This window comes from Nonomuraea sp. B208 (assembly GCF_057536035.1).
Window position 1 is genome coordinate 1 of record NZ_BAAJOU010000021.1, and the last position, 218,855, is coordinate 218,855.

Consider the following 218,855-nt stretch of genomic DNA (forward strand, 5'->3'; position numbering starts at 1 on the left):
AGACCGGGAGCGGTGGGCTTGGCGACCGGACGCTCCCGTGTCGGCCCCTTCGCCGCCTTGGCGCTCCCCATGGAGACGATCTCCTCCACCGCCCGCACCGACAGGAGCTCCGCGACGATCCGCTTAGCCAGCTTGATCTGCTCCTCGGCCGAGCTGAGCCCCGAGCAGCGCGCGCGCATGCGAGCCGCTGATGAGACCAGCGGCGACCTTGGGCTGGACTTCCGGCGGCAGGTTCAGGAGTCGAAGGGTGTTGGTGATGTGCGAGCGCGAACGACCCACCTTCGCGGCCAGCTGCTCGTGCGTCGCCTGGAAGTCGTCAAGCAGTTGCTGGTACGCCGCCGCCTCTTCGAGCGCGTTCAGCTGCTCCCGTTGCAGGTTCTCGATGAGGGCGTCACGGAGAAGGTCGGTGTCCTGGGTGTTTCGGACGATCGCGGGCACCGGATCAAGCCCCACCTTCTGACACGCCCGCCAGCGCCGCTCCCCCATGATGAGCTCGTACTGACCGCCACCGACCGGCCGGACCACGATCGGCTGCAGCAACCCCACTTCACGGATGGACGCGGCAAGGTCATCCAGCTTCTCCGGGTCGAAGATGTCACGTGGCTGACGCGGGTTGGGGACGATCGCCTCGAGCGCGACCTCCTTGAAGTACGCTCCAGCGATCGGCTTCGGGCCGGCCTGCCCTGCCGTGGGCGTGCCGTTGCCGTTGGCCGGGGCGGTCGCCGTCGCCATCCCGGGGCCGTCAACAATGGGACCGGTCGGGATGAGCGCCCCGAGCCCCTTGCCCAATCCCCGCCGCTGCTGACTCACTGCGTCTCCTCATCCACCCAACCGATTCCGGTCACCTCAGGAGAGGTTACCGTTGCGAGCGTCGCCGAGTGCCTCCTCGCCACACACCGTCCGGCGGATTTGCCCCAACACACCCACAAACTCGCCTAACCCTGCCCGCCCTCGCGCCACTCCCCCACCACCCGCCTATGGGGAAGGAACGGGGAAGACTGATCGGCGCGAAGTCGGTCGCTCAGGTGGGCGAATCCTCTTGATATCAAGCCCTCAGATCGAAGGTCGCCCGCTCAGGAGAACGTCTGCGGGCCCCCAGCCATCAGAATCACACAGGGTGGGTGGTGCCCGGCGCCCTGCGGCTGGGTGCGGTCGATGGTAGGCGGTGGGGCGGCGCCGGCGGCTGAGCTGGACGCCACCTGGCTCGATACGGCTGGGCTCGGTTCAGCTTCGCTGCTTTGGAGTCCTCTGCTCGACGGGAGCTGTAGCTCGGTCAGCGATTGAGGCCGGTTAAGCGGGCGGCGTGCGGTTGCAGGAGTCAGCGTCGCGCAGGTGCCGGTCTCAGGTCGCTGACCTGATCGGGTATGTCGAGGGACGCACCTGAGGTTGTGAGGGGGCACGTCGCGGAAGGGTGAATGCGCTCCGGAACGGCAGCGGTGACGGGGAAGCTGACGCGGTGGTCACCTTCGACACTGCCTGCGGTGGCTGCCGGCGGAACCGGGCGCGGTGCTTCATCGGTGGGTGCGGGGTCGCGATGCCCAGCCTCACCGCGAAACGCCTCGCCGTCCGTCGTATACGAGTTCTGCCTTCTGTTGGGACGGCAACAGAGGCGAAGTGGATCCGCCCACCGACCGAGTGGCGTGGGCTGTGATGGTCGCGACGGGAGCGAGCACAGCAAGGGCTACTGACGGGATGGCACGGCACGCGACTGCGATGCCGGCTGTGAGCCTCAGAGTCGATGAGTGCGCCGACTCAGAGAATCACAGCCGACCCAACGTCACCACCCCGAACCGGCTCAGACGGCAGGGCAGGGCACTCAGGCGACCGTAGCGCGGTAGGCGATCTCCCGAGCCGCATCCATGTAAGCCATCGCCCCACTGGACCCCGGATCGTACGTCATCACCGACTGCCCATAGCTGGGCGCCTCCGACAGCCGTACGCTCCGCGGGATCACCGTGTTCAGCACCGTCTCCCCGAAGTGGGACCGCACCTCCTCCGCCACCTGCGACGCGAGGCGGGTCCGCCCGTCGTACATCGTCAGGACGATCGTGGACAGTCGCAGCGTCGGGTTCAGGTGGACCTTGATGAGGTCGACGTTCCGGAGGAGCTGGCCGAGCCCTTCCAGCGCGTAGTACTCGCACTGGATGGGGATCATGACCTCGTCCGCGGCCACCAGCGCGTTGACGGTGAGCAGGCCGAGCGACGGCGGGCAGTCGATGATGATGTAGTCCAGCTCGATCGCGTCGTACGCCGTCAGCGCCCGCCGCAGCCGTGCCTCCCGCGCGACCAGCGACACCAGCTCGATCTCGGCCCCGGCGAGGTCGATGGTGGCGGGCGCGCAGTAGAGGTTGGGCATCTCGGGCACCTGCTTGACGATGTCCGCCATGGGCAGGTCGTCCACCAGCACCTGGTAAACGTCCGGCACGTCACCACGGTGCTCGGTGGCAAGGGCGGTGGAGGCGTTGCCCTGCGGGTCCAGGTCCACCACGAGCACCCGCTGGCCGTGCATCGAGAGCGCGGCCGCGATGTTCACCGACGTGGTGGTCTTGCCGACCCCACCCTTCTGGTTGGCCACCGCGATCACCCGTGTCTTCGCCGGGCGGGGCCAGCCGGCGTCGCCCGTGCCGGGCCCGTCTCCAGCCTGAGCAGCCGTCGGGGTTGCGGATGTTTCACGTGAAACCACTGAGCTGAGCGCCTCTCGTACCAACGGCGAATCACCGGGGTTCAGGGGGGTCTGGGTCACGATGGCCATCCTTTCAACCGATGGTGTGCCGGTGCCGGGAATTTGCTGTCGCGACACGCCCATTTCGGGCCAGCCAACCCCGGTGGGACTCGAAGGCTGACGACGGTCCGGCCATCCGAGACCGCTTGACGCGACTGGCACAACCGTCACCTCCTCCGTCGCCGCCCGGCTCGCTCCGGCGCGCGACCCGCTACCACCCGAACCAGTGTTGCAGGCGGCTCGACCTTACCGCGCCCGACGGTCACAAGCTCGGCCGTTCGGGCTCCGCTGGCGCGCAATTGGGCTTCGGCCTCGGCCAGTTCACCGGCCGCCCGCTCCCCCTTCATGGCGATGAGCTCGCCGCCCTCGCGCAGCAGCGGCATCGCCCACGTCAGCAGCCGGTCGAGCGGCGCGACCGCACGGGCGCTGGCGACGTCGAAGACGCGCTTGCCGGCCAGCTCCTCCGCCCGGCCGCGCAGCACCTCGACGTTGCCGAGCTTGAGCGTCGCGACGCTCTCCTCCAGGAACACGGTACGGCGCAGCAGCGGCTCCAGCAGCGTGACCCGGATGTCCGGCCGGACGATCGCCAGCACGAGCCCCGGCAGCCCGGCGCCGGAGCCGATGTCGACCAGCTCGACGTCGGCGGGTACGGCCTCGGCGACGACCGCGCAGTTGAGCAGATGGCGGTCCCAGATCCGCGGCACCTCCCGCGGCCCCAGCAGCCCGCGGACCACGCCGGGCCCCGCCAGCAGCTCGGCGAACGCGTTGGCGCGATCCCAAGCCTCCCCGGCGAAGACTTCCCGCGCTATGTCCGGCGGCGCCGGCAGCTCATCGCTCACTGGTTGGAGGCCCTTTCTCGGGTGCTGGTGTCGTGGCCGGGCGTGACCGTCCCCGCGGGGAGCTTCCACGTCCCCAGGCTAATCGGGCGATCACAAAGGAAGACTAGCGGGCCGCTCTCAGGGTGACCTTCGAGCACGCCGCCGGCTGCGGCGGACGGACCGGCAGCATGGGGACGTACGTGCTGACATCACCGCAATGAGGCTGACGGAGGTACATACCAGGATAAAAGAGAACGGCCGCCTGCCGCTCGCCAGGGGGCGGGGCAGACGGCCGCGACGAAGCGGAGGATCAGGCGGGCAGGACCACCACGTAGCGGTTGGGCTCCTCGCCCTCGGACTCGCTGCTGAGCCCGGCGGCGGCCACCGCGTCGTGGACGATCTTGCGCTCGAACGGGGTCATCGGCTGCAGCGACTTGGGCTCGCCGCGCTCCTTGACCTGGTTGGCGATCTCGGTGCCGAGCTTGGTCAGCTCGGCGCGCCGGCGCTCCCGGTAGCCGCCGACGTCGAGCATCAGCCGCGAGCGCTCGCCGGTCTGGCGGTGCACGGCCAGGCGGGTCAGCTCCTGCAGCGCCTCCAGGACCTCTCCCCCGGGGCCCACCAGCTCGTTGCCCTTGAGCCCGACGACGGAGACGAGCGCGCGGTCGCCCTCGACGTCCATGTCGATGTCGCCGTCGATGTCGGCGATGTCGAGAAGCCCCTCGACGTAGTCGGCAGCGATCTCGCCCTCCTGCTCCAGGGCGGCGAGATCAGGAGCATTCTTCTGCTCGGCCTCGGTCATGGCCGGCCTCTCCTTCGTGGTCACGACTTCTTGCTGCCGGTGCGCTTGCTGCGAGGCTGGCGGCTCGGCTGCTGCCTGATGATCTTAGGCTCCGGCGGGGCCGGAGGGGCCTGCTCCTCCGGAGGCGTCTTGCGGATCTTGGCGATCAGGCCCTGCTTCGGCTCCACGGGGATCGCGTTGCCCTTGGCGTCGAACTGCGGCATCGGGTGCCGGCTGTAGAACCAGTGCTGCTGGCCGAGCGTCCACAGGTTGGTGGTGACCCAGTAGAGGATCAGGCCGAGGGGGAAGTTCAGGCTGAAGAAGGCGAACAGCGGCGAGATGTACATCAGAATCTTCTGCTGCTGCGCCATGGGGTTGTCCGGCATCTGGGCCATGGAGCGGGTCACGCTCTGCCGGACGGTGAGGAACGTGGTCAGCGAGCTGATCGCGACGAAGAAGCCGATGACGACCTTCTGCATCGCCGTGGGCGCCTCGAAGAACGTCGCGGGCAGCGGGGCGCCCAGGATGAGCGCGTGCTTGGCGCTGTCGACCAGCTCCTGCGTCATGCCGAACTTCGCCTCGTCCGCCGCGATCGCCCGGAGGACGGTGAACATCGAGATGAAGATCGGGAACTGGGCGACGACGGGGAGGCAGCCGCCGAGCGGGTTGGCCCCGGCCCCCTGGTACAGCGCCATGACCTCCTGGTTCATGCGCTGCTTGTCGTTCTTGTAACGCTTGCGGAGCTCCTGGACCTTCGGCGCCAGCTCCTGCATCTTCCGCGACGACCGCATCTGCTTGAGGAACAGCGGGAAGATCAGGATCCTCATGAAGATCGTCAGCGTGATGATGGTGAGCGCCCACGTCAAGCCGCTGTTCGGATCGAGGAACGTGCTGTACGCACTGTGAATCCAGGTGATGACTTGGGCGACGGCTGTGTACAGCCAATTGAGCCAGGACAGCTCCACCGAGCTATCTCCCTTGCGTTTCGTGAGACCGGACCGGGCGTGGGGGCACCGGGTCTATACCTCCGGGATGGAATGGGTGGCACCGCCCGATGCGCCGGACAGTCAGCCAGATGCCACGCAACGCACCATGCGTGGCGATCGCCTCGAGGCCGTACGCACTGCACGACGGATAGAAACGGCAGCGCGGGCCGAGCAGCGGGCTGATGAACGCCCGATAGAACCGGATCGGGACGATCAGCACCCGAGCCGCGACGCTCGGCACCTCGTGCACCTGCTCCGTCATCTCTGTCCACCCGTCGAGGCATCGCGCCGCCTGAGCAAACGATCCAACGCGGCGTCGAGCTCGGCGGCCAGGTGCTCGAATCGCGCGGACGCGGCCGGTGGATTGGCGCGTACCACAAGCAGGCTACCTCCCGGCAGCCGGTCAAGACGCTCCCGCATGAGGTGTCGGAGCCGTCGTTTGACCTTGTTCCGGGTGACAGCGCCGCCCACGGCCTTGCTCACCACGAAACCCACCAGGGGTGGCTCTTCCCCGGAAACGCGAAAATGCACCACCAAAGTGGGGCGACCCGCGCGCTTGCCGCGCCGCACGGCCGCCTCGAAATCCTCCCCGCGCCGCATGCGGGATTGCCTGGACAGCACCGTATATGCCTATCGCCCGCCGGCGAGATTCACCGGCGGGCCGACTATCAGGCGCGGGACGGTCAGGCCGACAGCTTCTCGCGGCCCTTGCGGCGGCGGGAGGCCAGGATGGCGCGGCCGGCCCGGGTGCGCATCCGCAGCCGGAAGCCGTGGGTCTTCGCGCGGCGACGGTTGTTCGGCTGGAAAGTACGCTTGCTCACGGGTGGGCTCCAGGTCATTGGTGCGCCCGGCGGGCGCGGTACACACACAAGGATGGCCTGCCAGGAAAGCGAGGGCACGCGAAATAGCCGTCGCGTGACAAGCCGACCGTCGTACGTTACGGGCCAAGGCCCTCCCAGGTCAAACCGGGCGGGTTGTCCACCAATCCACAGGCGAGTTTTCCCCAGGCCGCACACGTCCACAGTATGTGCACTCAGGTGCCACTAGGCTGTGGACAACGCCTTGAACACAGCTGTGCACAGAGTTACTGTCGGCCCTCCTGGAGCGGCGGTAACACGTCAGCGCCACTGTGCACAACATGTGGAGATCCTGTGGAGGAACCGAGCGTGACGCTCGCCTCCCCTGCTGTGGACAAAGGCGTCCGAAGATCGTCAGCGACCGCCGGCATGTGGATGAACGACCGCGGAGGCCGCGAGAGGGAGGAGGGGGAACCGCACTGTGAGCAGTGTCGACCTCGGCACGGTATGGGCGAGGGCCCTGGGTAACTTCCTCAACGAGAACGTGCCGATCCAGCAGCGTACGTGGCTGTCGATGGTGCGCCCGATCGCCCTGGCCAACGACACGATCGTGCTCGGCGTCCCCAACGACTTCCTCAAGGACCTCATCGAGGGCAAGCTGCGCCCGCTCGTCGCGCACGCGCTGTCCCAGGAGCTCGGCCGGACGATGCGGCTGGCGGTGATGATCGACACGACGGCCCCCGAGCAGCCCGTCGTGGACGTTCATCAACAGCCTGTGGCTTCAAGTTATCCCCAAGGTGTGGAGAACCAGCCGCGTTTCACACAGCACCTTCAACCGCAGGCCCAGCAGGCTTCTGAGCCTCCGCAGTTCTATTCTCCACAGCCGGAGCCGGAGCGTTCGTCCACCGAATATCCACAGCAGGGCTTCGCTTTTGAACAGGCGCAGCCGTACGCGCCGGCCGGCACACCGCCTGTGGAGAAAACGCCGGAGCCGGCGCCGAATCGGTGGGAAGCAAAGAGCAGCAAACCCAGCGAACCCGCCCGGCTCAACCAGAAGTACACATTCGAGACTTTCGTCATCGGCGCCAGCAACCGGTTCGCGCACGCGGCCGCGGTGGCCGTCGCGGAATCGCCGGCGAAGGCGTACAACCCGCTGTTCATCTACGGCGACTCGGGGCTGGGGAAGACCCACCTGCTGCACGCGATCGGGCATTACGCGCAGAGCCTCTACGACGGCGCCCGGGTGCGCTACGTGAGCTCCGAGGAGTTCACCAACGACTTCATCAACAGCATCCGCGACCACAAGGCCGACGGCTTCCGCGGCCGCTACCGGGCGATCGACATCCTGCTCGTCGACGACATCCAGTTCCTGGAGGGCAAGGAGCAGACGCAGGAGGAGTTCTTCCACACCTTCAACACCCTCCACAACGCCAACAAGCAGATCGTCATCTCCAGCGACCGCGCGCCGAAGCAGCTGATCACGCTGGAGGACCGGCTGCGCAACCGCTTCGAGTGGGGCCTGATCACCGACGTCCAGCCGCCCGAGCTGGAGACGCGCATCGCCATCCTCAGGAAGAAGGCCATCCAGGAGGGCCTGGCCGCGCCGCCCGAGGTGCTGGAGTACATCGCCAGCCGCATCTCCACCAACATCCGGGAGCTGGAGGGCGCGCTGATCAGGGTCACCGCGTTCGCCAGCCTCAACAGGCAGGGCGTCGACCTGCAGCTCGCCGAGGTGGTGCTGAAGGACCTCATCACCTCGGAGTCCGACACCGAGATCACCATCGCGGCGATCATGAGCGAGACCGCCAACTACTTCGGCATCAGCATCGACGACCTGTGCGGCACCTCGCGCAGCCGGGCGCTCGTCAACGCCCGGCAGATCGCCATGTATCTCGCGCGGGAGCTGACGGAGCTGTCGCTGCCGAAGATCGGCCAGCAGTTCGGCGGTCGTGACCACACGACGGTGATGCACGCCGAGCGGAAGATCCGGTCGCTGATCGCGGAGCGCAAGTCGATGTACAACCAGGTCAACGAGCTGACAATACGCATCAAGCAGACACAGCGCGGGTCCTGAACGTTATGCACAGCCTGTGGAAAACACTGTGGAGCAGCGGAAACGTCGATTCGAGGCCCCTCGGTGCCCGGCAATGCCGCGAAAAATCCGCCCACAAGGGCTGGGGACAAACCTGGGGACATCTGGGGGAAACCTGGGGACGGTCCGTGGATAACGTGTGGACAGCGTGTGCACAACCGATCTGGGGCCCCAGAAGGGCCTCTTCTACCCCGTGGATAACCTGTGGAAACATCGTGGATAACCCCGGGTTTCCCGTGGATGAAGCGACCATGATCTGGGGACAGCCTGTGGGCGAAGTTTCGCCGTCCCCAGGCGCCCCCAGTTACCCCCAGGCTTCACACACAGCCTCGGTGGATGAATTCAGGGCCACTGACCAGGGCGAAGGCTGGTTGTCCACAGTTTCCACAGCCCCTAGTGTGATGACCTCTTCTATCTCTTACTAAGAAACTCAAAGACCCATAGTTGGGCTTCTCCCGGAGCGCGAGTGCGGGAGAGTGGATCCTCGAATCAACGACAGACCCAGGAGGCCGATCACCGTGATGTTCCGGATCGAGCGAGACGTACTCGCCGAGGCGGTGGCCTGGACGGCACGCAGCCTCCCGGCGCGCCCGTCGGTGCCCGTCCTCGCGGGCATGCGCCTGGAGGTCACCGACGACCAGCAGCTGAAGCTCTCCGGCTTCGACTACGAGGTCTCCGCCCAGGTGACGCTGGAGCTGCAGACCGGGGAGGCCGGTGTCGTCCTGGTCTCGGGCAAGCTGCTCGCCGAGATCACCCGCGCCCTTCCCGCACAGCCTGTGGACTTCGTGGTCGACGGCGCCAAGGCGGTCGTCACCTGTGGCAGCGCGCGGTTCACCCTCCTCACCATGCCTGTGGAGGACTACCCGTCCCTGCCGGCCATGCCGCCGGCCGCGGGCCGGGTCGGCAGCGACGTGTTCGCCTCGGCCGTGTCCCAGGTGGCCGTCGCCGCCGGGCGTGACGACACCCTGCCGATGCTCACCGGCGTCCGCATGGAGATCGACGGCGACACGGTGACCCTCGCGGCCACCGACCGCTACCGGCTCGCCGTACGCGAGCTGAAGTGGCAGCCGGGCCAGCCCGACTTCTCGGCCGTCGCGATGATCCCCGGCAAGACGCTCGCCGACACCGCGAAGGCGCTCGGCAGCACCGGCGCCGAGGTCGAGATCGCGCTCAGCTCCGCCGGCGGCACCGGCGAGGGCATGATCGGCTTCTCCAGCGCCGGCCGCCGCACCACCACGCGCCTGCTCGACCCCGAGTTCCCGAAGTACCGCTCGCTGCTCCCCACCGAGTTCTCCGCGCGCGCCGACCTGTCCACAGGCCCGTTCGTCGAGGCGGTCAAGCGCGTGGCGCTCGTCGCCGAGCGCAACACCCCGGTACGGCTGGCGTTCCGCAGCGGCGAGGTCGTGCTGGAGGCCGGCAGCGGCGACGAGGCCCAGGCCGTCGAGGCCCTGCCCGTGGACTACGAGGGCGACGAGATGAACATCGCCTTCAACCACCAGTTCCTGCTGGAGGGTCTCGGCGCGATCGACTCCGACATCGCCAGGCTCCAGATGACCACGTCCACGAAGCCCGCTATCCTCACCGGTGGCAAACCTGTGGAGGACGGCGTCACCACGGACTACCGATACCTGATCATGCCCATCCGCCTGTCAGGCTGATCCTGCCATCGGGGATGATGAAAGCCTGACGAGGGGGTAGGGAAAAAGTCATGCAGATCGGCATGGTGGGACTGGGCAAGATGGGCGGCAACATGGCCGAGCGCCTGCGCCGCGGGGGTCACGACGTCGTCGGTTACGACCGCGATCCCTCGATCAGCGACGTCGAGAGCCTGAAGGGCCTCGTGGAGCGCCTGGAGGCGCCACGCGTCGTCTGGGTCATGGTGCCGGCGGGCAAGCCCACACAGTCCACCGTGGACGATCTGGGCGAGCTCCTCGACGAGGGCGACATCGTCGTCGACGGCGGCAACTCCCACTATGTGGACGACCAGAAGCACGCCGCCGAGCTGGCCAAGAAGGGCATCGGCTTCGTCGACTGCGGCGTGAGCGGCGGCGTGTGGGGCCTCGAGAACGGCTACGCGCTCATGTGCGGCGGCGACAAGGAGCACGTCGACCGGCTGATGCCGATCTTCGAGACGCTCAAGCCCGAGGGCGAGGACGGCTTCGTCCACGCGGGCGACGTCGGAGCCGGCCACTTCGCGAAGATGGTCCACAACGGCATCGAATACGGCATGATGCAGGCCTTCGCCGAGGGCTGGGAGCTGCTGGAGGCCTCCGACGTCGTCAAGGACGTGCGCGGCTCCTTCTCGAGCTGGCGCACCGGCACCGTCATCCGCTCCTGGCTGCTCGACCTGCTGGTCCGGGCCCTCGACGACGACGAGCGCCTCGACCAGCTCCGCGGCTACGCCCAGGACTCCGGCGAGGGCCGCTGGACCGTCCAGGCCGCCGTCGACCACGCGGTGCCGCTGCCGGTCATCACCGCCGCCCTCTACGCCAGGTTCGCCTCGCGCCAGGACGACTCCCCCGCGATGAAGGTCGTGGCCGCGCTGCGCAACCAGTTCGGCGGCCACGCGATCACCGCGACCGAGGGCAGCACCGCCAAGGGCGCCGACGCGCCGGGCGCGGACGTCAACCCGCCCAAGGAGACCGACCGCTGAAGGCGCGCGCCTCCACGGGCCGCGCCTCCACAGGCTGTGCACAGACCTGCGTACAGGTCGGCGCACGGTCGCGCCTCCACGGGTGACCGCCCGGCGGCGGGAGGTTTTCCACAGACCGCACGCCGGTGAACCCAGCGGCGCGCGAGGCCGACTAACCTCTTTGAGGTGCACGTCGCCCACCTCTCGCTGACCGACTTCCGGTCCTACGCCTCCGTGGAGCTCGGCCTGGAGCCGGGCGTCACGGCGTTCGTGGGGCCCAACGGCCAGGGCAAGACCAACCTGGTCGAGGCCCTCGGCTACGTCGCGACGCACTCCAGCCACCGGGTGGCGACCGACGCGCCCCTCGTCCGCCAGGGGGCCGCCAGGGCGATCGTGCGCTGCGCCGTCCAGAGGGACGACCGGCGGGCGCTGATCGAGCTGGAGATCAACCCGGGCCGGGCCAACCGCGCGCGGCTCAACCGCTCGCCCGTCTCCCGGGCCCGCGACGTCGTGGGGCTGCTGCGCACGGTGCTGTTCGCCCCCGAGGATCTCGCGCTGTCCAAGGGCGACCCGTCCGAGCGCCGCCGCTTCCTCGACGACCTGCTGGTGGCCAGGGCGCCCAGGTTCGCCGGCGTGCGCGCCGACTACGACCGGGTGCTGAAGCAGCGCGGCGCCCTGCTGCGCACGGCCGCACAGGCCCGCAGGGGCAGCCGTGGCGCCCGCAGGCAGGAGAGCGACACCGCGTTCGCCGCCGCGGGCGCGGGCGACGTCCTGAGCACGCTGGAGGTGTGGGACGCCCACCTCGCCAGGCACGGGGCCGAGCTGCTGAAGGCGCGCCTGGAGCTGATCGAGGCGCTGCGTCCCCTGGTCGCCGGCTCCTATGCGGCGCTGGCCCCGTCCAGCGCCCCCGCGACGCTGGCCTATCGCAGCACGTTGTCCACAGGTGGGGACGACGACGAGGGGGGTCAGGGGGGCGAATTCCCCGGTGAGCGGGGATCTTTCGATACACAGACGTTATCCACAGACTTGGGGAAAACCCTTGAAGAGCGTCTGCGGGAGCGGCTATTGGAGGTCCGCCAGTCGGAGCTGGAGCGGGGCGTCACGCTCGTCGGCCCCCACCGTGACGACCTGGTCCTCGGCCTGGGCGAGTTGCCCGCCCGCGGCTACGCCAGCCACGGGGAGTCGTGGTCGTTCGCGCTGGCGCTGCGGCTGGCCGCCTACGACCTGCTGCGGGCCGACGGCGGCGATCCCGTGCTGATCCTCGACGACGTCTTCGCCGAGCTGGACAGCCAGCGGCGGCGCCGGCTGGCCGAGATGGTGGCGCCCGCCGAGCAGGTGCTGATCACCGCAGCCGTGCCCGACGACGTGCCCAAGGAGCTCTCGGGCGCCAGGTTCGACGTGCTGGAGGGGAGCGTGACCCGTGTCAGATGAGGACAACCCGACCGCCCGTACGGCCAGAGGGGTGGCCATGGCCAGGGAGAAGCTCGCCCAGGCCAAGGCCGACGCAGCCAAGCGCGGCCAGCTCCCCCGCCGCGAGCCCCGGCGGCGCGGGGGCGGCCCGCGCAGGGAGGCCGGCGACCCCCAGCTTTTCGGACGGGCGATAGCCGACCTGCTGGCCGACCGCGGCTGGGAGCGTTCGGCGGCCGTCGGCGGCGTGTTCGGGCGCTGGCCCGAGATCGTGGGTCCCGACCTCGCCGCCCACACCAAGCCCGACTCGTTCGAGGACGGCGAGGTGCTGATCCTGGCCGACTCGACGGCCTGGGCGACGCAGGTCCGGCTGCTCGCGCGCACCCTCGTACGCAGGCTCAACGAGGAGCTCGGCGAGGGCACGGTCACGAAGGTCAAGGTCAGGGGGCCGCAGAACGCACCGCGTCCATCAGGGGGTTTGCGGGTGACCGGAAGCCGAGGTCCGGGGGACACCTACGGTTAGGCGCCGGGGCGATCAGAAGGCCCCCAGACGCGATAAGCCCCCTTTCCGGAGGGGGGATGCTGGCCTGGGGGGCAAAACGAGCTAGAGGCGACCACAGGCGCGTTCATTGCCACCACGGGGCTCCGGAAGCGGTAGAATGAAAAAGGATTCCGGACACGTCCGCTTGCGTGTCACCCCGGCAGCAAGCCGACTCCCCTGGGTGACCGCGCATCGGGGCACTCACGACGGTGACGGGCACGGCAGGGGCAGCTTCGCAACACGATCGCCTCCCCCGCCGCGTGTCCGCGGCAGGAGGATTTCGCAGTTGTCCTACGACGCTAGCTCAATCACCGTACTCGAAGGGCTTGAGGCGGTTCGCAAGCGCCCGGGTATGTATATCGGCTCGACCGGCGAGCGCGGCCTGCACCACCTTGTCTACGAGATCGTGGACAACGCGGTGGACGAGGCCCTGGCCGGCTACGCCAACCGCATCGAGATCACGCTGCTCGCCGACAACGGCGTCCGGGTGGTCGACGACGGCCGCGGCATCCCCACGGGCATCCACCCTGTGGAGAAGCGCTCCGCGGTCGAGGTCGTGCTGACCACGCTGCACGCCGGCGGCAAGTTCGACAGCCAGGCCTACGCCGTCTCCGGCGGCCTGCACGGCGTCGGCTCGGCCGTCGTCAACGCGCTGTCGACCGCCATGGACGTCGAGATCAAGCAGAACGGCCACTACTGGCGCCAGCGTTTCGAGCACTCCAAGCCCGTCGCGCCGCTCGCCAAGGGCGAGGGCACCGACGAGACCGGCACCACGATCACGTTCTGGCCCGACCCCGACGTCTTCGAGACCACCACCTGGAACTACGAGACGCTCTCGCGGCGCTTCCAGGAGACGGCGTTCCTCAACAAGGGCCTCGTCATCACGTTCACGGACGAGCGGCCCGACCACGTCAACGGCGACGGGCCGCACACCGTCACCTACCACTACGAGGGCGGCCTGTCCGACTTCGTCAAGCACCTCAACGCCAAGAAGGAGCCGGCGCACGCGTCGATCATCGCCTTCGAGGAGGAGGGCGACGGCATCGCGGTCGAGATCGCGATGCAGTGGAACAACTCCTACTCGGAGTCGGTCTACACGTTCGCCAACATGATCAACACGGCTGAGGGCGGCACCCACGAGGAGGGCTTCCGCGCGGCGCTGACGTCCATCGTCAACCGCTACGCGCGCGAGCAGAAGTTCCTCAAGGAGGGCAAGGACGACAACCTCTCCGGCGAGGACGTCCGCGAGGGCCTGACCGCGATCATCTCGGTCAAGCTGTCCGACCCGCAGTTCGAGGGCCAGACCAAGACCAAGCTGGGCAACACCGAGGCGAAGTCGTTCGTCCAGAAGGCGTGCAACGACCACCTGCGCGACTGGCTGGAGCGCAACCCCGGCGAGGCCAAGGACATCATCAGCAAGTCGCTGCAGGCCTCGCGCGCGCGCATCGCCGCCCGCCAGGCCCGCGACCTCACCCGGCGCAAGTCGCTCCTGGAGTCCGGCAGCGGCCTGCCGGGCAAGCTGGCCGACTGCCAGTGGAACGACCCGGAGAAGTGCGAGCTGTTCATCGTCGAGGGCGACTCGGCCGGCGGCTCGGCCAAGGGCGGCCGCGACTCGCGCTTCCAGGCGATCCTGCCCATCCGCGGCAAGATCCTCAACGTCGAGAAGGCGCGGATCGACAAGGTCCTGAAGAACAACGAGGTGCAGGCGCTCATCACGGCGCTCGGCACCGGCGTGCACGACGAGTTCGACATTGGCAAGCTGCGCTACCACAAGGTCATCCTGATGGCCGACGCCGACGTCGACGGCCAGCACATCAACACGCTGCTGCTGACGCTGCTGTTCCGGTTCATGCGGCCGCTGATCGAGGCCGGGCACGTCTACCTGTCCTGCCCGCCGCTGTACAAGATCAAGTGGGACCGGAAGGGCGAGGACGCCTCCTACGCCTACTCCGACCCCGAGCGGGACGCGGTCATCGCCGAGGGCATCGCCAACGGCAAGCCCGACCCCCGGCCCCGCGACAACGTGCAGCGCTTCAAGGGCCTCGGCGAGATGAACGCCGGCCAGCTCTGGGAGACCACGATGAACCCGGCGACCCGGTTGCTGCGGCTGGTCACGCTCGACGACGCGGCGCAGGCCGACGACCTGTTCAGCGTGCTCATGGGCGAGGACGTGGAGGCGCGGCGCGACTTCATCATCCGAAACGCCCGTGACGTGCGCTTCCTCGACGTTTAAGGAATTTCACCTGTGACGGACGTGAACACCACTCCCCCGGCTGACCGCATCGAACCGGTGGACATCCAGTCCGAGATGCAGCGCAGCTACATGGACTACGCGATGTCGGTCATCGTGTCCAGAGCGCTGCCGGACGTGCGCGACGGCCTCAAGCCCGTTCACCGGCGGGTGCTGTACGCGATGTACGACGGGGGCTACCGCCCCGACCGCGGCTACTTCAAGTGCGCCCGCGTCGTCGGTGACGTGATGGGCACCTACCACCCCCACGGCGACACCTCCATCTACGACGCGCTGGTCCGCCTCGCCCAATCGTGGTCGCTGCGCTACCCGCTGGTCGACGGCCAGGGCAACTTCGGCTCGCCGGGCAACGACCCCGCGGCGGCGATGCGCTACACCGAGTGCAAGCTCGCGCCCATCGCCATGGAGATGCTGCGCGACATCGACAAGGACACCGTCGACTTCCGTCCCAACTACGACGGCAAGTCGCAGGAGCCCGACGTCCTCCCGGCGCGCTTCCCGCAGCTCCTCGTCAACGGCTCGGGCGGCATCGCGGTCGGCATGGCCACCAACATTCCGCCGCACAACCTGCGCGAGGTCGCCGCGGCGGTCAAGTGGGCGCTGGAGAACCCCGAGGCCACCGACGACGACCTGCTCGAAGCGTCGATCAGGCTGGTCAAGGGCCCCGACTTCCCCACCAAGGCGCTCATCGTGGGCCGGCGCGGCATCGAGGACGCCTACCGCACCGGCCGCGGCTCGATCACCATGCGGGCCGTGGTCGAGGTCGAGGAGGAGAAGGGCCGGCAGGCGCTGGTCGTCACCGAGCTGCCCTACCAGGTCAACCCCGACAACCTCGCGCTGAAGATCGCCGAGCTGGTCCGCGAGGGCAAGCTCACCGGCATCGCCGATGTACGCGACGAGAGCTCCTCCCGGGTCGGCCAGCGCCTGGTGATCGTCCTCAAGCGGGACGCCGTCGCCAAGGTCGTGCTCAACAACCTCTACAAGCACACCCAGCTCCAGGACACCTTCGGCGCCAACATGCTGGCCCTGGTCGACGGCGTGCCGCGCACGCTGCGCCTCGACCAGTTCATCCGGCACTACGTGGCCCACCAGATCGAGGTCATCGTCCGGCGCACCCGCTACCTCCTGCGCAAGGCCGAGGAGCGCGCCCACATCCTGCGCGGCCTGCTGAGGGCCCTGGAGCGGCTCGACGACGTCATCGCCCTCATCCGGGCCTCGGACTCCGCCGCGCACGCCCAGCAGGGCCTCATGTCGCTGCTGGAGATCGACGAGGTCCAGGCGCAGGCCATCCTCGACATGCAGCTGCGCAAGCTCGCCGCCCTGGAGCGCCAGGCGATCCAGGACGAGTACGACTCCCTCATGACGCAGATCGCCGAGTACAACGCGATCCTCGCCAGCGAGGCCCGCCAGCGGGAGATCATCAACGAGGAGCTCGCCGAGGTCGTCGGCCGCTACGGCGACGAGCGGAAGACCGAGATCATCGCCTACGACGGCGACATGTCGATCGAGGACCTCATCGCCGAGGACGAGATCGTCGTCACCATCACCCGCGGCGGCTACGCCAAGCGCACCAAGACCGACTCCTACCGCGCCCAGAAGCGGGGCGGCAAGGGCGTTCGCGGCGCTCAGCTGCGCCAGGACGACATCGTCGACCACTTCTTCGTCACGACCACGCACCACTGGCTGCTGTTCTTCACGAACAAGGGCCGGGTCTACCGGGTCAAGGCGTACGAGCTGCCCGAGGGCGCCCGTGACGCCCGGGGCATGCATCTGGCGAACCTTTTGGCCATGCAGCCCGACGAAACAGTCATGGAGGTTCTCGACCTGCGCGACTACGACGTCGCGCCCTACCTCGTCCTGGCCACCCGCAGCGGCCTGGTCAAGAAGACCCGCCTGTCGGAGTACGACTCCCCCAGGTCCGGCGGTCTGATCGCGATCAACCTGCGGGAGGACGACGAGGTCATCGGAGCCCGTCTGGTCTCCGAGACCGATGACCTGCTGCTGGTGTCCAAGGGGGCGCAGGCCATCAGGTTCACGGCCTCCGACGAGGCGCTCCGGCCCATGGGCCGGGCCACCAGCGGCGTGATCGGCATGAGGTTCCTCGAAGGCGACGAACTTCTCGCCATGAATCGCATGGCCGACGGTCAAGACGTGCTTATCGCCACGAAGGCGGGGTACGCAAAACGGACGCCAGTGGAGCAGTATCCGGTTCAAGGCCGTGGCGGTAGAGGGGTGCTGACGGCGAAGATCGTGAGTTCCCGTGGCAAGCTGGTTGGAGCCGTCATGGTCAACCCTGAGGACGAGGTCTTCGCGATCACGTCCGCCGGCGGTGTGATCCGGACGAGTGCCGGCGAGATCAAGCAGTCCGGCCGTCAGACCATGGGAGTTCGATTGATGAATCTCGCTGAAGGCGACAGCGTGGTTGCCCTCGCCCGGAACGCGGAGTCCATGGAGACTTCGGTGGACAGTGATGAAGACGGGGGAGGAGAGTAGTCCATGAGCGCCCAGGGTGGCCCCGCCAGGACCCAGGCGGCTTCGGGTAACGGACAGCAGCCGAAAAAGCCCGGAGAAACCGAGATTTTCAACCCGGTCGACGACGGTCAGGACACCACCTCGCCCGCGCAGGGCAAGGCCGTCCCGACCAAGGACGAACCACAGCAGCGCTCCCAGGCGCCCGGCGCGCCGGTCGACGGCAGCCGCAACGACGGCATGCGCGCCCGCCCGTCGCTGGCCACCGAGGCTCCGCCGCAGGTGGAGCTGACAAGTGGCAAGAACAAGAAGAACTCCTCCAACTCCGGCGGCAACCGGCTGCCCCGCAAGGCCCACCTGGTCCTGCGGCGCATCGAGCCGTGGTCGGCCATGAAGTTCAGCTTCGTGGTGTCGCTGGTGTGCTTCGTGGTGCTGTTCGTGGCCGTGGCCGTGCTCTACGGCGTGCTGCAGGCCCTCGGAGTGTTCGACAGCATCGTGGACCTGGTCAACCAGCTCGGCCAGGGTGAGCAGGGCCAGAGCTCGATCCCGATCGACATCGCCTCGTGGTTCGAGCCGGTGCGCATCCTCGGCTACACGGCCCTGATCGGCGCGGTCAACGTCGTGCTGATCACCGCGCTCTCCACGCTGGGGGCGGTCATCTACAACATCTCCTCCGACCTCGTCGGGGGCGTCGAGGTGACCTTCAGCGAGGCCGAATAGCGCGTACGTGGAAGGCCGCTCGCGCCGTCCCTTCCGGGCCCGCCGGGGCCGGGACGGCGCGAGCAGCTCCCCGGACACGGTAAGCTTTTCCTCGTCCGCGCAACCGGTTCGCCTCCACACCATGGATGCGATACGGTTCGGTGTGCAGCGGGGCTATAGCTCAGTCGGTTAGAGCGCTTCCCTGATAAGGAAGAGGTCCCAGGTTCAAGTCCTGGTAGCCCCACCCAGTTGGTAAAGGCCGCTGTCCGATCTTCGGAGGCGGCCTTTTGCGTTGTCCGGATGTGCCGCTAGGGTTTCGGGAATCGAAGATCACAGCTTCCTGGTGATGGAGCGGACATGGGCGGCCGGACGGTGCCGGTGAAGGTGAAGGCGCTGGCCGTCGCAGCGGGAGCGTTGCTGATCATCGGGCCGCTGGGTCCGCCGGCAGGACGGGCGACCGCCGATGTCCGCCGCGCCTCCGCGCCGGCTGCACCCCTCGGCAAACCGCTGAAAGGTCACACAGGCGCGGTCGAGACGGTGGCCGTGGGCAGGCGCAGCGACGGCACCCCGGTCATCGTCTCCGCCGGGGACGACAGGACCGTGCGGATCTGGAGCCTGGACACCGGCAAGGCTCTCGGGAAGCCCCTCAGGGGGCACAAGGGCGAGATCTACGATGTCGCCGTCGGCAGGCGCAGCGACGGGACTCCGGTCATCGTCTCCGGCGCCGCCGACGACATCCGGATCTGGAACCTCGACACGGGAAAGCCGCTCGGCAAGCCGCTCAAATCGAGCCTGGTCTATGCGGTGACGACCGGGAAGCGCACTGACGGCACCCCGGTCATCGTCTCCAGTGGCGACGCTTTGACCCGGGATGTCGAGATCTGGAACCTGGACACGGGGAAGCTCATCGGCAAACCGGCCGTGAGTCCCATCGCCCTCACGGTCACCCAGTTGGTCACCGGCAAGCGCAGCGACGGCACCCCGGTTTTCGTCACGGGCGCGACCAACGGCAGGGCACGCATCTGGAACATGAACACCGGCAAGCCCCTCAGCAAATCTCTCAGCCGCTGTGGCATCTGCCTGGTGGAAGGGCTTGCCCTGGGTAAACGCAGCGACGGCATCCCGGTGGCCGTCTCCGGCGACATCCCGTCCGGTCCCGACGAGGACGGCGGCACGCCGCCGAGCTGGATCCGGATCTGGAACCTGGACACCGGCAAACCGATCGGCAAGTCCATCGAAACCCCGAGCCGTGGCGACGTCGAGGTGGCGGTCGGGCGGCGGGGTGACGGCTCCCCCGTCATCGTCTCCGGCGATGACGCCGGCCACCTGCTGATGTGGGACCTGGACACCGGGGAGCGCCTCGGCGAACCCGTCGCCGGGCACACCCTTCCGATCTCCGCCCTGGCGACCGGGCGGCGCAGCGACGGAACCCCGGTCGTCATCTCCAGCGGCGGGGACGGGACCCTCCGGATCTGGAGCCTGGGCGCTCGAAGCTCCACCGGCTGAGCGACGCACTGCCTGAGCGGACGCTCGATCGGCGGTGTGACGCAACCCCCCAGGGGACTTGTGCATGTAGATGGCATGAGATCCGAGACAGTCCATCCGCCACCCGGCGCGGCCGACACGGCCGTGACGGAGTTGTTCCTCGCTCACCGCCTCGCGCTGGTGCGCCTGGCGTTCCTGCTGGTCGGCGACCAGGAGACCGCCGAGGACGTGGCCCAGGACGCGTTCGCCGAGGTGTATCGCAGGTGGAGCCGGTTGGCTGACCGGGGGCAGTTGCTGCCGTACCTGCGTACGGCCGTGGTCAACGGGTGCCGGATGGTGCTGCGGCGCAGGGCGGTCGTCGGGCGGTTCCGCGGTCACCGTGAGGTTCCCTTCTGGTCGGCGGAGGCGGCGGCGCTGCTCGGGGAGACCCGGCGAGAGGTGTTCCTGGCCGTGCGGGCTCTGCCGCGACGCCAGCGCGAGGTGCTGGTGCTGCGGTTCTACCTCGACCTGTCGGAGGCGGAGATCGCCCAGGTGATGGGGGTCAGCCGCGGAACGGTCAAATCGACGGCATCCCGGGCGCTGAAGGTGCTCGCGGGGAAACTGCAGGAGGAGCGATGACCCGGAACGTCGAGGACCGGCTCCGCGACGCTTTCACCGCCGGCGCGGAACTGGTGTCCCCGGAGAGCCTGAAGGGTGTCGCGGCTCCTGCCGTGGCCCGGCCGCGCAGGAGTTTCCTGGTGCTGCCGATGCTGGCGGCCGCCTCCGTCGCGGTGGTGCTCGGCGCGGTCGCGATCTTTCCCTCCTGGTCGCGGCAGCCCGCGGCTCCTGGAGGGTTCACCGCTGTGGTGGACGCGCTGGCGAGGCGGGTCGAGCAGCCGCGTGAATACTGGCGCAGCGAGGTGGAGACCCTGACGAGGGGGCGGCCGTCCAAGCAGACGTACAACATCGAGGAGCGTACCCGCAGGGTCCACTGGGCGACTCCCCGCGGCGCCGCCGTGGCGACCACGCCGCTCCAGACCCGGCCCGTGACGACCGCCGATGAACGGAAGTGGCGTACGGCGGGTGCGCCCGCCCTGTGCGGTTTCACGGTGGGTTGCAAGGGCGTGCAGGACCGGCGTGGCAGGACGGACTACTGGTTCCCGGAGGGCTTCGAGCTCGGCTCGGCGTCGTTGACCCGTCCTCAGCTCCTCGCACTACCTGAGGATCCGCAGCGGCTGAGAGCGGAGTTGTTGCGGCTGTGGGGCGGCGAGCGCCAGGAAGCTGCCGGTCCCGGCAGTCCCTCGGTCACGCGATACTCGGAGCAGGACAAGCTGTGGGTGATGGGCGAGCAATTGCTCACGCGGATGCCTACCCCGCCCGCCGTGCGGGCGGCCGTCCTGCGCATGATGGCCGCGCTGCCCGGCGCACGGATCGTGGACGAGGCCAAGGACGCCGAAGGGCGAAGCGGCCTGGCCATCGTCCGCAGAGTCGACCGCGATCCGCTGGAGCGGCGACTGGTGTTCGATCGCTCCAGCGGCGACGTCCTCGGGATGACGTCCCTGGTGACCGAGCCACTGCCCGCACGCCTCGGCCTGAAGGTCGGCGACCTGGCCTCCGCGGACGTGGTCAGGAAGCACGGCTGGACCGGTGAGGGCCCACGGCTGCCCGAAGGGTGTGTCCAGCAGGCCGGGAAGTCCTGCCTCGGCCCCTGAGCGGGTCGTTCAGACGCCGCTGCCGGCGACCGCCGCGAGGATCAGGTCGCGTACGGGACGGGGCTCGGCGGGCAGGAGGGCGGGCAGGTCGCTCCCCCGGGCCTGGAGGTTGCCGGCGATGACGTTGGAGAAGGTCGAGAGCGTGTGCGTGACCTGGTAGGGCTCCAGTCCGAGGCCGGTCAGCGCCTCGCGGGCGGCGGACAGCGGGATCGGCCGGTAGCTGACCGGCCGGCCCAGCACGCCGGCCAGCGCCTCGGCGAGGTCGTCGCCGCAGACCGCCTCGACGCCCTCCAGCTCGTACGTCCGGCCCGCGTGCCGGCTGCGGCGGCCCGCCGCGAGGTCGCCCTGGATCTCCGCCGCCACCCGGACGGCGACGTCGGCCAGGTCCTCCCGCGCCACCGCCGACATCCGTCCGGCGCCGAGCGCGGCCGCGAACACGCCCGTCTCGGCGGCCGTCGCGGCGCCCAGGGCGGCGAGCCCGGCCGGGATCTCGGCGTAGAGGCCGTTGCGCAGGATCGTCACCTCGAACGAGGCCGCGGCGAGACGCGCCTCGGTCCAGCGGTGCGGCAGCGCGAGGGTCAGCAGCTCGCCCGACCCCGCGAGGCTGGTGTAGACGACGTGCCGGACGCCCGCGGCCTCGGCCGCGTCCACCACGGCGCCGTGGCGGGCGAGCACCACGTCGTCCTCGGCGTACCCGGCCGAGACGAACACGAGGACGTCCACGCCGTGGAAGCCGGCGGCGAGCGAGGCCGGGTCGTCGAAGTCGAGCCGGCGGGCGGTCACGCCGTCGCCCGAGCGGGTGCCGCCCGCCACCTCAAGGCCGTCCAGGGCCGACAGGCCGCGGTGGATCAGGCCGCCGAGCCCGCCGGAGACGCCGGTCACGAGAATCATTCGGTGCTCCCCGATGTTGATCTGGATCAGAACGTGACCGATCATCCGCGCCTGGCCGCGGCACCGTAAGGAGGCACTTTCGTGTCAGTGACGAACACGGCGGTAATCCCGCAGGTCAACGGCTCAGCCCCCACCGGGCCGTGTGGTGATGACGACTGCGGGATCCGCGACGTGCTCGACCGCCTCGGCGATCGGTGGACCGTGCTGGTGCTGGTCGAGCTGGCCAAGGGAACGCGCCGCTTCCGTGAGCTGGAACGCGCGATCCCCGGCATCTCGCAGCGGATGCTCACACTGACCACGAAACGGCTGTGCCGCGACGGGCTGGTCGTACGCACGCTCTATCCGACCGTCCCGCCGCAGACCGACTACCGGCTCACCGACATGGGGAGAAGCCTGGCGGGCATGGTGTCCGCGCTCGCCGACTGGTCCCGCGAGCACAAGGACGCCGTCGCCGCCGCCCGTACCCGCTGGGACCAGCAGCACCCGTAACGCGGCTCAGACCTCCTCCACGCTGCTCGGCTCGCGCCGGGACAGGTCGATGCCGAGCTCCTCGGCGGCGCGGAAGACGTCCTCGTCGGTGTCGCGCATCTCGATGGACCTGCCGTCGCTGGAGAGCACCTCGACGTTGAGGCACAGCGACTGCATCTCCTTGATGAGGACCTTGAAGGACTCGGGGATGCCGGGCTCGGGGACGTTCTCGCCCTTGACGATGGCCTCGTAGACCTTCACCCGGCCGACCACGTCGTCGGACTTGATCGTGAGCTGCTCCTGGAGCGCGTGGGCGGCGCCGTACGCCTCCAGCGCCCACACCTCCATCTCGCCGAAGCGCTGGCCGCCGAACTGGGCCTTACCGCCGAGCGGCTGCTGGGTGATCATGGAGTACGGGCCGGTCGAGCGGGCGTGGATCTTGTCGTCGACCAGGTGGTTCAGCTTGAGGATGTACATGTAGCCGACGGCGATGGGGTAGGGGAACGGCTCGCCGCTGCGGCCGTCGAAGAGCATGGCCTTGCCGCTCCGTCCCACGAGGCGTTCGCCGTCGCGGTTGGGCACGGTGTTGCCGAGGAGGCCGATGATCTGCTCCTCGTGCGCGCCGTCGAAGACCGGGGTGGCGACGTTGGTGCGCGGCTCGACCTGGCCGAAGCCCTTGTCGCGCAGGTGCTCGGCCCACGCCTCCTCGACACCGGAGAGGTCCCACCCCTGGGCGGCGATCCAGCCCAGATGCGTCTCCAGCACCTGCCCGACGTTCATCCGGCCGGGGACGGCCAGCGGGTTGAGGATGATGTCGACCGGGGTGCCGTCCTCCAGGAACGGCATGTCCTCGACCGGCAGGATCTTGGAGATGACGCCCTTGTTGCCGTGCCGGCCGGCCAGCTTGTCGCCGTCGGTGATCTTGCGCTTCTGCGCGACGTAGACGCGGACCAGCTCGTTGACGCCCGGCGGAAGCTCGTCGCCCTCGTCGCGGGAGAACACCCGGACGCCGATGACCTTCCCGGCCTTGCCGTGCGGCACCTTCAGCGAGGTGTCGCGCACCTCGCGGGCCTTCTCGCCGAAGATGGCGCGCAGCAGCCGCTCCTCCGGGGTCAGCTCGGTCTCGCCCTTCGGGGTGACCTTGCCGACCAGGATGTCGCCGGTCACCACGTCGGCGCCGATGCGGATGATGCCGCGCTCGTCGAGGTCGGCCAGCACCTCCTCCGAGACGTTGGGGATGTCGCGGGAGATCTCCTCGGGGCCCAGCTTGGTGTCGCGGGCGTCGACCTCGTGCTCCTCGATGTGGATCGACGACAGCACGTCGTCCTGCACCAGCCGCTGGGACAGCACGATGGCGTCCTCGTAGTTGTAGCCCTCCCACGGCATGAACGCCACCAGCAGGTTCTTGCCCAGCGCCAGCTCACCGCCCTCGGTGGAGGGACCGTCCGCGATGACCTGGCGGGCCTCCACCCGCTCGCCCTCGTCCACGATCGGCTTCTGGTTGAAGCTCGTGCCCTGGTTCGAGTGCCTGAACGTCGCCAGCCGGTACGTCGTGCCGGTGCCGTCGTCGTTCCTGACCGTGACGTAGTCGGCGCAGACCTCCTCGACCACCCCGGCCTTGGCGGCCAGCACCAGGTCACCCGTGTCCGTGGCGGCGCGGTACTCCATGCCGGTGCCGACGAACGGCGCCTCGCTGCGCAACAGCGGGACGGACTGGCGCATCATGTTCGCGCCCATGAGCGCGCGGTTGGCGTCGTCGTGCTCCAGGAACGGGATCATCGCCGTCGCGACCGACACCATCTGGCGTGGCGAGACGTCCATGTAGTGCACGTCGTGGCCGCGGACGTACTCGGCCTCGCCGCCCTTCGTGCGGACCATCACCCGCGGCTCGGCGAAGCCGCCGTCCGCCGAGAGAGGGGAGTTCGCCTGGGCGATGACGTACCTGTCCTCCTCGTCGGCGGTCAGGTAGTCGATCTGCTCGGTGACCCGGCCGTCGACGACCTTGCGGTAGGGCGTCTCGATGAAGCCGAACGCGTTGAGCCGGGCGAAACAGGCGAGGTAGCCGATGAGGCCGATGCTCGGGCCCTCGGGGGTCTCGATCGGGCACATCCGGCCGTAGTGGGACGGATGGACGTCACGCATCTCCACGCCCGCCCGTTCCTTGGACAGGCCGCCCGGTCCGATGGCGGACAGGCGCCGGCGATGCGTCAGCCCGGTCAGGGGATTGGTCTGGTCCATGAACTGCGACAGCTGCGAGGTGCCGAAGAACTCCTTCATCGACGCCACGACCGGCCGGATGTTGATCAGGGTCTGCGGCGTGATCGCCTCGACGTCCTGCGTCGTCATCCGCTCCCGGACCACCCGCTCCATGCGGGCCAGACCCAGGCGCACCTGGTTCTGGATCAGCTCCCCCACGTTCCTGACCCGCCGGTTGCCGAGGTGGTCGATGTCGTCGATCTCGACGATCACCTCACCGCCCGCGCCCGGCATCGACTCCTCGCCGGCGTGCAGCCGGACGATGTACTCGATCGTGGCGACGATGTCCTCTTCGGTCAGGGTGCCCTGCGTGATCTCCGCGTCGACCCCGAGCTTCTTGTTGATCTTGTAGCGGCCCACCTTCGCCAGGTCGTACCGCTTGGCGTTGAAGTACAGATTCTCCAGCAGCGTCTGCGCCGACTCCTTGGTCGGCGGCTCACCCGGCCGCAGCTTGCGGTAGATGTCCAGCAGCGCGTCGTCCTGACCCGCCGTGTGATCCTTCTCCAGCGTCGCCCGCATCGACTCGTACTGGCCGAACCGCTCCAGAATCTGGTCGTTCGTCCAGCCCAGCGCCTTCAGCAGCACCGTCACGGCCTGCTTGCGCTTGCGGTCGATACGCACACCGACGCTGTCACGCTTGTCGATCTCGAACTCCAGCCAGGCACCCCGCGACGGGATCACCTTGCACCCGTACAGGTCCTTGTCGGAGGTCTTGTCCACAGTGCGCTCGAAATACACACCGGGCGAGCGGACCAGCTGCGAGACCACGACACGCTCGGTGCCGTTGATGATGAACGTGCCCTTCGGCGTCATGAGCGGGAAATCACCCATGAACACCGTCTGGCTCTTGATCTCACCAGTGGTGTTATTGATGAACTCCGCCGTGACGAACATCGGGGCGGAGTAGGTCATGTCCTTGTCTTTGCACTCGTCTACGGAGTACTTGGGCGGCTCGAACCGGTGATCCCGGAACGACAAGGACATGGTCCCCGAGAAGTCCTCGATCGGACTGATCTCTTCGAAGATCTCTTCGAGGCCCGACTGGGTCGGGACGTCCCTGCGCCCGGCCTGACGAGCCGCCTCTACCCGGGCCTTCCACTTGTCGTTGCCGAGCAGCCAGTCGAAAGACTCGGTCTGCAGGGCCAGAAGGTCAGGAACTTCGAGCGGCTCGTGAATGCGGGCGAAAGACACGCGACGGGGACCAGTGAGTGCGGCGGAGGCGTTGCGCGAGGCTGCCAACAGATGTCCTTCCGAGGGCTCGCGGCGGACTGACTACACGCACGCCAGACGACCTCGGGATGCGAGCGGGCAGCACGAGGCGTCACAAGGGGAGCGTGGAAGCATGAGCGTACTCGCTCTGCCTAATTTTGTCCACGCTGACGCAGACCCATCTATCCGGTCGCATCTTCAGGATGACGGATGAGGGGTTGCTTGTCAACCTCCAATTCGAGAATTCAGATGTGCGGGTTCTGTGCGAAGGCGGTGAAAGTCCTGATCAGGCGACAGGGAGGCTGGGACGATCCGGTTTGTGCGGATGTCTGTTCTCATGGCCGTGCTGGGGTGGATGTTCCTGGTCGCGGCGAGCTGGCTGCAGATCCCCCTCCACCGGGAGATGGGGTGGTTCGGGGCGCTGCTCGTCGTGGGGTTCGGCTGGCTGTGGAGCGGCTTGTGGACCTTCGTCGCGGTCCTCCTGCGCCTGTCCGTACGGGCGTACGCGCGGGCGGCGGCGGTGCTGGTCGCCGCGAGCGTGGCGGGTGCCGGGATGTGGGCGGTGGACTGGCGGACCGCGTTCGTCGACGGCGTCGTGTGGGCGCAGCGGGACGCGTTCGCCGAACTGGCCGCCGACTACCGGGAGGGCCGGCCGGTCGAGCCGCCCGGGTGGATGGCGTACGTGTCGGTCGGCGGGGAGGTCCGGGTGCTGGATGGCGGGCTTTATCTGCCGGTTCTGGTGGACGAGTGGCGGGGGGAGAGCGGGGCGGGGATCGCGTACCTCGGGCCGTCGCCGGGCGCCGACCGGCTCGTGCCGACGGCGGAGGGAGGGATGGGGCGGCCGGTCCGGGAGCTGGGTGACGGATGGTGGTGGGTGGAGTAGGCAAGTCCCCCGTCGTCCACAGGCTGTGCACGGACGAGGTCGCCCGCAAAGGGCGGCGGGGAAAGGGGTTCGGCGCGGCCGGCCGATCATCCTGTGGATATCTGCGCGTCCGGTCTGTACTGGGAGGACGTGCGTGCTGAGCCGGTTTTGGGCGCGGTGGGCCGGGGTGAGGGGTTGGCTGGGGATGCGGCATTACGGGGAGTGGTTATCCACAGGAAGGGTGAGTTATCCACAGTGTGTGGGAAAGCTCGCCCTACTGCGTGCCCATCCTCCTGAGCTGGTGCGCCCGCGCGCCCGCGTCGCCCGGCAGGTCGCGCTCGGCCAGCGCGGCGGCGACGCGCTCGCGGAGCTCGACCGGCTTGTGGCTGTCGTACTTGAACTTGGCCCGGACGCCCATCACCTCAAGCCGCAGCCCACGGATGGCGGACAACATCTTGCGGTACGGTCCTTCGTCGGCGGCGACCACGCCGTACCCGCCGTCCGGCTCGTGGTGGGCGAGCTGGCGGCGCAGGATGTCGGCCTTGCCCTCCTTGTCGTCCACGATCCGGGCCGTGCAGGTGAGCTGCACCGAGGCGTAGTAGCTGGTCGGCACGCCGGTGCCGGGGGAGTCGGCGCGCCAGGTGGACGGGATGAAGGCGTAGTCGTCGTGCACGCTCATCACGACGGTCGGGTTGGCCTCCAGCGCCGCCCAGATCGGGTTGGGCCGGGCCAGATGCAGCACGATCTCCTCGCCGCTGCCCGCGTCCAGCAGGAAGTGGGTCGGCACCACCACGGGCGGGCCGCCCTGCGCGCCGTTCGCGGCCAGCAGGCCGAAGTCACGCGTACGCAGCCAGGACCGCCACTCGTCCGCGTCGACAGCCGCGTCCCAAGGATGAATAAGCACCCGAACTCCTTTGTATTAGTACATAATGTCTTTTGTGCTAGAAAAATATCGGATTGCCGGCGAGACAGCCAGCGAGTTGGCCGCCGGGATCGAGACGGCCGTCTCCGAGGGACGGCTGCCGCCGGGCTCGCCGCTCCCCCCGATCCGCGAGCTGGCGCAGCAGGCCGGGGTCAGCCCCAGCACGGCGGCGGCCGCCTACCGGCTGCTGCGCGAGCGCGGCGTGGTCGAGACCGCCGGGCGGCGCGGCACGCGCGTCCGGCCGCGTCCGGCCAGCACCACCCGGGAGGACATCCGCATCGAGGTGCCGCCGGGCGTGCGCGACCTGTCGAAGGGCAATCCCGACGCGGCCCTGCTGCCGCCCCTGCACGACGCGCTCGCCGCCGCCGCCCGAGCCCATGAGGAGCGGCCCGCGATGTACGGCACCCACGACGACGCGGACCTGCTCGCCCTGGCCGCCGCCCGCCTGAGCCGCGACGGCGTGCCGCCCGGCGACCTGGCGATCACCTCGGGCACCCTCGACGCCGTCGAACGCGTCCTCGCCACCGCCCTGCGCCCCGGCGACCCGGTCGCCGTCGAGGACCCGGGCTGGTCGTCCCTGCTCGACCTGGTCGCGGTGCTGGGCCTGCGGCCGGTGCCGGTGCGTGTGGACGACGAAGGGCCGCTTCCCGACGATCTCGACCGGGCGTTGCGGGCCGGCGTACGGGCCGTCGTGGTCACCGCCCGCGCCCAGAACCCGACGGGCGCCGCCGTCACCGCCGCCCGCGCCGCCGCGCTGCGCGAGCTGCTGGCCGCGCACCCCGACGTGCTGCTCGTCGAGGACGACCACGGGGACGGCTTCGTGGACGTGCCCCTGCACCCGCTGGCTGGGGTCACGTCCCGGTGGGTGCTGGTGCGTTCGACGGCCAAGGCGTTCGGCCCTGACCTGCGGCTGGCTCCGGTCACCGGCGACCGGGCCACGCTGGACCGGCTGCGCGGGCGGCAGCGGCTGGCCGTCGGCTGGGTGAGCCACCTGTTGCAGCGGGCGGTCGCGCACCTCTGGCGTACGGGGGCGGTGGACACGGTGGCCGTGGCGGCGTCGTACCGGGAGCGGCGGGACGGCCTGGTGGCGGCGCTGGCCGGGCGGGGCGTGCGGGCGCACGGCCGGACCGGGCTCAACGTGTGGGTGCCCGTCGCCGACGAGTCCGCCGCGATCACCCGCCTGCTGGCCCGGGGCTGGGCCGCCGCGCCGGGGGCGCGCAACCGGGTCCGTACGCCGCCCGCGATCCGCGTCACCGTCTCCACGCTGAGCCCGGCCGACCTCGAGCCGCTCGCCGCCGACCTCGCCGCCGCCGTCGAGGCCCCGTCACGCGGCCGGTACGCCTAGCTGGTACGGCTAGGCGCCCGGCGTCGCCGGCCGCGAATGCGCCGCCATCAGGTGGTCCACGAGCGCGAGCAGCACGTCCCGGCTCGCCCGGCGGTCACGGGCGTCGCACAGCACGAGCGGCACCTGCGGGTCGAGGTCGAGCGCCTTGCGGATCTCCTCCGGCGCGCGGTCCCTGACGCCGTGGAAGCAGTTGACGCCCACGACGAACGGGATGCCGCGGCTCTCGAAGAAGTCGATCGAGGCGAAGCTGACGTCCAGCCGCCGGGTGTCCACCAGGACGACCGCGCCCATCGCGCCGTTGACGAGGTCGTTCCACATGAACCAGAACCGCTCCTGGCCGGGCGTGCCGAACAGGTAGAGGACCAGCTCGCGGTTGATCGTGATGCGGCCGAAGTCCAGCGCGACGGTGGTGCTCGTCTTGCCGTTGAGTCCTTCCAGGTCGTCGACGCCGACGCTGGCGTGGGTCAGGTACTCCTCCGTACGCAGGGGCTCGACCTCGCTCACCGCGCCGACCATGGTCGTCTTGCCGACCCCGAAACCACCGGCGACGAGGATCTTCACCGCCAGGGGAGCGGTGTCCCCGTGGTCAGAGTTCGCGTAACCCATCCCTCACCGCCTTGAGGATTTCCATGTCGGGAAGGCCGTTCGCGTGCGCGAAGGCCATCGGAGGCCGGGCGCGCAGTTGCCCGGTCTCGATCAGGTCGCCAATGAGGATCTTGGTGACGGACACCGGCAGGTCGAGCGCGGCGGCCACCTCGGCCACCGCCATCGGCCGGTGGCACAGGACGGCGATCCGGCGGTGCTCCGGCTGGAGCCGGCGCGGGCCGCGGCCGGGCTCGGGGAAGGTGTCGGACACCGTCGTCACGAGGGTGATCAGCGCGAGGTCGTCCCGCTCGGGAGTGGTGCGCCCGCCGGTGATCGTGTAGGGGCGGACGAGGGTCTCGTCGGCGTCGTCGTCGTCGAAACCCTCAGTCCAGTGTTTCATCCGTGTCCCCCGATGTCGCGGGCCTCCGGGGCGCGGGCGTCGGTGCCGAGCTTCTGGCCGACCTGCTGGATCAGGGTGTGCATGGCGACGCTCATCAGCTCGGCGTCGACCTCCTGGGAGGCGACCACGGCGAGGTGCGTGCCGCGTCCCGCCGCCGTGATGAACAGCCACACCTCGGCCATCTCGATGATGACCTGGTGCACCGGGCCGCCGCTGAAGAGCTGCCCGACGCCGCGGGCGAGGCTCTGCTGGCCGGTGGCGATGGCGGCGAGGCGCTCGGCGTCCGCCCGCTGGATGGACCGGGAGCGGCTGATCACCAGGCCGTCGTCGGACAGCACGATGGCGTGCCGGGTGCCCGCGACTCGATCGACCAGGCCGTCCAGCAGCCAGTCCAGGTCGGCGTTGGTGGCGGTGGTTCGCTGCGTCATCATCGATCTTCCGTCGTAGGGGAGCCGGGCTCGGGGGACCCGTTCGGCCGGTGCGGTGAGGTGTCGTCGTCGCCGCGGCGCAGGCGGGACTGCCTCTGGAAGGCGCCGATCGCGGCGCCGGAGCGGCTGGGCCGGTCGCCCCGGGCCCAAAGCCGCTGTTCGTCTGTCTCGTCCGGATCCGGGGTGGCCGGGGTCCTGAGCTCTTCGGCCAGATTGGCCTGGCGTACGCGCTGCGGCAGCGGACGACGGCCGGAATCCGGGTCGGGCGGCGGGGGAACGGGCGAGGCCGCCACGTTCGCCAGCGCGCGGCCCCTGGTACGGGTCGGCAGGCCGTTGCCGGCGGCCGCGTTCTCCCGCGCGGCCTCGTCCTGGGGACGGGGCCGGGGACCGGTCGCCGCCGGGCGGGGCTCCTCGGCGGGCGGCGCGGCGCTCTCCTGGGGACGCTCCACCACCAGCGTCTCCGGCACCAGCACGATGACCCGGGCGCCGCCGAACGCCGACGGCCGCAGCTCCACCTGCAGGCCGAGGCCCGCCGAGAGCCGGGCGACGACGTACAGGCCGAGGCGTACGTCGTCGGCGTGCGTCATCACGTCGAGCTGCGGCGGCGACTTCATCAGGGCGTTGGCGGCCGCGTACTGCTCGGGCTCCATGCCGAGGCCGCGGTCCTCGATCTCGACCGCGACGCCGCGGCTGACCGGCGAGGCCCGCACCTCGACGGGCGTCAGCGGCTTGGAGAAGGCGGTGGCGTTCTCCATCAGCTCCGCGAGGACGTGGACCAGCGGCCCGACCGCGCGCTCGGCCACCCAGGGCTCGCCCTCGACGTCGATCGTGATCCGCCGGTAGTCCTGCACCTCGCCCTGCGCGGCCCGCAGCACGTCGAGCAACTGCACCGGCCGCCGCCAGCGGCGCTGCGGCTGCCCGCCGCCGAGGATCACCAGGTTCTCCTCGTAGCGGCGCAGCCGGGCGGTGAGGTGGTCCAGGTCGAACAGGCCCTCCAGCACCTCCGGGTCCTCGTGCCTGCGCTCCAGCTCGTCGAGCTTCTTGAGCTGGAGGCCGATGAGGATCTGCGTACGCCGGGCGATCCGCTGCAGCATCCGCTGGAAACCGCGGTGCTGCTCGGCCTGCCGGACGGCGGTCAGGACCGCGCTGCGGCTGGCCTGGTTGAGCGCCTCCCCCAGCTCGCCGAGCTCGTCGGGGGTGGGCTCGACCAGGTGGACCTCGGCGTCCACGTCGACGTCCTCGCCGCGCTCAAGCCGGGCGACCACCTCGGGCAGGCGCTCCTGGAGCTCCTGGGCCTCCTCGCGCAGGCGGAGGATGCGCCGCCGGAGGACGGAGGTGAGCCGCCAGCTCGTGAAGATGACCAGGCCGAGCGCGAGCAGGCCGACGCTGCTGATGCTGACGAAGACGACGAACAGCATGCGGGCGTGGCCGTAGCCGAGCTCGCGTACGGTCTCCAGCCGGAGGTTGAGGAGGTCCAGCACCTGGGCGGTGACCGCGTCGGCCGACGTGCGCCAGGCGGCCGCGTCGCCGCGCACCGCCACCTGGCCGCTCGCGTCGTCGCCGCCGGTGGCCAGGCGCGCTTCCTGGGCGACCAGGGCGTTCCACGCCTGGCTCGTCATCAGCGAGCGGTGCCGCAGCTCGTCGCCGGTGAGCGCGGGCATGATCCTGGACTCCAGGAGATGCGTACGGGTGCCGATGGCATCGGTGACGACGGTGTAGTCGTCCCTGGTCAGCCGGCCCGTCTTCCAGGCGCGGGCCAGCACGGCGTCCTCGCGGCCGATCGTGTCCACGACCCAGAACAGGTCGATCATGATCTGCGCGCGGCTGTTCACCTGGCCCTCGTCGGTGTGGCTGAGCGCGGTGAGCACGCCGAGGTCCGCCACCAGGAGGCGGCTGTAGTAGTCGAACGCCTTCCTCGCCGTGGACGTGCCGGTGTCCACCGCCCGCCGCTCCGCGCCGAGGGAGGCGAGCACGCGGTCGGCTGCGGCGACGGCCTCGGGCAGCCCCTCCTGCCCGTTGGCGAAGTCCTGGCCGACGAGTGAGCGGAAGGCGCGTACGGACTCGTCGGTCGCCGCCCGCTGCTTGACGAGCTGGTCGCGGATGCCCGGCTCGGCGGCGGCCTGCACCTCGGCCGTGAGCCTGCGCTCCTTCTGCAGGTCGAGGAAGAGCGCCGCCGCGGGTCTGCCGGCGGTCTCGGTCGCGAGGTCGAGCTGGGCCCGTTCCGCCCGCCACTGGGACGAGAGCTGGTACATGCCCGAGGCCAGCAGCGGAGTGAAGGTCAGACTCGGCACGAACACGATGATGAGCAGCACTGTACGCAGAGGGAGCCGGCGTGCGCCGGCCAGCCGCCGCGGACGAGCGCCGTCCGAGCTGTTGTCGTCGCCTGCGGTCTCGGCCGCGTCTCGCCCGCCCCTGCCTGATTCAGCCACGTGCGGACTCTCCTCACTTCGGATTGGTGCTCGATCGTAGCTATGTGACAGGTGTGACGAAAAGTCCCGCCGTTCAGGGCTTGGCGGCCTGCGTGTAAGTCAGGCGACGCCTGCCCGTGAGCGCTAGGATCGCGGCGTTCCGCAGGTGCTCGGAGCTCCCCAGGGAAAGGGCGGGCGTGAGTTCGCAGTCCGAAGAGGCGCGGCCGGAATGGCCCTCGGGGCTGGACATCGGCGCTCTGCTGGAGAGCGGCTGGCGCCCGACGCCCTTCCAGCAGTTCGTACTCAAGATCCACAGTAGGTGCAACCTCGCCTGCACCTACTGCTACATGTACGAGATGGCCGACCAGGGCTGGCGCCGCCAGCCCCGGCGCATGTCGCAGGCCACGATCGACGCGGCCGCGGCCCGCATCGCCGAGCACGCCAGGATGAACCGCCTGTCCCAGGTCGAGGTGATCCTGCACGGCGGCGAACCCCTGCTCGCCGGCGTCGACCACCTCCGCTACGCGGTCAGCGCCGTCCGCGCCGCGGTCGATCCCGGCGTGACGGTGAACGTCCAGGTGCAGACCAACGGCGTGCTGCTCGACGCCGCCTTCCTGGAGCTGTTCGACGAGCTCGGCGTGCTCGTCGCGGTCAGCCTCGACGGCGACCGCGAGGCCAACGACCGCCACCGCCGCGGACCGGCCGGCCAGGGCAGCTTCGACCGGGTGGACGCCGGGCTGACCAGGCTCGTCTCCCCCGCCTACCGTCACCTGTTCAGCGGGCTGCTGTGCACCGTGGACCTGCGCAACGATCCGGTGGGCACGTACGAGGCGCTGCTGGCGTACGGGCCGCCGGCCGTGGACCTCCTGCTGCCGCACGGCACCTGGGAGACCCCGCCGCCGGGCCGCCTGCCGGACAGCGAGGACACCCCCTACGGCGACTGGCTCGTCGCCGTCTTCGACCGCTGGTACCGCGCGCCGGAGCGGGAGACGCGGCTGCGGCTGTTCGACGAGATCATCCGGCTGCTGCTCGGCCGGCCCTCGCGCAGCGAGACCGTCGGGCTGTCCGCGGTCGCCGTCGTCGTGATCGAGACCGACGGTGGCATCGAGCAGGTGGACAGCCTCAAGTCGGCCTACGACGGAGCCACCCGCACGCCGCTGCACGTCGGCGACGCCGGCGCCTTCGACACGGCGCTCATGCTGCCGCCGATCGCCGCCCGCCAGATCGGCGAGCGCGCGCTCGCGCCGGAGTGCCAGGCGTGCGAGATCAGGCGGGTGTGCGGCGCCGGGCTCTACCCCCACCGCTACCGCCCCGGCACCGGGTTCGCCAATCCCAGCGTCTACTGCCGCGACCTCTTCCGGCTCATCAAGCACGTCCAGCACGCGGTGAGCGACGACCTCGCCGCCGTACGCGAGCGCCGCCGGCGCCGCCAGGCGTCCGCGCAGCTCACCGATCCGCAGAGAGGCCACTCCACGTCATGAGGCTGACCCCGCTACTGCTGCCCAAGAAGGTGTTCGCCGAGCTCGCCTCGGGCGGGGGCGGCCGCGACGCCGTCGGCCGCCTGTGGGCGGCGCAGGACGGCAAACGCCTGCTGCTCCTGCGCGGGATCCGCGACCTCGCCACCGAGGACGTCGAGCGGGTCCGGCATGCCTACGACCTGCTCGCCGACCTCCAGGAGGCCGCGCCCGAGGTGGTCAGGGCGGTGCTGCGCTACCCGACCGTGGGGTCCTGGGGGCTGCGCACGCTCCAGGCCCTCGCGGGCGAGGCGCCGCCGGCCGCCTGGCAGGATCCGGCGGTCATGGCGTCGCTGGCGGCGGTGGCGGCGATCCGGGCCGGGCGGGCGGCGACGGTCGAGGTGCCGGTGCTGGACGGCGCCGTGGTGCTCCCGTCGCTGGGGCGGGCCGTGGTGCCGGGCGACGCGCGGACCGCCGTCGTACGGACCGCCGACGGCGAGGCGGAGATCAGCGCGGGCGGCGTGACCGTACGCGTCGGCGAGGACCCCTCGTGGGAGGGCCTGCGCCGCATCCGGGCCGAGCACCGCGGGGTGGCGGTCGAGTTCGTCGTGGACGACGTCGATCCGGGCCGGATGCCGGGGGCGCGGCGGCAGGAGGAGCGGCTGAGCGAGGCGGACCTGCACCGGTGGGCCACCACCCTCCAGCCGGCGTGGGAGATCCTGGTCGAGCGGCACCCGCTGGTCGCCGAGGAGACCGACGCCGTGGTCAAGGCGCTCACCCCGCTGGTCGGCCCGGCGGACGGCACCGCCAGCGCGACCTCCAAACTGGCCTTCGGCAACATCGGCCTGTCCACGCCGCCCGATCCGCACTCCTTCGCCGTGACCCTGGCCCACGAGTCCCAGCACGCGAAGCTGAGCGGCCTGCTCGACCTGATCCCGCTGACCCGGCCGGACGACGGCAGCCGTTACTACGCCCCGTGGCGGGAGGACCCGCGCCCGCTGGGCGGCCTGCTCCAGGGCGCGTACGCGCACATGGCGATCGCCGCGTTCTGGGAGGTCGAACGGCGCGAGCCGCATCCGGACGAGCTGCTGCTGCGGGCGCACACGGAGTTCGTACGGTGGCGCGAGGGCACCGACGCGGTGATCCGCACGCTGCGGGCGAGCGGGCGGCTCACCCCCGAGGGCGAGGTGTTCGCCGCCGGGATGGCGGACGTGATGGCCGCGATGGGCGCCGAGGACGTCCCGGCCGAGGCGACGCTCCGGGCCCGGGGCTCGGCCGGCCGGCACCTGGCCGGCTGGCGCGCGCGCAACGGCGAGCCGCCGGCTGAGCAGATCCCGGCTCCGGCGGCGCCGTAGGCCCCGGGCGTCGTCCCGGTCAGATCGGCGGCGGGTCGAAGTCGAGGTCCAGGTGCCGTCCTTCGAGGAAGGCGACGGCGTCGGGGTGTTCGAGGCCGAGGCGGTGCGCGTATTTCTCGCGGGTGTCCTCCCTCAGCCGCTCCGCCTCCTCGACGGCCTCCGGCGTGCCGAGGCGCTTGAGGTCGGCGGAGAGGTTGGCGGCGCAGGCGAGGGCGACCGGGTGGTCCGGGCCGACCAGCTCCCGCAGCCGGCGGTAGGTGTCGTGGCCGCGCTCGACGGCCGCCTCGTGGTGGCCGAGCTCGGCCAGGTCGCTCGCCAGGTTGGTCGCCACGGTCAGGTAGTAGTGGTGGTCGCGGCCCAGGTGGCGCTCGATGTCGCTGAGGGTCTCCTCGTTGACCGCGCGGGCCCGCTCCGGGTCCTGGCAGGTGCGGTGGAGCAGCGCCAGGTTGCCGGTGCAGGCGAGGACGTACGGGTGGTTGGTGCCGTACACGCGGGGATAGCGCGCCACGGTGTCGGCCGCCAGCTCCAGCCCCTCCTGCTCCTGGCCGTTGTTGCGCTGGACGTTGGCGAGGGACATCGCGGCGGCCAGCGTGTCGGGGTGGTCGAGGCCGTACCTTCGCACGTAGCGGCCGTGCACGTCGGCGCACATCTCCAGCGCCCGGTCGAGCTCGCCGAGCCGCCGCCAGGCGATGGAGAGGTCCTTCGCCGTCCAGAGGTAGGCGGGGTGCTCGCCGCCGAGGTATTCGAGGCCGTAGGCGAGGGCCTCCTCGCCGAGGTCGCTCGCCTCGGCGTAGTCGCCGGTGAGCCGGACCGCGCGGGCGAGGGAGTTCCAGTGGACGAGGACGGTCGCCGCGCCCGCCTGCGCGTCCTGCAACCCGATGAAGGCGACCTCGTGCAGCTCGCGCGCCCGCTGGAAACTGCCGGTGAGGCTGTAGTCCAGGGCCAGGTTGTTCTTGGCGCGCAGGGTCCGCGGGTCGTCGGGGCCGAAGGCGGCCTCGTGGCGGCGTACGGAGTCCTCATCGTGCTCCAGCGCCGCGCTGAAGTCGCCTCGCGCGCGCAGGTCGGCGCCGATGCCGCTGACCAGGTTGAGCAGCTCGTCCTCCGGCGTGCCCACCTGCCGCATCTTGGCGAGGGTGCGCTGGTTGAGCTCGTAGACCTCGTTGTACCTGCCGAGCTGGCGCAGGATGTTGCCCAGCTCGCGGTAGGCCTTGAGCACGTGGGGGTCGTCGGGGCCGGAGTCGCGCTCCCACTGGTCGATGAAGAGGTTGACGAACTGGTGGGCGAAGCCGTCGCCCGACATGTAGAGGTAGCGGGCCAGGTCGAGCGCGAAGTCGCGGACCTTGACGTCGCGGCTCTCCTGGACCCGCGAGGGGACGACGTGCCCCAGGATGCCGCCGTATTTCCCCCAGTTGACCGACTCTTCCGGGTTGCCGAGTTGCAGGCCGGTCAGCAGGCGGTGGACGTCCGCGAGATGTTCGTCCCGCTCCTCCGGCTCGAGCTCGTCGCGGACGAGGGCCTGGATCAGCCGGTGCACCTGGATGGTCCGGCTGCCCGGGTCGATGCGCGCGAGCGCGAAGCGGCCGAGCTCGCCCACCGACCGGCTCAGCTTGATCGGGTTGGCGAGCAGTTCGCTCATGCGCGGGCTCAGGCCGCTGACCCGCTGGCTGAACACGTCGCGCGGGATCGGCTCCGGGCCGAAGAAGGCGCAGCAGCGCAGCAGGTCGATGGCCTCCGGCCGGCGCTCGCTCAGCCGGCTCACCGACAGGTTCCACGCCGCCGTCATCGAGATCGGGTATTCGGTCGGCTTGCCCTCGCTGAGGAGCTGTCCGGTGTGCTCGTTGAGCAGCTCGATGTACTCGTCGACGGGCATGCCCGTCTCCGCCTGGAGCGCCCCGGCCTGCTCCAGCGCCAGGGGGAGGTCACCCAGCTGCTCGGCGAGCCGGTCGGCGTCCTCGGGGGCGAGGGCGCGGCGCACCCGCTTGGTGAGGAAGGCGATGCTCTCCTTGCGGCTGAAGACGTCGACGGGGACGGCCTCGACGACGTCCTCCCACCGGTGGTTGCGCGAGGTGATCAGGACGTGGCCGGGCCCGTCGGGGATGACGTCCCTGATCTCCTCCGGCTCGTCGGCGTTGTCGAAGATGAGCAGCCAGCGGTCGTACGGCTGGCCGCGCCGCAGCGCGTCCAGTGCCGCGTTGGCGGCGTCCTCGACGCCGACCGCCGCCGCCGACGGCAGTTCGAGGTGGGGCGCCAGGGCCGCCAGCGACGAGCGGATGAGCACGCGCTGGTCGGCGGAGATCCACCAGACGAGGTCGTACTCGTTGCCGTAGCGGTAGGCGTATTCGACCGCCATCTGCGTCTTGCCGACGCCGCCGAGGCCGTGCAGGGCGTGGGGGAGCACCTGGGGGAGCACGACCGTGACCTGACCGGTGGTGCCGGCGGTCATCCCGGCGCGCAGTTTCTCCAGGAGCTCTTCCCGGCCGGTGAAGTTCTTGTTCCTGGGCGGCACCTTGCCCCATACCTCCGGGGTGCCTGACCGTCGTACCTCACTCTGGTGCGTACCGGTCATAAGGGACACCTCCGGATCGCGGATTTCAATGCCAACGTCGGGCAAGATTTCGCTATCGTAAATGGTTCCTTCGGGCCCGGCCATGACCTTTTAGTGCTGGCCTTTGAACGAGCCCCGGTGTCAGGCGCGGAGGCTCAGCTTGTATGCTGGCCCGGACATAGCACCATGATGTATCGAGCTGGGAGTCCCTCATGGAGCAGCAGCAGAACGACCTGGCAGGTCAGCTGCCTGATTGCTCCGATTTGTCCCTTCGCGACCTCGATGAGCTCGACAGTTCGGCGTTCGCCCACGCGCTGCGGAGCCTGATGTCGCCGGACCCCCGCGACACCGAAGTCGTCGCCGGATTCAGCAACTCCATCGACTATCAGTAACGCGCTCAACGTCCCATTCGGGCGAAAATCGCCCTTTAGTCACTGTCTGCGGGCAATTTTCCCCATCGGTTTCTCGTGATGGCGGAACAGGCGCGGGCTCGTCGCCTGGAGCGCTTCTTCGGCCAGCTCCGCCGCGAGGTCCCGGTCGCCGCGCCGGTCCGCCGCCTGGGCCAGGAACACCAGGACCAGGCCGTGCGTCCGCCCCTCCTCGCGAAGCTCCTCGATCTCGCTCCGCGCCACCGGAGCGTTGGCCGCCATGATGTACGCCGCGCGGGCCGAGGGCGGCGCGGCGGTGGCGACGCTGCTCAGGTCGGCCACGGCCAGCTGTGAGTTGCCCCAGTCCGCGTAGACCTCGCCGCGGATGCGCAGGGCCTCGCAGTGCTTCGGATCCCGCTCCAGCAGCCCGTTCAGCTCCCTCACCGCCGCCTTGTGGCGGTTCGCCCGCCAGTGCGCCTGCGCCACCTCCAGCCTGGCGATGGACTCCGCCGCCTGGTTCAGCAGGCCCGAGCGAGCGGCGCCGAGCGCGCGGTCGGCGTCCCCTCGGAGCAGGTGCAGGCGCGCGATCGCGGCGTACAGGTGCATGACGGCGGGCGACCTGCGGTCCGTCATCAGCTTGTCCTGCAGCGCCGTCTCATAGGCCGCGCACGCCGCGCCGTGGTCGCCGCGCAGGTAGGCGATGTCGCCCAGGACGATCCGGGCGGCGGTGTGCGCGTCGTGGTGGGCCCGCCGGTCCTTCTCCAGCGTCGCGCGCGCGTACTTCTCGGCGAGCCGCAGGTTGCCGGCGGACATCGCCTGCTCGCACTCGCGCAGCAGGTCGTCCGCGGCGGGCTCCGGCTGCGGCCCCGGCGCCTCGCCGAGCCGCTGGAGGGCCCGCGCCAGCCGAGGGTGCTGGAGCTGGAGGCCGTCGTCGCCGGTGAGCCGGCAGTACTTCAGCAGATGCCGGTCCTCCACCGCGCGGACGACGGTGTCCGTGATCTCCTTGGGGCGCGCGCTGCGCGGCGCCGGCACGGCCTCGTGCGGGGACCGCTCGTCCGGCGACCTGGTGAAGGTGCGCCGCATCCAGCCGCCGATCTCGCAGGTCGGCAGGTTGTGGTCGGTGGTCAGCGTGAACAACGTACGGGTGCAGTAGTCGGCCAGCGCCGCGTCCACGTCGTCGAGCACCTTCTCCGCGACGACGGACAGGCCGCCGCCGTCGCGCAGCCCGGCCCAGAGCTGGGCGCACAGCGCCTGCAGCAGGACGGGCTCCACGCGCCCGCCCGTCGTGCCGTGCTCGACCGCCAGGGCGTCGACCAGCCGCTCCGGCACGAGCTCCTCGAACTGCAGGTGGGTGCCGAGCAGCGGGCGGGTGAGCGCGTCGATCGCGGACGGCCGGTCGAGAGGCGGCAGGTCGTACCGCGCGGGGGTCAGGCCGAGCGCCACGCCGAGGTCGCCCGCCTCCTGGACGGAGTCCGGCCGGACGGCGAGCAGCAGCCGGACGTCGGGGAACGCCCGCAGCGCCGTCTCCAGCTCCGCGCGCACGCGGCGGTGATCGGGCAGCGCGGCGGCCGGACGGCGCAGGATCCGGTCGGCGCCGTCCACGGCCACGAGGATCGGCGTGCCGCGCCCCGCCCTCCTGGTCTCCCGCTGGAAGAACTCGCGGATCGTCAGCCCGACGCTGCGGGCGGCGTCCTCCTCCGCGGGCTGCCACGAGGACAGGAGTGCGAAGAGCGGGCGGCCCCGGGCCGTGACCACGGGAGCCGGCAGGGACCTGCGGTAGTCGAGGTCGCCGACGGGCACCACCCGCGCTCCGCTCGCGGCCGCGTACGGAGCCGCACCGGCATGCAGCAGGGAGGTCTTGCCAACACCCGAGTCGCCGACCAGCAGGGTCAGCCGATGTTTCTTCCAGAGCTCGGCCAGCTCGCGTTTCTCGGCGTCACGTCCGAAGAAACGGGCCGCGTCCGGCCTGCGGAAAGGCCGGAGGCCGACCCAGGGCCCATCTTCGTAGGAGGTCACGAAGGGACTCCCGCCGACGCCGATTCCTGTCGAATCATGATCTCCCGTATCCGCTGCCGCCGCAGGCGAATGCGTGTTCTGCCTGACGGTGGCTTGGCATGAAATCCGGCTGGGTAATGCCGCAATCATCCAAGAAAGTCTTCTATCATGCTATGTCTGGCGTCAGAAGTCCTCGGCGGAGACAATCTCGGGCGTAAGAAACGCCTTTTACCCCCCTGACTCACGACTGCATCTATGGTGACCTGAATGCGGAAAAAGGTCGATCGGCTGTCGCCCGAGGAGCTGGAGCAGGCCGCCCGCCAGTTGCTGGAGAACGACGCCGAGCTGGCGTACAGACGCGACCAGCACCGCGCGATACTCGATCACGTCCGGCAGAGGTCCGGCGATCTCTCCGCGTTGCTGAGCGAAGAGATCGCGGTGGTCGGCGAGGCCCGCCGCGCGCTGCTCCGCCTCCGGGTCGTCGCCGTTCTCGCCTTTCTCGCGGCCGCCTTTCTCATCCTCGGGGCCGCTCTGTGGAGCGACGGGACGCCGTTCCGGACGCGGACGGCCAACGTCACGTTCGCGTCCGGCCTGGCCGTGTTCGCGACGATCGCCGTCGCCGCGCGCTGGGCCGCGATCCGGCGGCGCGGCGTGAACGCCGCCCGCGAGCTGCGGAGGGCGCTGGTGGCGCCGCTGCGCGCCCTGATCCGCCTCCTCATCAGCGAGCTGGAGGACGACGAGGTGCGCTGGGGCGGCACGCTGCGCACGTCCGAGGCTCCCGCGCTGGTGGAGCTCCACCTTCAGGACACCATCCCGTCCCGCACCTACGAACGGCTGCGCACCTTCATCGGCGAGCACGAGTCCTCCGCCATCGGCCTGGCCGGCGCGCGCGGCTCCGGCAAGACGACCCTGATGCGGCAACTGCGGCTGGACAAGGACCTGGACTGCCACGTCGCCCTGGTCAGCGCGCCGGTGCAGTACTCCGCCGTGGAGTTCACCCGCCTCATCCACAACGAGCTGGCACAGGTCGGGCTCAAACCCGGCGAGGCGGCGCTCATCCGGCACCGCATGGTGGCGCCGACGCTGCGCGCGGTGCTGCGGACGCTGCTCGCGTCCGTGGTGCTGTTCTTCATGATCACGTTATGGATCTACGACAAGAACCGTCCCGTGCCGGACGCGCTCGACCTCGGCTGGGCGGGCTTCGCCGCGGTCGTCCTGGGCGCGCTGATCATGGGGTTCATGCTCAGCCGGGGCTGGGTCCTCTTCCAGAGCCGGACGAGGCTGACGGTCCCGCCCCGGACCGTCCGTGAGCTCTGCCTGCAGCAACTGGAGTTCCTGCGCTGGTCGACGACGGTCGAGAGAAGCGCGGGCGCCGCGCTCAAGGTCGGCGGCACCGGCTTCGACGGCGGCGGCAAGCTCTCCAGGACCGAGCGGGAGATCACCCACGCCGAGTCGGTCCAGGCGCTGCGGCAGTTCATCGACCAACTGCTCGCGCTGAGCAGCAAGCCCGTGGTCATCTGCGTCGACGAGCTGGACAAGCTGGCGAACCCGGCCGAGGCCGTCGACGCGATCAACGGGCTCAAGGACCTGTTCCACGTCGCCAAGGCGCACTTCGTCCTCTCGGTCTCCACGGACGCCATGCACAACTTCGCCGCCCGGGGGGTGCCGGTGAGGGACGTGTTCGACTCGGCCTTCGACACCATCATCGGCGTCGGCCCGCTCTCCTTGAAGGAATCGCAGACGCTGCTGTCCCGGCGGGCGCGGGAGTTCTCCAACGTGTTCGTGCTGTTCTGCCACGCCTGGTCCGGTGGCCACGCCCGCGACCTCATCCGGACCGCCCGCGCGTGCGTGGACCTCAAGCGCGAGCTCAAGGACGGCGAGGAGGCCACGGTCGCCCTGCTGTCCGGGCGGGTGCTGCGCAAGGACCTGCGCGAGGTCGTGGACGCGACCGTCGAGAAGCTGCGCGGCGACGACCGTGGCAATGACCGGGGCGATGACCGGGGCGATGACCGGGGCAAGGAGCTGCTGGACCAGGTGCTGGCGTTCCAGGAGTCGCTGGAGGACGAGTCCGCGCCGCTGCGCGACCTCGTCGAGGCGGGCGCGTTCCCCCCGGACGCGGGACCGGTGGCGCCGGAGGCCCAGCCGGCGGCGACCCTGGCTCCGTACGCGCGGATCGCCGGCCTCTGCGAGCGGCTGTTCTCCGTCGCCCGCCCGCCGGCGGCCTGGCAGAGCGAGGCGATGGGCCAGGCCGTCATGGCCCTGGCGGAGGCCCGGTCCTCGCTCGGACGCCACCCACGGGCGATCGAACGCCGGCTGCAGCGAGCTGTGGACGCGTGCGATCGGGTGTAGAATGATCATTGTCCCGAGCGGTGAGGCCGCCCGGGATTTTGCTTTTCATGCCTTCCCCTCATCGCACGATTCTCAGTGCGGCCGTTCCCCTGTTCGGGTCCATGAGCGCCGGGGTCGTCGCGCAACTCGTCGGCACGTCGCTGCTCGGGCACCAGGCGACCGCCCAGCTGGCGGCGTTCGCGCTGGCCGGCGCGGTGCTGAACCCGGTCACGGCGGCGGTCGCCGGTGGGCTGCGCGGGGCGGCGCCGTTCGTGGCCGTCCACCGCGACCGCCCCGCCGAGGCGGTCGCCGTGCTGAAGGACGCGCGGTGGCTCGCGCTCGGGCTCGGCACGGCGGGCGCCGGGGTCATGCTCGCGGTGCCGTCCATCGCGCGGGCGGGCGGGGCGCCGGACGAGGCGGTGGCGGAGCTCGGGCTGCTGCCGCTGCTCCTGGCGCTGCACGTGCTGCTGTTCGCGGCGGGCAGCGGCGCCAACGGGGTGCTGGTCGCGCTCGGACGCAGCCGGCTGGTGCTCTGGTCCGGCCTCGCGGGCACGGGCACGCAGGTCGCGCTGTCGCTCGTCCTCGTGCCGAGGGTGGGGGTTCAGGGGATCGGCGTCGCGTTGCTGGGGTCCACCGGCGTCGCGGTCGCCGTCTCGAACGGGGTGCTGGCGCGGCTGACGGGCGCGTCGCCGTGGCCGGGGCGGCCGCGAGTGCGGCGGATCGTCCGGATGGCCAGGGTGGGCGTTCCCATGTCCGCCACGCTGGTGATCAAGTTCACGGTCTTGGGCGGGGTGGCGTACACCGCCGCCCGGACCGGGGTCCAGGGGGCGGCGGCGCACGCGATCCTCCTCGCGCTGGACGGGTTCCTGGGGCTGGCGGCCTTCGCGGCGGCCCAGGCTGCGACGCCGGAGATCGCGAGGGCGGCCTCGCCCCGGGAGGCCCGGCGCGTCAGCGGGGCGGCCGTCACGATCGCGGCGGCCGGGGTGCTCGTGGGCGGGCTCGTGCTGCTGCTCTCCGGCCGGGCGGTGCTCGGCGCGTTCACGCCGGACGCCGCCGTGCTCGGCCTCGCCGGTGGCCTGGTGCCGCTGCTGGTGGCCTTCTCCCTGGTGGGGAACTGCGGGATCGTGGTGGCGTACGGGCTGGTCGGGCTCAGGCGCTCGACCTGGCAACTCGCCTCGACCGGCACCGGGTACGGCCTGCTCGCCCTCACCATGACCCCGGCCGCCGAGGCCGGAGGGCTGGCGGGGTTGTGGTGCGCGATGCTCGCGAGCGTGACGCTCATCGGCGCGATGCAGGTCGCCGGGTTCCGCCGTGCCAGCCGTTCTGTCGGTCTTGCCGGGTGATGGTGCATGGCATATCGTCTCGATGTATCGGGCCGATATATCGGGTGAGTAGGTGGAGCCGCGATGAGACGGATCGACTACGACACGGAGCTGCACGAGAACTACGCCCGAGGCCGGGCGCTCACCGGGCGGCAGCTCCAGGTCTGGATCGACGCCTTCGCGGCGGTGCTGCCCGGCCGCCGTCCCCTGACCGGCCTGGACGTCGGCTCGGGGACCGGCCGCTTCACCCCGGCGCTGGCGAGCGCGTTCGGCCCGGTGATCGGGATCGAGCCGTCGGTCCGCATGCGGGAGGTGGCCGAGGCACGTCCCGGCGTGCGTTACCTGGACGGCCGCGCCGAGGACCTGCCCGTGCCGGCCGCGAGCGCCGACTACGCCCTCATGTTCCTGTCCTGGCACCACGTGGCGGACAAGCCGCAGGCCGTCCACGAGCTCGCCAGAGTGCTCCGTCCCGGCGGGCGGCTCCTGTTGCGCGCGAACTTCAGCGACCACCACCCCCGGCCGTGGTGGCTGGACCACTTCCCCCGGGCCCACGAGGTCGAGACCGCGCTCTTCCAGCCGTTGCACGAGGTCATCGCCATGTTCACCGTGAACGGCTGGCGGGTCACCGACTTCACCACGGTCACCGAGCCCTCGTCCGGCACCCGCCGGGACGTGCTCGACCGGCTCCGCCTGCGCAGCCTGTCGTTCTTCGCCCACCTCACCCCCGACGAGCAGGAGGCCGGCTTCCGCAGCCTGGAACGGGCCGTCGCCGAGGACCCCGACGCCCCGGCCCCCGTGTTCGCCGAGCCGCTGCTCACCCTTGAGCGGGGGTGACGCGGGATGGGTGCCTGGGGTCCCGGCCTGTTCTCGGACGATTTCGCGTGTGACGTACGGGACGAATATCGCGAGCTCATCGAGGACGGCGCGACCGACGAGGAAGCGCGGCGCCGCGTGGTGGAGTCCTATTCCGAGGCGCTGGACGATCCCGGCGAGGCGCCGGTGTTCTGGCTGGCTCTCGCGGTCACGGAGTCGAAGCTCGGCCGCCTGGACCCCGCGGTGCGGGACCGGGCGCTCGGGATCACTCGTTCGAGGGGACGACGGTCCAGGTGTGGGTGTTCAGGAAGAAGGATCCCGACTACCGGGATGTCGGTTTCACGGTTCTCGACGGCACGATCGGACCTCGCCCGGGAGACGAGCGGCTCGCCGCCCAGGTGCATACCCATTGGCGGAGCCTCGCGGAAGAGTTGGACGCCCGATAGCCACCTTTTTGTGGGTACTTGTCGGCCGGGTCCGGACGGGGTGAAGCTTGGTCCGTACGAGCAGGTGAAGCGGGAAGTGGGCGGTGGTTCATGAGGCTGGTCGTGACTCAGCCAGCTTCTCCAGACGGCGGTGTCCCCAGTCGGACAGCGGCTCCAGGGCTTCGGAGAGCTCACGGCCGAACGGGGTCAGGGAGTAGACCGTCTTGAGCGGCCGCACGTCGTGCACCTCCCGGTGGACCAGCCCGTCGGCCTCCATCTCGCGCAGCGTCTGAGTCAGCACCTTCTCCGTGAGCCCCGGCAGCCGCCGGCGTAGCTCGCCGGGCCGGTGCGGGCCGGATTCCAGCAGCCAGAGCAGCATCGTCTTCCATTTGCCGTCGATCACGGCGATCGCGGCGGTCACCCCGCAGACGTTCGGGTCCCGGGCGCGGCTGCGCGTCATCGTCGTCCCCTTTTTTCGTCGTTCAGTGCCCATATTGAGGAGCTGAGGAATGACCTCGAACACCCAACAGTCTGCCGTCACCGTGCTCGGTCTGGGCCCGATGGGCCGGGCGCTGGCGGGAGCCTTCCTGGCCGCCGGCGTGCGGACGACCGTATGGAACCGTACGCCGGGCAAGGAGCATGAGCTGGTCGAGCGGGGCGCGGCCGGCGCCCGCTCGCCCGAGGAGGCGGCCGGCGCGAGCCCGTTGACCGTGATCTGCGTCGTCAACTACGACGCGGTGGACGCCGTCGTACGGCGCCCCGAGGTGACCGGCGCGCTCAAGGGACGCACGCTCGTGAACCTGACCGCCGACACCCCCGACCGGGCCAGGGACACCGCGGCCTGGGCCGGCGAGCACGGCATCGGCTACCTGGACGGCGCCATCATGACGCCGACCCCGACCATCGGCACCCCGGCCGGGGTGTTCCTGCACAGCGGCCCCGAGGACCTCTACCGCGCGCACCGGCCGACGCTGGACGCCCTGGGCGGCACGCACACCCATCTCGGCGCGGACGTCGGCAGGGCGGCCGCGTACGACATCGCCCTGCTCGACATCTTCTGGACGGCGATGGCCGGATACGCCCACGCCTTGGCCGTGGCCAGGGCCGAGGGGATCAGCGCGCGGGAGCTGGCGCCGTTCGCCCAGGGGATCGGCGCGATCCTGCCGCCGCTCTTCGAGGAGGGCGCGGCGGAGGCGGACAGCGGCACGTACTCCGGCGAGGGGAACCCGATCACCTCGGCGGTGTCGTCCATGGCCCACATCGTCCACACCTCCGAGGCCCACGGCATCGACGCGAGCGTGATGCGCGCGGCCGAAGGGCTGGCCCGCCGCGTCATCGGGCTCGGCCACGGCGACGACGGGTTCCTCCGCGTCACGGAGCTGCTCAACCCGTCGGCGCGCGCCTAGCGCCGCACGCGCTCCCGTACCGCGAGGAAAAGGGCCAGCGCGTACGGCCCGAGCAGCAGGGCCGCGCACAGCAGCGCGTACCAGAACCGCGGCTCGAACGGCCCCAGCACGAGCCGGTCGGCCGTCCACGCCAGCGTCGCGGCCACGACAGGGAGCACGAAGAAGACGAACCAGGCCAGCACCCCGGCGAACCCGGCGAGCCACACCCACCGGAACCACCGCCCGGCCCTGATGTCGGTGGGCCCGGCCGCGACCAGCTCCGCCGCCTGGCCCGGGGTGAGCCGGCCGAACGCCCGCCGCAGCAGCAGGGTCTTGACCCGCCACAGGTCGCGGCAGCCGAGCGCGTTGACCAGCACCGCGTACAGGTCGGTACGCAGGAACACCATGCACTGCCACAGCAGGCCCGCCAGCTTCACGAACACCCACACCGCGAGCGTCGCGTCCACGCCGGGAGCCGGCGACCACACCCCGTGCCGGATCAGCAGCCGGGCGGCCAGCAGCAGGCTGAGCACGACCACGTCCACCGCCATCCCGCCGAGCAGCGGCCCGTAGCGGAGGCGGCGCGGCACCGTCCAGAGCTGGGACAGGTCGGTCTCCAGGACCAGCAGCATCATCCGCCGGTCCACCCCGAACCTGGACCGGACGCCGATCGCGCGGGCGGCCAGCCAGTGCCCGCCCTCGTGCAGAGCGGTCGAGACCAGGACGAACGGCATGAGCAGCAGCACGCTCAGCCCGACGTCGCCGAGCAGGAACGCGTCCCGTTCCGGGCTCGGGAACAGCGACGGCGAGGTCACGAAGACGGCCAGGCAGAACAGGGCGAGGGCGAGGTAGCAGGCCCAGGCCGCCCGCCCGAAGAACGGGCGGGCCACACGCTCGCTCACCCCCGCGAACCAGCGCCGCGTCTGGATCGGCGCGGTGCGCACGACCTGGCGTTCCGCGTCCGGCCGGTCGTCGAGGAAGCCCAGCTCGGCGAGGGTCGCCACGAACGACGGCAGGTCCACGGGCCGGCCGGCGTGCGCCTCGGCCTCGGCGGCGGCCTCCTCCACGCTCGCGCCGCGCAGCAGCGCCGAGACCAGCACGCCGCCCACGGCGGGCATGGCCACGAAGGTGCCGGTGGCGGGGTCGCCGACCAGGGCCTCGCCCCCCTCCTGGATCACGGTGAGCGGGCGCAGCCGTACCCCGCCGGTCATGGGCGTCACCGCCGGGCCAGCGCGCACGCCGGGCAGCCCGGGTCGCGGGGGAACGGCTGCCACACGGGGACGAGCCCGTCCAGCAGGTCGAGCACGACCCGGGACCCGGCCGCGCGCGGCGGCTCGACGCCGGTCAGATAGCGCATGACCTCGTACGCGACCAGCGACCCGACCTGCATCGCCATCGGCCCGGTGAGGCCGTTGGCGAGCCGCAGCCCCCGGCTGAGCCGCTGCGCGACGGCCGCGCTCGTCCGCCCGTCGCGCGGCGGCAGGTCGGACTCGTCGCAGAGCAGGCAGGCGCTCCTGCCCGGGTCCACGGAGAAGTAGATGAGCTGGGTACGCGTCATCCCGCCGGCGACCAGGGGGACGCCCGCGCGCAGCGCCGCCTCGTTCACCCACAGGTTCGCGTCGGGCGCGCCGTCGAGGCCGCCCGCGATCACGTGGACGTCCTCGGTCAGGTCCTTGAGGTCGTCCGGGCCGGAGATCCAGCGGTCCACGGCGCGTACCTCGATGCCGGGGTCGAACTCGCGCACCCATTCTGCGGCGCGGTCCACCTTCGACCGGCCGACGTCGGCCTGCCGGTAGAGGAACTGGCGGGCGAAGTTGCGCGGCGCGATGTCGTCGCGGTCCACCAGCGTGAGCGCGCCGACGCCGAGCCCGGCCAGGCACTGCACCAGGGCCGAGCCGCCGCCGCCCGCGCCGAGCACGAGGACGTGCGCGTCGCGCAGCCGCCGGACGAACTCCGCCCGCGACCTGCCCAGCCGGGCGAAGGCCCCGAAGAACGTCAGATTGGAGAAATGCCGCTCGTTGGCCTCCGGGTCGCCCAGGAACCGTTCCGCGGCGTCCTCGACCAGGCCGAGCGAGTCGAGCCCGGCCAGCCCCGCGCGGACGTCGTCCCCCGTGACGGCGACGCCCCGCGCGGCCAGCCGCACGCTCAACTCCTCCGCCGTGGCCGGCCCGCGCGCCAGCTCGTCGAGGAGCGCCGCGATCCGGCCGTCGGGATCGGCCAGCGTGTACGCCTCGCGCGGGTCATGGACCACCACCAGCTCGTCGCCCAGGGGTTCCCAGGCGCACTCCTTCAACATCACCTGCATCACGCTGTCCGCATCATCCGTCGGGCCGGGGACTGGCCGGGAGGCGGCAGGACCGCCTCCCGGCCGGCTGAGAGGCGGTGCCTCAGGTCATGAACTGGGTCGCCTTGACGGCCTCGACCTTGCGAACCTCGATCTTCACCGCGTTCACCTCCTTCTCCGCTCGTTTCCGATCAACCTCCTCCATCGGCCCACACAAACCGCATAGGGTCGCCATAGAAGGTCAGAACCGCTGATCGTGCCGGGAGACGCAGGTGGACTTCGCGATCCTCGGGCCCGTCCAGGTCACCGACGCGCGGCGGCCCGTCCGGCTGGCCGCCAAGGCGCGCGCGGTGCTCGGCGTCTTCCTGCTCCACCCCAACACCGTCCTGACCAGGGAGCGGCTGATCGCCTCGGTGTGGGACGACCCGCCCAGGTCCGCGCTGCCGAACCTGCAGACGTACCTCACCGCGCTGCGTCGCGCGGCGATCGAGGTGGAGACCGTGCCGCACGGCTACCGCCTGTGCCTCGGCCCCGACCGGCTCGACGCGCTCGCCTTCGAGGAAGCCGTACGCGAGGCCAGGCTGGAGGCGGCGCGCGGGGAGCCCGCGGCGGCGAACCGGCTGTTCGCGCGGGCGCTGTCGCTGTGGCGCGGCCGGCCCGCCGAGGACGTGACGCTGGCCGCGACGGTGCAGGCGCGCATCGCCGAGCTGGAGGAACGCCGGGAGAGCGCCCGGCTCGGCTGGATCGACGTGCGCCTGCGGCTCGGCCTGTACGACGAGCTCGTCGGCGAGCTGACCGCGCTGGTGGAGGCCGCGCCGCTCAACGAACGCCTGTGGCACCGGCTCATGCTGGCGCTGCACCGGGCGGGCAGGCGCGCCGAGGCGCTGGAGGCGTACCGGCGGGCCCGCTCGGTCCTCGTCGCCGAGCTGGCGCTGGAGCCCGGCCAGGAGTTACGCGAGCTGCACGCGGCGGTTCTCGACGACGGTCCCGTTCCCGCTCCCGAGCTGGAGACGGTACGGGAGCCGGGGTGGACGGGGATCTGCCTGCTTCCGGCGGACATCGCCGATCTGGCGGGGCGGGAGCGCGAGACCCGCGACCTGGTCACGGCCCTGGACGCCTCCGACGCGGCGGCCGGTCTGGCGGCCGGTGGGGCGAGTGGCGCGGCGGCCGGTGGGGCCCGCCGGGTCGCCAGTGTGGCGCCGGTGATCGTGGCGGTGTCGGGGCCGCCCGGTGTCGGGAAGACCACGCTGGCGGTGCACGTCGCGCACCTGGTCCGCGACCGGTACCCCGACGGCCAGCTCTTCGTCCGGCTGCACGGCGCGTCGGCCTCGCCCCGCGACCCGTCCGACCTGCTCGCGGAGCTGTTGCGGGCGCTCGGCGTGGACTCCGCGGGCGTGCCCGCCTCCACCGAGGAGCGGGCGGCGACGTACCGGGCCATGATCGCCGACCGCGCGGTGCTCGTGCTGCTGGACGACGCGGCCGGCGCGGCCCAGGTGCAGCCGCTGATCCCGGGCACGCCGCGTTCGGCCGTCCTCCTCACCTCCCGGGGGCCGCTGCCCGCGCTGCCGGGCGCGGTCACGTACGCGCTGGACGTGCCCACCCCGGCCGGCGCCCGCGCCCTGCTCGCGGGCGTGGCCGGGGCGGACCGGGTGGCGAGCGACCCGGAGGCGGCGCAGGCGATACTCGATGCCTGCGGGCGGTTGCCGCTCGCCCTGCGCATCGCCGGGGCACGCCTCGCCACCCGCCCGGCCTGGCCCCTGGCCGAGCTGGCACGCCGCCTCGCCGACGCTTCGGCGCTGAACGAGCTGCGTGCGGGCCACCTGGACGTCCGCGCCACGTTCGAGGCGAGCTACGCGACCCTGTCGCCGCCCGCGCGGCACGCGTTCCGGCTGCTCGGGTCGGTGGCCGCCGACGGCGTGGCGGCCTGGACGGTGGCGGCGCTGGCGGGGGCGAGCCCGTACGACGTGGACGGCTCCCTGGAGGAGCTGGCCGTCGCCGGCCTGATCACCGCCGGCGCGGCCGACGCCGCGGCCCAGCCCCGCTACCGCATGCACGACCTGCTGCGCGGCTTCGCCGGCGAGCTGTTCCACGCCGAGGACAGCGGTGAACGCCGGACGGCCGCGCTGCGCCGGGTCGCCGCCGAGGCCCGCGCCCGCGCCGCCGGCGCCGCCGCCGAGCTGCCCCTCGCCTTCGCCCCGCCGCCGCCGGACCTACCGGAGAGGACGCCGCCCTGCCCGGAAGGCGGCGCCTGGCTGGCGGCCGAGCGCGGCGTGCTCGTCGCCGTGGCCGAGGCCGCCGCCCGAGCCGGGCTGGTACGGGAGGCGGCCGGTCTCGCGTACGCGCTGGCGCCGTTCCTCGTCGTGCGCGGCTTCCACGACGACGCCGTACGGATGGTGGGCACGGTCGCCCACGCCGCCGCGACGGCGGGGGACACCGTCACCGAGACGCGCCTGCGGCTGGTGAGCGCCGACGCCGAGGTCGATCGCCGGCGCGCCGGCACGGTCGCGGACGAGTTCCGCCACCTGCTCGGCCGTAGCTCGCGGGCGGGGGACCGGCACGCGGCGGCGTACGCGCTGCTCGGGGTCGCCGCCACCCTGGAACACGACCTGGGCTCCGCGCTCACCGCCGCCACGCTGGCCGCCGAACGGTTCCAGGAGTTGGGCGACGGGCACGGCCTGCTGAGCGCGTGGACCGAGATCGCCGGCATCCAGTTCTACCTGCGCCGGCACGACGCCGTCGGAGCGACCTGCCGCCTGGCCCTCGCCCACCTCGACGGCCACAGCTCCCTCCATCGGGCCCGTTTCCTGCGCGCCCTCGGGATCGCCTGCTACGAGACGGGCCGCGTCGAGGAGGCGATCGGCCACTACCGGACCAGCCTGGACCTCTGCCGCGAGCTGCGATGGGAGACCGGCGAACGGCTGTCGCTGCACCGGCTGGCCCAGGCCGAGGCCGCGCTGGGCCGCCACGACACCGCCATCGGCATGCTCGCCCGGTGCGCGCGGCTGTTCGTGAACGCGGGGGACACGCGGGGGCAGGCGCTGATCTCGTACACGTTGGGCGAGATCAGCCGGTGGCGCGGCGACGAACGGGTGGCGCTGGCCCACTTCACCGCCTGCCTCGACCGGCTCGACCCGCTCAACGAGCACCTCTGGTCCGCCCGCACCCGCGACCAGATCGCCCGTTCCCGCGCCGCACTCCGATGACCGGTCAATGCCCTGCCCGTGTCCTGGTCCCGGCACTCTCGGTCCGCGAGTCTTGACCGCATGAAAAAGATCGCTCTGCTGGTCTCGACGCTGGCCGTGGCCGGCCTCGCCCTGGTCGCGCCCGCCGGCCCCGCCGCCGCGAACCCGATCCCGCCCGCCGCCATCCCGCCGCCCCGGTGCGTCCCCGAGAGCCAGGGCAACGGGACGTACGAGTGGGAGTACCAGTACACCTCGACCATCAGCAAGGGAGGCCACGGCACGCGGACCCACCACTTCTACGTCTACTACCTGCCGGTCACGTGGTTCAGCACCGGCACGAAGGTGAGCTGCAGCCTGTCCTTCTGAATGTCATCGAGGCGGGCAGGTTCCGCGACACCGTGAAGCTGGTCCGCAAGGAGTCCCAGGTGTCCCGCCGCACGGCCTGGAGGTCGCGAACACTTCCTCCGATGACTCCCGGGCCCGGGCGCGGTCTTCCTCATGAGACGAGACCGAACTCATGAGGAGGAGCGATCCCGTGGACCTGCACAGCGTGGTGTGCGTACGTGACCGGACAATCTCCCTGAAGTGGTACGAAGCCTTCTTCGGCCGGCCGGCGGACGAGATCATCGGCGAGGAACACCTGTGGCAGACCGGTGAGAACGCCTGGCTCGTCATCGACGACCGGCCCGTGCGGGCGGCCCGCGTCGGCGGGACCATGATCACGTTCGGCGTGACCGACCTCGACGACATCCTGGCCCGCCTGGCCGCGTACGGCATCGACCACGAACCGGTGGAGACCTACCCCAACGGGGTGCGCCACGTCGAGATCCTCGACCCCGACGGCAACAGCATGTCGCTCGCGCAACTCCCCTAGGAACCGAGCGGGTGCCCCGTCGTCGCGTCGACGTGATCGGGGATCTCGGCGTGGCGGTCGCCGACCGACGACGTCCCGGTGGGCTCGAACATGAGGATCGCCGCCCCGGCGGGCGCGGACGGCCGGTGCTCCGTGCCGCGCGGGACGGTGAACACCGAGCCCGCGGGGAGCCGGACCGTACGCTCCCCGCCGGGCTCGCGCAGCGCGATGTCCAGCTCCCCGTCGAGCACCAGGAAGAACTCGTCCGTGTCGTCGTGGACGTGCCAGACGTGCTCGCCCTCGACCTTCGCGACGCGTACGTCGTAGTCGTTGACCCGCGTGACGATCCGAGGGCTCCAGAGGGCGTCGAAGGAGGCCAGGGCCTGGCTGAGGGCGATGGGTTCGAGGTTCACGAGTGCATCCTGTCCCACCGGACCCGCCCGGCGTGAGTGCTAGGAATAGCACATGCCGCAAGAATCCTCGCACATCGCCTCGGACGCGCACCGGGTCGTCGTGATCGTGGACGAGAACTCCAACCCCTTCGAGCTGGGCTGCGCGACCGAGGTCTTCGGCCTGCGCCGGCCCGAGCTCGGCCGCGACCTGTACGACTTCCGCCTGTGCTCCCCCGAGCCGCGCACCCTGATGCGGGACGGGTTCTTCACCCTCACGGGCGTCGCCGGCCTGGAGGCGGCCGACGCGGCGGACACCCTGATCGTCCCGAACCGTCCCGACGTCGAGGTGCCCAGAAGAACCGCCGTGCTCGACGCCATCCGCCGGGCGCACGCGCGCGGCGCCCGCCTGGTCGGCTTCTGCAGCGGCGCCTTCACCCTGGCCGAGGCCGGGGTGCTCGACGGACGCCGGGCCACCGCGCACTGGCAGTGGGCGGACTCCTTCCGGGCCCGCTTCCCTTCCGTCCGCCTTGAGACGGACGTGCTGTTCGTGGACGACGGCGACATCCTCACCGCCGCGGGCAGCGCGGCCGCGCTCGACCTCGGCCTGCACATCGTCCGCCGCGACCACGGCGCGGAGGTCGCCAACTCGGTGAGCCGGCGGCTGGTCTTCGCCGCCCACCGCGACGGCGGGCAGCGGCAGTTCGTGGAGCGGCCGGTGCCCGAGGTGCCTGACGAGTCGCTGGCGCCCGTACTCGCCTGGGCCCAGGAGCACCTGGACGCCCCGCTCACGGTGTCCGACCTCGCGGCCCGCGCCTCGGTCAGCGCGGCCACCCTGCACCGCCGCTTCCAGGCGCAACTGGGCACCACCCCGCTCGCCTGGCTGACGGGGGAACGCCTCGCCCTGGCCTGCCGGCTGATCGAACGGGGCGAGTCCCGCTTCGAGACGGTCGCCCGGCACACCGGCCTGGGCACGGCCGCGAACCTTCGCGCGCTGATGCGCCGCAGGATCGGCCTCACCCCTCTGCAGTACCGCCACCGCTTCGGCCCGGGCCAGGCGCCGACGCCGAGGCCAGCCGGGTCATGAGGGTCCGCCGGACGGCCGGCCAGTCGGACGAGACCACCGCGAACATCGCCGAGTCCCGCAGCAGCCCCTCCTCGCCGGGCGCCCACGACATCGACCAGTTGCGCAGGACCCCCTCGAAGCCGATGCCGAGCTGCTCCAGCGCACGTCGGCACCGGTGGTTGCGGGCGTCGGTCTTCAGATCGACCCGCGCGACGCCGATGCTCTCGAACGCGTACGTAAGCAGCAGCAGCTTCGCCTCGGCGTTGATCCCGGTGCCCTGCGCCGACGCCGCGAGCCAGGTGAAGCCGATCTCGATCGCCCGCAGGGAGTCCGGCCGGTCCGGCCACGGCCGCGGATCCCAGAACGCGGTGCACCCCACGGCTTTCCCGTCACGTACGCGGATCTGGGCGAACGGCGTCAGCCCGTCCCTGGCCAACTGCGCCGCGACATACCCCCGCATCCCGGGCCCTCGGGGAACCAGCGTGAACCCGTAGGACGCCCGGTCCTCCTCGGCGGCCTCCGCCAGGTCCGCCGCGTGTTCCATCGTCAACGGCTCCAGCCGTACCAGGGAACCGGCGAGCACGGGAACGTCGAGCTGAACGCTCATCAGACCTTCCTCATCGTTCCTGGCGTTGGCACCTTGCCCGAGCTGGGCAGGTTGCCGGACCGTCACAGGGCCAGGCCCCTCAGATCCTCTGGATGATCGTCGAAAGTCGATCTTCCCCAACGACCGCCGGCAGCGTCAAGCCTGGAGGAGGGCGGCCGCGAGGATCCCGGCCAGCCATTTCTCGTACTCGGCCTCGCTCCACCCGCAGACCTCGGTCAGCTTCTCGAAGTTCTCCGTCGAGGTGAGGACGTAGATCTGCGCGGCCGCCCTGGCAGGAGCGAGGCCCGGCCGCAGGGCCCCGAGCGCGTGCAGGTGGTGGGCCGGCCCGTGGCTGCCCTTCAGCCGCTCGCGTTCGATGTCGGCCAGGACCTCCTGGAGCCCCGCGTCGGCCGGGGAGGCGGCGGCGGCCGCGCGCAGGACGCGGTGCACGGGCTGGATGCGCCGGAGGATCCCGGTGGCCATGGCGGCGTACCGGGCCAGCTTGCGTGCGGGATCGGGTTCGTCGATGATCGCCTGCACCTCGGGGCGGTCGCTCTGCGGCAGGGGCCGGGCGTCGCCGGCCAGCGTGATGTCGTAGACGAGCTTGGCCAGGGCGGGCTTGCCTCCGGGGGAGGACGTGTACAGCGTCTGGAGCGCCACCCCCGCCTCGCGGGCGACCTCGGCCATGGTCGTGTCCGCGTAGCCCTTCCTGATCATGAGTTCCCGCGCCGCGCCCGCGATCCTCTGCCGCGTGGCCTCGGCCTGCTCCTGCCGCAGAGCGCTGGAGTAGGGACGGCGCTTCTTCCGCTCAGTCATCGCCAGCCATACTCCCAGAACCACATTGAATAGAAGCCCTTCTAATGAAAGCTTCTGTCTATACCCAACTCCCGGAGATGCCGATGTCCTTGGTGCTGACCGCGGCCAGGATGGTCGCGCTGCTGCTGATCGGCCTGTACGCGGGCGGCGTCGTCTTCGTCCTCCTCGCCCCGTCCGTGGCCCGCCTGCCGGGACCTGCCTACGTCCGGTACTGGCAGGCGCTCAACGTCGACTACGGCCGCGCCATGCCGCCGCTGCTGCTGGCCGGCATCGCGGCGCTGATCGTCGCGGCCGCCCTGTCGTGGCCCCGAGGATGGTTCGCCTTCGGCCTCACCGCCGCCGCCCTGATCCTGGTGATCCTCACCGTGGCCCTCACCCTGACGGGCCTGGAGCCACTCAACCGGCTGGCGGACGCCTGGGACCCCGACCTCCTGCCCGCCGACTGGGAGGAGAGCCGCCGTCGGTGGTTGAACCTGCACCTCGTACGGACCGCGCTCGCGCTCGCGGCGTTCGCCTCCCTGATCACCGTCCAGACCTTCGACCGCACCTGAACAGCGGCCTTCAGCGCGGGAACTCGTCCGTCCACCCGGTGGTGACGGAGATGTACGAGTTGCTGATCGCCGCACCTCCTTCGGCGGTCAGCAGGATGGTGGCACGCGTCACCCGGGCGGCCTCAGGATCGACGACCATCTTGACCTCCACCTTCCCGGAGAGCGGGATCACCAGCTCCTGCCCGTCCTCGACAGGCCCCACGTTCCTGACCCCGGGGGTGGCGGCGAGGGCCTCGAATGCCGCCGAACGGACCCGCGCGGGCGTCGGCAGCTCCGTGATCAGCTCGATCAGCGGGGAGACGAGCTCGCCTTGCCGGTCGGCAGGGAACATGGCGCTGTCCTGGCGGGGCAGCCCGGCGATGTGCTCCTTCAGCTTCTCCGGATCCGCCGGAAGCCCTTCGAGCTCCTCGAACCCGATCTCGGCGCCCATGAGTCTGAACGGCGCCGGGTCCTCGACGACCGAGCCGGGCGTGGCGGACGGCTCGTTCCTGGACCAGTGGCGGCCGTCGCGGGTGGTCCAGCTCTCCTGCACATGGGGCCCGTCCGGGCCCTGGAACGTACGCTTGATGTGCCAGTAGGTCCCCGTCCCCTGGGAGACGTGCTCGGCGCTGGCCGCCGCCATGAGCAGGACGTCCCTGCCCGAGACCGGCGCGGCGGCGGGCTGGAACACGCCGGCGACGATCAATGCGGCGGCCACCGCGGCGGCCACCGCCATGCCCAGCACCGGCAGGCGCCGGCGGGCGCGGCTGCGCCTCATCCTGTCCTGGAGACGTCCCCTGCTGCGGGCGATCGCCTCGGCGGACGGCTCGGGCTTGGCCAGAAGGGTCGCGACGGCGTTCAGGTCATCCACGGGCTTTCTCCTTGTCGACGATGGCGACGATCTTGCTGCGGGCCCGGCTGAGCCGGGAGCCCACGGTGCCGACGGCGATGCCGAGCGCCTGAGCCACTTCGTCATAACTGAGCTGGCCCAGGGCCACGAGCAGCAGCACGTCGCGCTCGCCGCCGGACAGGGCGGCCAGCGCCCTGGCCAGCTGCGGCTGCATGCGCTCGGCGGCGACCGAGGTGACGACCCGGTCCTCGTGGCCTTCCACGACGGGCTCGGGTCCCAGCTTGGCCAGCGCCTTGTAGTGGCGGGTCTCCTTGCGGCGGTGCCTGGCGATCAGATTGGTGGCGATGCCGAACAGCCAGGGCCGAAGGTCTCCGCGTTCCGGGTCGTACCGGTCGCGCCGGTCGAAGGCCAGCAGGAACGTCTCGGCGGTGAGGTCCTCGGCGATCTGCGTGTCCAGGCGGCCCGCGACGTACAGGTAGATGTCGCGGTAGTAGCGGTCGTGGACGGCGGTGAACAGGTGGGGGTCGCGCCGGTACCGGGCGACGAGCTCGGCGTCGGTCACCTGTTCGCTCGCTTCGGCGCTCACGTTCTTGTCTCCGGCATGCGGTCTGCCTTCTGGGTCTGCGGTCTCGATCACCCATCCTTCGCCGCAGCCCGGAATCGTCTTCCCACACGCCGGCGGTATGCCCCAGGTTTTCGGGACGTGTCCCGTTATAGGCGCCTAAGATGCGCGGCATGTCGTCCCTGCCCCGCCATGAGGCACCGATCAGCCGTCCCGCTGCCTGGCGTGTGCAGCCGACGTGGACCAGTCTGCTGCCGAAGGGCGTGAAGTCATGCCCGCCGCTGGGCTCCGCGGACGGCCACACCACTTATGTGTCGGCGGTGGTGGCCACGGTCCTCGACGGCCGTCCCGTGGCGGTCACCGGGAGCGGCGACAACACCGTACGGGTCTGGGATCTGTCCACCGGTGACCTGATCGGCGCCCCATGGACCGGTCACACGAACACGGTGCGGGCGCTGGCGATGTCCGTGCTGGACGGCCGTCCCGTCGTGGTCAGCGGTGGTGACGACGGCACCGTACGGGTGTGGGAGCTCGCGTCCGGCAAGCCGGTCGGCGAGCCGTTCCACCTCCAGGACGGCGTGCGGGCCCTCGCGATCGCCGAACGCCATGGCCGCCAGGCGGTGGTCACCGCGTGCTACCACACGCCGGTAGGAGTATGGGACCTGGAGACGCGGCAGGAGGTGATGGAGCCGATCCGCGGCCACAGCGGTCCGGTGTACGCGGTGGCGACCGCCGTGCTGGACGGCCGCTGGGTGGCCGTCACGAGCGACCGAACGGTCCGGGTGTGGGACCTGGACACCGGTGACCCGGTCGGCAGCCCGTTCACCCGCGACAGCGGACACGTGAGCGCGCTCGCGGTCACGGAGCTGACTCCCGGTCATCCGGTGGTCGTCTCCGGTGGCTACCAGACGACCACCCGCGTGTCGGACCTGGCCACCGGCCTGCCGGTCGGTGACCTCCCCCGATCGGTGGACCTGAAGTCCGTGACGACCACGGTCATGGACAACCGACCGCTGGCGATCACCTGCACCTCCGACGAGCCCACCATCCAGGTATGGGACCTGCGAACGGCCGAGCTGGTCGATGAGCTGTACCCCCAGCATCCCCGCGCGCTGCTCGCGGTGGCGACGGCTGTGATGGACGGCCGGCAGGTGGTGGTGTCGAGCTGCGACGGCGGATCGGTCCGGGTGTCCGACCTGGTCGTCGACCGGCCGGCCGACAAGCCGGAACGCCACGACGCCGCGATCACGGCGGTGGCCACCACTTCAGTGGCCGGCCGGCCGGTGGCGGTCACCGGGAGCGCTGACGCGACCGTACGGGCGTGGGATCTGGAAACCGGCGATCAGGTGTGCCGGCCACTCACGGACCACACCGGCGCCATCACCGTCGTGGCCGCGACCCAGGTGGACGGCCGGGCGGTGGCGCTCGCCGGAGGCAAGGACGGCGAGGCCCGTGTCTGGGACCTCGCCCTGGGGAAAGCGGCCGGAGCGCCGCTGGCCGCCCACCGCGGCCCGATCACCGCGATCGCCGCCGACGACACGGACGACCCGCCCCGGGCCATCACCGCCGGCGACGACAAGACCATCCGGGTATGGGATCTCCGCACCGGCGAGGAGACCGGAAACCCCCGCAAGAGCGACCACCGATCCGTACAGGCCCTCACCACCACCACGCTCGACGATCGGCCCGTCGCTCTCCTCGGACGTCGGGGCGGCGGCTTCCGGGTCCGTGATCTCACCGCGAACCGCGACACCCAGCTCCAGACCACCGGGAGCAACGGCAAACCGGTGCGTCTCGTGGCCGCCACCCTCGCGGACGGACGACCCATCGCCGTCACCACGAACGACGACTGGCGCGACCCATGGACGAAGGTCTGGGACGTCGCCACCGCCCAGCAGATCGGTCAGCTCCGCACGACGTACAAGGACGTCTACATGATGAACGTGGACGTCCTCGCCGCCACCACGATCGACGGCCACCCCATCGCGCTCACCGCGAGCCAGAGAACGGTAGCGGCCTGGAGCCTCGCCACCTTCGACAGGATCATCCCTGACCTCGCATTCCCCGACCAGGTCAACGCCGTCGCCGCCACCCCACAGGGTCACGTCATCGTCTGCTTCGGCCGCGACATCGCCGTCCTCACCATGGCCAGATCGAGCTGACCGCGGCCTGGTCCGGCAGGACCGCGAAGATCTCCGATGCCAGGCTCTCGGCCTCCTCGCCGAGCATGGCACTCAAGCGACCTCATGAAGGACAGCAGGCAGTCGCCGGGTCAGGAATCCCGCCGATCGGGGGCAGAGGCGAGCCGAAGCGCGCCACGCAGTGCCAGACCTTCTTCAGCGCCTGCGCGTCGTAGCGCCCGGTGCGGGCGGCTTCGCCGATGATCCGCGGATCGAGCAGGCCGTCGACCGCGATCTCCGCGCCGAGCGCCACGTACTCCTGTCCCCGGTAGTCAGGGTGGCGCCGCAGATGCTCGACCGTGAGCCGGAAGCCGGGATGCCATTCCACCGGGCACGGAAGCCGGCGGGCCGCGGCCTCCACGGCCGTGCCGCGATGGCTGAGGTCGAGGACCAGGGCCTCGACGTCCCGGTCGAGCCTGACCGGCCCGTGCACCTGGGCCTCGATGTAGTCGTCCAGAAGGTCGGGGTCGTCGGCCTCGGCCAGCTCGATCAGCGCCATACGGGATGCGACGCCGAACGCCGAAGGCTCGAAGAAGCTGTCCGGGTAGCAGAAGGTGGTCCGGCGAAGAGTCTCGGCCGTCAGCCTGAAGTGGGCGGATCCGAACCGTGGCGCGGCGCCGCTGGACCTGCGCCGGAAGTTCAGGGCACCGTAGACGGGGCGCTCCTCCGCGGGCGCGTGGTCGTACGCGCCGCCGAAGATCGTGCTCTCCCACCGCCACCGGTCGCCGCCGGGGTGGGCGGTGAGTCCCCCGTTGCTCGTCCCGGTGACGAACTGCGACAGGTAGACGCCGTCGTCGGCCAGCCTGAGCAGGATCTCCCGATCGCCGACCAGGCGGTCGGGGTGGAAGTTGAGCGTCACGCGCGACCGGGGTTCGAGCGGGGCCCCTGACGACAGGGCCTCGACATGGCGGAGGGCTCGCTCCTGTGGTGATGTGACCGGGTCGGCGCTCATCCGCGCAGTCCGTCCCTACGTGGACGCCTTTGACGACGTACCGGAGCAGTTCGCGGGTCGTAACCGGACCATCGCACCAAGACGATGGACAGACCGACGAAGATCGTGAACACGCCGGAGGCGAGGGCCAGGAACGCCATGAACCACTCGCCGTCCGGATCGCCGAGCCCGGAGGGGCGTCCGTCGACCCAGCTCATCGTGGGCCAGGCCTGGGTGGCGACGAGCACCCCGAACGCGGCGGTGATCGTACCCAGGACATGACCAGGGGGACGGCTCCACCGGCCCGTGGCGGCAAGCACGAAGCCGGCCACCAGCCCGACCGAGACCCCTGCGAACTGGCCCATGTCCAGCGCCATCAGGGCTGCGAGCCGCGCGTGCTCGAACCCTTCACCACGTTGCAGCCACAGGAGCGGCACCGCGATCACACCACCGAGCAGGCCGACCGCCAATAAACGGAGCATCACCACCTACGACATGATCGCGGACCACTACGAAGGCTGATCGGCCGGCACGCGTTCCGCAGCGGTTTCGGACGGCGATCGCTGCTGTTCCGCCGGTGGTCGCCGGTGCAGCAGGAGTGCGGTCAGGCCGCCCGCGACCAGGCCCCAGAACGCCGCGCCGATGCTCAGGATCGTCATCCCCGACGCCGTGACCACGAAAGTGACCACCGCGGCCTCCCGCCCCTCCGGTTCGGTCACCGCCTGGGCCAGTGACGACCCGAGCGCCGACAGCAACGCGAGGCCGGCCACCGCGGTGACCAGTACGGGCGGGGACAGCAGCACCAGAGCCATGGCCAAGCCGGCGCCGAGACCGAGCGCCAGCTGCCCGGCGCCGAGGGCCGCCGTCGCGATCCACCGGCGGCCGGGGTCGGGGTGGGTGTCCGGGCCGGCGGTCATCGCCGCGGTGATCGCGGCCAGGTTGACGGCGTGACCGCCGAACGGCGCCGCCAGCGCGCTCGCCAGGCCGGTCGTGACGAGGACCGGCCGCAAGGGCGGCGCGTACCCGTACGTCGCCATGACGGCCATGCCGGGAACGTTCTGCGCGGCCATGGTGACGAGGAACAGCGGGACGGCGATGCTCACCACCACGGACGGGTTCAGCGTCGGGGCGGTCAGCTCGACCGCGGGCCGCAGCGCGGCGCCGGCCAGGCCGTCGCCGGTCCCGTGCACCGCGATGGCGATGACCGCCACCACGAGCGCGCCGGGTACGGCCCACTGCCGCAGGTACCGCTGCAACACCGCCCAGGTCAGGACGACCGGCACGGCCAGCAGCGGGACGTCGACGACGGCGCGGACCGGCGCGGTGCACAGGCTGAGGATGACGCCCGCCAGCATGGCGCCGGCGATCGGCCGCGGGATGGCGGCGATCGCCCGGGCCGGCCAGGGCGAAAGGCCGGCCAGCACGATGAGCGCGGCGCAGACGATGAACGCCCCGACCGCGGCCGGAAAACCGCCGGGCACGGGACCGGTCGCCACCAGCAGCGCCGCGCCGGGGGTCGACCAGGCGATGCTGATCGGCATGCGGTAGCGCAGCCCGAGGAAGATCGCCGCCACCCCGACGCCGCAGCAGAGGGCGAGCAGCCCGGAAGCGGCCTGCCCCGGCGTCGCCCCGACGGCACGCAGCCCGGCGAGCACGACGGTGAACGAACTGGCGTAGCCGACCACCGCACTGACCAGCCCCGCCATGACGGCCTGCAGCCGCATGCCCACCCCCGCCTCCCGGACACCGTTCCGTTTACGGAACGAACCCTAGCCAGGTGGTCACCGCGGGACAAGCCCGGCGGCGGAATGCAAGGATTGCCGGATGGACGGCCGTGAGACGGATATCGGGAGCCGGCTGCGGCGACTGCGGGAGGCCCGCGGCATCTCCCTGTCGGCGCTGGCCCGCAGCGCCGGCATCGGCAAGGCCACCCTGTCCGGCCTGGAACTGGGCACCCGCAACCCGACCTTGGAGACGCTCTACGCGGTGGCGGGAGCCTTGGGCGTTCCGCTGACGACCCTGGTCCTGGAGCCCGGCGCGTCGCCAGCGGAGGCCGTCCACGTGCCCGGCGCCGCCGTGACGGCCACCCTGCTGGAGGTCTTCGAGGAGCCGACCGCGACGTTCGAGCTGCTGCGCATGCGCGTCCGCCCTGGCATCGTGCAACACTCGCCGCCCCACGCCCCCGGCGTGACCGAACACGTCACGGTCTACGCGGGCGTGCTGCGCGCCGGCCCGGCCGACGCCCCTCTGGTGGCCGCGCCGGGCGAGCACATCTCCTGGCAGGCCGACGTCCCCCACGTCTACAGCACCGTCGGCCCGGACGAAGCGCTGGCCACCCTGCTGATCCGCTCCCCCCGACAGAACTGAGCCACCGAACGCCAGGCTGATAAGGCTCATGTGCTCGTCAGGTCATTTCTCGGCTCGCTCGCGATCAGATCACCGAAGTCGATCAGGCAGACGTGGCATTTGTGCAAAGGCGCGGCCGACGACCTGCGGGTCACCGAGCTCCTTCTCGGCAAGCGCCTCACCTCCACGGCAGGCGGCCCGATCGCGTGCGTGACCGCAGCCTGAAGCGCTCGATCTTGACGCTGCGACGCGCCGCTGCCGACCATCGGTGAATGCGCCTTCCCCGTGTGAAACCGGAACACGCCCCGTACCGGCTCAGCGACGGCACGATCCGTCTCGGCGGCGCCCTGCACGGGATAGCGTCGGAGATCGCGGATGCCGACGGCTGGGCATGGGCCGCCCTGATGCTCATGAACGGCACCCGGTCCACCGCGGAGATCGCCTCCGAGCTCCGCTCCGGCTTCCCCGACCTGACCGCCGAGGACGCCGAAGGCATCGTCGCGACCCTCCTGTCCTCCGGCCACGTGGAAGAGGCCGCCCCCGGCCCGTGCCAGGAGCTGGCCGAGCAGGAGCAGGAACGCTACAGCCGGAGCAGGGACTACTTCCGCTGGGTGGATCTCACCCCGCGCGACCACGGATGGGAACCCCAGCTGCGGATCAAGGACGCTCGCGTGCTGGTGCTCGGCCTGGGCGGGACCGGCAGTCACGCGGCCTGGTCGCTGGCCGCCGCAGGAGTGGGCCGGCTGCACTTGGTGGATCCTGACGTCGTGGAGCTGTCGAATCTCAACCGGCAGCTGCTCTACACCGAAGCAGACATCGGCCGGCCCAAGACCGAAGTGGCGCTGGAACGGCTGCGCCAGGTCAACTCCGGTGTCGAGATCACCGTGGAGAAATCGACGGTGGGCAGCCCCGAGCAACTGGCAAGCCTGGTCGGCGGCTTCGACGTCCTGGCGCTGTGCGCCGATCGGCCGCGCGAGCCCTCCGGCATCCAGAGCTGGGCCAATCGCGCGTGCTGGCAGGCGGGGATCCCGTGGGTGAGCGGCGGGTACAACGGTCCCCTCGTCAGCGTGGGCGTCTTCGGCCCCGGCGGGCCGTGTTTCGCCTGCGTACGAGCCGGCATACCGCCGCAGCCCGGCGCCGACTACGCCTGGCCCGGGGTGACCGGCGCGTCCGCGGGGTTGTCCGGGCATCTGGTCGCGCACGACGTCCTGGCGCTCGTGACCGGGACTCTGGCCACACCGCCGGGCTACTTCCACGGGGTGACGCTGCTGGACCCGGACGGGCACGTGTACGCCCGCCATCCATCGCGACCCGAGTGCGAAATCTGTTCTTGATCTGCGGCCGAAGGGATCATACTCTCGCCGTTACCGTTCCCGACCCGATCGGTAAGGAGTGTCATGAGTAACACCACCTCCCCGGAACCACAGCAGGAGCGGAAGCCGCGTAAGAAAATCATTGTGCGCCGGCTGGAAAAGATCGAGCCCACCACGATGACTCCCAGCCAGGGCAACTCCAACTGATCAACGTGCGGGCAGGGCGACCTGCCCGCACCTGCATCTCGGGAGGCGTGATGAGTGACGTTCTGAGCCGCTTGATCAACGTGCCCGCCAAGGCGATGAACGCGGCCGAATACGGAGCCGACTTCGCCAGGGAGTTCGACCGCGCCGCCGGAGTCGTGTGGAAGCTCGAACGCGCCCAGCATTTCGACGAGGGGGATCTGCCCAGCTATCTGGCGATGCTCGACGGAGACTGGGACCGGGCGATGGAGCTGGCGGAACAGATGCGTCCCGGTTTTCGCGCCGACAATCCCGATCGGATGGACTTCCGCCGGATCCGAGTGGTGGAAGAGCCGTTCTCCCCGTACGTTCGCTGGGAGCTCGCGTTGCTCTCCATGCGCGCCGAGGAGGGTGAGAACAGCAGGGTCGTGCCCGTCTCGGCGGTGCACCCGTACGAGGCCGAGGGGCCCGTGCCGGAGCTGGTCCTGTTCAACCCGACCCTGCTGTACGAGGTGCGCTACGACGAGACCGGAAGGCACACCGGCGCACGCAAGATCACCGACCCGCGCGCCGTCGAGCCTTGCATACCGGTCCTGGCAGATCTCTTCGAGAAGGGCGAGGACCTGCGTACGTACTGCGCCAGGATGAGGGTGGCTTGACGGTCGCCTTCCACCGTCTCGGTGTCCGCCGTGACGGCGACGAGTGGATCGTCGGGCGGGTGGACTCGGGCGACTTCGTGGCCGTACCCGAGGAAGGACTGCTGGCCATCCGCCTGCTGGGGCAGGGGATGAGCGTCGAGCAGGTACGCGCCCGCCTGTGGGAGGAGACCGGCACCGACCTCGACGTGGACGACTTCGTCGCCGACCTGTCGGACGCGGGTCTGGTGGCCGAGGTCGAGGGGCGACCCGTACCGAGCCCGCCGCCACCGCGACCGACCTTCCCCTGGCTCCAGCCCCGGTACGTGCGCTGGACGCTGCATCCCGCGCTGCACCTGGCCCTGTCGGTGCCGATCGGGACGGGAATCGCCTGCCTGGCCTTACGCCCCGCGATCTTCCCGGGATGGGAAGCGGCCTTGTGGACCGGCCACGGCGTCGCCGTACTGCTGACCTGGGCGGCGATCGCCTGGCTGACGACGGGGCTCCACGAGCTGGCTCATCTGGTCACCGCCAGGGCCGCCGGAGTGCCGGCGCGGATGACCCTGGGCACGCGCCTGCAGTTCCTGGTGGCCCAGACCGACGTCTCGGGGATCTGGCTGGCGCCGACCCGCGTCCGCGTCACCGTCTACCTGTCCGGTATAGCCGTCGATCTGACGATCTGTGGCATGGCCCTGACCTGGGCGTACCTCATGGGGCCGAACCCGCTCACCTCCTGGACCATCCTCATCCAGGCACTGCGCCTGGCCAATCAGCTCCTGGTGTTCATGCGTACCGACCTGTACTTCCTGCTGCAGGACGTCACCGGCTGCCGCAACCTGTACGGCGACGGCGCCGCCTACGTGCGCGGCCTCCTGCGCGGCAGGCGGAACACCCTGGCCGCGCTGCCGCCACGCGAGCGGCTCAGCGTGCGCCTCTACGCGATGCTCCAGAGTGTCGGCACCGTCGCCTGCCTCGCGTTCGCGGCGCTGTTCACGCTGCCTCTGGTGATCACCCTGATCGCCCACTCGGTCCGGGACCTGCTGGCGGCGGTGGAGCCGTGGGCGATGGCCGAGGCGGTCGTGGTGCTGGTGCTCGTCATCGTTCCGGACGTGCTCTGGGCCCGCGTGTGGTGGCGCAGGCACGGGCCACGGATCAGACGAGCGACAGCGGCGGTGGTACGCGGGTAATGGAACGCCCCAGCTTGACTGGAAAATGCACGAATTTTTGCCCGGTCTTGTCCAGATGCAGTGATCCACGCCAGAATCAGTTCAGCCTTCAACTACTGGGTTGGAGCGTCACCGCACGGATAGGAGAGGCATGAAGCGCACCATCTCCGTTCTCGTCGCCACCGGCGTCCTCGGCGCCACGCTCACCGGCACCAGTCCCGCCTCCGCATCCACCTCCGCCGTCGACTGCGCGGCAGGCGGATACACCCGGGTCCACAACAGCTACGTCCCCACCAACATCGAGAGGCCCGCGATCGACGGCCGCAGCTACAACATCGGCGGCCCGCTCGCGTACACGTACGAGATCTGCCTCGACATCCCGGACACCTCGACCTTCACCATCGAGGTGCGGAGCTGGAACAACGGCTCACAGAGCTCGTTCGTGGACGACCGGCCCGGGGACAAGATCTTCCGCTACTCGCTCGCCCCCAACAGCTTCTGGCAGGTCTACGGCACGCTGACCGGGCCCGGCAGCACCTACCTCTACTACACCTGGTACGAGAAGCAGATCCCGGCCTGACCCGGAACAGACTGACAAAAGGCCACATCCCGCTTACGAGGGGATGTGGCCTTTGATTTGGAGTATCTCGGCGGCCAATACGACCATGTCCCGCCCATGCGTGTAGTACTTGAGCGCATATTGGTCATCAATCACCAAGAGGACCTTCTCGAACGCCGATGTCAGCCATGTCAGGCGAGAGCGGTGCCGTCATGCGGAAAATCCTCCCAGAGTTCCAGAAAAGGCAGCGATGACTGATCCCATCAAGCGCGTGCCGTTCGACGTGGAAAGCTACATCCGCCGTTCCCGTACGGGACCGTGCTTCATCTGCGCGATCGTCAGCAGAGATCCCGCCCAGCCGGAGGAAATCGTCTACGACGACGGCGAGCACATCGCGTTCCTTGCCCGCTTCGCCTCGCTGCCGGGCTATGTCCTCGTGGCGCCCAAAGCCCACATCGAACACGTCGTCCGAGACCTCACTGAGGACCAGTTCGTCACGGTGATGCGGATTGTGCGCCGAGTCGCTCTGGCCTTGGAAGCGAGCGTGCCCTGCGAGCTAACGTACCTGTTGTCCTTGGGCAGCCAGCAGGGCAACGCCCACCTGCACTGGCACGTCGCGGCTCTGCCGCCTGGCGTGCCGTACGAACAGCAGCAGTACCACGCCCTCATGGCAGAGAACGGGATCGTCGAGCACACCCCCGAGGAGGCCGCCGCCTTGGCCACCGCGATAAGGAATGCCTTGGACGCATAGCTTGTCAGTACGTCTGCAACTCCAGCAGATGGCCCTCCGGATCACGCAGATGCGCCGTACGAAGGCCAGAGCCCCACTCCGGCCGGTCCGTCGGCGGTGCCACGGCCTGACCCCCCTGACGCAGGCAGAACCGGTAGCCGGCGTCCACGTCCGCCACCCGGCTGACGAACATCACCACGTCCTGCACCGCAGGACCGTGCTCCGGCAGGTCCGCGGTGCCGGCCACCCGGGCCATGGCCTCGCGGTCGAACAGCGTCAGCACCCCCTGCCCGCCGACGTCCCAGTGAGCGTACGGGCCCGCTTCGGTGCCCTGCACCCGCTCGGCGCCGATCAGCTCAGGGAGCACGGCGTCATAGAAGCGAAAGGCCGCAGCGAAGTCGTCGGCCAGCAAACGAGGGTGGAACCCGTCCATTCCCGCTCCAATCGTAGGTTCGCACCAATCATAGGTTTCAACCTACAATAGCTCGGTGACCAAGACACCACCCCGCCTGGCAGCGCTGACCCCCTACCTGCTGTCCAAGACCGGCAAGGCCGTACGCGGCCAGGTCGCCTCCCGGCTCGCCCTGCATGGAATGCGGATGTGGCACATGGCGATCCTGGACGCCCTGGCCGGCTCCGGGCCGCGCTCACAGCGGGAGCTCGCCGCCACGCTGGCGATCGACCCCAGCGACGTGACCAAGGTGCTGGACGAACTGGTCTCCGCCGGCCACGTCGAACGCACCCGCGACCCGCGAGACCGCCGCCGCATCCACGTCAAGCTCACTCCCGCGGGAGCCGACGCCCTCGCCGACCTGGCCGCCGAAGTGTCAGCGGTCGAGGACGAAGTGCTGGCGCTTCTGGACGCAGCGGAGCGCGCCCAGCTCCACACCCTGCTGACCCGGGTCTTCCACCACCTCGAAGGTGCTGCCGTACGAAATCAAAAAGCCACTTCCCGTTCTGCGGAAGTGGCTTTTTAGCTGACGCTTTGCCACCTGCGGAAACCTGATCAGTCAACGCACATCGCTTCGTGGGTAGACCTGAAGACCCATGTGCCACCACCTGGAGAGGAATAGATCGTCAGCGTGTAATAGGTCCCAGGGGTGCAGTCGTGGCCGACCGCGAGGACGGCCTCCCGGGCCCGCTGTTCGGCCGCCGCCAGCCCGGCCGCGTGGGTGCTGCCCGCCCCCAGAGCGGTGGCGCTGCGGGGAGTGTCATAGCCGTCGGCGTGCGCGGCCACGGGCGCGGTTGCCAGGCCGACCGCCACCACCGCTGGGACGAGGCCCAGCCGGTGGAGCCAAGTGACTTTCTGCATGCTTCTCCTTACAGGGGACGGGCAGTTGATCGATCAAAGTAGATTTAGCGCACGTCGATATCGCGGCGATATTCACCACTTGGACACAAAGATCTGCCGGCCGTCGTCCTCCTGGCGGAACACGTGGCGAAGGGCACCCCAGAAAATCGGCTTTCAGGTAATCTCGCCCCATTAAGGCGGCCTCAATGCTTTGACCTGCAGATTGAATTCGCCGAGTCGTTTGAAATTACTGAATTACGCGGAACGCAGGTATCAGGCGATCACTACCCTGGGCCGGCGCAGAGCTGGGAGGTCAAAGTGGTGCGGGCCCACTCTTCCCATGTGTCCGCCGACCAACTGCGGTCGCGGACGAAGATCAGGTAGAGCTCCGGACTGAGCAGGCCGAACAGCAGATCCGCCGCCATCTCGACGGAGAGGCCGGGCCGGACGTCGGGCTTGCCGACCAGGGCTTCGGCCGCCGCGTACTGCACGGTGTAACGCGGGTCGGGCCCATTCGGCCACTGCGCGGCGATCTCGGGGTCGGTGGCCGCAGCGGACGCGATCAGCGGCATGATCGGGGCGACCCGGCCCAGAATCTCGCAGGTGCCGCGGACGTGCGCGCGCAGCTGTCCGGCCGCGGTGGGCTCGGCACACGCGGCTCGAAACCATTCGCGATCCATCGTGGCGACGGGCTCGGTGTCCCCGGCGATGGACGTGTCGACGACGTCCTTGAACAGCGTCCGCTTGTTGCGGAAGACGAAGTAGACCGTCTGGACGGCCACACCTGCCCGGTCGGCGACCTCCTGAAGGCTCGTCGCTCCGTAACCCTGTGCGACGAACAACTCGCGAGCCGCCTCGACGACCTTCTCACGGGTACGGCGTGAGCGCTCGGCTCGCTTGTCCGGCCGGTTGACTCTCTCCATTGTGCGAGTATAACTTCAGAGTCCAACACTAGAGTTTAACTCTAGCTACTTGGAGGAGACGATGGACCAGCTCAACGCCCAGAACCCGGACTCGGACCTGACCCCATCGGAACAGGTCCAGGAGGAGGAGTCCGTACACCGCGCACTGGAGGGCTTTTACCGCGCCGGCAAGCCGCCATGGGACACCGGCGTCACCCCGCCCGAGCTGGTGGCCCTGGTGGAGGGGCAAGGCGCGCTGCCGCCCGGCCGCGCCCTCGAACTCGGCTGCGGCACGGGAACCAACGCCATCTACCTCGCCCGGCACGGCTGGGAGGTAGCGGCCGTCGACCTGATCGACCGCGCCGTCGACCAGGCCAGGCAGAGGGCCGAGGCGGCGGGGGTGACGGTGCGGCTGCTGCACGGAGACGCCACCCGCCTCGACGAGCTGAACGTGCCCGGCCCCTTCGACCTGTTCTTCGACCTGAGCTGCTACTGCGGAATCCCGCTGCACCGCCGCGACGCCTACGCCGCCGGGCTCACCCACCGCGCCGCTCCCGGAGCACGGCTGCTGATGTTCGGGTACGGCCCCGAGCCGCTCGACAACCCGACCACCGAGATCAAGTCGTGGGCGGCGGGCGTCACAGCCGACGAACTCCGGGCCAGGTTCGCCGGCTGGGAACTTCTCGACGTCACACCGGGCACCAACTCGGTGCCGACCTTCTGGTTCACGCTGCAACGCGTCGCCTAGCGCCAAGGCGGTGCTGGACGCGCCTGTAACTGTGACGATGCAGCTGTATAAAGTCGAAAAGGCCCCATCCCCATCAGGGGAAGTGGCCTTTTGCTTGGAGTGGAGCCTAGGAGATTCGAACTCCTGACATCCTGCTTGCAAAGCAGGCGCTCTGCCAACTGAGCTAAGGCCCCTTCGAGACGAAGATAGCTTACCGGGCGGAGGATGCCACCTGCGTCGCGCCCATGCTGTCGCTCAGGATCAGGTCGGGGAAGTCGACGATGGAGTCCAGGATGTGGGTCGCGCCGCCCTTGAGGAGGCGTTCGCGGCTGTGGACTCCGGTCATGAGGCCGGCCACGACGGAGGCGCCGGCGCGGCGGCCGCAGAGCATGTCGCTCTCCGAGTCGCCGATCACGGCCACGTTGCGTACGTCGGCGATGCCGAGGCGGAGGACGGCGTGGAGGACCATGTCGGGCCAGGGGCGGCCGCGGCCTCCCGCGTCTTCCGGGCTGATGGCGAGGTCGATGCGGTCGTGCCAGCCGAGGATGCCGAGGACGCGGCTCAGCGTGGTGCGGCTGAAGCCGGTGATCAGGGCGAGCTTGACGTCGTTGCCGCGGAGCTTGTCGAGGACTTCGAGGACGCCGGGCATGGGTTCGAGACCCGCGCGCTCCAGGGTGCCCTCGTAGGAGCGCTCGAAGGTCAGGTTGGCCGCCTGGGCCTGGGCCTCGTTGCCGGGGAAGATGCCGCGGAAGACGTCGATCTTGGGGCAGCCCCGGGACCGGTGCACGTGCACCATGGCTCGCGCGTACGCTCCGGTCCCGGGCACTATGCCCTGTGTCGCGATCGCCTCGGCGAAGGCGCGTTCGACCATGGCGATGTCACCGACCGTGGTGCCTGCAAGGTCCAGGCACACCAGCTTGATGGGGACGATGTCACTCATCGCCTCGCCGGTCGGTTAGTTCTCGCTGCCGGTCGCCTCGGTCCAGAGATCGAGCTCGGCGCGGTCGGCCTGCACCTTGCGCCAGATCAGCAGCCCCCCGAGGGCGATCAGCGCAAGCACGAGCAGCTTCTTCACGGTGTGACCCCACTTCTTCGACGGCCTCACCTGCCGGGGTGAGACCCAACGGTTGACATGCAGCCTAGCAAGGGATGGCTGCGGTCCTCGTGTTGTGCGCGGACCAGATGTGCGGATTGAGCGGTGAAATGTGTGGATTGGGGGATGGATAGGGATACGGGCAGGTGCCGAAACGACTGCTCAGGCAACTTTTCAAGCGAGCGGGTGCTCGGCGAGTCTTCGCGTGTTCAAGAGCCCACCATATCCAGGGGTGACGGTTCTCACGTGCCGGCGGGGCCGCGTGTCCGGATTCGGGGGCTTGCTCATACCCTGGGGGGGTATGTTAGGTTCGTAGTGGCTGGGCGGGACGCTGTGAGCGAACGGCCCGCCGCTGGACCGCCTCTGTCCGTACGTCATGGGGAGAGGTGGGGCACCGAAATACCCTAGGGGGGTACGGTGTTAGACTCGAAGAGGACGTATTTGACCATGTTGAGGAGACCGTGATGACCGTTACCGCCACCTACACCGTCAAGGGCATGACCTGCGGCCACTGCGTCAGCTCGGTGAAGGAGGAGGTCGGCGAGGTCGCCGGCGTCACCTCCGTCGAGGTCGAGCTGGAGAGCGGCCTGCTCACGGTGAGCAGTGACGAGCCCGTTGAGCAGGCGAAGATCGCCGCCGCCGTGGAAGAAGCCGGGTACGAACTGGCAGGCCGGTCATGAACGCGGCCGGCAAGCTGGGCGCCTACGTCCTGGGGCTGGCCGTCGTGTTCGGCGGGGCCCTGGGCGTAGGGCGGGTCACGGGTCCCGGTGACGCCCCCACCCAGGGGAAGTCCGCAGCGGTGGCGGAGCATGCGGAAACGGGCGGGCACGACGGCGCGGACGGCGGTCATGAGGCCGCCACCACTACCACTACCAGGACTGATACCCCCGGGGGGCTCCAGGTGTCCCAGAACGGCTACACCCTCTCCCTGCTCACCACCCCGGTCACCGGCCGTCCCATGGACCTGACGTTCCGCGTCACCGGCCCCGACCAGCGCCCCGTGACCGGCTACAAGGTCGAGCACGACAAGAAGATGCACTTCATCGTCGTCTCCCGCGACCTCACCAGCTTCCAGCACGTCCACCCCGAGATGGCCCCGGACGGCACCTGGAAGACCAGCCTCACGCTGCCCGCCCCCGGCGCCTACCGCGCCTTCGCCGATTTCGTACCGGAGGGCGGCGAGAAGCTGACGCTGGGCGCCGACCTCCAGGCCGCGGGCGACTACCAGCCGCAGCCGTTGCCGCATGTCAGCCGTACGGCGACGGTCGGTGACTACACTGTGAACCTCGCAGGGAACCTGGTGCCAGGCCGGTCGAGCAAGCTCACGCTCACGGTCAGCAAGAACGGCAAGCCGGTGACGGACCTCCAGCCATACCTGGGCGCGTACGGACATCTGGTCGCGCTGCGCGCGGGCGACCTCGCCTACCTGCACGTGCATCCGGAGGAGAGCGAGCAGGCCGGGCCGGAGATCACGTTCTACGCCGAGGTGCCGAGCGTCGGCAACTACCGGCTGTTCCTCGACTTCCAGCACGACGACCAGGTGCGGACGGCGAGTTTCACCGTCCCCGCCACCCTGGCCGACGGGCACGCGCCCTCGGCCACCCACGACCACGGCCACTAGCGGCACGGACGCGACGAAGGGAGAGGTGACATGTCCTCCATGACCGAGGGCAAGGCTGTCGAGCTCACGATCGGCGGCATGACCTGCGCGTCCTGCGCCAACCGGATCGAGCGCAAGCTCAACAAGCTCGACGGCGTGACCGCGACGGTCAACTACGCGACCGAGAAGGCGAAGGTCACCTTCCCGGAGGGCCTCGATCCGCGGGCGTTGGTCGAGGAGGTCGAGAAGGCGGGCTACACCGCCGCGCTCCCCGCCCCGCCCGCCGCCGAGGAGGAGGGGAAGGAGAAGGCGGAGCCGCCGGACGAGCTGCGCCGCAGGCTGATCACCGCGATCGTGCTCAGCGTCCCGGTGGTGGCGATGGCGATGATCCCGCCGCTGCAGTTCCCGAACTGGCAGTGGCTGTCGCTGACGCTGGCGGCGCCGGTCGTGGTGTACGCGGGCTGGCCGTTCCACAAGGCGGCCTGGACCAACCTGCGCCACGGCGCGGCCACCATGGACACGCTGATCTCCATGGGCACGCTGGCGGCGCTCGGCTGGTCGCTCTGGGCGCTGTTCTTCGGCTCGGCGGGCACGCCGGGGATGACGCACCCGTTCGAGTTCACGATCGAGCGCACCGACGGCTCCGGCAACATCTACCTGGAGGCGGCGGCGGGGGTGACAGCGTTCATCCTGGCCGGGCGCTACTTCGAGTCCCGCTCCAAGCGGCGGGCGGGCGCGGCGCTGCGAGCGCTGATGGAGCTCGGCGCGAAGGACGTGGAGCTGGCCGACGGCAGCCGGGTGCCGGTCGAACGGCTCCAGACCGGCGACCGGTTCGTGGTGCGGCCGGGGGAGAAGATCGCCACGGACGGCGTGGTCGAGGAGGGCTCCTCGGCGGTGGACGCCTCCATGCTGACCGGCGAGTCGGTGCCGGTCGAGGTCAAGCCGGGTGACGGCGTCACCGGCGCGACCGTCAACGCGGGCGGCCGGCTCATCGTCCGGGCCACCAGGGTCGGCGCCGACACGCAGCTCGCGCAGATGGCGCGGCTGGTGGAGGAGGCGCAGACCGGCAAGGCGCAGGTGCAGCGGCTGGCCGACCGGATCTCGGGCGTGTTCGTGCCGGTGGTGATCGCGCTGGCGGTCGCCACGCTGGGCTACTGGCTCGGCACCGGCAACGGGGCGGGGGCGGCGTTCACGGCCGCGGTGGCGGTCCTCATCATCGCCTGCCCGTGCGCGCTGGGCCTGGCCACGCCGACGGCGCTGCTGGTCGGCACCGGGCGGGGCGCGCAGCTCGGCATCCTCATCAAGGGCCCCGAGGTGCTGGAGTCCACGCGCAAGGTGGACACCGTCGTCCTGGACAAGACCGGCACGGTCACCGAGGGCCGCATGACGCTCACCGCCGTGCACCTGGCCGAGGGGGAGACCCGCGAGGAGGTGCTGCGGCTGGCCGGGGCGCTGGAGAACGCCTCCGAGCACCCGATCGCCCAGGCCGTCGCCCGCGAGGCCGCCTCGCAGGCCAAGGTCGAGGACTTCGCGAACGTCGAGGGGCTCGGCGTGCAGGGGATCGTGGACGGGCATGCGGTGCTGGTCGGACGCCCCCGGCTGCTCGCCGAGTGGTCGCAGCACCTGCCCGCGGACCTCGCGGCCGAGCTGGAGGAGGAGCAGGCCAAGGGCCGTACGGTCGTCGCGGTCGGTTGGGACGGCAAGGCGCGGGCGCTGCTGGTGGTGGCGGACGTCGTGAAGCCCACCAGCAAGGAGGCGGTCGCGCAGCTCAGGGCGCTGGGGCTCACCCCGGTGCTGCTGACCGGCGACAACGAGGCCGTGGCCCGTACGGTCGCCGCCGAGGTGGGCATCGACGAGGTGATCGCCGAGGTGCTGCCCGCCGAGAAGGTGGACGTCGTCAAGCGGCTCCAGGGCGAGGGCAGGGTCGTGGCCATGGTGGGCGACGGGGTCAACGACGCCGCCGCGCTGGCCCAGGCCGATCTGGGGCTGGCGATGGGCACCGGCACCGACGCCGCCATCGAGGCCGCCGACCTGACGCTGGTGCGCGGCGACCTGCGGGTGGCGCCGGACGCGATCCGGCTCTCCCGCCGGACGCTGGCGGTCATCAAGGGCAACCTGTTCTGGGCGTTCGCGTACAACGTGGCGGCGCTGCCGCTGGCGGCGGCGGGGCTGCTCAATCCGATGATCGCGGGGGCGGCCATGGCGTTCTCCAGCGTGTTCGTGGTCAGCAACAGCCTGCGGCTACGCGCGTTCCGCTGAGCGGGGGCGGCGGGCGTCGAAGCTACGCGCGTTCCGCTGAGCGCGAGGCCGAGCGGCGGGCCCAGCGGACGGCCGGCGTCATCGCGGCGCCGGCCGCCGCGAACATCGCGCCGAGGGCGAGCCAGCCGAGCGTCCCGCCGCCGAGGACGAGCGTGGTGAGCGCGACCGGGCCGAGCATGCGGGCCACGGCGGTGCCGGTGCCGAAGAAGCCCTGGTACTGGCCCTGCCGGTCGTCGGGAGCCAGGCCGAAGCTGATCTCCCAGGCGCCGGCCGCCAGCAGCATCTCGCCCCACACCAGCAGGGCGGCACCCAGCAGCAGGTACGGCCACCCGTACGGACTGAGCGCGAACACCGCGCAGGCCGCCAGCATCATCAGCCCGGCCCGGCGCACCGACGCGGACGCCTCCCGCAGGGTCCGCACCCGGCGGGCCACCCGCACCTGGAAGGCCAGCACGCTGCCGGTGTTCACGAGGAGCAGCGCGGCCACCACCCAGGACGGCGCGGACGTGCGACCGGCGATCCACAGCGGCACGATGACGCTGAGCAGCGGCATGTAGAACAGCAGCACCGCGTTGATCAGCGTGACCAGCGCGTACGGCCGGTCCCGCAGCACGGTCAGCCGGCCGGAGGGGGCCGTGCCATCAGCGGGGCCGCCCGCCGGGCGGAGCGCGGGGAGCCGCAGCAGGAGGGCCGCGGCCACGAGGAAGCCGGCCGCGTCGAGGGCGAAGAGCGCCGTGTACGCGGCGGGCGTGTCCAGCCACAACGCGATCCCGCCGAGCCCGGCCCCCGCCGCGAGCCCGCCGTTCAGCGTGGCCTGGAGCATCGCGCGGGCCGCAGTCCGCTCGGCGGGCGGCACCAGGCCGGCGAGCAGCGCCTGGCGGGCCGCCGACAGGCCGGTCTGCGCGATGCCGTACAGGCAGGTGACCAGCAGGAACGGCACGAACGAGCGGACCAGCGCGAACGAGGCCACCGCGACGGCGGTCGCGACCGCCAGCGCCACGGCGACGCCGCGCGGGCCGCGCCGGTCGGCGAGGTGCCCGAGCGGGACCCCGGCCACCATGCCGACCGCCCAGCCCGCCGTGAGGCCGATGCCGATCTGGGCCGGGGGTAAGCCCACGACCTTCGCGAAGTAGAAGGCGGAGGCGACGAGGTAGGCCCCGTCGCCGACGGAGTTCGCGAACTGCGCCTGGGCGAGCACGCGCCGCCCGGAGCCAAGGCGGCCGGCGGGGGCGGGGGCGGGGGCGGCCAGAGTGAGGGTGGTCATGGCTGGTACGACTCCGGCGTCATGCGGGTGGAGACGCCGATCCGGTTCCAGGCGTTGATCGCCGCCACCGCGACCACGAGCGCCGCCAGCTCCTCCTCGCTGAAGTGCGCGGCGGCCTCGTTCCAGACCGCGTCGGTGACGTCGTCGGTGGACAGCCGGGTGGCGGCCTCGGTGAAGGCGAGCGCGGCCCGCTCCCGCTCGGTGAAGAACGGCGCCTCCCGCCACACGGCGACCGCGTGCAGCCGCGCGTCGCTCTCCCCTTCCTTCTTGGCGTCGGCGCTGTGCATGTCCACGCAGTAGACGCAGCCGTTGATCTGGCTGGCCCGCAGGTTGACGAGGTGGACGAGGGACGTGGGGAGGGGGCTCGCGGCGACGAAGCGGTCCAGGCCGGCCATGCCGCGGTAGGCCTCGCGGGCCAGGGATCCGAGGTTCATGCGTTCGGTCATGAGTTCATCCTCGCGCCCGGCTTGTCCCAGGATAAGCTCCAATTTCCAGCCAATTGATTGGGCCAAGATGGACGTGCACATCACCCTTCACGAGGGGCGGGGCAACCTGGCCGCCCAGGTGTACCGGCAGCTCATGGACGCCATCCTCGACGGCCGGCTGCGCTCGGGCGAGCGCCTGCCGCCGACCCGCGAGCTGGCCCGCCGGCTGGACATCTCCAGGAACACGGTCGCGCTCGCCTACGACCGCCTGGTGGCCGACGGCTTCCTCGTGGGCCGGGCGGGGGCGGGCACGTTCGTCTCGGCCGCGCCGGTGCGCGGCAGGGCCGCGCCGAAGGGCGTCATCCGCCCGCGCGCGCCCTGGCCGGACCTCAGCCCGCCCCCGCAGGTCCCGCCCGCCCGCTACGACTTCCGCGTCGGCATGCCCGATCCCCGCCTGTTCCCCATGCAGACCTGGCGCCGCCTGGTGGCCCGCGAGCTGCGGGCCGGCATCGGCGGCTACGCGGACCCGGCCGGGCATCCGGCGCTGCGCGAGGCGATCTCCCGGCACATCGGCCTCAGCCGCTCGGTCGACGCCGGCCCCGGCGACGTGCTCATCACGAACGGCGCCCAGCAGGCCCTCGACCTCATCGGCCGGGTGCTGATCGAGCCCGGCGCCTGCGTGGCCGTCGAGGAGCCCGGCTACTGGCCGGCCCGCCTGCTGTTCCGCTCGCTCGGCGCGCGCGTGGCGACCGTGCCGGTGGACGCCGAGGGCATCGACGTCGCGGCCATCCCCGGCGCGGCCCGCGTCGTGTACGTGACGCCGTCCCACCAGTTCCCGCTGGGCACGCCCATGTCGCCGGCCCGCCGCGCCGCGCTGCTCGCCTGGGCCGAGCGCCGCCGCGCGGTGCTCATCGAGGACGACTACGACAGCGAGTTCCGCTTCGGCGAACGCCCGCTCGCGCCCCTCCAGAGCCTCGACCGGGCGGGCCGGGTCATCTACGTGGGCTCGTTCTCGAAGACGCTGCTCCCCATGCTGCGGCTCGGCTTCCTCGTCGCGCCCGCCTCGCTCGCGCCCGCGCTGCGCACCGCGAAGCAGCTGTCCGACTGGCACGGGGAGCTGCCGGCGCAGGCGGCGCTCGCCCGCTTCATCGACGAGGGGCTGCTGGCCCGCCACATCAGGAAGGCGACCCGCGAGTACGCCGCCCGCCACGCGCCCATCGCCGAGGCGCTGGCCGCCGACGAGCGGCTGCGGCCGGTGCCGTCCAGCGCGGGGCTGCACCTGTGCGCCCGGCTCGCGCCCGGCGTGTCCTTCGAGCCGGCGCCGGGGCTCGCGGTGGAGCGGCTGGAGGCGTACTGCGCGGAGGGCGCCCCGCAACCCGGGCTGGTGCTGGGCTACGGCGGGATCACCAGGGACCTGGTCCCTGAGGGCCTGCGCCTGCTGGGCCGCTCGCTACGGATGCCGGCGGCCCCAGGACCGCCGGCCTCGGTCACCTGACAGCTCGGGGTCGTCGGGCGCGGCCGGCTGCTGCACGATCACCACCGTCGTACGCGCGTGCCGCGCGCAGTACATGCTGGTGGAGGGCAGGAAGATGCGGCTGAACAGCCCGCGTCTCCCTCGGCCGAGCACCAGCAGGTCGCCCTCGCCGGCGAGATCGACGAGATGGTAGCCGGGGTCGCCGACCCGGCCGATGGCAGCCGTCGTGAGGTCGTCGGGCACCCCGCCCGCCACGTCCTCGAACGCCGCCGTGATCACCTCGGCGCAGCGGGCCTCCTCGCCCGCCCGCACCGCGTGCTGCACGGGCAGCGCCTCGGGGAAGGGATGGACCGGCGCGCGACTGACGTGCACGGCGACCAGGGCCATCCGGTGCAGCCTGGCCGCCCCGATGGCCCAGGCCAGCGCCCAGCGCGAGGCCGGGGACTCGTCCACTCCCACGATCAGCCTCGCACCGCCGGGCAGTTCCTGTTCCACGGTGCCTCCTGATGAGAAGTACGACCATAGTGCGCCACTCGGCCGGTTACCGGGAGGTGGGACTTTGCGAACTTCGGCGTCGCCGGTCGGGAGGCGGATCAGATGAGCGTGAGCAGGCCGTCGTGGAGGGCGTCGCGCTCGGCGGCGGACAGCGCGGCGTACGGTCGGCCCGCCCGGAGGTTCGTGGCCGCCTCGACCGCCGCGCGCACCGGGCCGTCCCGGAGGCCGACGATCTCGGCCGCGGACAGGCCCGCCGCCTCCCAGGCCGCGGCGTGGGCGTCGGCGCGGTGGTAGCGGAGCGCGGCCAGGCGGTTGAACAGCAGCACGCCGGGGGAGGCGCCGCCCGGCTCGTACGGCGGCGCCACCAGCTCCAGCGCCCCGCCGGGGACGCGCTCGGCGTGCTCCAGGACGCGGCCGGCCAGCTCGGCCAGAACACGCAGGTCGCCTGGCCAGGCACGGGCGGTGGCGGCGGCGTGGACCTCGTACAGGCCGTGGACGTACGCGCGGCCGCGGGCGGTCAGCCGCAGGCCGTCGTCCCCGTCGGCCAGCGTGCCCTCGCGCAGGTGCTCCAGGACGGCGTCCTCCAGGGCAGCCGGGTCGTGGTAGCGGTGGATCACGGCGAGCCCGGCGCGGGTCAGCGGGCGCAGGGGGAGCACGAAGCGCAGGTCGGGTAGGAGGCCGGGGGTGACGCCCGAGGTCTCGGCGAGCTCGGTGGCGGCGCGGCGGGCCGTGGCGTGCACGTTGACGTGGGCCGCGTCGATGATCGGGGCGATCGCCGCCGCATACTCCGCCAGACCCTGAAATTTCGCCATTTGGCGGTCATTATGCCAACCCCGCAGCTACCCGCCAGGCATGTCCGGGATCATGGTGCCCATGCACACCGGGAACAGCATCGGAGGCGTCGTCGCGCAGGCCGCCGGGCTGTTCGCCGTCACGAACGTCGACGACCTCGTGCTGCTCGCGCTGTTCTTCGCCCAGGCCGCCGGGCATCGGAGCGGCGCGGCGCGCATCGTCCTCGGCCAGTACCTCGGCTTCGCGGCGATCCTCGCGGTGTCCGTCGCCGCCGCGCTCGGGGCCACGCTGCTGCCCGAGGCGGTGCTGCCGTACCTGGGCCTGCTCCCCCTCGCTCTCGGCGTCCGCGCGGCCTGGCGGGCCTGGCGCGAGCGGAACGGCGGGGACGAGGAGGAACCCGGAGGAGGTCCGGGCGGTCCCGGCGCGCTCGCGGTCGCCGCCGTCACGTTCGCCAACGGCGGCGACAATGTGGGCGTCTACGTCCCGGTGTTCGCCACCTCGGGCCCGGCCGGCATCGCCGGGTACGCGGCCGTCTTCCTCGTGCTGGTCGCCGTCTGGTGCCTGGCGGGCCGGCTGTTCGCCACCCGGCCGCTCGTCGCCCGCGCGCTGAGCCGCTGGGGGCACGTGCTGCTCCCCCTCGTGCTGATCGCCGTCGGGCTGGTCATCCTGCTCGGCTGAGCTGCGCGGGCTCCTGCTCGGCGGCGGGCTCCGTGGTACGTCCGGCCAGGGTGAGGCCGAGGGCCAGGAAGATCAGCGGGATCGCCGGCACCACGTACCGGACGTCGAAGGCGGCGAGGAACGGCGGCGAGACGACGAGCGCGAGCGCGACCAGCGCCGGGAGCAGCGCGTCCCAGCGCCGCCGCCACACCATGAGCCCGAACGCGGCCATCAGCGCGACCATCAGCAGCGGGAACGGCACATATCCGAAACGCTGGTAGGCCCGCAGCCAGCCGGCGTACGGCTCGACGACCCGCGTGGCGGCCGGCCCGGCCTCGTACGACTCCGCGATGCCGCGCACGGACTCGCTGATGGGCCGCTCGGCGGCGGGCAGCTTGTACGGCGTCTTCTCGTCCACGGCCGTGCGCTCCCAGCGCAGCAGCTGCCGGAGGTCGGTCGCCACGGCGGCGAGGTAGTCGACCGGCTGGGCGAGGATGGCCTGCCGGGCGAACTCCCCGGCGAGCTGGTTGCGGTTGGCCGTGCCCGGCACCTTGAGCAGCGGCGAGAAGTCCTCCCACAGCCAGTGGGGCGGGTAGGGGCGCTGCTCGACGGGCATGTTCGGGCAGAGCACGGCCAGGCGCTCCGGCGGGTCGATCACCGCGCAGTCGGCGAAGCTCATGGTCCTCGACCAGAGGAAGTTGCCGTCCGCCTCGGTGAGCGCGAACTTGCCCTTCTCCGCCTTGGTCCAGGTCGCGTACGCGCCGAGCGGGATCGCCCCCGCCACGACCAGCGCCACGAGGGGACGCCAGCCGTACCGGCGGATCAGCAGGTACGCGGCCGTGAGCAGCAGCAGCGGCAGGCCGACGGTCCGGGTGATGCCGGCCAGGCCGAGCAGCAGCCCGGCGGTCGCCGCCGTGGCCGGGGTGACGCGCCAGACCACGAGCACGACGGCCGCCGTGACGAGCGCGACGAAGACCGCGTCCGCCATGATCATGTGTTCCAGGAGGATCAGGAACTCGTCGTACAGCAGCGGGGTGACCAGCAGCGTCGCGCCCCAGCCCGGCAGGCCGCGCTTCCTGAGCAGGGCGTACACGCCGATCGCGAGCGCCAGCCCCAGCAGGTGCTGCAGGACCGTGACGAGCGTCAGGCTGTGGGCCGGGCGCAGCAGCGCGAGCAGCAGGGAGTAGCCGGACGGCCGGGCGGTGCCGGGCGTCAGCTCCTCGCGCAGGAACGCGAACGAGTCGCCGTAGAACAGCAGCGCGGGCGGGAACCCGAGCACGGCGAGCACGCGCAGCCCGATGGCGGGCAGGAGGGCGATGACCAGCGCGCGATGAGCCAAGGCGGTGCAGCTTCCTCGGGCAGCTTCTTGACGTACGGATTAATCACCATAGCGGCCCTCAACTCGCCCGACGGCCGTCCAGCGCGGGGCCTTGTCGGCGACCGGGGCCGAATGTGATTCTGGAATCGCCTCGGACAATCCACCGGAGGACGCATGACAGCCGCGATCGGCCGCATCGACAAAGAGGCCCTGCGCCGCAAATACCGCGAGGAGCGCGACAAGCGGCTCCGCCCGGACGGCAACGACCAGTACCTCCGCCTGCCCGCCGACTACCTGGACGACCCGTACACGCCCAGGACCGAGCGCGCCCCCAAGACCGACCACGTCACGGTCGCGGTCATCGGCGGCGGCTTCGCCGGGCTGCTCACCGGGGCGCGGCTCAAGGAGGCCGGCGTCCAGGACGTCCGCATCCTCGACAAGGCCGGCGACTTCGGCGGCACCTGGTACTGGAACCGCTACCCGGGAGCGCAGTGCGACACGGCGTCGTACGTCTACATGCCGCTCCTGGAGGAGACCGGCCACATGCCGTCCGAGAAGTACGCGCACGCGCCCGAGATCCTGGAGCACTGCCGCCGCATCGGCAAGCACTTCGGCCTCTACGACGACGCGCTGTTCCACACCGAGGTCACCGGCCTGGAATGGCTCGGCGGCCGGTGGCTGGTGCGCACCGACCGGGGCGACGCCTTCACCGCGCAGTTCGTCGTCATGGGCATCGGGCCGCTGCACGTGCCGAAGCTCCCCGGCATCCCCGGGATGGCGGATTTTCGCGGCCACGCCTTCCACACCAGCCGCTGGGACTACGCCTACACCGGCGGCGACCCGGCCGGCGCCCCCATGGACCGGCTGGCGGACAAGCGGGTGGCGATCATCGGCACCGGCGCGACCGCCGTCCAGTGCGTCCCCCACCTGGCGAGGGCCGCCGCCGAGCTGTACGTCTTCCAGCGCACCCCGTCGAGCGTGGACGTACGCGACAACCGCCCCACCGACCCCGAATGGTTCGCCGGCATCGCCACGCCCGGCTGGCAGCGGCGCTGGCTGGAGAACTTCACCGCCATGCAGACCGGCGCCCAGGCCGACGAGGACCTGGTGATGGACGGCTGGACCGACCTCGCCCGCCGGGTCAGGGCCAGGGTCGCCGAGCTGCCCGAGATCACCCCGCAGACGTTGCTGGCCGCCTTCGAGGACTCCGACTTCGAGAAGATGGAGGAGATCCGCGCCCGCGTGGACGCCGTCGTACGCGACCCGGAGACCGCGCGCGGGCTCAAGGCCTGGTACCGCCAGCTCTGCAAGCGCCCCTGCTTCCACGACGAGTACCTCCAGGCGTTCAACCTGCCCGGCGTCCACCTCGTGGACACCGACGGCAAGGGCGTCGAGCGCATCACGGAGAAGGGCGTCGTCGTCGCCGGCCGCGAGTACGAGGTCGACTGCGTCATCTACGCCTCCGGCTTCGAGGTCGGCACCGACTGGACCCGCCGCGCCGGCTACGACCTGATCGGCCGCGACGGCCGCAGGCTGTCGGAGCACTGGGCCGACGGCATGCGCTCGCTGCACGGCATCCACGTGCACGGCTTCCCCAACGCCTTCCTCATCGGCCACACCCAGGGCGCGAACCTGCTCTCCAACATCCCCCACAACCTCACCGAGGCCGGGCGCACGGTCGCCACCGTCGTCGCGCACGCCCTGGCACACGGCCACACCGAGGTCGAGGTCACCGAGGAGGCCGAGAACGGCTGGGTGGACCTGCTGCTGTCCGGCAACGGCCCGCTGCTCGGCTCGCCCGACTGCACGCCCGGGTACTACAACAACGAGGGCCGGGACCTGGGCGTACGCGGGCGGTTGAACGGCGGCTATCCCGGGGGTGCGGCGGCGTTCTTCACCTACATCGACCAGTGGCGGTCCTCGGGGACGTTCGAAGGGCTCCGGTTCACCCGTATGCCATAGGTGGAGGTGAAAAGTAGGGTTCGGTGCCATGGACGAGAAGTGGCAGGAGATCGGCGACCGGGTCTACGTCCGCCGGCACCGTTCCTACGACATGAACACCGGCCTGGTCGTGGGCGACGACGGGCACTGCCTGGTGCTCGACACGCGGGCCTCGCACCGCCAGGCGGCCGACCTGATCGAGGCGATCAGGACGATCACCCACGGTCCCTGGACGGTCGTCAACAGCCACTCCCACTTCGACCACTACTTCGGCAACGCGCTCTTCCGCCCCGCCGAGATCTGGGGCCACACCCGCTGCGCCGAGGAGATCGAGACGTACGGCGAGCAGCAGCGCGCCGCCCTCCTGGAACGGCTTCCCGAGGTGGAGGAGGTGACCATCGTCGCGCCGGACTGCACGTTCACCAGCGCGGCGAGCCTCGACATCGGCGGGCGCATGGTGCATCTGCGGCACTTCGGGCTCGGACACAGCAGCAACGACGTCGTCGTGCAGGTGCCGGACGCGGGGGTGGTGTTCGCGGGTGACCTGGTGGAGGAGGGGGCGCCGCCCGCGTTCGGGGACTCGTACCCGCTGGACTGGCCGGTGACGCTGGCCGCGATGCTCAGGGAGATGCCCGAGCCGGTGATCGTGCCGGGGCACGGCGCGGTGGTGGACCGCGCGTACGCGTCGGGGCAGCAGGCCGAGCTGGCGCTGGTGGCCGACCTGGCCAGGCGGGCGCACACGGAAGGGCTGCGTGACCTCATCGGCCGCTTCCCGTACCCGGAGGAGACCAGCAGGCAGGCGATCGACCGCGCCTTCCTGCAGCTCGACGCCTGATCGCCGCCGGACTCTCGACTTCCGGTGCTGCACATGCCTATAGTGCAAATTGCACTATGGAAAGGAGCATCATGGCGCGCCGCCACGATCTGGTCGGGCTCACGGTCCTGGCCCTGCTCACGTTGCGCGCCGCTCACCCGTACGAGCTGCACCGGCTCATCGTCGACTGGCACAAGGACTACATCACCGGCCTGCCGCGCAGCCTCTACCACGCGGTCGAGCGGCTGGCCAGGGACGAGCTCATCGTGCCCGCGAAGACCGACCGCGAGGGCCGCAGGCCGGAGCGCACGGTCTACGAGATCACCGACGAGGGCCGGGAGGAGCTGGCCGCCCGGCTGCGCCTGCTCCTGGAACGGCCCGACCCCGACCGGCGCGCGTTCGTCGCCGCGGTCTCGCTCATGGGTTGCCTCCCGCCGCCCGAGGCCCAGCGGGCGCTGCGCGCCCGTGCCGCGACGATCGAGGGCGTCCTCGCCGGGATGGACGCCCACCGGCGGGCCATGGCGGAGAACGGCCTGCCCGCCGTGCTCGCGCTGGAGCTGGAGTACGAGCAGGCGCTGCACCGGGCCGAGCTGGCCTGGCTCGGCGACCTGCTCGACCGGCTGGACCAGGGCGAGCTCGACTGGGGCCCGCCCACCTGAAGAAAGAACGGCCGCCGAGGTGCGCCAACACCACGGCGGCCGGCATCCGACCAAGGCGCCTGCCCTGTCCGGACTCGCAAAGCCCAGGATAGGCGCCGCGACCGAGAGGAACCGCGTCATGTCCCCCACCGAATCCACCGTCGAGATCAACGGCCTGCTCGCCCGCCTGACCGAGACCTGGAACGCCGGCGACTCCGCCGGCTACGCGGAGCTGTTCACCGCGGACGCCGACTACGTCACCTTCTTCGGCCTGCACCTCAAGGGCCGCGAGGCGATCGAGGAGACGCACCGGGGGCTGTTCCGCACCGCGATCAAGCTCGACGAGAGCGACGTCGAGCCGAGCATCAGGCACATCACCGACGACGTCGCCGTGGTCGTGACGGGCGGGTCGTCATCCGTGAACGGCGTCCCCGACCCGAGCCGCACGTCCACCGTCACCTTCACGGCGCTGCGCACCCCCGAGGGCTGGCGCTTCGCCTCCTTCCACAACTCGCGCGTGGTCAAGCCGTGAGCCGCCGGCTCGTCACGGCGGTCGCCGGGGTGGTGACCGCGCCCGTCGAGCGGGTGTGGCCGCTGCTCCGGCGACAGGTGCCCGCCAAGGAGGTCGGCGAGCACTTCCTGGCCTACCAGGGCGGCTGGTGGTACCGGGGCGAGTGGACGGTGACCGCCCATCCCGAGGGCACGCGCGTGGACCACCGCGTCTACTGCGTGGCCGGCCCGTTCTGGGCGGTGGCCCTCGCCAACCGGCTGTTCATCGGGTTCGGGGCGCGTACCCGCCGCGCGTTCGGGGACGGCCTGGCCGCGATCGCCCACCAGGCGGGAGGTTCTGCGCGCCTGACCTAGGCTCTCTTTTCATGAAATGGGAGCCTTTGACCCTGGCGGACGCCCGGCCGCTGGCCGACCTGCTGGGCGCGATGGAGGCCGTGGACCGCGCCGGCGTGGTCCACGGCGTGGACGAGGTGGCCGGCTACCTCTCCAGTCCGCTGCTCGACCTGGCCGAAGGCACCCACGCGGCCTGGGAGGGCGACCGCCTGGTCGCCTTCGGCCACCTGCCGGTCATGCAGTCCGCCCCGGAGACGCACACCATGCGGCTCTGGGGCGGCGTGCATCCGGACCACCGCCACCGCGGCCTCGGCCGGCGGATCGTGGACTGGAGCCTGCGCGCCGCCCCGGCGCTGAGCGCGCGGGCCTTCCCCGACGTTCCCGCGGAGGTGCATCTCACCGCGTACGCCACCGACCCCGGGGCGGCGGTGCTCGCGGAGGCCGCCGGGTTCGTCCCGGTACGCACCTTCGCCCGCATGGCCCGCCCGCTGCACGGCGACCTGCCCGCCGTCCGGCCCCCGGCCGGCGTGTCCCTCACCCCCTGGTCACCGGACCTGGACGAAGGCGCCCGCGCCGTACGCAACCAGTCCTTCCGCGACCACTGGGGCAGCGTGCCGCACACCCCGGAGAGCTGGCGGGCCGCCATCACCGGCCCGCCGAACTTCCTGCCGGGCTCGTCGTTCGTGGCCCTGGCGGACGGGCGGGCCGTCGGCGTGCTCATGACCCACCACCGCGAGACGCCGGCCGGCGAGCGGGTCGCCTGGATCCAGATCGTCGGCACGCTGCGCGAATGGCGCGGCAAGGGCGTGGCCGGCGCGCTGCTCGCACACGCCCTCACCGCCTTCACCGCCCAGGGCTACGACGCGGCCGGGCTCGGCGTGGACGCCGCCAACCCGACGGGCGCGGCCGCCGTGTACGAACGCGCCGGCTTCACCGTCGCCCACCGCAGCACGGCGTACTCCTGCGCGGTGTGAGTCGGCCGCTCATGAGGGGCAGGGATGCGACACGTGCCGGTTCGGGCAGCAGATCAGCCCCAGGCTCACGAACCTGCCGCCCTTCAGCCACTCACCCCACTGCACGTCCACGCCCCTGGGCAGCGCGTCCCTGGCGTAGACCAGGCGCTCCTCCAGGGGAATGCGCTCCTGACGGATGAGGGACGTGCGCGCCTTGCCGTACTCACGGGCCAGCCAGCCGGCGGCGTCCTCGACGTCGTCATACGTGCCGGCGATCCGGGAGGCGGGCTTGGCCAGCCAGTCACCGGTCCGCATGGGCGGCAGCGGCGAGGCAGGGAAGCCGGGCGAGCCGGGCCGCCTCCCGGACTCGTAGCCCCGGTCAGCGCCGTTGCCAATCCACTGGTACGCGTGCCAGTGCATGTTGAGACCTTGTCTATTGGTTGTATCTCCTCGTCTAGGTAGCAGATAGTAGCCGCGTTGCTACGAGAACGGGCGGTGGCGCGCTAGCCCCGGTCGAACGACGGGTGCGGGCCCAGGGCCCAGTACTCGAACAGGCCGTGTCCCACCAGCCCGTCGTACTCGAAACGCCCCACCGCGTCCACGAGCCCCCACATCCGGTTCGCGTCCTCCGGCAGCCGGTACGTCACCCCCTGCACCACCGGCTCCGGCCCCTGGTACATCCCGTGCCGCCAGTCCGGTTCGAGGCCGTAGCCGGTGCCGGCCATCAGGTGGACCGGCAGGACGGGGGTGCAGCGCACGTCGAAGGGCTTGCCCGCGGGCGGGGTGAAGGTGATGACGGCCTCGACGACGTCCCGGGTGCCCGGCGCGTACACGGGCCGGTAATCGGGGCGGCCCAGATACTCCTCCTCGCGCCCGTCCGCCCACACCCGGACGGCCTCCTCCAGCAGCCGCCGGCCCCGCTCGTCCTCCTGGACGATGCACAGGATCGCGTGGTCGCCGAAGCTCATGGGGGCGTACAGCCAGTAGAAGGTGCCGGCGTTCCTGGACTGGATGCCCGGCGGCTCGGCCTCGCCGACCGGGCGGATGCCCCAGGAGCGGTCCCTGGTGCCCAGCCAGCGGTCCGGCGTGATCGGGATCTCCTCGTCGCCGATCCGTACGTGCCCCGACCAGCGGCCGGTCTGCGCGAGCCGGACGGAGTCGAACGTCACCCGCTCCTGCCACCGCAGGAAGTGCCGCGGCTCCAGGGTCGCCGGGATCGTGCCCTCCCAGCTCAGGTCGAAGGACAGCCCGTACGCGTTCGGCTCCAGGACCACGCGCAGCCGCTTCAGCCCTTTGACGACCTCGACCCGGAACGGCCCGACCCCGGTGTCCATCCGGTCCGCGCCGAGCTCGCGCGAGGCCCGCACCACCCGATGCAGGTCCCCCCGGCGGGCCAGGGCGAAGGCGTCGGTGACGCCCAGGTTGGGGTACTGGCCGAGGCCGACGATGAGCATGAGCTCGTCGGTGCCCGCATGGCAGTTGAAGTAGTAGCGGTCGTAGAAGTTGCGGTCGGAGGTGGTCACGTGCCGCATGACCTGGGCCGCCTGGTGGACGGGGTAGTCATCGAGGGGTGACAGGCTCATGTCCGTTTGTAGCAAGCGCTTGGTAAGCGGTCAAACCCCTCGGGAAAGGAGAAGCGCCCCCGTGCCGGAGCACGGAGGCGCCTACCCTGGTCGCCGGATCAGGACATCTTGCGAGACGTCTCGTCCGCCCGGTCCGACACACCGCTCGCCATATCGGCGGTACGGTCCGCCTTCTCACTGACCCACCGTGAGGCATCGGAGGCGGAGTCCTTCATGTGCTCGGTCCACTGCTGGGCATTGCGGCGGTAGGCCATGTAGCCCATCGCACCCACCGCGAGTCCGGTCATCAGGACGAGCATCGGCCACCTACGCGACCGTGTCCGAGCCGGTTCGATCTTCCTGGCCGCCGCGGTCAGCATGGAGCTGATGTACGGAGCGACCTGGTCCTCGATGCCGTGCGCCGCGGACTCCAGCCGCGGTGCCGCCCACGAGCGGGCGTCCTCGATACGGTGCGTGGCGGCCATCCTGGCCTGGTCGGCCATCGGCGACATGCGTTCGCCGGTTTGCACGGCCCGGGTCTTCACGCGACCCATCCACGTGGCGGGTACCTCTATGGCCACGCGGCGCTTTCTCAGTGTCAGGGACACGACAACCTCCCCTGTCGTTGGGATCCCGAGCCTGACCTTCCCTGGGGGAGGCGGTCCATTCATTGCGGTCCGTGGGAGGATGGTCACAGCGGCCATAAGGCCACAGTTCGCACAAGATCACCAACCAACCCTGTACATCAAAGGGGGCAGCTGTCTCGTGGCTGAGAAGCTGATCGCTAACCTGCAGACCAACCGCGGCCTGATCAAGGTCGAACTCTTTCCCACCAAGGCGCCGAAGACCGTGCGCAACTTCGTGGAGCTGGCCGAAGGCACCCGCGAGTGGAAGCACCCGGGCACCGGCGAGAAGAGCACGGGCCGCTACTACGACGGCACCATCTTCCACCGCGTCATCCCGGGCTTCATGATCCAGGGCGGCGACCCGCTGGGTCAAGGCATCGGCGGCCCCGGCTACGAGTTCGACGACGAGATTCACCCCGAGCTCTGGTTCAACCGCCCCTACCTGCTGGCCATGGCCAACGCGGGCATCCGCTTCGGCAAGGGCACCAACGGCTCGCAGTTCTTCGTCACGGTCGTTCCGACGCCGCACCTCAACGGCAAGCACACCATCTTCGGCGAGGTCATCGAGGGCCAGGACGTCGTCGACGCCATCGCCAAGACCCGCACCGACGCCCGCGACCGGCCCATCGAGGACGTCATCCTGGAGTCGGTCACCATCGACCGCGTGCAGGGCTGAGAGCCCGCGTTCCTGAGGGGCGGGCGAAGCGCAGCAAGCCGTAACAGGCCATAGGCTTTCGGTCATGACCAGCCAGCCGCCCAGCCCGCCCCCTCAGCCGGAGCAGCCGGCCGAGGCCGTGCCCACGTGCTACCGGCATCCCGACAAGGAAACCTGGGTCCGCTGCCAGCGTTGTGAGCGCCCGATCTGCCCCGACTGCATGCGTGACGCGGCGGTCGGCTTCCAGTGCCCCGAATGCGTGGCCGAGGGCAACCGCGGCATCCGTCAGGCCCGCTCCACCTTCGGCGGCAACGTCGTACGCACGCCGATCGTCACGTACGCGATCCTGGTCATCAACCTGCTGATCTTCGGCGCGCAATATCTCACCGGCGACCGCGTCACCGGCGAGCTCGCGATGTGGCCCGCAGGCGTCGCGCTCGGCGAGCAGTACCACCGGCTGATCACCGCCGCCTTCGTGCACGGCGGCGTGATGCACATCCTGTTCAACTCCTGGGCGCTCTACGTCGTGGGCCCCTACCTGGAGCGCTCGTTCGGCCACGCCCGCTACATCGCGATCTACCTGATCAGCGCGCTCGGCGGCAGCGTGCTCGGCCTCTGGCTCGACCCGCTCAGCCAGCCGACGGTCGGCGCATCCGGCGCCATCTTCGGCCTGTTCGGCGCGGTCTTCGTGGTCGGCCGCCGGCTCAACATGGACGTACGCGGCATCGCCGTGCTGATCGTGATCAACCTGGCGATCACCTTCGTGGTCTCGGGCATCAGCTGGACCGGGCACGTCGGCGGACTGATCACCGGCTCGCTGCTGGCGGCGGCCATCGCCTACGCCCCCAGCAGGAACCGGACCCTGTGGCAGGCGGCGACCATCGCGGGCGTGCTGATCGTGCTGATCGCCCTGGTGCTGGTGCGCGTGTCGGCCATCCAGGCCGCCGTCGGGGCCTGAACGGGGCCTGAACGGGGCCTGAACGAGGGCCGCCACGTGACGGCGCCCACAGGGTGTGGAAAAAACTGTGGAAAGAACTAACGCCAGCGGGTGGAAAGAACCACACCGAAGATGATGAACACGAACCCGATCAGCAGGTTCCAGTTCTGGAGCTCGCCGATGAAGGGCGTGCTGGGCGCGACGTAGTAGACCGCGATCCACAGGATGCCGATGATCCACGAGACGACCATCGTCGGCGCCAGCCACCGCGGGCTGACCTTGACCTGCTGCGACCTCTGCGGCGGCGTGTAAACCGCCTTCTTACGAGCCTTGGACTTGGGCACTGGGTAACTCCTGCTGAGGGCCTGGGGCATCCGGATCGTCCGCAGGCTCTTCGGTTAGCCTAATCGAGACGGGCCCAGGATAGTCGCCACGCGCACGTCCTGGCGATCCCCGGCCGCCGCGACTCCCCCGTTTACCCTGATCGAATGCGGGCTGCGCTCCGGGCCCTGGGGGAGACGAGCATCACCGCGGGCCTCATCCTCATGCTGTTCTGCGCCTATCTGCTCTGGGGCACCGGCGCCTACACCCGGAGCCAGCAACTGCTGCTCCAGCGCGAGCTGGCCGCGGCGAAGGCGGCCGGCGAGCGCGGCCGTCTCGACCGCATCGACCTGGGCCGGGCCGTCGCCGTGCTCGGCATCCCGAAGCTCGGCCCCGGCTACCGGTACGCGATCGTCGAAGGCGTCGGCGCCGACCAGCTCAGGAAGGGCCCGGGCCACTACCCGGGCAGCGCCCTGCCCGGCCAGATCGGCAACTTCGTGGTCTCGGGCCACCGGACCACGTACGCGGCCCCGTTCAACCGGCTCGACGAGCTGGAACGCGGCGACGAGATCGTGGTGGACGCCCGCGAGGCCCGCTACACCTACCGCGTCACCTCCCAGGACGTCGTGGAGCCCGACGAGATTGACGTGCTCGCCCCCGTGCCCGGCAAGCCCGACATCCGCCCCATCCGCGCCTACATCACGCTGTCCACCTGCCATCCGGAGTACTCCGCCGCCCAGCGCCTCATCGTGTACGGCGTGCTCAAGGAGACCCAGCTCAGGAAGGAATGAGCCCAGATGTACGCCTGGCTCTGGCGCAAGCTGCCCGGCCCCCTGCCCCGCCGCGTCCTGACCGCCGCCGTGCTGGTCATCGCCGTGGTGGCCGTACTCTGGTTTGTCGTCTTTCCGCTACTGGAGCCGCTGGTGACGCTCGACGAGGTGACGGTGAAGGAATGAGTCGTGTGCTGGTGGTGGACAACCACGACAGCTTCGTCCACACGATCGTGCAGTACCTGCGCGTCCTCGGGGCCGAGTGCGACGTGCGCCCGCGTGACGAGGTGCGCGAGGCCGACGCCGACGGCTTCGACGGCGTGCTGGTCAGCCCCGGCCCCGGCACCCCCGAGGCGGCCGGCGTGAGCGTCCCGCTGGTCCGCCGGGCGGTCGCGCGGCGGCAGCCGCTGCTCGGCGTCTGTCTCGGCCACCAGGCCATCGCCGTCGCGTTCGGAGCCACCGTCACCCGCGCGCCCGAGCTGTTCCACGGCCGGACGAGCGACATCCTGCACGACGGCGAGGGCGTCTTCGCGACGCTGCCCTCGCCGGTGCGGATGACCCGCTACCACTCGCTCGCCGTGCTGCCCGAGACGGTGCCCGAGGCGCTGGAGGTGACCGCGCGCACCGCCGACGGCGTGGTCATGGGCCTGCGCCACCGCCGGGCGCCGGTCGAGGGCGTCCAGTTCCACCCCGAGTCGGTCCTGTCCGAGCACGGCTACAAGCTGCTGGAAAATTGGCTTCGGCGAACCATGTAACAAATGTCGCGCTGCCACCGACTTACCAGTGAACGTCCCCGCCGTTGCCCCCGAGCGGCGGGGGCGTTCTTTTTTCGTCCCAGAAACGCCGAGGGCCGCCCCTCCCGGAAGGGAGAGGCGGCCCTCAGCGGCGTCAGGACCGGTCGCTAGAACCCGTCGGGCTCGTCGTCGATCGGGTTGTCGTTCGTCGGCGGTTCGTCGATCGGGTTGTCGCTGGTCGGCTCGTCACTGGGCTGCTCGGGGAAGTCGTCGCTCGGCTCCTGCGTCGGCTGCTGCGGCTGCTGCGGCCCGGTGGACACCACAATCGTGATCGTCGTGTTGGGCGCCAGCTTGGCCCCCTCGCCGGGGTTCTGCTGGATGACCGTGCCCTGCGGCTGGTCGCTCGGCTGCGGGACGACCTTCACCCGGAAGCCGGCCGCCTTGATCTGCGCGGAGGCGTCCTCCTGGGTGAGGCCGATGACGCTCGGCACCTCGCCCAGCTCCTTGGGCACGTAGAGGGTGACGATGCCGTTCTCCTCGATCTCCTCGCCGGCCTTGGGCCTGGTCTCGATGACCGTGCCCTGCTTCTTGCTGGAGACCTTGGTCTTGACCGTGCCGCGCAGGCCCTCCTTCTCCAGGGCGGCGATCGCGTCCTCCTGGGACAGGCCGATGAGGCCGTCCGGCACCTTCTTCTTGGCCGGGCCCTTGGAGACGAAGAGCTTGATCGGCGAGCCCTTTTCGACCTTGGTGCCCTCGACCGGGTCGGTCCGGATCACGCTGTCCTTGTCGATCTCGGAGCTGTTCTCCTTGACGACCTCGACCTTGAGCTCAAGCGCCTTGAGCTGCTCCTCCGCGTACGCCTGCTCCTGCGAGACGAGCGAGGGGATCGTGACCTGGGTGTCGGAGGCGGCACCGCCGCCGTTGCCGAAGACGATGTAGCCGACCGTCACGAACGCGCCGATGATCAGCAGCGGGATGATGATCCACAGGGCGGTCTTGAGGCCGTTGCCGCCGCCTCCCGAGGCCCGGCGCCGGCCGCCACGGCCGCCGCCCTCGCCGTCGCCGTACTCGTAGGGCGGGACGGCGTTGGTGCGCTGGGTGGCCGGGCCGGTGGCCGCGTGCGTGGCCGTCATCATGCGCGTGCCCTGGTAGCCGCCGGCGTTCATCGCCATCGTCTGGGCGTCGGTCGGCATGCCGGACATCGCCCGCTGGATGTCGGCGCGCATCTCGCCCGCGCTCTGGTAGCGCTGGGCGGGGTCCTTGGCCATGGACTTGAGCACGATCGCGTCGGCCCAGGCCGGGATCTCGGGGTCGATCTGCGACGGCGGGATCGGCTCCTCGCGGACGTGCTGGTAGGCGATCGCGACCGGCGAGTCGCCGGTGAACGGCGGCTGGCCCGTCAGCAGCTCGTAGAGCAGGCAGCCGGTGGAGTAGATGTCGCTGCGCGCGTCGACCCGCTCGCCCCGCGCCTGCTCCGGCGAGAGGTATTGGGCCGTGCCGATCACCTGGGCGGTCTGCGTCATCGTGGCGGCCGAGTCGGCCATGGCGCGGGCGATGCCGAAGTCCATCACCTTGACGTCGCCCGCACGCGTGATCATCACGTTGGCCGGCTTGATGTCGCGGTGCACGATGCCGCCGCGGTGGCTGTAGTCGAGCGCCCGAAGGATGCCGTCGACCAGCTCGACCGCGCGCTCCGGCAGCAGCCGCCGGTCCTGGCGCAGCAGGTCGCGCAGCGTGCGGCCGTCGACGTACTCCATCACGATGTACGGGACCGGCGCGCCGTCGGTGACGTCCTCGCCGGTGTCGTAGACCGCGACGACGGCGGGGTGGTTGAGTGAGGCCGCCGACTGCGCCTCGCGGCGGAAGCGGGCCTGGAAGGTGTGGTCGCGCGCCAGGTCGGAGCGGAGGGTCTTGATCGCGACTATGCGGTCCAGCCGGATGTCTCGGGCGCGATACACCTCAGCCATGCCGCCGCGCCCGACGACACCGTCGAGCTCGTAACGACCTCCGAGTAGCCGAGGCTGAGTCATTTCCTGCACTGTCCCTTACCGTTCATCTTGGGTACCGGCCTGCTCGGGGGCCGCCGGTGTCCATCATCGACCCCCTGGCGCGTCACGTCTCCTCCTCGGGCGTGTTTGTCGCACCCTGATCCGGCGAAGCGGGCGGTGTCGGAGTTGTCAGGGTTGTGGTGGGCTTCGGGGTTGTGGGGGTAGGCGTCGGGGTTCGCGTCGTCGGGGTCGGTTTGGGGGTCGGCTTTCTTGTGGGAGTAGCCGACTTGCTTACCGTAGCCGACCGCGAGGGTGTAGGCCGCGACGACCTGACCGGAACCACCGGGGGCCGGTGGGTCCGCGGTTTGGTCCTGCCCGGCCGCACCTGCGCGGGCGAGGGCACCGGGGGCGTCGGCTCCGCGGTGCCTGGCGTGGCGGTGGTGCCGGGGGTCCGGGCGGCGAGGGTCATGGCGCTGAGCCCCACCGCGGCGACGCAGCCGGCCGTGGCGACCACGGCCAGCGTACGGGCGCCCCGACGGCGCCGCCTCGCCGGCGCCCGCCCGGGCCCCGTGGCGTGCTCGTCGGGCGCTGTCTCGTCGGACGCTGTGGTGGTGACCAGGTCGGTCTCCTGCTCGTCCTCCGGCGACGACTCGCGTACGCGGAAGCCGCCGGGGTCGGTGAGCATGCTCAGCTCGGCGGGCCGCTCGGCGGCGGCCGCCAGCGACTCGCGCAGCACGTACGCCCGGTCGGCCACCTCCATCGCCGTCCCCGGCCGCAGCCCGGGATCCTTGGCCAGCAGCCTCATCACCAGCTCGCGCACCGGCGCGGGCACGTCCACGCCGAGCGGCCTGGGCGCCTCGTTGAGATGCCGCAGCGCGATGGCCACATGATTGTCACCCAGGAACGGCGTGCGCCCGGCCAGGCACTCGTAGGCGACCACGCCGAGCGAGTAGAGGTCGGTCGACGGGGTGAGCGGGAAGCCCTGCGCCTGCTCGGGGCTGACGTATTGGGCGGTGCCCAGCACGGTGCCGGTCTGCGTCACCGGCGCCGCCTCCAGGGCCCGCGCGATGCCGAAGTCGGTGACCTTGATCACGCCCTCGGGCGTGACGAGCAGGTTGCCCGGCTTGACGTCGCGGTGGATGACGCCCGCCGCGTGCGCCGTGTGCAGCGCCCTGGCGGTCTGGTGCACCACGTCGAGGGTCACCTCGGCCCCGATGGCGCCGTTGCGCGCCAGGATGGCCGACAGCGGCTCCCCGTGGACCAGCTCCATCACGAGGTAGGCCAGATCGCTCTGCTCGCCGTAGTCGAAGACCTGGGCGATCCCGGGGTCGGCCAGGGACGCGGTGATCCTGGCCTCGTTCCTGAAACGTTCGCGGAAGGCCGGGTCGACGTGGATGTGACTTCGGAGGATCTTGACGGCCACCTCGCGGCCCAGGAGCTCGTCCCGGGCACGCCACACTTCTCCCATACCGCCCATGGCGATGCGGGAGACCAGGAGGTAGCGGTTACGGAGCCGCATGATCCAGCAGGTTACCGTCGGTCACTTGGTGAGCACCGCCTCCAGCACGGCCTTCGCGATCGGGGCGGCCGTGTGGCCGCCGGTCGCCTCCGCGCCGACGTTGGCCGCGCCGGACTCGACGATGACCGCGAGCGCGATCTTCGGGTCGTCGGCGGGCGCGAAGGAGATGAACCAGGCGTGCGGCGGCTGGCCGTCGGCCGTCTCCGCGGTGCCCGTCTTTCCCGCTACTTGGACGCCCGGAACCTGCGCGAGGTTGGCGGTGCCGTTCTGGACGACGCTGACCATCATCTGCCGCAGCTTGCCGGCGGTCTCCTCGCTGACCGCGTCCGTCAGCTCGTCGGGGTCGGCCTCGTCGATCGTGTCGCCCTTGGAGTCGGTGATCTTGTTGACGAGATAGGGCTTCATGACCGTGCCGTTGTTGGCGATGCCGGCCGCGATCATGGCCATCTGCAGCGGCGTCATGCGGTTGCTGCGCTGGCCGATGGAGGCCATGGCGAGCGCCGCCTTGTCCTCCTCCTTGCCGAAGTCGCTCTGCGCCACCGACATCGGCACGCCGATCTGGGTGCCCATGCCGAACTTCTCGGTCTGCTCGTTCATCTTGTCGTAGCCCAGCTCCATGCCCATCTTGCCGAACGGCGTGTTGCAGGACCTCTCCAGCGCGTACGTGAGCGTGACCGAGCCGGAGCCGCAGGCCGCGCCGCCGTAGTTGGGCAGGCTGATGTTCGTGCCGGGCAGCGGGAGGTTCTGCGGCGCGTCCACGGTCGTGTCGGGCCCGCGGTCGGAGTCGTCCTCCAGGTAGGCCGCCATCGTCACGACCTTGAACGTCGACCCCGGCGGGTAGGTCTGCCCGATCGTCCTGTTGAGCAGCGGCTGGTCCTTGGCCTTGGCCAGCTCGTCGTAGCGGGAGAACACCTTGCCCTTGTCGGTGCCCGACAGCTCGGTCGGGTCGTAGGTGGGCAGCGACACCATGGCGAGGATCGCGCCCGTCTTGGGCTCGATCGCGATGACCGCGCCCCGCTTGCCGCTCTGGCGCAGCGCGTCGTAGGCCGCCTTCTGGGCCTTGGGGTTGATCGTGACCTCGACGTTGGCGCCCTTGGTCGGCTCGCCGGTGAACAGGTCGATGCTGCGGCGCAGCAGCAGGTCGGCGCTGGAGCCGTCGAGCAGTTTGTTCTCGCTGGCCTCGATCGCGCTCGCGCTCTCCGGCGAGAAGAAGCCGGTGACGTGCGCGTACAGCTTGGCGTCGGGGTATTGCCTGATGAACCTGAACTGCTTGCTGTCGGTCTCCACGGACTGCGCGATCACCTTGCCGCCGGCGGTGATCCGCCCGCGCTCGATGGAGTAGCGCTCGTAGAAGTTGCGGATGTTGCGCGCGTCGGCGCTCAGCTCCTCGGCCCGCACCGCCTGCAGGAAGTTCACGTTGATCATCAGGAGCGCGAACATGGCCAGGCAGGCCACGGACACGCGCTTCAGTGTGCTGTTCATCGCTGGAACACCTGCGTCAATCCTTCGTTCTGGATCGCCTGGGGTGGGGGGCGCCGGGCGGCGTCGGACGTGCGTACCAGCAGCGCGATGAGGATCCAGTTGGCCAGCAGGGCGGAGCCGCCCTGGGACATGAACGGGGTGACCAGTCCGGTCAGCGGGATGAGGTTGGTCACGCCGCCGACGATGATGAACACCTGCCACGCCAGCAGGAACGCGAGGCCGCCCGAGAGCAGCTTGCTGAAGGGGTCGCGGGCCGCCAGCGCGGTGCGCAGCCCCCGCTCGACCAGCAGCGCGTAGAGCATGAGCAACGCCATGAGGCCGGTCAGGCCCAGCTCCTCGCCGGTGGCGGCGAAGATGAAGTCGGAGAACGACAGCGGGATCCGCTCGGGATGCCCCTGGCCGAGCCCGGTGCCGAGGATGCCGCCGGCGCCGAAGCCGAACAGCCCCTGCATGATCTGGTAGCTGCCGCCGATCTCGCGGTCGTAGAACTCGGGGTTGCCCGGGTCGAGCCAGATCTCGAACCGGTCGCCCACGTGCGAGAACGCGAGCCCGGCGAGATAGGCGCCGCCGACGAACAGCAGCAGGCCGATCAGCACCCACGAGGTGCGCTGGGTGGCGATGTAGATCATCGCGATGAACGTGCCGAACAGCAGCAGCGAGGTGCCGAGGTCCTTCTCGAAGACCAGCACGAGCAGGCTCAGCCCCCACGTCACGAGGACGGGGCCGAGGTCGCGGGCGCGGGGCAGGTCGATGAAGAGCAGCCTGCGGCCGGCCAGCGCCAGCACGTCGCGCTTGGCCACGAGGTAGCCGGCGAAGAAGACCACCAGCGCCAGCTTGGCGAACTCACCCGGCTGGATCGAGAAGCCGCCGATGCGGATCCAGATCTTGGCGCCCTGGACCTCGCTCAGCGAGCCGGGCAGCAGCGCGGGGATCGCGAGCAGCACCAGCCCGATCGCGCCCGCGGTGTAGGTGAGGCGCTGCAGCATGCGGTGGTCGCGCAGCACGATGAGGGTGGCGGCGAACATCACGACGCCGAGGCCGGTCCACATGATCTGGTTCGCGGCCGACGCGCCGGGCATCTTGGCCGACTCCAGCCGGTAGATCATCACCAGGCCGAGGCCGTTGATCAGCGTCACCAGCGGCAGGATCAGCGGGTCGGCCCAGGGGGCGAACTTGGCCAGCACGAGGTAGGCGACCAGCATGATGCCGCCCAGGCCGAGACCGTAGGCCAGCATGCCCGCGGGCACCCGGCCGTCCACGGCGAGGCCCACGTTGGCGTAGGCGCCCATGACGATCAGGACCGCGAGCGCCAGCATCACGAGCTGGGCCACCCGGCGCTTGGCCGGCATGGGGACGGGGGAAGCTGCGACTTCGCTCATCTATTGCGGTTTCGTCTTGGTCTTGGTCGCGGACGCCGACGGCGTGGGGGACGGGGACGCCGTCGTCGAGCCGTCGTCGGCCTGGCTCGTGGAGAACTTCAAGCTGTTGATCTTCTCCACGCCCGCGTCGGCGTTGGTCACCGGTATGCCGCTCTTGACCAGCGCCTGATCGGCCTCGGACAGCCGGGAGAGCTGCCGCCCGGTCGGCCGGGAGACGCTGAAGAGCTGGAAGGGACCCACTTCCTTCTGCACCCCCCGATAAACGACCACTTCGTCGCCCCTAGCGCCGACGAAGAACTGGTCCTGGGTCCACTGGTATCCAAAGTAGCCGCCGACGCCGACGGCCGCGCCGCCCACGCCGAGCACGGTGACCAGCACGGGCCACATCCGGCGACGACGCCGGCCGGCCGGCCGCTGGGCGACCGGCTCTCCGAAGTCGTCGTCAATGAGGACCGGCTGGGGCGCGGTCACCGCGTCGGCTCGCCCCGGCTGGGTGTCCTGGGGGGCGCCATGCAGCCGGGTCATCCCCGCCGCGCCGACGACGGCGGCCTCGGCGGGCACCGGCTGCCCATCGTCGATCTCCAGGACGTCGGCCAGCACGCAGGTGATGTTGTCCGGCCCGCCACCGCGGTTGGCCAGATCGATGAGCTGGCGGACGACCTCCTCGGGGTCGTCGATGTTGGTGAGCGTGGCGTGCAGCGTCTCCGCGCTCACCACCCCTGACAACCCGTCGGAGCACAGCAGGTAGCGGTCGCCCACCTGCGCCTCCCGCAGCGTGAGGTCGGGATCGACCTCGCCGCTGCCGTCGAGCGCGCGCAGCAGGATCGAGCGCTGCGGGTGCGTGGCGGCCTCTTCCGGCGTGATGCGCCCGTCGTCGACGAGCTGCTGGACCAGGGTGTGGTCATGGGTGATCTGGTAGAGCTCGCCGCGTCTCAGCAAGTAGGCGCGCGAGTCTCCCACGTGGACGAGGGCTACCTGGGTGCCGCTCCACAGCATGGCCGTGAGCGTCGTGCCCATGCCCTTGAGGCTGGGATCCCGGCCCACCATCTCGTGCAGCCTGCGGTTGGCATCGCGTACCGCTGCCTCAATGGCGTTGAGCAGGTCACCCCCCTGGGGGGCCTCTTCGAGAGAGGCCATGGCGGCGATGGCGACTGAGCTCGCCACCTCGCCGTGTGCGTGCCCGCCCATGCCGTCGGCGACGGCGAGCAGGCGGCCGCTGGCGTACGCCGAGTCCTCGTTACCTTCGCGGAGGAGGCCGACGTCCGAGCGGGCGGCGTAGCGGAGTGCGATGGTCATTTGCGCAATTCAATGACTGTCTTGCCGACGCGGATCGGAACACCGAGCGGCACCGGGGTCGGGCGGGTGACTTTGTTGCGGTCGAGGTACGTGCCGTTGGTGGAGCCGAGGTCTTCCACGATCCACTGGCCGTCCTGTGGGAAGAGCCGGGCGTGCCGGCTGGATGCGTAATCGTCGCTGACTACCAGCGTGGCGTCGTTCGCCCGGCCAATGGTGATGGGCGTCTCCGTGAGGTCGATGGTGGTGCCTTGCAGCGGGCCACCGGTGACGATGAGCTGGCGTGGCTCGCCCTTCTTGCTCTTGGGCTTCACCGGTGCCTTCGTGGTCCGTGGCGCCTTGCGCGGGGCCGCGGGAGCCGTGCGTGAACCGAACAAGTCAGTCCGGATCACGCCGACTGCGGCAATGACGAAGAACCACAGCACCGCCAGGAAGGCTAGCCGGATCAGCAGCAGCGTGAGCTCGGACATGGACCGTCTGTTTACCTCTAATCGCGCCGGAAAACCAGAGTCGTGCGACCCAGCGTCACTCGCGTGCCGTTCTGGAGCTCGATCCTGCGTACCGGCTGGCCGTTGACGAAGGTTCCGTTCGTCGATCCGAGATCCACGAGAGCCACTGTCTGGCCCTCGACGCGCAGCTCGGCGTGGTGCCGGGAGACGCCTGGATCGACGAGACGAAGATCGCAGTCGGTGCCCCTGCCGAGCAAGGTCACCGGAGTGGTGAGCTCGTAGGAGCGGTCGCCCTGCGGGTCGTCCTGAGTGGACACGAGCAGCCTGGGCCGCCCGTTGAACGCGTTGGGCCGGGACGGAGGCAGGTCGCTCGCCGGCTGGCGGATCTCGTCCTGCTCGACCGTCGCGCCGCGGATGACCCCCGACCGGATGCGGAACAGGCCCACAGCCAGATCGCCGGCGGTCTCGAAACGCACCCGGACCGGTCCTACGAAGGAGTAGCCCTGCTCCTTGGCGTACTCCCTGGCGAGGTTGGCCAGCTCGTGGCTGATGCTGTCGGCGTAGACCTCAAGCCGTTCGCTGTCGGTCGTGGACAGCTCCACCACGAAGTCGTTGGGCACGAGCGTCCGACCCTGGGCCACGATCGCCGCGCGCTCGTCCATCTCACGCTGAACCGCACTGGCGACCTCGACCGGCTGGAGATCGGATTTGAACGCCCGCGCAAAGGCTCCCTCAACCAAGCCCTCGAGCCTTCGCTCGAAGCGCTGAAGGACTCCCACCGGGTACCTCCCTTCCTCCGTGCATATGATCGCGGCCCCCAGGCGCGCCCGGCGCCCGGTTTCCGCTTGTTCCACGTGGCGGCGTTCCTCGGCGCCCGTCGGCTCTCGCGCCCAGCTCCTCCGCTCCCGTGTCTTATGCGATCGTATCCGGGTTCAGTACCACTGGCTGTTCCGTGCTAATGTTCTTTCCGCACCCACAAGGGCGGGTGGCGGAACGGCAGACGCGCACGGTTCAGGTCCGTGTGTCCGAAAGGACGTGAGGGTTCAAATCCCTCCTCGCCCACCTCAGGTCCACCGATGAAATCGGCAGACCCACACTGACGAAAGCAGCCCCGGTTCGCAAGAGCCGGGGCTTTTTCTTTGTCGGGCCCTGGTGCGCACGGCCGCGCTCCGCAAGGAGGACGGTAGATGGCTCCGCTTGCAGATCGCTTTCGGGTGGCTTGCGTGATTTAGCTCACAAAAGGGCTTTCTCGTGCCGGCTCGGTGACCGGCCGGCACGAGGGAACCCGAGCTCAGCCCGCCGTGGCCCCTGCCGCCCTGGTGTCCAGGAGCTCTCCCAGGAGGTCGGTGAGGCTCACCATGCCGATGACGGCGCCCGCGGCGTTCGTCACCAGGGCCAGGTGCGCCCGCGCGTCCTGAAGGGCCGTCACGGCCTCCGGCACCTGCGTGACGCACGCCAGCCTAGGCAGGGGGTGTTTCAGCGACTCCGCGGTGGCCTCGGGCCGCAGGAGGGCGTCCCTGGCGTGCAGGGCGCCCTCGACGCCCGACGGGCCCTCCACGAGCAGCCTCAGGTGCCCGCTGCCGGCGGCCGCCTTCCTGATCTCCCGCCCGGTCGCCTTCACGCCCACCTTCACGGCGCGCTCGATGGGGACCATCAGCCGCTCGATGCCCTCCGCCTGGAGGCGGAGCGCCCGGGTGAGCAGGTCGTGCTCCTCGCGGTCGAGCAGGCCCATGCGGCCCGACTCGCCCACCAGCATGGCGAGCTGGCGAGGGGTGCGGGTGGTCGCCAGCTCGTTCCTCGGCTGGACGCCGAAGAGGCGCAGTATGGCGTTCGTCAGGGCGTTGAGCGAGCGCAGGAGCGGGCTCATCGCGCTGGTGAACGCGCGGAACGGCAGCGTCAGGAGCAGCGCCGCCCGCTCGGGGTGGGTCAGCGCCCACGACTTCGGCGCCATCTCGCCGACCACCATGTGCAGGAACGTCACCAGCGCCAGGGCGATGGTGAGCGAGATCGGCAGGCGCAGGCCCTCGGGGACGCCCAGAGCGGCGAACAGCGGCTCCATCGCGTGCTCCAGCGCCGGCTCGGTGACCTGACCGAGGCCCAGGGTGCACAGGGTGATGCCGAGCTGCGCGCCGGCCAGCATGAGGGAGAGCTGCCGCCCGCCGCCGACCGCCGACTTGGCGGCGACGCGGATCAGGCGGTTGCCGCCCGTGGCCATCTCCTCCAGCCGGTGGCGGCGGGCCGAGACGAAGGCGAACTCCGCGGCCACGAACAGGGCGTTGAACGCGAGCAGGGCGAGACTGAGGAGCAGCAGCGTCATCGGGCCGCCTCCGCCCACTCGCCCCGCTGCTCAGCAGCCTGTTCCGCCGGCTGTTCCGCCGGCTGTTCCTCCGGGGACACGCGGACCCACTCCGGCACTCGTCTGTTGAGCGACATCACCGTCAGGCGGGCCGTACGGCCGCCCTCGTCCTCCTCGAAGGGGTCGTCCGTGTCCGCGGTGACCGGGACGGACACCGCGTCGCCCGGGTCGGGCAGGCGGCCCAGGCGGGCCAGGACCAGGCCGGCGAGCGTGTCGTAGTCGTCGCTCTCGGGCAGGCTGAGGCCCGTGGCGCGCTCGACCTCGTCCAGGCGCAGCCGTCCAGGCACCTCCCAGACGCCGCCGGGGCGCTGCACGGCGCCGAGCGGCTCGGGGTCGTTCTCGTCCAGCAGCTCGCCCACCAGCTCCTCGGCGAGGTCCTCGACGGTGATGACGCCGGCCAGGCCGCCGTACTCGTCGATGACGCAGACGATGTCGTCCTTGGCGCCGCGCATGCGGTCGAGGACGAGCGGGAGCGGCAGGCTGTCGGGCACCAGCAGCGCGGGACGGGTCACCGCGCCGACGCGCCCCTCCTCCAGGCCGGAGGCCAGCAGCTCGCGGACGCCCGTCACGCCCAGCACGTCGCCGTCCTCGGCCAGCACCGGGTAGCGGGAGTGGCCGCGCTCGCGCATGACGCCGAGGAGGTCGGAGATGGGCTGCGACTCGCGCAGCACGACCACGCGGGGGCGCGGCACCATGGCCTCCTCGGCGGTGCGGTCGCCGAACTCCAGCGCCCGCTCCAGCAGGTCCGACAGCCGCGGGGGCAGCTCGCCCGCGCGGGTCGACTCCTCGATGATGCGCGACAGCTCCTCGGGGGTCGCCCCGTGCTCCACCTCCTCCACGGGCTCGATGCCGACCAGGCGCAGCAGGCCCGTGGCGGCCGAGTCGAACAGCCGCACCACGGGGCCGACCACCGCCAGGTACACCAGCGTCGGCCGGGCCAGGAACTTGGCCACCGGCTCGGGCCTGGCGATGCCCAGGTTCTTGGGAGCCAGCTCGCCGAGGACCATCTGCACCACCGTCGCCACGAGCACGCCGGAGGCCACGGACACGCCGGAGATCATGGTGTCGGACATGCCCGTCCCCTCCAGCCAGGGGCGGACGATCACGGAGATCGCCGGCTCGGCGAGGAAGCCGACCAGCAACGCGGTGACCGTGATGCCGAGCTGGGCGCCGGAGAGCATGAACGACAGGCGCGAGGTGACCTTGAGCGCCTTGTCGGCGGCGGCGTCACCGGCGGCGGCCTGCTCGCGCAGGACACCCCGGTCGGCGGCGACGTAGGCGAACTCCTGGGCGACGAAGAATCCGGTCGCGGCGGTGAGGAGGAACAGGGCCAGTAGCCCGAGATAGGCGCTCACCGCAGTGAGCCCTCAGAGGAACCCGTGCACCGGCACGGGCATGGACTCCACGGGTCCGGAGCGGACACGATCATCCCTTCGATAGAGGTCGTCCCTTAACTAACGACGCAGGCGGCGTCTATGTTTCCGCCGCTGCTTCCGTCACACCCGTCACAAGGGTCATTCGAGGGTGTCCGCGCCGCTTACGATCTTTTGGTTCCCGGTACTTTTCCGTGGAGCAACCTTGGCGGCACTCCGCACAGTCGGGGGGATCGACGTACCGTCTATGACATACCGAAGGGGAAGAAGGCGAAGTGTCTGAGGACGACCGGACGCGAGCCATGCGCTCGCCGGGCGACGGGCGCCCGCTGCCGCCGAGGCCGGACGACGGCCTCCGCTCGGGCGGCGCTCCCGCCCACCAGACGCCGCCCTTGAAAGGGGCGAACGCGCCCACCCACAAGCTTCCCACCGTCCCGCAGGCGCCCGAGCCGTCGTCCCCGCGCGCCGCGAACGACGGCGCGCCGGCGCAGGGGCGCTCGCGCGTCTACGGCCGGGAACGTTCCGGCGGCGGCGGCGGCCCGGTCCGGCCGCTGCGCTCGTCGTCGGGCGGCGGCGGCGAACCGCCCGAGCAGGGCCGCGGCGGGACGCCCCGGGGGCCGCGCAGGCGGCCGTCCGGCCGGCTCATCGTCAAGATCATCGCGGCGGCCCTGGTGGCGCTGCTGGTGACGGGCATCGGCCTGCTCTTCTGGGTCAACTCGCGGCTGACCGGCATCGAGGGCGTGCTCGACCCCTACGAGGGCCGCCCGGACGACACCCCCGGCACCAACTGGCTGCTGGTCGGCTCCGACAGCCGCAAGGGCCTCTCGGCCGCCCAGCGCAAGAAGCTGGCGACCGGGCGTGCGGTCGGGCAGCGTACGGACTCGATGATGCTGCTGCACATCCCCGACAGCGGCGACAGGCCCACGCTGGTCAGCCTGCCGCGCGACTCCGCCGTCACGATCCCCGGCAGGGGCCGCGACAAGCTCAACTCCGCCTACGCCTTCGGCGGACCCAAGCTGCTCGTCCGCACCGTGGAGACGGTCACCGGCCTGCACATCGACAACTACATGGAGATCGGGTTCGCCGGGTTCGTGGACATCGTGGACGCGGTCGGCGGGGTCGAGATCAACGTGCGGGCCGCGGTGGACGACCCCAAGGCCGGGCTCAAGCTGAAGAAGGGCACCCAGGTGCTCAACGGCTCCCAGGCCCTCGGCTACGTACGCACGAGGAAGGGCGGCGCGCTGCCCGACTTCGAGCGGACCAAGCGGCAGCGGCAGTTCCTCGGCGCGGTCGTGAAGAAGGCGGCGAGCCCCGGCGTGCTGATCAACCCGTTCACCTCGATCCCGCTGGCCATGAGCGCCACCGACGCCGTCGAGGTCGACACCGACACGGGCGTGTTCGACATGCTGTCGCTCGGGCTGTCCATGGGCGACAGCCCGGTGACGACCGTGGTGCCCTTCGGCGGGGAGGAGAGCGTGGCGAGCGGCGGCACGGCGATCAAGTGGGACCGCACCAAGGCGGTCGCCCTGTTCGACGCGCTCAAGGAGGACAAGCCGGTGCCGAAGGAAGTGATCGACGCCAACTGAGCCCTGGCCCCTCCGGGTGCTCAGCCGCCGCTGGTGGCGACGACCGTGGCGGCGGTGATCGCGGTGATGGTGGCGGCGTTGATGGCCGCGATCGTCCTCGCCACCGCGTCGCCCGCCCAGGCGCCCTCGGCGAGCTCCTTCACCCGTTCCTTGCTCGCCCCGGGGAACGCCTTGCGGTCGAGCTTGGCCGCGTGCATGATCGCGATCAGGACGGCGGTGCGGGGGTCGGGCTCCGCGCCGCCGAGCACGCTCGCCACCCGCTCCCTGACGTCGGCCTCCACGCTCGGGTCGGCCTCCGGCCAGCGCGTGACGGGGAAGATCCCGAGCACCTTGCCCCGCTGCTCGGTCAGCACGCCGGACTGGGCGAGCCTGGTCAGCAGGCGCGCCCGCAGCTTGTGCGACTGCAGGCGCTGCACCCACCAGGCGGGCTTGCGCTCCTTGCGTTCGTCGCCCAGGCGGCTCAGCACGGCGTCCAGCTCGTCGTCCCCGGTAGATGCGGAGTCGATGAGCACGAGCCTGTCGTCCGTCAGCTCGACGCGGCCCTCGACGGCGAGCTCGGCGAGGAGCGCGCCGGCCAGCGCGGGGTCGAGCTGCACGGTGCTGATGAGCTGCTTGCCCTCGTCCTCGCTGTACGCGAGCAGGAGGAGTTCTTCGGCGATCGTCACCTTCATGCCCCGACACTAATCGCCCGGCGCTTTCCACAGGCTGTGGATGGTCCGGCGCGCACCGTACTCTGGGGGCATGCCGGAACTTCCCGAAGTGGAGTCTCTGGCCCACTTCCTGCGCGAACGGGCGGTGGGCCGGTCCATCATGGCCGTCGAAGTGGTCGGCATCCAGGCGCTCAAGACGTTCGATCCGCCGGTCACGGCGCTCGGCGGGCTCACCGTCACCGGGGTGGCGAGGCACGGCAAGTTCCTCGACCTCGACTGTGACGGGCTGCACCTGGTCTTCCACCTGGCGCGGGCCGGGTGGCTGCGCTGGCGCGACGACATGTCGGGGGCCAAGCCGGTGCGGCCGGGCAAGGGCCCGCTCGCGGCGCGGGTGCGCTTCGCGCCCGACGACGAGGGGCAGGCGCCGGGGTTCGAGCTGACGGAGGCGGGGACGCAGAAGCGGCTCGCCATCTATGTCACGAAAAATCCGGACGAGGTGCCCGGCGTGGCCGCCCTCGGCCCCGACCCCCTCGACCCGGCCTTCACCGTGGACGCGCTGAAGCGCATCGTGGGCGGCAACCGTACCCAGATCAAGGGCCTGCTCCGCGACCAGAAGATCATCGCGGGCATCGGCAACGCCTACTCCGACGAGGTGCTGCACGCGGCGCGGATGTCCCCGTTCAAGATCGCCGGGACGCTGACCGACGCGCAGGTCGCCGACCTGCACGAGGCCATCGTCACGACGCTCGCCGACGCCGTCGAGCGGGCGCACGGCCTGGCCGCCAAGGACCTCAAGGCGGAGAAGAAGTCGGGCCTTCGCGTGCACAACCGGACGGGGCAGCCCTGCGACGTGTGCGGCGACACGATCCGCGAGGTGTCGTTCGCCGACTCCTCGCTGCAGTACTGCCCGACCTGCCAGACGGGTGGCAAGCCCCTGGCCGACCGGCGGATGTCCAAGCTGCTCAAATAGCTCCGCGCGGGCGGGACAATGGAAGCATGACCGTTCCTGAGACCGAGGCCAGCGCCGTCCCCGCGGACGCCTACCTGCTCGACGTGCGTGAGCAGGACGAATGGCTCGCGGGCCACGCGCCGGAGGCCGTGCACATCCCCATGACCCAGATCCAGGGCCGGGTCGAGGAGATCCCGGCCGACCGCACCGTCTACGTCGTCTGCCGGGTCGGCGGCCGGTCGCTGCAGGTCGCGGCCTGGCTCAACCAGCTCGGACGCGACGCCGTCAACGTCGGCGGCGGCATGCAGTCGTGGGAGGCCGCGCGCCGGCCCATGGTGAGCGAGACCGGTCAGGACCCGTTCGTGGCCTGATCGGCCGAGGAAGAGCCTCATATGGCGCTTCTGGCGCCATTGAGGCATCATGAGGGCGAAAACTACAGATCGTCGCGGGAGCTCGGGGTTCGCCGGGCTGAGAGGGCAGCTGACCAGCCGCTGCCGACCGCCTGAACCTGTCCGGGTAATGCCGGCGTAGGGAGTGTGCGATGGCGCATGTCGCCGACGAAGTCCCCCTGACCCTCGACGGCGCTCCGCCGAAGACGCTCGGCGTCCTCGACCAGGGCGCCCTCTGGGCCAACCTCGGCGTCAGCCTCCTCGGCTTCTCCGGGGCGCTGTTCCTGCTCGACCCCCTCGGCAACGCCCCGCTCAGCCTGGCGGGCGCGCTCGTCGCGGCCCTGGTCGGCAGCCTCATCGGCACCGCCATGGTCGGTCTGTCCGCCGTCCCCGGCACGCGGACGGGGCAGCCCGCCATGGTGCTGCTGCGCGGGCTGTTCGGAGCGAAGATCTCCTACGTCCCCACGGTGCTCAACATCGTCCAGATGCTCGGCTGGGGGGCGTTCGAGCTGTGGGTGATCGCCAAGGCCGCCACCGCGATCTTCGGCGGGGTGCCCTACCAGGTGTGGGTGATCGTCGCCGGGGTGCTCACCACCGCGCTGACGATCTGGCCGCTCGGCTCGATCCGGCTGCTGCGCCGCTACGTTACGGTCGGCGTGATCATCTCGATGCTCTGGTTCGCCTGGTTCTTCCTGAACGAGGCCCCCACGTACACCGGCGGCTCGTGGACCGCGTTCCCGGCCGCCGTCGACTACGTGATCGCCCTGTCGGTCTCCTGGGTGCCGATGGCCGCCGACTTCGCCCGGCACTCCCGCTCCAGCCGCGCCGCGTTCACCGGCGTCGTCGGCGGCTACACGCTGGCCCAGGTCGCCTGCCTGGGGCTCGGCGTGTACGCGGTCGCCATCGCCGGCTCCGCCGCCGTCACCGCCGACAGCACGGCGGTCTTCGCGCCGTTCGTGGCGGCCCCGCTCGGCGCGCTGTTCTTCGGCATCCTGGTGCTGCGCGAGACCGACCAGTCGTTCGCGAACGTCTACTCGACCACGATGTCCCTGCAGAACCTGCTGCCGCGCGTGGACCGGCGGTTGTTCTCCGTCGCGATCGGCGTGCTGACCGTCGCGATCGCCCTGGTCGTGGACGTGACCTCGTACGGCGCGTTCCTCGGCGTGATCGGGGCGGTCTTCGTGCCGATGTTCGCCGTGCTGGCCGTGGACTACTTCGTCTTCGCCCGCGCCGGCCAGTGGAACACCGCCGAGGACGCCCCCTCGCGCCCGAGCATGCTGGTGCCGTGGGCGCTCGGGTTCGTCGCCTACTGGCTGACCACCTCGACGCCCACCGTCGCCGCCTGGGACGGCATCTGGGCGGGCCTGCGCGACGCGATCGGCTTCACCCGCCAGCCGTGGATGAACGGCGCGCTCGGCGCGGCCCTGGTGGCGGCGCTGGTGACGCTGCTCGCCGGGGCGCTCACGGGCCGGTCGAGGCGCGCCGTTCGACGTTGAGCAGGTGCTGCTTGGCGGCGACGCCCCCCGCGTAGTCGCCGAGCGCGCCGTCCTCGCGCACCACCCGGTGGCAGGGGACGATCACGCAGAGGGGGTTGGAGGCCAGCGCGTTGCCGATCGCCCGCAGCGCGCGCGGCCGGCCGATGCTCTCGCCGATGCGCTCCAGCGTCGTGGTCGTGCCGTAGGGGACCGCCATCGTCTTCTGCAGCACCGTGCGCGCGAACGGCGTGGCGAGCGCCAGGTCGACCGGCGTGGCGAAGGCCCGCAGCCGCCCCGAGAAGTAGGCGTCCAGCTCTCTGCGCAGCGGGTCGAGGCGGCGCGGGTCGGGGCCGATGAAGCGGCCCACGGTGCGGCTGATCAGCTCGAAGACGTCGTTCTCCGGCTCGAAGGAGCAGGCCACGGCGCCCTTGGCGGTCACCGCCAGCACGAGCCGGCCCACGGCGCCGTCGTAGGTGCCGAACGCGATGTCGGGTGCGTCTCCCCGGTAGGTGCTGGAGGTCACGCGCAGCAGGGCGTCCAGTTCGCCGCTCGTCATGCCCTCGCCCTCCCGGAATCGTCGTGACCGCAGCGTATCGGACGGATCGCCCGACGCACCCACCGCGCCACGTGCACTATGGAGGAGTGGGGGACGAATGGGCCGGTAGTGACGACGAGATCGCCCGCGCGGTGCTCGACAGCTCGCCCAACGCCGTCGTCGCGGTCGACAGGGACCAGACTGTGCTGGTCTGGAACGAGGCGGCCGAGCGGCTGTTCGGCTGGACGGCCGCGGAGATGCTGGGCCGCCGGGCGCCGATCGTCCCGGCGGAGCTGACCGCCGAGCACAACGCGGCGCTGGAGCGCGTACGGACCGGCGGCCAGGTGTCGGTGCGCACCAAACGGCTCGACAGCGCCGGCGACCTCCTCGACGTGCGGGTGGACATCAGCGCGCTGCGGCTCGGCAGCGCCGTCGCCGGCTACGTGTGCGTCCACCACCTGGCGCGGGCCGACCAGGTCGCGAAGACCCGGATGGCGCGCCGGGCCAGGCTGGTGCGCCGGCTGACCGACGTGGTGGGCGACATCAACTCCGACCTGGAGCTGTCGGCCGTGCTCGACCGCATCTCGGCCAGCCTGACCGAGCTGACCGGGGCCGACGCGGGCGGGTTCGTGCTCATCGAGGGGGAGCGGCTGCGGCTGGTGAGCACGTACGAGCTGCCTGACGGGCTCCGCGGCACCACCACCGACCTGCGGACGAGCCTCGTGGACCGGCTCTTACGCACGGGCAAGACCGTCCTGCTGGAGTCGAGCGGGCTCGACGACCTCGTGTGGGCGCGGCTGAAAGGTCTGCACACGATCGCGCTCGGCCTGGCCGCGGTCGGCGGCCGGCCCTACGGCGCGCTCTACGCGCTGTTCGCCAGGAGCACCCCCGGCCACCTGGAGCTGGAGCTGCTGGAGCTGCTGGCCGGGCACGCGGGCATCGCGGTCGGCAACGCCGTCGCCTACCAGGAGGCGGTGCGGCAGCGGGCCCACGAGCGGGCCGTCTTCGACGCCAGCGCCGACGGCATCGCCGTCCTGGACGAGGCCGGGCGGGTGGTGCGCTGGAACCCGGCCGCAGCCGAGATCACCGCGATCCCCGAGGAGACCGTGCTCGGCGGGCCGCCGCCGTTCCCGCTGCCCGAGCCGGGCGAGAAGCTCACCTTCCAGCTGGAGACCGGGCGGTGGCTGGACGTCGTGGGCGCGCGGATCGAGGAGACCGGCGAGGTCGTGGTCGACTTCCGCGACGTGACCAGGGCCAAGGAGCTGGAGGAGGCGAAGGACCTGTTCCTCGCCACGACCAGCCACGAGCTGCGCACGCCGATCACGATCGTGCGGGGGTTCGCCTCGACCCTCGACGCCCGCTGGGACAAGCTCGGCGACCTGGAGCGGCGCGCGGCCGTGCACACCATCGCCGAGCGGGCCAGGTCGCTCGGGCAGCTCATGGACCACCTGCTGCTCGGCGCGCGGGCAGGAGCGGACGAGCTCAAGGTGCGCATCGAGGAGTTCGACCTGGCCGAGCGCATCCACGCGGCCACGCTGGGGCTGCCCGTGCTGTCGGACCGGCACCGGGTGGAGGTCGCGATCGGCGACGGGCTGCCCTGCGTGCTCGGCGACGCGCTCGCCACGGACATCGTGCTCGGGCAGCTCCTGGAGAACGCGTTCAAGTACTCGCCCAAGGGCGGGCTGATCCGCGTGGAGGCGTGGCCGGAGGACGACGACGTGGTGGTCGTGGTGGACGACGAGGGCGTCGGTATCGCCGCTCCTGACCGGGAACGGGTCTTCGAGCGGTTCGTCCAGGTGGACAGCGGGGACCGGAGAAGGTTTGGTGGAGTAGGGCTCGGGCTCTACATCGTCCGCAGTCTGGCGAGGGCACAAGGAGGAGACGTGAGCGCACATCCGAGGCCCGGCGGGGGCACCAGGATGCGGCTGGTGCTGAAGGCCGCCGGCACTATCGGATCCGACACACCGATGCGGTAACGAGGTGGTCACGGTTGAGCTGATCTATCTTCCAATGTGTACAAGCTGTGATCGAGATGCGGTTTCTGGGATCGAGTAACGGGGCATTTCGGTCGTACCGGGGAGTGTTCCCGCGGGGGGCACAGGGAACGGGGAGGTGGGTGTGTCAAGCGTGGTGCTGCTGCCGTACGCGCCGTCCAGCGTCGCCGTCGCCCGCCAGCGTCTGAGCACGGACCTGCAGGACAGCGGGGTCTTCGCCACGGCGATCGACGACGCCGTGCTCGTCGTGAGCGAGCTGTTGAGCAACGCGCTGCGGCACGCGCACCCGCTGCCGTCCGGCATGGTGAGAGTCGCCTGGCTGCGCAGCGACGGGCACATCGAGGTCGCGGTGAGTGACGGAGGCGCGGCGACGGAGCCACGGGCGGCCCGGCCGACCCTGTCCTCGCTCGGGGGGCGGGGGCTCGGCATCGTGGAGTACGTCGCGGAGAGCTGGGGGGTGCGCCACGACGGCGACACCACGACGGTGTGGGCGATCCTGCCCGCTCCTCAGGCTGCGTCGATGAACGGGCAGGTCGCGGCGTTGAAGGAGGCCGGCTGACCGGCCCTTGAGTCGCGTCAGGCGCCCGCGCCGGCGGGGCGCCGGTAGAGCACGGCCCGCTCCGCGGCCGCCCACGCGTTCGACACCAGCAGGTAGAGCCCCGCCGCGAGCGGCAGCACCAGCACGGCGATCACGGACCCGTACGGCGCCAGCTTCGCCATCCTCCTGAGCAGCTCCGGCTGGTCGTCGCCGACCCTGATGTTCCTCGCGGAGAGCCACGCCACCGCCGCGACCAGCAGGATGACCAGTGCGAAGACCGAAACGGGCACACTGAGCAGACCGTAATTCGCCACCAGTCCCGCCACCTGCTGCCCCAGCGGCGCCCCGAACAACGTGTGCCCCGCCAGCGCCGTCGGATGCGTGGCCACCCGGTACATCAGCCACAGGAACGGCAACTGCCCCAGCATCGGGAGGAACCCGGCGAACGGCGAGCTGCCCTCGGCGGCGTACAGCGCCCTCGTCTCCTCGACCAGCCGCTCGGGGTGGCGCGCGTGGCGCTTCTTCAGCGCCTGGAGCTTGGGGGCGAGGCGTTCGCGGATCCGCGCCGTACGGGCCTGGCGCACGTTGAGCGGCAGCAGCAGGAGCCGTACGGCGAGCGTGAACAGCACGATCGCGAGCGCGGCGTCGCCCCCGGCCGCGCCGACGACGAACGTGACAAGAGAATCGATCATGAAAAAGCGAGCCTTCCATCCATGGGGACGATCGGGATGGGGCTCACCCGGCGGCGAGCCCCGCTTGCCTGGGGAAGCGGGGCGTGCCTAAGGAGCGCGCGGGCGGGACCGCCCGGCGGCGTCAGGGTCGCGCTGACGCTGGAAGGCGGTGCGGCGCGCGTAGGTCAGCGGAAAGCCCAGGGGCTCCCCGCCGAGGACGGGCAGCAACGTGGCCGCCCACGCGACCAGCAGCAGGATCGCCACCATGGTGATCCCGGCCAGCCACGGGTCGAAGAGGAGCTGGGTCACTGCGAACGGGAGGACTTGCTCATCACGGTGACCACGACGAACAGGACCAGAGCGATCAGACCGACGATCAAGGCCAGCTTGAACAGCCCCGCCAGCAGCGGCAGCAGGAAGTTGAACACCACGAACAGGCCCAGCAGGGCCCCTATGACGATCATCACGACTCTACTCATGAGGCCACCGTACGTCCTGCGGGCAGGGGCCGCGAGGCTTACGGAGTGATGACGTGAGCGGCGGTCCCGGGGGCGTGAGCCGTACCGTGAAGTGGTGAACACGCGCATCCTGGTGGTCGAGGACGATCCGACCGTTTCCGAGGTGGTCGCCCGCTATCTGGAGCGTGACGGGCACGAGGTCGAGTGCGTGGGCGACGGCGCCGAGGCGCTGCGCCGGGCTCTCGCGCAGCCGCCCGACCTCATGGTGCTCGACCTCATGCTGCCGAGGCTCGACGGGCTCCAGGTGTGCCGCAGGCTCAGGGAGCGCTGGCCGGTCCCGGTGATCATGTTGACCGCGCTGGGCGAGGAGATCGACCGGGTGGTCGGCCTGGAGACGGGGGCCGACGACTACGTGGTCAAGCCGTTCAGCCCGCGCGAGCTGGCCCTGCGGGTGCAGTCGGTGCTGCGGCGGGCGCGGGGCGCGTCCGTGACCGGCGGCACCGGGGTGCTGCGCGACGACGACCTGACGGTGGACGTCGGCGCCCACGAGGTACGCCTGCGCGGCGCCGAGGTCATGCTGACCGCCCGCGAGTTCGACCTGCTGGCCTACCTCATGCGCAACCCCCGCCAGGCGTTCAGCCGGTCGGCGCTGCTCAACCAGGTGTGGGGGTGGTCGTTCGGCGACTCGTCCACGGTGACCGTGCACGTGCGGCGGCTGCGGGAGAAGATCGAGCCGGATCCGACCGCGCCGCGCAGGATCGTCACCGTGTGGGGAGTCGGCTACCGCTACGAGCCGATGGAGGGCTGATGGCGCCGCACGGGGTCTCTCCGGCCGTGGCGGTCGGGGAGCTGCCGATGGTCGTGGCCGTGGCGGCCGGGCTCGGGCTGCTGGTGGCGCTCGGCGGGATCTGGGCGATGGGGCGGCTGCGCACGCGTTCGATCGGCGTGATGCTGGCCGTGGTCGTGGTGGTGGCCGTGGCGGCCACGCTGGCCGGCGTCGTGGCGATCATCGCCAAGATGATCATCGAGGGGCCGGTCAAGGACTTCGTGCTGAGCGTGGTGGCCGTCGGCGGGCTGGTCGGCCTGGGGGTGGCGTTCGTGCTGTCCAAGCGGGTCGTACGGGAGAGCCGCCGGCTCGTGGACGCCGTACGGGAGCCGCCGTTCCAGGCGCCCCAGGGGCTGCCCGCCGAGCTGCAGGAGATCGCGAACACCCTGGAGGAGTCGTACGCCCGCGAGCGGGCCCTGGAGGGCGCCAGACGCGAGCTGGTCGCGTGGGTCAGCCACGACCTGCGTACGCCGCTCGCCGGCATGCGGGCCATGGCCGAGGCGCTGGAGGACGGCGTGGTCTCCGACCCCGCGACGGTCGCCCGCTACCACGGGCAGATCAAGCTGGAGGTGGAGCGGCTGTCGGCCATGGTGGACGACCTGTTCGAGCTGTCGCGCATCCACGCCGGGGCGCTGCGGCTGTCGCGGGCGCGGGTCGGGCTGGCCGACCTCGTCGCCGACACGGTCGCGGGCGCCGAACCGCTCGCCCGCGCCAAGGGCGTGCTGCTGACCGCCGAGGCTGCGGACGCCGCCGTGCCCGTCGAGGCCGACGCGGGCGCGCTGGGGCGCGCCCTCGGCAACCTCGTGGTCAACGCCATCAGGCACACCCCGTCGGACCGGTCCGTGGTGCTGCGGGCCGCCGTGGACGACGGCATGGCGTGCCTGTCGGTCGCCGACTGCTGCGGCGGCATCCCGGAGGAGGACCTGCCTCGCGTGTTCGAGGTGGCCTTCCGGGGGGAGAGCGCGCGCACGCCGACCGCCGACGGAGGGGCCGGGCTCGGGCTGGCCATCGCCCAGGGCATCGTGGAGGCGCATGACGGGGTGATCGGGGTGGTCAACGACGGGCCGGGGTGCCGGTTCGAGATCCGGCTGCCCCTGTGCTGAGGGTGCTCTCCGTGCTGAGGGTGGTCTCCGTGCTGAGGGTGGTCTCCGTGCTGAGAGCGGTCTCCGTGCTGAGGGTGGTCTCCGCGGTGACGGTGCTCTCCGTGGTGGGTGTGCTCCGGACCGTCTCCTCGCCGATGCGGAGCTCCGTGGCGGGGCGGGCCGGAGCGTCGGTCGTGGTGTCCTGGCCTTCCTGGGTGCCGGTGGTGTCCCGCTGGGAGCCGAACGACTCCACCATCGCCCGGAACGTCGGGCACGGCCACCGCCACATGCAGCTCCGGCACCGCAGGATCGGATGCGCCGCGTCGCTGGTGATGCCACCCGCGTCACGGGGCTGGTGCAGGTCGAGCAGCCTGAGCCCCAGCTCGGAGAACCTGAGCAGGTCGGCGCGGGCCCCCGCCAGGAACTCCAGGTCTTCGCGGACCAGCCGCGTACGGATCGGGACGTAGCCCTCGTGGTTGAGCAGGCCACGCAGCCGCGCTGCTTCGTCGTGCCATGAGTTGGCCTTCTCCGTACGGAGAAGGATGGACTCCAGCCGGTCGCGGAGCCCTTCGCGCTGAGGATCTTCGGGTTTCTCGGTCTTCATCGACGTGGGGCCCGTCAGCCGTGCCCTGGTCCCTCCTTCTCGATGCCGCGGCGGGTGTTCAGGTGTCACGCTGTCAAGCTTCGCGTACTCTCCGTGCCCGTGGAGCCCAAACGGAGGACAAAAACCTGTGCTTGCCCTATCGGCGTGACAACGTGACCGGAAGCCTCCGCGCCGCTAGCCTGCCCATGTGGAGCTCAAGGTCTCGACTCGATCACATGCCGGGTTCGCGCTCGTCGCGGTCACCGGGGAAATCGACCTCTATACGGCGCCTCACCTGCAGTCCGAGTTCACTCGGCTGCTGCAGGAAGGGCCGAGCCGGGTGGTCATCGACATGTCCGCCGTGGATTTCTGCGACTCCACGGGCATGAACGTGCTGCTCTCGGCGCTCAAGAGGATGAAGGAGCAGGGGGGCACGCTGGAGGTGGCCTCGCCCCGTCCCGCCGTACGCAAGATCCTGCAGGTCACCGGGCTCGACTCGGTGTTCACCGTGCACGAAGAGGTTCCGCAGGAGTTCCTCATATCCGAGGGATCATGACGGCGGCCGCACCGGGTTCACGAGCAGTGAGCGGTGACACCGCGGTCGTCATTCCGGCGGCCAACGAGGCCGAACGCATCGCGACCACCGTCAAGGCCGCCTCGGCGCTGCCCGGCGTGGCCCTCGTGGTGGTCGTGGACGACGGCTCGCACGACCTGACCGGCAAGGCGGCGCGCGCCGCCGGCGCCCGCGTGGTGCGGCACAGCCGCAACCGGGGCAAGGCGGCCGCGATGGAGAGCGGGGCCGAGGCCGTACGCCTCCTGGACGAGGACGACGCCGCACCGCGCCACCTCCTGTTCCTGGACGCCGACCTCGGCGACACCGCCGCCGCGGCCGCGCCGCTCGTCGAGCCCGTACGCGCGGGCGCGGCCGACATGACCATCGCCGTCTTCGCCACCAGGGTGAAGCTCGGGGGCCACGGGTTAGTCGTCCGCCTGTCCAGGGAGGGCATCCGCCGCGCGACCGGCCTGGAGCTCGCCCAGCCGCTCAACGGCCAGCGCTGCCTGACCCGGGCCGCCTTCGAGGCCGCGCGGCCGCTGGCGCACGGGTTCGGCGTGGAGACCGCCCTGACCATCGACCTGGTGCGCAAGGGATACCGGGTGGAACAGGTCGAGGTCGAGATGGCCCACCGGGCGACGGGCACGGACTGGCGGGCGCAGCTCCATCGCGCGATCCAGCTCCGGGACGTGGCGCGGGCGCTGGCCACCCGCGACCCGGTGGTCGTCCAAAACCTGAACAAACTTCACCCCAACCGCTGACCACCTCCGGACAGGTCGAGCCCGCGCCACGGTCACCGGGCACCTGCGGGGGTGCCCGGCCGGTTATCCACAGGCGCCCGCCGTCCGGGCCGAGGCCGTCCGCGCGTGTGCTGGAATACGCGGGTGACTACGGAGACGCGGCACGACACCGCACGCGGGCGGATCGCGTGGGCGGGCATGTGGGCGATCGGCGCCTCCGTGCTGCTGACTGCCGCCATCGGCCTGCTCGGCCCGTCGCCCATGGTCCCCGCGCTGGGCGGGCCTTCCTGGCAGCCGTCGTACTCTCTGGACGTCCATCCCGATCCGCATCTGACGGTCGCTCTCGGTGCGGCGGCGATCATTCTCGGCGGGCTCGGCCTGCTGACCACGTTGCTCGCCCTCGCGACGCCTGCTTCGGGGGCCCCTGCGACGCCCGCACCGGCGCCCGCTTCTGGGGCCTCTGTTGCGCGTGCGTCGGCGGCTCCGGCGGCGGCCGAGGGGGCCAAGGTGTCGCTGTCCGTCTCTGTAGGCCCTGCCGCGCCCGGCCCGGCCGCCGCCTGGCGCGCCACCCGCCTCGGGGGTGGCCGGTTGCCGGACGGGCGGGTGCTGATGCTGCTCGGCTGCCTCGCCGCCGCGATTCTCGCCTTCCTGCCACCCTCGGGCTCCGGCGACCACCTCAACTACGCCGCGTACGGCCGCATGGTCACGCTGGGGATCAACCCGTACACGCACGGAGCCGCCGACCTGCCCGGTGACGTGATCGCCGACGCGGTCGAGCGGCCGTGGCGCGAGGAGCCCAGCGTGTACGGGCCGGTCGCGACGGCGGTCCAGGCGTTCGCGAGCTGGGTCGGCGGCGACTCGCTCCGGCTGACGATCTTCGTCCTGGCGCTGGTCAACGCCGCCGCCTTCATCGTGACCGCCCTGCTCATCGACCGTTTCACCAGGCACGACGAGGCCGCCCGCCGCCGCGCCGCGCTGCTGTGGGCGGCCAACCCGCTCCTCCTCTACCACCTGGTCGCCGGCATGCACGTGGACACCCTGGCCGTGGCCTGCATGGTCGCCGCGCTCCTCGCGAGGGGCCGTCCGGTGGGCGGGGGCGTCCTGCTCGGCCTGGGGGTGGCGATCAAGGTCAACGCGGGTCTCGTCGCCCTTGGCCCCGCCTGGGAGCTGCGCCGCCGTCCCGGCCGCCTGGCCGTCATGGCGGGATGCGCCCTGGCGGTGGTGGTCGCCGGCTACGCCGTGGCGGGCACGGACGCGATCGCGCCGGTGACGCGCACCAGCAAGGCGATCTCGCACGCCACGATCTGGAAGCTGGTTCAGGGGTGGCTGCAGACGGTGATCGGCACGGGGACGGCCTACCGGGGCGAGATCCAGGTCGGCTCGCTCCTGCTGCTCGCGCTGCTGGCCTGGCTGCTGTTCCGATGGGCCGCCCGCACCGGATGGGCCTGGGGCGCCGGCGCGGCGCCTGCCGGGGCGGCCGGGCTCGGCGCGCCCGTGGTGGCGGCCGGGCTGGCGGTGGCGTACGTGTTCGCCTCGCCGTACGTGCTGCCCTGGTACCACGGGCTGGCCTTCGGGATGCTGGCGCTCGTGGCGGGGTCCGCGGTGGACGCGTTCCTCGTCGTGCACCTGCTGGCCCTGTCGCTCGCCTACCTGCCCGCCCGCGTCGACGGGCAGCCCGCGGACCTCACGTGGCTCAGCGGCGTGGTCCGGCCTCAGACGGCCTGGGTGCTGCTCGCCCTGACGATCGCCCTGGCGGTGTGGGCCTGGCGAGCTGCAGGGCGCGCACACACGCCGCCAGCGTCAGCGGCACCGCCACCGTGAGCGCCATGGCGGGGATGGCGATGCCCGAATCGTTCATCAGGAACCCGACGAACGCGCACGTCAACGCGCCGAACAGGCCGGCACGGAGTGTCGGGGCGAGGGCGTAGACCTGGCCGAGCGCCGCGGCACCGTACCGCGAGGGCCGGGCCAGCACCAGGAAGAGGAACGCGAGCGCGACCAGCGTGAGGAGGGTCAAGGACCAGTTCCCGACCGTGACGCCGATCATGGCGCTGAACTTGCGGCCGACGACGGTCCACGCCTGGCCGTCGATGACCTGCTGCACGAACGTCCCCAGATGCGTCCGCTGCGCCTCGGGACGCAACCAGTCCACCACCGACAACACCCCGACGACCACCACCCCCGCGACGCCGACCAGCAGCAGCCTGAGCACCGACACCCGCCTGCCGGAGAGGAGGATCAGGAAGACGGCCAGCCCGATCACGAACGCCGGCACCCCGCCGAAGTCCGCTCCCCAGGACGGCCACCCGTCCGCGAACACCGCGAACATCCCGTAGAGCGCGCAGGCCCCGACCACGACGAGCCTGGAGACGCCTCTGCTCAGCAGCCACTGCGCGATCCCGGCCAGGCCCAGGATGGTGCCGGTGGCGTAGACGGCGAAGGCGATGTTGCTGAAGCCGTAGAAGCGGCCGCCGGTGACGGGCTCGTACCCGGTGACGGCGTTGACCTGGAGCTTCGAGCCGGTCATGACGTCGATGAGCAGGGCCAGGGACGTCAGCGCCGCGACGACGGTCAGCGGGCCCAGCACGTGCGCCCGCCAGGGGCCCGCGAACGCGGCGGCGGTGATGAGCGCGGCGATGCCCAGGATCGTCACGACGACCGAGACCATCGGCACGGGGAGGGTCCACCAGGGCACGAGCTGCGCCAGGAAGGTGGAGACGGCGATCGCGCCGCTCAGCACGGCGACGATCTGGACGGCGCGGAGCAGCTTGGACGCGCTCGCGTCCCCGCCGATGATGATGCTGTTGTCGGCGCTGCCACCGCCGCCGCCACTGCTGTTGTCGGCGCTGCTGCTGCTGTCGCCGCCGATGATGCTGTTGTCGGCGCTGCTGCTGCCGCCGCGGCTGTCGCCGGTGCCGGTGCCGGTGCCGGTGCCGGCGACGTCGGGCGTCGTGGTGCTGGGGCCCGGCTCACCCCCGGGCGGCGTGTCGGCGTCGCCCCCGGCCGTGGCTGGGGAGGTGGCGGCGTCGTTCCCGGGTGAGGCGGCGGTATCGCCTCCGGACGGGCCGGTGGTGTCGGCTCCGGGCGCGCTCGCGGCGCCTCCGGGCAGGCCGGTGGTGCCGGCTTGAGGCGGGGTCGCGGCGTCGCGTGCGGCTGGGGTGGTGGAGCGGCGGTGGCGTAGGGCGAGGGCGGCGCAGGCGTAGAAGAGCAGCTGGAGGGTGACCAGGACGGTGAAGAACGGGCCGCGGACGTTCCTGAGCACCTGGCTGGCGAGGTCGGCGTCGGCGAGGCCGGAGACCGTGTCCGCCGTGCCGCCTGACGCGGGAGCGCCCGCCTGCCAGGGCCGGCCGACCACTTCGCGCGGCTGTGGCAGGCCCAGGAGCCGGATGACGGTCGCGGTGAGGTCGGTGATGGTGACCAGGGCGTCCTGACGGGTGGAGGTGGCGGTGAGGTGGCCGCGCGGGTACGGCCCCCCCGCCGGGGACGGGCCGACGGCGACGGCGACGTGGAGGTGGGCGTTCGGGGTCACGTCGGAGAGGCCGGCGACCAGGATCATGGTGCCGGGCGGGAGCCGGTCGAGCAGGGCGGCGACCTGGCGGTCGGCCTCGGCGACGGCGGCCTGACGGGTGGCGGCGGGCATCCCCGCGGGGACGCCGTACTCGTCGAGGGGCTGGCGGGACCAGGCGTCGGCGAGGGGGGCGGCGTCGAAGACGATGAGGTTGTACGGGGCCGGGTCGCCCAGGGCGTCGGGGGTGGGGGCGTATTTGGCGATATTTCCGGACTTGTCGGCACCGGCGATGGCGGCGCCCGGCCCGACGGCGGCGACCTTGCCCCCGCCGTCCGTCACCAGCTGACCGAGCGTGCCGATCCGGGCGTCGTACCCGGTGTCGGACTGGTAAGCGGTCATGGCCTGCCAGCCGGGCACGGTGGCGCCGCCGTCGCCCCGCCCGGACGGCTGAGGGGCGGCGGGGCAGCCCTTGCCGTCGGTGCCGGCGCGCTGGCCCGCGGAGACGGTCAGCCAGCCGGCGACGGCGCAGGTGATGCCGCGGTCCGGCGGCGGCACGGCCCGGGTGGAGAGCGAGCCCGAGGAGCCCTGGCCCACGAGTTCCCAGAGGGCGGGGGTGCGGGCCGCGTCGAGGTCGCTCCACTGGAGGCCGGGCACGCCGATCAGCGCCACCCGGCCACCCGTCCGGCTCTGGGCGGCGGCCGGGGCGAGGGTCAGGAGGGCGAGGAGGGCGGCGAGGAGGACGACGGCGAGGCCGTGCACAAGGCGGGGGCGGGAGCCGGGCCGACCTCCTGGCAGGCCGGATGCGCTCTCGTACGCCATGGATGGAACCCCCAGTGATTGCCCCTCGTACAACAACAGCCACGGTAACGTGCCACACCGTGACAAGAGGCGAGGTGCGGGTGAACCGGCGGCAGTGGTGGGCGTGGGCGATCGTGGCGCTGGCCGTCGCGGCGGCCGTCGCGCCGCTCGTGCACACGTGGCTCACGAACCCTGACGACCAGCGCCTGGTCGACCTGGACGTCTACCGGACCGGCGGGCAGATGCTGCTCGAAGGGCGCCCGGTGTACGCGGCCTACACGCCCGCGCCGCAGTTGCTGCCGTTCACGTACCCGCCGGTGGCGGCCATGCTGGCGGTCGTGCTGGCCGTGATGTCGTGGGAGACGGCCCAGTGGGTGTGGACGGCCGGGATCTACGTGACGCTGGCCGTGACCGTCTGGTTCTCGTTCCGGCAGGTGCTGACGGGGGAGGCGGTCCGGCGGTACGCGCCGTGGGTGTTCGGGCTGCTCATGGTGGCCTGCGCGTACCTGATGCCGATCCGCGACCAGGTGCGTTTCGGGCAGGTGGACATCCTGCTGGTCGCCCTCTGCGTCGCCGACTGCCTGGCCAGGCGCCCCTGGTGGCCGCGCGGGTTCCTGATCGGGCTGGCGACGGCGGTCAAGCTGACGCCGGGGGTGTTCCTGATCTATCTCCTGGTCACCCGGCAGTGGCGGACGTTCTGGATGGCGGCGTTCGTGACGGCGGTGCTCACGCTGTTGCCGTTCGCCGTGATCCCGCAGGACGCGGCCGACTTCTGGTTCTCGGCGCTGCTCGACCCCGAGCGGCTCGGCGCGAACGCGGCCACCACGAACCAGTCGATGCGCGGCATGCTGATCCGCCTCTACATGAACGAGACGGTGGAGTCGGCGATCTGGCTGGTGCTGGTCGCCGTGGTCGGCTGGCTCGGCTTCCGGGGGGCGCGGGACGCGCACCGGGCGGGTGACCCGCTCGCCGCCGTGGCGCTGGTCGGCCTGATGGCCGTGCTGCTCTCGCCGGTCGCCTGGATCCACCACCTGGCCTGGATCGTCGTGGTGCTCGGGGCGATCGTGGGCGACGGGCGCGACCCCGTACGGCTGCGGGTGGCGGGCGGCGTGTGGCTGTACTACGTGGTGCCGGTCCCGTGGTGGGGGGTGGCGCTGATCGCGGCCGGCATCCCGGGGGTGAGCCTGGTGCTGGGGAAGATCGTCCAGAACGGGTTCGGGCTGGGGGCGCTGGTCCTGGTGTGGTTGCTGGTGTCGTGGTTGCCGAAACGGCGCGAGCTTGCTTGACTGAGCCGTTACCCTCGGTCACGTGCTCGTTACCGCATGGGTGATCGTGGGCGTCGTCGCCGGGGTCAGCGGCGTGCTGATCGGCCGGCTGTCGCTGCGGCAGGCCAGGGCCGCCGTGGAGGAGTGCCAGCGGATGCTGGCCAGGCAGAGCAGCGAGGGCATGGGCGATCTCAAGGCCATCAGGGACGTCGCGGTCTGCCGCTACGACGCGCTGTCGGAGATGCGCGGGCGGCTGTCGTTCTCGGTGGCGATGATCAACGGGCTGGGCGACGGGATCGTGCTGACCTCGATCAACGGGCAGAGCGAGACGCGCACGTACGTGCGGCCCGTGGTGGGCGGCAAGGGCGAGCAGCCGCTGTCGCCCGAGGAGGCGGAGGCGGTGCGGGCCGCCCGGCTGGGGCTCGGACCGCTGGTGCCGTGCCGCTCGGCGGGCCCGCTCTGACCTGACGGATCAAGGGCGGATCAGGGGCGAAACGGGCGCGGGCCTGGCGACCTGCGGTTACTCTGGACGCATGCCCAGACTCGCCTACCTCGGGCCCGAGGGTACGTTCACCGAAGAGGCCCTGAGCCTCCTCGACCCCACGGCCGAGCGGCTGCCCTGCGCCAACGTGAGCGCGGCGCTCAACGCGGCCCGCGCCGGGGAGGCCGACGGAGCCGTGGTCCCGCTGGAGAACTCCATCGAGGGCGCGATCACCACGACCCTCGACGAGTTCGCCTGGGGCGAGCCGCTGCTGATCACGGCCGAGCTGCTGCTGCCGGTGCGGTTCTCGCTGCTGGCCAGGCCCGGCACGGAGATCCCGCACATCAAGCGCCTCTACACGCACCCGGCGGCGATCACGCAGTGCCGGGGCTACATCGCGCGCGAGCTGCCGGACGCGGTCGTGGTGGCCGCGCCCTCGACGGCGGCCGCGGCGCAGGAGGTCTCGCTGCCCGGGTCCCCGTACGACGCCGCGATCGCCCCCCGCATCGCGGGCGAGTACTACGGGCTGACCGAGCTGGCCGGCGGCATCGGCGACCGGTCCGACACGGTGACCAGGTTCGTCAAGGTCAACCGCCCCGGCGGGCCGCTGCCCGCGCCGACCGGCTCCGACCGTACGACGCTGGTGGTCTTCCTGGCCGACGACCACCCGGGCGCGCTGCTGGAGATGCTGACCGAGTTCTCGGTGCGCGGCGTCAACCTCACGCGCATCGAGTCGCGGCCCACGGGCGACGGCATCGGGCGCTACTTCTTCCACTTCGACTTCGAGGGGCACATCGGCGACGCGCGGGTCGGCGAGGCCATCGCCGGGCTGCACCGCATCTGCGGCGAGGTGCGCTTCCTCGGCAGCTATCCGCGGGCCGACGGCATGGCGCCGCAGATCAAGCGGGGCACCTCGGACGAGGAGTTCGGCGAGGCGGGCGAGTGGCTGGCCCGCATCCGCGCCGGCCAGGTCTGACGGAGATCCTCGGCAGGCGGTAATCCGGGGGCGGGGCGGCGTCCGGCGCCGGTAGCCTTTCCTTGTGATTGACCTGCGTACCCTTCGTGAGGATCCCGACCGGCTACGGGCTTCGCAGCGTGCCCGCGGCGAGGACGACTCCGTCGTCGACACGCTGCTCGACCTGGACGAGCGCCGCCGCGCCGCGCTGACCTCGTTCGAGTCCCTGCGCGCCGAGCAGAAGAGCATGGGCAAGTCGGTCTCCAAGGCGCAGGGCGAGGAGAAGGCCGCGCTGCTGCAGCGCGCCAAGGACCTCGCGAGCCAGGTCAAGGCGGCCGAGTCGGAGGCGGAGAAGCTCGGCGCCGAGCTCGACGACCTGGTGCAGAGCGTGCCCAACATCGTCGAGGAGGGCGCGCCCGCCGGCGGCGAGGACGACTACGTGGTCCTGGAGACGGTGGGGCGGCCGCGCGAGTTCGACTTCGAGCCGAAGGACCACCTGGAGCTGGGCGAGAGGCTCGACGCCATCGACATGGAGCGGGGCGCCAAGGTGTCCGGCTCGCGGTTCTTCTTCCTCAAGGGCCTCGGCGCGCGGCTGCAGCTCGGGCTGCTCAACATGGCGATGCAGCAGGCGATCGAGGCCGGCTTCACGCCGATGATCACGCCGGTGCTCGTCAAGCCGGAGACCATGCAGGGCACCGGCTTCCACGTCGCGCACGACAAGGAGATCTACCGCCTGCCCGAGGACGACCTCTACCTCGTCGGCACGTCGGAGGTCTCGCTGGCCGGCTACCACGCCCAGGAGATCGTCGACGCGGACGCGCTGCCGCTGCGCTACGCGGGCTGGTCGTCGTGCTTCCGTCGCGAGGCCGGCTCCTACGGCAAGGACACCCGCGGCATAATCCGCGTCCACCAGTTCGACAAGGTGGAGATGTTCTCGTACGTGCGGCCGGAGGAGGCCCACGAGGAGCACCTGCGCCTGCTCGCCTGGGAGAAGGAGATGCTGGCCAAGATCGAGGTGCCCTACCGCGTGATCGACACGGCGGCGGGCGACCTCGGCATGTCGGCGGCGCGCAAGTTCGACTGCGAGGCGTGGATCCCGAGCCAGGGCCGCTACCGCGAGCTGACCTCGACCTCCAACTGCACGGAGTTCCAGGCGCGCAGGCTCGCCGCCCGCTTCCGCGACAAGGACGGCAAGCCGCGCCATCTGGCCACGCTCAACGGCACGCTCGCCACCACCCGGTGGATCGTGGCGATCCTGGAGAACCACCAGCAGGCCGACGGCTCGGTGGTGGTGCCCCAGGCGCTGCGCCCGTACGTGGGGCTCGACGTCCTCACGCCGGCCAAGCCGTAGCCGTCCGGCGCCCGCGGGCTCACAGGTCCGCGGGCGCCCTCGCGGCGTCCTTCCTGATCAGCAGCAGGTCCACGGCCAGCACCAGCGCGGTCAGCAGCGCGGCCACCGCGACCGCGGCCCAGTACGACCCGAAGGTCCCGTCGGCCCAGCCTTCGAAGGGCAGGTAGGCGGCCAGGTAGACGAACGGCGCGCTGAGGATGCCCACGGCTATGGGCGCCGGGCGCGCCCGCCCCACGATCAGCAGAACGGTGCCCACGATGAAGGCCGCCGGGACCGTGCCGACCGCGAGGACGGCGAGCAACTCCATGTAGTCGCCCAGGGCGGGCACGATCCTGGAGAACGCGACGCCCAGGAAGCTCAGGCAGGCTGTCGTCGTCACGGCCAGGTAAGCGCGGTGATAGCGGCGCAGCCCGGCTCCGGCGGCCCCGAAGAGCACGCAGCCGGCCAGGAAGGCCGCGCTGACCCCCTCAAGGTAGAGGTCCGGGGCCCGCTCCGGCTCGCCGGGGTGGCCGAGCCGCCGCCAGGAGCCGGTCTCGTCGCGGAGCAGGATGCCCTCGCTGCCGTTGGCGACCACCACCACGTGCCCGCCGCGCCAGCCCTGCACGGCGAGGCCGCCGGAGCGCGGGAGGTCGTCGTCGTCGTACTGCCGGGCGAGGCGGTCGCGGTCGTCGCGGGACGGTGACCATGACGGGCGCCAGGTGTCGCCGCCGTCGTCGGACTGCTCGACCCCCAGCCGGCCGGGGGTGACGCGGTAGCAGCGGGTGGCCTTGTAGGGCACGCACATGGCCGTCGTGGGCCGCTTGGGCGGCCGGTCGGACGCGCTCTCGTAGACCCAGGTGTCGCCTCTGTTCTCCGAGGTCCACGCGGCCGAGTCGTCGGTGTGGACGATGATGCGCCCGCCGCGTACCTCGACGGAGACGGCCTCGGACGTGGCCTGCGGGGAGGCGCCGCTGGCGGCGACCGCGAGCAGGGCCAGCGGCGCGGTCAGCAGGACGCGCAGGCGGGGCGAGGAGGGGGCGGCGAGGCTGCGGCGGCGTACCCACCAGGCGAGCGCGAGCGCCGGCAGGGCCAGGAGGTCCGTGGGATCGGCGAGGACGCGCGAAGGACCGGCCACGAGGGTCCAGACATGGGAGGCGGCCTCAGCGCCGGTCTCCGTCGTTTTCACGAGCGCGAAGAGCACTCCCGTGGCCAGCGTGGCGGCCAGGTCGGCCCGGCGCAGGAAGAGGAGTGCCAGCAGCGGGGGCGCCACGAGCAGGCCGGCCACGTCGCTGAGCTTGCCCGTCACGAACCCGGGCCAGGCCTGCTTGAGCAGGTGGTCGTTGACCAGGAGCACGATCACCCCGGCAACGGTCACGGGATGACACAACCACGCGTACCTCATGTAGAGATCGACGCCCGCCGGGGCCCGCGCGTTCAGCGGACGGCCCACCCGTGACCAACCCGACACATGCGAAAGCCGGGGTCCGCTGGACGCGAACCCCGGCTTCTACTTGCTAACTAACAGGTCAGATGGCGCGGACCTGGGAGGCCTGCGGCCCCTTCTGGCCCTGCGTGATCTCGAACTCGACCCGCTGGCCGTCTTCGAGGCTTCGGTAGCCACTGCCGACGATCTCGGAGAAGTGCACGAACACGTCCGGCGCACCGCCGTCCGGGGCGATGAAGCCGAAGCCCTTCTCAGCGTTGAACCACTTGACGGTTCCCTGAGCCATAAAAGCTCTCCCTCAGGATGTGAATCTATGGGACCCACACCTCGTGGGTCCCGGTGTGTCGTACAGCAAGCACCCGGGGTGGCTCAGACAATGTCATGCTGGTTTTCACTACGGGATCAGCTAATACAACGCCATCACATCTAACACCATTCTGGCGCGTCGGTGTTCCGTCCGATCGAAGATTTCTGTCAGGCGGCCTCACCGGGCAAACTGGAACCTGTTATGCACAGCGACCCGACACCCCGCCTTGTGGCCACCGACCTGGACGGAACCGCCCTTCGCCGGGACGGAACCGTGTCTCCCCGGACCGTCGCGGCCTTCGCCCGCGTCGAGGACTCCGGTGCCATGCTCGTGTTCGTGACCGGCCGGCCGCCCCGGTGGATGGGGGGTGTGGCGGGTGCGGTACGTCACCATGGGCTCGCGATCTGTGCGAATGGGGCCCTGATCTACGACTTGCATACCGAGCGGATAGTGGAATCCCACCTCATCGAGGCGGAGGTCCTTGAGGAAGTCGTCGCTCAGCTAAGAGCGAACGTGTCCGATCTCGTATTTTCGGTCGAGTATGAAGCCGGTTTTGCGCATGAGTCCGATTTCCTGGACCGCCGGGCGGTCGAGGCGCAGGCCGCATCCATGACCGCCCGCCCCTGCGCCAAGCTGCTGGCCCTGCACCCGCACATGGACGCGGACGAGCTGCACGCCATGGTGCACGACCTGGTCGGCCACCTGGTGACGGCCACCCACTCCAGCCGTCGAGGGCTCATCGAGATGAGCGCCCAGGGTGTGACCAAGGCCACGGCGCTGGCGGCGTTCGCCCAGGAGCACGGCATCGAGGCGGGCGAGGTCGTGGCGTTCGGCGACATGCCGAACGACCTGCCCATGCTGAGCTGGGCAGGCACGTCGTACGCCGTCGCGAACGCGCACCCCGACGTGCTGGCGGCGGTCGATCACGTGACCGCGGCCAACGACGAGGACGGCGTCGCGCAGGTGCTGGAGAAGCTGTTCTGACCCTCGGGCGGGGGCCCGGAAACGGCTACAGGTAGGGCCCGGAACCCCCGTGGGGACGCCCGGACTCGTCCATCGACTGCGGCACGCCGGGCAGCGCCCTGCGCATCTGCTCAAGCTGCGCACGGGCCGCCATCTGCTGCGCGAACAGCGTGGTCTGGATGCCGTGGAACAGCCCTTCGAGCCAGCCGACCAGCTGGGCGTGCGCGATGCGCAGCTCGGCCTCGCTCGGCGGGGCGCCGGTGTCGTCCGTGAACGGCAGCGACAACCGCTCAAGCTCCTCCACCAGCTCCGGCGCCAGACCGTCCTCCAGCTCCTTGATCGAGGAGGCGTGGATGTCCTTCAGCCGCTTGCGGCTGGCCTCGTCGAGAGGAGCCGCGCGCACCTCCTCCAGAAGCTGGCGGATCATGCTGCCGATGCGCATCACCTTCGCCGGCTGCTCGACCAGCTGGGTGACCGAACGGTCCTCTTCGCTGCTATCGCCCTGACCTCCCTGGAAGTCGGGGCCCACCACCACGATGTGAGGGGTGTTGTTGTCCTCAGCGTTCATAACACTCACCGTACTAGCAGGATCTTGCCGACGTGCTCCCCGGAATCCAACATACGGTGCGCTTCGGCAGCATCGGACATGGGGACTTCCGCGTACACGACCGGGCGCACCGCACCCCCCGTGACCAGGGGCCACACGTTCTCGACGACGCTGCGGACGATCGCGCCCTTCTCGTCCACCGGCCGGGCGCGGAGCGTGGTGCCGTGCACGGAGGCGCGCTTGGCCATGAGGGCGCCGAGGTTGATCTCGGCCTTGCTGCCGCCCTGGAGCGCGATGATGACCAGCCGGCCGCCGGTGCGCAGGACCTTGAGGTTCCCCGCGAGGTATTTCGCCCCCATGATGTCGAGGATGACGTCGGCCTCGACCCTCTCGGCGAAGTCCTCCTCGCGGTAGTTGACGACCTCGTCCGCGCCGAGCCTGCGCACCCGCTCGGCCTTCTCCGCGCTGCCGACGGTGGCGACCACGTGGGAGCCGAGCGCCTTGGCGAGCTGGACGGCGAACGTGCCGATGCCGCTGGCCCCGCCGTGCACCAGCAGCGTCTCGCCCCTGCGCAGCCGGGCCAGCATGAAGACGTTGGACCAGACCGTGCAGGCGACCTCCGGCAGCCCGGCGGCCTCCTTGAGCGGGACGCCCTCGGGCGCCGGCATGACCTGCTGCCACGGCACCGCTACGCGCTCGGCGTAACCGCCGCCGCCGAGCAGCGCGCACACCTCGTCGCCTGGCTTGAACTGCTCGACGTCCGCGCCGACCTCGGCGACCACGCCCGAGACCTCCAGCCCCGGGTACGGCGGCGCCCCCGGCGGCGGGTCGTAGTTGCCGCCCCGCTGCAGGACGTCGGCACGATTGAGCGCCGAGGCGGTGACGTCGATGAGCACGTCCCCCCGCCCGACCTCGGGGTCGGGCACCTCGCGCCACTCCAGCACCTCCGGCCCGCCGGGCCGGGTGATCTCAATGGCTCGCATGCGATCCACGGTAGCCGGGCAAAGAAGTTGTGGGTTGGTGGGCTGGACCGGTTGCCAGCGCGTTAACCTGCAAGGTATTTGCTGCCCCTTTAGACCCACCCGAGGGGGAACACGGTGGCAAGACACGATCGAGAGGAATCTCTCGAGGAACAGCTGGCCTGGCTTGACGCGATCAAGGAGAGCGACGAGACCCCGGTCACCGTCGGCGCCTCGGCCGCGGCTGCCGACGAGCCGGTCTCGCCGTACCCCAAGGACCCGTGGTCGCTGGTCCCCGCGCAGCCCGACACCCCGGCGCCGACGCTGTTCCGCGCGGCCGCCGACTCCGTCGCGGCCGCCGAGCCCGCCGCCGACGCCGATGCCGGATGGCTCGGGGACGCGGCCACCACGGACATCACCCGCGAGGCCCTGCGGGAGATCAACCGTGACCAGCCGCCCGCGCCCGCCGTGGACGACCCGTTCCACGCGCCGCTCAAGCCGCTGCCGCGGTCCGAGGACACCGAGGCGTACGGGCTGACGTTCACGCCGTCCGCCGAGCCGGCCCAGCCGCCCGCGGCGGACAGGCCCGAGGAAGGACGCCAGGACGAGCCCGAGGACCGGCGGGCGGACGAGACCTGGCCGCCGGCCGACTGGTCGCGGCCGTCGGAGCCGGGCGGATGGCGGCGAGGGGCGTTCGAGGAGCCCGCGCGGGCCGAGGAGCCCGCGCAGGAGGAGCAGCCGGAGCCCTGGGCCGCCACCCAGCCCAGGAACGAGCCCCCGAAGTGGGGCCAGCCCGACTCAGGACCTCAACCGGAGCCTCACGCCGCGTTCGGCGCCGAGCTCAGCGGCGCCGATACCGGCGCCGGCTCCCGCATCGACTCCCGCATCGACTTCCGCATCGACTTCCATGGCGACTCCCGCGCCGGCTCACGTTCCGAGTCCCGTGGCGACTCCCGCCCCGGCTCGCCGGCGGGGTCCCCCGGCGAGGCCGCGGTCTCGCCGTCCCCCGGCGACCGGCCCGCGGGTCCCGTCGCAGGACTCCCCAAGGACAAGCCCACCTCGCAGGCGGACACGCCCGACGCCGCCGAGCATCGCACGGAGCGGCCCCACGAGCCCGCGACCTACGAGCAGGAGCTGCCCCTCCCCGAGCCGGCCCGCCTCGACCCGGCCCGTTCCGAGTTGGCCCGCCCCGAGTCGGCCCGCCCCGACCCGGCCCGTCCCGAGCCGGCTCGCCCCGACCCGCTCAAGCCCGGCCCGTTCGGCCCCGAGCCGTCCCGCTCAGAGCCCTCCAGCGCGGAGCCGCCCGGCGGCGAGCGCCCGGCGAGCGAGCCCACCGGGGCCGAGCCGCAGGGGAGCGCCCCGCTCCAGCGGCAGGACCGCCCCCAGTGGACCGAGCAGCAGGAGTGGCGTCCGGCCGAACGCGACATCCCGCCCGTCGTCCGCCGCCGCCCGGCTCCCGTCCCCGTGTTCACCTCCCCGCCCCGCCCGCCGGTCACCGGCCGCCCGACCGCCGACAGCCTCGACCCCGAGACCCTGCTCCGCGGCCGGCGCAACGCCCCGTCCAAGGGCTGGCGCCGCCTGGTCTACAAGGCGTCCGGAGGCTGGATCAAGCCGGGCGAGCCGCCGGAGGTCCGCCGCCGCCGCGAGCTGATGAACCGCGCCCGCACCCCGGTCACCACCGGCCACCACCGGGTGGCCGTGCTGAGCCTGAAGGGCGGCGTGGGCAAGACCACGACCACCGTCGGCCTCGGCGCCACGCTGGCCCAGGTGCGCGGCGACCGCGTCATCGCCGTGGACGCCAACCCCGACCGGGGCACGCTGTCCGACAAGCTGGTGCTGGAGACCTCGGCCACCGTGCGCGACCTGCTCAACGAGCGCGACCAGGTCAAGCGCTACGTCGACATCAGGGCGTTCACCTCGCAGGCGCCGTCCCGGCTGGAGGTGCTGGCCTCGGACCGCGACCCGTCGGTGTCGGAGGCGTTCAGCGGGGCCGACTACCAGGCCGTCTCGCAGGTGCTGGAGAACTTCTACTCGATCTGCATCACCGACTGCGGCACCGGCCTGCTCCACTCGGCGATGGGCGGCGTGCTCGGGCTGGCCGACCAGATCGTGCTGGTCAGCTCCCCGTCGGTGGACGGCGCGCGGGCGGCCTCGGCCACGCTCGACTGGCTGGAGGCCCACCACTACGGCGATCTGGTGAAGAACGCGACGGTGGTGCTGTGCAGTGTCAGGCCGCGGTCGAAGTCGGCGGTGGACATCCAGAAGCTGGAGGCCCACTTCGCGGCCCGGTGCCGGGCCGTGGTGCGGGTGCCGTACGACCCGCATCTGGAGGAGGGCGCGGAGATCGACCTCGACCGGCTCCAGGACAGCACGCGCGAGGCCTACCTCAAGCTCGCCGCGCACGTGGGCGACGGTTTCGCCGCCCTGAGGGAGTGAGCGGAGGGTGTGGGATTCGAACCCACGAGGCCATCGCTGACCTGGCCGCTTTCAAGGCGGCTGCACTCGTCCACTATGCGAACCCTCCTGTGCGGAAACCACGATAGCGGCTGTGATGAGGCCGGTGTACGTTCAGGAGGTGGCGGATCTCGACGTCGAGGTGGAGCGCGGCGGCCCCCACGCGCGCGTCCACGTGATCGGCGAGCTCGACAAGCTCACCGCGCCGTTGTTGAAGGAGAGCCTGACCGCGCTCTTCGCCGAGGGCAGGGTGGACGTCGTCGTCGACGCGAGCCTGCTCGACTTCTGCGATTCGAGCGGCCTGTGGGCGCTGGTGGAGCATCAGCGCCGGGTCGCGGCCCACGCCGGCTCGCTGACCCTGGTGGGCGTGCACGGCGTCCTGGAGCGGGTGTTAGAGGTGACCGGGCTCAAGGCCGTCTTCGACGGCGTGGTGCCGGCCTAGCTGCGACAGCAGCCATTTCGGGCCCACGCTCTCGGCGCCCAGCTCGCCCACCCGCTGCCGCAGCCCCCGGTCGGCGGTGACGACGAGCACCCGTTCCCAGGGCCTGGCCTGGCGTACGACCTCGACGATCGTGTCGTCGCCGCTGCCCGTGGCGGGCACCACCTGCACACCGGGCGGGCCGGGCACGTCCTTGGCCGCCCCTTCGACGATCGCGACCACCCTCGGGAACCACTGCGCCAGCACCGGATGCCGCAGTCCGAGCCCGGCGACGTCCTCCAGCAGCCGCGCGGCGGCCCCGGCCCGGTCGCGCCACCAGCCGTGCTCGGCCCGCGCGCCGACGATGTTGGCGACGTCGAGGACGACCGTCTCCGGCTGGATCACCCCTTGGATGGCGCCCCAGGTGGCGGCGAAGCCCGGATGCAGCTCGCGCGCGGCGATCTCGGGTAGGGCGACCCAGCGCAGCTCGGTGCTCTCCTGATTGGCGGGGGCGGCGGCCAGCAGCTCGGCCGTCTCGGCGATCACCGTCTCGAACGCCCACCCGCCGTGGTCGTCGAGGTAGACGCCCTGCACCCGGAGCTCGTCGGCGCCGAGCGCGGCCTCCTCGCGGGCCTCGCGCAGCGCCGAGGCGACGGCGTCCTCGTGGCTGTCGCGGGCGCCGCCCGGCAGCCCCCAGGTGCCGCCGTGGTGGCTCCACCAGACCCGTTTCTGCATGAGGACGTACGGCGTGCCGGCGGGGTCGTGGTGCACGAGGAGGAGCCCCGAGGCTCCGTGCAGCCCCCAGTGCCGGTGGCCCTGGGCACACTCGATCCAGCCGTCGCCGTCCTTAGCCGCCATGGCGTGATTGTGTCAGCCTCCGCCCTTGGAGAAGTGCTGGAGGTCCTTGGTGCCGGACCAGTAGCCGCCCCACTCCCAGCCGACCTGCGCGAACGCCTTCACGACCTTGTCGCCGGGATTGATCACACCTTTGCCCTTCATCGGGCGCTCGGTGAACTTTTCGGCATTTTTGTGCGCCGTGCTGCCACTTGCGGTGACATATGGGTTTTCGCGGGGATTGACGTCGATCGCCTTGCCGTAGGCGTGGTTCGACCAGTTGCTGGACCCGGTCGCCCGCCGGCAGTTGAAGGCCGAGGTGTTGTCGGCCTCGATCGAGGCGTAGTCGTCGGCCTTGAAGGCGTCCACGAGCTTCATCTGCCTGATGGGCCAGCGCCATCCGTACAGCTTCCTGAAGACCGTCACGATGTCGTCGGTGACGCTCTTGTGCACCACGAGCTCGCCGGTGTGCGGCTTGTTGTCGAACCCCCAGTACGACAGCGTCACCAGCCGCAGATCCCGGTAGTGGACCGGACAGCCGGGCCGCCACGAGTAGGGCAGGCGGTCGCGCGCGACGGCGGTCACCTTCGCCGAGAAAGCGGGCGGCGCGGTGGAACTCGGCGTCGCCGTGGGCGAGGCCGTGGGCGACGCCGGGGCCGACGGCGAGCTCGCGGGCGGCTCCGGCGAGGGAGCGGACGATGCGACGGGCGGCGTCGCGCCGCACGACACGGTCGTGAGGGCCACGAACGCCATGGCGACAGCACGCTTCATCTAGCCACCATATGCGACGTCTTGCCAGGTCAGGGGACTATCAGCACAGTACGGCGAGCCCGTTTCGCCAGCGCGCCCGCCACCGACCCGAACAGGGAGTGCCGCGAGCGGCCCACCACGATGGCGTCGGCCATGTAGGAGCCGGCCAGTGCTTCCAGCTCGCGGGCCGCGTCGCCCCGGACGCTGACGAACCGCCACGGCACGCCGCTGCCCCTCAGCTCGTCCTTGAGGTCCTCCGTGAGGTCGGCCGCCGAGTCGGGGATGATGGGCGAGCCGGCGAAGAACCACAGGCTCGCGCTGTTCAGCGCCTCGACGAAGACGACGAGCAGCGAGGCGTTGTCCCTGCGGGCCAGGCCGGCCGCGTACGCGAGCGCGTTGCGACTCGGCCCGGACCCGTCGAACCCCACCACCAGCAGGCCCGCGCCGTCCTTGCCGATCTCGAACGCCCCGTCGGGGAGCCGGCCTGCCAGCGGCTCCCAGCGGGGGTCGACGTCACCGCCGGACACGGCGCTCTCGCGTCAGCTCTCGGCGTGCTTGCCGCGGCGCGCCAGCTCGCGCAGCGCGTCGGCGGCGTAGACGACGAGGGCGACGAACGCGATGCCGATGAGGCCGCCGCCGACCCACAGGTCGTTGACGGTCGCGTCGGCGTACTCGGCGCCCCTCGGCTGGTAGCCGACCGCGAACGGGGCCGCGACCAGCCACAGGCCGCCCAGGAACAGCACGACCAGGGCGCCTACGCCCAGCTTCGCCTTCATCGGTTCTCCTCCATTCCGACCAGGGTGGTCCTGCCGTTCTGCCGGTGCTCGCCGCCGGCGCGGTCGGTCCGGTTCATGTCCTCGCGAAGGGCCTCGACGAGCGGGGCGAGCAGGGCCGCCAGCTCGGCCGAGGACGCCTGCGGCGGCGCGGCCGGGACGATCTCGGGCTCGGGCTCGACCCGGCGCGGCTTCACGACCACGGCGCCGCGCACGACCAGCTCCTCGTAGATGGCGAGGGCGAAGCTGATCGCGCCGGCGAGCCCCACGACGGCCACGCCGAGACCGGTCCAGAACTCGGAGGTGGTGATGTCGGTCCAGTCACGGTTCTCCGGCTGGCTGCCGAGGGCCCAGGGGGCGATCATCAGCCACAGCCCGGCCAGCACGGCCAGGGTGGAGGCGACGGCGCCCACGAACTTGCGAATCATTGGGGGATTCCTCCTGTGACGAGGTCTTTCTGGGCCGGCGTGGCCTGCGCGAGCAGCGCGCGCGAGGTCGGGCGCAGCACGGTCTGCGCCACCGATCTGGCGCGCTCGCGTTCGGACCTGGCGTCCTCGGGCGCCATCCTGGCGACCGCGGTGAGCAGCGCGGACGGCTCGCCGTTGGACCGCTCGACCCGCTGGGCGACGAGCTCCAGCAGCAGCCCGGCGAGGACGAGGTCGTCCTTGCTGAGCGGCTGCGGCTCGGCGGGCGGCATGGTGGAGCCGCGCAGCGGCAGCTCCTTGAGGAAGAGCGTGGCGACGAAACCGAGCAGCGCGATGGGCACGCCCACGATGAACACGGTCTCCAGGCCGCGGGTGAACGCCTCCAGCACGATGTTCTTGAGCGGACCCGGCAGCGCCTGGATGGCGTCCGGACTGCCGAGCTTGATGTCCCCGCCGCCGCGGACCTTGATCCCGGCCTCCGCGATCAGCGTGGCCATCTCGTCCTTGAGCCGGCCCGTCAGGATGGCGCCGAACGCGGCCACGCCGACGGCGCCGCCCAGCGAGCGGAAGAACGACACACCGGACGTGGTCGAGGCCATGTCCCGCAGCTCGGAGCCGTTCTGTGCGGCGAGGATGAGCATCTGCATGGAAAGGCCCAGCCCGACGCCGAGCACGGCGACGTCGAAGCCGATGAGCCATTCGCTGGAGTCGACGTGCAGCCGCGACAGCATGAACAGCCCGATGGCCACGATGAGCAGGCCGGCGACGGGGAAGATCTTCCACTTGCCGGTGTTGGTGACGATCTTGCCGGAGATGACGCCGGACAGGAACAGCGCCACGACCATGGGCAGCGTCATCAGGCCGGAGTTCGTCGGGCTCATGCCCTTGACGATCTGCAGGTACTGGGGCAGGTAGATCATCGCGCCGAACATCGCCATGCCGACGAAGAGCGAGGCGAGGCTGGTCAGCACGAACGTCGGGTTACGGAACAGCCGAGGCGGCAGGATCGGGTTCCTGGCCGTCCGCTCGGACAGCACCGACAGCGCCAGCATGAGCAGGGCCGTCGCAGCCAGGAAGTACGTCCAGAACGAGTTCCACGCGAACTCGTTGCCGCCGAGCGTGAGCAGCAGCATGAGCGCGCTCGCGCTGGCCGTGATGGTGGTCGCGCCCCAGATGTCGATGGAGGTGTTGCGCTTGACCGGCGGCAGCCGCAGCACCTTCTGGATGACGACGAACGCCACCGCCGCGAACGGCACCACCACGTAGAAGCACCAGCGCCAGCCGAGCCAGTCGGCGTCCACGATGAACCCGCCGAGCAGCGGTCCGGCGACCGTCGAGATGCCGAAGACCGCTCCCATGTAGCCGGAGTACCGGCCACGCTCGCGGGGCGAGACGATGTCCCCCAGGATCACCTGGGACAGCGCCGACAAACCACCCACACCCAGGCCCTGCACGGCACGGGCGGCGATGAGCTGTCCCATGTCCTGCGAGAGGCCCGCCACCAAGGACGCCGACACGAACAGTCCCAGCGCCGTCTGGAAGAGCAGCTTGCGCCCGAACAGGTCGGACAGCTTGCCCCACAACGGCGTGGAGACCGTCATCGTCAGCATGGTGGCGCTGGCCACCCATGAGTACTGGTCCTGACCGCCGAGCTCCCCCACGATCGTCGGCAGAGCCGTGCCCACCACCGAGGTCGAGATCATCGACGTGAGCATCGCGAGCATCAGCCCGGACATGACCTCGAGGATCTCGCGGTGGGTGTAGGTCCGCTTCGCGGGGGGAGCTGCGGCGTGAGCTTGGGCTACCAAGACACCACATCCCCTTCATACCGTTTTTACCCGACGCGAGTATACGCATGTTTACTAGCCGCGCGGCAAGCGGGGGTCAGCACACCCTCACGTGAGTAGAGTGCGGAACATGGAGGCCCAGGTGACCGAGAGCCAGGCGACCGAGAGCAGGCCGCGCGGGCGCGAGGCCACGCGCGAGCGCATCCTGCAGGCGGCGCGCACGCTGTTCGGGGAGCAGGGATACGAGCAGGTGACGGTCCGCATGATCGCTGCCGCCGCCGACGCGAACATCGCGCTGGTCGGCCGCTACTTCGGCTCCAAGGCCGGGCTGTTCGCCGCGGTCCTGGAGGGCGAGCCCACCATCGACTGGCTGCTCGAAGGCGGGCGCGCGGAGCTGCCGCGCCGGCTGGCCGAGTACGCCGCCGAGCGCATGCGCCGCCCCCCGGACAGCCCGATCCTGCGTGCGCTCGAACGTTCGGCCCGTCATCCCGAGATCGTGGACGTGGGCCGCGAACGCCTGATCACCGCGGTGCTCCAGCCGTTGCAGGCCCGGCTGGGCGGCGGCCCCGACGCGCTGGCGCGGGCCCGCATGGCCACCGCCGTCGTCCTCGGCGTGGGCGCCACGCGCCGCCGCCTCGGCCCCTCGGTCCCCACGGAGCGCGACGTGGACCGGCTCACGGCGGTCTTCCGCGCCTGCCTGGAGGAGTGAAAGTTTCACCTTTCGCGCCCCGTCTGGCCTGCGGAGACGTGCCCGCGATCGGTCGGAGGTCTTTGAGGCGGCGAGAACGGCTACCTAGCATCCGTGGTGCCGGTGGGAGCGCTCCCACACAACCAACGGAGTGATCGCATGTCTCGCAGAAGGCCCGTGCTCGCGGCGTTCCTCACGGCGGCCGCCATGGCCGCGGCCGGGGCGGTCGTCATGTCCTCGTCCACCGCCCAGGCCGCCGACTCCGCTTTCTACGTCGACCCCCAGACCAACGCCGCCAAGTGGGTGGCCGCCAACCCGGGCGACAGCCGCACCCCCGTCATCAGGGACCGCGTCGCCGCCGTGCCGCAGGGCCGCTGGTTCGCCAGCTACAACCCGTCCACCGTGCGCAGCCAGGTCGACGCCTACGTCGGCGCCGCCGCCTCGGCCGGCAAGGTCCCCATCATGGTCGTGTACGCCATGCCCAACCGCGACTGCGGCGGCGCGAGCGCCGGCGGCGCCCCCGACCACTCCTCCTACCGGTCCTGGATCGACCAGATCGCGCTCGGCCTGGCCGGCCGCCCGGCCACCGTCATCCTGGAGCCCGACGCCCTGGCCATCATGACCAACTGCATGAACGCCTCCGAGCAGGCCCAGGTCAAGGCGTCCATGGCGTACGCGGGCAAGAAGCTGCGCGGCCAGGCCAAGGTCTACTTCGACATCGGCCACGACGCCTGGCTGTCGGCCTCCGAGGCCGCCTCCCGGCTCAACGGCGCCGACGTCGCGAACAGCGCCGACGGCATCGCGCTCAACACCTCCAACTACCGCTCGACGCCCGGCCTGGTGTCGTACGCGAAGAGCGTGATCTCCGCGACCGGCGTCTCCCGGCTCAAGGCCGTCATCGACACCAGCCGCAACGGCAACGGCCCGTCCGGGAGCGAGTGGTGTGACCCGGGCGGCCGCGCCACCGGCACCTGGAGCACCACGAACACCGGCGACTCCGCGATCGACGCCTTCCTCTGGGTCAAGCCGCCCGGCGAGGCGGACGGGTGCATCGCGGCGGCCGGGCAGTTCGTGCCGCAGCGGGCGTACGACCTCGCCATGGCGGCCCCGCCGCCCACGGACGGGCCGACCCCGACCGTGACCCCCACAGACACTCCCACCAACGGCCCCTCCGGCTGCACCGCCACGTACCGGATCGCCAGCCAGTGGCAGGGCGGCTACCAGGGTGAGGTCGCCGTCAAGAACACCGGCTCGTCGGCGATCTCCGGCTGGCGGGTGGGCTTCACGCTGCCGAACGGCCAGACCATCACCCAGCTCTGGAACGGCAACCTCTCCGGCTCCAGCGCCGTCACCGTGACCAACCTGTCCTGGAACGGCAGCCTGTCCGCCGGCGCCGGGACGACGTTCGGCTTCCTGGTCAACTCCAGCGGCCAGAACACCACCCCGTCGCAGGTGACCTGCACCGCGTCCTGACCGTCGCCCCGCCGGGCCCCACGCCTCGGGGCCCGGCGGGCGGCTGAAATATCCGCGCCCTCGTCGCTGTTGCAGAAAGCCAGATCATCGACGAAAGGCGCGTACCCATGGCTTTGCCGCTGTCCATCCTCGATCTGGCGCACATCGGCGACGGCGAGACGGCCGCGGACAGCTTCGCCGCCAGCGTCACCCTGGCGCAGCGCGCGGAGGAGCTGGGCTACCGCCGCGTCTGGTACGCCGAGCACCACAACATGGACAGCATCGCCTCCTCGGCGACCAGCGTGCTCATCGCCCACATCGCCGCTCACACCCGGACGATCCGCCTCGGCGCGGGCGGCGTCATGCTCCCGAACCACTCGCCGCTGACGATCGCCGAGCAGTTCGGCACCCTGGAGACCCTGCACCCGGGCCGCATCGACCTCGGCCTCGGCCGCGCCCCCGGCAGCGACCAGAACACCATGCGCGCCCTGCGCCGCACCCCGTCGTCCGCCGACACGTTCCCGCAGGACGTGCTGGAGCTCCAGGGCTACCTGACCGGCGAGACCCGCATCCCCGGCGTCCACGCCACCCCGGGCAAGGGCACGAACGTGCCGCTGTACATCCTCGGCTCCTCCCTGTTCGGGGCGCAGCTCGCCGCCATGCTCGGGCTGCCGTACGCCTTCGCCTCGCACTTCGCCCCGGCGGCGCTGGAGGAGGCGGTCACCGTCTACCGCACCGAGTTCAAGCCGTCCGCGCAGCTCGACCGGCCGTACGTGATCGCCGCGCTCAACGTCATCGCCGCCGACACCGGCGAGGAGGCGCGCGAGCAGTTCCTGGAGGCCAAGCGGCTGCGGGTGAGCAGGTTCCTCGGGCGGGGCCGTACGTTCACGCCGGAGGAGGCGGACATGATCCTCGAATCGCCCGCCGGGCAGCAGCTCCTGCAGATGATGAAGTACACGGCGGTCGGCGACCAGGCCGAGGTCAAGGAGTATGTGGACCGCTTCGCCGAGCACGCGCGCGCCGACGAGCTGATCGTCGCCTTCTCCGCCCCCGACCGGAAGCTGTGGCTGCGTTCTGCCGAGCTGCTGGCGCAGGCGTACGGGCTCTGACCCCTTTCTCAGTCCTCCGGGCGCGGGCGCTGGAGGTTGACCGCGTAGGGGCCGGTGGCCTCCGAGATCGGCGCGGGCGTCAGCCCGGCCGCGACGAGCTGCGTGCGCAGCGCGACGACCGTGCGCTCCAGGGCGCGGATCTGCGCCTGAAGGCGGCGGATGTGGTCGCGCATCGCGGTGGAGCTGCTCTGCTCGGCCAGCAGGTCGGCGCCGAGCCGCGTCGCCTGGCTCTGCACGCGCTCCATCTGCCGCTCCATCTGGCTCAGCGCGTCCTCGTAGATGATCTTCGCGCGGGTGAACGCCTCCGCGTCCACTTTGGAACGCTCCAGCTCCGCCTGCCGCTCGGCCTGCATCAACGCGGTCTGCTGGGTCTTCCTGTTGGCGTCCGTCGCGGACTTGAACGCGAGGTAGGCCACCCCGAGGGGGACCACCCCGATGGCGATCTGGGTGAGCACGTCAGCGATCCCGGACACCACGGCCTCCTCCCAAGGCCCGGATCACGCCGGTGTAGGTGATGCCGTCGTCGGTGTGCCAGGCGTTGACCGTCAGCGAGATCGGGAACTCGGTGCCGTCGCGGCGCAGCCCCATCAGCGGGATGACCTCGCCGGAAAGGTCGGATCTGCCCTTGGCGCGGACCCGGGCCAGCCCCTCGTCGTGCCGCGCCCGGTAGCGGTCGGGCATGAGCACCGTCAGCGGGCGGCCGACGGCCTCGTCCGTGCTCCAGCCGAACATCCTCTTGGCCTGCGGGTTCCACGACAGGATGGTGCCGGCGTCGTCGGCGACGACGATGGCGGCCCCGCCGGACGTCGGCACCCGGGTCAGGTGCGCCGCCTCCGGCCAGGTGGCGATGAGCGCGATCCAGCCGCCGAAGGCCAGCCAGACCGCCCCCGTCACCCAGCCGCGCGGGTTCTGCCCGGTGATGGTGGAGGACAGGAAGATCAGGCCGTACATCAGCAGCAGGGCGGTGGCCGCGGCGAAGGCGATCCTGTCGGACCGCATGAACGTCTGCACCAGGCACAGCACGCCGACCGCGAACCAGGCGGCGGCCCAGACGGACAGCGGGGCGAGCCCGGCCAGGATCGTGAAGGCGGGCATGGTGCGCTGCTCGGGCTCGGCGAACACCAGCGAAGCGCCGATCACCAGGCTGAGCAGCCCGACGAAGACCAGCGACGCCCCGCGCCGCCCGATTCTGCGCACCAGTCGCGCCGCCAGGTCGTCACCCACAGTGGTGATACTAATCCAGATAGTTAGCAATGGGATGGCATGATTTACCTTTCGGCTTTCCAATTTCCGTCTAGGTTGTCCTTAACCTGTCGGCCCGCCGGACGATCGGCACATAACCGCCCCTGGTCCGGCCGGCCGCCGCGAGCCCCGCCCAGTCGTGCGCGACGTCCCGCCGGTCCACCACCGCGATCACCGCACCGCCGGCCCGCTCCACGTGGCCGAGCCAGGCGAAACGCCCGTCGGCCTCGTCGAGGTGCGTGATCCCCTCCACCAGGAGCCGGAACCTCCCCGGCCCCTCGACCAGGGCGAAGGTCACGCCGGGCGTGAGCACGAAGCCCGAACACGTCGCCGGCCTGCCGTCGCCGACCAGCCGGAACCGGGGAAGCTGGACGACGGGCGCGGCCGCTCTGAGCACCATCGTGGGCACGGCGCCGCCGAGACAACAGGCATCCTCGCGCGGGACACAGGCGGGCACTCCCCGAGTATGCCAGCTCCGTGTCCGCCCGCTCACGCTGCGTCGATCGCCACCACGCGGGCCCAGGCGGGCGGCCGGTCCGGCACGTAGCCGGGGTCGTCCTCGCGCCACGACGCCCGCCGCTCCCGGGGGAACAGCCCCACCACCGTCCGGCAGGCCGGCCGCTCCTCCGGCCACGGGGTCTGCCCGTCGGTGAGCACCACCACGACGTCCGGCCGCGGCTCGATCCTGAGGGCCCGCGCGAACCCCCGGCGCAGGTCCGTCCCGCCGCCGCCCACCAGCGCGAGCCCTTCGGCCCGGCACAGCGGCTGCACCACCCCGGCCGCCGCGTCGCACGACACCACGCTCACCAGGTCGCGCCGCCCGCCCACCGCGCGGACGATCGCCGCGACCTCCAGCAGCGCGCTGCCCAGCTCGGCGTCGCTGACCGACCCCGACGTGTCGACGACCACGGCGACCCGCGGCGGCCGGCGCCGAAGACTCGGCAGGACGACGCCGGGCAGCGCGGCCGAGCGCCGCGCCGGCCGGCCGTAGGTGTAGTCGTCGCCCGCCCCGGGGCCGGAGGCGGCCGCGCGGATCGCCGCCCCGAGCAGCTCCCGCCACGGCTGGGGCGGATGGAACGCCTCCTCGGCCCACCGCCGCCACCCCTTCGGCACGCTCCCCGGACGGGCGGCGATGCCCTGGGCGACCCGGAAGCGTACGGCGTCCCGTTCCTGCTCGCTGAGCCCGTCCGCGCCGTCCGGCCCGAGGTCCCAGTCCCGGTCCAGCCCGTCGGCGCCGCTGCCGCAGTCCAGCCAGGCCAGGTCCTGCGTGTACGGCCCCAGCCGGAACATGCGCAGGTAGTCCTCCATCAGCTCGCCCTCGGGGAGCCCCAGGTCGGCCGGCTTGGCGGCGCCGTCCGGGCGGGCCAGCCCGTCGCCGTACACGTCGTCGTTGATCTCCAGGTCGGCGGCGATGTTCATGCGCAGCCGCTCGCCCGGCCCGGTGAGCCCCCGCTCGGCCGCGACCCGGTCGCCGCGCCCGTGGTGGTCGCGCAGCAGGTGGGAGACCTCATGGACCCAGACCGCCGCCAGCTCCTCGACCGGGGTCGTCGCGACGAACGCCGGCGAGACATAGCAGCGCCAGTGCCGGTCCACGGCCATCGTCGGCACCCGCCGCGACTCGACCACGTGCAGCGCGTACAGCGCCGTCGCCAGATAGGGGCGGGCGCGGGCGGCGTACAGCCGGGCGGCGAACACCTTCTCCCGCGTGTCCGTCATCCGCCCTGCCTCCATTCGCTCTGCCTCGCCGCCACCCGGGCCTCGGCCAGGTCCGCCTGCCTGCTCAGGGACACCACGCCGGCGAGCCTGTCGATCGACGCGGGGACGTCCCAGCCCGCCCGCCGCAGCGCCGCGAGCGTGGACGCCGGCACCACGACCAGATCCGGCGGCCCGCTCTCCAGCGCCCGGCCCAGAACCGCCCACGCCGCGTCCCACCGCGGCTGGTCCGGACGTCTCCGCACCGCCTCCACCACGCCGTCGAGCACGGCCTGCCGCAGGTCACCGCGCTCCGGCAGCTCCGCCCCCGCGGGGTCCGCCAGCAGCGTCTCGGGGTCCGGCAGGTCCATCCGGTCCATCGAGGCCAGCAGCTCCAGCCCGGGGCCGTCCCCGACCGTGCCCCTGACCAGCATGGACAGCACCTCGCGCGACGTGCCCGCCGCCGTGGCGAAGGCGACCAGGCGCAGCGCCATGTCCCAGCTCCGTGGCGAGGGCCAGGGGCCGCCACGGCGGGCCTCGTTCTGGGGGAGCTGGTGCACGAGGGCGGGACGGGCGGCGAGCAGCCCGCACACCGCCCGCCTGGCGAACGCCACCGCCTCCGCCAGCCGCGCCGGGTCGAGCCGCGGCAGGGACGCCCGTGGCCAGGTTCCGGCGAGGCCGCGTACCACGACGTCGTGATCGTGAGCCCACCGCAGGTGCACGAACCGGTTGGCGAGCGGCGGGCTGAGCTCCCAGCCGTCGGCGGCCGACGAGCGCGGGTTGGCCGCCGCCACGATCCGTACGCCCGGCGGCAGCCGCAGGGCGCCGACCCGCCGTTCCAGCACGAGCCGCAGCAGCGCGGCCTGGACGGCCGGCGGCGCGGTGGACAGCTCGTCCAGGAAGAGCAGCCCCCGCCCCTCCCGCGCGAGGTGCACCGCCCAGTCCGGCGGGGCCATCGGGACGCCCTGCGTGGCGGGATCGTCCCCGACCACCGGCAGGCCGGAGAAGTCGGACGGCTCGTGCACGCTGGCGATCACCGTCGTCAGCGGCAGGTCGAGGGAGTCGGCGAGCTGTGTCAGTGCGGCGGTCTTGCCGATGCCCGGCTCGCCCCAGAGCAGCACCGGCAGGTCGGCCGCCACGGTCAGGGCCAGCGCCTCCAGCTGCGGGTCGGCGCGGGGTTCCGTGGTGGTGTCGTGGAGGAGGGCGAGCAGGTCGGCAGCGACGTCCATGGACAGGGGGATCACCTTTGAAGGTCTCGATGGGCGGGCCGCGGCGGCCCGGGGATCAGCGCGTACGCCGGTGGGAACGGGCGGGCCTGGGCCTCTGGGGACGGCGGGCGGGGACGGGCCCGAGCTCGTCCAGCTCCGCCCGGAACAGCCCATGAGCCACCCGACGCCGGGCCGCCCGCTCCAGCTCGTCCCGCAGCGGGCCGTCGGGCAGCGAGGCGCCCGGCCCGAGCAGCCGCTCGACGACGGCCAGCGCCCCGGCGACGTCGCCGTGCTCCAGCCGTCCCCGTACGTCGTCGAGCGAGCTCGGATCGCGGTGCGCCAGCTCGATCGCCGCCAGGCAGGGCAGCGGGGTGCCGCCCAGCGCTGCCAGCAGCTCCTCGCGGCGTACCTCGTCGGCCGAGTGATCGAGTGGCACGAGCACCCCGTCCACGAGCCCGACGCGATGCAGGGCATCACGGCACCGGACCAGCTGCATGCCGCTTTCCGTGGGCTTCGGGTAACTCGTCACCGTGTGTCCGGGGACGAGCGCCGCCGCGACCAGCGGATGCAGCCGATCGGCCTCGATCAGTCCCGCCCGCAGCAGCGCCAGGTCAGGCAGCACCCACGTCGCCGCGTCCGGCAACATCGGCAGCCCGGCACCGCCGCCTGTCGTGATGCGGAGCTCCGGCGCCGACAGGTCCAGCAACAGCCGCCGCCGCCCGCCGAGCCGCACGACGACCGCGTCACCGTCCTGCCCGTCCTGCCCGTCCTGCCCGTCCTGCCTGTCCGCCCGCAGCAGCAGCCGCGCCTCGTCCGGCCACCGATCCACGGCGCACCCGCCCGGCCCCCCGGCGCCCGACCGCGTCCGTAGCTCATGCACCCTGCGTACGTCCCACAGGTGACGATGCAGGTCGAGCCGGAAGCACCGATGGGGCCGCGGATGCGGATGCCCGCGTGCCCCGGGCCGGTCGGCGTCCCACAGCTCCAGGCCGAACCGCTGCCCCGCCGCCGCCCGGACCGGCGGCGTACGCGCCACGAGCCGCAGCCCGGGCGCGTACCTCGCGAGCGCGACGGTCAGCCCAGGCCGCAGCAGACCGTCGGGCGCCACCCGCGGCATGTGCCAGCGCAGCAGCTCAGGAGCCAGATGCCGGAGATCATCCCGTACGCGGGCCGCGACCTCGTGCCCATGAACGCGGGCCACGGAACGCAGGTCGAGATCGACGTCCACGCGCGCCGCGGCGCACGCCCCCGCCCAGTCGCCGACGGCACGGCGGGCGGTCGCACGTTCGATCATGGTGGGCGGCACGGCGAACTCGCGCACGCGCAGCCAGAGAAGAAGGCGAGAATCCTCGTCCGCGATCATGGAGCGCATCAGCACTCACCTTGCGCGAACGGGACCCCCAATCTGCTGAAAGAGAGGTTCATCCCGATCAGGATATAGCCACGGCCCCCGTCTCGATCAAGCCCGAATCCGTCCACAATCCCAGAGCGACCTCGACGTGCCGTACGACCTGCAACAACTCCCACGACTGGAGCCGCGACTCGACCTCCCTGATCCGTCCCACGAGAGCATCACGTTGCCCGGCCGTCGCCCGAAGGCATTCCTCAACGCATTCAACGAGCTCCGCCGGCATCAACTCACTCGGACGACGCTCACGCCAGAACCACAACGCGAAAAGAGCGGCTTCGCGAGGAGCGCCGTACCAGTAGAAACGCGCCTGAACATTCGGATCGATTTCCCCCGCCCCCGGCACCCGCCGACCACGTTTCTTGGCCTCCAGCCGCCTCGCCGCATAATCCCGCACCGCGACCTGCCGAGCCGCCCGACTGGCCTCGACCAGCTCCAACGCCCGCAACAGCGCCGACTCCTCCCGCTGGAACCGGCCCGCTTCGGCCTCCAAATAGCCCAGGGTCGCCCGAAATCCGAGCGGCCTGTACAACTGCACGCAGGAACGCAAAGCCGACACCCGCCACCGAAAAGGCAGAGCAGGATCACGCACCCTGCGGGCGTGATTACCGAAGCTCACGGGGCTTGTCGAACCACCGCCCGGCCGAGGGCAACAAGAGCAGAACGACCACCACCCAGCCGAAACTGTTTCCGACGACCGCCGACCGCCAGTCGACGGTGGAATAGAGGACCATGTCCACGACCTCGACGCCGACCGGCACCACCTGCATGGCGACGAGCGACCAGCGCAGGTAGATCCGGCGACTGTTCCACCGGCTGAGCAGCCATCCGAGAAGGGCCGTGCTTCCCGCGACGAACGCCAGTCCGAGCAGGTACACCCAAACAAAGCTCGAGAAGAAAAGAGCCAGGAAGAGCCCGGAGCCCACCAGGCCGAATGCCACCTGGATCGTGATGAGAATACGAGCCGCCTTGAGGGTGACCGGCATGGGGGGTGCCTCAACGGAATTCGCCACAGCGCCATTCTCCCGGACGGAGGAACCTTCTGGCGATGCCATCAATGCAGCGGAACGTACGGTTCCCACATCACAACGAGCACCACCACCACCGCGAGCGCAACGTCCTGCATCACCACGACCCCGTGACGCCGCCGCCTCCAGGCGACGACGGCGATGACCACCAGGGCCACTGTTCACGGGCAAAGCCTGCCACCAGGACAGACACCTGAAGGGGGACTACTCAGCGGTCCCTACGACACTTCCTGGTCGAGACATGCCTCGTGGCATTGGTCGCTTCGTTGGCGACCGGAAGGATTTCCTCGGCGGCCAGCGCGTATCCGCGGTCCGGGTCATCCTTCGCCATCGCGACCATCATTCCGCCGACCGTGCCGTCTTCGACGATCAGCGGGGCACCACTCACACCCGTGCTCATGGGACCGGAGACCGCGAACATCATCCTGCTCACATCGTCTCCACGGCAGTCGGGGCGTACCCGGACTCCTCCTCGCCGGCGAAGACCTCATCGGCGATGACCTCGGCAAGGAGGTCGTCGATCTCGACCGCCGTCGCATCCACGACTGTGGTGGGTTCCGCGGCCTCGGCCGCCGACATCGGCTCGGTGAGCCATTCCTCCCACGACAGCCCGTGCTTCTCCACCAGATAGCGGGCGCGGTAGAGCCGCGTCGCGTCGTCGATGGCCGAGTAGAGCATGTTGAAGCTGAGCCCTGCGGTGAGGATGCCGCCGGCGATCGGCACGATGTTGGCGAGCCGCGCCTTGGTGAGCCTCAGCCCGAGCAGCTTGAAGATCTGCAGGATGACCTGGACGAGAGGCTCCCTGCTCAACTGCTTCCATGTCGCGCGGCGCATCATCATCTGGGTGAGGCGCGACAGGCTCGCGAGAGCAGCCGTCCTGCTCGCGGACGACGACGCCATGCTGTAGTTCAGGACCCCCATCAGGAACAACTCCTCTTCGGGTTCCCGAGGGTCGTAGCCGTAGTGGACGGCGACCTCGGCGACGGCGCGGCCGAGGAGAGCCAGCGAGATCACCGTGTCCGACGCCACCGCCACGACCGCGACCCCGGCTGTCGTGCCGCCGCTCACCGTCGTGCTGACCGTGGCTCCGGTCACCACGACGGAGGCGACGCCGGATTGGAGCACCCCGATGAACGGAATGGTCACCGTGGGCCGGCCTTTGTCGAGGTCCTTGAGATCGAGCGACTTGAACGGCGACTCCGCGCCCAGATCCTGGTGCCTGCGACGCAGTTTCTCGACGCGTTTCTCCAGCGATGCCGAACGCACCGCGGGCAAGAAGACGGCCTTGAAGCCGCCCTCCAGCGCCTTGACCATGGTCTCGTCACCGAGGTCCATGACCTTCACCGCGCCGGGGACCTTCCTGATCTGCTCGCCGGCACGCTTGGTGACGAGTGCCACCTTGCCGGCCGCGCGTGCTCGTAAGCTGTTGCGGCGCTTCCGCTCGGTGTCGAGCAAGGTGGACCAGGCCCGGGTCTCGTAGTCGGACATGTCTTCCCGCATCCACGCCCCTCACGGAATCGTTGGAACCGCCCAAGCTGACAGCAGGTCGTGGCGGATGAGCGGCTCGCTCACGCCGTCATCCCAGCACAACCGAGTCCGCCGACTGGCTGTAACGCTATAAATTCCTACGATCGCAATCCGTGATCGGGCATCGGCTCGCGAACCGCCCTCTCACGCGCGAGGAGAGAAAAGGCCCGCTCCAGGGGCATTTGGGAGCGGGCCTTGCTGCTGCTGTGTGCGGCGAGGGCAAGGCAGGTGGCACGAGATTCCTGACGAGGCTGATCACTGCCCAGTGAGCCTTTGATCAGGGAATGTAAACCTCGTAGTAGTAACCCGCCCGCCAAACGCCACCTCCGCGGAACCAGTGACAGCCGACGAGCGCGGTGTATTGACCGTTCTGCGCAGCGTCCTCGAAGGCGACTTCGCAGTCGGCCAGGGTCGAGTAGGGGCCTTGCAGGTACCAGTCCGGCGTCGGCCAGCCCGCGGTGGCCACGGCCGTGCTGGTCTGGGTGCCGGCGAAGGCAGGTGCGGCGCCGGCCAGGATGCCGGCGCCCAGCGCCACGGCGAATACAGCGGAATGTAATCGGCGGATCCGCATTATGGATGCTCCTCGCATTCGGGAAGGAGAACACCTTCAGGTGATCACCGGCCATGAGCACCGTCAAGACCTGTAGTCAATGCGGCATCTCCCGCCACTGGTCATAGCAGTACGGCCTCGATGAGAAAACGGTGGTTACGAACGGTGAATTCACCCTGCGAACAGATGCGCTCATGGAGGCTCTGTAGCGGCCCCTCATAGCGTTCGTGATCGAAGTCGGGAATCTGCCACGGGACGGCTCGCAGGTGGAAGATCACGGCACCTATGTCATGGAAGACATAGTCGATCATCTCTTCGCGAGCATCCAGGACGTGAAATCCGTAGTGGCGAAGGCGATCCACTGCGACGGCCGGCGTCCATGCCTCTGGATCGGGGAGAGGCGCGCCAAGGGCGATGTTCAGCTCCAGATCATTCCTGGTGCCGACTTGTTGGGTGAGAAGCCGGCCGCCGGGGGTGAGAACTCGGGCGACCTCGGCAGCGTTCAACGCCCCGTGCCTGTTGAGCACGAGATCGAAGGTGGCCTCGCTCACGGGGATGGCATCCGCTGTACCGCCGAGCACGGTGGCGTTGAGCGGTCGAAGCCGCTCGGCGGCGATGGCGATGTTCGGCCGCCATGCTTCCATCGCCACAGTGTGACGAGGCAGTGGAGCTAGGGAAGCCAGCACTTCACCGCCGCCGGTGTCCAGGTCGAGCAGCCGCGGTGCCGCCGAGAGAAGTGCTGAGGCCCGCTCGGTGTATCGCCATGATGGGCTCCCGCCACTCGTTCTGCCGCGTAACCAGCTGAAGTCCCAGCCGAGCAGGGGGCGTACAGGGCTTGTTCGACAAGTTCGTCGTAGCTGAGCATCTGGTCACGCTAATGAGGCCCGAGGAGACCAGCTACTGGATTCGGGTCGGACGGGTTGCTCAGCTCCGTTCCGTGAACAACTCAGTGGAGGCTCCGTCGCGATAGGCGGCGACCGCGAGCCGGACGAACGAGCGGATCAGCGGATTCGTGTCGCCCTCGTTCCACGCCACCACCGCGCGGCTCGGCGGCATGTCGACCAGCGGCACCACGGCGAGCCCGTCCGCCTGCGGGTGGTTCAGGAGGGTCATGCCGATCGTGCCGTTCCAGAGAACGGCCTGCCTGCATTCCTGGACGGCCCGCACCACCGGGCCCTCCCGAGGCGTCCCTCCGTTCCAGTACGACTGCCAGACGGGGTCCGTGCCCTCCGGGAACAGGAACCAGCGGCGGTCGGCCAGATCGGCCAGCTTCACGCTTTCCCGGCCGGCCAGTGGATCGTCCGCGCGCACCAGGGCGCCCACCGGGTCGGCGCGCAACTCCCGTACGGTCAGTCCGGTCTCGTCGAACGGTCCGCGGGTCAGGGCCACGTCGACCAGCCCGGCGTGCAGGCCGCAGGTGGGATCGGTCAGGTCGGTCTCGCGGATGCGGACCTCGACCTGCGGGTGGAGCCGACGGTAGGCGTCGGCCAGCCGGGCCGCGGCCGGGTCGGAGGTGTCCCCCAGGAGACCCACCGTGATGGCCGCGGTGCCGGCCGCCGCGGCCACGCGTACGCGCAACCGGTCGGCCTGGTCGAGCAGGGCCCGCGCCTCGTCCAGCAGCACGGCCCCCACCGGGGTGAGCGAGACGCCGGAGGGCGAGCGGTCGAACAGCGCGGCGCCGACCTCGTTCTCCAGCTGCTTGATCGCCCGGCTGAGCGGCGGCTGACTCATGTGCAGCCGGGCGGCGGCCCGGCCGAAGTGGAGTTCGTCGGCGACCGCCACGAAGTAGCGCAGCGTGCGTAGCTCCATGGTGCGACGATACCCGTACGGTATCGGCGGCACAGAACAGATCTTGGACAGTAGCAGTGCGCCGGCGGTGGGATCGGGACATGACCGATCGACCCACACCCGTATCGGTGGTCGGCCCGGACGACGGCGAGACGATCGTCCTGGGCACCACGCGACTGCGCATCCTCGAAGACGGCAGCAACACCGGGCACCGCCTCGGAATCGCCGAGTCCGTCCTCGCGCCGCACACGCCCGGACCGCCGCAGCACCGGCACGCCCGGCACGACGAGGGCTTCTACGTCATCTCCGGCGTGGTGCGGTTCACGGTCGGCGACGAGGACCACGACGCGACGGCGGGGACGCTCGTGATGGTCCCGCCCGGAGCCCCGCACACCTTCGCCAACGTGACCGACGAACCGGCCGTCATGCTCAGCACGTTCACGCCCGATCTGTACGTGCAGTACTTCCGCGACCTGAAGGACATGATCGCCGGCGGCCGGGCGATGACGCCGCAGGCCAACATCGAGACGATGCGCCGCTACGCCACCGAGCCCGCCACTCCTGGATGGGCGCCGTGAACGTCGCGTACTGGATCGTCGCCGGCCTGCTCGCCCTCTTCTACCTCTACGCGGGCGGGATGAAGGTGGTCAGGAGCCGCGAACGGCTCCGGCCGATGATGGCCTGGGTGGACGACACGCCGATGCCGGCCGTCAGGGGCATCGGCGTGATCGAGGTGCTCGGCGCGATCGGGCTGATCCTTCCGCCGCTGACCCGCATCGCGTCCTGGCTGGCCCTGGCCGCGGCCATCGGCTTCGTGGTCCTCCAGATCGGCGCGACCGCCCTGCACCTGAGACGCGGAGACCGCCAGATCGCCCTCAACATCACCCTTCTCCTCGCTGCGGCTCTCACTGCCTGGCTGGCGACGACATGGCTGTGAACAGGCGTGCCGCGTCACATCCCTCCCGTCCGGGGTGTGTCACGGCGGACCTTCGTAGTCAGCCGGTGGCGTGTCGGCGGTGTACGGGACAAGAGGCAGGGACCGGTCGGCAAGGAACGCGGTGATGGCCTTCGGCACCAACGCGTGGCCCCCTTGGTAGACGTTGTGACCGGCGCCGACCAGGTAGATCAGGCGTGAGTTCGGCAGCAGATCGCGGTACGTCACCGCGGACCTCCAGGACAGATAGTCACACGAGCCCTTGACGATCAAGGTCGGAGTGGGCAGGCCGGCCAGCGCCGGACGGGGGTCGCTCGGCGGCGGGGCGGTCGCTGACTGCGGATACTGCATCGCGTAGAAGCCCGTTCCCCGTACCGGCGGCCGGTCCGGGAGAGTCGCGCCCCGGCAGTACAACGCAGGCTCGCTGAGTTCCACCACCATGTCGTTGACGGCGTCGGCCTCGGCGTCAGGCAGGAAGGCGTGCGCAGCCCGCGGGTTGACCTGCAACAACAGATAGCTCAGCAACGAGCGGGGGGCGAGCAGACGGGCGTACAGCCGCACCTTCTGATCGCTGTCGAGGCGACTGCTGACGAGATCGCCGCTGTGATCGTCGGGATCCGCCGCTCCCGGAGAGGTCAACACCAGCTTGGAGACGCGGTCCGGGTGCGCGGCCAGGTAGCGCGCGGCGATCTCGCCGCCGTAGGAGTGGCCGATCAGGATCACCCTGTCCAGACCGAGCCGGCTGCGCAGACCCTCCAGGTCGGCTACCGCACGCTCGCGGGTGTAGCCGCGCGGATCGGCCAGCCGAGTCGAGCCGTCGGTGCCGAGTTGCGCATAGAGGTAGACGTCGAACCCCTGGTCGGCGAGGAAGGCGAACGCCTCGGCGTTGTCCCGCAGCTCGGGCACTCCTGGACCGCCGTGCACCACGATGATCGGTGGACGGCTCGCCGCCGCCCGTACCGGCAGCTTGATCACGGTGAGCCGGGATCCCGTGGACACCTGAACCGTCATGGCACCGGGCACGGACATGGACGATGAGGGCACAGGCTGCGGCGTCGACACGGCCCAGGCGAACACCGCTCCCGGCAGGAGCGAGCCTGCCGCGAACACCGTCCACCGCGCCGCTCGCCGCCGTTCCGGCGGCACTCGCCAGGCCGCGACCACCACCGCACCGCTGTAGCCGATCACCAGGAACGCTCCCACGCCCGCGATCATGAACAGCGCCGGCGTCGCTGTGATCGTCGCGACCGCGAACAGCGCGGCCGTACCGCCTGCCGCAGCCACCAGGGTCACGGCGGCCGCGGCCAGACATGTCACCACCCGCGACCGCCGCGGGCTCGCGAGCGGGGGTTGTCGCTCCGCGCCGGCGCCCTGTGTCGCTTCCGGAGACATGGAGGCAGGTAAACACGGCACAGGCGCATCACGCCCCCGGGAAACACCTGAATGGTCCCCTTGCCGGACCCTGAGAACGCCGTAGGGGTACGGGAGCTTGGTCGGACGGTGAGGCGGCGATCGGCCGCCATGTGCCGCAGCCGCCTGCTCTTCGCCCCCGTTAGCCTGTGCGTGTTGACCCTTCACCCGGGAGAAGCCATTGCGATCAGACATCAGCCTGGATGAAATGGCTGCTGAACTGTCCCGGCTCGCTGATCTCTCGACGGCTGTTCCGCTGCCGGAATCCGAGGTCGTGGCCCTGGAGAAAGTGATCGGCGCGCCGCTTCCTGACGAGTTCCGGTCGTTCCTGCTGCGTTTCGGCCGGGGAGTTTCGCCCGGCCACTTGCTCGACCTGCGTTGGATCGTGGAAGAGACCCAATGGGAGCGTGAGTGTTTCCAGGAGGAACCTGAGGTGGCTGCCTACCCTTGGGAGCCCTTCCTGGTGACTCGGGATGATGTGCGGCAACTGCGGCGCCTCGCCGCCGATGGGGCGGATCCCACCCTGTGGATGGACAAGCCCGCGCCTGGAACCATGTTCCTGTGCAGCCACGGGTGCTCGTGGATCAGCATGCTCGCCATGAACGGCGAGTACGCCGGCACCGTCTGGCTCACCGAGTGGGGCGAGGCGAAGGGCATGTACTGGTGGCCATCGGCTCCCTGGAGGGATGTCGAGCCGTCGGGCCGTCTGCATGGAGGCTGGAGCGAGCCGGTGCCGTTCCTGGACTGGTACATGCGCTGGACCCAGCGGCTCGTCAGCCGACGTCGGCGCTCGCGGCAGCCGGACTTGCCCTGATGGCAGAGACGTTCAGGCTGCCTTCAGTAGACACACAAAGGCCCGCTCCCAGGAACCCCTGGTAGCGGGCCTTGCTGCTGTGCGCGGCCGAGAGGACTCGAACCCCTAACCTTCTGATCCGTAGTCAGATGCTCTATCCATTGAGCTACGGCCGCTCGCTTTTGCCGCCCTGACCTGCCGGTCTTGGCGACACCCAGAAGACTACCAGACTCGTACGGTGCTTATAGCCCGTCTGATCGCAGCCCCCAGCTTGCCCGGACGGGACAAGATGAATCACAATGAAGCATCGCGATACACGGGGAGCATCGAGCGGCATGTAGCTCCGGAGAACGAAAGGGTTCTGGCGCGTGTCCAACGTCATCGAATTCAACCCGGAGCGACGCACCCGGCGACGAACCAGCGCGGCCAGCCGCGCCATTCCCGTCCCGCGCGGAGCCCACCTGCAACAGTGCCTGGAATCGTGGGAGCTCGCGCTGCGCTCCGGCAACAAGTCCGCGAAGACGCTCCGCTCCTATATAGACGTCGCGTCCACCTTCATTACCTATCTGCAGGACAACTCCCTGCCGTGTGACGCCGAGGGAGTCCAATCCGAGCACGTGCGGGCGTTCATCGTCCGCGAGATTCACCGCACCAGCCCGGCGTCGGCGGACGTCGCCTTCCGCAACCTGAGAGTGTGGTGGAACTGGCTGTGCTCCGACGAGATCGGCGAGCGCACCAGCCCATCCCCGGTGCTCAAGTCGGACCGGCCGAACGTGCCGGCCAAGGTCCGCCAATACATCTCCGAAACCGAGCAGCTGCGCATCCTCGCCACCACCAACTCGAAGTCCTTCGAGGACCGCCGCGACCGGGCGCTGCTGGAGATCCTCTACGACTCCGGGCCGCGCGCGTCCGGCATCATGGGCGTCCGCTACACGCCGCGCGAGCCGTCGACCAACGACGTCGACCTGCGCGGCCGGCGGCTACGGATCCGGTTGAAGGGCGGCGACGAGCATTGGCTGCCGCTCGGCAACACCGCCGCCCAGGCCCTCGACCGCTACCTGCGGGCCAGAAGCGCCCACAGCAAGGCTCAGAGCTCGCCGTGGCTGTGGCTGGGCATCCAGGGCCGCAACACCTCGCACATGACCGCTGAGGGGCTTCGGGACATGCTGGGGCGCCGCTCCGAGCTGGCCGGGATCGGCAGGAAGGTGACGCCGCACGACTACCGGGGGACGGCAACGCACGAGCTGCTGAAGTCGGGCGCCGGCAAGGAGGCCGTGCAGCGGGTGCTGGGCTGGAAGACGGCCGAGATGGTCGATCACTACTCGGATGCGCTCGCCGACGAGCGGGCGCGGGAGATCCACGCCCGCCATTCGCCGGCGGATCGTCTGTCGGCCGGGAGGCGATGACGGATCGGTGACGGATCCGTCATGGCCGGGATTCGCGGCCTGGCCTGCGCGGATGCGGTCGTACGTTCCGGGGTTGTGACGGATGACAGGTTTTCCCGCATTCCCGCCCTTACGCGGGCGCGTATGCGCGCGTGCGTCACGCGGGCGCGCACGATACGGGGGAACGCAGCGGAATCTGTCATCTGTCACAGCCTTGGACGCCAATTACGTGTTTCGGCAGGTCAGAAAGCATCTCCCGGCTGTGACGGATCTGTCATGGCCGGAATGGACCCGTCACGCGAGCAGTGGTTTGTCCTCGGGAAGAGAAGAATCGGCCTTTGTGTGCGAATGGGGGGTGACTTACAGCGGTTGATTAGTTACGATGCGAGTCCGAACCTGTTAAGGCGCGAGGCAGGACCCCCAGCACCCGCACGGCGGTGGGGCACCCGGCCTCCCAGGCAACGGCGCTCCTTGCCCGCCGTGCGGGCCCTGCGGGCATCGGCCTCGGTGGTGCGAGGCCGAAACCCGCACCGGGCTAACCGAGCCGATAGGTTTCCCTGCCGGGGCAGGGAAACGCGCCGCCCGAAAAAGCCGGACATTGTTCTCATTGCGGGTTATGCGCATCGGTTGCAGCCGTCACGTACATGAATGACACTCGCGTGTCAAGACGGTTACTTTTCGCCCGTTTGTATCTTCAACTTTCGGATCGGTCCATATACAGTGGCGGGGCCGCTGCCTGGGAATCACGGCAAAAGGCCCCAACAGCGCCGTTGGGGCCGATGGGGGAAGGACCCGGAATTGGCACGACGCACCCGACGCACCCTCGTCTCGGCCTTCGCGATCGCCGGCACGTGCACTCTGTGGGCGGTAACGGTCATCACCGCCGTCACCGGGGTCGGCTCCGACCGGCTCCACCTGACGCTCCTCACCGGGAGCCTGGTGGCCGTCATCATCACCCTGGCCATCGCCGGGATGATGGTCTACGACACGAGAACCCGTGTCGTCTCGGGAGAAGTCCAGGACGCGGTCCGGAGCGGATTCGACGAGATCCACGAAGTCATTGACGTGATCCGCCAGGACCGGGCCACGATCGCCGCTGCACGCACACTCACCGCCGAGCTGATCGCCGCGAAGGCGGCGTCCAAGCAGGGCCAGCACGCCGCCTAGGAGTCCTTGCGGTAGGTGGTCAGGAATTCGAGCGTGAGGACCGGGCCGTCGTCGTCGACGGCGACGGCCTGGTCCTGGCGGCCCGTCGTCTGAAGTTCTGCCTCGGTGGCGAGGCCGGTGATGACGAGCATGTCGCCCAGGGTGCGGTCGGCTTCGATGCCGGCCTTGCGCAGGATGTCGAGCTGGCGGCCGGTGGCGGCGCGCTGAAAATCCTTGGCTTGCACGAGGATGCGGCGGCTGTCGCGCAGGACGATGATGCCGGGGTCGCCGTGTTCCTCGCCGTAGCTGGCGAGCCGCATCGCTTCGTCGTAGTCCATGCCGATCACGTCGGCGATCTTTTTCACGGTTCTCGCGATGGGCCGTTTGCCTTGGCTGGCGAGCCGGTTGTAGCTCATGCGGCTGATACCTATTCGTGCTGTCCAGTCCACGAGGCTGGCGCCTTCGGCTACTCGTGCGCGTTCGGCGGCGGCCCAGAGGGGGCGGCCCGGCGGCGTCGTGTCGTCGTGTCGTCCCTGCTCCGTCATGTACCGCATTGAATCACGGTGGCTCAAAACAGGTCTAGTCAGGGGTTGTAAAACCTCACCGCATCGCCATGTCTCCCGTTGTAGCGTCTTGTATTCTCTGGACCGCCGATGTACCGTCTTGGCTCGTAATGAACCATTCCCTAGACGGTGTGGAGGCGCCCATGGGCGACGAGCAAACCCCGCTCACCCCGCTCACCCTCGACGACGTGTGCCGGGTGCTGCAGGTCAGCCGCTCCACCGCCAAGCGCATGCTGGTCGGCGGGCAGCTGTCGGGCGTCAAGCGGCACGACTGCGGCACCGTGTGCGGTGCTCCGCTCGCCTGCAAGCAGGGCCGGTGGGAGTTCACCCGCGCCAACGTGGACGCCGCCAGGCAGGCTCTCGCGCTCTCCGAGACGGGGCGTTGATGGCCAGCCCGGAGCGGCGCACGGCCGCCGCCAGGATCGCCGTCCACACGTCGTGGGCGCGGACCGCCGACCGGTCCGCCCGCACCGCTCCCGCCACCGCCGCCTCCCCGGTCTCCCTCGCCTACTGGGAGTCCCGGCTGCGGGCGGAGGGCGTGGTGCGCGAGCAGGACATCCCGAAGGCGGCCGCGAACGCGCGCTCCGCCGAGATGCGGCGCCGCGCGCTGGCTTCGGCCGCTGCCCGCCGCCGCAACAGAACCGCCAAGCAGGAGGCCGCCGCCCAGGCGGCCTCCGCCTGACCAGGAGGAAACCCATGTCCGACAACACCGCGCAGGGCGCCGTCCAGGAGGACCGGCTGCTGACGCGCATCGAGGTGGCGCGCATGTTCGGCGTCGACACCAAGACCGTCACCCGGTGGGCGCAGGCCGGCAAGCTGCCGGCCGCCCACCGCACCGCGGGCGGGCACCGCCGCTACCGCGAGTCCGACGTCCGCACCCTCATGCGAGGCGAGTCGTGAAATTCGCCGACCTGCGCCCGGGCCACCTCGCGCGCATTCCGACCGTGCACGCCAAGCCGGGCGAGCTGCCGCCGGTCGTCCGCGTCGAGTCCGTCCCGGACGCGTGCGAGGACGCCACGTGCGGCTGCTGGCGGCTCGACTCGCAAGACATCGAGACCGGCCAGCCGAGGCCCTACCACCGCAACCCCGCATTCCCCGTCACCGTCATCACCCCTGCCGTGTCGGAGGCTGGCCCGAAGGAGGCGGCGTGATCGGACACGCGCACATCGAGGCGTTGCGCGAGCAGGTGGCGCGCGCCCAGCGGGAGCTCGTCGGCTGGGAGCAGCTGCTCGCGCACGCCGAGCGGGCCGGTTCGGGGGCGGTGATGCCGGACCCGGTGATGCCGGCCGGGCAGCCGTGGCCGCTTCCCGCCCCGGAGCCGTGGCAGCCGCCCGCCGAGCCGGTCGGCGGCCGCAACCCGTACGAGACGTCGGTGCTGCCGCCGATCGACGGCAGCGAGCTGCCGCACAACCAGGAGGCGGCGCTCGGCACCATCACGTCCGAGCACGACGCGTACGCCCAGACGCCGAAGGGGCAGGACGAGCAGCGCAAGTGGGAGGCATCGTGATCGACGCGATCATGCTCTCGATCGTCGCCGCGTCCGCGGCAGGGCTCGCCTTCGCCGCGCTCCGCCGCGGCTGGCAACTGCACGCCGGCGTAGCCTTCCTCGCCTTCGCCTTCCTGGCCGCGTTCGCCGCGTGCGCCGCCTTCGGCGCGCTCGACACGCTCCCCGGCTGGATGCACGCCGGGATGACCGGCGTCGGCATCCTGCTGGGCGCGGTCACGATCGACGTGTCCCGGGCCAAGAAGCACGACAAGGCGGCGCGGTGAGCCTCCTGTCGGCGGCGCCCGGCCTGCGCCGGTGGACGCTCACCCTCCCCGCCGGGCTGGAACTGCTCAACACGAACCAGAGGCCGCACTGGAGGGTCCGCGCCGAGCGCACCAAGAAGCTGCGCGAGGCCGCCGCCTGGGAGGCGCGCAAGGCGGCGGTGCCGCAGCTGGGGCGGGCGCACATCATCGGCGAGTTCCGGCCGCCCAACCGGCGGCGGCGCGACGTCGCCAACCTGTACCCCTCGTTCAAGGCGTGCGTCGACGGGCTGGTGGACGCGCTCGTTCTGCCGGACGACGACGACACGCATCTGCTCGGCCCGGACATGCGGCTCGGCGAGCTCGCCGCCGCCGCCCAGCTCGTGCTGCACATCACCGAACTCCCCGAGACGGCCCGATGAAGCAGCCTCACCCGGTGTTCCGGCAGCTCGCTGAGATCCGCCGTGGCAAGGGCCTTAGCCAGGCCGTGCTGGCCCGTCGCCTGTTCCTGAATCACCACACGGTCAGCCAGCGCGAAACCGGCTACAGCGTCCCGGATCTCGTGGAGACCGATCGTCACGCCCGCGAGCTCGGATACCAGCTCGCCCTCATCCCCCTGGAAGGAACCGAATGACAGACAACGAGCCCGGCCGCACGCGGCCCTTCGCCGACGTGCTCCGCGACATCCGCGCCGGGCAGGTCGCCGACGACGCCGCCACCGCGATGCAGCAGCTCGTCGCCGCGGTCCGCGAGCACGGCAAGAAGGGCACCCTCACGCTCACCATCACGGTCGAGCCGATGAAGGGCAACGAGGACGCCCTCGCCGTGTCCGGTGACGTCATCTCCAAGGCCCCGAAGGCGGCGCCGAAGGCCGCCATCTTTTTCGCCGACAACGACGGCAACCTGCTGCGCGACGACCCGCGCCAGGTCGCTCTGCCCGGCCTGCGCCGGGTCGACCTCGACACCGACAACTCCCAGCCGAAGGACCTCGCGAAGTGACCATCCGTACGGAGAACGACTCCCTCATCGAAGCCCTGACCACCTCGGCGCTCGCCGAGGAGCTGGAGCCGGGCTGCTTCTACGCGTTCAAGCACAACGACAAGGTGACGCTCGTCGACCTGCTCGACCGGAACCTCGCCAGACCGCGCCGCAAGACCGGCCGCGTCGTCGTCGAGGACGCCGCGTCCTTCGTCCACTACTACAAGAAGCACGCCGACAGCAGCTCCGAGGTGTTCGTCGACGTCGACGCCGGCCGGATCACCGCCGTCCTCGACGCCCACGAGCCGACCCCGGACGAGGGGCTGGACCGGGACGAGTCCGCCCGGTGGGGCGACCACGAACTCATCCTGGTGATGCACACCACGGACGCCTGGAAGCGGTGGACGGGCATCGACCGGCGCATGCTCGCGCAGGAGGCGTTCGCCGACTTCATCGACGACAACCGCGTCAACATCGTCAAGCCCAGCGCGGCGGACATGTTGGAGCTGGTGCAACACTTCCAGACGAAGACGCAGGTGACGTTCAACAGCGCCGCGGTGCTCGCGAACGGCAACCGGCGCCTGGTCTTCACCGAGGAGACCACCGCCGGCGCGGGCGCCAAGCAGCAAATCGAAGTGCCCGGAACGCTGACCCTCGCGCTCACTCCGTTCGACGACTCCGAGCCGTACGAGGTGAGCGCGAGGTTCCGCTACCGGATCCCCGGCGGGCACCTGCAGATGGGCATCGTCCTCGACAACGCCGACGACGTGCGCAAGGACGCCGTCAAGCAGGTCGTGGCGAAGCTCCAGGAGAAGCTGGGCATCGTCATCATGCGGGGCACGTCGGAATGAGCGTCGTGCTGCGAGGAGACACCGTGTCGACGATTCGCAAGCTCCTGGCCGCCGTCCTCCGGCCCCAGGCCGCCCAGGTCGAGGATGTTCCGGTCGCGCCGAGTACGGCGGCGCTGCAGGAGGAGCTGGCCGGCGCCCAGGAGGTGATCGCGCGCCTGGCCGACGACCTGGCCGAGGCGTGCCGCTCCAGGGGTGAGGCGCGGCGTGAGCTGGACGTGGCGCGGGCGGAGATCGGCCGGCTGCTCATCCAGTTGGAGAGCGCGGATCGGGCGGTGGAGCCGTACCCGGAGCCGCGCACCCCGTCACAGGAGCTGGCCGCCATGAAGGCCCACGTGACCGCGTTGGAGGATCGGCTGCACCGGCTGCAGGCGACCACCATGGCTCGCGACCGCGCCTGACCGGCCGTTCCGCCGGCCCGACCACACCCACCGATGTACCGTCTTGCACCATGTTGACTCATCTTGTATCGTCTCACGTGTCAGGACGGTACGAGATGGGACGGAAGGGGACGCGCATGGACGGCGACGTGGTCGAGGTGTGGTGCGACGTGGTCGAGCGGGTCGTGGAGGCCGAGTTCGACGGCGACGGCCACGTCTGCACCGTGTGCGGCGCGGCCGGCCACCCCGAGACGTTCTGACCTTCCGCTGGCGGCCCCCCGATCGGGGGCGGGGCCGCCCCACCCCCACCTTTCGAGCGAAGGAGACGCATGACCAGCACCGACCCGGCCGAGGTGCGGCGCCGCCAGCGCGACGCGGCGACCGTCCTGCTCGGCCTGCTCGACCTCGACCTGCCCACCGTCACCTGGACGGCCACCGAGGAGGGCGACGTCCACCTGGAGGGGCTCGCGATGGCGTTCTCCGGGCCCGTTGTCGACGCCGCCACCGTCGACGCGTGGGCCGCCCACTTCGGCGTCATCCCCGCCTGGGAGCCGCGCCCCAGCGGCGGCTACTGGAAGGCCCGCGCCGTCGTCTCCGGCGTTCGCGTCGAGGTGTGGGCCGGCCTGCCCGCCCAGCCCGCCAGCACCCCCGGGAACGGCGCCTGATCGGGGCTAGCCCGCCCCACCCCCATCCATCTGAAGCGAAGGAGATGCACTGTGAGCTCAAGCCAGGATCCCGGCTTCCTCGGGTTGTACAAGGTTGCCGACATCGCCCGCCTCAACAGCGCTCAGCGCAACGGATTCGCCTGCGTCAACTGCGGCGATGACCTTGTGAGGACGGCCCCGGCGGGATACCACCCGGACGGCGGCCAGCTGTTCCGCTGCGCTGACGGTTGCGGCGGGCACGTCCTCGCTCTCGTGGACGACGTGGCCACCATCGAGAAGAGCTTCAACATCGTCCACGACCCGGACGACGACAAGCGCTTCGACGTCGAGCAGCCCACCTACCAGGTGCACAAGACGCTTCGCGCTCGCGCCGTCTGGACGGCCGAGCCCGGGAAGCTGTGGAAGCTACAGTCGGTCACCGTCTTCGGCAAGCTGCGCAGCCAGAAGAACGGCCCCGAATTCCCGATCACCTGGTCGGGCGGCGACACCCCGGCCAGCAAGCCGCGCGGCAACATGACATTCATGCCCGCGTGGCTCGCGGCTGCCGTCGCGGCGCACGCCCCGGCGGGTGCCCGCTGATGTTCTCGCAGCCCGCCCCGTACGCGGAGGAGGTTGCGGCGCCGCTGTTCACGGTGCCGCAACCCCCCATCCACACCACCCCCGCCCCCGCCCCGGTCCGGTTCGAGCACGAGCCGACCGGCGAGCAGCAGGCCATCCTCGACGCCGCCGCCACCGGACGCCCGCTCACCATCGAGGCCGGCGCCGGAACCGGCAAAACCAGCACGTTGAAGATGCTCGCCGCCGCCCGGCCCGGCGAGCGGATGCTGTACCTGGCCTACAACCGGGCCATCGCCGACGAAGCCATGGCCAGCTTCCCGGCCAACACGGACTGCCGCACCGCCCACTCGCTCGCGTTCCGGCAGGTGGGCCACCAGTTCAAGGACCGGCTCAACGGCCCGCGCCTGCCCGCCCGCGAGGTGGCCAGGTTCCTGCGCATCCCGGCCGTCGTCGACCTGGGGGCGCACGCCCTCACCAGCGTGAAGGTGGCCCGCATCGTCACCGACGCCGTCCGCTCCTTCTGCTACTCCGCCGACGACCAGCCCGGCCCGTGGCACATCGCCGCCGTGCCCGGCCTGGAAGGCGACGGCATGCAGCTGCTGCGCGAGCAGGCGCTCCCGTTCCTGCGGAGGGCGTGGGAGGACCTGACGACGCCGGGCGGCCGGTTGAAGTTCGAGCACGACCACTACCTCAAGCTGTGGGCGCTCACCCAGCCCGTCCTGCCGTACAGCGCGGTGCTGCTCGATGAGGCGCAGGACGCGAACCCGGTCATCGCCCGCGTGGTCGAAGCGCAGGCCGCGCAGCGGATCCTGGTCGGCGACCAGTCGCAGGCGATCTACGGCTGGCGGGGCGCCGTCGACGCCATGAGTAACTTCGACGGCCAGCGCCTCGCCCTCTCCCAGTCGTTCCGGTTCGGGCAGGCGATCGCCGACGAAGCCAACGAGTGGCTGGAACTCCTCCAGGCCCCGCTCCGCCTCACTGGCAACCCTGCGAAGGATTCCCGGCTCGGCGTCGTCGTGAAGGCGGACGCGGTCCTGTGCCGGACGAACGCGGGCGCGGTCGGGCAGGCGATGGCCGCCCTCGACGTCGGGCTCCGCCCTGCCCTGGTCGGCGGCGGCGACGACATCCGCCGCCTCGCCAAAGCCTGCCAAGACCTGCGCACCGGCAGGGGGACGGAGCATCCGGAGTTGATGGCGTTCGCGTCCTGGGATGAGGTGCGCGAGTACGCCGAGCACGACGCCGGCGGCGCCGACCTCAAGACGTTGGTGAAGCTGGTCGATTCGCACGGCCCGGAGGAGATCCTGCGGGTGGTCGACCGCCTGGTGGATGAGCACAACGCCGACATTGTCATCTCCACCGCCCACCGGGCGAAGGGGCGGGAGTGGGGAAGCGTGCGGCTGGCCGGCGACTGGCAGGAGCCGTACGACAAGGACGGGAAGCTCAACCGCGGCGAGGCCATGCTCTCCTACGTGGCCGTCACCCGCGCCCGCGAGCTGCTCGACTGCCGGACGTTGAAGGCGGCCGAGGCGGGCGGCATCGGGTTCAAGGTGCTGGTCGAGGATGAGGAGCGGGCCGCCCTTGTGGACGACGCCCCGCCCGTCCACAGAACGACGCTCGGCGCGACGGGGGAGGCCCCGGCGGCGGAAGACTCCGCCGCCATGGACACCTTGACGCCGGACCCGCCCCGGGCGGAGACGGACCTGCCCGCCGAGCTGGTCGGCTGGCTGCAGCTCGCAAAGGACGCCGCCGCCCACGAAGCCTCCTGGAAGGCCGTCAAGGAGCAGGCCCAGCAGAAGCTGAAGGACTGGCTCGGCGACCGGGAGGAGGCGACCGTCGCCGGCAGGCCGGCCGTGTCGTGGAAGACGTCGAAGCCGGGCGGCCAGCTCGACGCCAAGCAGCTGCAGGCCGACCACCCCGACATCTACGCCCAGTACTACAAGCCGAAGAAGGCGCCCCGCCCGTTCAACCTGATCGGAGAATGGAAATGACGATCAAGATTACGCCCGCCGTCGTCGACGACGTGCTCGTCAAGGCCCTCACCCTGCCCGCGTGGAGTGACGTCGAGGACGAACTGGTGAAGGCGTTCCGCGACACCAAGGGGTCCGCGTACGAGGGCGTCCGGGAGGTGTACGGCGAGGTCTTGGAGATGCTCGCCCTTAACCTGGTCCTGGCCCGCGCCGCGCTGGCCGGTGACGACCCCGAGGAGCCGGTGGTGGCGTCCGAGCCGGTCGTCCTGGACCGGCTCGCCGCGCGCGAGCTCGCCTACAGGAGCGTCGGCGAGTCGTACGGCGGGTGGACGGTCGTCGTCAACGACTACATCGACAAGTCACGGTGGGAGTCGATCCACTGGCTTGTCATCCGTAACGAGCAGGGGCAGCACTTCGCCGACACGTACCGCCGGGGCCTCACCGAATACCAGGACACGGCCCCGTACGAGTACGAGGAGGCGGCCACGTTCGCCCCCGTCGCCCCCAAGTACAAGGTCGTCACCGAGTGGGCCACCCCCAAGGCGGCGAAGTGACGGCGGTTGCTTTCAGTCAGCCGGACGCGGGCTGGGCCACCCCAGCCCTCACCGGGCTGGCCGCCGCCATCGCCACCAACGTCGTCAGCGTGGTGAAGCACGCCGGCCAGAACGCGCCCCGATCCCTGCAACGCGTGATCGGCCCGTCCGAGATCGGCATGCCGTGCACCCGCCGGTTGGCGTACAAGCTGTGCGACTGGCCCGAGGTGAACACCGACGGCGACCCCTGGGCCAGCATCATCGGCACCAGCGTGCACGCCTGGATGGAGGAAACCTTCGCCGCCGAGAACCGCAGGCTGGGCCGGGAACGGTATCTGATCGAGAACCGGCTGCACATCCGCGGCAACATCTACGGGTCGGCGGATCTGATGGACCGGGAGACCGGCACCAACATGGACTGGAAGGTCGTCGGCGCCGACCGGCTCGACAAGTACCGCAAGAACGGGCCCGGCGACCAGTACCGCATCCAGGCCCACCTGTACGGGCTGGGTTGGGAGAACGCCGGCGAACCATGCAACGACGTCGCCATCGTGTTCCTGCCGCGCGGCGGGAGGATCGACGGGCTGCACGTGTGGACCGAACCCTACGACCGCAGCGTTGCGCTGGCGGCGCTGGAGCGCATGGACCACGTCATGACGGCGTTGACCGCGCTCGACCCGCCCCAGAATCCGGCCGCCTGGTCCATGTTCCCGGTCTCGGACGCGTTCTGCACGTTCTGCCCCTGGTTCCAGCCCGGCAGCACGGACGCGAGCCGGGGGTGTCCGGGCGCGTTCGGGTGACCGTCGTGGACGAGTCCTGGGCCCGCATGTGCGTCGGCAAAATCCGCCACGAGACCAGGGAGAAGGCGCTCAGCCACCTGCGCGCCCTCTCCCGCGCCCAACGCGCCCGCCAAGGCCGGCTCAACGTGTACCGGTGCCCGATCTGCCTGACCTGGCATGTCGGGCACCGCCGCCGGACCCGCCCCCAGTAGACAGCCCCACCAGCAAACCCCATGCGAGTCTCGTATTGACTCGCAATGTCTCATCTTGTACCGTCTTCACTGCACGACACATTACCCAACGCCCCACCAAAACAAATCGAGGTAAAGAAAATGTTCGCTCAGCCCGCCCCCTCCAGCGACGTCAAGATTGCCGACTACGTCGGGCACCTCATCCTCTTCTACCCCCGCTCCATCCGCGCCGGCGTCCTCACCAGCAACGGCGTCGCCGACCCCATCGTCGCCGACGTCGTCATCCTCACCCACCCCGACGGCCCCAAGGCCGAGGCCAACGTCCTCATCTTCCAGAAGGTGCTCATCGGCTCCCTCAAGAACAGCATCGGCCAGGACCCCGTCCTCGGACGGCTCGCCCGCGGCGTCGCCAAGCCCGGCCAGTCCGCGCCGTACGTGCTCAACGAGTACGACCAGAACGACGCCGTCTACGCCACCCAGTACCTGAACAGCGTCGGCGGCAACCCGTTCCCCAGCTTCCAGCCCGCCGCCCAGGCCCCGGCTCCCGCCCCGGCCGCGGCCCCGGCGCCCGTGCCGGTTCCGGCGACTCCGGCCGCTCCGGTGCCCGCCACGGTTCCGGTCGCTGCGCCGGTGGCTTCGGTCGCCGCTCCGACGGCGCCCGTCCCGGTCGCGCCCGCCCCGGCGGCCCCGGCCGGGCCGCCCAACCAGGCGGAGCTCGCCGCCGCCATGCAGGCGCTGAACATGCAGGCGATGCCCCCGGCGGCACCGGCCAGCGCGTGACACCGCCATAGAGACCGGCCCCGGCAGGAACCCCTCCTCCTGCCGGGGCCTCACGCATCCCCACACCAGCCAGTCGGGTCGATAGGTTGAAAAATCGAGAGCGGGGCCCCCACTTGAACCACCTCCTCCAGGCCGCACTGGACTTGTATGACGCCGGCCTGTGCGTCCTCCCCGCCGCCTCCGACGGGTCGAAACGGCCCGCAATCGGCTGGAAGCCATACCAGGAGGCGCGGCCCACCCGCGAGCAGGTCGAAGCCTGGTTCGCCCCCGGGCAGCATCACGGCCTGGGCGCCGTCTGCGGAGCCGTCTCCGGCAACCTGGAAATGCTCGAATTCGAGGGGCGCGCCGTCGCCGAGAACGTGCTCGGCGACGTCGGCCAGCTCGCCGAAGCGTCCGGCATCGGCGACCTGTGGAAGCGCATCGTCACCGGCTACGTCGAGGTCACCCCGTCCGGCGGCATCCACCTCCTCTACCGCGTCGACGGCGGCGAGGTGGCCGGGAACACGAAGCTGGCCCGCCGCCCCGCCACCGCCGAGGAGCTCGCGGCCAACCCCGACGACAAGACCAAGGTGCTGATCGAAACCCGCGGCGAGGGCGGCTGGGTCGTCCTCGCCCCCTCCGCCGGGTCGACGCACGCGACTGGGAAGCCGTGGCAGCTGCTCGCCGGCGGCCCGGCCACGATCCCTGCCGTCACCGCGCAAGAGCGCGACCTCCTCCACCACCTGGCGGCCGTCTTCGACCGCATGCCCACCCCAGGAGAAGCCCCGGCCGCGCCCACGTCGACGCTGTTCTCGCAGCCCGCGCGCGCCTGGGACGACGAAGACGGGGTGTCGCCCGGCGACGACTACAACGCGCGCACCACCTGGGACGAGATCCTGATCCCCAGGGGGTGGACGCGCCTGTGGACGGACAGCGCGGGGGTCACCTACTGGTGCCGTCCCGGCAAGAAGACGGGCGTGTCCGCCACCACCGGGCGGAACGACGGCGACAACCTGTACGTGTGGTCCACCAGCACCGAGTTCGAGGCTGAGCGGCCCTACGACCGGTTCGGGGCGTACGCCCACCTGGAGCACCGTGGCGACCACTCCGCCGCCGCCAGCGCCCTCTCCGCCCAGGGGTACGGGCAGCGCGTCGAACGCACCGTCCCCGCCCCCGCACCCGTCCCGCCCCCCGTCGTCGACGGCAACCTCGCCACCGTCCACCAGCTGCACACCGCGCCCCCGCTCGCCGTCGTCGAAGAGAGGACGTACGCCCAGTCCGACGACGGCAACGCCCTCGCCCTCGTCGACCGGTTCGGCGACGTCATCCGGTACGTGCCCGAACGCGGCCGATGGCTCGCCTGGACCGGCACCCGCTGGGAGTGGCAGCCCCAAGGCGGCGGCCTCATCCGCGAATACGGCAAGAGGGTCGCCCGCGGCCTCCCCGACGGCGAGAAGAAAGCCATCCAGCACAAACGGCACGCCCTCTCCAGCGCGGGCACCACCGCGATGCTCGCCCAGGCCCAGACCGACACCCGGGTCGTGGTCGGCGTCGACGAGCTCGACGCGCACGCCTGGGAGCTGAACACGCCCGGCGGCATCATCAACCTGCGCACCGGCCTCCTCGGCCCGTCGGACGCGTCCCGGCTGCACACGAAGGTGACCGCGTGCACGCCGGACGCCGGAGCTGACACGGCGCGCTGGCAGGCGTTCCTGGCCGACACGTTCGGCGACGACCAGCAGCTCGTGAGCTACCTGCAACGGCTGATCGGCTATTCGGCGACCGGATCCGTGTCGAAGCACGTCCTCCCCTTCTGTGTGGGGAGCGGCGGCAACGGGAAAGGCGTCTTTCTCGAATCGATTGTTGGCGTTCTCGGCGACTATGCGACCACCGCGCCGAGCGGATTCCTGATGGCGAAAGCGACCGTCCAGCACGAAACCGAGATCGCCCGCCTGGCCGGTATGAGAATGGTCGTCTGCTCCGAAGTCGCCGACGACGACCGTTTCGACGAAGTGAAAGTCAAACAGTTGACCGGCGGCGACACTTTGACGGCCCGGTTCATGCGGCAAGACCATTTCACTTTCACGCCCACCCACCATTTGTGGCTGATGGGCAACCACCAGCCCTCGGTGCGGGCGGGCGGGCGCGCGTTCTGGCGGCGGCTGCGGCTGATCCCGTTCGAGCACGAGGTGCCCGTCGAGAAGATGGTCGACGACCTGCAAGGGATCCTCGCCTCCGAGCACGGGCCGGCCCTGCTCGCATGGATCGTCGCCGGGGCCGCCCAATACGCCGCCGACGGCCTCCAGGAGCCCGACAGCGTGCGGGTGGCGACCGACCACTACGCCGCCGACCAGGACACCGTCGCCCGCTTCGTGGCCGACGCCTGCCACACCGCCGCCTCCGCCCAAGTCCAGATCAAGGTCGCCGCGCTGCGCGAAGCCTACGAACGGTGGTGCTTCCAGGAGGGCGAGACCCCGGTCAGCGCGAAGAAGCTCACCCAGGAGCTCGGCCGCCGGTTCGGAGTCGGGGCGGACCGGACCGGGACGGTCCGGTTCTACACCGGCATCACCCTCCTCACCGACGACCCGGAGGGCGATGACAGATCCGTCACCGACGGCGCGGATCTGTCATCGGGCGGCTTCGCCCAGCCGGACCCGGGCGACAAGTACGGCGGGCCGGGATGGTGAACACACTTCACACGCCCAGGGTCGTGACGGATGATGACGGATCTGTCATCGGCCAGGATTGGGCGTTGACCTGCGAGGATGCCGCCGCACGCTTCAAGATCGTGACAGATGACAGGTTTTCCCGCATTCCCGCCCTTACGCGCGTACATGTGTGCGCGCGCGTCACGCGCCCGCGCATAAGCCGGGGAACACGGCGGAATCTGTCATCTGTCATCGGGGGGCGGGGATGATCTCCAGCCCGGTTCACCTCGACCGGTGCCGCCGATGCGGCAAGCCCATCCTGTCCGGCTACTCCGAAGGGGCCTGGGTGCGGGCCGACCCGGCCCCCATCGACGCCCTGGGCGAGCTGCACGCCCTCCAGGCCGGCCTCATGACCTACGACCTCCAGCCCCTCGGCCTGCCGCGCCGCCCGTTCCTGTGGCAGCGCACCGCCTGGCGCATCCGCGGCGAACGCAAATACTCCGTGCACGCCCAACACCGATGCCCGCCCGGCCCCCACTTCGTACCGCCGCCCGCCCAGCCGGTCGAGCTGTATATCCCGTCCGGCTATACGGTCCCCGACAATCCGCCATTCTGAGGAGGCACACCCGTGCGCGAAATCGTGACCGCCACCCTGGAATGGGTTATCGAATACTGGCCCGACCTGATCGAAGCACGCATGCCGTTGACGACGAAACCGTTGCGGCAGACTCGAACCATTTCCCGAGAGGAAAAAGATCTGCGCGACGGGCAGGCCGCCATCGAACGCTACTTCCGCAACCCGCTCCAATGGGGGGAGTCGCCGGCCCCCGTCGACGTTGACATCCTCCAGACCCTCCTGGATGTCGTCGTGCACGCCGACGACCTGGCCGACGACCTGGCCGAGCAGCTCGACCCCGCCACCGCCCGCCCGATCCTGGCCCCGCCCCGCTTCGGCGAGTACGACGCCCGGCCATGGCTCCAATACGCGCTCGCCTGCCTCCACGAGCTACCCGACGACGTGGTCGAGTGGGCATGGCCGCGGGTACAGAAGATCCACGAGCGGACGGCGCGGGCGCTCGGCATGCTGTACCACGGCCAAACCGTCAAGATCGTGTGCCCGTGGTGTGACGGCCGGACCGCCGAGCAGCCGGTCGGCGGCGGCCACACCTGGAAGGTGGAGGTCCTCCCCTCCAACCAGGTGGCGATCATCTGCCACGGCTTCAACTGCAACCCGCCCGCCGAGCACGTCACCACCTGGCTGTGGGGCAAACCGTGCTGGCCCATCACCGCCTGGGCCAAACTCGCCGCGCACGTCGTGCCGGAGGAGGAGCGGGCAGCCCGCGCACGACACGCCATCACCGCGTGATCAGCCGCGTTGACGCAGGTCGAGCGCCTGTGGATAATGAGTCCTGCAGCTGCATGCCCAGAATCAGCCCCGCCGCGTGCGGGGCTTTCTTCGTGTTCGGGGGTGAGCACGTGTGCCCAAGCCCCTCGACCCCCAACGCCGCGCCGCCATCAGCGAAGCCATCCGCGCTGGCGGAAGACGCAATGAGATCGCCCGAGAACACGGCGTCTCACCTTCCACCGTCTCGAAGATCGCACGCGATGACGGGCTGACGTCCGCCTTCGACCGGACGCAGACCAAGAACGCGACTGAGGCAGCTCGCGCCGACAACGCCGCACTCCGGGCCACCACCAGCCGCCGGTTCCTGGAAGAGGCCAACCGGTTCCTCGACGACCTGCACAAGCCACACACCGTCTTCAACTTCGGCGGCAAGGACAACACCTACAACGAGAAGACGTTCGACGAGCCGCCCACCGCCGACAAGCGCAACCTCATCACCTCGGCCGCGGTCGCCATCGACAAGCATCTCGCCGTCGAGAAGCACGACAACAGCGGCGAGTCGCAGGCCGCCGTCGACCTCTGGCTGCAGGAGATGACCGGCCTGTGAACGTCACTCCCTTGGTCGGGAAGCAGCGCCAGTCCGTGCAGCTCGCCACCGCCCGCCTGAACGTGTGGGACGGCAGCGTCCGCTCGTCGAAGACGATCTCGTCGCTGATGAAGTGGCTCAAGTTCGTCAGGGAGGCGCCGCCCGGCCCGCTGCTCATGGTGGGCAAGACGGAACGCACCCTGAAGCGGAACATCATCGACCCGTTGGTCGAGATGCTCGGCGAGAAGCGCTGTAAGTTCGTCGCCGGCCGCGGCGAGCTCTTTCTCCTCGGCCGCCTCGTCTACGTGGCCGGTGCCTACAACGAAGGCTCCGAGGACAAGATCCGGGGCCTGAGCTTGGTGGGCGCGTACGTCGACGAAGCCTCGACGATCCCTGAGAGCTTCTGGGTCATGCTGCTCACCCGGCTGTCGATTCCCGGCGCGCAGCTGCTGGCCACGACCAACCCGGACGGCCCGCAGCACTGGCTGAAAACCGACTACCTCGACCGGGCCCGGCTCTGGCTCGACCACGACGGCCAGGTCCACGACAACAGCGCAGAGCCGGACACGCTCAACCTGCACCGTTTCTCGTTCAAGCTGGCCGACAACCCGAACCTCACCGCCCAGTACGTCGCCGACGTCTCCAGCGAGTTCACCGGCTTGTGGCACCGGCGGCTGATCCTCGGTGAGTGGTGCCTGGCCGAAGGCGTCATCTGGGAGTCGTGGGATCCCGCCCGGCACGTCGTCCAGTCCCTGCCGACGATCGAGCAGTGGCTGTGCCTGGCGATGGACTACGGGACGACGAACCCGTTCCACGCCCTGCTGATCGGCCTCGGCCAGGACGGTCGCCTGTACGTCGGGCATGAGTGGCGTTGGGACTCGAAGAAGCAGCGCGGCAGCCTCACCGACTCGGAGTACTCGGAGCGTGTCCGGGCCTGGGTCGCCGGCCTCGGCGTCACGCCGCACTACACGATCGTCGACCCGTCCGCGAAGTCGTTCCGTGTCGAGCTGCACCGCTCCGGCTGGACGTCCACTCTGGCGGACAACGAGGTGGTTGACGGCATCCGCGACGTCGCCTCCCTGTTCGCCACCGACCGGCTGCTCGTCTCGGCGGAGTGCAAGGAGCTGATCCGGGAGATTCCCGGCTATGCGTGGGATCCGGACGCGTCGGAGAAGGGCGAGGACAAGCCCTTGAAGATCAACGACCACGGGTGTGACGCGCTCAGGTACGGGATCCGGACGACGCGCAACGTGTGGCACGGGCGGCTCGTGCCGCCGTCGAAGGCTGCATAAACGGACTGCATGACGACTGCATAAACGGACATTGGGGCGGATTCTCGCGCCCATTTCGACGCCGCTTCCCATCCAATCCGCTGACCTGCAGAAACGCCGAACGCTGACCTTACAGAATGGGCATTCTGTACGGTTACCAGCCAGTAACCCACAACCGAGCCTGTGGAGACCAACATGAACCGCTTCGTCATGCCCGTGGACTGGGTCGCACGCATCTGCCATGAAGCGAACCGCGCCATCCAGATCGTCACCGAGGACCCCTCACTCTCCCCGCACTGGGACGAGGCACCCCAGTGGCAGCGCGACTCCGCGATCGAGGGCGTCGAGGCCGCCCAGCGCGGGATCACCGACGAGGAGCTGCACGAGGCGTGGTGCGACTCCAAGCGTGGCGCCGGCTGGACGTACGGCCCGGTCAAGGACAACTTCGCGAAGACGCACCCGTGCCTCGTGCCGTACAACGAGTTGCCTGCCGAGCAGCGGGTCAAGGATGCCCTGTTCCGCGCGATCGTGGAGACGCTCCGCCCGAACGCGGGCGCGGGCGTGAACCCGGGCGTGGTCGACGTCGACCCGGCCCCGCTCGCCGCCTACAACCAGGCCCGCCGAAACACCTGAGAGGAGCGTCCCCGATGCCGCTGCCGAGCGGCGGCGGCACGTGGCCGCCCCAACACCTCACCCCCATCTACAACCACTACGCCGTCCTCGACGCCTGGTACACCGGCGACCCCGACCGGCTCGCCGCCACCTACCAGGACCCGCACCGCGCCACCACCCAGCCGGCGAACCACCCGTGGCAGCACCGGGGCGGCGTCACCGGCTTCATCGGCCGCATGTTCTGGGGCCAGCCCACCCCCGCCGGCGAGCGCCGCGCGAAGCTGCACGTCCCCGTGGCGAGCGACATCTGCACCATGAGCTCGGACCTGCTCTTTAGCGAACCCCCGACGATCACCGTCGAGAACGCGGCCACGCAGGAACGCATCGACCAGCTCGTGCCCAGCCTCCAGGCCGCCCTCCTCGAAGGCGCTGAGGTCGGGGCCGCGCTCGGCGGCTACTTCCTGCGCACCGTCTGGGACGAGCAGGTAGCCGAACGCCCCTGGCTGGCCGCCGTGCACGCCGACGCGGCGGTGCCGGAGTTCCGGTTCGGCCGCCTCCACGCGGTCACGTTCTGGCGCGTGCTCGAACAGCCCGACGAACGCACCTGCTACCTCCACCTCGAACGCCACGAACCCGGAGCCATCCTCAACGGGCTCTACGTCGGCGCCCCCGGGTCGCTCGGCAAGCAGCTGCCGCTCACCGACCACGCCGAGACCGCCAACATGCAGCCCGTCATCGAGACCCGGCTGACCAGGTGCACCGCCCAGTACGTGCCCAACATGCGGCCCAACCGGGCGTGGCGGAACTTCCCGGCCGGCGCCTCGTTGGGCCGGTCCGACTTCGACGGCCCCGTCATGCAGCTCATGGACAGCGTCGATGAGACGTGGACGTCGTGGATGCGCGACCTGCGGCTCGCGAAGGCCCGGCTGATCGTCCCCCGCGCCTACCTGCAGTCCCTCGGCAAAGGCCAGGGCGCGTACTTCGACCCGGACCGGGAGCTGTACGAGGCCCTCGACGTGCTCGGCGGCGACGACCGCATGGAAATCAGTGCGCAGCAGTTCGCGATCCGGTACGCCGAGCACAAGGAGACCCAGGCCGAACTCCTGGCCGCCATCCTCCGCGCCACCGGCTACAGCGCCCAGTCCTTCGGGCTCAGCGGCGAGGTGGCGGTGACCGCGACCGAGGTGGCCGCCAAGGAGCGCCGCTCCCTCATCACCCGGGGGCGGAAAGCCTTGTACACGGCGCCCGAACTCGCCGCCGCCATCGAGACCCTGCTGCAGCTGGAGGCGGCGCTCGGCTTCGACGGTGCGGTCGCACCCGAACTCCCGACCGTCGTCTTCGGCGACTCCGTCTCGCCGGACATCATGCAGCTCGCCCAGACGGCCGAGCTGATGCGCCGAGCGGAGGCCGCCTCCGACGAGACCCTGGTGCGGATGCTGCACCCGGACTGGGACGAAGACCAGGTGCAGGCCGAAGTCCAGGCCATCGGAGACGCGCGGCCGGACCCGCTCGCCGACCTGGGCGCGTTCGGTCAGCCGCCGGTGCCCGGCGAGGAGGACGGCCAGGAGCCTGGCCAGCAGGACGGGCCGCCGCCTCGTGAGGAATGATGGACGACATGACCATCAAGCCCGCGCACACGGTGTGGATCGATCTGCCCGGCGAGGATGCAGTTGAGCTGCCAGCGGTGGGGCCTGACGACGACGGGCCGACCATGCTGCTGCACTGGTCAGGCAACGGCGTGGCTGCGCTGCATCTGGGAGAGCCGTACGAGACCCCGGACGGCCGGTCGGATCACAGCGGCCAGTCGATCAAACCCCGGGAGTAGCACCGCAAGGAGGTCCTCCTCCCGGACGGTAAGCCTGTGGTGGGGGTGGTCTCGTGGCCGCCCCCACCATCGACGACCTCGTCAAAACCCTGCTCGACCTCTACACCGGGGTCGAGCAGCGGCTCGCCCGCGACATCGCCGTCAGCCTCAAGGCCGGCATCGACAGCCCGGACTGGGCCCAGCAGAAGCTCGCCCAGCTCGGCGCGCTCAGGCAGCGCACCGAACGCATCCTCGCCCGCCTCGCCACCATGTCCGACGACCATGCACGGCAGGCGATCGCCCTCGCCGCCCAGCGCGGCGGCCAGCAAGCCCTCCGCGAACTCCACATCCAAGCCGACGCCCCACTCCCCGACCTGCCCGGCGTGTTCGACGCGCTGCCCGGCGTCGGCGCGCTGATCCGGCTCGCCCGCGAACTCGCCCTCACCCTGCGCTCGACGCACACCCAGATCCTGCGGTGGACGCTCGACTCCTACCGCGAGGTCGTGGCCCGCGCCGCCCTCCCCGAAGTGCTGCTCGGCGTCCAGACCCGGCGGCAGGCCGCTCAGCACGCCTGGCAGGGCCTCGTCGACCGCGGCATCACCGGCTTCGTCGACAAGGCCGGCCGCCGCTGGGAACTCGCGAGCTACGTGGAGATGGCGGTCCGGACGGGCGCGCACCAGGCGATGCGGCAGGGCCACATGGACCGGCTCACCGACGCGGGCGAGGACCTGGTCATCGTCTCCGACTCGCCGCGCGAGTGCGGCCTGTGCCGACCGTGGGAACGCAAGATCCTGAGCTTGTCGGGCCGGGCGGGGCGGGTGCTCGTCGAGGACGAGCTCGTCGACGACCGCATCATCGCCGTCAACGCGATCCCCATCCAGGTGGCGCGGGCGGCCGGCCTGTTCCACCCGAACGCCATCCTTGGGGACCAGGACTGCCGCGTCCTCGGCAAGGTCGAGAACGCGGTCCGCGCCTGGTATGAGGGCCCGTCAGTGCACCTCACGACCGCGAGGGGCAACCACCTGACCGTCAGCCCGAACCATCCGGTGCTGACCACGCAGGGGTGGTTCGCTGCCGACCGCATCCACGAAGGCATGCATGTATTCAGCGCTGCCGCTCGTGAACGGGAAGACCTTGCGACCCATCCGGTAGAAGACCTCCACGACGTGCCAACGAGCATCGAGAAGGTATTCGATGCGGTTGCGACGCATGGCCGCCGCACGAGCATTACCGCCACCAGTCACGACTTCCACGGCGACGGGCGCTCCTACAAGGGCGAAATCGACGTTGTATGGGCCGAAAGCTCGCTGCTGCACGTACTCCAGGCCGACCTCATCGAGGAGCTTGGCGAAGGTGGCCTCATGGGGCCCAGCGTGGAGCTTCATACGCTCTCGCGTGGTGGCGCGCATCTCCTTGGTGGTGCTGGTGTCAGCGGTGCGGTAGGCGGGTCCCTGCCTGATGGGCACGCCGTTCTTCTTCAGTCGTCTGAGGAGCGTTTCCCGGCTGGCGCCGAACTCCCCGGCGAGGTCCTCGCACGACTCTCCTGCGAGGTAACGCCTGATGAGGTCGTCCTCGTTGAGCGGGATTGGTACAGGGGACATGCCTATGATCTCCAGACCTCGACACGTGCATACCTAACTGCACACATTGTAGTACACAACTGCACCCACTCCACCAGCCTCTACCTGCCGGGCGTGACCAAGGTCGACAACGCCGAGCACGACCCGGACGGGTACGAGGCGAAGCAACGCCAGCGCGCGATCGAACGCCACATCCGCAAGTGGAAGAAGCGCAGCATCGCCGCCATCGACCCTGTCGCGAAGCGGCGCGCGGACGTGAAGGTGCGCGAGTGGCAGGCCGCACTGCGCCAGCACATCGACCAGCACGGGCTTAAGCGGCTCCGCTACCGGGAGCAGGTCGGCGCGGGCAACATCCCGCCTGCCGTGCCCGCGCGCGCCGCCGCGCCTCCGCCCACGCCTGCGCCGACGCCCGCGCCTGCCCCTAGGCCCGCGCCGACGCCGAGCCGACGGCTCACCCCCGACCAGGCCCGCGCCATGCAACAGCGCATGCTCGACGGCCAACCCTGGACCGACGAGCAGCGCGACGCCATCGAGCGCTACGCCTCTGGCTGGGCGCCCGACATCAACCGCCCGCTCCGGACCGGCAAGAAACCGTCGAGCCTGGCCGCGGCGAAAGCCATCCGCGACCTTCAGGCCGCGATGCGCCCCCTCGCCCAGCCCGTGCGCGCCTTCCGGTACGTGCTCCCGGACGCGTTCGGTCCCGGCGTCCGCGCCAGCGACCTGGCCGGCATGGTCGGCAAGACGCTGCAGGACCGCGGCTTCATGTCCACCTCCATCGCCCTCGACGGCCACCCCGACGAGGGCCTCGCCCGCGCCGCCCGCGTCCTTCCCGTCCGCATCGAACTCGACGTGCCCGCCGGCCACCCCGCCGCCTACATCGAAGAGCTGTCCGCCAATCCCGGCCAGTGGGAGCTGCTGCTCGGCGCAGGCACCAAGCTCCAGATCGTCGAAGTCCACCAGGACGGAGCCCAGACTGTGGTTCGAGTGCGGGTGGTGCCATGAGCACGCCGTCCGGGTTCGACGACCAGCCCGTCTTCGTCGACGTCGTCGAGCACGGCGACGCCTTCGACGACGCGGAGTATCGGGCGATGCTCGGCCTCGACCAACCGACAGAGCTTCCGCCGCGGTGAGACGCCGTAGCGGGCACCGAGCGCACGGGCGGGATGCCCGAGCGCCCACCCGAAGGAGAGCAGCCGCATGGCTGACGACGACACCACCACCACAGACGCCAGCACCGAACAGCAGGACGGCGCGCCGGCGGGGGACGAGACGTCCCAGCAGGGCGACGACCTGGCCGGGCTGAAGTCGGCGCTGCAGGCCGAGCGCGAGCAGCGCAAGGCCCTCGAACGGCAGGCCAAGACGAACGCCAAGGCCGCCGAGGAGCTCGAACGGCTCAAGGCCGCGGCCATGTCCGACCAGGAGAAGGCGGTCGAGGCCGCGAAGGCCGAAGGCCGGATGGAGGCTGCCCGCGAGCACGGCCGCGTCCTGGCCGAGGCCCGGTTCGAGGTGGCGCTCGCCAAGAAGGGCGTCGACCTCGGCCCTGCGGCCGACCTGATCGACAAGTCCCGGTTCGTCAACGACGACGGCACCATCGACCAGCAGGCGATCAAGCAGGCGGTCGACCAGCTGGCCAAGCTAGCCCCCAAGGCGCCGTCCTCCTCCGGCGGCGACTTCGGCGGCGGCAACGGCCAGGGCGCACCCCCGAAGAGCCTGCGCGAGCAGATCCGCGAAGCAGAAGCCAAGGGCGACTTCAAGACGTCGCTCCGGCTCAAGAGCCAGCTCGCGCTCACCCAATCCACCCAGTAACCATTAGGGCCAGGCCGACGCGCGCCTGCCCGACCTCACAGAGAGGCTGACACCCCCATGGCGGGTATCACCGGGCAGGGCGACACCTTCGACCTGCCGAATTACGTGGGCGAGCTTTTCGCCGTCACCCCCGAGGACACGCCCTTCCTGTCCGCGATCGGCGGCCTGACCGGCGGCGAGAGCGCGGAGGCCACCCTGTTCCAGTGGCAGGGCTACGACCTGCGTGACGCGTCCGCGTCCCGGCAGCGGCTGGAGGGCGCCGACGCGCCCACCGCCGAGGCCCGGGTGCGGTTCAACGTCAACAACGTGGTGGAGATCCACCAGGAGGCCCTGGAGCTCAGCTACACGAAGCTGGCGGCGACGGGCCAGTACGCGAGCACCGGCTCCAGCCACGCCGGCTCCGTCGGCATCAACGGCTCCAACCCGGTGCTGTCCGAGCTCGACTGGCAGATTCAGCAGCACCTGAAGCAGATCGCCCGCGACGTCGAGAAGTCGTTCATCACCGGCACCTTCAACAACCCCAGCTCGAATGCGACCGCCAGGCGGACGCGCGGCATCCTGGAGGCCACCGCCACCAACGTGTCCACTCAGGGCACCAGCGTGGGCACGGCCGTCATCGAGGCCGACGACGAGACTTTCACGATCTCGGCGCACGGCCTGTCCAACGGCGACGCCGTGGTCGTCTCCTCCCTGACGGGCGGCGCCACCAGCGTGCTGTCGGAGAACACCCTCTACTACGTGGTCAGCTCGGCGACGAACACGTTCAAGCTGGCCACTCGGCCCGGCGGCAGCGTGATCGCGTTCTCCACGGACGGCGGCGCCGCCGTCACCAAGGCGACCGCGCTCACCGAGGCGATCGTCATCGACCTCATGCAGGACGTGTGGGCCAACGGCGGCATCATGGAGTCCGAGACCGCGACCCTCATGACCAACGCCACCCTCAAGCGGGCCCTGACGAAGATCTTCATCACGGACAAGAACTACCGTGAGATGTCCCGCACCGTCGCCGGCGTGCACGTCACCACCATCGAGACCGACTTCGGGACGCTGAACCTGATGCTGGACCGGCACATGCCGAGCAGCGTCATCTCCGTCGTCTCCCTGGAGGAGTGTTCGCCGCGCTTCCTGCCGATCCCCGGCAAGGGCTTCCTGTTCGTCGAGGAGCTTGCCCGCTCGGGTGCGGCGGAGAAGCGGCAGATCTACGGCGAGATCGGCCTGGCGTACGGCAACGAGAAGAAGCACGGCAAGATCCTCAACGTGAAGGCCGCCTAGCCGATGCCGGTCTTCCACTGCGGTCGCTTCCCCGACGGGGAGGTGCCGATCAACACGAGCCGCGGCCTGGTCACCTTCGTGGACGGCCGGGCCGTGGTGGACGATCCCGAACTGGCGGCGGCGCTCCGCGAGGTCGACCCGAAGTTCGAGATCACCGAGGACGCGGTCGGGGGCGGGAACCACGGGCCTGCCCCCGACCGCACCTCCCCCCGCAAGCGCACCAAGACCTCGAAGGAGTAGGGGATGGCGCGCACCGCGATCACCGTCACCACCATCACCCAGGCCGGCACCAGCCCGGCCGCCGTCGACCAGGCCGCCGAACTCACCGACGGCAATTCGTTTCCGTGGGCTCCGCACCGGCTCCTGTACGTCATGAACGGCGACGACGCTGCGCTGACCGTCACCGTGCCGACGCCGGCGACCGTCGGCCGCGGCCAGCTCGCCGTCGCCGACACCACCATCTCCATCCCGGCCGGCGAGTACCGGATCGCGGGCCCGTTCGGGCCGGAGCACCGGCAGGCGGACGGCACCGTCCACGTCAACTACGCGGGCACCACCCCGACCGGGGTGATGGTGGCGGCGCTGGACGCCTGACAGTCGTGCGCGGGCGGGCGAGGCGGGATGAGGGTGCGCCCGCCCGCGCGCACCACATCGAGAGGGGAGGCGCCGCATGGCGTACGCCACCAGCTCCGACTACACCGACTACACCGGCGGCACCGCGCCCACGAACATCGACCTTCTCCTCACCCGCGCGTCCCGGCTCGTCGACCAGGCCCTCATCGCCGCCGTCTACGACACCGAGGACACCGACGTGCAGACCGCGCTCCAGGAAGCGACGTGCGAGCAGGTCGCGGCCTGGGCGGCTGTCGGCGAGGACGGGACCGGCGCGACCGCCGAGTACGCGGACGTGCAAATCGGGTCCGTCCGGCTCGCACGCTCCAGCCGCGGCAACCAGACCGGGGCGGGTGGCGGAGGCTCGGCCGCCACCCGCCTCGCACCTCAAGCGTTCGCCGTCCTGCAACAGGCTGGGCTGACCGGCCACGAGCCGAGAACCTACATCCCGTGCACGGCGGCCGACGATGCCTGACCTGCCCCCGTTCCTGCTGCGCCACACGGCCGTTGTCGAGCCGTTCGAAGGCGAGGGGCCGTTCGGCCCCGAGTACGGCGACGCGGCCACCGTGGCGTGCTTTGTCGACGACCGGCTCCAGAAGATCCTCAACAACGAGGGCGAAGAGGTCGTAGCGAGAGCCGTCATCTACATGCCGCTCAACACGACGTGCCCGCCCGGCTCCCGGATCACCGTCAACGGCCGGCAGGCCCAGGTGGTGGCGGCGCTCCGGCGGGACGGGGGCGGCCTGCCCACCCCTGACCATCTGGAGATCGCTCTTCAGTAGAGAGGGGTGGAAGTGAGTAAGGCCAGGTTGAAGCTGAACACGAAGGCGATCCGGGCCAAGGAGCGGGCGGGCGCGGTCAAGGGCCTGCGGAAGGCCGTCAACCACCTCCACGAACAGAGCACAGGGGTGGCTCCGATCGAGGAGTCCACCCTCATCAACTCCGCCGTCCCATCCGTGGACGAGGGCGAACTGCGCGGCGCCGTCAGCTTCGACACGCCATATGCCGTGCGCCAGCACGAGGAGCTCACGTGGCGGCACGATCCGGGGCGGCAGGCGAAGTACCTGGAAGGCCCCTTCAACGCTGAGCAGGCGACGATGTTGGCGCTGATCGCCGCCCAGATCCGTAGGAGCCTGCGTTAGCTGCGCCGGGCAGCATCGAGCAGAGCACGCATGTCGACTACGGCGTGCTGCAGGAACTCGGCCACCGCGGCTGCCACGGCAGCGTCCGCTCGTTCTACGTCGTTCTCGGGCTGGAAGTCGGTAGGCACCAGCACCGGGCCAACCTCATGGAAGTCGCCGTACCGCTCTTCCAGGAACAGTTTCCGGGTTTCCGCCCAGTCCAGGCCCTCGACGGCCGCCAGGCGGCGCGCGATCTCGTTCAGGTCCATTCATCCAGTGTGGCAGGGGGTGGCGTCTGTGACCCTGCTGGAAGAACTGGCCGCCCTCCTCGACCAGCTCAACCTGGACGTCGGCCCGCGCTTCCTCCTCAAGATGCCCGCGTCGCCGGACCGGTGCGTGGTCCTGGCCCGCTACGCCGGCGGCGAATCCGCGCTGGCCGACAACTACGACGAGCCGCGTGTGCAGCTGCGCGTCCGCGGGCCCGCCACCGATGTCCGCACCGCCGAACGGGACGCCGAGCTGCTGTACGACCGGCTGAACGGTCTCGGCACGATGACGCTCCCCGGCGGGACGTGGCTGCAGCTCGCCGTCGCCATCCAGTCCGGCCCGGTTTTCATCGGCCTCGACGCCAACCAACGCCCCGAATACGTGATCAACCTCCGCTGCGATGTCAGCCGGACCAGCACGAACAGGAGTAACCCGTGACCCAGCGGAAGATCAACGCGAGAGACATCATCCTCGAAGTCGAAACCTCCACCACGGACACGTGGATCGGCATCGAGAACCTCGCCTCCGTCACCTTCAACCGTGGCGAGAACGAGGAGACGGCCGACACCACGGATTACGACTCGGAGGGCGCGTACGAGCAGGAGATCATGCAGCGCGGCGCCAGCATGGCCCTGGCTGGCCTGGAGCTGCGCGACGACTCCACCGGCGCCCTGCAGCCCGGCCGCGCCCGCGTCGAGGAGATGGCGGGCGAGGACAAGCTCGGCTCTGACAGCCTGGGGCGGGTCCGGTTCCGGCACCCGACCTCGACCACCTGGCGCATCTGGAACTGCACGTTCAGCCTGGGCGAGTCCGGCGGGGAAACCAACGCCAAGTCCGCCTGGGCGGCCACCATCACCAAGTCGGGCCTGTCGTCCACCGCGTCGGTGTCCTGACATGTCGAGCACCGAGCCACTCGACACCCCCAACGACGAAGAGGCGTGGGACGCGTTCTGGGCCGCCCAGATGCGCCGGGAGGCGGCCGAGCAGGGCCGCCCCCACACCCAGACGATCCGCGGCGTGCAGGTGGTCGTCCCGGCCGACCTGCCGCTCATGTTCGAGCAGAAGCTCGACGCGCTCAAGGGCAGCGACACCGAAGGGTTCAAGCAGCTCGTCGGCGCCCTCTTCGGCACCGACGTGCTCGACGCCTGGGTCGCGGCCGGGATGGGCGACCGGGAGTTCGAGGTCGTGTTCGCGTGGGGGTACGCCAACGGTCGAGGGAAGCCCACCAGCTTCGCCGAGGCGTACGAGCTCGTGAAGGCGCGTGACGGTGCGGGAAAAGCGCCCGCGACGCCTACGGGGAGGACCGGCGGATCCGGCGGCTCTGGTGGGCGATCGAAGCCGACTTCCGCCGCGAATACCGCCTCACCCCGGCGCAGATCGCCGCGCTGACCTACCGCGAGTTCGGCGTCCTCCTCGCCGGCCTCTCCCCGAACGCCGTCTACCGGCTGATCGTCCAGTCCGAGCCCGTCGAACTGGCGGGCGACGCGGCGGCCGACTTCCTCGAAACAGCCTGACCAGAGAGGCGGTGGCGCGTGTCTCTCACCGTCGGCGAGCTCGTCGCCTACCTCGACGCGGACGACCGCGGCTTCGACTCCGGCCTGGACCGGGCCGAACGCCGGTTGAACCGGCTCGACTCGGTCACCACGAACACGACCGGCCGCATCGAATCGACCGTGTCGTCCGCGTTCGCGCGGGTCGCCGACAACATCTCCAAGGGGATGGACCCGGACGCCGCCCTCGCCGACATGTCCCGCCTCCTCGACGGCGTCGAGAAGGCGATGGCGGACGTCGAGCGGGCTGCCGGGGACGGCGGGCAGCGCGCCGGGCAGGCGGCCGGAGACGGCTTCTGGCGCGGCGCCGACGGCCGTCTCCGCGACGCCAAGGGCCGCCTTGCGAAGGAAGGCGAGGGCCTGTTCGAACCGCTCGCCGACGGCGCGGTCAAAGCTGGCAGCGCCGTCGGGAAGGCGTTCGACGGCGCCTTGTCGGTGATCGGCGACCTCGGCCCCGCGAAGGTGGGGTTGCTGGCGGCGGCGGTCGCCGCCCTGCCCGGCGTGGCGTCCGTCGCCTCGGCCGGGATCGTGGCGGCGGTGGGCGGCGCCCTCCTCGCCGTCGGCATCAAGTCCGCGGCCGGCGCGGACCGGGTACGCAAGGCGTGGTCCGACCTCGGCCAGGAGCTCAAGGGCGAGCTGGCGGACGCCGCCAAGCCTCTCGAAGGCAGCCTGGTCCGGGCGGCCGACGTGGCCGAGCGGGCGTTCGACCGGCTCAAGCCCGCCCTGAAGAGGATCTTCAAGGATCTGGTGCCCGACGTCGACCACTTCGTCGAAATGGCGGGGCAGGCGCTCGGCGGGCTCGGGCCCACCTTGGAGCGGCTCGGCGACTCCTTCGGCGACGTGCTGTCGTCGCTGGGCGACCGCATGCCGAAGATCATCGGCAACATCTCCGACGCGCTCGACACCTTCGGCGACATTCTGGACGAAGACCCCCAGATGCTCGCCAACCTGATCACCGACGCCACCGAGCTGCTGAAGGTCGGCGCCGAAGTCCTCTCATGGGCGGACGAGATCAAGGTCGCGTTCTCGGCGCCGCTCGGCCCCGCCGGATCGCAGGCCGGGACGGACTACTTCTTCCGCCAGCTGTTCGGCGGCACCCCGGAGGAGATCGCGGCCGGGATGGAGGAGCTTCCCGGCGTGCTCGACCGGATGAAGGTCGCCGCCGGCGCAGGCGCGGCCGCCATCGCCAACGTGGGCGACAACGGCAACGACGCCGCCTCCGGCGTACGGAACTTCTCCGACGCGCTGGAGGAGCTGTTCGATCCGGCCGCAGCCGCCTTGGATGCGGAGATCCGGCTGAAGGAGGCGATCAGCGAGTCGGCGAAGGCCGCCAAGGACAGCAAGCTGTCCACCGTCGACCGGCTCAAGAGCGTCCAGGACCTGACCGGCGCGATCGCCCTTTCGGCGCAGGCCGAGCACGACCAGACCGGAAAAACCACCGAGGCCAGCAAGGCCTTCGCTGACCAGCTGCCCACCCTGATCGACCTCGCCGGGAAGAACGATGCCGCCCGCGACGCCGTGACCGGGCTCGGCAACAGCCTCGGCGTGACGGTGAAGAAGACCGACGACGGCAAGGTCGCCATCGACAAGTTCGGCAAGGCCGTCGTAACCCTGCCGAACGGCAAGACGGTGAAGGTCGACGCCGAAACGGCGAAGGCGTTGTCGGGGCTGGAGTCGACGAAGCGCAAGGTCGACGACGTCAAGGACAAGAAGGTCAAGGTCGACGCCGAGACCAAGCAGGCCGTGGCCGAGGTCGGCAAGGTCACGTCCAAGCTGAACGGGCTGAAGGGCGACGGGCAGAAGGCCGGCGCCGATCTCGGGTCCGGGCTCGTCGCCGGGATCAAAAGCATGATCGGGCAGGCGGCCGAGGCCGCGCGCGGTCTGGCCAACTCTGCCCTCCAGGCCGCGAAGAACCTGCTCGGCATCCACTCCCCGTCCACCGCCATGGCCGAGGTCGGCAAGTGGACCGTCCAAGGCCTCATCCAGGGGCTGCAGTCCGAGGAGGGGCGGGCGGTCGACACCGTCAAGCGGATGGTCGACCAGATCAAGACCGCATTCGCGAGCACGCCCGACGCCAAGGACCACCTGCTCGCCTTCGTCTCCAAGGGCAACGACAGCTTGGCGGCGCTGGCGAAGCAGCGGGAGGACCTGGTCGCCCGCCTGGCGGCGGCGAAGGAGTACGCGAAGCAGGTCGCCGGCGACGCGAAGGAGTGGGCCTCCATCACGGGCCTTTCCGAGGACGAGCTCAATTCGGGTGATTTCTCCGGCGCGTTGAAGGACCGGGCGCAGTCGATCAAGGACTTTGCGAACGACATCCAGACCTTGGCTCGGCGCGGCCTGAACAAGGAGACGTTGCGGCAGATCATCGACGCCGGGGTGGAGGGCGGCGCGTCCATCGCGGAGATGCTGGTCGGCGCTCCAGGCTCTGAGATCAAGGCGATCAACAAGGCGCAGGCGCAGATCGACAAGATGTCGAAGCAGCTCGGCAAGTCCGGCGCGGACGCCCTCTATGACGTGGGGAAGAAGGCCGGGGACGGCTACCTGAAGGGTCTGCAGGACAGTCTGGCGAAGCTGGACAAGGAGATGACGAAGATCGTCAACGCCTTGGTGAAGGCGATCAAGCGCGAACTCAAGATCAAAAGCCCGTCGCAGGTGATGGCGGACATCGGCGCCGACACCGTCGCCGGACTCGCCGTCGGCATCACCGACAGCACCGACCAGGCCGTCACCGCCATCCAAGCTGTAGCCGCCAACGTCGCCTCCGCCGCGGCGGGCAGCCTTGCCGGGTCCATGCCCACCGCAGCCAGCGGAGGCTCCGTCACCGCCGTCTCCGGCAAGCAGGCCGGGTCTGCTGACCTGCACTTCGGCGGCGGCGGCATCGACTACAAGCAGCAGGCCGGGGGCGGGACCAGCGTGGTCGTCAACATGCCGAACGCCACCATCCGCGAAGACGCCGACGTCAACAAGCTCGGCAACGAGTTCGGCTGGCAGGTCAACGCCTACGGATAGGAGCCCGCATGTCTCTGATCGTCCCCGCCAGCCAGGCCGACCTCAACGATCTGAAACGCCGGCTGGCCGAGCGCGGCCTCGGCACGCCGTCCACCCGCGACCGCGTCCTCGGCTACCGGGACGCGCGCGGCCGGCCCGCCCAGGTGCGCGTCGACCAGCTCGGCAACCTGGTGCAGGAGCGCTGGGACGGCCAGGACGCGATCGTGTTCATGCCCCACCTGAAGGTGCGGTGGCGGACCATCACCACGGAGGAACGATGAACGGACTTGGGCTGCCCACACCGCAGCCGAGCATCCGCGAACTGGAAGCCCAGCTCGCCATGACGCGCGCCTGCCAGCCCATCGAGCAGGAGAACATCGAGGCGAAGCAGGCGTACCGGGAGGCCCTGGAGAGCGGCGACCAGGAGGCGATCGCCGCGGCTAAGGAGCGCAAGCAGGCGGCGGCCGACCGGATCAACGAGACCCGCACGTGGCTGCGCAGGGAGGCGCGGATCGCCTACCTGCAGTCGTACCTCGCCGGGTCGGAGAACAGTAAGCGCCCGGACGTCGAGCTGTGCCACGCCATGCAGAAGGAGCTCGACCAGCTGGAGGCCGAGGCCGCGCCGCTGCGCGAGCTGCTCGGCGCGGTTCCGCAGCCGGGCCCGCCCGTCATCGTCGAAGACGGCGCCGCCTCGGTGGACTTGCCGACCGTGAAGGCGCAGGCCAAGACGATGAAGGGCGGCAAGTGACATGGCTTCTGGTCTGTACGTGGTCACCTACCAGGACGTCCTCGACACCACACAGTTGGCGCTGGACCTGGATCTGGAGACGCATAAGTTCGCGCTCTACACCTCCAGCAGGACGCCGAACTACAACTCGGACTCCGCCTACGCCACCACGAACGAGATCAGCGGCACCGGCTACACGGCGGGCGGCAAGGTCGTCACCGGCACCGCCCTCAGCCTTCCCGGCGCCGGCGTCCTCAAGTACTCCTCGGACGCCGTCTCCTGGCCGTCCAGCACCCTGTCCGGGGTGCGGATCGTCGACATGTACGCCGACGCCCTCACAGGCAACAACCTGATCATGGGCATCGACCTGACGACCGACTACAACACCGCCAACGGCACCCTGCTGCTCACCCCGCACGCCAACGGCCTTTTCACGATCGACTTCACCCCCTGACCTGCCGCAACACCGCGCCGCCGCCACCCCTCCGTGGCGGCTCTTCTCGTTGAAGGGGGTGTAAGCCTTGGCGATCACCCTGCACGCCTCCAGCCCGGCGCTCGTCACCACGACCGCCAACGGCACGCTGGCCACCGGCACCTTCTCCCCGCCGGCGAACAGCTTCCTGGTTGCGATGGTGTCGGCGCTCGACGACTCCACCAACGGCCCCACCGTGACCAGCGGCGGCGGCCTGACATGGACGCGGCGCGTCACCCGCGGCACCAGCGGCGACGGCACCCGCACCCAGATCTGGACGGCTCCGTGCGCGGCCGGAGCATCCAACATCACCGTCACCCTCGCCAGCGCGGGCGTTTTCGGCGGCGTGGTATTCGCCAGCGCCATGAAGGTCGACGTGTTCACCGACGTCGACCTCGCCTCGCCGGTCGGCGCGACCGGGCAGAATTCCTCCACATCCGCCTCGGTCAACGTGACCGGCTACTCCAGTACGGCTGCCGGGTCGCGCGGCGTGATCGCGGCGTCGGATACCGCCGTGACCGGCCTGCCGTCGTCCTCGGACGACGAGTCCGCGTTCGACATGTCCAACCTGTCCGGCCTGTTCGCGCGCAAGGCGGCCAACACCGCCACCTCCGGCAGCAACGTCACCTTCAACCTGGTCAGCGGCGGAGCCTCCCCCGAATGGGAGTGGGTTGCCCTCGAACTCAAACCGGGCGCGTCCGACGCCTCCGCTACCCTCGCCACCGTCACCGCCACCACAACCGTCCCCGCACCGGACGCCGGCGCAGGCGCAGGCCCGGAACCCGCCACCGTCACCGCCACCACCACGGCCCCGGCCCCGACCGCGCAAGGCGACGCCAACGCCACCCCGGCCACCGTCACCGCCACCGTGGCGGTGCCCGCCCCGGCGGTCACCACCGACTCGGCCACCGTCGTCGACCTGTCCACCGTCACCGGCACGGCGGCGGTCCCGGCCCCGGCCGTCACCACCGACATCAGCCTCACCGTCGGCCCCGTCGAAGCAGCGGTCACGGTGTGGCCGCTCGACGTCGTCGCCGAATTCGACGCCTCCGCCGTCCTCCCGCACGTCGCCGTCACCGTCGAGGCGTCCGGTGTGGTCGCCTCCGTGCCGCCGCTGCCCGGCGACCAACTCGACGGACAGCCTGGCCAGATCGAGTTCGGCGGCTTCGTGCTCGGCCGCGGGACCCCGTACAGGTGGAAGACCCTCACCGGGTGGCGGGGCAAACCGCCGATCGACTCCGGCAACGTGCCCAGGTCGTCCCGGCACGGGTCGTGGGCGGGCCGGCCGCTGCTGCAGGAGCGGGTCATCACCTGGACCGGGCTGCTGCGCGCCCCCCGAGCCGACGTGGAAGCGGCGGTGACCGCGCTGGAACTGGCGCTGCCCGTCTACTCAGACGAACGCCCTACGCCGCTCGTCATCAACGACCTCGGCACCCCGTACCTGATCTACGGCCGGATCGACCGCGACCCACTCGTCGTCGACCAGCAGCTCCGGCTCGGCCTCGGCCAGCTCAGCCTGCAATGGGTGTGCTCCGACCCGCGCCGCTACAACCTGCTCGCGACCGGCGTCACCGTCCCCGCCGGCGGCCAGGAAACGATCAGCAACGGCGGCAACATCGAAACCCATCCGCTGCTGGTCGTGCACGGCCCGGCCGCCGACCCTCCGAGCGTGCTGAACGCGACCACGAACAAGCTGGTCGAGTTCAACGTCACCCTCGCCGACGGCCAGACCCTGGTCATCGACTGTGATCTCGGTAACGCCACCATCGACGGCGAGTCCGTGATGGGGCAGCTCGCCGGCGGCGCGGTGCATCCGACCGACTTCGTGCTCGACCGCGGCGGCAACGTCATCTCGGCCACGGCGGAGACGGACGTGCTGTACCGGGACGCCTGGGCGTAAGGGGGTGCGGCTGTGACCATCTCCGCCCGCTCCTACTCCGGCGGCGCTGCCGGTGTCGATTCGTCCGTGCACATTGACCGGCCCAGCCCGGCCCCGCTGCCCGGCGACCAGCTGTGGGCGGTGTGGACCGGCTACTCCGGCGGCGGCGGCGACGGCGTCACCTCGCCCGGCTTCACGGAGATTTACGAGTTCGAGCCCGACGAGTTCGGGGCCGCGTTCAAGATTCTCCGCCGGATCGCCACCGTCGCCGAGCCTTCCGGCTACACGTTCACGCTGCCGTCCGGCGGCAACGTGCACCTGATCTGCGTGCATGAGGCGTCGCCGACGGTGCCGGCCCGGATCGCCACCATGGTCGCCGAGGACAACGGATCCCGCACCCCGTCCGTCACCCCCGCCTCCGGCAACCATCTGGAGATCCGGGTCGCCTCGTTCTTGAACGTCGCGTTCCCGTCCGTCGAGTGGGGGGCGCCGGCCGGGTACGTGCTGCGCGGCAGCCTGGACACGAGCATCGTCTGCTCCGCCGTCGCCACCCGCACCATCGCCTCGTCGGCCCCGTCCGGGGTGCAGACGTTCGCACGCGACTCCGGCAACATCACCCTCACCTCGACCGGGTTGACCATCAGCATCCCGGCCGCCGACCTGGAGCCGGAAACCCCTCCGCCGCCACCGTTCACCCCGGCGGCCGGTACGGCCGACTTCCAGTACGTGTTCCGGCGCATGCTGGACCGCGCCTATCTCGGCCATCTTGACCTGTCCGGCGTGTCGTTCGAGCGGCGCACATCCAGCGTGGGGGCGTTCTCCGCCAGCTTGCCGATCACGTCGTCGGCGATCGGCGACCAGGTGGACGCGATCATCCCCCGCGACCGCACCCAGCTCAATCGCGGGCCCGGGGTGATCGTGTGCGAGATCTTGCACAAGGGCGACTACTGGGGCGAGTACTGGATCACCGGGTACACGCTGCGCAAGGACCGCCGTCAAGCCCCGGTCCTGCAGCTGCGCGGCTCCACCTTGGAGGCGTACCCGCAGCACGTCCGGATCCGGGACACCCTCGACTTCACCGGGTCGGGCGCGGCCGACCAGTTCGAGATCCTCCGCCAGCTGCTCATCACGATGCAGGCCCGGCCGCACGCCAACCTCGGCCTCATCCTCCCGTCCGGGGATTCCGGGCAGGTGCGGGAACGGCTGTACGAGGGCAAGGACCGGACCCCGTTCGGGCAGCGCATCCAAGAGTTGGGTGATGTCATCGACGGGTTCGAGTGGACGTTCGACACCATCACCGGCGCGGCCGGACTGGACCGGGTTGTGCGGGCTGGCTCGCCCACGATCGGCGACCCCGACGCCGGCCACGTGTTCGGCATGGGGTCGGGCGGCGGCGACATCATCGCCTGGGGGTACGAGGTCGACGCCCTCAAGGGCGGCACCGTGTGGGAAGCCAGAGGCGACACCCCCGACACCGAAGGCGACGCGTCGGTGTCGGCCGAACCGCTCACCTCAGCCTTGTACGAGGCGACCGACCACCTGGAGGCGGGCTGGCCCGCCATCGAACGCCTCATCGACCGGCCAGGCGTGAAGCTCCAAGAGACCCTGGAGGAGTGGGCGCAGGGCTGGGCCGCCCGCAAATCGGGCGCGGTCACCGTGTTCAGCGTGACGATCGCGATCGGCGAAAACCCGTCATTCACGCCGAACAACCTGGGCGACACCGTCCGCGTGGTCATGTCGGACGAGTATCACAAGCGGACCGGCACCGGCGCCGGGTTGAACGCCCGCCACCGCGTGATCGGGACGCGGGTCCTCCCCGTCGGCCGCGACCAGGGCAAGGCCGAGATGGAGCTCATCGTCGAATCGTCGGAGGTGACCTGATGGACCGTGACCAACGCCCGGCGAATCCGATGCAGGACCTGCGGGACCTGCAGCGCGACGTGGCGCAGGCGCTCGGGCCGGGTGGCCGGGAAGCGCTCACGAAGGCGTCGAAGGGCTGGATCCTGCCGCCAATGGACGCCCCCGACCCTCCCGAGGAAGGCGTGCACCTGTTCACCGGCATGGACAGCAGCCCGTACGTCATCGACTCTTCCGGCACGATCACCCGGCTGACAGGCCAGGTAGCGCCAAACGTCACCGGGCTGACGGCCACCACAGGGACAGCGGGCGCGATCATCGACGACGTCGGCGCCACCTACAACCGCACCACCTTGAACAACAATTTCCGGTCGCTGACAGAGAAGGTCAACGCGATCTTGGCCGCGTTGAAGGCCAGCGACCAGATGGAGCACTGAGCCTGGCCGCCCGCGCGGGGCCTGGATGCGCGCCCCGACCTGGGAGGCGCGGGCGGCCACCCCTTCCATATCGCGGCGCGCTGCCGCGTCCCTCGACGATCGGAGCGCACCCTTGCCTCTCGACCCGCTCGGCCCCGTCACGATCGGAGCACGCGAAATCTACGACCAGCTCCTGGCCACGGACCGCAAAGTCGACGGCATCCGGGGCGAGGTCGCCCAGGTTGCCCAGGCGCACGGCGAGCTGACCAAGGACCTGGCGGACCATGAGGCCCGCATCCGAGCCCTGGAACGGGGGCGCTGGCCGCTCCCCTCGCTCGCCGTCCTCCTGTCGCTGGCCGGGTTCGTGCTGGCGCTCATCACCTTCCTGGCGAAGGGAGCGTGACCGTGGCCGAGCTCGTTACCCGAGCCGCCTGGGGCGCCCGCGCGCCCTCGCAGGCGCTGACCCGGATCGCCTCCACCCGGGGCGTGAAAGTGCACTACACGGGCGGCCACGTCAGCCCGGCGATCCTGGACGACCACACCCGCTGCATCGCCCTCGTGCGCAGCATTCAGCGGATGCACATGGCGGGCGGCCGGGAACGGCCCTACTCGGACATCGGCTACAGCCTCGTTGCCTGCCCGCACCGGAAGGTGTTCGTCGGCCGCGGCCCGCACATCCTGCCCGCCGCCAACGGCCCCGGCCTCAACAGCGACCACTACGCGGTGCTCGCCCTCCTCGGCAACAGCGGCTTCACCCAGCCGAACGACGACCTTCTGCACGCGATCGTCGACTCGATCGAACACCTGCGCGCGCACGGCGACGCCGGGCGTGAGGTGAAGTGCCACCGCGACGGCTACGCCACCGACTGCCCCGGCGGCCCGCTGACGGCGTGGGTACGCCGCGGAGCACCACGGCCGGGCGCGACGAAGCCGGCCAAGGCGCGGCTGCCGGAGCTCAAGCCCGGCGACCGCTCCGAGCACGTGGTGACGCTGCGCAAGAAGCTCGGCGCCGCCAACCAGACCAGTCCCGTGTACGACCCGACCGACCCGGACCTCGCCGCCCTCATCGAGGCGTTCAAGGCCCGGCACAAGCTCGGCGGCGGCCCCGCATGGACGGCCGCCTGCTGGGATGCCCTCAACTGATCGGAGAACCCGTGAGAAAGCCCCTCGTCGTCCTCGCCGCCGCCCTCCTGGTGCTCGGCGGCGGTGCCGCCGGCGCGATGGCGTCGGCCGCGTGGACCGAGCCCGCGAAGGCGTACGGCGGCTGCGTCTCCAAGACCACCGGCTACGTCCGCATCCTCGAGCGCAACGCCCTCTCCAAGAGCGTGAACGGCGCCTGCAAGTCCACCGAGCGCAAGGTCACCTTCTACAGTCGGTCCGGCGTCGACGCGCTCGTGAAGCCGCTCAAGGGCTTCGAGATCAGCCTCGATGGCGTCACCGCCACCTGCAAGCCAAACGGCACGTCCAAGGCGGGCCTGCCCCGGTTCGCCTGCGTCAAGGTCGCCCCGACCTCGAGCCCGTCCCCCACCGTCTCTCCGGTGTCCTGACCCTCGAGGGTCAGCGCTTCCCCGGCCCTCGAGGGTTAACCCCATCACCGTCTCCCTTGGAGGCACCCATGTCCCTGTCCGACTGGCTCGTGTCCTGGCTGCGCACCAACGTCGCCGCCTGGATCCCCGCCCTCGCCGCCTGGCTCGCCTCCTACGGGATCGAGCTGCCCGTCGAGCCCTCCTCCGTCGCCATCGTGTCGCTCGCCATCTCCGCCTACTACACGCTCGTACGCCTCCTGGAGGCGCGCTGGCCCGCCGCCGGCGTCCTCCTCGGATGGCGGGCCGCACCTTCCTACAGCGCGGCCACGGCGGCGCATACGCCCGGCTATCACCCGGGCGTGCACTCCGACCGGAACATCACTGGTCTGTGAGCACAAGACGGCCCCCGTCTCCTCCCATCGCGGAGGGGGCGGGGGCCGTTCTTCGTCATGCCGTCAACCGGATTGCAAGGGCTGCGCGTCACCCTTGATGCCCCCATCCCCGGAGCCCCTGGAGCCCCGTATGCGCCCCCTCTTATCCGCCGCCACCCTCGCGCTCGCCCTCGCCGGGTGCGGCCTCCCAGCGGTCCGCCAGGTCGCTCCCGCTACCCCAGAAGCCGTCACCTCCAGCAAGACGCCGACAGCGTCGACGGAGCCGAAACGCACCCGGGCAGAAGCCGCCTACCTTCAAGCCCTGTACGACGCGCTCGACGACGAGTTGGAGAAGGGCGACCGACTCAACGAAGAGTCCTACCTGGAGGACGGGCGGGAAGCCTGCTACCAGGTGGAGGACGAGGAGCCGGTCAGGGCGGTGATGGCGGTGCAGGACGCTGTCACGACGTCGGAGTCGAACCGGGACGTGTACCGGGCGGCGTTGACAAAGCTGTGCCCGAAGGAGAAGCGGGTATGGCGGTGGGTGTCCACCGGGTTCGGCGACGGCGAGTACACGGTCGGCAAGGACATCCGGCCAGGCACATACCGCACCATGGCCCGGCCGCTGACCGACTGCTACTGGGAGCGGAGCACGGCGGCCGGCGGCATCATCGCCAACCAGCTCGTCACCAACGCGCCCAAGGGTGCCACGGTGACGCTGGCGCGCGGGGAGGGGTTCACCGCGCGGGACTGCGGGCCATGGATCCCGGTCCGGCCGGGAGGGTAGCGTCGAGGGTGCGGCGCCCGGTGCGTGGGGAAGCGACCCGGGCGCCGCCGCGCGCGTACGGCTGCGCGTGGGATGCACGGTCGCACCCATTTTTGATCTTGGTCGGGGTGTCAGGAGGTGTCACCACGCGGGTGTCACAGGGTGTCGTGACAGGTGTCACGACGCTCCGGCCAGTAGAAGCCCGCGCGTGACACCCCCGCCCCTGTCACGACTGTCACACCCCGGCAGGCTCACCGGCGAGCACGTCAGCCCGCAAGATCCGGTAGCAGCGGCGCTCGTCATCCCGCTCGATCACCCCGTCATCGGCCAGGAGGTTGAGCTGGCCGATGAACCACGCCCGCGACAGGCCGGTCCGCTCCCGCACGGGCCGGAGGTCCTTCGTCGCGAACTCCTCCCGGCCCTCGCGCACCCAGGCGGCCAGCTGCGCCAGGAGCACGCCGCGCGCCTCACCAGCCTCCATCCGCGGCCCATTCCGGGCCGGGAACTTGGCGTCGTCGGCCGCCTCGATCGGGTCGTCGATCCCGGCCTGCAACTCCGGCGACGGATCCTCCGTCTTCACCTTCGACGCCACGCTCTCCTCCTCGCCGTCCTGGCCGCCGTCGTCGAGGCCGGCCGCCGCTTCCGGGCCGTAGTTGGCGGCGATGATGGCGGTGAACTCGTCGACGTCCTTCGCCGCGGCGGGCCAGGCGTCGGCGTGCGCCCGCATCCGGGCGTTGGCCTCCTGGTCGTTCTCGCCCCAGTCCCACGAGCGCAGCGCCATCGCGATCCGCTCCTCCGGGATGGACGGCGCGTCGAGGTAGGCCATGCCGGGCTGCTTCTGCGCCCACATCTCCGGCCGCGCCCCGGCCTCGCGCTGCGCTTCCGACAGCCCGAACTTGGCGTCCGAGGCGGACTCCACGCCGAGACACATCTTGGCGAGCTGGCCGCGCGCGATCGTCGGCATCTGCGTGTAGTCGCTGCGCTGGAGGCTGAGCACGACCGTGCCGCCCGCGCTCCTGATGGCCTTCAGCATCGACAGGAACTCCTCCTGCTCCTTCTCCGGCAGCGCGTCGATGATGTCGGGGCACTCCTCCAGCCAGACGATCCAGTAGGTGAGCCCGCACCCGGGCACCCACTTCTGGTAGCCGTGCTTCGATAGCCAGGCGGTCCGGGCCGGGAGCTGGGCCTGGATGTCGCGCAGCATCGCCCGCGCGCCGGCCGCGGTGTACTCGACGCGGTGCAGGCCGCGCTCGAGCGGGCCGAGCGTTTGGTCGGCCTTGGTGATGTCGGCGGCGAAGACGGCGGCGTCGAACCGGGTCATCACCTCGGCCAGGATGTTCCAGCAGGCGCCGATGGACTTGCCCGACCCGGACATGCCCATGATCTGCACGTGGTGGCCGTGCAGCACGTACTCGACGATGTCGAGGTCCTGCCACAATCCGAGCCGGAGCGGCTCCCCGATGCTGCCTCCCGGCCGGGACGGGCCGGGCCACGGGATCCGGTTCTTCAAGACCCTCGGGTCGCTGATCGTCACCTTGGCCTTGGAGGCGTCGTCGGGGTCGAGCGACACGGTGATGCTGCCCGGCGGGAGTCGCATCCCGGACTCGACGTACGGCACCCGCTTCTGCAGGTCCTCCGCGGTCGCCCGCCCCTCCTCCAACTGCACCGACGCCGCGGTCTTGTGCTCGCCCCGCGCGGTGGTGGTGGCGTCCGCCGCGATCCCGGCCCGCTCCGCCCCTTGGCCGAACAGCGCCTTCAGCGGGTCGGCCGCGAGCTGGGCCCCGTCGACGCCCTTCCGGCGCAGCGCGGCCCGGATGTTCCACGAGATGACGATCGTCAGCCCGCCGACCAGCGCGGCCCGGCCGGTCACCGCCGTCCAGGGGCTGTTGATGGTGGCGGCGCACGCCCAGAAGCCGACGAGCGCCGTGGTGGCCGTCGAGTGCAGTCGGCCGCCGACACTGCGAGCGTGCGACTGCCACCAGGTGACCCCGGTCAGGACGAGCACCGCGGCGGCCATCAGGAACATGGTCCAGCCGATGATTTCCGGGTCGTCGGAGCGGAGGGTCACGTACAGGACGCAGGCCAGCCCGTAGATGAGGGGTGAGAGGATCCACGGCCGGGCGTAGACGACGGCGATGCCGACCTCGCGGGCGGCGACCCGCTCGAACGACGACTCGACCACCTCGCCGTCGACCGGGGCGGGGCTGGTCCTGGCGCGGGCCATCACCACTCCCACCGGCGTTGAGGCTTCTCCTCCGGCTTGATCAGCTCCGAGAACTGCTTGCGGTATTCGAGGTTGAGCTTGACGGCCTCGACGGCGATCCAGGACGCCATCTCTGACATGCGCTCCAGCCGCTTTGCTACCCGCCGGGCGCGCAGTTTGACGTCGATCCCGAACGCGAGCGGATGGCCTCGGCCGAGCTCGCACAGCACGCCGTACAGGTCGTCTCCGGCGCCCTCGAACTCCTGGGAGAGGGCGCGGGTGTGGTTGCGGGCGTGCAGCGCGTACGACGCTACCGACTCGCTGCCGTCGAATTCGATGGCGTCGAGCCCGGCCACGTCCTTCTGCGCAGCCATCAGACCTCCTCCCACGTCTCGCGCAGGGCGGCCCGTACCCGGCGCAGGACGACGGCAAGCCGCGGCGTGCCGAGCCAGGCGGCGAGGATCGCGTCGACGGCGCCGGCGGCGAGCACGGCCAGATGGCCGAGCCAGGCGGTCAGGTAGACGATCCGCGCGGCCAGGAGAGCGATCGCCTGGCGGGTGGCGCGGGCCCGGCCGCCCGGCTTGGTGGTGACGACGTACACGGTCCTCATGCCGCCGCCTCCGTACGGGCGTCCGTACGGAACAGGGCCGTACGGGCTTCCCGTACACGCTTCTCCGTCCACGACCGCGACCGCCCCGACCGGGCCATCAGCGCCTCATAGTCCGGGCCCCACGTCTCGCCCCGCTCGGCCGCGGCCAGGATCTCCTCGCGCAGCTCGGCGACGAACGCCTCCCGCTCGGCAGGCGCCGGTACGGGCTCCGTACGGGCGCGTCCGGGCTGGTAGGTGAACATGCGCCGGATGGTCCGTACGGCCTGCGCGGGCGCGTCGCCGGCGCGGGCGAAGGTGAAGGCGCGGACGTGCCGTACGGTCCGTACGGGTTCCGTACGCGGGCGGGGCTGGAAGGAGATGACCTTGCCGGGGCGGGCGGGCGCGGGCGCGGCCTGCTCGGCGGTGCGGGGCACCGTACGGATGATGAAGCGCTGCCGTACGGGCGCCGTACGGGCCGCCGGGAGCGGCGCAGTGTTGTCCCGTACGGCGGCCTGCTCGTACGCCCGGTGTACGGCGTCGGTGATGCGGTGCTTCAAGTCCGTGATCGCCTCGGCCGCGCAGAATACGATCACGGGCGGCACGCTGTGCAGGAGGATGGCGGCCGGGTCGAGCGCCGTCCACGAGCTCCACGTGTTCATCGCGTACGTGAGGGCGAGGGCGGTCCACTTGGTGCGGCGGATCCACGGCCCAGCCTGAATCTGGTGGCGGGCGATCACCTGCTCGCCGAGCAGGGTGCCGAGCAGGATGAGGGACACGGTCGGGTCGAGCAGCCATGCCACCGCCCACGGGATCGACCACGGGGCGGCGCCGGCGGCAGCGAACTGCTGGACGTTGGCGGCGGTGAACGCGAGCCCGGCGATGATGCCGGCCCACATGAGCCGGTCGACGCGGGCGCGCATCCGCTCGACCTTGTAGGCGATCACGTCGGGGTTGGTGTCGTAGGCGCGCACCTCGGCGGCGGCCTGGGCGGCCTGGGCGAGCTTCTCGGCGGCGGTCAGCTTCCGCTTTCGGGATCTTCCGGACAGGGGTAGCGCGGGCATCCGCGCCGTCATAGCGTTCGCCATGGTGCAGGACTCCAAGGTTGGATTGGTGTCTTGGGCTGAAGACCCCGGCCGGCGTTGGCGCGCTGGCCGGGCCTTCTTCATTTCAGGGGGTTGTTGGTGCCGCCCCCGGCCGCTTCGCAGCGGGCGCCAGGTCGATGGTCTGGCGGCGCGAAGCATGCCCGGGGGCGGCGGTCCCGGCCGGCGGCGGCCGGGAGTCTCAAGCGGTCCGGCGGCGGCGCTCCTCCACGATCTCGGCCGCCGTCTTCCCGCACTTGTGCTCGACGAACCACTTCCGACCGTCGGCGGCCTTCTGCCCATCCCACTGGGCGACGACCTCGTTGGGGGCGTCGATCGGCGGCGGCACGGTCGCCGGCCGAGGCTGGGCCCGCCACACCATCGCGCCACCGTACGACGGCGACCAGAACGAGAAATCCCCGCCGACGACCGGCGTTGTGTCGAGCTCGATTCGATGCCCGGTCCCGAACAGGTGCGCGCCGATGACGTCCGCGCCGCATTCCCGGCGGCAGGGTTTGCGCGGCCCGTTCACGACAGATCACCGGTCGTGAACCGGACCTCGCCGGTCAGGGGGCGGGCCCAGGCGGCGGTGATGCGGAGGATCGCACCGCAGATCTCGGCGTGCTCCAGGTTGTTGGCGGTCAGCGTGTCGCCGGTCACGTTGTGCTTGATCCTGATGAGGCCGCCGTCGTCGAGCGTGACGGCGCATCCGGGGATCAGCGGCTGTCCGTCGGGGGGTTGGGGGGATTGTGCGGGGCCCGTAGGCTGTCCCATATGCGCACCTCCAGCGTGCGTAGGGCCCGTGCAGCGTTCGCCGCGCTGCCGGGCCCGACTCATGTTCGGGCAACGTCCTTGGGAAACACCATAGGACCTCTTAAGACCTCCCGGAAGGTAGTCATTCGTCAGCGCAGGTCACAGGGCCAATAGCGTGCGATCATGGCGTTGGACGATCGCAGGGACCGCATCGCACACCAGGGCGCGAGACTCGTCTGGCAGCAGGTGGCCGACGACATCGAAGCCGACATCGTCTCAGGCCGGCTCACGCCCGGCGCCAAACTGCCGAACGAGCGGGAGATGGCGGAGGCGCAGTACGGCGTCGCCAGGGTGACGGTCCGCCGCGCGGTGAAAGACCTCGCCGAGCGCGGGCTGCTCGTCGTCGTGCACGGCCGCGGAACCTTCGTCGCCGAGCACCAGACCGCGCATAGCGACGGAGGAGGCGAAGAGTAGAGAAGGCCGATGCGGGTGGTGCCGCACCGGCCTCGCAGACCGCTCTACCCCACTTCATCCGTACCTATGCGCGCGCATGCGTACGGCCGACCACCGGCCCCCCGTCATGATCACCTACGCTCCCGCATATGGAATTCCGGGACGACCTGCCGCGCTGGCAGCAAATAGCCAGCGCCATTCGCAAAAGGATCGACAAAGGCGAATACAAGCCCGGTCGTCTCATCTCCGAGAATGCGCTCATGCAAGAGTTCGGAGTCGCCAGAAATACCGCTAGAAAAGCTGTTGCCAGCCTGCGCGAAAAAGGCTACCTGTATACGCGCCCGAACCTGGGTTCGTTCGTCGGGCCGGAGCCCGAGGACGAGGACTAACGGTGCTGTTCGCGTCGCCTGCTCGTGTGTGACCTGCGGTTTCGTGTCGCGCGATGATCGCTTTTTAAGCTTCTGATTCTGTTCGTACGGTGCTTCCCGGAGTCCTGCTCAAACGGGTGGTCGTACGCTGCTATACGGGAGATAATCCGTAGTCAGATGCTCTATCCATTGAGCTACGGCCGCTCGCTGCGTAAGCAAGCATAGCGGGTTTCGGAGAGTGCCTCGAACCATAAACCGCGATCTCATGTCCGCCGTCCAGGTTCACGCAGGTCGCGGGCGTACGAAGGGGGTGATCCCGGAATGGCGGCGGGGTGGTGGGATGGAGGGATGAGGCGGACGGTGTGGGGGGCCGGGCTGGCGTTCGCGATGGGGGTGTTGCTCATCGCGGCGGGGTCGCGGCTTGAGCGGGGCGTGCCGGAGTGGGTGCTGGTGGTGCCGTTGGGCGTCGCGTGTGCCGGGGTGCTGGTACGGCGGCGGGCCCCGGTCGTCTGCCTGGGGCTCGGGGTGGTGGCGGTCGGGCTGGACGCGGTGGTGGGGCCGTCGCTGGGGACCGTGCTGGTGTTCACCGACAACCTGTACGCGGCCGCCCTGTACGGGTCGGCCCGGCTGGCCCGCGGGCTGCTGATGGTGACGGCGGTGCTGGCGATCGGGGCCGGGGCCGGGGCGGGGTTCTGGGCGGCGGACTGGCGGCTGCCGGCGGTCATCGGGGTGCAGGCGTCGCTGGTGCTGGTGACGCCCGTGCTGACCGCCCTCCTGATCCGCGAGCAGCGGGATCGGGCGGCGGTCGAGCGCGTACGGGCCGAGCAGGTGGCGCGGCTGGCGGAGCTCGACCGGCGGGCGGCCATCGCCGCGGAGCGGACGCGGATGGCGCGTGAGCTGCACGACCTGATCGCCAACCATTTCAGCGCCATCGCCATCCAGTCCACGGCGGCGCTGTCGCGGACGGATCTCGATGCGGGGACGGTACGGAAGATCATGGAGTCCGTACGGGAGAACAGCGTGGAAGGGCTGGCGGAGATGCGGACCATCATCGGGCTGCTCAGGGAGGAGGACGCACTCCCGGGGAGCGAGGATGAGGAGCGGCCTGGGGGCGAGGCCGTGCGGCTGCGGCTGGCCGAGGTGGAGGTGCTGGTGGAGCGGGTCGTGGCGGCGGGCATGGCGGGCTCGTTGCGGGTCGAGGGGACCGTACGGGAGGTGCCCGCGGCCGTCGACCTCGCGGGTTACCGGATCGTGCAGGAGGCGCTGACCAACGCGCTCAAGCACGGCGAGTCGCCGGTCGAGGTGGTGGTCTCGTACGAGGTGGGCCGGGTGGTCCTGCGGGTGTGGAACGCGGCGGGCGGCGAGCGGCGGGCGCTGCCCGGGGCCGGGGCCGGGCTGGTGGGGATGCGGGAGCGGGCCGCGCTGGTGGGCGGGTCCTTCGAGGCCGGTCCGTCCCCGGCCGGTCCGTTCGAGGCAGGTCCGTCCTCGGCGGGCTCGTTCATGGCCGGCCCGTCCCCGGCCGGCCCGTCCGAGGCCGGGCCGGGCTGGGAGGTGGTGGCGGTGCTGCCGACCGAGGAGCGCGGCCCCGCGGCCGCGGAAGGTATGAGCGGCCTGTCGTCGCAGGTCGTCGGCCTGGTGTTCCCGCGAGGAGCCGCCTCATGACCCCGCCCGTACGCGTGCTCGTGGCCGACGACCACGCCGCCGTCCGCGCCGGCATCGTGCTGATCCTCGACGGAGTCCAGGACATCGAGGTCGTCGGCGAGGCCGGCGACGGGGAACGGGCCGTGGCCATGGCCCGCGAGCTGCGGCCGGACGTCGTGCTCATGGACGTCCGCATGCCGCGCCTCGACGGCATCTCGGCCACCCGCGAGCTGGCGGGGGTGAGCGACGTGCTGATCCTGACGACGTTCGACCTCGACGAGTACGTCTTCGGCGCCCTCCGCGCGGGCGCGGCCGGGTTCCTGCTGAAGGACACCGACGCCGAGTCGCTGGTCGAGGCGGTACGCGTGGTCGCCCGCGGCGACGGCCTCATCTCCCCGTCCGTGACCCGCAAGCTGATCTCCGCCTTCGCGGAGAGGAGCCGCGGGCCCCGGCCGAGGGAGCGGGCGCCCGAGGGCCTGACGCCCCGCGAGCGCGAGGTCCTGGCCTGCATCGCCCGCGGCCTGTCGAACGCCGAGATCGCCAAGGAGCTGGACATGGCGGAGGCGACGACGAAGACGCACGTCAGCCGCCTGCTGAACAAGCTCGGGCTGAAGAGCCGCGTCCAGGCGGCCATTCACTACTCAGAGAGCACTTAGGACCGTAATGTGAGCGGGGTGAACATGCCTCCGCCCCCACCACCCCCACCGCCGCCGTTCCCGCCGCCCCCGCCGCAGGGGCAGGGGCCGGAGCCGCGGAACACCGGGGTGATCGTCGGGCTGGCGTTCGCGGGGCTCTTCGGCTATATCGTCATCAACTTCTTCGTCGGCCTCGTGGCCATCAGCGTGGCGCACACGGCGGCGATCGCGGTGGCCGCCGGCTTCCTGGCGCTGCTGGGGCTCGGGGTCGGGGTGACGTTCCTGCTGCTGCGCAAGTCCTGGTCGATCGGGCTGGGGCTCGGGCTGATGATGGGGTGGGCCCTGGTGTCGATCGTGTCCGCGGGTTACTGCACCGGGCTCAACCCCGGCATGTACACCTGACGACCCGCCGATGCCCCCCTACCATGAGATCTTCGTCGGCCTCGGCGTGCTGGCGGCGTCCGTCGTGTTCGTACGTGAGGCCCGCCGCAGAGGCGCGCTGAACGAGCACTCCCTCATCGCCGTGACCGGCGCGCTCGTCGGCGGCGCGATCGGCATGCGGCTCGCGGGCTGGCTGGAGACCCTCGACCTCAAGGACCTCTGGCTGTACGGCTCCCGCAGCATCCTCGGCGGCCTCACCGGCGCCTACGTCGGCGTCCTCGTCGCCAAGAAGATCAGCGGCTACCGCGAGCGCACCGGCGACCTGTTCGCCCCGGCCGTCGCGCTCGGCATGGCGATCGGCCGCATCGGCTGCCACCTCACCGAGGCTCCCGGACGTCCCACGAGCCTGCCCTGGGGCGTGCACGCCCCGCCGACGACCCCCGACTGCCCCGGCTGCCTGACCGGCGCGGCCATGCACCCGTCGTTCCTGTACGAGATCGCCTTCCAGCTCGCCGCGTTCGCCGCGCTCATGTGGGCGCGCGAGCGGCTGACCCGACCGGGGGAGCTGTTCACCCTCTACCTGGCCGGGTACGCCGCCTTCCGCTTCCTGGTGGAGTTCACCCGGGCGAACGAGACCCTGTGGCTCGGCCTGACCGGACCCCAATGCTTCCTGGCGATCGGCCTGCCGCTGCTCGCGGTCCGGGTGACGATCGGCTACCGGCGCGGCTACTACGATCCACTCATCTCCCCTCGAAAGGTCACGTCATGAGCGCAGGGATGAGCCTCCGGGGCGACCGCATCCTCAGGTACGTCAACGCCTTCTGTCCCCACTGCCACGGCCGTGACCTGGACCGGATCGAGCGGCTGAGCGGCTATCTCGCCGAGCGCGACGGCAAGGTGTGGCTGGAGCGCGGCTGCCGCGAGCACGGCTTCATCCGCACCCTGTACGACGAGGACCCGGAGATCCTCGCGTACCTGGAGGAATGGACCGCTCCCACCAAGCAGCACATCCCGGACGTCCAGGGCAACTTCGCGCCGATCCCGCTCGCCTACCTCGACGGCCTCCCCGAGATGCAGACCCAGCACACCTGCATCCTCCTGGAGGACATCGCCGAGACCTGCAACCTGCGCTGCCCCACCTGCTTCGCCGACAGCTCGCCCGACCTGTCCGGCGTCGTCCCCGTCCCCGACGTGCTCGCCAACGTGGACCAGCGGCTCGCCCGCGAGAACGGCAAGCTCGATGTGCTCATGCTGAGCGGCGGCGAGCCCACCCTCCACCCCGAGCTGAAGACGCTGCTCGCCGAGCTGACCGCGCGCCCGATCACCCGCATCCTCGTCAACACCAACGGCGTGCTCGTCGCCAGGGACGACTCCCTCCTCGACCTGCTCACCGAGCACCGGGAACGGGTGGAGGTCTACCTCCAGTACGACGGCGTCTCGGCCGAGGCGTCCAGGCACCACCGCGGCGGCGACCTGCGTCAGCTCAAGGCCCAGGCGCTGGCCCGCCTGTCCGAGCGGGAGATCTTCACCACGCTCGTCATGACGGCCGCCCTCGGCGTCAACGACGGGGAGATCGGCGACGTCGTACGCCTCGCGCTCGACACCCCGTACGTCGGCGGCGTCTCCCTGCAGCCCCAGTTCGGCTCGGGCAGGTCGGGCGTCATCGACCCGATGGACCGGCTCACCCACACCGGGGTGCTCAAGCGCCTCGGCCCGCAGACGGACGGCCTGGTGACCTGGCGCGACCTCACCGCCCTGCCCTGCTCGCACCCGCACTGCTGCTCTGTCGGCTACCTCCTGCGCGACGACGCCGGCCAGTGGCGCTCGCTGACGGCGCTCATCGGCCACGACCGGCTCAAGGCGAACCTCGGCCTGGTCTCCAACCGCATCGCCGACAGCGAGATCCCGCGCGAGCTGCGGCTCGCCGTACAGGAGTCGCTGCTCGGCCTGCTGTCGGAGCAGTCGTCGCTGTCGCATCCCCAGGTCGGCGACCTGTGGCGCAACATCTGCGAGAACTGCGACCTCGGCATCTCCACCCTGCTCACCCTCGCCTCCTCGGCCCTGCCGGGGCGGCGGCGGAAGCTGCGCCGCATGCTGGCCGAGCGGGTGGTGCGGATCACGGTCAAGCCGTTCATGGACGTCTCCACGATGATCGAGGAACGCCTCACGCAGTGCTGCGTGCACGTCGGCACCCGTGAGGGCGAACGCGACCAGTGCGCGCCGTTCTGCGCCGTCCAGGCGTGGCCGCAGCTGTCCCGGCAGCGCCTGTCGCTGGTGGCCCGATGAGCGCGCAGCCGGAGGGCAGGGCACCGTACGATCCGCTGCGGCTGTGCGTGTACGCCACCGTCGCGCTGCTGGCGTGGCTGCTCGGGCCGTGGGCGGTGCTGGGGTTCGCGGCGCTGGGGTTCGCCGGCTACTGGAAGGCGCGGCGGGCCGGGCTGACCCGGAGCAAGTGCCTGCTCCGGGACACCCGGCTGGTGCTGGCCTACCTGGGACTGCTGGCCGCCGTCGCGGTCGTGGCGATCATCGTGTGAGTGCCAGCAGGTTGAGCACCGTCCACTCCTTCCGGCCGAGGGTCGTCGGCGCGCACGTCTTCTCGGCGCACGTCGCGGGAGGCTGCACGTCCGCGTCCCAGTTGAAAATGGTCTCGGAGGGACTGTTCGAGATCAAGAGCCGCCTTGTGCCGAGCCCGGTCGTCGTGCCGGTCTCCAGGTCGTGAAGGACCGCGAGCGCCCCTTCTCCGGCCTGCGACGACGACGGTGCGGCGAGCACGTACCGGTCGGCGTAGGGCGGGCGGGGCCAGGACATGCGCAGCTCGGGCAGCGTCCTGCGGCCGGTCCCGTCCACGCGCTGGACCAGCAGCCGGCCGTTCAGCTCCCCGGCGCACCAGCGCGGCCCGCACCGCAGGGACCGCGTTCCCTTCGGCACCCGTACGTCGAAGGAACGGCCGGTCTCCAGGTTGACGACCTGGTCCTGGTTGGCGTACACGTTCCGGCCGAGGCGCGCCGCCCACGGCCAGGAGGTCAGCCTGAGCCCGTCGCCGCCGGGCAGCCGCGACGGAGTCCCCCCGGTCAGCGGCACCCGGTGGACGTCGCCCTTCCAGGGAGACCAGACGAGGGAGTCGTCCGTGACCCCGAGCACCGCCACGTCGCCGGAGGTCGTGGCCACGCGGGTGGCCGTCCCGCCGGTGCGCGGCACGGCCCAGAAGGTCGTGGTGCCGCCGGTCGTGGCATACCAGGCGACGTGCCCTGGGCCGGCCGTCACGCCGTCCGGCCCGTCCTTGCCCTCGACGGCCGGGACCTGGGCGAGCGTCTTCGTCGTACGGCGGGTCATGTCGTACACGTCCAGCCGGGACGGCTTCCCCTCGGCCGGCGCGGCCACGAGCAGCAGCACCTCGGTCGGGCTCAGCCCGGTCACCGGCAGGATCCGCGCCCCGCCCGCGGTCCTGGCCGGCACCTTGGCCACGGCCTGCGGCCATCGCTTCTCCACCTGCGGCCACTGCTCCTCGATCTGCGTCCACTGCTCGTCGGCGCGTTGCTCGGAGCCGGACGACGTGACGGACAGGGCCGCCGTGGTGCCGCCCGCGACCGCCACCGCCGCGACGGCCGCGAGCGCCATCCGCACCCGCTGCCGGATCCGGCGCGCGTGCCGCCGGGCGGCCACGCCCCGCGCGAGGTCCACCTGCTCGACCTGGTCGGCTGCGGTGCGCAGGGTGCGGATCAGGTCCTGTTCGCCTCTCATCGTGCCTCCTGCAGCACTCGCTTGATCCGGAGCTTGTCCAGGGCGCGGGCGGCCTGGCTGCGTACGGTGCCGCGGGAGACGCCGAGGAGGTCGGCGATCTCCTGGTCGGACAGGTCCTCGTAGTAGCGCAGCACGAGCACGGCCCGCTGTCTGCGGGGGAGTCGCTGGAGTTCGGCCCACAGGTCGGCGTCGCCGTAACGGTCGTGGGCGCCGTGGTCGGGGACGGTGGCGACCAGGCTCTCCCTGCGCCGCCTGCGCCAGGACCTGATGTGCAGCCGGACCATCGTCGTGCGGACGTACCCCTCGGGGTCGTCTTTGTTGCGCACGCGGGTCCAGGCGTCGCCGAGGCGGGCCAGAGCCTCCTGTACGAGGTCGGCCGCGTCCTCGGAGTTGCCGGACAGCACGTAGCCGTACCGGAGGAGGGCGTCGCCCCGGGCCCGGACGAACTCGTCGAAATCTTCCACGAACCCAGGGAGCGACTGAAGGGCTTTACTGTTGCACGTGAAACGCCTACTCGGCGGGGACGTACAGCGAGAGGGTCTCGGCGACGCAGGCGGGGCGCTTCTCGCCCTCGATCTCGATCGTCATCTTCAGGTTGGACAGGTAGCCGGCCGGGGTGCCCTTGACGTCGGTGAGCTCGCCGACGGCCCGGATGCGCGCGCCCACCGGCACCGGGCGCGGGAAGCGGACCTTGTTGAGGCCGTAGTTGACGCCCATGGCGATGCCCTCGACCTTGACCAGCGAGAACATGAACGACGGCAGCAGCGACAGCGTCAGGTAGCCGTGCGCGATGGTGCCGCCGAACGGCCCCTCCTTGGCCCGTTCCACGTCCACGTGGATCCACTGGTGGTCGTCGGTGGCGTCGGCGAAGGTGTTGACCTGATCCTGGGTGACGGTGCGCCACTCGGTGGGACCGAAGGTCTCGCCGACGGCCGCCTTGAGCTCCTGAACGTTCGCGAAGGTCCGCATGACGCGAAACGCTATTCCCCGGCCGCTCCGGCTGCCAAGTCGGCCGGGAGCAAGTCGGCCGGCCGTCCGCGCGGCGCCGCGACCGTTGCGAAGATCTTTACCCGAAAACCATCGCATAGGTGTTCGAGTCCGCGCTACAGTCTTGGGAGCGGCAATCGAACAAGGGTTCGGCCTGGTGAGAGGGGGTGTGTCCGATGGCGGTGCTCGCGCCACCCCGCGCCCGGACACGCCGTAGCACTTTCTTCCCAAATCTAAGACGGCCGCTATATCCGGCAATAAAGTCCGAGAGCGTGGACCCTGTGCGAAACCCCTACGCTCCCGGCGCGGGACAGCGTCCCCCGGAGCTCGCCGGCCGTGACCGAGAGCTGCAGCAGTTCGAGGTGGTGCTCGAACGCGTCGCCCGTGGCCGTCCCGAGCGCAGCATGGTCGTCACCGGGCTGCGCGGCGTCGGCAAGACCGTGCTGCTCAACACGTTCAAGTCCATGGCCATGCAGCGGCTGTGGGGCACGGGCAAGATCGAGGCCCGGCCCGACCAGTCGATCCGGCGGCCCGTGGCGGCCGCCCTGCACATGGCCATCCGCGAGCTCGCGCCGCGTCACCGCGCGCCCGAGCGCATTGAGGAGTTCCTCGGGGTGCTCAAGGCGTTCGCGATGCGCGACCCGGCCGCGGCCAAGGGCACCTCGCACTGGTCGCCCGGCATCGAGGTGCCCGCCAGCCGCGGGCGCGCCGATTCGGGCGACCTGGAGATCGACCTCACCGAGCTGTTCGTCGACGCCGCGAGCGTGGCGACCGACCTCGCGGTCGGCATCGCGCTGTTCATCGACGAGATGCAGGACGTCCCGGCGTCCGACGTCTCGGCGCTCTGCGCGGCCTGCCACGAGCTGTCGCAGTCGGGCGGCCCGCTCATCGTCGTCGGCGCGGGGCTGCCCCACCTGCCGAGCGTGCTGTCGGCCAGCAAGAGCTATTCCGAGCGCCTCTTCCGCTACGCGCGCATCGACAAGCTCGACCGGGAGGCGGCCGACCTCGCGCTGATCCTGCCCGCCCGCGAGGAGGAGGTGGAGTTCACCCGCGAAGCCCTCGACGCCCTCTACGAGGCCGCCGACGGCTATCCCTACTTCGTCCAGGCGTACGGCAAGGTCGCCTGGGACCTCGCGCCGCGCACCCCGATCACGCTCGACGACGTCAAGGTCTCCGCGCCCGAGGCCGAGGAGGAGCTCGCGGTCGGCTTCTTCGGCAGCCGCTACGAGCGCGCCACCCCCGCCGAGCGCGACTACATGCACGCCATGGCGCAGATCGGCGACGAGCCGGTCGCCACCGCCGAGGTCGCCGAGGCCCTCGGCCGCAAGCCGTCCAGTCTGTCGCCCGCCCGCGACAGCCTGATCAAGAAAGGGCTGATCTACAGCGCCGAACGCGGGTTGATCGCGTTCACGGTGCCGCATTTCGGCAGATTCCTGCGCGCCCAGCCGGTGTGAGCCGGGCACGCTCCTAGTCCTCTATTGGGCTGTCTAGAGGGGAAGCTAGATAGCCCAATAGAGTCATATCCGCATGGCCGTCGAGGCTTCTCTACGGCTGTCTAGCCTCAGGCCGATACAGGGCTATATTCCGGCAGAGACGAGTCGCTGTCCTCGCCGCTGACCACCGCCATCCGCACCGCCGGGCGCCGCCCGCTGAGATAGACGGCGAACACCACGTCGTCCTGCTGCTGGTTGCGGAAGGCGAAGAAGCGCCAGCACAGCTCGCGCCAGCTGTCGTACGGCTCGGCCGAGGTCAGCTCGTGCCGGTGCGCCCGCCAGGTGCCGCTCGCCCGCAGCCGGGCGAGGGTCGTCGACTCGGCGGGCCCTGGGCGCTGCTCGCAGGGGGCGCGGTAACGCACCCGGTCGAGCAGCTCCTCGATCTCCGGCGACAGGACGGCGAGCACCAGCACCCCGGCCGCCGTCAGCCACGACAGGCCGGTGGCGGCCGTCCAGCCGGTCACGGGCGCCCACACCGACACGACGGCCATCCCGGTCAGCACCACCGTCCTGGCGATCGAACGCAGCCCCACCGGGGCCGAGCTCACCTCGCCGAAGCAGCCGCAGCCCGCGTCCGGCCGCCGCCTGCGCAGCTCCAGCAGCACGTACGTGGACATCGCGAAGAACGCGACCGTGCCCCACCGGAAGAACGGATGCGTGGAGAGCGCCAGCCCGGCCGCCAGCACCGCCTCGACGACCGCACACACCAGCAGCGCGGGCGCCTGCAGCCGGCCGGGCATCAGCACGGCCGGGCCGAGCCGGGACAGCGCGCCGGGCTCGCCGCCGGAGCGTACCGTGACGATCTTGGCCACCGTGCCCAGGCCGAGCAGCACGACGAGGATCGGCAGCTGTGATTCCAGCACGCGGCTCACCCCAATCCGATCTGAGCGTTGAAGCAGCCTTTCACCAAATCACCGCCGAGCTCCACGTACGAGTACGGCGAGAGCTCCGCGATCCGCCCCCGCGGCGAGGTGTCGCACTCGACGCAGCGGTCGCAGAACCGGCCCGCCAGGCAGCCACAGGCCACCACGGGGACGTTGGCCGAGCGGCCCGAGCAGACGTTCCTGATCTGCAGGAGCGAGCCGAGGGCGAGGTACGGCAGTCCCGCGCAGGACACCCCGGCGTCCGCGCAGCCGGTGTCGGAGCGCTCCAGCATCGGGTAGGCGGCGCCGCGTTCCTCCTCGTCGAAGGTGTCCGACCAGGTCGCGGTGCCGGCGATGCGCTGCTGCACGCCGGCGTACGCGGGGGGTGGGGGCGGCACGGCGCGGGCCGGGTAGGGCGGCTGCGAGGTCGCCGGCAGCAGCGCCTGGCTCGCCCCCTCCTGGCGCAGGCCGATCGCGTCGAACAGGTAGCCGGGCTCGAACTTCGGATGCCGCACCTGGAGCCGTCCCGACGCCCGGTAGGGGATGACGATCGTGCGGTGCCCGCGGTGCGGCCCGCAGTCCAGCTCGACCGTCAGGTCCTTACGTCCGTCGATGGACTGGATCGTTCCGGTGATGCGGGTCGTGTCGGCCCAGATGCGCTCGACGACGCGGCCCTCGCGCAGGGTGCGCATCATGACCAGCGACCCCACGGGCAGGGCGGCGGGCGCGACGTCGGCGCCGTGCCAGGCCGTCGCCCAGGGGGCGATCACCAGGCGTTCCTGGGCGCCCTCAGGGGTCTCGATGATGATCAGGTGCGGGCTGATGTCGAGGATCTCGCCGGCCACCGCCCGCAACGGCCCGCCTCCGGCTTCGCCTGATTCCTTGGGATTGTCGGGGCCCGGGACGCCGGGCTCGCGGCCGAGCGCGGCCGCGGCGAGCACGCGGCGGCGCTCGATGATCGGATACCCCATCCGCCCTCCCTCGCTCGCCTACTAGGGTCACACGACTCGCGAGTGGATCACGCCCTGCGCCGCACAGGGGAGCAAAATACGCAACCTTGAGGAAGTGCCCTGACATCCGGCGGTGGAAGGATCGCCACCGACCTTGACGGACTTTTGTCGTCGGCGGGCCGAAACCTGAATTGCAGTTCAGCCCGAAAAGGGCATCCGGCTGCGATTCTGGCCACGATGCAGACCACGGACTGGGAAGAAGAGTTCCGCGAGTACGTCACGACCCGCGGTCCCGCCCTGCTGCGCGCCGCGAACCAGCTCACCGGGCACCCCCTGGACGCCGAGGACCTGCTGCAGAACGCGCTCACCAAGACGTACCAGGCGTGGGGGCGCATCGAGGACCGCCGGGCCTTGGACGGGTACGTGCGGCGGGCCATGGTCAACATCAACATCTCCCAGTGGCGGCGGCGCAAGCTGGAGGAGTACCCGTCGGGGGACGAACTCCCCGAAGTGGTGGCCGCGGCGGAGGGGGCGCCGAGCGGGGAGATCCACGAGCGGCTTGAGCAGGCGCTGAGGGAGCTGCCCGAGCGGATGCGGGCGGCGATCGTGCTGCGGTACTACGAGGACATGACGGAGCCGGAGATCGCCCAGACGCTGGGGATCAGCGTGGGGACGGTGAAGAGCACGGTGTCACGCGCGATGAGCAAGCTCCGCTCCGCCCTGGGGCTGGCGGGCTCGTAGGCTCGGCCTCGCTGGGCCGGGCTCAGGGCGCGGCCGGGTTCAGGGCGCGGCCGGGCTCAAGGCGCGACCGGGTTCAGGGCGCGGCCGCGACGGCGGCGTCATCGCATCCGGATCCGGCCGTGGCCTCGCATCCGGCGGCGTCCATGGCGAGGTCGGCGCCGGCGGTCGCGCAGGGGCGTACGACGTCCCTGATCTTCCTCAGACTGGCCAGGAAGGTCTCAAGCTCCTCATCCGGCAGCAGCCTGGTGAACGTCCTGTCGATGTCCTGGAGGTGCTCGGGCAGCACGGATTCCAGCCGGTCCTGGCCGGCCGGCGTCAGGACCGCGTAGGAGGCACGCCGGTCGCTGGGACAGGCCTGCCGCGCCACCAGCCCTTCCCGTTCGAGCCGGTCGACGACGCGGGTCACCCCGCTGGTCGACAGCCCGGTCTGCGCGGCGAGATCGCTCATCCGCAGCCGCTGCTCGGGGGAACGTGCCAAACGGATGACGGTCTCGAAATCGATCTCCGACAGGCGGGCGCGCGCCAGCGCGGGATGCAGCCGCGCCATGATGCCGGCGTGCACCTCGGTCAGCAGGCCCAGGGCCGTGAGCCGGGAATCGTGGTAGTTCATCACGCTCATAGCATAGACGACGATAGTTGACGTGCGGAATATTCCTCGTGTAGAAAGTTGTTGCAGCAGACATCCGCACCGCGACTGTCACGAGGAGAACCCCATGAGCACCCGTACCTGGGAGAGCCTGACCATTCCCGCCGCCGGCACGTACAACCTCGACGTCGCCCACACGCGCATCGGCTTCGTCGTCAAGCACATGATGGTCAGCAAGGTCCGAGGACATTTCGGCACCTTCAACGGCTCGGTCACCATCGCCGAGAACCCGCTCGAATCCTCCGCCGAGCTCACCATCAAGACCGAGAGCATCGACACCGGCATGCCCGACCGCGACGGTCACCTCCGCAGCGACGACTTCCTCGCCGCCGACAAGTTCCCGGAGATCACCTTCAGGAGCACCCGCGTGACCGGCCACTCGGGCGACGAGTTCACCGTCGTCGGCGACCTGACCATCCGCGACGTCACCAAGGAGGTCGAGCTCACCGTCGAGTACGGCGGCGCCGGCACCAACCCCTGGGGTGCGGCGGTGTGGGGCTTCTCGATCACCACGGAGTTCGACCGCGAGGAGTTCGGCCTCACCTGGAACCAGGCCCTGGAGACGGGCGGCGTCCTGGTCGGCAAGAAGGTCAAGATCGAGATCGAGGGCGAGGCCAACCCGGCCGCTTGATCACGCGATCGCGTAGGGTTATCCACAGCCCCGAAGCCCGCCCACGCTCTGGGCGGGCTTCATCCACAGCCAGTTACCCACAGGCTGTTGATAACTCTTGGTGAAGGCGGGAGCGGATTCGCTTTGCCGCCTCGCCAGAAGGCCGGTACTCTGTGCTGAGCCGCACCGGCTACCAGGAGGATTCGCCTAGTCAGGTCTATGGCGCCGCACTGCTAATGCGGTTTGGGTTTAACGCCCATCCGGGGTTCAAATCCCCGATCCTCCGCAGACGAGAGGCCCTCTTCCCGAGCACGGGGAGAGGGCCTTTCTGATCTCTGTGGACAGCCAGGCGCGGGAACCGGTGTCGGCCAGGTTGTGAGCGATCAGGGAAGCGAGAGCGTGACCACGGTGGCGTCGTCGAAGGTCTTGCCTCGCGGCCACCGGGATCCTGTGAGGTCGCTGTGCCCGAGCAGATCGAGAGCCTGTCGCCAGGTGGCGAGGTGGAAGCGATCAACGAGCCGGGACGCGCCGTCGCTGAGGAGTACGGAGGCTCACGGCCGGACAACGCCTGCTCGTCGACTGCGCCGCCCAGCGAGCCGCCCGGGTCGGGGCCGACACCCGGGATCTCGACGCCGGCAGCGACGTGACCTGCGTCCTTCAGGCGAAGAAAACAGGCTCGGGCTTGCGCTGGCTGCCGCTCACACCGCGATCGCCGGACTAGACCCGCACAGCCGCACGACCGCCTATACCAGCTCGGTCAGTGGCACCAACAGCACCAGCATCCTGTAGATCCGAGCTCGCCGGGCCTTCCTGTGAGTGGCTGGCGCGATCACTCCGAAGGCTTGTGGTCGCGGGGAACTACCTACAGTGATACTTCGTGTATGACGGACATGTTCATTGCGTCTGAGCACGCCTGCTACATCGGCCCAGCAGCGGGAGGCCTGATCAGCTCTGCCTGGTGCAGCTTGGCGTTTGAAGATGTGCTGTGCGCGTTCTCTCCGAGCGTCACGGCAGAACACGTAACGAGCCCCGACCTGCTCCTTTACAAGGACGACAAGTTGGAGATCTATTTCGTTCCGTTCGACTGGGTGAATGTCAGCGCTCGGGTGATGCTCGTAGGGCTCACGCCGGGCCGCCAACAAATGCATCTTGCCGTACGGACTGTCGCGCGTGCACTCCAGAGTGGCAAGTCTCTCAACAACGCCCTCAAGGAGGCGGACGAGGTAGGGAGCTTCGCCGGTTCCATGCGTACCAACATGATCTCTATGCTGGACGGGATCGGGCTTCAGGCCGCACTCGGGATCAGCAGCACTGCCCAGCTCTTTGCCGAACGGTCTGATCTCCTGGCCTCCACGTCCGCCATTTGCCACGCCGTGTTCGTCAAGGGGGCGAACTACTCCGGGTCGCCAGCGGTCGATCGTCATCCAGTGCTGACCGCATTTGCTCGACAGGTCCTCCACAAGAACCTCGAGATGGTCCCCGACGCGCTCGTCATCCCTCTGGGCAAGGCTGCCAGCAAGGCCGTCGAGCTCACGAACGTCTCGCCCGATCGGGTTCTTTATGGATTCCCGCATCCGTCCGGCGCCAACGGGCATCGAGCACGTCTGTACACCGAGGCACGTGAGGCGATGACGCACAGGGTTCGTACGTGGACCGGATCTTCCTGAGTGAGTGCTTCTCGGAGATCTCGGATTCCCATCCATGGTCGTCCGAGTTCGGCGTTGCTCTCTGGGGTCGAGCGCCATCATCCGCTGGGATTGTTCCCGCTGGGCCCTGAGCACTGGCAGCACCTCGTACCGGGCGCCTTAATCACCATGCACGGGAGGTGACCGCCCGCTGGAACGGCGCGCATCATGGAGGTCATGCTGTGGGTCACGGCAGCTCTTCAGTTGCACTTCTAGTTGCAATCCAGCTCGGTCAATGCTGTTCGTAGTGGACCGGCCGAGTGCGTTGGTCCAGATTGAATCGATCGGGATGGCCAAGATCCGAGCCCCGATCCTCCGCAGGTGAAAGGCCCTCTTCCCACGTACGGGGAGAGGGCCTTTTTGATCTCTGTGGACAGCAGGGTTGCAGTGTGGGTGGGGCGCTGCGTCGAGGTGGCCCAGGTGTGGCCGAGGATCTCGTACGACGCGGATGTGGACGCCCTGCTTCAGAGGTTCATCGGTCCGGGTGCTCGTGGAGGGCCGTCACAGTCTCTGGCGCGTGTACCGGTGATCAGGTTCTTCGAACTCCATGCCGTTCTCGTCGAGAGCGTTGTAGATCGTCAGACGGTCGTGAGGGAAGAGGAATCCGACAGCGACCGTCCCGTGCGCCAAGTCGTCACCCTTCCACTCGAGGAGCTCCACGGCCTGCAGTTTCTGCCCCTGCAAGCTCGCCAGCTCGTCAGGAACGCCCTCTCGCCATGCCAGCCGCAATCCTGTCCCCGCCCAATCCAGTGGCTGAGCCGGATCGACCGTGTTCCACGTGATCGAGATCTCATCGAATTTCTGGTGGACGATCTCGACCTGCTCGCCCTCGAAGTCCAGCAGGACCAGGCCGTCGGAGAACCAGACGTCCTCGTCGAGGTCCCACACCAGCAGGGCTCGGGTCAGCCTCCGCCCTTCCAGCATGGCGAGTCTTTCACCATGAGTGGTGGCGACCACGGAACTCCCGCTCAACCATGCGGGGCTGTATCCACTGATCCCGAAGTCGAACATCTGGCGATCATGCCAGGAGTCGACGTTGGGAAGCCAAGCCCTTACGAGCAAGTTGCGGCGCCGAGGGAGGGTGCCGGCACCCGCTCCTGGCTTCACCCTGTTGCGCGATCATCGGGTGATGAGAGCACAAGTGGCTGCCTTCCGATGGCCGGATCTCGAACTCGGAGGAAGCATCGACGATCCTGCCCATGCCTGTGAGCTGCTGGAGATGTACGTCGGCCCGCAGGGAGAGCCGGGCGAGGAGCGGTTCCAGCTCACCGTCTGCACCCCGTCGGCCCTCGCCGATCAGCTGCGGCGGCATCCCTTTCTCATCGGCCGCCATTGGCTCTTCGTGTCCGAGCTGCGTCCCGCCGAGGTGGCCCAGTGGCTGAGCGACCGGATGGCAGTGCTGGAGGCTCCGACCTGGAGTGAACTCGCCGAGAAGATAGGCCGGATCGGAGAGCGGGAGTTCGACGACCACGACGGTGACTACGACGGTTGATCGGTCAAGGGCGTCGGTCCAGGTGGAGCCGATCGGAACGGCCGAGATCCGAAGGTCTCTGGGGACGCCATGCCGGCCGCCCGGACCTGTGTGGTGAGCGTGGCTTGTAAGGCTTCCGCCGGTTCTCACCAAGTACGGGTGTAGATCGACGAAGGGAGCAAGGCCGGTGCGTCTCAGACGGGGGAAGCTCGCCACCGACCCCGTGGCGTTCGAAGCCTTCTACCGGCGGCACATCGACGCGGTCACGCGTTTTTTGTCGCGCCGGGTCGACGACCCGCACACGGTCGCCGATCTGGCGGCCGACGTGTTCCTCGCGGTGTTCGACTCGGCGCACACGTACCGTCCGGGCAAAGGCAGCGAGATCGCGTGGCTGTACGGCGTCGCGCGCAACACGCTGTCGGCCGAGCGGCGGCGGGCGTTGCGGGAGTCCCAGCTCACCCATCGGGTGAGCGGGCGGCGTCCGCTCGACGGCGACGACGTGGCCCGGCTGGAAGAGCAAATTGACGCGGAACAGCCCGCCAGGGCGGCCTTCGAGGCCATGGCCGGATTACCCGACGGGGAGCGCGCTGTCCTGGAGCTGGTGGTTCTGGAGCAGCTCACGCCGTCAGAGGCGGCGGTGGCGCTGGGAATCCGGCCGGGGACCGCCATGGTGCGGCTGCACCGCGCCCGCAAGACGCTCCGCGACCTGCCCTTCGTCATGGAAGGAATCCCACGATGAGATTCGAGGAGCAGTTGCTGATGGACCTCAAGACCGAGATGGCCGCGCGGAACGAACGCAGCCGCCGCGTCGGCCGCCGCCTGCTCGCGGGGGCGGCGGTGGCCGGGCTGGCAGCCGTGGCGGCGGTGGCGGTGCCGTTGCTCACCGGGCCTGAGCCGGCGTACGCGGTGAGCAAGAACGCCAACGGCACCATCACCGTGGAGCTCAAGGAGTTCAGGGACGCCGACCAGCTGGAGGAGGACCTCAAGGATCTGGGCGTGACCGCCGACGTCACGTACCTCAAGCCCTACACGAAGTGTCAGGCCGACCGGGGCGCACTCGTCGGCGGTGAGTACGACACTCCGGAGGAGTGGCGCGCGTCCGCGCACTACAAGGTCGCCAGGCCGGGGCCGAAGGGTTTCGTCATCGATCCCCGCTATGTGGGGAAGGGGCAGACGGTGGTGCTGGAGTTCACCGAGAACCCGAAGGGGCCGGTCAAGTCGCAGCTCAAGGCGGAGGTGATCGAGGGCCGCGTCAAGCCGTGCGTCCCGGAGCACGACTCGACGCAGCTCGGCTGATCGGTGGCTGTGCGAGGCCGGTCCACGCGTCGGGGTGTCGGTGCGCCCTGACGGGCCGGTCTCGCCCGTCTCCTGCTCGTCTCGATCACGTGGTCGTCTTCACCGGGGGCAGCCTTTGTCTGCCGGCCTGAATCCCACGACACCATCGAGAGCGCAGGCCCTCTTCCCGAGTACGGGGAGAGGGCCTTTCTGATCTCTGCGGCCACAGGGTGAAGCTCAGAGCCCTGTCGGTCCACCTGTCCCCAGCCCTCGACTGTTCCGCGGCTCGGAACTTCCTGTGGGCACGTGGCAGGGCCAGAAGCGCCGGAGGGCGCTGGAGCGTGAGCAAGCCCTTGCCTTTGCGCGCACGCGCAGAAGGACGAGGCCGCCGCACAGATACAGCACGACGATCGCCACACCGCGGCCGACCTTCTCGCGGAGCGCCGGACATGACCAGAGATCAGGACAGGGTGTCCTTGACCTTGATCTGGCCGTCGTCGATCACGAACAGCTGGTTGTTGTTGGGGACACACTGCCACAGATATACCTGCGCGCCATTGGTGCGGTTGTTGGTGACGTCCAGGCAGATGCGGTTGCCTGAGTTGAGGGTGGACTTGAGGATGATCATGCCCCTCTGGACGACCCAGAGCTGGTTGGCGTTACTCACACACTGCCACTGGTACACCCGGGTGCCATTGGCGCGGTTGTTGGAGGCGTCCAGACACATCTCCTGGCTCTTACCGATGGTGTCCTGCACCTTGATGAGGCCGTCCTCGATGACGAACCTCTGGTTGGGGTGGTCCATGCACTGCCACAGGTGGAACTGGGTGCCGTTGCCACGGCTGTTGGTGGTGTCGACGCACATCGCGGGTCCGGCCAGGGCGGTGCGGCCGGCGCGCTGGTGGGCGGAGGCCGCGGCGGGCAGGATGGCGGCCGCACTCACTGCGGCGGAGGTGACGGCGACTGTCAGCAGACGGCGAGCAAGCATGGTTGCCTCCCGGAAGAGTTGGGTCGGAACTCCAACATCATGCTGTGACAGATAGTTATTTATCAAACACTCTCCGTATGCGATGTCGCGAGTGGCTCCACCACGAGTGGCCGGGCATGTTGGGCAAATGGGCAGCCTTGACCGGCTCCTGGCTCACCGAGGCGTCGAGGTCGAGTCGCGGGTCGGTCACGAGTCAGGACACGGGTGACGCCGCTGCCCGGCCGGGGTCCGGTTTCACCGGCGGCAGCAG

General features: G+C 70.7%; 241 protein-coding genes, 6 tRNA genes, 1 pseudogene and 2 riboswitches. Of the genes and pseudogenes, 147 read left to right on the forward strand and 101 right to left on the reverse strand.

What is annotated here, in order from left to right; all coding sequences use genetic code 11:
- The 8 genes and pseudogenes from AC27IY_RS16710 to rpmH all read right to left on the reverse strand — a co-directional run.
- Positions 1-810, reverse strand: a pseudogene (locus AC27IY_RS16710) (ParB/RepB/Spo0J family partition protein); the annotation flags it as partial.
- Between the two features lie 1,006 nt (positions 811-1,816).
- Positions 1,817-2,752 carry a ParA family protein gene (locus AC27IY_RS16715; RefSeq protein ID WP_487178454.1) on the reverse strand — a complete coding sequence of 312 codons (936 nt, stop codon included), beginning with the start codon at positions 2,750-2,752 and terminating at the stop codon, positions 1,817-1,819.
- A 137-nt stretch (positions 2,753-2,889) separates the two neighbouring features.
- Positions 2,890-3,561, reverse strand: coding sequence for a 16S rRNA (guanine(527)-N(7))-methyltransferase RsmG (gene rsmG / locus AC27IY_RS16720; protein ID WP_371248728.1), 672 nt, complete (start codon positions 3,559-3,561; stop codon positions 2,890-2,892).
- Between the two features lie 289 nt (positions 3,562-3,850).
- Positions 3,851-4,339 (reverse strand): Jag family protein, encoded by a 489-nt coding sequence (locus tag AC27IY_RS16725; protein WP_344209118.1) that lies wholly within the window; start codon positions 4,337-4,339, stop codon positions 3,851-3,853.
- A gap of 20 nt (positions 4,340-4,359) precedes the next feature.
- The gene (gene yidC, locus AC27IY_RS16730) at positions 4,360-5,283 is read right to left on the reverse strand and encodes a membrane protein insertase YidC (RefSeq protein ID WP_344209035.1); all 924 of its coding nucleotides are present in this window, start codon (positions 5,281-5,283) and stop codon (positions 4,360-4,362) included.
- 4 nt (positions 5,284-5,287) lie between these two features.
- Complete coding sequence (gene yidD / locus AC27IY_RS16735) at positions 5,288-5,566, reverse strand: membrane protein insertion efficiency factor YidD (RefSeq protein WP_084685948.1); 279 nt, start codon at positions 5,564-5,566, stop codon at positions 5,288-5,290.
- Complete coding sequence (gene rnpA, locus AC27IY_RS16740; RefSeq protein ID WP_371248729.1) at positions 5,563-5,904, reverse strand: ribonuclease P protein component; 342 nt, start codon at positions 5,902-5,904, stop codon at positions 5,563-5,565. The genes yidD and rnpA overlap by 4 nt, the downstream gene beginning before the upstream one ends.
- Before the next feature lie 83 nt (positions 5,905-5,987).
- Entirely contained in the window at positions 5,988-6,125 is a 138-nt protein-coding gene (gene rpmH / locus AC27IY_RS16745) for a 50S ribosomal protein L34 (RefSeq protein WP_020547366.1), read from the reverse strand.
- 496 nt (positions 6,126-6,621) lie between these two features.
- Here rpmH and dnaA point away from each other — a divergent pair, with 496 nt between their 5' ends.
- The 12 genes from dnaA (at position 6,622) to AC27IY_RS16805 (ending at position 21,368) form a co-directional block, all read left to right on the forward strand.
- The gene (gene dnaA, locus AC27IY_RS16750) at positions 6,622-8,175 is read left to right on the forward strand and encodes a chromosomal replication initiator protein DnaA (protein ID WP_487179107.1); all 1,554 of its coding nucleotides are present in this window, start codon (positions 6,622-6,624) and stop codon (positions 8,173-8,175) included.
- A 536-nt stretch (positions 8,176-8,711) separates the two neighbouring features.
- On the forward strand, positions 8,712-9,851 hold the full coding sequence (gene dnaN, locus AC27IY_RS16755) for a DNA polymerase III subunit beta (protein ID WP_423451623.1): 1,140 nt from the start codon (positions 8,712-8,714) through the stop codon (positions 9,849-9,851).
- A gap of 50 nt (positions 9,852-9,901) precedes the next feature.
- Positions 9,902-10,846: a phosphogluconate dehydrogenase (NAD(+)-dependent, decarboxylating) gene (gene gnd, locus AC27IY_RS16760; RefSeq protein WP_371248730.1), complete on the forward strand. Its 945-nt coding sequence runs from the start codon at positions 9,902-9,904 to the stop codon at positions 10,844-10,846.
- Between the two features lie 165 nt (positions 10,847-11,011).
- Complete coding sequence (recF, locus tag AC27IY_RS16765) at positions 11,012-12,256, forward strand: DNA replication/repair protein RecF (protein WP_344209044.1); 1,245 nt, start codon at positions 11,012-11,014, stop codon at positions 12,254-12,256.
- The gene (locus AC27IY_RS16770) at positions 12,246-12,755 is read left to right on the forward strand and encodes a DciA family protein (RefSeq protein ID WP_344209046.1); all 510 of its coding nucleotides are present in this window, start codon (positions 12,246-12,248) and stop codon (positions 12,753-12,755) included. The genes recF and AC27IY_RS16770 overlap by 11 nt, the downstream gene beginning before the upstream one ends.
- Before the next feature lie 304 nt (positions 12,756-13,059).
- The gene (gene gyrB, locus AC27IY_RS16775; protein WP_344209048.1) at positions 13,060-15,006 is read left to right on the forward strand and encodes a DNA topoisomerase (ATP-hydrolyzing) subunit B; all 1,947 of its coding nucleotides are present in this window, start codon (positions 13,060-13,062) and stop codon (positions 15,004-15,006) included.
- 12 nt (positions 15,007-15,018) lie between these two features.
- A complete protein-coding gene (gyrA, locus tag AC27IY_RS16780; protein ID WP_364457238.1) occupies positions 15,019-17,517 on the forward strand; it encodes a DNA gyrase subunit A in 2,499 nt (832 codons plus the stop codon).
- A gap of 3 nt (positions 17,518-17,520) precedes the next feature.
- Positions 17,521-18,213: a DUF3566 domain-containing protein gene (locus AC27IY_RS16785; RefSeq protein WP_487178455.1), complete on the forward strand. Its 693-nt coding sequence runs from the start codon at positions 17,521-17,523 to the stop codon at positions 18,211-18,213.
- Positions 18,214-18,362: 149 nt separating this feature from the next.
- A tRNA-Ile gene (locus AC27IY_RS16790) sits at positions 18,363-18,436 on the forward strand.
- Positions 18,437-18,549: 113 nt separating this feature from the next.
- Positions 18,550-19,698, forward strand: a complete 1,149-nt coding sequence (locus AC27IY_RS16795; protein WP_487178456.1) for a WD40 repeat domain-containing protein — start codon at positions 18,550-18,552, stop codon at positions 19,696-19,698.
- A 75-nt stretch (positions 19,699-19,773) separates the two neighbouring features.
- Positions 19,774-20,295, forward strand: coding sequence for a SigE family RNA polymerase sigma factor (locus AC27IY_RS16800; protein ID WP_344209056.1), 522 nt, complete (start codon positions 19,774-19,776; stop codon positions 20,293-20,295).
- Complete coding sequence (locus tag AC27IY_RS16805; protein ID WP_487178457.1) at positions 20,292-21,368, forward strand: CU044_5270 family protein; 1,077 nt, start codon at positions 20,292-20,294, stop codon at positions 21,366-21,368. Before AC27IY_RS16800 ends, AC27IY_RS16805 begins: the two co-directional genes overlap by 4 nt.
- 9 nt (positions 21,369-21,377) lie before the next feature.
- Here AC27IY_RS16805 and AC27IY_RS16810 read toward each other — a convergent pair whose 3' ends face one another.
- Positions 21,378-22,259 carry an NAD(P)H-binding protein gene (locus tag AC27IY_RS16810; protein WP_487178458.1) on the reverse strand — a complete coding sequence of 294 codons (882 nt, stop codon included), beginning with the start codon at positions 22,257-22,259 and terminating at the stop codon, positions 21,378-21,380.
- A gap of 81 nt (positions 22,260-22,340) precedes the next feature.
- Between AC27IY_RS16810 and AC27IY_RS16815 the strand changes: the two genes are divergently transcribed.
- A complete protein-coding gene (locus tag AC27IY_RS16815; RefSeq protein WP_423451628.1) occupies positions 22,341-22,748 on the forward strand; it encodes a winged helix-turn-helix transcriptional regulator in 408 nt (135 codons plus the stop codon).
- A 6-nt stretch (positions 22,749-22,754) separates the two neighbouring features.
- Here AC27IY_RS16815 and rpoB read toward each other — a convergent pair whose 3' ends face one another.
- Positions 22,755-26,222, reverse strand: a complete 3,468-nt coding sequence (rpoB, locus tag AC27IY_RS16820; protein WP_487178459.1) for a DNA-directed RNA polymerase subunit beta — start codon at positions 26,220-26,222, stop codon at positions 22,755-22,757.
- A gap of 295 nt (positions 26,223-26,517) precedes the next feature.
- Between rpoB and AC27IY_RS16825 the strand changes: the two genes are divergently transcribed.
- A complete protein-coding gene (locus AC27IY_RS16825; protein ID WP_487178460.1) occupies positions 26,518-27,075 on the forward strand; it encodes a hypothetical protein in 558 nt (185 codons plus the stop codon).
- Between the two features lie 253 nt (positions 27,076-27,328).
- On the opposite strand, the gene AC27IY_RS16830 is transcribed toward AC27IY_RS16825, so the two are convergent.
- Positions 27,329-27,958, reverse strand: a complete 630-nt coding sequence (locus tag AC27IY_RS16830) for an FMN-binding negative transcriptional regulator (protein ID WP_423478401.1) — start codon at positions 27,956-27,958, stop codon at positions 27,329-27,331.
- A 76-nt stretch (positions 27,959-28,034) separates the two neighbouring features.
- Here AC27IY_RS16830 and AC27IY_RS16835 point away from each other — a divergent pair, with 76 nt between their 5' ends.
- A complete protein-coding gene (locus AC27IY_RS16835; RefSeq protein ID WP_487178461.1) occupies positions 28,035-29,321 on the forward strand; it encodes an aminotransferase class I/II-fold pyridoxal phosphate-dependent enzyme in 1,287 nt (428 codons plus the stop codon).
- Positions 29,322-29,330: 9 nt separating this feature from the next.
- On the opposite strand, the gene AC27IY_RS16840 is transcribed toward AC27IY_RS16835, so the two are convergent.
- Genes AC27IY_RS16840 through AC27IY_RS16855 form a run of 4 tightly spaced genes read right to left on the reverse strand, consistent with a single transcriptional unit; the run spans position 29,331 to position 33,025 of the window.
- Positions 29,331-29,927 (reverse strand): GTP-binding protein, encoded by a 597-nt coding sequence (locus tag AC27IY_RS16840; protein ID WP_364461214.1) that lies wholly within the window; start codon positions 29,925-29,927, stop codon positions 29,331-29,333.
- On the reverse strand, positions 29,908-30,306 hold the full coding sequence (locus AC27IY_RS16845) for a DUF742 domain-containing protein (protein WP_344214043.1): 399 nt from the start codon (positions 30,304-30,306) through the stop codon (positions 29,908-29,910). Before AC27IY_RS16845 ends, AC27IY_RS16840 begins: the two co-directional genes overlap by 20 nt.
- On the reverse strand, positions 30,303-30,734 hold the full coding sequence (locus AC27IY_RS16850) for a roadblock/LC7 domain-containing protein (protein WP_487179108.1): 432 nt from the start codon (positions 30,732-30,734) through the stop codon (positions 30,303-30,305). Before AC27IY_RS16850 ends, AC27IY_RS16845 begins: the two co-directional genes overlap by 4 nt.
- A complete protein-coding gene (locus AC27IY_RS16855; RefSeq protein WP_487178462.1) occupies positions 30,734-33,025 on the reverse strand; it encodes a sensor histidine kinase in 2,292 nt (763 codons plus the stop codon). Before AC27IY_RS16855 ends, AC27IY_RS16850 begins: the two co-directional genes overlap by 1 nt.
- Before the next feature lie 314 nt (positions 33,026-33,339).
- On the opposite strand from AC27IY_RS16855, the gene AC27IY_RS16860 reads away from it, so the two are divergent.
- Entirely contained in the window at positions 33,340-34,623 is a 1,284-nt protein-coding gene (locus AC27IY_RS16860) for an FxsB family cyclophane-forming radical SAM/SPASM peptide maturase (protein ID WP_423452197.1), read from the forward strand.
- Positions 34,620-35,951, forward strand: coding sequence for an HEXXH motif domain-containing protein (locus AC27IY_RS16865; RefSeq protein ID WP_487178463.1), 1,332 nt, complete (start codon positions 34,620-34,622; stop codon positions 35,949-35,951). Before AC27IY_RS16860 ends, AC27IY_RS16865 begins: the two co-directional genes overlap by 4 nt.
- A 19-nt stretch (positions 35,952-35,970) precedes the next feature.
- On the opposite strand, the gene fxsT is transcribed toward AC27IY_RS16865, so the two are convergent.
- Positions 35,971-38,517, reverse strand: a complete 2,547-nt coding sequence (gene fxsT / locus AC27IY_RS16870; RefSeq protein WP_487178464.1) for an FxSxx-COOH system tetratricopeptide repeat protein — start codon at positions 38,515-38,517, stop codon at positions 35,971-35,973.
- A 191-nt stretch (positions 38,518-38,708) separates the two neighbouring features.
- Between fxsT and fxsA the strand changes: the two genes are divergently transcribed.
- Positions 38,709-38,888 (forward strand): FxSxx-COOH cyclophane-containing RiPP peptide, encoded by a 180-nt coding sequence (fxsA, locus tag AC27IY_RS16875; protein ID WP_344214034.1) that lies wholly within the window; start codon positions 38,709-38,711, stop codon positions 38,886-38,888.
- A gap of 39 nt (positions 38,889-38,927) precedes the next feature.
- On the opposite strand, the gene AC27IY_RS16880 is transcribed toward fxsA, so the two are convergent.
- Positions 38,928-40,880 (reverse strand): tetratricopeptide repeat protein, encoded by a 1,953-nt coding sequence (locus tag AC27IY_RS16880; RefSeq protein ID WP_487178465.1) that lies wholly within the window; start codon positions 40,878-40,880, stop codon positions 38,928-38,930.
- 246 nt (positions 40,881-41,126) lie between these two features.
- Here AC27IY_RS16880 and AC27IY_RS16885 point away from each other — a divergent pair, with 246 nt between their 5' ends.
- The 3 genes from AC27IY_RS16885 to AC27IY_RS16895 all read left to right on the forward strand — a co-directional run bounded on the left by AC27IY_RS16885 (position 41,127) and on the right by AC27IY_RS16895 (position 45,343).
- A complete protein-coding gene (locus AC27IY_RS16885; RefSeq protein ID WP_487178466.1) occupies positions 41,127-43,208 on the forward strand; it encodes a P-loop NTPase fold protein in 2,082 nt (693 codons plus the stop codon).
- A 101-nt stretch (positions 43,209-43,309) separates the two neighbouring features.
- A complete protein-coding gene (locus AC27IY_RS16890; RefSeq protein WP_487178468.1) occupies positions 43,310-44,530 on the forward strand; it encodes a hypothetical protein in 1,221 nt (406 codons plus the stop codon).
- Positions 44,531-44,593: 63 nt separating this feature from the next.
- On the forward strand, positions 44,594-45,343 hold the full coding sequence (locus AC27IY_RS16895; protein ID WP_487178469.1) for a class I SAM-dependent methyltransferase: 750 nt from the start codon (positions 44,594-44,596) through the stop codon (positions 45,341-45,343).
- 513 nt (positions 45,344-45,856) lie between these two features.
- On the opposite strand, the gene AC27IY_RS16900 is transcribed toward AC27IY_RS16895, so the two are convergent.
- Positions 45,857-46,207 (reverse strand): winged helix-turn-helix transcriptional regulator, encoded by a 351-nt coding sequence (locus AC27IY_RS16900; protein ID WP_344214012.1) that lies wholly within the window; start codon positions 46,205-46,207, stop codon positions 45,857-45,859.
- A gap of 49 nt (positions 46,208-46,256) precedes the next feature.
- Here AC27IY_RS16900 and AC27IY_RS16905 point away from each other — a divergent pair, with 49 nt between their 5' ends.
- A complete protein-coding gene (locus tag AC27IY_RS16905) occupies positions 46,257-47,153 on the forward strand; it encodes an NAD(P)-dependent oxidoreductase (protein ID WP_487178470.1) in 897 nt (298 codons plus the stop codon).
- On the opposite strand, the gene AC27IY_RS16910 is transcribed toward AC27IY_RS16905, so the two are convergent.
- Positions 47,150-48,370: a hypothetical protein gene (locus tag AC27IY_RS16910; RefSeq protein WP_487178471.1), complete on the reverse strand. Its 1,221-nt coding sequence runs from the start codon at positions 48,368-48,370 to the stop codon at positions 47,150-47,152. The genes AC27IY_RS16905 and AC27IY_RS16910 overlap by 4 nt on opposite strands.
- Positions 48,349-49,428 carry a ThiF family adenylyltransferase gene (locus tag AC27IY_RS16915; protein WP_487179109.1) on the reverse strand — a complete coding sequence of 360 codons (1,080 nt, stop codon included), beginning with the start codon at positions 49,426-49,428 and terminating at the stop codon, positions 48,349-48,351. Before AC27IY_RS16915 ends, AC27IY_RS16910 begins: the two co-directional genes overlap by 22 nt.
- 260 nt (positions 49,429-49,688) lie before the next feature.
- On the opposite strand from AC27IY_RS16915, the gene AC27IY_RS16920 reads away from it, so the two are divergent.
- The 3 genes from AC27IY_RS16920 (at position 49,689) to AC27IY_RS16930 (ending at position 53,472) form a co-directional block, all read left to right on the forward strand.
- A complete protein-coding gene (locus AC27IY_RS16920) occupies positions 49,689-52,619 on the forward strand; it encodes an AfsR/SARP family transcriptional regulator (protein ID WP_487178472.1) in 2,931 nt (976 codons plus the stop codon).
- A gap of 60 nt (positions 52,620-52,679) precedes the next feature.
- Entirely contained in the window at positions 52,680-52,964 is a 285-nt protein-coding gene (locus AC27IY_RS16925) for a hypothetical protein (protein WP_449949112.1), read from the forward strand.
- A gap of 169 nt (positions 52,965-53,133) precedes the next feature.
- Positions 53,134-53,472 (forward strand): VOC family protein, encoded by a 339-nt coding sequence (locus AC27IY_RS16930; RefSeq protein ID WP_487178473.1) that lies wholly within the window; start codon positions 53,134-53,136, stop codon positions 53,470-53,472.
- Here AC27IY_RS16930 and AC27IY_RS16935 read toward each other — a convergent pair.
- A complete protein-coding gene (locus AC27IY_RS16935; protein WP_487178474.1) occupies positions 53,469-53,864 on the reverse strand; it encodes a cupin domain-containing protein in 396 nt (131 codons plus the stop codon). The genes AC27IY_RS16930 and AC27IY_RS16935 overlap by 4 nt on opposite strands.
- A 52-nt stretch (positions 53,865-53,916) precedes the next feature.
- On the opposite strand from AC27IY_RS16935, the gene AC27IY_RS16940 reads away from it, so the two are divergent.
- Positions 53,917-54,927 carry a GlxA family transcriptional regulator gene (locus AC27IY_RS16940; RefSeq protein WP_487178475.1) on the forward strand — a complete coding sequence of 337 codons (1,011 nt, stop codon included), beginning with the start codon at positions 53,917-53,919 and terminating at the stop codon, positions 54,925-54,927.
- Here AC27IY_RS16940 and AC27IY_RS16945 read toward each other — a convergent pair.
- Together AC27IY_RS16945 and AC27IY_RS16950 are read right to left on the reverse strand one after the other, a co-directional pair.
- Positions 54,857-55,513: a GNAT family N-acetyltransferase gene (locus AC27IY_RS16945; protein WP_487178476.1), complete on the reverse strand. Its 657-nt coding sequence runs from the start codon at positions 55,511-55,513 to the stop codon at positions 54,857-54,859. The genes AC27IY_RS16940 and AC27IY_RS16945 overlap by 71 nt on opposite strands.
- Positions 55,507-55,612: riboswitch (SAM riboswitch) on the reverse strand. Its footprint overlaps the gene before it by 7 nt.
- Before the next feature lie 36 nt (positions 55,613-55,648).
- Positions 55,649-56,308: a TetR/AcrR family transcriptional regulator gene (locus tag AC27IY_RS16950; protein WP_487178477.1), complete on the reverse strand. Its 660-nt coding sequence runs from the start codon at positions 56,306-56,308 to the stop codon at positions 55,649-55,651.
- An 83-nt stretch (positions 56,309-56,391) separates the two neighbouring features.
- Here AC27IY_RS16950 and AC27IY_RS16955 point away from each other — a divergent pair, with 83 nt between their 5' ends.
- Positions 56,392-56,859: an anthrone oxygenase family protein gene (locus tag AC27IY_RS16955; RefSeq protein ID WP_423452183.1), complete on the forward strand. Its 468-nt coding sequence runs from the start codon at positions 56,392-56,394 to the stop codon at positions 56,857-56,859.
- Positions 56,860-56,869: 10 nt separating this feature from the next.
- On the opposite strand, the gene AC27IY_RS16960 is transcribed toward AC27IY_RS16955, so the two are convergent.
- Positions 56,870-57,709, reverse strand: coding sequence for a CU044_5270 family protein (locus AC27IY_RS16960; RefSeq protein WP_487178478.1), 840 nt, complete (start codon positions 57,707-57,709; stop codon positions 56,870-56,872).
- Positions 57,702-58,274 carry an RNA polymerase sigma factor gene (locus AC27IY_RS16965; protein ID WP_487178479.1) on the reverse strand — a complete coding sequence of 191 codons (573 nt, stop codon included), beginning with the start codon at positions 58,272-58,274 and terminating at the stop codon, positions 57,702-57,704. Before AC27IY_RS16965 ends, AC27IY_RS16960 begins: the two co-directional genes overlap by 8 nt.
- A 149-nt stretch (positions 58,275-58,423) precedes the next feature.
- On the opposite strand from AC27IY_RS16965, the gene AC27IY_RS16970 reads away from it, so the two are divergent.
- A complete protein-coding gene (locus AC27IY_RS16970; protein ID WP_487178480.1) occupies positions 58,424-60,412 on the forward strand; it encodes a WD40 repeat domain-containing protein in 1,989 nt (662 codons plus the stop codon).
- Between the two features lie 82 nt (positions 60,413-60,494).
- On the opposite strand, the gene AC27IY_RS16975 is transcribed toward AC27IY_RS16970, so the two are convergent.
- Genes AC27IY_RS16975 through AC27IY_RS16985 form a run of 3 tightly spaced genes read right to left on the reverse strand, consistent with a single transcriptional unit; the run spans position 60,495 to position 63,085 of the window.
- A complete protein-coding gene (locus AC27IY_RS16975) occupies positions 60,495-61,382 on the reverse strand; it encodes a DUF3626 domain-containing protein (protein ID WP_487178481.1) in 888 nt (295 codons plus the stop codon).
- Positions 61,379-61,849 (reverse strand): hypothetical protein, encoded by a 471-nt coding sequence (locus tag AC27IY_RS16980; protein WP_487178482.1) that lies wholly within the window; start codon positions 61,847-61,849, stop codon positions 61,379-61,381. Before AC27IY_RS16980 ends, AC27IY_RS16975 begins: the two co-directional genes overlap by 4 nt.
- Before the next feature lie 21 nt (positions 61,850-61,870).
- Positions 61,871-63,085, reverse strand: a complete 1,215-nt coding sequence (locus AC27IY_RS16985; RefSeq protein WP_487178483.1) for a benzoate/H(+) symporter BenE family transporter — start codon at positions 63,083-63,085, stop codon at positions 61,871-61,873.
- Between the two features lie 100 nt (positions 63,086-63,185).
- Here AC27IY_RS16985 and AC27IY_RS16990 point away from each other — a divergent pair, with 100 nt between their 5' ends.
- From AC27IY_RS16990 to AC27IY_RS17020, 7 genes are all read left to right on the forward strand, one after another.
- Positions 63,186-63,728, forward strand: a complete 543-nt coding sequence (locus AC27IY_RS16990) for a helix-turn-helix domain-containing protein (RefSeq protein ID WP_371248763.1) — start codon at positions 63,186-63,188, stop codon at positions 63,726-63,728.
- 251 nt (positions 63,729-63,979) lie between these two features.
- Positions 63,980-65,041 (forward strand): HesA/MoeB/ThiF family protein, encoded by a 1,062-nt coding sequence (locus AC27IY_RS16995; protein ID WP_487178484.1) that lies wholly within the window; start codon positions 63,980-63,982, stop codon positions 65,039-65,041.
- 63 nt (positions 65,042-65,104) lie between these two features.
- Positions 65,105-65,227, forward strand: a complete 123-nt coding sequence (locus AC27IY_RS17000; RefSeq protein WP_487178486.1) for a hypothetical protein — start codon at positions 65,105-65,107, stop codon at positions 65,225-65,227.
- Between the two features lie 50 nt (positions 65,228-65,277).
- A complete protein-coding gene (locus AC27IY_RS17005) occupies positions 65,278-65,862 on the forward strand; it encodes a DUF6879 family protein (protein ID WP_344213979.1) in 585 nt (194 codons plus the stop codon).
- Positions 65,859-67,025 carry a hypothetical protein gene (locus AC27IY_RS17010; protein WP_487178487.1) on the forward strand — a complete coding sequence of 389 codons (1,167 nt, stop codon included), beginning with the start codon at positions 65,859-65,861 and terminating at the stop codon, positions 67,023-67,025. Before AC27IY_RS17005 ends, AC27IY_RS17010 begins: the two co-directional genes overlap by 4 nt.
- Before the next feature lie 130 nt (positions 67,026-67,155).
- Positions 67,156-67,584, forward strand: a complete 429-nt coding sequence (locus AC27IY_RS17015; protein ID WP_423452171.1) for a hypothetical protein — start codon at positions 67,156-67,158, stop codon at positions 67,582-67,584.
- Positions 67,585-67,813: 229 nt separating this feature from the next.
- Positions 67,814-68,314 (forward strand): HIT family protein, encoded by a 501-nt coding sequence (locus AC27IY_RS17020; RefSeq protein ID WP_487178488.1) that lies wholly within the window; start codon positions 67,814-67,816, stop codon positions 68,312-68,314.
- A 4-nt stretch (positions 68,315-68,318) separates the two neighbouring features.
- Here the strand turns inward: AC27IY_RS17020 and AC27IY_RS17025 are convergent, their stop codons facing one another.
- Positions 68,319-68,726 (reverse strand): VOC family protein, encoded by a 408-nt coding sequence (locus tag AC27IY_RS17025; protein WP_487178489.1) that lies wholly within the window; start codon positions 68,724-68,726, stop codon positions 68,319-68,321.
- A gap of 55 nt (positions 68,727-68,781) precedes the next feature.
- On the opposite strand from AC27IY_RS17025, the gene AC27IY_RS17030 reads away from it, so the two are divergent.
- Entirely contained in the window at positions 68,782-69,270 is a 489-nt protein-coding gene (locus tag AC27IY_RS17030; protein WP_487178490.1) for a MarR family winged helix-turn-helix transcriptional regulator, read from the forward strand.
- Between the two features lie 29 nt (positions 69,271-69,299).
- On the opposite strand, the gene AC27IY_RS17035 is transcribed toward AC27IY_RS17030, so the two are convergent.
- Positions 69,300-69,605, reverse strand: coding sequence for a hypothetical protein (locus AC27IY_RS17035; RefSeq protein WP_344213965.1), 306 nt, complete (start codon positions 69,603-69,605; stop codon positions 69,300-69,302).
- A gap of 263 nt (positions 69,606-69,868) precedes the next feature.
- Entirely contained in the window at positions 69,869-70,507 is a 639-nt protein-coding gene (locus tag AC27IY_RS17040; protein WP_487178491.1) for a TetR/AcrR family transcriptional regulator, read from the reverse strand.
- Between the two features lie 49 nt (positions 70,508-70,556).
- Between AC27IY_RS17040 and AC27IY_RS17045 the strand changes: the two genes are divergently transcribed.
- Positions 70,557-71,234: an SAM-dependent methyltransferase gene (locus AC27IY_RS17045; protein WP_487178492.1), complete on the forward strand. Its 678-nt coding sequence runs from the start codon at positions 70,557-70,559 to the stop codon at positions 71,232-71,234.
- Positions 71,235-71,334: 100 nt separating this feature from the next.
- Here the strand turns inward: AC27IY_RS17045 and AC27IY_RS17050 are convergent.
- The 3 genes from AC27IY_RS17050 to AC27IY_RS17060 all read right to left on the reverse strand — a co-directional run bounded on the left by AC27IY_RS17050 (position 71,335) and on the right by AC27IY_RS17060 (position 72,288).
- Positions 71,335-71,407: transfer RNA gene (locus AC27IY_RS17050), tRNA-Ala, on the reverse strand.
- A 17-nt stretch (positions 71,408-71,424) separates the two neighbouring features.
- Complete coding sequence (locus AC27IY_RS17055; protein ID WP_344213959.1) at positions 71,425-72,153, reverse strand: HAD-IA family hydrolase; 729 nt, start codon at positions 72,151-72,153, stop codon at positions 71,425-71,427.
- Positions 72,154-72,168: 15 nt separating this feature from the next.
- Entirely contained in the window at positions 72,169-72,288 is a 120-nt protein-coding gene (locus tag AC27IY_RS17060) for a DLW-39 family protein (protein ID WP_020542320.1), read from the reverse strand.
- A 482-nt stretch (positions 72,289-72,770) separates the two neighbouring features.
- On the opposite strand from AC27IY_RS17060, the gene AC27IY_RS17065 reads away from it, so the two are divergent.
- The 3 genes from AC27IY_RS17065 to AC27IY_RS17075 are packed head-to-tail and all read left to right on the forward strand — an operon-like array spanning position 72,771 to position 76,165.
- Entirely contained in the window at positions 72,771-72,986 is a 216-nt protein-coding gene (locus tag AC27IY_RS17065; protein ID WP_423452163.1) for a heavy-metal-associated domain-containing protein, read from the forward strand.
- Positions 72,983-73,927, forward strand: a complete 945-nt coding sequence (locus AC27IY_RS17070; RefSeq protein WP_487178493.1) for a hypothetical protein — start codon at positions 72,983-72,985, stop codon at positions 73,925-73,927. The genes AC27IY_RS17065 and AC27IY_RS17070 overlap by 4 nt, the downstream gene beginning before the upstream one ends.
- 30 nt (positions 73,928-73,957) lie before the next feature.
- Entirely contained in the window at positions 73,958-76,165 is a 2,208-nt protein-coding gene (locus AC27IY_RS17075) for a heavy metal translocating P-type ATPase (protein ID WP_487178494.1), read from the forward strand.
- A 22-nt stretch (positions 76,166-76,187) separates the two neighbouring features.
- Here the strand turns inward: AC27IY_RS17075 and AC27IY_RS17080 are convergent, their stop codons facing one another.
- Together AC27IY_RS17080 and AC27IY_RS17085 are read right to left on the reverse strand one after the other, a co-directional pair.
- Positions 76,188-77,429, reverse strand: a complete 1,242-nt coding sequence (locus tag AC27IY_RS17080) for an MFS transporter (protein ID WP_487178495.1) — start codon at positions 77,427-77,429, stop codon at positions 76,188-76,190.
- The gene (locus tag AC27IY_RS17085; RefSeq protein WP_364461067.1) at positions 77,426-77,875 is read right to left on the reverse strand and encodes a carboxymuconolactone decarboxylase family protein; all 450 of its coding nucleotides are present in this window, start codon (positions 77,873-77,875) and stop codon (positions 77,426-77,428) included. Before AC27IY_RS17085 ends, AC27IY_RS17080 begins: the two co-directional genes overlap by 4 nt.
- 67 nt (positions 77,876-77,942) lie before the next feature.
- On the opposite strand from AC27IY_RS17085, the gene pdxR reads away from it, so the two are divergent.
- The gene (gene pdxR, locus AC27IY_RS17090; protein WP_487178496.1) at positions 77,943-79,349 is read left to right on the forward strand and encodes a MocR-like pyridoxine biosynthesis transcription factor PdxR; all 1,407 of its coding nucleotides are present in this window, start codon (positions 77,943-77,945) and stop codon (positions 79,347-79,349) included.
- Here the strand turns inward: pdxR and AC27IY_RS17095 are convergent.
- Both AC27IY_RS17095 and AC27IY_RS17100 read right to left on the reverse strand, forming a co-directional pair.
- The gene (locus AC27IY_RS17095) at positions 79,305-79,823 is read right to left on the reverse strand and encodes a universal stress protein (RefSeq protein ID WP_329588066.1); all 519 of its coding nucleotides are present in this window, start codon (positions 79,821-79,823) and stop codon (positions 79,305-79,307) included. The two genes, pdxR and AC27IY_RS17095, sit on opposite strands and share 45 nt — an antisense overlap.
- A 98-nt stretch (positions 79,824-79,921) precedes the next feature.
- Positions 79,922-80,635, reverse strand: coding sequence for a hypothetical protein (locus AC27IY_RS17100; protein ID WP_487178497.1), 714 nt, complete (start codon positions 80,633-80,635; stop codon positions 79,922-79,924).
- 61 nt (positions 80,636-80,696) lie between these two features.
- On the opposite strand from AC27IY_RS17100, the gene AC27IY_RS17105 reads away from it, so the two are divergent.
- Complete coding sequence (locus AC27IY_RS17105; RefSeq protein ID WP_487178498.1) at positions 80,697-81,293, forward strand: cadmium resistance transporter; 597 nt, start codon at positions 80,697-80,699, stop codon at positions 81,291-81,293.
- On the opposite strand, the gene AC27IY_RS17110 is transcribed toward AC27IY_RS17105, so the two are convergent.
- Positions 81,277-82,611 carry a hypothetical protein gene (locus AC27IY_RS17110; RefSeq protein WP_487178499.1) on the reverse strand — a complete coding sequence of 445 codons (1,335 nt, stop codon included), beginning with the start codon at positions 82,609-82,611 and terminating at the stop codon, positions 81,277-81,279. The genes AC27IY_RS17105 and AC27IY_RS17110 overlap by 17 nt on opposite strands.
- Positions 82,612-82,764: 153 nt before the next feature.
- Between AC27IY_RS17110 and AC27IY_RS17115 the strand changes: the two genes are divergently transcribed.
- From AC27IY_RS17115 to AC27IY_RS17140, 6 genes are all read left to right on the forward strand, one after another.
- A complete protein-coding gene (locus tag AC27IY_RS17115) occupies positions 82,765-84,552 on the forward strand; it encodes a flavin-containing monooxygenase (protein ID WP_487178500.1) in 1,788 nt (595 codons plus the stop codon).
- 28 nt (positions 84,553-84,580) lie between these two features.
- The gene (locus tag AC27IY_RS17120; protein WP_344213935.1) at positions 84,581-85,366 is read left to right on the forward strand and encodes an MBL fold metallo-hydrolase; all 786 of its coding nucleotides are present in this window, start codon (positions 84,581-84,583) and stop codon (positions 85,364-85,366) included.
- A 71-nt stretch (positions 85,367-85,437) separates the two neighbouring features.
- The gene (locus AC27IY_RS17125) at positions 85,438-86,004 is read left to right on the forward strand and encodes a PadR family transcriptional regulator (RefSeq protein ID WP_487178501.1); all 567 of its coding nucleotides are present in this window, start codon (positions 85,438-85,440) and stop codon (positions 86,002-86,004) included.
- 118 nt (positions 86,005-86,122) lie between these two features.
- Entirely contained in the window at positions 86,123-86,515 is a 393-nt protein-coding gene (locus AC27IY_RS17130; protein WP_487178502.1) for an SgcJ/EcaC family oxidoreductase, read from the forward strand.
- Positions 86,512-86,847 carry a hypothetical protein gene (locus tag AC27IY_RS17135; RefSeq protein WP_487178503.1) on the forward strand — a complete coding sequence of 112 codons (336 nt, stop codon included), beginning with the start codon at positions 86,512-86,514 and terminating at the stop codon, positions 86,845-86,847. The genes AC27IY_RS17130 and AC27IY_RS17135 overlap by 4 nt, the downstream gene beginning before the upstream one ends.
- Before the next feature lie 11 nt (positions 86,848-86,858).
- Positions 86,859-87,800: a GNAT family N-acetyltransferase gene (locus tag AC27IY_RS17140; protein ID WP_487178504.1), complete on the forward strand. Its 942-nt coding sequence runs from the start codon at positions 86,859-86,861 to the stop codon at positions 87,798-87,800.
- A gap of 9 nt (positions 87,801-87,809) precedes the next feature.
- On the opposite strand, the gene AC27IY_RS17145 is transcribed toward AC27IY_RS17140, so the two are convergent.
- The 3 genes from AC27IY_RS17145 to AC27IY_RS17155 form a co-directional block, all read right to left on the reverse strand.
- Positions 87,810-88,199 carry a hypothetical protein gene (locus AC27IY_RS17145; RefSeq protein ID WP_487178505.1) on the reverse strand — a complete coding sequence of 130 codons (390 nt, stop codon included), beginning with the start codon at positions 88,197-88,199 and terminating at the stop codon, positions 87,810-87,812.
- A gap of 83 nt (positions 88,200-88,282) precedes the next feature.
- Positions 88,283-89,362, reverse strand: a complete 1,080-nt coding sequence (locus AC27IY_RS17150; RefSeq protein WP_487178506.1) for an Rv3169 family protein — start codon at positions 89,360-89,362, stop codon at positions 88,283-88,285.
- A 98-nt stretch (positions 89,363-89,460) separates the two neighbouring features.
- Complete coding sequence (locus AC27IY_RS17155; RefSeq protein ID WP_487178507.1) at positions 89,461-89,949, reverse strand: hypothetical protein; 489 nt, start codon at positions 89,947-89,949, stop codon at positions 89,461-89,463.
- 157 nt (positions 89,950-90,106) lie between these two features.
- On the opposite strand from AC27IY_RS17155, the gene AC27IY_RS17160 reads away from it, so the two are divergent.
- Positions 90,107-90,643, forward strand: coding sequence for a peptidylprolyl isomerase (locus AC27IY_RS17160; protein ID WP_423452146.1), 537 nt, complete (start codon positions 90,107-90,109; stop codon positions 90,641-90,643).
- A 64-nt stretch (positions 90,644-90,707) separates the two neighbouring features.
- Positions 90,708-91,580: a rhomboid family intramembrane serine protease gene (locus tag AC27IY_RS17165; RefSeq protein WP_344213919.1), complete on the forward strand. Its 873-nt coding sequence runs from the start codon at positions 90,708-90,710 to the stop codon at positions 91,578-91,580.
- A 77-nt stretch (positions 91,581-91,657) separates the two neighbouring features.
- Here the strand turns inward: AC27IY_RS17165 and AC27IY_RS17170 are convergent, their stop codons facing one another.
- Positions 91,658-91,903: a cell division protein CrgA gene (locus tag AC27IY_RS17170; RefSeq protein WP_344213917.1), complete on the reverse strand. Its 246-nt coding sequence runs from the start codon at positions 91,901-91,903 to the stop codon at positions 91,658-91,660.
- Positions 91,904-92,047: 144 nt separating this feature from the next.
- On the opposite strand from AC27IY_RS17170, the gene AC27IY_RS17175 reads away from it, so the two are divergent.
- From AC27IY_RS17175 to AC27IY_RS17185, 3 genes are read left to right on the forward strand one after another with little or no spacing between them, the layout of a single operon-like run.
- Positions 92,048-92,671, forward strand: a complete 624-nt coding sequence (locus AC27IY_RS17175; protein WP_487178508.1) for a class E sortase — start codon at positions 92,048-92,050, stop codon at positions 92,669-92,671.
- A gap of 6 nt (positions 92,672-92,677) precedes the next feature.
- A complete protein-coding gene (locus tag AC27IY_RS17180) occupies positions 92,678-92,836 on the forward strand; it encodes a hypothetical protein (RefSeq protein WP_487178509.1) in 159 nt (52 codons plus the stop codon).
- Entirely contained in the window at positions 92,833-93,405 is a 573-nt protein-coding gene (locus AC27IY_RS17185; protein ID WP_423478348.1) for an anthranilate synthase component II, read from the forward strand. The genes AC27IY_RS17180 and AC27IY_RS17185 overlap by 4 nt, the downstream gene beginning before the upstream one ends.
- A gap of 146 nt (positions 93,406-93,551) precedes the next feature.
- On the opposite strand, the gene pknB is transcribed toward AC27IY_RS17185, so the two are convergent.
- The 7 genes from pknB to AC27IY_RS17220 form a co-directional block, all read right to left on the reverse strand.
- Positions 93,552-95,414 (reverse strand): Stk1 family PASTA domain-containing Ser/Thr kinase, encoded by a 1,863-nt coding sequence (gene pknB / locus AC27IY_RS17190; RefSeq protein ID WP_487178510.1) that lies wholly within the window; start codon positions 95,412-95,414, stop codon positions 93,552-93,554.
- Between the two features lie 82 nt (positions 95,415-95,496).
- Entirely contained in the window at positions 95,497-96,891 is a 1,395-nt protein-coding gene (locus AC27IY_RS17195; protein WP_487178511.1) for a serine/threonine-protein kinase, read from the reverse strand.
- Positions 96,892-96,912: 21 nt separating this feature from the next.
- The gene (locus AC27IY_RS17200) at positions 96,913-98,373 is read right to left on the reverse strand and encodes a peptidoglycan D,D-transpeptidase FtsI family protein (RefSeq protein ID WP_344213905.1); all 1,461 of its coding nucleotides are present in this window, start codon (positions 98,371-98,373) and stop codon (positions 96,913-96,915) included.
- Positions 98,370-99,752 (reverse strand): FtsW/RodA/SpoVE family cell cycle protein, encoded by a 1,383-nt coding sequence (locus tag AC27IY_RS17205; RefSeq protein WP_423452141.1) that lies wholly within the window; start codon positions 99,750-99,752, stop codon positions 98,370-98,372. The genes AC27IY_RS17200 and AC27IY_RS17205 overlap by 4 nt, the downstream gene beginning before the upstream one ends.
- Positions 99,753-101,048, reverse strand: coding sequence for a Stp1/IreP family PP2C-type Ser/Thr phosphatase (locus AC27IY_RS17210; RefSeq protein ID WP_344213901.1), 1,296 nt, complete (start codon positions 101,046-101,048; stop codon positions 99,753-99,755).
- A complete protein-coding gene (locus AC27IY_RS17215; protein WP_423452140.1) occupies positions 101,045-101,515 on the reverse strand; it encodes an FHA domain-containing protein FhaB/FipA in 471 nt (156 codons plus the stop codon). The genes AC27IY_RS17210 and AC27IY_RS17215 overlap by 4 nt, the downstream gene beginning before the upstream one ends.
- Positions 101,516-101,532: 17 nt before the next feature.
- Positions 101,533-102,273 (reverse strand): FHA domain-containing protein, encoded by a 741-nt coding sequence (locus AC27IY_RS17220; protein ID WP_091081864.1) that lies wholly within the window; start codon positions 102,271-102,273, stop codon positions 101,533-101,535.
- A 200-nt stretch (positions 102,274-102,473) separates the two neighbouring features.
- Here AC27IY_RS17220 and AC27IY_RS17225 point away from each other — a divergent pair.
- Positions 102,474-102,556: transfer RNA gene (locus AC27IY_RS17225), tRNA-Leu, on the forward strand.
- A 229-nt stretch (positions 102,557-102,785) separates the two neighbouring features.
- On the opposite strand, the gene AC27IY_RS17230 is transcribed toward AC27IY_RS17225, so the two are convergent.
- Together AC27IY_RS17230 and AC27IY_RS17235 are read right to left on the reverse strand one after the other, a co-directional pair.
- Entirely contained in the window at positions 102,786-103,811 is a 1,026-nt protein-coding gene (locus AC27IY_RS17230) for a CNNM domain-containing protein (RefSeq protein ID WP_344213897.1), read from the reverse strand.
- Positions 103,808-105,205 carry a hemolysin family protein gene (locus tag AC27IY_RS17235; RefSeq protein WP_487178512.1) on the reverse strand — a complete coding sequence of 466 codons (1,398 nt, stop codon included), beginning with the start codon at positions 105,203-105,205 and terminating at the stop codon, positions 103,808-103,810. Before AC27IY_RS17235 ends, AC27IY_RS17230 begins: the two co-directional genes overlap by 4 nt.
- A 293-nt stretch (positions 105,206-105,498) precedes the next feature.
- Here AC27IY_RS17235 and AC27IY_RS17240 point away from each other — a divergent pair, with 293 nt between their 5' ends.
- Complete coding sequence (locus AC27IY_RS17240) at positions 105,499-106,809, forward strand: LCP family protein (protein ID WP_487178513.1); 1,311 nt, start codon at positions 105,499-105,501, stop codon at positions 106,807-106,809.
- A gap of 20 nt (positions 106,810-106,829) precedes the next feature.
- On the opposite strand, the gene AC27IY_RS17245 is transcribed toward AC27IY_RS17240, so the two are convergent.
- Positions 106,830-107,480, reverse strand: coding sequence for a GOLPH3/VPS74 family protein (locus AC27IY_RS17245; protein ID WP_449949277.1), 651 nt, complete (start codon positions 107,478-107,480; stop codon positions 106,830-106,832).
- A gap of 70 nt (positions 107,481-107,550) precedes the next feature.
- Here AC27IY_RS17245 and AC27IY_RS17250 point away from each other — a divergent pair, with 70 nt between their 5' ends.
- The 3 genes from AC27IY_RS17250 to AC27IY_RS17260 all read left to right on the forward strand — a co-directional run bounded on the left by AC27IY_RS17250 (position 107,551) and on the right by AC27IY_RS17260 (position 110,293).
- Positions 107,551-108,429 carry an Fpg/Nei family DNA glycosylase gene (locus AC27IY_RS17250; protein WP_487178514.1) on the forward strand — a complete coding sequence of 293 codons (879 nt, stop codon included), beginning with the start codon at positions 107,551-107,553 and terminating at the stop codon, positions 108,427-108,429.
- A 26-nt stretch (positions 108,430-108,455) separates the two neighbouring features.
- Positions 108,456-108,779 carry a rhodanese-like domain-containing protein gene (locus tag AC27IY_RS17255; RefSeq protein WP_344213887.1) on the forward strand — a complete coding sequence of 108 codons (324 nt, stop codon included), beginning with the start codon at positions 108,456-108,458 and terminating at the stop codon, positions 108,777-108,779.
- Between the two features lie 64 nt (positions 108,780-108,843).
- Positions 108,844-108,959, forward strand: a riboswitch (TPP riboswitch).
- Entirely contained in the window at positions 108,950-110,293 is a 1,344-nt protein-coding gene (locus tag AC27IY_RS17260) for a purine-cytosine permease family protein (protein WP_487178515.1), read from the forward strand. (Overlaps the previous riboswitch by 10 nt.)
- Here AC27IY_RS17260 and AC27IY_RS17265 read toward each other — a convergent pair.
- Positions 110,259-110,828 (reverse strand): methylated-DNA--[protein]-cysteine S-methyltransferase, encoded by a 570-nt coding sequence (locus tag AC27IY_RS17265; protein ID WP_364460984.1) that lies wholly within the window; start codon positions 110,826-110,828, stop codon positions 110,259-110,261. The two genes, AC27IY_RS17260 and AC27IY_RS17265, sit on opposite strands and share 35 nt — an antisense overlap.
- Positions 110,829-110,914: 86 nt before the next feature.
- On the opposite strand from AC27IY_RS17265, the gene AC27IY_RS17270 reads away from it, so the two are divergent.
- Both AC27IY_RS17270 and AC27IY_RS17275 read left to right on the forward strand, forming a co-directional pair.
- Positions 110,915-112,783: an ATP-binding protein gene (locus AC27IY_RS17270; RefSeq protein WP_344213884.1), complete on the forward strand. Its 1,869-nt coding sequence runs from the start codon at positions 110,915-110,917 to the stop codon at positions 112,781-112,783.
- Positions 112,784-112,925: 142 nt separating this feature from the next.
- A complete protein-coding gene (locus AC27IY_RS17275; RefSeq protein ID WP_329588147.1) occupies positions 112,926-113,360 on the forward strand; it encodes an ATP-binding protein in 435 nt (144 codons plus the stop codon).
- A 17-nt stretch (positions 113,361-113,377) separates the two neighbouring features.
- Here AC27IY_RS17275 and AC27IY_RS17280 read toward each other — a convergent pair whose 3' ends face one another.
- The 3 genes from AC27IY_RS17280 to AC27IY_RS17290 all read right to left on the reverse strand — a co-directional run bounded on the left by AC27IY_RS17280 (position 113,378) and on the right by AC27IY_RS17290 (position 114,489).
- Complete coding sequence (locus tag AC27IY_RS17280; protein ID WP_487178516.1) at positions 113,378-114,031, reverse strand: YidC/Oxa1 family membrane protein insertase; 654 nt, start codon at positions 114,029-114,031, stop codon at positions 113,378-113,380.
- Between the two features lie 87 nt (positions 114,032-114,118).
- Positions 114,119-114,319: a DUF6412 domain-containing protein gene (locus tag AC27IY_RS17285; RefSeq protein ID WP_344213882.1), complete on the reverse strand. Its 201-nt coding sequence runs from the start codon at positions 114,317-114,319 to the stop codon at positions 114,119-114,121.
- The gene (locus AC27IY_RS17290; RefSeq protein WP_329588153.1) at positions 114,316-114,489 is read right to left on the reverse strand and encodes a hypothetical protein; all 174 of its coding nucleotides are present in this window, start codon (positions 114,487-114,489) and stop codon (positions 114,316-114,318) included. The genes AC27IY_RS17285 and AC27IY_RS17290 overlap by 4 nt, the downstream gene beginning before the upstream one ends.
- A gap of 94 nt (positions 114,490-114,583) precedes the next feature.
- On the opposite strand from AC27IY_RS17290, the gene AC27IY_RS17295 reads away from it, so the two are divergent.
- On the forward strand, positions 114,584-115,276 hold the full coding sequence (locus AC27IY_RS17295; RefSeq protein ID WP_344213881.1) for a response regulator transcription factor: 693 nt from the start codon (positions 114,584-114,586) through the stop codon (positions 115,274-115,276).
- Positions 115,276-116,397, forward strand: coding sequence for a sensor histidine kinase (locus tag AC27IY_RS17300; protein ID WP_344213880.1), 1,122 nt, complete (start codon positions 115,276-115,278; stop codon positions 116,395-116,397). Before AC27IY_RS17295 ends, AC27IY_RS17300 begins: the two co-directional genes overlap by 1 nt.
- On the opposite strand, the gene AC27IY_RS17305 is transcribed toward AC27IY_RS17300, so the two are convergent.
- Positions 116,348-116,980 carry a hypothetical protein gene (locus AC27IY_RS17305; RefSeq protein ID WP_487178517.1) on the reverse strand — a complete coding sequence of 211 codons (633 nt, stop codon included), beginning with the start codon at positions 116,978-116,980 and terminating at the stop codon, positions 116,348-116,350. The two genes, AC27IY_RS17300 and AC27IY_RS17305, sit on opposite strands and share 50 nt — an antisense overlap.
- Positions 116,981-117,167: 187 nt before the next feature.
- On the opposite strand from AC27IY_RS17305, the gene AC27IY_RS17310 reads away from it, so the two are divergent.
- From AC27IY_RS17310 to serS, 7 genes are all read left to right on the forward strand, one after another.
- Positions 117,168-117,515 carry an STAS domain-containing protein gene (locus AC27IY_RS17310; protein ID WP_091081001.1) on the forward strand — a complete coding sequence of 116 codons (348 nt, stop codon included), beginning with the start codon at positions 117,168-117,170 and terminating at the stop codon, positions 117,513-117,515.
- The gene (locus AC27IY_RS17315) at positions 117,512-118,273 is read left to right on the forward strand and encodes a glycosyltransferase family 2 protein (RefSeq protein WP_487178518.1); all 762 of its coding nucleotides are present in this window, start codon (positions 117,512-117,514) and stop codon (positions 118,271-118,273) included. Before AC27IY_RS17310 ends, AC27IY_RS17315 begins: the two co-directional genes overlap by 4 nt.
- 123 nt (positions 118,274-118,396) lie before the next feature.
- Positions 118,397-120,073 (forward strand): polyprenol phosphomannose-dependent alpha 1,6 mannosyltransferase MptB, encoded by a 1,677-nt coding sequence (gene mptB / locus AC27IY_RS17320; RefSeq protein ID WP_487178519.1) that lies wholly within the window; start codon positions 118,397-118,399, stop codon positions 120,071-120,073.
- Between the two features lie 2,565 nt (positions 120,074-122,638).
- Entirely contained in the window at positions 122,639-123,844 is a 1,206-nt protein-coding gene (locus tag AC27IY_RS17325; protein WP_487178520.1) for a glycosyltransferase 87 family protein, read from the forward strand.
- 22 nt (positions 123,845-123,866) lie between these two features.
- Positions 123,867-124,286 (forward strand): DUF4446 family protein, encoded by a 420-nt coding sequence (locus AC27IY_RS17330; protein WP_344213868.1) that lies wholly within the window; start codon positions 123,867-123,869, stop codon positions 124,284-124,286.
- Positions 124,287-124,356: 70 nt separating this feature from the next.
- Positions 124,357-125,280 carry a prephenate dehydratase gene (pheA, locus tag AC27IY_RS17335; protein ID WP_344213866.1) on the forward strand — a complete coding sequence of 308 codons (924 nt, stop codon included), beginning with the start codon at positions 124,357-124,359 and terminating at the stop codon, positions 125,278-125,280.
- 64 nt (positions 125,281-125,344) lie between these two features.
- Positions 125,345-126,610 (forward strand): serine--tRNA ligase, encoded by a 1,266-nt coding sequence (serS, locus tag AC27IY_RS17340; RefSeq protein ID WP_423452129.1) that lies wholly within the window; start codon positions 125,345-125,347, stop codon positions 126,608-126,610.
- A 19-nt stretch (positions 126,611-126,629) separates the two neighbouring features.
- On the opposite strand, the gene AC27IY_RS17345 is transcribed toward serS, so the two are convergent.
- Both AC27IY_RS17345 and AC27IY_RS17350 read right to left on the reverse strand, forming a co-directional pair.
- Positions 126,630-127,949 carry a hypothetical protein gene (locus AC27IY_RS17345; RefSeq protein ID WP_487178521.1) on the reverse strand — a complete coding sequence of 440 codons (1,320 nt, stop codon included), beginning with the start codon at positions 127,947-127,949 and terminating at the stop codon, positions 126,630-126,632.
- A gap of 166 nt (positions 127,950-128,115) precedes the next feature.
- Positions 128,116-128,319, reverse strand: a complete 204-nt coding sequence (locus tag AC27IY_RS17350; RefSeq protein ID WP_091081014.1) for a cold-shock protein — start codon at positions 128,317-128,319, stop codon at positions 128,116-128,118.
- Positions 128,320-128,568: 249 nt separating this feature from the next.
- Here AC27IY_RS17350 and AC27IY_RS17355 point away from each other — a divergent pair, with 249 nt between their 5' ends.
- Complete coding sequence (locus AC27IY_RS17355) at positions 128,569-129,324, forward strand: Cof-type HAD-IIB family hydrolase (protein ID WP_449949306.1); 756 nt, start codon at positions 128,569-128,571, stop codon at positions 129,322-129,324.
- A gap of 25 nt (positions 129,325-129,349) precedes the next feature.
- On the opposite strand, the gene AC27IY_RS17360 is transcribed toward AC27IY_RS17355, so the two are convergent.
- Entirely contained in the window at positions 129,350-129,871 is a 522-nt protein-coding gene (locus AC27IY_RS17360; protein ID WP_344213857.1) for a bacterial proteasome activator family protein, read from the reverse strand.
- 5 nt (positions 129,872-129,876) lie between these two features.
- Positions 129,877-130,833 carry an NAD(P)H-quinone oxidoreductase gene (locus tag AC27IY_RS17365; protein WP_449949309.1) on the reverse strand — a complete coding sequence of 319 codons (957 nt, stop codon included), beginning with the start codon at positions 130,831-130,833 and terminating at the stop codon, positions 129,877-129,879.
- A 114-nt stretch (positions 130,834-130,947) separates the two neighbouring features.
- On the opposite strand from AC27IY_RS17365, the gene AC27IY_RS17370 reads away from it, so the two are divergent.
- On the forward strand, positions 130,948-133,245 hold the full coding sequence (locus tag AC27IY_RS17370; protein WP_487178522.1) for a MinD/ParA family ATP-binding protein: 2,298 nt from the start codon (positions 130,948-130,950) through the stop codon (positions 133,243-133,245).
- A 1-nt stretch (position 133,246) separates the two neighbouring features.
- On the opposite strand, the gene AC27IY_RS17375 is transcribed toward AC27IY_RS17370, so the two are convergent.
- Positions 133,247-133,333, reverse strand: a tRNA-Ser gene (locus tag AC27IY_RS17375).
- A 51-nt stretch (positions 133,334-133,384) separates the two neighbouring features.
- Between AC27IY_RS17375 and AC27IY_RS17380 the strand changes: the two genes are divergently transcribed.
- Positions 133,385-133,705 (forward strand): STAS domain-containing protein, encoded by a 321-nt coding sequence (locus AC27IY_RS17380; protein ID WP_371248814.1) that lies wholly within the window; start codon positions 133,385-133,387, stop codon positions 133,703-133,705.
- Here AC27IY_RS17380 and AC27IY_RS17385 read toward each other — a convergent pair.
- The 6 genes from AC27IY_RS17385 to AC27IY_RS17410 are packed head-to-tail and all read right to left on the reverse strand — an operon-like array spanning position 133,655 to position 138,271.
- Entirely contained in the window at positions 133,655-134,539 is an 885-nt protein-coding gene (locus AC27IY_RS17385; protein WP_423478330.1) for an NUDIX hydrolase, read from the reverse strand. The genes AC27IY_RS17380 and AC27IY_RS17385 overlap by 51 nt on opposite strands.
- 12 nt (positions 134,540-134,551) lie before the next feature.
- Positions 134,552-135,286, reverse strand: a complete 735-nt coding sequence (locus AC27IY_RS17390) for a M15 family metallopeptidase (protein ID WP_449949318.1) — start codon at positions 135,284-135,286, stop codon at positions 134,552-134,554.
- Between the two features lie 29 nt (positions 135,287-135,315).
- Positions 135,316-135,792, reverse strand: coding sequence for a universal stress protein (locus AC27IY_RS17395; protein ID WP_423452123.1), 477 nt, complete (start codon positions 135,790-135,792; stop codon positions 135,316-135,318).
- 12 nt (positions 135,793-135,804) lie between these two features.
- Positions 135,805-136,041 carry a hypothetical protein gene (locus AC27IY_RS17400; RefSeq protein WP_329588187.1) on the reverse strand — a complete coding sequence of 79 codons (237 nt, stop codon included), beginning with the start codon at positions 136,039-136,041 and terminating at the stop codon, positions 135,805-135,807.
- Complete coding sequence (locus AC27IY_RS17405; RefSeq protein ID WP_423478328.1) at positions 136,038-136,466, reverse strand: SPW repeat protein; 429 nt, start codon at positions 136,464-136,466, stop codon at positions 136,038-136,040. The genes AC27IY_RS17400 and AC27IY_RS17405 overlap by 4 nt, the downstream gene beginning before the upstream one ends.
- A complete protein-coding gene (locus AC27IY_RS17410; RefSeq protein WP_423478327.1) occupies positions 136,463-138,271 on the reverse strand; it encodes an MDR family MFS transporter in 1,809 nt (602 codons plus the stop codon). Before AC27IY_RS17410 ends, AC27IY_RS17405 begins: the two co-directional genes overlap by 4 nt.
- 109 nt (positions 138,272-138,380) lie before the next feature.
- Between AC27IY_RS17410 and AC27IY_RS17415 the strand changes: the two genes are divergently transcribed.
- The 3 genes from AC27IY_RS17415 (at position 138,381) to AC27IY_RS17425 (ending at position 141,499) form a co-directional block, all read left to right on the forward strand.
- Positions 138,381-138,959 (forward strand): TetR/AcrR family transcriptional regulator, encoded by a 579-nt coding sequence (locus AC27IY_RS17415; protein WP_344213838.1) that lies wholly within the window; start codon positions 138,381-138,383, stop codon positions 138,957-138,959.
- A 138-nt stretch (positions 138,960-139,097) separates the two neighbouring features.
- Positions 139,098-140,411, forward strand: coding sequence for a glycoside hydrolase family 6 protein (locus AC27IY_RS17420; RefSeq protein ID WP_487178523.1), 1,314 nt, complete (start codon positions 139,098-139,100; stop codon positions 140,409-140,411).
- A 107-nt stretch (positions 140,412-140,518) separates the two neighbouring features.
- Positions 140,519-141,499 carry an LLM class flavin-dependent oxidoreductase gene (locus AC27IY_RS17425; protein ID WP_487178524.1) on the forward strand — a complete coding sequence of 327 codons (981 nt, stop codon included), beginning with the start codon at positions 140,519-140,521 and terminating at the stop codon, positions 141,497-141,499.
- Between the two features lie 8 nt (positions 141,500-141,507).
- Here AC27IY_RS17425 and AC27IY_RS17430 read toward each other — a convergent pair whose 3' ends face one another.
- From AC27IY_RS17430 to AC27IY_RS17495, 14 genes are all read right to left on the reverse strand, one after another.
- The gene (locus AC27IY_RS17430; RefSeq protein ID WP_423478325.1) at positions 141,508-141,972 is read right to left on the reverse strand and encodes a hypothetical protein; all 465 of its coding nucleotides are present in this window, start codon (positions 141,970-141,972) and stop codon (positions 141,508-141,510) included.
- Positions 141,956-142,723 carry a PAS domain S-box protein gene (locus tag AC27IY_RS17435; protein WP_487178525.1) on the reverse strand — a complete coding sequence of 256 codons (768 nt, stop codon included), beginning with the start codon at positions 142,721-142,723 and terminating at the stop codon, positions 141,956-141,958. The genes AC27IY_RS17430 and AC27IY_RS17435 overlap by 17 nt, the downstream gene beginning before the upstream one ends.
- A gap of 70 nt (positions 142,724-142,793) precedes the next feature.
- Positions 142,794-143,141, reverse strand: a complete 348-nt coding sequence (locus AC27IY_RS17440) for a hypothetical protein (RefSeq protein ID WP_487178526.1) — start codon at positions 143,139-143,141, stop codon at positions 142,794-142,796.
- 89 nt (positions 143,142-143,230) lie between these two features.
- Complete coding sequence (locus AC27IY_RS17445; RefSeq protein ID WP_487178527.1) at positions 143,231-144,457, reverse strand: vWA domain-containing protein; 1,227 nt, start codon at positions 144,455-144,457, stop codon at positions 143,231-143,233.
- On the reverse strand, positions 144,454-145,662 hold the full coding sequence (locus AC27IY_RS17450) for an AAA family ATPase (RefSeq protein WP_487178528.1): 1,209 nt from the start codon (positions 145,660-145,662) through the stop codon (positions 144,454-144,456). Before AC27IY_RS17450 ends, AC27IY_RS17445 begins: the two co-directional genes overlap by 4 nt.
- A 55-nt stretch (positions 145,663-145,717) precedes the next feature.
- The gene (locus tag AC27IY_RS17455; RefSeq protein ID WP_487178529.1) at positions 145,718-147,013 is read right to left on the reverse strand and encodes a hypothetical protein; all 1,296 of its coding nucleotides are present in this window, start codon (positions 147,011-147,013) and stop codon (positions 145,718-145,720) included.
- Between the two features lie 58 nt (positions 147,014-147,071).
- Entirely contained in the window at positions 147,072-147,542 is a 471-nt protein-coding gene (locus tag AC27IY_RS17460) for a hypothetical protein (RefSeq protein WP_487178530.1), read from the reverse strand.
- Positions 147,543-147,654: 112 nt separating this feature from the next.
- The gene (locus tag AC27IY_RS17465; protein WP_423478319.1) at positions 147,655-148,035 is read right to left on the reverse strand and encodes a hypothetical protein; all 381 of its coding nucleotides are present in this window, start codon (positions 148,033-148,035) and stop codon (positions 147,655-147,657) included.
- Between the two features lie 68 nt (positions 148,036-148,103).
- Positions 148,104-148,226 (reverse strand): hypothetical protein, encoded by a 123-nt coding sequence (locus tag AC27IY_RS17470; RefSeq protein ID WP_487178531.1) that lies wholly within the window; start codon positions 148,224-148,226, stop codon positions 148,104-148,106.
- Positions 148,227-148,285: 59 nt separating this feature from the next.
- Positions 148,286-148,510, reverse strand: a complete 225-nt coding sequence (locus AC27IY_RS17475; RefSeq protein WP_487178532.1) for a hypothetical protein — start codon at positions 148,508-148,510, stop codon at positions 148,286-148,288.
- Positions 148,507-149,577, reverse strand: coding sequence for an EcsC family protein (locus AC27IY_RS17480; RefSeq protein WP_487178533.1), 1,071 nt, complete (start codon positions 149,575-149,577; stop codon positions 148,507-148,509). The genes AC27IY_RS17475 and AC27IY_RS17480 overlap by 4 nt, the downstream gene beginning before the upstream one ends.
- Before the next feature lie 304 nt (positions 149,578-149,881).
- Positions 149,882-150,175, reverse strand: coding sequence for a hypothetical protein (locus tag AC27IY_RS17485; protein ID WP_487178534.1), 294 nt, complete (start codon positions 150,173-150,175; stop codon positions 149,882-149,884).
- Positions 150,176-150,276: 101 nt separating this feature from the next.
- Positions 150,277-150,975 (reverse strand): class I SAM-dependent methyltransferase, encoded by a 699-nt coding sequence (locus AC27IY_RS17490; RefSeq protein ID WP_487179110.1) that lies wholly within the window; start codon positions 150,973-150,975, stop codon positions 150,277-150,279.
- A gap of 103 nt (positions 150,976-151,078) precedes the next feature.
- Positions 151,079-151,963: a LysR family transcriptional regulator gene (locus AC27IY_RS17495; protein WP_487178535.1), complete on the reverse strand. Its 885-nt coding sequence runs from the start codon at positions 151,961-151,963 to the stop codon at positions 151,079-151,081.
- A gap of 80 nt (positions 151,964-152,043) precedes the next feature.
- Between AC27IY_RS17495 and AC27IY_RS17500 the strand changes: the two genes are divergently transcribed.
- On the forward strand, positions 152,044-152,520 hold the full coding sequence (locus AC27IY_RS17500; protein WP_487178536.1) for a cupin domain-containing protein: 477 nt from the start codon (positions 152,044-152,046) through the stop codon (positions 152,518-152,520).
- The gene (locus AC27IY_RS17505; protein WP_364460891.1) at positions 152,517-152,879 is read left to right on the forward strand and encodes a DoxX family protein; all 363 of its coding nucleotides are present in this window, start codon (positions 152,517-152,519) and stop codon (positions 152,877-152,879) included. The genes AC27IY_RS17500 and AC27IY_RS17505 overlap by 4 nt, the downstream gene beginning before the upstream one ends.
- Before the next feature lie 39 nt (positions 152,880-152,918).
- On the opposite strand, the gene AC27IY_RS17510 is transcribed toward AC27IY_RS17505, so the two are convergent.
- Entirely contained in the window at positions 152,919-154,268 is a 1,350-nt protein-coding gene (locus tag AC27IY_RS17510; protein WP_487178537.1) for an alpha/beta fold hydrolase, read from the reverse strand.
- A 226-nt stretch (positions 154,269-154,494) separates the two neighbouring features.
- Here AC27IY_RS17510 and AC27IY_RS17515 point away from each other — a divergent pair, with 226 nt between their 5' ends.
- Positions 154,495-155,100: an SMI1/KNR4 family protein gene (locus tag AC27IY_RS17515; RefSeq protein ID WP_487178538.1), complete on the forward strand. Its 606-nt coding sequence runs from the start codon at positions 154,495-154,497 to the stop codon at positions 155,098-155,100.
- A gap of 82 nt (positions 155,101-155,182) precedes the next feature.
- Here the strand turns inward: AC27IY_RS17515 and AC27IY_RS17520 are convergent.
- Positions 155,183-155,255: transfer RNA gene (locus tag AC27IY_RS17520), tRNA-Arg, on the reverse strand.
- A 192-nt stretch (positions 155,256-155,447) separates the two neighbouring features.
- On the opposite strand from AC27IY_RS17520, the gene AC27IY_RS17525 reads away from it, so the two are divergent.
- Complete coding sequence (locus AC27IY_RS17525; protein WP_487178539.1) at positions 155,448-156,485, forward strand: tyrosine-type recombinase/integrase; 1,038 nt, start codon at positions 155,448-155,450, stop codon at positions 156,483-156,485.
- A 777-nt stretch (positions 156,486-157,262) separates the two neighbouring features.
- Positions 157,263-157,631, forward strand: coding sequence for a hypothetical protein (locus AC27IY_RS17530; RefSeq protein ID WP_487178540.1), 369 nt, complete (start codon positions 157,263-157,265; stop codon positions 157,629-157,631).
- Here AC27IY_RS17530 and AC27IY_RS17535 read toward each other — a convergent pair.
- Positions 157,628-158,155, reverse strand: a complete 528-nt coding sequence (locus tag AC27IY_RS17535) for a hypothetical protein (protein WP_487178541.1) — start codon at positions 158,153-158,155, stop codon at positions 157,628-157,630. The genes AC27IY_RS17530 and AC27IY_RS17535 overlap by 4 nt on opposite strands.
- 161 nt (positions 158,156-158,316) lie before the next feature.
- Here AC27IY_RS17535 and AC27IY_RS17540 point away from each other — a divergent pair, with 161 nt between their 5' ends.
- From AC27IY_RS17540 to AC27IY_RS17715, 36 genes are all read left to right on the forward strand, one after another.
- Complete coding sequence (locus AC27IY_RS17540) at positions 158,317-158,559, forward strand: hypothetical protein (protein ID WP_487178542.1); 243 nt, start codon at positions 158,317-158,319, stop codon at positions 158,557-158,559.
- A complete protein-coding gene (locus AC27IY_RS17545; protein ID WP_487178543.1) occupies positions 158,559-158,855 on the forward strand; it encodes a hypothetical protein in 297 nt (98 codons plus the stop codon). The genes AC27IY_RS17540 and AC27IY_RS17545 overlap by 1 nt, the downstream gene beginning before the upstream one ends.
- A 14-nt stretch (positions 158,856-158,869) precedes the next feature.
- Positions 158,870-159,073: a BldC family transcriptional regulator gene (locus AC27IY_RS17550; RefSeq protein ID WP_487178544.1), complete on the forward strand. Its 204-nt coding sequence runs from the start codon at positions 158,870-158,872 to the stop codon at positions 159,071-159,073.
- Positions 159,070-159,324 carry a hypothetical protein gene (locus AC27IY_RS17555; protein ID WP_487178545.1) on the forward strand — a complete coding sequence of 85 codons (255 nt, stop codon included), beginning with the start codon at positions 159,070-159,072 and terminating at the stop codon, positions 159,322-159,324. Before AC27IY_RS17550 ends, AC27IY_RS17555 begins: the two co-directional genes overlap by 4 nt.
- On the forward strand, positions 159,321-159,680 hold the full coding sequence (locus AC27IY_RS17560; RefSeq protein WP_487178546.1) for a hypothetical protein: 360 nt from the start codon (positions 159,321-159,323) through the stop codon (positions 159,678-159,680). The genes AC27IY_RS17555 and AC27IY_RS17560 overlap by 4 nt, the downstream gene beginning before the upstream one ends.
- The gene (locus AC27IY_RS17565) at positions 159,677-159,943 is read left to right on the forward strand and encodes a hypothetical protein (RefSeq protein WP_487178547.1); all 267 of its coding nucleotides are present in this window, start codon (positions 159,677-159,679) and stop codon (positions 159,941-159,943) included. The genes AC27IY_RS17560 and AC27IY_RS17565 overlap by 4 nt, the downstream gene beginning before the upstream one ends.
- Positions 159,940-160,341 (forward strand): hypothetical protein, encoded by a 402-nt coding sequence (locus AC27IY_RS17570; protein WP_487178548.1) that lies wholly within the window; start codon positions 159,940-159,942, stop codon positions 160,339-160,341. Before AC27IY_RS17565 ends, AC27IY_RS17570 begins: the two co-directional genes overlap by 4 nt.
- Positions 160,342-160,355: 14 nt before the next feature.
- Entirely contained in the window at positions 160,356-160,553 is a 198-nt protein-coding gene (locus tag AC27IY_RS17575) for a helix-turn-helix domain-containing protein (protein WP_487178550.1), read from the forward strand.
- Entirely contained in the window at positions 160,550-160,918 is a 369-nt protein-coding gene (locus AC27IY_RS17580) for a hypothetical protein (RefSeq protein WP_487178551.1), read from the forward strand. The genes AC27IY_RS17575 and AC27IY_RS17580 overlap by 4 nt, the downstream gene beginning before the upstream one ends.
- Positions 160,915-161,748 carry a DUF2303 family protein gene (locus AC27IY_RS17585; RefSeq protein ID WP_487178552.1) on the forward strand — a complete coding sequence of 278 codons (834 nt, stop codon included), beginning with the start codon at positions 160,915-160,917 and terminating at the stop codon, positions 161,746-161,748. The genes AC27IY_RS17580 and AC27IY_RS17585 overlap by 4 nt, the downstream gene beginning before the upstream one ends.
- 23 nt (positions 161,749-161,771) lie before the next feature.
- A complete protein-coding gene (locus AC27IY_RS17590; RefSeq protein ID WP_487178553.1) occupies positions 161,772-162,146 on the forward strand; it encodes a hypothetical protein in 375 nt (124 codons plus the stop codon).
- Positions 162,147-162,262: 116 nt separating this feature from the next.
- A complete protein-coding gene (locus tag AC27IY_RS17595) occupies positions 162,263-162,385 on the forward strand; it encodes a hypothetical protein (protein WP_487178554.1) in 123 nt (40 codons plus the stop codon).
- Between the two features lie 69 nt (positions 162,386-162,454).
- The gene (locus AC27IY_RS17600; protein ID WP_487178555.1) at positions 162,455-162,790 is read left to right on the forward strand and encodes a hypothetical protein; all 336 of its coding nucleotides are present in this window, start codon (positions 162,455-162,457) and stop codon (positions 162,788-162,790) included.
- Between the two features lie 51 nt (positions 162,791-162,841).
- Entirely contained in the window at positions 162,842-163,369 is a 528-nt protein-coding gene (locus tag AC27IY_RS17605; protein ID WP_487178556.1) for a hypothetical protein, read from the forward strand.
- A complete protein-coding gene (locus AC27IY_RS17610; RefSeq protein ID WP_487178557.1) occupies positions 163,369-165,336 on the forward strand; it encodes a UvrD-helicase domain-containing protein in 1,968 nt (655 codons plus the stop codon). Before AC27IY_RS17605 ends, AC27IY_RS17610 begins: the two co-directional genes overlap by 1 nt.
- A complete protein-coding gene (locus AC27IY_RS17615) occupies positions 165,333-165,869 on the forward strand; it encodes a hypothetical protein (protein ID WP_487178558.1) in 537 nt (178 codons plus the stop codon). The genes AC27IY_RS17610 and AC27IY_RS17615 overlap by 4 nt, the downstream gene beginning before the upstream one ends.
- Entirely contained in the window at positions 165,866-166,648 is a 783-nt protein-coding gene (locus AC27IY_RS17620; RefSeq protein ID WP_487178559.1) for a hypothetical protein, read from the forward strand. The genes AC27IY_RS17615 and AC27IY_RS17620 overlap by 4 nt, the downstream gene beginning before the upstream one ends.
- A gap of 5 nt (positions 166,649-166,653) precedes the next feature.
- On the forward strand, positions 166,654-166,839 hold the full coding sequence (locus AC27IY_RS17625) for a hypothetical protein (RefSeq protein ID WP_487178560.1): 186 nt from the start codon (positions 166,654-166,656) through the stop codon (positions 166,837-166,839).
- A gap of 120 nt (positions 166,840-166,959) precedes the next feature.
- Positions 166,960-167,598, forward strand: a complete 639-nt coding sequence (locus AC27IY_RS17630) for a hypothetical protein (protein WP_487178561.1) — start codon at positions 166,960-166,962, stop codon at positions 167,596-167,598.
- Between the two features lie 113 nt (positions 167,599-167,711).
- The gene (locus AC27IY_RS17635) at positions 167,712-170,264 is read left to right on the forward strand and encodes a phage/plasmid primase, P4 family (protein ID WP_487178562.1); all 2,553 of its coding nucleotides are present in this window, start codon (positions 167,712-167,714) and stop codon (positions 170,262-170,264) included.
- A gap of 226 nt (positions 170,265-170,490) precedes the next feature.
- Positions 170,491-170,841 (forward strand): hypothetical protein, encoded by a 351-nt coding sequence (locus tag AC27IY_RS17640; protein ID WP_487178563.1) that lies wholly within the window; start codon positions 170,491-170,493, stop codon positions 170,839-170,841.
- Between the two features lie 12 nt (positions 170,842-170,853).
- Positions 170,854-171,591 carry a hypothetical protein gene (locus AC27IY_RS17645; RefSeq protein WP_487178564.1) on the forward strand — a complete coding sequence of 246 codons (738 nt, stop codon included), beginning with the start codon at positions 170,854-170,856 and terminating at the stop codon, positions 171,589-171,591.
- Between the two features lie 112 nt (positions 171,592-171,703).
- On the forward strand, positions 171,704-172,177 hold the full coding sequence (locus tag AC27IY_RS17650; protein WP_487178565.1) for a transposase: 474 nt from the start codon (positions 171,704-171,706) through the stop codon (positions 172,175-172,177).
- Positions 172,174-173,448, forward strand: coding sequence for a PBSX family phage terminase large subunit (locus AC27IY_RS17655; protein WP_487178566.1), 1,275 nt, complete (start codon positions 172,174-172,176; stop codon positions 173,446-173,448). The genes AC27IY_RS17650 and AC27IY_RS17655 overlap by 4 nt, the downstream gene beginning before the upstream one ends.
- Positions 173,449-173,622: 174 nt before the next feature.
- Positions 173,623-174,060, forward strand: coding sequence for a RyR domain-containing protein (locus tag AC27IY_RS17660; protein WP_487178567.1), 438 nt, complete (start codon positions 173,623-173,625; stop codon positions 174,058-174,060).
- A gap of 14 nt (positions 174,061-174,074) precedes the next feature.
- Positions 174,075-175,646: a hypothetical protein gene (locus tag AC27IY_RS17665; RefSeq protein ID WP_487178568.1), complete on the forward strand. Its 1,572-nt coding sequence runs from the start codon at positions 174,075-174,077 to the stop codon at positions 175,644-175,646.
- An 8-nt stretch (positions 175,647-175,654) separates the two neighbouring features.
- Positions 175,655-175,864 (forward strand): hypothetical protein, encoded by a 210-nt coding sequence (locus AC27IY_RS17670; protein WP_487178569.1) that lies wholly within the window; start codon positions 175,655-175,657, stop codon positions 175,862-175,864.
- Between the two features lie 53 nt (positions 175,865-175,917).
- Positions 175,918-178,425, forward strand: coding sequence for a phage minor capsid protein (locus AC27IY_RS17675; RefSeq protein WP_487178570.1), 2,508 nt, complete (start codon positions 175,918-175,920; stop codon positions 178,423-178,425).
- Positions 178,422-178,553, forward strand: coding sequence for a hypothetical protein (locus AC27IY_RS17680; protein WP_487178571.1), 132 nt, complete (start codon positions 178,422-178,424; stop codon positions 178,551-178,553). The genes AC27IY_RS17675 and AC27IY_RS17680 overlap by 4 nt, the downstream gene beginning before the upstream one ends.
- Positions 178,554-178,620: 67 nt before the next feature.
- Positions 178,621-179,229 carry a hypothetical protein gene (locus AC27IY_RS17685; protein WP_487178572.1) on the forward strand — a complete coding sequence of 203 codons (609 nt, stop codon included), beginning with the start codon at positions 178,621-178,623 and terminating at the stop codon, positions 179,227-179,229.
- A 57-nt stretch (positions 179,230-179,286) separates the two neighbouring features.
- Positions 179,287-180,501, forward strand: coding sequence for an SU10 major capsid protein (locus AC27IY_RS17690; protein WP_487178573.1), 1,215 nt, complete (start codon positions 179,287-179,289; stop codon positions 180,499-180,501).
- A gap of 3 nt (positions 180,502-180,504) precedes the next feature.
- On the forward strand, positions 180,505-180,741 hold the full coding sequence (locus AC27IY_RS17695; RefSeq protein WP_487178574.1) for a hypothetical protein: 237 nt from the start codon (positions 180,505-180,507) through the stop codon (positions 180,739-180,741).
- A 3-nt stretch (positions 180,742-180,744) separates the two neighbouring features.
- Complete coding sequence (locus AC27IY_RS17700; protein ID WP_487178575.1) at positions 180,745-181,095, forward strand: hypothetical protein; 351 nt, start codon at positions 180,745-180,747, stop codon at positions 181,093-181,095.
- A gap of 76 nt (positions 181,096-181,171) precedes the next feature.
- Positions 181,172-181,588, forward strand: coding sequence for a head-tail connector protein (locus AC27IY_RS17705; RefSeq protein WP_487178576.1), 417 nt, complete (start codon positions 181,172-181,174; stop codon positions 181,586-181,588).
- A complete protein-coding gene (locus tag AC27IY_RS17710) occupies positions 181,581-181,895 on the forward strand; it encodes a hypothetical protein (RefSeq protein ID WP_487178577.1) in 315 nt (104 codons plus the stop codon). The genes AC27IY_RS17705 and AC27IY_RS17710 overlap by 8 nt, the downstream gene beginning before the upstream one ends.
- Positions 181,896-181,922: 27 nt before the next feature.
- Complete coding sequence (locus AC27IY_RS17715) at positions 181,923-182,255, forward strand: hypothetical protein (RefSeq protein ID WP_487178578.1); 333 nt, start codon at positions 181,923-181,925, stop codon at positions 182,253-182,255.
- Here AC27IY_RS17715 and AC27IY_RS17720 read toward each other — a convergent pair.
- Positions 182,252-182,503 (reverse strand): hypothetical protein, encoded by a 252-nt coding sequence (locus AC27IY_RS17720; protein ID WP_487178579.1) that lies wholly within the window; start codon positions 182,501-182,503, stop codon positions 182,252-182,254. The two genes, AC27IY_RS17715 and AC27IY_RS17720, sit on opposite strands and share 4 nt — an antisense overlap.
- Positions 182,504-182,531: 28 nt before the next feature.
- On the opposite strand from AC27IY_RS17720, the gene AC27IY_RS17725 reads away from it, so the two are divergent.
- The 15 genes from AC27IY_RS17725 (at position 182,532) to AC27IY_RS17795 (ending at position 195,074) form a co-directional block, all read left to right on the forward strand.
- Complete coding sequence (locus AC27IY_RS17725; RefSeq protein WP_487178580.1) at positions 182,532-182,939, forward strand: minor capsid protein; 408 nt, start codon at positions 182,532-182,534, stop codon at positions 182,937-182,939.
- Positions 182,936-183,394: a phage tail tube protein gene (locus AC27IY_RS17730; RefSeq protein WP_487178581.1), complete on the forward strand. Its 459-nt coding sequence runs from the start codon at positions 182,936-182,938 to the stop codon at positions 183,392-183,394. The genes AC27IY_RS17725 and AC27IY_RS17730 overlap by 4 nt, the downstream gene beginning before the upstream one ends.
- Position 183,395: 1 nt before the next feature.
- Positions 183,396-183,890: a hypothetical protein gene (locus AC27IY_RS17735; protein ID WP_487178582.1), complete on the forward strand. Its 495-nt coding sequence runs from the start codon at positions 183,396-183,398 to the stop codon at positions 183,888-183,890.
- Between the two features lie 143 nt (positions 183,891-184,033).
- Positions 184,034-187,060 (forward strand): hypothetical protein, encoded by a 3,027-nt coding sequence (locus AC27IY_RS17740; RefSeq protein ID WP_487178583.1) that lies wholly within the window; start codon positions 184,034-184,036, stop codon positions 187,058-187,060.
- 8 nt (positions 187,061-187,068) lie between these two features.
- Positions 187,069-187,320: a hypothetical protein gene (locus AC27IY_RS17745; protein ID WP_487178584.1), complete on the forward strand. Its 252-nt coding sequence runs from the start codon at positions 187,069-187,071 to the stop codon at positions 187,318-187,320.
- On the forward strand, positions 187,317-187,787 hold the full coding sequence (locus tag AC27IY_RS17750; RefSeq protein ID WP_487178585.1) for a hypothetical protein: 471 nt from the start codon (positions 187,317-187,319) through the stop codon (positions 187,785-187,787). The genes AC27IY_RS17745 and AC27IY_RS17750 overlap by 4 nt, the downstream gene beginning before the upstream one ends.
- Before the next feature lies 1 nt (position 187,788).
- Positions 187,789-188,220 carry a hypothetical protein gene (locus tag AC27IY_RS17755; protein ID WP_487178586.1) on the forward strand — a complete coding sequence of 144 codons (432 nt, stop codon included), beginning with the start codon at positions 187,789-187,791 and terminating at the stop codon, positions 188,218-188,220.
- Between the two features lie 67 nt (positions 188,221-188,287).
- Complete coding sequence (locus AC27IY_RS17760) at positions 188,288-190,138, forward strand: phage distal tail protein (protein ID WP_487178587.1); 1,851 nt, start codon at positions 188,288-188,290, stop codon at positions 190,136-190,138.
- Positions 190,139-190,150: 12 nt separating this feature from the next.
- Positions 190,151-191,998 (forward strand): hypothetical protein, encoded by a 1,848-nt coding sequence (locus tag AC27IY_RS17765; protein WP_487178588.1) that lies wholly within the window; start codon positions 190,151-190,153, stop codon positions 191,996-191,998.
- Positions 191,998-192,411, forward strand: coding sequence for a hypothetical protein (locus AC27IY_RS17770; RefSeq protein ID WP_487176801.1), 414 nt, complete (start codon positions 191,998-192,000; stop codon positions 192,409-192,411). The genes AC27IY_RS17765 and AC27IY_RS17770 overlap by 1 nt, the downstream gene beginning before the upstream one ends.
- A gap of 112 nt (positions 192,412-192,523) precedes the next feature.
- Positions 192,524-192,793: a hypothetical protein gene (locus AC27IY_RS17775; RefSeq protein ID WP_487178589.1), complete on the forward strand. Its 270-nt coding sequence runs from the start codon at positions 192,524-192,526 to the stop codon at positions 192,791-192,793.
- A 2-nt stretch (positions 192,794-192,795) separates the two neighbouring features.
- Positions 192,796-193,533 (forward strand): peptidoglycan recognition protein family protein, encoded by a 738-nt coding sequence (locus AC27IY_RS17780; RefSeq protein ID WP_487178590.1) that lies wholly within the window; start codon positions 192,796-192,798, stop codon positions 193,531-193,533.
- Positions 193,534-193,544: 11 nt separating this feature from the next.
- Positions 193,545-193,937, forward strand: coding sequence for a hypothetical protein (locus AC27IY_RS17785; protein ID WP_487178591.1), 393 nt, complete (start codon positions 193,545-193,547; stop codon positions 193,935-193,937).
- Between the two features lie 68 nt (positions 193,938-194,005).
- Entirely contained in the window at positions 194,006-194,308 is a 303-nt protein-coding gene (locus AC27IY_RS17790; protein WP_487178592.1) for a hypothetical protein, read from the forward strand.
- A 130-nt stretch (positions 194,309-194,438) separates the two neighbouring features.
- Entirely contained in the window at positions 194,439-195,074 is a 636-nt protein-coding gene (locus AC27IY_RS17795) for an Rv1352/Rv1906c domain-containing protein (RefSeq protein WP_487178593.1), read from the forward strand.
- Positions 195,075-195,288: 214 nt separating this feature from the next.
- On the opposite strand, the gene AC27IY_RS17800 is transcribed toward AC27IY_RS17795, so the two are convergent.
- From AC27IY_RS17800 to AC27IY_RS17825, 6 genes are all read right to left on the reverse strand, one after another.
- Entirely contained in the window at positions 195,289-197,289 is a 2,001-nt protein-coding gene (locus tag AC27IY_RS17800) for a hypothetical protein (protein WP_487178594.1), read from the reverse strand.
- Positions 197,277-197,630 carry a hypothetical protein gene (locus AC27IY_RS17805; protein ID WP_487178595.1) on the reverse strand — a complete coding sequence of 118 codons (354 nt, stop codon included), beginning with the start codon at positions 197,628-197,630 and terminating at the stop codon, positions 197,277-197,279. The genes AC27IY_RS17800 and AC27IY_RS17805 overlap by 13 nt, the downstream gene beginning before the upstream one ends.
- Positions 197,630-197,866, reverse strand: coding sequence for a hypothetical protein (locus AC27IY_RS17810; RefSeq protein ID WP_487178597.1), 237 nt, complete (start codon positions 197,864-197,866; stop codon positions 197,630-197,632). Before AC27IY_RS17810 ends, AC27IY_RS17805 begins: the two co-directional genes overlap by 1 nt.
- Positions 197,863-198,906 (reverse strand): hypothetical protein, encoded by a 1,044-nt coding sequence (locus tag AC27IY_RS17815; RefSeq protein WP_487178598.1) that lies wholly within the window; start codon positions 198,904-198,906, stop codon positions 197,863-197,865. The genes AC27IY_RS17810 and AC27IY_RS17815 overlap by 4 nt, the downstream gene beginning before the upstream one ends.
- Positions 198,907-199,126: 220 nt before the next feature.
- Positions 199,127-199,456 carry a hypothetical protein gene (locus tag AC27IY_RS17820; RefSeq protein WP_487178599.1) on the reverse strand — a complete coding sequence of 110 codons (330 nt, stop codon included), beginning with the start codon at positions 199,454-199,456 and terminating at the stop codon, positions 199,127-199,129.
- A complete protein-coding gene (locus AC27IY_RS17825) occupies positions 199,453-199,698 on the reverse strand; it encodes a hypothetical protein (RefSeq protein ID WP_487178600.1) in 246 nt (81 codons plus the stop codon). The genes AC27IY_RS17820 and AC27IY_RS17825 overlap by 4 nt, the downstream gene beginning before the upstream one ends.
- Before the next feature lie 162 nt (positions 199,699-199,860).
- Here AC27IY_RS17825 and AC27IY_RS17830 point away from each other — a divergent pair, with 162 nt between their 5' ends.
- From AC27IY_RS17830 to AC27IY_RS17865, 8 genes are all read left to right on the forward strand, one after another.
- Positions 199,861-200,151 (forward strand): GntR family transcriptional regulator, encoded by a 291-nt coding sequence (locus tag AC27IY_RS17830; protein WP_487178601.1) that lies wholly within the window; start codon positions 199,861-199,863, stop codon positions 200,149-200,151.
- A gap of 128 nt (positions 200,152-200,279) precedes the next feature.
- Complete coding sequence (locus AC27IY_RS17835; protein WP_487178602.1) at positions 200,280-200,519, forward strand: winged helix-turn-helix domain-containing protein; 240 nt, start codon at positions 200,280-200,282, stop codon at positions 200,517-200,519.
- A gap of 327 nt (positions 200,520-200,846) precedes the next feature.
- Positions 200,847-202,160, forward strand: coding sequence for a sensor histidine kinase (locus AC27IY_RS17840; protein ID WP_487178603.1), 1,314 nt, complete (start codon positions 200,847-200,849; stop codon positions 202,158-202,160).
- Complete coding sequence (locus AC27IY_RS17845; protein WP_423452037.1) at positions 202,157-202,795, forward strand: response regulator; 639 nt, start codon at positions 202,157-202,159, stop codon at positions 202,793-202,795. The genes AC27IY_RS17840 and AC27IY_RS17845 overlap by 4 nt, the downstream gene beginning before the upstream one ends.
- Positions 202,796-202,813: 18 nt before the next feature.
- Positions 202,814-203,176, forward strand: a complete 363-nt coding sequence (locus tag AC27IY_RS17850; RefSeq protein WP_344213792.1) for a hypothetical protein — start codon at positions 202,814-202,816, stop codon at positions 203,174-203,176.
- Between the two features lie 10 nt (positions 203,177-203,186).
- The gene (locus AC27IY_RS17855; protein ID WP_423477511.1) at positions 203,187-203,924 is read left to right on the forward strand and encodes a prolipoprotein diacylglyceryl transferase; all 738 of its coding nucleotides are present in this window, start codon (positions 203,187-203,189) and stop codon (positions 203,922-203,924) included.
- Positions 203,921-205,441, forward strand: a complete 1,521-nt coding sequence (locus tag AC27IY_RS17860) for a radical SAM protein (RefSeq protein ID WP_487178604.1) — start codon at positions 203,921-203,923, stop codon at positions 205,439-205,441. Before AC27IY_RS17855 ends, AC27IY_RS17860 begins: the two co-directional genes overlap by 4 nt.
- Positions 205,438-205,689 carry a hypothetical protein gene (locus AC27IY_RS17865; protein ID WP_329588231.1) on the forward strand — a complete coding sequence of 84 codons (252 nt, stop codon included), beginning with the start codon at positions 205,438-205,440 and terminating at the stop codon, positions 205,687-205,689. Before AC27IY_RS17860 ends, AC27IY_RS17865 begins: the two co-directional genes overlap by 4 nt.
- On the opposite strand, the gene AC27IY_RS17870 is transcribed toward AC27IY_RS17865, so the two are convergent.
- From AC27IY_RS17870 to AC27IY_RS17880, 3 genes are read right to left on the reverse strand one after another with little or no spacing between them, the layout of a single operon-like run.
- On the reverse strand, positions 205,679-206,896 hold the full coding sequence (locus AC27IY_RS17870; RefSeq protein ID WP_487178605.1) for a hypothetical protein: 1,218 nt from the start codon (positions 206,894-206,896) through the stop codon (positions 205,679-205,681). The genes AC27IY_RS17865 and AC27IY_RS17870 overlap by 11 nt on opposite strands.
- The gene (locus AC27IY_RS17875) at positions 206,893-207,360 is read right to left on the reverse strand and encodes a SigE family RNA polymerase sigma factor (RefSeq protein ID WP_344213782.1); all 468 of its coding nucleotides are present in this window, start codon (positions 207,358-207,360) and stop codon (positions 206,893-206,895) included. Before AC27IY_RS17875 ends, AC27IY_RS17870 begins: the two co-directional genes overlap by 4 nt.
- Positions 207,361-207,406: 46 nt before the next feature.
- The gene (locus AC27IY_RS17880; RefSeq protein ID WP_242374063.1) at positions 207,407-207,865 is read right to left on the reverse strand and encodes a MaoC family dehydratase; all 459 of its coding nucleotides are present in this window, start codon (positions 207,863-207,865) and stop codon (positions 207,407-207,409) included.
- 290 nt (positions 207,866-208,155) lie between these two features.
- Here AC27IY_RS17880 and AC27IY_RS17885 point away from each other — a divergent pair, with 290 nt between their 5' ends.
- The gene (locus AC27IY_RS17885; protein ID WP_091081101.1) at positions 208,156-209,337 is read left to right on the forward strand and encodes an ATP-binding protein; all 1,182 of its coding nucleotides are present in this window, start codon (positions 208,156-208,158) and stop codon (positions 209,335-209,337) included.
- Between the two features lie 107 nt (positions 209,338-209,444).
- Here AC27IY_RS17885 and AC27IY_RS17890 read toward each other — a convergent pair whose 3' ends face one another.
- Complete coding sequence (locus tag AC27IY_RS17890; RefSeq protein ID WP_423452033.1) at positions 209,445-210,239, reverse strand: MauE/DoxX family redox-associated membrane protein; 795 nt, start codon at positions 210,237-210,239, stop codon at positions 209,445-209,447.
- Positions 210,240-210,244: 5 nt separating this feature from the next.
- Positions 210,245-211,210 (reverse strand): hypothetical protein, encoded by a 966-nt coding sequence (locus tag AC27IY_RS17895; protein ID WP_364460858.1) that lies wholly within the window; start codon positions 211,208-211,210, stop codon positions 210,245-210,247.
- 216 nt (positions 211,211-211,426) lie between these two features.
- On the opposite strand from AC27IY_RS17895, the gene AC27IY_RS17900 reads away from it, so the two are divergent.
- Positions 211,427-211,930 (forward strand): SigE family RNA polymerase sigma factor, encoded by a 504-nt coding sequence (locus AC27IY_RS17900; protein WP_344213773.1) that lies wholly within the window; start codon positions 211,427-211,429, stop codon positions 211,928-211,930.
- 73 nt (positions 211,931-212,003) lie between these two features.
- On the opposite strand, the gene AC27IY_RS17905 is transcribed toward AC27IY_RS17900, so the two are convergent.
- Positions 212,004-212,540, reverse strand: coding sequence for a MarR family winged helix-turn-helix transcriptional regulator (locus AC27IY_RS17905; protein WP_423452031.1), 537 nt, complete (start codon positions 212,538-212,540; stop codon positions 212,004-212,006).
- 103 nt (positions 212,541-212,643) lie between these two features.
- On the opposite strand from AC27IY_RS17905, the gene AC27IY_RS17910 reads away from it, so the two are divergent.
- The 3 genes from AC27IY_RS17910 (at position 212,644) to AC27IY_RS17920 (ending at position 214,853) form a co-directional block, all read left to right on the forward strand.
- Complete coding sequence (locus AC27IY_RS17910) at positions 212,644-213,207, forward strand: YceI family protein (RefSeq protein WP_344213771.1); 564 nt, start codon at positions 212,644-212,646, stop codon at positions 213,205-213,207.
- 175 nt (positions 213,208-213,382) lie between these two features.
- Positions 213,383-213,472, forward strand: a tRNA-Ser gene (locus tag AC27IY_RS17915).
- A 595-nt stretch (positions 213,473-214,067) separates the two neighbouring features.
- Positions 214,068-214,853, forward strand: a complete 786-nt coding sequence (locus AC27IY_RS17920; protein ID WP_487178606.1) for a uracil-DNA glycosylase family protein — start codon at positions 214,068-214,070, stop codon at positions 214,851-214,853.
- A 519-nt stretch (positions 214,854-215,372) separates the two neighbouring features.
- Here the strand turns inward: AC27IY_RS17920 and AC27IY_RS17925 are convergent.
- A complete protein-coding gene (locus AC27IY_RS17925) occupies positions 215,373-215,882 on the reverse strand; it encodes a hypothetical protein (protein ID WP_487178607.1) in 510 nt (169 codons plus the stop codon).
- A 118-nt stretch (positions 215,883-216,000) separates the two neighbouring features.
- On the opposite strand from AC27IY_RS17925, the gene AC27IY_RS17930 reads away from it, so the two are divergent.
- The 3 genes from AC27IY_RS17930 to AC27IY_RS17940 all read left to right on the forward strand — a co-directional run bounded on the left by AC27IY_RS17930 (position 216,001) and on the right by AC27IY_RS17940 (position 217,638).
- The gene (locus AC27IY_RS17930; protein ID WP_487178608.1) at positions 216,001-216,363 is read left to right on the forward strand and encodes an Imm8 family immunity protein; all 363 of its coding nucleotides are present in this window, start codon (positions 216,001-216,003) and stop codon (positions 216,361-216,363) included.
- Between the two features lie 166 nt (positions 216,364-216,529).
- On the forward strand, positions 216,530-217,081 hold the full coding sequence (locus AC27IY_RS17935) for an RNA polymerase sigma factor (RefSeq protein WP_344213767.1): 552 nt from the start codon (positions 216,530-216,532) through the stop codon (positions 217,079-217,081).
- Complete coding sequence (locus tag AC27IY_RS17940; protein WP_423477491.1) at positions 217,078-217,638, forward strand: hypothetical protein; 561 nt, start codon at positions 217,078-217,080, stop codon at positions 217,636-217,638. The genes AC27IY_RS17935 and AC27IY_RS17940 overlap by 4 nt, the downstream gene beginning before the upstream one ends.
- A gap of 439 nt (positions 217,639-218,077) precedes the next feature.
- On the opposite strand, the gene AC27IY_RS17945 is transcribed toward AC27IY_RS17940, so the two are convergent.
- On the reverse strand, positions 218,078-218,605 hold the full coding sequence (locus AC27IY_RS17945) for an RICIN domain-containing protein (RefSeq protein ID WP_487178609.1): 528 nt from the start codon (positions 218,603-218,605) through the stop codon (positions 218,078-218,080).
- Positions 218,606-218,855: the final 250 nt, after the last annotated feature.

Excerpts from the sequence above, each read along its gene's own strand:
- AC27IY_RS16715 (WP_487178454.1), bottom strand. The coding sequence starts at position 2,752 with ATGGCCATCGTGACCCAGACCCCCCTGAACCCCGGTGATTCGCCGTTG.
- AC27IY_RS16725 (WP_344209118.1), bottom strand. The coding sequence starts at position 4,339 with ATGACCGAGGCCGAGCAGAAGAATGCTCCTGATCTCGCCGCCCTGGAG.
- yidD (WP_084685948.1), bottom strand. The coding sequence starts at position 5,566 with ATGACGGAGCAGGTGCACGAGGTGCCGAGCGTCGCGGCTCGGGTGCTG.
- rnpA (WP_371248729.1), bottom strand. The coding sequence starts at position 5,904 with ATGCGGCGCGGGGAGGATTTCGAGGCGGCCGTGCGGCGCGGCAAGCGC.
- gnd (WP_371248730.1), top strand. The coding sequence starts at position 9,902 with ATGCAGATCGGCATGGTGGGACTGGGCAAGATGGGCGGCAACATGGCC.
- AC27IY_RS16785 (WP_487178455.1), top strand. The coding sequence starts at position 17,521 with ATGAGCGCCCAGGGTGGCCCCGCCAGGACCCAGGCGGCTTCGGGTAAC.
- AC27IY_RS16795 (WP_487178456.1), top strand. The coding sequence starts at position 18,550 with ATGGGCGGCCGGACGGTGCCGGTGAAGGTGAAGGCGCTGGCCGTCGCA.
- AC27IY_RS16800 (WP_344209056.1), top strand. The coding sequence starts at position 19,774 with ATGAGATCCGAGACAGTCCATCCGCCACCCGGCGCGGCCGACACGGCC.
- AC27IY_RS16805 (WP_487178457.1), top strand. The coding sequence starts at position 20,292 with ATGACCCGGAACGTCGAGGACCGGCTCCGCGACGCTTTCACCGCCGGC.
- AC27IY_RS16810 (WP_487178458.1), bottom strand. The coding sequence starts at position 22,259 with ATGATTCTCGTGACCGGCGTCTCCGGCGGGCTCGGCGGCCTGATCCAC.
- AC27IY_RS16825 (WP_487178460.1), top strand. The coding sequence starts at position 26,518 with ATGTCTGTTCTCATGGCCGTGCTGGGGTGGATGTTCCTGGTCGCGGCG.
- AC27IY_RS16840 (WP_364461214.1), bottom strand. The coding sequence starts at position 29,927 with ATGGGTTACGCGAACTCTGACCACGGGGACACCGCTCCCCTGGCGGTG.
- AC27IY_RS16845 (WP_344214043.1), bottom strand. The coding sequence starts at position 30,306 with ATGAAACACTGGACTGAGGGTTTCGACGACGACGACGCCGACGAGACC.
- AC27IY_RS16850 (WP_487179108.1), bottom strand. The coding sequence starts at position 30,734 with ATGACGCAGCGAACCACCGCCACCAACGCCGACCTGGACTGGCTGCTG.
- AC27IY_RS16865 (WP_487178463.1), top strand. The coding sequence starts at position 34,620 with ATGAGGCTGACCCCGCTACTGCTGCCCAAGAAGGTGTTCGCCGAGCTC.
- fxsT (WP_487178464.1), bottom strand. The coding sequence starts at position 38,517 with ATGACCGGTACGCACCAGAGTGAGGTACGACGGTCAGGCACCCCGGAG.
- fxsA (WP_344214034.1), top strand. The coding sequence starts at position 38,709 with ATGGAGCAGCAGCAGAACGACCTGGCAGGTCAGCTGCCTGATTGCTCC.
- AC27IY_RS16885 (WP_487178466.1), top strand. The coding sequence starts at position 41,127 with ATGCGGAAAAAGGTCGATCGGCTGTCGCCCGAGGAGCTGGAGCAGGCC.
- AC27IY_RS16890 (WP_487178468.1), top strand. The coding sequence starts at position 43,310 with ATGAGCGCCGGGGTCGTCGCGCAACTCGTCGGCACGTCGCTGCTCGGG.
- AC27IY_RS16895 (WP_487178469.1), top strand. The coding sequence starts at position 44,594 with ATGAGACGGATCGACTACGACACGGAGCTGCACGAGAACTACGCCCGA.
- AC27IY_RS16900 (WP_344214012.1), bottom strand. The coding sequence starts at position 46,207 with ATGACGCGCAGCCGCGCCCGGGACCCGAACGTCTGCGGGGTGACCGCC.
- AC27IY_RS16905 (WP_487178470.1), top strand. The coding sequence starts at position 46,257 with ATGACCTCGAACACCCAACAGTCTGCCGTCACCGTGCTCGGTCTGGGC.
- AC27IY_RS16915 (WP_487179109.1), bottom strand. The coding sequence starts at position 49,428 with ATGTTGAAGGAGTGCGCCTGGGAACCCCTGGGCGACGAGCTGGTGGTG.
- AC27IY_RS16925 (WP_449949112.1), top strand. The coding sequence starts at position 52,680 with ATGAAAAAGATCGCTCTGCTGGTCTCGACGCTGGCCGTGGCCGGCCTC.
- AC27IY_RS16940 (WP_487178475.1), top strand. The coding sequence starts at position 53,917 with ATGCCGCAAGAATCCTCGCACATCGCCTCGGACGCGCACCGGGTCGTC.
- AC27IY_RS16945 (WP_487178476.1), bottom strand. The coding sequence starts at position 55,513 with ATGAGCGTTCAGCTCGACGTTCCCGTGCTCGCCGGTTCCCTGGTACGG.
- AC27IY_RS16950 (WP_487178477.1), bottom strand. The coding sequence starts at position 56,308 with ATGACTGAGCGGAAGAAGCGCCGTCCCTACTCCAGCGCTCTGCGGCAG.
- AC27IY_RS16955 (WP_423452183.1), top strand. The coding sequence starts at position 56,392 with ATGTCCTTGGTGCTGACCGCGGCCAGGATGGTCGCGCTGCTGCTGATC.
- AC27IY_RS16970 (WP_487178480.1), top strand. The coding sequence starts at position 58,424 with ATGTCGTCCCTGCCCCGCCATGAGGCACCGATCAGCCGTCCCGCTGCC.
- AC27IY_RS16975 (WP_487178481.1), bottom strand. The coding sequence starts at position 61,382 with ATGAGCGCCGACCCGGTCACATCACCACAGGAGCGAGCCCTCCGCCAT.
- AC27IY_RS16985 (WP_487178483.1), bottom strand. The coding sequence starts at position 63,085 with ATGCGGCTGCAGGCCGTCATGGCGGGGCTGGTCAGTGCGGTGGTCGGC.
- AC27IY_RS16990 (WP_371248763.1), top strand. The coding sequence starts at position 63,186 with ATGGACGGCCGTGAGACGGATATCGGGAGCCGGCTGCGGCGACTGCGG.
- AC27IY_RS16995 (WP_487178484.1), top strand. The coding sequence starts at position 63,980 with ATGCGCCTTCCCCGTGTGAAACCGGAACACGCCCCGTACCGGCTCAGC.
- AC27IY_RS17000 (WP_487178486.1), top strand. The coding sequence starts at position 65,105 with ATGAGTAACACCACCTCCCCGGAACCACAGCAGGAGCGGAAGCCGCGT.
- AC27IY_RS17005 (WP_344213979.1), top strand. The coding sequence starts at position 65,278 with ATGAGTGACGTTCTGAGCCGCTTGATCAACGTGCCCGCCAAGGCGATG.
- AC27IY_RS17015 (WP_423452171.1), top strand. The coding sequence starts at position 67,156 with ATGAAGCGCACCATCTCCGTTCTCGTCGCCACCGGCGTCCTCGGCGCC.
- AC27IY_RS17020 (WP_487178488.1), top strand. The coding sequence starts at position 67,814 with ATGACTGATCCCATCAAGCGCGTGCCGTTCGACGTGGAAAGCTACATC.
- AC27IY_RS17025 (WP_487178489.1), bottom strand. The coding sequence starts at position 68,726 with ATGGACGGGTTCCACCCTCGTTTGCTGGCCGACGACTTCGCTGCGGCC.
- AC27IY_RS17035 (WP_344213965.1), bottom strand. The coding sequence starts at position 69,605 with ATGCAGAAAGTCACTTGGCTCCACCGGCTGGGCCTCGTCCCAGCGGTG.
- AC27IY_RS17040 (WP_487178491.1), bottom strand. The coding sequence starts at position 70,507 with ATGGAGAGAGTCAACCGGCCGGACAAGCGAGCCGAGCGCTCACGCCGT.
- AC27IY_RS17055 (WP_344213959.1), bottom strand. The coding sequence starts at position 72,153 with ATGAGTGACATCGTCCCCATCAAGCTGGTGTGCCTGGACCTTGCAGGC.
- AC27IY_RS17065 (WP_423452163.1), top strand. The coding sequence starts at position 72,771 with ATGACCGTTACCGCCACCTACACCGTCAAGGGCATGACCTGCGGCCAC.
- AC27IY_RS17070 (WP_487178493.1), top strand. The coding sequence starts at position 72,983 with ATGAACGCGGCCGGCAAGCTGGGCGCCTACGTCCTGGGGCTGGCCGTC.
- AC27IY_RS17075 (WP_487178494.1), top strand. The coding sequence starts at position 73,958 with ATGTCCTCCATGACCGAGGGCAAGGCTGTCGAGCTCACGATCGGCGGC.
- AC27IY_RS17080 (WP_487178495.1), bottom strand. The coding sequence starts at position 77,429 with ATGACCACCCTCACTCTGGCCGCCCCCGCCCCCGCCCCCGCCGGCCGC.
- AC27IY_RS17085 (WP_364461067.1), bottom strand. The coding sequence starts at position 77,875 with ATGACCGAACGCATGAACCTCGGATCCCTGGCCCGCGAGGCCTACCGC.
- pdxR (WP_487178496.1), top strand. The coding sequence starts at position 77,943 with ATGGACGTGCACATCACCCTTCACGAGGGGCGGGGCAACCTGGCCGCC.
- AC27IY_RS17100 (WP_487178497.1), bottom strand. The coding sequence starts at position 80,635 with ATGGCGAAATTTCAGGGTCTGGCGGAGTATGCGGCGGCGATCGCCCCG.
- AC27IY_RS17105 (WP_487178498.1), top strand. The coding sequence starts at position 80,697 with ATGCACACCGGGAACAGCATCGGAGGCGTCGTCGCGCAGGCCGCCGGG.
- AC27IY_RS17115 (WP_487178500.1), top strand. The coding sequence starts at position 82,765 with ATGACAGCCGCGATCGGCCGCATCGACAAAGAGGCCCTGCGCCGCAAA.
- AC27IY_RS17120 (WP_344213935.1), top strand. The coding sequence starts at position 84,581 with ATGGACGAGAAGTGGCAGGAGATCGGCGACCGGGTCTACGTCCGCCGG.
- AC27IY_RS17125 (WP_487178501.1), top strand. The coding sequence starts at position 85,438 with ATGGCGCGCCGCCACGATCTGGTCGGGCTCACGGTCCTGGCCCTGCTC.
- AC27IY_RS17130 (WP_487178502.1), top strand. The coding sequence starts at position 86,123 with ATGTCCCCCACCGAATCCACCGTCGAGATCAACGGCCTGCTCGCCCGC.
- AC27IY_RS17140 (WP_487178504.1), top strand. The coding sequence starts at position 86,859 with ATGAAATGGGAGCCTTTGACCCTGGCGGACGCCCGGCCGCTGGCCGAC.
- AC27IY_RS17145 (WP_487178505.1), bottom strand. The coding sequence starts at position 88,199 with ATGCACTGGCACGCGTACCAGTGGATTGGCAACGGCGCTGACCGGGGC.
- AC27IY_RS17150 (WP_487178506.1), bottom strand. The coding sequence starts at position 89,362 with ATGAGCCTGTCACCCCTCGATGACTACCCCGTCCACCAGGCGGCCCAG.
- AC27IY_RS17165 (WP_344213919.1), top strand. The coding sequence starts at position 90,708 with ATGACCAGCCAGCCGCCCAGCCCGCCCCCTCAGCCGGAGCAGCCGGCC.
- AC27IY_RS17175 (WP_487178508.1), top strand. The coding sequence starts at position 92,048 with ATGCGGGCTGCGCTCCGGGCCCTGGGGGAGACGAGCATCACCGCGGGC.
- AC27IY_RS17180 (WP_487178509.1), top strand. The coding sequence starts at position 92,678 with ATGTACGCCTGGCTCTGGCGCAAGCTGCCCGGCCCCCTGCCCCGCCGC.
- AC27IY_RS17185 (WP_423478348.1), top strand. The coding sequence starts at position 92,833 with ATGAGTCGTGTGCTGGTGGTGGACAACCACGACAGCTTCGTCCACACG.
- pknB (WP_487178510.1), bottom strand. The coding sequence starts at position 95,414 with ATGACTCAGCCTCGGCTACTCGGAGGTCGTTACGAGCTCGACGGTGTC.
- AC27IY_RS17195 (WP_487178511.1), bottom strand. The coding sequence starts at position 96,891 with ATGCGGCTCCGTAACCGCTACCTCCTGGTCTCCCGCATCGCCATGGGC.
- AC27IY_RS17200 (WP_344213905.1), bottom strand. The coding sequence starts at position 98,373 with ATGAACAGCACACTGAAGCGCGTGTCCGTGGCCTGCCTGGCCATGTTC.
- AC27IY_RS17205 (WP_423452141.1), bottom strand. The coding sequence starts at position 99,752 with ATGAGCGAAGTCGCAGCTTCCCCCGTCCCCATGCCGGCCAAGCGCCGG.
- AC27IY_RS17210 (WP_344213901.1), bottom strand. The coding sequence starts at position 101,048 with ATGACCATCGCACTCCGCTACGCCGCCCGCTCGGACGTCGGCCTCCTC.
- AC27IY_RS17215 (WP_423452140.1), bottom strand. The coding sequence starts at position 101,515 with ATGTCCGAGCTCACGCTGCTGCTGATCCGGCTAGCCTTCCTGGCGGTG.
- AC27IY_RS17230 (WP_344213897.1), bottom strand. The coding sequence starts at position 103,811 with ATGACGCTGCTGCTCCTCAGTCTCGCCCTGCTCGCGTTCAACGCCCTG.
- AC27IY_RS17245 (WP_449949277.1), bottom strand. The coding sequence starts at position 107,480 with ATGAAGGTGACGATCGCCGAAGAACTCCTCCTGCTCGCGTACAGCGAG.
- AC27IY_RS17250 (WP_487178514.1), top strand. The coding sequence starts at position 107,551 with ATGCCGGAACTTCCCGAAGTGGAGTCTCTGGCCCACTTCCTGCGCGAA.
- AC27IY_RS17255 (WP_344213887.1), top strand. The coding sequence starts at position 108,456 with ATGACCGTTCCTGAGACCGAGGCCAGCGCCGTCCCCGCGGACGCCTAC.
- AC27IY_RS17260 (WP_487178515.1), top strand. The coding sequence starts at position 108,950 with ATGGCGCATGTCGCCGACGAAGTCCCCCTGACCCTCGACGGCGCTCCG.
- AC27IY_RS17265 (WP_364460984.1), bottom strand. The coding sequence starts at position 110,828 with ATGACGAGCGGCGAACTGGACGCCCTGCTGCGCGTGACCTCCAGCACC.
- AC27IY_RS17280 (WP_487178516.1), bottom strand. The coding sequence starts at position 114,031 with ATGATCGATTCTCTTGTCACGTTCGTCGTCGGCGCGGCCGGGGGCGAC.
- AC27IY_RS17290 (WP_329588153.1), bottom strand. The coding sequence starts at position 114,489 with ATGAGTAGAGTCGTGATGATCGTCATAGGGGCCCTGCTGGGCCTGTTC.
- AC27IY_RS17300 (WP_344213880.1), top strand. The coding sequence starts at position 115,276 with ATGGCGCCGCACGGGGTCTCTCCGGCCGTGGCGGTCGGGGAGCTGCCG.
- AC27IY_RS17305 (WP_487178517.1), bottom strand. The coding sequence starts at position 116,980 with ATGAAGACCGAGAAACCCGAAGATCCTCAGCGCGAAGGGCTCCGCGAC.
- AC27IY_RS17315 (WP_487178518.1), top strand. The coding sequence starts at position 117,512 with ATGACGGCGGCCGCACCGGGTTCACGAGCAGTGAGCGGTGACACCGCG.
- pheA (WP_344213866.1), top strand. The coding sequence starts at position 124,357 with ATGCCCAGACTCGCCTACCTCGGGCCCGAGGGTACGTTCACCGAAGAG.
- AC27IY_RS17350 (WP_091081014.1), bottom strand. The coding sequence starts at position 128,319 with ATGGCTCAGGGAACCGTCAAGTGGTTCAACGCTGAGAAGGGCTTCGGC.
- AC27IY_RS17360 (WP_344213857.1), bottom strand. The coding sequence starts at position 129,871 with ATGAACGCTGAGGACAACAACACCCCTCACATCGTGGTGGTGGGCCCC.
- AC27IY_RS17365 (WP_449949309.1), bottom strand. The coding sequence starts at position 130,833 with ATGCGAGCCATTGAGATCACCCGGCCCGGCGGGCCGGAGGTGCTGGAG.
- AC27IY_RS17385 (WP_423478330.1), bottom strand. The coding sequence starts at position 134,539 with ATGGCGGCTAAGGACGGCGACGGCTGGATCGAGTGTGCCCAGGGCCAC.
- AC27IY_RS17390 (WP_449949318.1), bottom strand. The coding sequence starts at position 135,286 with ATGAAGCGTGCTGTCGCCATGGCGTTCGTGGCCCTCACGACCGTGTCG.
- AC27IY_RS17400 (WP_329588187.1), bottom strand. The coding sequence starts at position 136,041 with ATGAAGGCGAAGCTGGGCGTAGGCGCCCTGGTCGTGCTGTTCCTGGGC.
- AC27IY_RS17405 (WP_423478328.1), bottom strand. The coding sequence starts at position 136,466 with ATGATTCGCAAGTTCGTGGGCGCCGTCGCCTCCACCCTGGCCGTGCTG.
- AC27IY_RS17415 (WP_344213838.1), top strand. The coding sequence starts at position 138,381 with ATGGAGGCCCAGGTGACCGAGAGCCAGGCGACCGAGAGCAGGCCGCGC.
- AC27IY_RS17420 (WP_487178523.1), top strand. The coding sequence starts at position 139,098 with ATGTCTCGCAGAAGGCCCGTGCTCGCGGCGTTCCTCACGGCGGCCGCC.
- AC27IY_RS17425 (WP_487178524.1), top strand. The coding sequence starts at position 140,519 with ATGGCTTTGCCGCTGTCCATCCTCGATCTGGCGCACATCGGCGACGGC.
- AC27IY_RS17440 (WP_487178526.1), bottom strand. The coding sequence starts at position 143,141 with ATGGTGCTCAGAGCGGCCGCGCCCGTCGTCCAGCTTCCCCGGTTCCGG.
- AC27IY_RS17445 (WP_487178527.1), bottom strand. The coding sequence starts at position 144,457 with ATGACGGACACGCGGGAGAAGGTGTTCGCCGCCCGGCTGTACGCCGCC.
- AC27IY_RS17450 (WP_487178528.1), bottom strand. The coding sequence starts at position 145,662 with ATGGACGTCGCTGCCGACCTGCTCGCCCTCCTCCACGACACCACCACG.
- AC27IY_RS17455 (WP_487178529.1), bottom strand. The coding sequence starts at position 147,013 with ATGCGCTCCATGATCGCGGACGAGGATTCTCGCCTTCTTCTCTGGCTG.
- AC27IY_RS17465 (WP_423478319.1), bottom strand. The coding sequence starts at position 148,035 with ATGCCGGTCACCCTCAAGGCGGCTCGTATTCTCATCACGATCCAGGTG.
- AC27IY_RS17480 (WP_487178533.1), bottom strand. The coding sequence starts at position 149,577 with ATGCGGGAAGACATGTCCGACTACGAGACCCGGGCCTGGTCCACCTTG.
- AC27IY_RS17485 (WP_487178534.1), bottom strand. The coding sequence starts at position 150,175 with ATGCGGATCCGCCGATTACATTCCGCTGTATTCGCCGTGGCGCTGGGC.
- AC27IY_RS17495 (WP_487178535.1), bottom strand. The coding sequence starts at position 151,963 with ATGGAGCTACGCACGCTGCGCTACTTCGTGGCGGTCGCCGACGAACTC.
- AC27IY_RS17500 (WP_487178536.1), top strand. The coding sequence starts at position 152,044 with ATGACCGATCGACCCACACCCGTATCGGTGGTCGGCCCGGACGACGGC.
- AC27IY_RS17510 (WP_487178537.1), bottom strand. The coding sequence starts at position 154,268 with ATGTCTCCGGAAGCGACACAGGGCGCCGGCGCGGAGCGACAACCCCCG.
- AC27IY_RS17515 (WP_487178538.1), top strand. The coding sequence starts at position 154,495 with ATGGCTGCTGAACTGTCCCGGCTCGCTGATCTCTCGACGGCTGTTCCG.
- AC27IY_RS17535 (WP_487178541.1), bottom strand. The coding sequence starts at position 158,155 with ATGACGGAGCAGGGACGACACGACGACACGACGCCGCCGGGCCGCCCC.
- AC27IY_RS17540 (WP_487178542.1), top strand. The coding sequence starts at position 158,317 with ATGGGCGACGAGCAAACCCCGCTCACCCCGCTCACCCTCGACGACGTG.
- AC27IY_RS17545 (WP_487178543.1), top strand. The coding sequence starts at position 158,559 with ATGGCCAGCCCGGAGCGGCGCACGGCCGCCGCCAGGATCGCCGTCCAC.
- AC27IY_RS17550 (WP_487178544.1), top strand. The coding sequence starts at position 158,870 with ATGTCCGACAACACCGCGCAGGGCGCCGTCCAGGAGGACCGGCTGCTG.
- AC27IY_RS17580 (WP_487178551.1), top strand. The coding sequence starts at position 160,550 with ATGACAGACAACGAGCCCGGCCGCACGCGGCCCTTCGCCGACGTGCTC.
- AC27IY_RS17595 (WP_487178554.1), top strand. The coding sequence starts at position 162,263 with ATGGACGGCGACGTGGTCGAGGTGTGGTGCGACGTGGTCGAGCGGGTC.
- AC27IY_RS17600 (WP_487178555.1), top strand. The coding sequence starts at position 162,455 with ATGACCAGCACCGACCCGGCCGAGGTGCGGCGCCGCCAGCGCGACGCG.
- AC27IY_RS17610 (WP_487178557.1), top strand. The coding sequence starts at position 163,369 with ATGTTCTCGCAGCCCGCCCCGTACGCGGAGGAGGTTGCGGCGCCGCTG.
- AC27IY_RS17615 (WP_487178558.1), top strand. The coding sequence starts at position 165,333 with ATGACGATCAAGATTACGCCCGCCGTCGTCGACGACGTGCTCGTCAAG.
- AC27IY_RS17630 (WP_487178561.1), top strand. The coding sequence starts at position 166,960 with ATGTTCGCTCAGCCCGCCCCCTCCAGCGACGTCAAGATTGCCGACTAC.
- AC27IY_RS17640 (WP_487178563.1), top strand. The coding sequence starts at position 170,491 with ATGATCTCCAGCCCGGTTCACCTCGACCGGTGCCGCCGATGCGGCAAG.
- AC27IY_RS17660 (WP_487178567.1), top strand. The coding sequence starts at position 173,623 with ATGAACCGCTTCGTCATGCCCGTGGACTGGGTCGCACGCATCTGCCAT.
- AC27IY_RS17665 (WP_487178568.1), top strand. The coding sequence starts at position 174,075 with ATGCCGCTGCCGAGCGGCGGCGGCACGTGGCCGCCCCAACACCTCACC.
- AC27IY_RS17670 (WP_487178569.1), top strand. The coding sequence starts at position 175,655 with ATGACCATCAAGCCCGCGCACACGGTGTGGATCGATCTGCCCGGCGAG.
- AC27IY_RS17680 (WP_487178571.1), top strand. The coding sequence starts at position 178,422 with ATGAGCACGCCGTCCGGGTTCGACGACCAGCCCGTCTTCGTCGACGTC.
- AC27IY_RS17685 (WP_487178572.1), top strand. The coding sequence starts at position 178,621 with ATGGCTGACGACGACACCACCACCACAGACGCCAGCACCGAACAGCAG.
- AC27IY_RS17690 (WP_487178573.1), top strand. The coding sequence starts at position 179,287 with ATGGCGGGTATCACCGGGCAGGGCGACACCTTCGACCTGCCGAATTAC.
- AC27IY_RS17695 (WP_487178574.1), top strand. The coding sequence starts at position 180,505 with ATGCCGGTCTTCCACTGCGGTCGCTTCCCCGACGGGGAGGTGCCGATC.
- AC27IY_RS17700 (WP_487178575.1), top strand. The coding sequence starts at position 180,745 with ATGGCGCGCACCGCGATCACCGTCACCACCATCACCCAGGCCGGCACC.
- AC27IY_RS17705 (WP_487178576.1), top strand. The coding sequence starts at position 181,172 with ATGGCGTACGCCACCAGCTCCGACTACACCGACTACACCGGCGGCACC.
- AC27IY_RS17710 (WP_487178577.1), top strand. The coding sequence starts at position 181,581 with ATGCCTGACCTGCCCCCGTTCCTGCTGCGCCACACGGCCGTTGTCGAG.
- AC27IY_RS17720 (WP_487178579.1), bottom strand. The coding sequence starts at position 182,503 with ATGGACCTGAACGAGATCGCGCGCCGCCTGGCGGCCGTCGAGGGCCTG.
- AC27IY_RS17735 (WP_487178582.1), top strand. The coding sequence starts at position 183,396 with ATGTCGAGCACCGAGCCACTCGACACCCCCAACGACGAAGAGGCGTGG.
- AC27IY_RS17745 (WP_487178584.1), top strand. The coding sequence starts at position 187,069 with ATGTCTCTGATCGTCCCCGCCAGCCAGGCCGACCTCAACGATCTGAAA.
- AC27IY_RS17750 (WP_487178585.1), top strand. The coding sequence starts at position 187,317 with ATGAACGGACTTGGGCTGCCCACACCGCAGCCGAGCATCCGCGAACTG.
- AC27IY_RS17755 (WP_487178586.1), top strand. The coding sequence starts at position 187,789 with ATGGCTTCTGGTCTGTACGTGGTCACCTACCAGGACGTCCTCGACACC.
- AC27IY_RS17770 (WP_487176801.1), top strand. The coding sequence starts at position 191,998 with ATGGACCGTGACCAACGCCCGGCGAATCCGATGCAGGACCTGCGGGAC.
- AC27IY_RS17790 (WP_487178592.1), top strand. The coding sequence starts at position 194,006 with ATGTCCCTGTCCGACTGGCTCGTGTCCTGGCTGCGCACCAACGTCGCC.
- AC27IY_RS17795 (WP_487178593.1), top strand. The coding sequence starts at position 194,439 with ATGCGCCCCCTCTTATCCGCCGCCACCCTCGCGCTCGCCCTCGCCGGG.
- AC27IY_RS17805 (WP_487178595.1), bottom strand. The coding sequence starts at position 197,630 with ATGGCTGCGCAGAAGGACGTGGCCGGGCTCGACGCCATCGAATTCGAC.
- AC27IY_RS17810 (WP_487178597.1), bottom strand. The coding sequence starts at position 197,866 with ATGAGGACCGTGTACGTCGTCACCACCAAGCCGGGCGGCCGGGCCCGC.
- AC27IY_RS17815 (WP_487178598.1), bottom strand. The coding sequence starts at position 198,906 with ATGCCCGCGCTACCCCTGTCCGGAAGATCCCGAAAGCGGAAGCTGACC.
- AC27IY_RS17825 (WP_487178600.1), bottom strand. The coding sequence starts at position 199,698 with ATGGGACAGCCTACGGGCCCCGCACAATCCCCCCAACCCCCCGACGGA.
- AC27IY_RS17830 (WP_487178601.1), top strand. The coding sequence starts at position 199,861 with ATGGCGTTGGACGATCGCAGGGACCGCATCGCACACCAGGGCGCGAGA.
- AC27IY_RS17835 (WP_487178602.1), top strand. The coding sequence starts at position 200,280 with ATGGAATTCCGGGACGACCTGCCGCGCTGGCAGCAAATAGCCAGCGCC.
- AC27IY_RS17840 (WP_487178603.1), top strand. The coding sequence starts at position 200,847 with ATGAGGCGGACGGTGTGGGGGGCCGGGCTGGCGTTCGCGATGGGGGTG.
- AC27IY_RS17845 (WP_423452037.1), top strand. The coding sequence starts at position 202,157 with ATGACCCCGCCCGTACGCGTGCTCGTGGCCGACGACCACGCCGCCGTC.
- AC27IY_RS17855 (WP_423477511.1), top strand. The coding sequence starts at position 203,187 with ATGCCCCCCTACCATGAGATCTTCGTCGGCCTCGGCGTGCTGGCGGCG.
- AC27IY_RS17860 (WP_487178604.1), top strand. The coding sequence starts at position 203,921 with ATGAGCGCAGGGATGAGCCTCCGGGGCGACCGCATCCTCAGGTACGTC.
- AC27IY_RS17865 (WP_329588231.1), top strand. The coding sequence starts at position 205,438 with ATGAGCGCGCAGCCGGAGGGCAGGGCACCGTACGATCCGCTGCGGCTG.
- AC27IY_RS17870 (WP_487178605.1), bottom strand. The coding sequence starts at position 206,896 with ATGAGAGGCGAACAGGACCTGATCCGCACCCTGCGCACCGCAGCCGAC.
- AC27IY_RS17880 (WP_242374063.1), bottom strand. The coding sequence starts at position 207,865 with ATGCGGACCTTCGCGAACGTTCAGGAGCTCAAGGCGGCCGTCGGCGAG.
- AC27IY_RS17895 (WP_364460858.1), bottom strand. The coding sequence starts at position 211,210 with ATGGGGTATCCGATCATCGAGCGCCGCCGCGTGCTCGCCGCGGCCGCG.
- AC27IY_RS17900 (WP_344213773.1), top strand. The coding sequence starts at position 211,427 with ATGCAGACCACGGACTGGGAAGAAGAGTTCCGCGAGTACGTCACGACC.
- AC27IY_RS17905 (WP_423452031.1), bottom strand. The coding sequence starts at position 212,540 with ATGAACTACCACGATTCCCGGCTCACGGCCCTGGGCCTGCTGACCGAG.
- AC27IY_RS17910 (WP_344213771.1), top strand. The coding sequence starts at position 212,644 with ATGAGCACCCGTACCTGGGAGAGCCTGACCATTCCCGCCGCCGGCACG.
- AC27IY_RS17920 (WP_487178606.1), top strand. The coding sequence starts at position 214,068 with ATGACGGACATGTTCATTGCGTCTGAGCACGCCTGCTACATCGGCCCA.
- AC27IY_RS17925 (WP_487178607.1), bottom strand. The coding sequence starts at position 215,882 with ATGTTCGACTTCGGGATCAGTGGATACAGCCCCGCATGGTTGAGCGGG.
- AC27IY_RS17930 (WP_487178608.1), top strand. The coding sequence starts at position 216,001 with ATGAGAGCACAAGTGGCTGCCTTCCGATGGCCGGATCTCGAACTCGGA.
- AC27IY_RS17940 (WP_423477491.1), top strand. The coding sequence starts at position 217,078 with ATGAGATTCGAGGAGCAGTTGCTGATGGACCTCAAGACCGAGATGGCC.
- AC27IY_RS17945 (WP_487178609.1), bottom strand. The coding sequence starts at position 218,605 with ATGCTTGCTCGCCGTCTGCTGACAGTCGCCGTCACCTCCGCCGCAGTG.